The sequence below is a fragment of the Streptococcus parasanguinis genome, from assembly GCF_901875555.1.
Classification (GTDB): Bacteria; Bacillota; Bacilli; order Lactobacillales; family Streptococcaceae; genus Streptococcus; species Streptococcus parasanguinis_H.
Window position 1 is genome coordinate 1 of record NZ_CABFMD010000031.1, and the last position, 174,319, is coordinate 174,319.

A 174,319-nucleotide genomic window follows, 5' to 3' on the forward strand; every position below is an offset into this window, starting at 1 on the left:
GACCATCTAAAATGGGACGTAAGCCAAAGAAGAAACCTGAAGAGATGACAGAGCTAGAGCGACTTCAGGAAGAATTACTAAAAAAGTATCAGAGCTTGATAAGAGAATCGACAAAGTAAGTCTTATCAAGCTAGTGGAAGAGTATAAGAAAACGAGCCTATATCTATTATTTTAGAATGTTTCGGCGTCAAACGCTCCACCTTTTATCGCTGGAAACAGGAGTGTAAGAATTCTCAGAAAAGAGGCGAAATAGCAGATAAAATCGAACAACTCTGTATAGAAAATCACTTTATTTACGGCTATCGAACCATCACTCGCTTACTAAAGAAAGTTTATAACCTCGTCGTTAATCGCAAGAAGGTCTATCGTATCATGAAGGGAAAGGGCTGCCTTTGCCGTGCCCGTCCCAAGAAGGGACCTAAATTAGGGAAGCCTTACCATGTAACAGACAATAAGCTGGATCGTGATTTTCAGGCAGACAAGCCTATGGAGAAGCTTGTCATAGACATCACCTACCTCTACTTTGGAAACTGTAGACTTTATCTATCTTCGATCATAGATCTCTATAATCGTGAAATAGTAGCTTATACCATCTCCGAGTGCCAAGATACGGACTTTGTGCTCGACAGAGCTACCTCAAGGAGTACTTTTACACAGCGACCAAGGATCTGTCTACACCTCAAAAGCCTACTATCAAGCTTGTACGGAAAAAGGCATTACCCGCCCTATGTCCCGAAAAGGAACGCCAGCAGATAATGCCTGTATCGAATGGTTTCACTCTGTTCTCAAGTCTGAAACCTTCTCTCTCCATAAGTGAAGAAACATAACTGGAGATAGTATAACAGATATTGTCAAAAATTACATCATATTTTATAATGAAACTAGAATTCAACAAAAATTGACTGACCAGTCCCCTGTAGAGTACAGAGAATTGGTCGTAGAAGGGGTCCAGCAACCGAAGGGCGCTAGCCTTCAAATTTTCCTCCCAAAATGTGTCCAAAATATTGACAGAATTCCAACACGGAAGATTTGGCACAGAATGGATTATTTGGTTTTACGACTTTCTTTATCATCTTTAACCTTGCTTTGCTTGTCTTGGCAGGCTGGGTAGGGTATAAGTGGAAGATAAGATGAAAAAAATGGAGAAAACTCTAATGGTTCTTCTCCATTTTTTTATCTAATTGGTAATGTTGAAAATCGGAAGTGAAATGATACTTTCAAAGAATTCATTTTGAACACTAGCAAACGAAATAGAACCCTGATGCAAATCAACAATTTGTTTTGAAATTTTTAGCCCAATTCCAGTCGTTCTAATTTTAGAAATATCAATGTTTTTAAAAGATAATTCATTAAGTTCAGCAATTTTTTCTGGTGAAGCTCCCTGTCCATTATCTTTGATTTCGACAATTACATTTGTATCTTTTTTGAATAAGTGGATTCTTATTGTGCAACCCTTCTCGTTATGTAAAACAGAGTTGTAGATGATATTATGGATAACTCTTGTGATTAAAAACTGCTCAATCATGATAGATTGATTAACAAGTGAATAATCGTAATCAAATTCAAATTCAAAATCATTCCAGATTTCTTGATTTAAAATATGGATGAGAATGTCTTTGAAGAAGGGGATAATTTTTGTTTCAGTCTGATTTAATTGAAGATGACCGGATGAAAGGCGAGCTACTATATTTAAGTCATTTAAAATATTTTGGATGTAATAGGATTCTGTCAATATTGGGCGAATATGTTTTTTAGACTGTGTATCTAGTTCAGAATCATTTAACAAGGACGCGTTAGAAATGATGACAGAAAGAGGTGTTTTGATATCGTGTGCAATACCTGAAATCCATTGCTCTTTAAAGACTTCATTCTCTTTGAGTAGAGTATCAGTTTGATTAATTGCAGTTGTAAGATATTCTAGTTCTGATATAGAATTTATTGGATTTTTCAAACCATCTGGGAGATTCTGAATAGCAGTTACAAGAGGCGCAATTTTACGATTGATATGCGTCACACCATAGTAGTAAAGAAAAGCGAAATAGAGGCAGTTGAAAAGCAATACTCCAAATGCTACTAGCGGAATCAGGCGAATACTATCTATATCTAAGTAATTATAACTATAACGAGCAATTTTATCTTTTGGAAAACCAACAACAATGATGTAGTCACCTTTTATCTGACTAAAAACAGGATAATCTGAAAGATAATAGCGAGAAAATTGTAAAATGTCCCCATAGTCAAATTGCGAAGGAACTTCTGTAGGTTTATACTGTTCGTACACTTGTTTGCCAGTCTGCTTATCCAATACCATGAGCCATAACTTTTGTTCTTTTAGACTAGAAATATCATTTCTAGGTATGTGGACGTTATTTTTTGTGATGGTAATGTGTTCAGAAATTATTTTCACAGTCTCAGTAGCAGTTTGCTTTTCCTTAATGTAGAAAACAAAACTGGCAATTAGAAGAATATTGGTAATGAAGATAATGATGGAAAAAAAGATAAATTTCTTTAGTGAATACCTTAAAATTTTGGTTTGGTTCATAATCATGATAACAATTTATATCCCAGCCCTTTAGCTGTCTTTAAATATTGAGGTTTTGAAGGATTTTCTTCTATTTTTTCTCGAATTTTCCGAATATGTACAGTCAAAGTGTTTTCATAACCAAAGCTATCCACTCCCCAAATCGTATCACAGAGAGATTCGGTTGAAACGATGTAATTTTTATTATCGTAAAGTTTTTTCAAAATCTGAATTTCAATTGGCGTAATAGAAATTTCTGCTCCATTTTTTTGTACTGTTGCATTTCGAAAACTCACCAAAGTCTGTCCAATCTGTATTGCTTCCTGTTCTGATTTATAGCTTCTCCGGAGCAGAGCCATAATACGATAGATAAGATTTTTTGGAATGAAGGGTTTCATGACATAATCATCACCACCAGCATTGAAACCAGCTACCTCATCTTCAGGATTATTTTTGGCAGTCAGAAAGAGGATAGGTGTATCGCTTTTTTTTCGGATATGTTTTGCTAATGTGTAGCCATCACCATCGGGGAGCATAATGTCCAAAAGGAAAAGGTCGAACTGCTCTGTTTCAATCATGTCCAAACTAGATTCTATATCATAGGCTGATGTTAGATTGGAAAATCCGTAGGCAGTGAGAATATCTCTTATGGAAGAGTTTAAAATTTTATCGTCATCAATGATAAGGATATGCTTATTCAGGAGTTGTTGTTCGAAATTCATAATCTTACCTCACTTATCTATATTATACCATTTAAAAGAGTGAAAAAAGGTAAAACACTTTAATCTTAATGTAAAATTAAGGTTAGCTTAGTTTAAAATTAATCTAGCACGTCTATAATAAAGACATAACCTAGATAGAGATACTTCTCAAATAAATTTTAATCAGTGAGGTATTTCCAAATGGCTGAACAACAAATGAATCTCGTTGAGATTGAAGCAATGAATTCTCTTCAAGAATTGACTCTTGAAGAACTCGATAACGTTCTTGGTGCTGGTGGTGGAGTAATCCAAACCATTGTTTTAAGCAATCAATTTTATTCAGACAAAACAATGGTAATAGTGAGTCACCAATTAGATATTGTGAATTATGTTGATTCTACCATTTTTGTTGATAAGAGTTGTGGAGATGTTATCAAAGATACTCATGATAATTTGATTTATAGAAATCAAAATTATAGAAAATTATTTGGTTTAAAGGAGAAAGTTCATAATGATTAGTAATGTTTTACAGATAAAAAACTTACAAAAGGAATTTAAGAACACTCAGGTAGTTAACCTTAGTTCCTTATCAGTTCAACAAGGTGAGATTTATGGTTTTCTAGGTCCAAATGGAGCTGGGAAAACAACCACCATGAAGATGATTTTGTCTTTGATTTCTCGTACAGCTGGGGAGATTGAAGTGTTCGGTCAACCCATAGGTACGGACAAGCAGTATCTTAATCAGATTGGCTCTATGATTGAAGAACCGTCTTATTATCCTAATTTGACAGGTTATGAAAATCTCTTGGTCTTCCAAAAAATCCTTGGATTTGATAAGAAAAATATTCAGGAAACCTTGAAAATTGTGGGGTTAGATCAACCTAAAAACAAGAAAAAATTGGTTAAAGATTATTCCCTGGGTATGAAACAGCGTTTGGCTTTAGCCTTTGCCTTAGTCAAGAAACCACGTTTGTTGATACTGGATGAGCCAACAAACGGGCTAGACCCAGCAGGGATTCATGAAATTCGGGAACTGATTATCAAGTTGGCAAAAGAACAGGGCATTACTGTCTTCATCTCTACCCATATCCTTTCTGAAGTTGAGCATATCGCTGACCGTGTGGGGATTATCAATCATGGTCAACTGGTTTACGAGGGAGAAATTCGTAAAATTCAGTCCAATAAATGGCTGGAAGTGCGTGGGGATTTTAGAGATCGACGTGAAGTCATTAGCCAAGTGTTATTTGGTTATCCGTGCAAGATGTTAGAGATACAAGAGGATAAACTCAAGCTGACTAACCTTGCCGATCAGCAGATTTCTAGTTTGTTACGAGATTTAATAGTCGAGAAAGTTCCAATTTATGAAGTGAAGCAAGAACAAGAAACCTTGGAATCTATCTTCCTTAACTTAACCAAGGAGTGAGTCTTATGTTGAATAATTTGTCTATTGAATTGCTCAAGGCAAAACGAACCAAATCCTTCCTCATTAGCATACTAGTTATGGGAGTTGGATTTGCTTGGGCAATTGCAGCCGCTACACGCTACCTAAGTAATCCACACATGCACCAGATTAGCCTAATTTTCTATATGATAAAAGAAGTAAATGGCTTGATTCTTCCTATTGTGGTTGCTCTCTTTGTATCGCGGATTGTCAAGAACGAGAAGGAGGGCAACACTTTCAAACTGCTTTTGGCAAATGGTGAAAATGTACGGCATATCTTTCTGAGTAAGCTTGGCCTGACTATGTTCGTTTTGATCTTTCTCGCTTTTTTGGAGGGAGTAGTAGTCCAGTTGATTGCAATCTTATCTGGTCTAGAAATGCCTGTTAGCCTAATCCTCTGGCAAATCGTCATTTTCCTGCTAGCCTCTTTTGTCTTGACCTGTCTGTTTTTGACTTTGCAGTTTTTACTGAAAAAGCAGGCATTGATACTGTCATTAGGGATTTTCGGAGGATTTCTTGGAGTTGGATTTGGTCATGCTCCAGCTTTTCTACAGCTGATTTTCCCTTTTGGTGGTATAGGATATCTGTCTTTGGTGGATTACCAGCAAGTCGCAAGTCAAGTGAGTTATGTTTTGGTGACAAACCTAGGATTTAAACTCTTTACATATTTGCCAATAGCCCTAATCTATCTCTTCTTATCTCTCTATCTGGTTGAAAAGAAAGGAGGCAAGCTATGATGTCTTATCTATCAGTAGAATGGCGGAAAACCAAAAAATTTTCCATGCTGATGATTGGTATTTGGTTCTTAGCTTTTTGTAGCCTGATTGGTCTTGGGATTTACTTTGGTTCAGCTTATTCTATGGTTGCAGAAAGTGAAAAAGTACCTGTTTTATGGGGACAATTGACCTTCTATTATAGCCAGCTTTTCTTTCCGATTTTGGTCAGCCTTTATGTAGCCATGATGTTAGGAAAAGAGTTTGATAGAAAAAATATTGAATTTCTCAGAGCTAATAATGTCAGTCTTGGGAAATTATTGTTGGCAAAAGAAATAGTAATTATCTTGTTTATTGCTGTTTTACAGTTGTTCTTGTTTGGTATTTTTTATGTCAGTGCTCACCTAGCTCATTTAGAAATTTCTAATTTGTTCACCTACCTCAAGTGGGATTTATTGGGGATTTTTGGAACAATTAGTATGATGGCAGTACAGTTTTTTGTGACAGCTAAAACTCGTGTATTTAGTAAATCTGTGGGAATTGGTTCTATTGGTACTTTCGTAGGATTCATGATGATTTTTGTATCTGATAAATTATCTTTAATCTATCCCTACTCCCAAGCTATGGTGGCAATGCGGTCACGGAATTTGATAGACTTTAATTTAGTGGAAATATTGCTGTTTATCATTGTAAATATTCTTCTGTGGGGGATTTTTCATACATTGAGTAATAAAGAATTGCATAAGTAATGCGAAGACTCTTCGGAGTCTTTTTCTTGTGATAAAACTTACAAGTTCTTTTTGATATTCTTGACCTAGTTTTTATAGAAAGAAGGTCTAAGATGTTAAATAAAGAACAACTTTCTTTTGAACTAGATTAAAAAATATATAGCTTTATAATTGATCAAGAAAATAGCACCTTCCATTTATCAGGAGAAGGTGCCACTGATTCAACAGTAAAATATAAAGTTAAAGATGGTACCATTACAGTCGATATATCAGGAATAGAACATGAACATTACTAAAAAGGCAGTAAAGCATATAATAAAGTACTTCAACAATATAAGTAGAAACAGAGCTATGAAGTTTTAATTTCATACTTAATTAGGATATAAAAAACACCCTGAAAGATAGATGGAAAATCTAACTTTTAGGGTGTTGTTAATTTTAAGAGCATTGAATATGTTTTTATTTTGTAAGGGAAACACGGAAATCAGTGTATTTGCTATAATCAAAATCTTCATTAAGCCCTGTTACAAATAAAATTGGTGTGTAATGGCCCTCTCTTTTTCTATCAATAGCCTACATCTGAATAAGCAATGTAATATCGAACTTCTTGGTCACGATTTTTTTGAACAAAGCTGTACCACCACTCACCGTTTTCGTACATGTAATTGTCCCACTCAATGTTTGCTTGAGGTTGTACATAAGCAACACCGCTGCTTTTATCAGGTGAAGCATAGACAGGGGTATCTTTTAACAACTCCAAAGTACCAGAAGTGGCTTCCCAACCGCCATAACCTGTTTTCGGATCAGATTTAGAAGTTGTGGTTCCAGCTTGATTAGCACTGTTACCTTGACTTGGTTGCGTTGGTGTTTGAGCTTGCGCTTGTGTTGGTGCAGTAGTTGTTGCACTAGAAGCGGCACTAGCTTCAGCAGTTTTTGTCTCTTTCTTTCCAGAAGATGCTTTTGCTTTTTTCTGACTAGACTTCATCGTTGTTTGTGCTTCTTTGGCAGAAGATTTGCTCTCCTCTTTTTTTGAACCACAGGCTACGAGTAGGCTTGCAGACGCTAATACTAAAAGTGCTGAACTTGTCCATTTTTTCATCATCATGATACCTCACTTCATTTGATACACACTATTATATTACGAAATTACACATTGTCAAGCACTTTTTGAAATATTTTTGTAACATTTCGTAATTTATCTAAATATTTAAAAGATTGGCGTATAGAGTTTCCATGTAAATGATTTCTACATTCCTCTATTACATAATCATCAGAAATAGAAAATAAACGTAAATTAAATGTTGTTAGAGTTTTATTGGTACAAAATTACCAACAATAATTCCTACTATTCGCGGATCTTCATCATAAGAAAGAAAAATATCTTGATAGTTTGAATTGATAGAAACTAACCTTAAGCCATGCTCCTCTCGATAAACTCGTTTAATATAAGTCTGGCTATTGCAGACTACAGCATAAACTGCACCATCATAATCAAATCCTGTTTCACGAATGAGAGCAACAGAACCATTTTTATATTTGGGCTCCATCGAGTCTCCAGATACCCATGAAGCAAAGTCATGAGCTAGTTCTTCATCAAAATAAACAGTATCATAGTCCTGATCATTATAAACTGATGAACCGATACCAGCCGACATTTTTTCGTAAACGTGGTATTCGTATAGTTTCTCTGCTATTGAAATAACATTCTTACATTGTTCTTTCTGAACTAGTTTTTTGATATAGCTAAGTGCTTGATCTTTTCCTTCATCTGATAGTGCATTATATAGCCGAACGAATTCAAGAGAAAATTCGTCAGATAGCATCTCCGATGGATGCTGCTTTAGAGGGGCGCAATCGTCAAAACCCCTTGAGACCAGATTGGGAAGAGATCAAAGATGAGGTGATGCTCCTGCCCATTCGGATGAAATTTAGCCAAAATACCGAAATCGCTAAAGAATTGCTCGCGACAGGAGATGCCCTCCTCATCGAACATACGCAAAATGACGCCTACTGGGCTGATGGGGGAGATGGATCTGGAAAGAACAAGCTAGGCCTTCTCTTAATGCAAGTACGGGAAGAGTTGAAAAACCTCACCCTGTAACCTCTCCTCTTGCTATACCATTTAACAGCCTAGTTTTGGTATGAATGCCACAATGATCAATAATAAGGAACTCAAGTCAGTTGGCTTGAGTTTTTTTGTGTGGGCGAATGTGCTGGGAATACCACTAACTAGGCTTTTTTATAGCTGTGAAAGATGTTATAACATGAAAAAATTTAAAGGAGAAATGAATGGGAGATAAATACACAGTAAAAAGTGATCTTTCGGTGGCTGCTAAGCATGCTACTGCAATAGGATCTGCCAATAATTATTCAGCTATTACAGTTCAAAGAGATGAACAAACGACAGTTGCTGGTAATAATAGTGCAAAAAATGGTATTAGTCAATTTGAGAATCTTCAGACTCAGCTATCGAATCATATTGTGAATATGATTCAAAATATCCATAGCTTGGCCGACCAATTTTAAGATAAGGATGCCATGATTCGTCAAAATTTAAATATTTTGAATACCATTCAGTCTAAGCCATCATTCTCAAATGAAGCGAAATCAAAATACTTAGATGTATTAGAGGATTAGATATGAGTGCAGAAGATACATGGAATAAGCTCCATGAGAAAGAACGACAACTTTCAGATAAAGAGTGGGACTTATATCAGCGGATAGAAAAATTAGATTCGAAGAAAATGGAAGTAATGGATCAGCTGTTGAATGATTCACATTGGTTAAATGATCTAGATTTTCTTTTCGAAGGTAGTAGATATCAAAGTCAAATGATGGATGACCAGTTAGAATTCCAGCATCAAGTGAGAATAATGGAATACAGCCTGGATGAAGAATTAGAAAAACTTCGGAAAGAACATAAATCTATTGAAATAAAGTTAGATTCGATTCACCAAGAAAAAAGACGATTAGTGACGGAGGAAATCACATGAGTATAGATATGTATCTAGAATCCGCCAGAAGTCAGGCAAATAGTTTATCTAGTATATCCGCCCAGTGCGTGCAACAGAATATTGAATTGATTAAAGTTCTTGAAAATTTTGTAGCTGAAGAAGAGTTAAAAGGGCATGCTTACGACTCAGCAAAAGCGCATATTACAAGTACTGTAATTCCATTAATCCAAGGGATTGTCTTGTACCAAGAATCACTGGCGGAGGAGTGTCAAAAATTTGTCAGTCAATATACCTCTGATGTAGATAGTAAAAGTTGGCGTCAAGTGGATTTAGAAGAAAAAATTAGGGAAGCAGATCAAAAGATTTCCAGTCTACGACAGTTAATGGAAACAAAATCGGATAATAAGATTTCAGCATTTCTAAATCTTTCGGTATCCATAGCCGTATTAGAAGGAGCAAAACAAAAATTACAGAAAATATTAATTAGCCTGCTTACTTTTAATGCAGTATCTCCAACTATCTTTTTAAATTCAGAGCGGTATTTATTGGCCGTTCAAAATGGTTTTGCCCAAGCTGCACAATCATGGGATGCTGCTAGCGGAACCTACTTGCCTCCAAGTAGTGGAACTGATCTATCATGGAAGCAAACAATCTCTTTAGGATGGCAAAAACGACAAGACATTCTGAACAAAGTGAAGAATCCGAAAGTTGAAACGTTAGAGGAAAAACTTTCAAAAATGTCACGTGCAGAACTGGAGGAAGAGTATGGTACTGTAATTCAATCCTATAAAAGGTTTCTTACAATGGGACAAGGCGATAATGTGACTGCTACTATGGATTTTGAGGATGTGAAACTAATTTGGAAGCGGTATAATGAAGTGAGGGATGATCACTTAGGATTATTACCTTCAGAATTAGCCAAGGTGGACCCAAAATTTAAGAAACGTATCGATGCAATGGATCAAGAAGCGTTAGAAGAGGCCTACCCAGAACTTAAAACATTGATCTCCATGGCTCATGTGAATCCATATGCACAACTATTTAAATCTGAAACAGAACGTGCTAATTATGATTATCTACTAGACCGCTATTTCCTTTTAGATAGTCAAAAAATGCTTAGTTGGCGAGATCCCGCTTTTCAAACTAAATATGATTATTATATAATTGAAGAAGGAATTAATCCTTTTACAGGCAAACCAGCTACACAGGAAGAAATCAATCGGGCAAAAGATATCAAGAAGGTGAGAGCTTTTACTGATACCCTCCAACTAGCAAGTTCCCTGTATACCTCTTATGTTGGATACAATCAGTACTACAATAAACCCTATACAACGTTCTCGGATGTATTTAGTAAAGTAAAAGGGAAGGTTCCTGTCTTCAATAGGAAACCAGTAATTCCTGTTTTTTCAAATAGATATTCAAAAATAGATTTTACTCAAACTGACTTTGATGTTGAGTTAATAAGAGGTAGATTGAAAACTGATCCAGATACGGCTTTTTTCTGGTCAGGACGAACAGATGGCATTGGAGGAATGGATGTTGCGAAAAAAATAGCAAAAAATAAAGGAGGAGTTACATTAGAATCTACGATTGATGATACGAACATTGTAATGCCTGAATGGGATTTTAATACTCCTTCAAGTGTAACAGCTTGGGAGGAAGCTTCGAATGTTTACGCAGAGCAAGTATCTGGTGAAATAAGAGCTGTAGTTGGTAGCGAACTACGACCAGGAAATATTTGGGAAAACATCGAACTACCAAGATTGAAGGCCAATCCAAATGTTACTAAGGTTACAACAATAGATCCTAAAACAGGGGTAGAAAAAATTATATTCGAGAGGTAGAAATGAAAATTACAGGAACAAGATCAACAATTACTTTTGATTTAGAGAATGGTTTCCTCATAAAAGCACAAGGAGAATTGCTGATCAATAAAAAATTTGTTGTTTATAAAGATAGTATGACACAATGGGAGCCTCCTCATGAGAATCTTCCGATAACTCAAAGAGAAATAGAAAATATTATTAATACAGCTAAAAAAATGGAGAGCAATCAAACTATTCAATTAGACTTTGTATAATTATATTGTATTCTAAGAGAAATAAATCTCTATACAAGTGGTCAGGTTGTCTATCATGGGACCAAACTCCTAGGTGGAAGTGAAGAAGATGCTCAAACTGCAAACTTTATCGGGAACATCGTAGGAGGTTATGTGGCCTCCTCAGCAACCAGCAAGTTTAGTTTGAATCAACCTATTTTTTCAAATCGATATTCAAAAATAGATTTTACTCAAAACAGAAGACCATTATAAAACATTTTAAAAAAATAGAATAGAGGTTTGAAATCCTGAAAAATAGAATTCATTACATTACGAAACTTGAAATGCAAGATCGATTGCCTTTCAGTGGCTTTGTAGCAAATTTTGATGGGAAGCAGATCCAAAACAAAGAAGAACTATTTCGTTTTCTTGAAAAAAATGTCGGACTTCCTGATGCCAATAATTGGTCATCTATTACAGATTGGCTGACAGACTTATCATGGATAAAAGCTGAAGAATACAACTTTATTCTTGAAAATTATGATAGCTTCTTAAAAGATGACTTATCATCTAAAGACTTATTTTTAGAAATTTTGGAAGAAGATATTCTTCCTTGGTGGGAATGCGATGTTGAAAAGCATGTTGTTGGCAGTAAGGTCAAGAGTTTTCAAGTTTACATAGTAGAAAATTAAAAATAGGACAAAGTTTTAAGGAGCTACCTTAAGGTAACCACTTATGTTGGATATAATCAGTACTACAATAAACCCTATACAACGTTCTTGGATGTATATAGTAAGGTAAAAGGGAAGATTCCATTCTTCAATAGGAATCCAGTAATTCCTGAGGTTAACCTTAAGGTAGATATCAATGGTAAAACTATAACAGAAACCACAAAACCTTATGATCGCGAACATATTTTACGAAATATAGAAGAAAGCAGGCTTGCGAGGGAGAATTCAGGGTTTAAAGACTTTTCAACCACGAGGCTTCAGCCGGTAGTCAAGCCTCAGCCTGCACCTAAGAATTTAGATGTTGAGGGACCAGTAGTAAATAATATTCAATCTAAATATCCCGATTTGCAAACTTATGAATATAATTCATATACAAATCCTGGTCCACTAAATGATTTAAGAGGTCAGCCTAATGTTAATTTTTATGGGGGACGGTATGATGTTGAAGTTTTGAAGTCTCCTAAAATATTATATCGAGCTGGCGACCAAAGCAATCCGCTAGGGCAATGGTTTACAGAATCAGCCCCACATTCTGAGATAGAAGTTAGAATAAATACGGCAGTAAAACCAATTTGGACAGATCGTTCAGGAAACTACACTGGCAGCTCTCCTTTAAATACAGTTTACGAAATAAAAATACCAGCTGGCACAACAATATACAGAGGACCTGTTGCGAGTCAAGGAGGCATCTATCAAGGTGGTTTGGAATATGAACAAATTTTTATTGAAACTCCGTGGAAAATAGAAGGTGTAGAGGTTATTAGCTCAAAACCATTAAATTAGTGAGGAAAGAAATGAAACGAAAAGAATTATTAGATAATATCAAATTAATATTACCACTATTAAATCAATACAATGATGGGACAATTCATGTACAAATTTCATTTTTACAAGGATTAGAATGTGCATTGGAAAATGGTGACTCACTCCCTACAATAAGAGAAATTAAAGATATCCTTTATCCTCCAAGAGGAGGTCTATCAGACTTTTTTGTTTGGAAGAATGATTATTTGGAACGACTAAAAATTAATGAAGAAATTGAAGCCTACAATAATAGATTATGGGAGCTTTTAAATCAAATAGAAAACTTGGAATCATAGTAAATGCATCAAATTTTAAAATTAGAAGCATTTCATCAATCTCATACAAGAATTCCAAGCGGAAATGAAGCATCTGCTTTTGAAGATTTTTGGAAACCAGGAGGACAAACCTTCCCAGGAAATATGCCAGAAGCAATCATTGATGAAGTTCCGTGGGGAGAATTTACAATTAGAAAATTAGGAGGCGACTAGAACGAGTTTAACTAAAATAACATGGGAAGAATTTGATGCCTTTGATAAGATTGAATCACCGAAGGGATATGATTTTCGAAGACATGAAGGGAAATATTACACTTTTGGAGAGTTTGGAGTAGCTTCAGTTCGTCGTGTCTTTGAAATTAATCCTTCTGATTTTAATGAATATTTATTAGGCAAGAGGACGGCACGTGAAATTGATTTTAAAGCGGAGAACGATCGTTGGCCACCAACGGAAGAAGAAAAGAAAGCTAGTGAGAAACAATTTATATTAAAAGGCTTAACTCCTTTAATAGCTAGTCCTAAAAGTTGGGAATTATTTACTCAGGAGGAGCTTGAGACGTTAATTCCGCTTGCTGAACAAAAATGGATTGACTGGAGAGGCAAGCTTCCAGATGATTATGTATCGCCATTGAAATAGCTTGTAAGGAACTTGTTTATACACTGTTAGTTGTAGGCAAGTTCCTGTTTTCACTTTAAGTGGACTAAATGAATCGCAAAATATTGACAGAATTCCAAGACTTACACTGAAAGAACCTGACGATTTTTAGTTCACATGATGATTCAAATTCCAAAAAAATAAAAAAAAAGAATGATTAGGTTACAAGGATATAGCTAACAGTTTATTTAAGATCTATATGAGCGAGAGAAATTTATCGACAAATTATTTAAGATAATAAGGAGTATATAATGAATATTCTTAAAAAAATTGAAGATAAAACATATCAAAATGCAGACTTAATAAATAATATAGATTTAAATCCTATAGTTTCTTATCATATTATCAAAGAAATTGTTAACAGTAAGATTAATGATATTAACGTTATTAATAAATTAATAGAAATTTCTGTCAGACTGTCTGTCAATGATTCAGTATTAGGTCCAATTTGTTTGGGTCATATGTCTTTGGCTGCGTTAAGAAAATTAGGGATTGATTTAAGAAAAGTTGATAGTCGTTCAGCTATTTCTGATTACGATTGGGAATTAGTTGATAATTTTTATCACGAAAATGGATGGTGAGGAAATAGATCCTTATAAGAAACAGGAAAGTCAATTCAATTAATTCTATACGAACTAAAAAGAATACTTGATGAGGTTTACTTAGGAGATTTACCACTTTACCGTTTGGCTATCACTTCAAAAGTAGAAGAAAAAGGTAGTTTTTTACTAAGACTGAAAGAAATAGGAATAATAAAGTGATAATAAAATTAAAAAATAGGATTGAATACGAAGTTTCAAAAATTGCAAATTTAAAATTAGATGAATTTGGAATTTATTTTTCCGAACAACCTCCCTACTTTCCAGAGGGAATTTCTGTAATAGAGGATGGAAATGGAAGATATAATCTGGCTTTTACTGAACGAGGGGAAATAAGATCCGAGATTTCTAAATTAGATGATAATGAGGTAACTTATCAAATTTTAAAGATAATCATTAAAAATATTTCCTCACATACCATTGATAAAAAGGATGTAGACTTAATTGAAAAATTGATCAAAAATAATGAATTTGAAAAAGTTAGTCAATTGGTTGAGAAAGTACAAGAGAATAGATATAGATATGAAAAGGAATTATTTGAAAAGATCAGTCCATTATATACTACATGGTACGAAAGAGAGCATGAATAATTAGTATAATTCCGATTGCTGTTTCAGTTCAAAATTTAATAATTCCAAGCGGAAATAAAGATTTAATTTTTGATGGTGTTTGGAGACCTGGTGGAAGAACATATCCGGGAGATATGCCCGAAGATGTCATGAAAGATATTAGTACCAAGAGAGGAGAATATACATGGAACATAGTAAATTAGCTTGGGAAGACGTTAGTAAGTTTGAAGAAATAAAAGGTTATGGACAACATGTTTGGCGACATCATGAGAAATATTTTTTTGTTACAGATGAAGGAGGAATAGCTGAACAGAGGGTAGTCTATGAATTCCCATTAGAACTATTTCAATTATTAAAGTCTGGGGAAAAAACACTTAAAGAAATTCATTTCAAGCTAAAAAACGACTGTTGGCCACCGAACGTGACACAAGAAGAAGCTAATAGAAATTTCTTGAGGCAATTTCCAGAAGCTTTAAGAGGAAATCCTAAAGCACAAGGTTTATTCACAAAGTCTGAACTGGAAGAAATATTACCCGAAGGGGCTGAAATTCTAGCTAGCAAAGATTAAAATAACTCTTTATATCTATGTTGGAATTGAAACAAATAAGAGTTTACAAATTAAGTATTAGTAAGCTCTTGCTTTAATTCTCGCCTATAAGAATTCTTTAGTGAAAATCCAACAGAGCACTCACAATATCAATTATCCCTTCATGAAACGAAATATTCAGCCTGAATTACAAGGGGAACAAAAAGACGAATTAAAAAGCAGTGAGGACCATTTTTGAGAAGTCAAGAGGACAAACTTTTCCAGAAGTATCTCAGAAGGGATAGAATAATAGCCTCACAGGATGCTTGGAATAAAGCCAGTGGGGACATTGAACGTTATAATAGCCTTTTTCAAGAGGAACAAATTCGCTTATTTAATATAATTGATCCTAAATATGGAGAGAAGAAGGAAGAAGAATAAACTAAATTGAAGGAAAAAATAAAAATTATAGAAGCTATTAAAGAAGGAAACGTTGAAGATATACTTCGCGGAAGACAAAAGTATCGAATTGAACCTCCAACTTTTGTTCCAGACGTTTTCCCTACAGATATTAATCAGGTACTGTTTGAATATTTTTATAATCAAAGTGATATCAAAAACATTCAATTATTATTAGAGAACTCTTTAATTAAATTGACAAAGAGTTCAGCTACGGATTTGTATATTTCAATATTATTTTTCGATTCAATACTCTTTATGGAAGATAAGGGTATTGCCACTTTTAAAATTGATACTTCAAAATTAGTAGCTGAAATAGCATCTGGGATACAAAAATTTCGGGAAGAGTTAACGAAAAGTATAACTTTTGATAATGGATTAACCAAAAAAGACCCTATGAATTTAATTGTCCGCTTCAATCAGAGGTACAAAAACAAATATAATTTTTTAATTCTTGAGGATTAGAAATAGGCTAGAACAAATGTTAAAAAGACAATATAAATTATTCAAGAGTGTCGACGACAGAATAGCACTCACCGTCCTATATAACAGAGAAAATTATAAAATTTTAACAATCTTTATGATGACGGAAGTTACTGATTTTTATCCAGATGTTCTAGAAGCTTTGGAGAATGTCATTTCTGGAAATATGGAAGAGTATGCTTTTGATGGTAATTTGTTGGGGATCGAAGTGGAAAAGAAATAACAGAAGTTTACTTCCAATTTGAGGAAGAAATATTAGGAGCCCCTTGCTTTATTCCAACTGAAGAACTGTATAAATTGGTTTTAGAGTGGAAAAAAATGGAAGAAAGAATGAAAAGAGGGGAAGAAATTTTTCCAGTGACTTTAGAGGATTAATGTTGAAAAACGCCAACCTGTAACCTCTCCTCTAGCTATTCCACCTATTTCATGCTAGAATAAAGAAAAACACATTTGGAGGCATTATGAATCAGACAGTGACTTATTTGCAGGAATTGACAGCCATTCCTTCCCCGACCGGTTTTACACGGGAGATCGCAGACTACTTGGTCAAAACCATTGAAGGCTTTGGGTACGAAGTAACTCGGACGGCTAAGGGTGGCGTGAATGTGACCGTACCTGGTGTGATCACAGACAAGCAACGCTACGTCACAGCCCATGTGGATACCTTGGGGGCTATTGTCCGCGCTGTGAAAGCAGATGGTCGCCTCAAGCTAGACCGTATCGGTGGTTTCCCTTGGAATATGATTGAAGGGGAAAACTGTACGGTCCATGTAGCCAATACAGGAAAGACCCATACGGGGACAATTTTGGTCCATCAGACTTCTTGCCACGTCTATAAGGATGCGGGAACTGTCGAGCGGACCCAGGACAATATGGAAGTCCGTCTGGATGAAAAAGTAACCAATGAGAAAGAAACCCGTGCCCTTGGTATTGAAGTGGGTGATTTTGTCAGCTTTGATCCCCGGACCATTGTGACTGATACCGGCTTTATCAAATCTCGTCACTTAGATGACAAGGTGAGTGCGGCGATTCTCTTGAATCTTCTACGCATCTACAAGGAAGAACAGATTCAATTGCCAGTAACGACCACCTTTGCCTTTTCAGTCTTTGAAGAAGTGGGGCATGGTGCTAACTCTAGTATCCCGTCTGAAGTAGTAGAGTACTTGGCAGTGGATATGGGGGCTATGGGAGATGACCAAGCGACGGATGAATACACGGTATCCATCTGTGTCAAAGACGCTTCAGGACCGTATCACTACGAATTCCGTCAGCATTTAGTAGCCTTGGCAAAAGCCCAAGAAATCCCTTATAAGTTGGATATCTATCCTTTCTATGGCTCAGATGCCTCTGCAGCCATGAGTGCAGGAGCAGAAGTCAAACACGCTCTTCTCGGAGCAGGGATCGAATCTAGCCACTCATATGAGCGGACCCACTTGGATTCTGTAGTCGCAACAGAGCGCATGGTCGATGCCTACCTCAAGAGTGACTTAGTAGAGTAAAAAGAACAACTATATTATCTAGTGGTTTAGAATGTTAACAAATAATTTTAAAATTAAGTGATATAAGTGATTCGAAAAAGTAGAATTGATATCTTTCCAGATTAAGACAGGAGTATATGGAAACTTTCCGCTGTGAGATAGGTGCCTGAAACACATTTGTTTCAGGCACTCGGGAGTTTTGAAACCTTAGATTCAAAACTAAGTCATGGAACTTCCTGGATTGCTGAAATTATCCACTGGATAATTTCACCTAACGTCCGAACTCACTTAAGGAAAGTTTCTAAGATAACTCGATCTTCGATTTTAACTACTCCACGGAGTAGTTTTTTTAAAAAACTAAAATTTTCTGAAAATTCCTTTTCTTCTGAAAATCTTTGTGGTATAATCTTAAAATAAACTTAAAATTTCTTAAGGAGTTTTACATGAAAAAAAGAAATGTCATTGCACTTGCGGGAGTTGCTCTCCTTTCAGCAGGTATCCTAGCAGCTTGTTCTGGTGGTTCGAAATCATCTAGCTCAAGCAACGGCCAAAAATTCTCATATGTCTATGAGACAGAACCTGAAAACTTGAACTACATTACATCAGGTAAAGCAGCAACCCATGAAATCACAGGGAACTTGATTGATGGTTTGTTTGAAAATGATAAGTACGGAAATTTGGTTCCTTCTCTTGCAAAAGATTGGACAGTTTCTAAAGATGGTTTGACTTATACCTATAAACTTCGTGATGATGCTAAATGGTATGATTCAGAAGGAGAAGAGTATGCAGATGTAACCGCTAAAGATTTCGTAACAGGAATCAAATATGCGGCTGATAACAAATCAGAAATGCTCTACATTATCCAAGATTCTATCAAAGGTTTGAACGACTACGTCAGCGGAAAAAATAAAGATTTCTCTGCCGTAGGAATTAAAGCAGTTGATGATCATACCCTTCAAGTTACCTTGAATCAGGCAGAGCCTTTCTGGAATTCTAAATTGACTCTTGGAATTACTTTCCCAGTCAACGAGAAATTCGTGAAATCAAAAGGGGATAAATTTGCCCAAGCAAGTGATACTAGCTCTCTTCTTTACAATGGTCCTTACATCTTGAAGAGCTTCACTTCTAAATCATCTATCGAGATGAGCAAGAATGAACACTACTGGGATAAAGACAATGTTCACATCTCAGATGTTAAGCTAGAATACTATGATGGTCAAGACCAAAGTAAATTGGCCAACTCATTTGAGGACAACGCTCTTAGCCTTGCTAAATTGTTCCCAACAGGATCTGGATTCACAGACCAAGCTAAGAAGTTTGAAGATAACATCATCTACGCTCCACAAGATGCCAGCACCTTTGTGATCGGTGTCAATATCGACCGTCAGTCATACAAGTACACATCAAAAACAACTGATGAAGAAAAATCATCTACTAAGAAAGCTCTTTTGAACAAAGACTTCCGTCAAGCGATCAGCTTTGCCTTTGACCGTGAAGCCTATGCTGCTCAATTGAACGGGAAAGACGGAGCAAGCAAGATCATCCGTAACCTCTACATTCCACCTACATTCGTTCAAGCAGATGGCAAGACCTTTGGTGAGATGGTTAAATCTGACTTGGTGACTTATGGAGACGAGTGGAAAGATGCAAATCTTGACGATGGTCAAAATGGTCTTTACAACGCAAAACAAGCCAAAGAAGAGCTTGCCAAAGCAAAATCTGCACTTGAAGCAGATGGTGTGAAATTCCCAATCCACTTGGATATGCCAGTAGACCAAACGACACAATCTAAGGTTCAACGTGCTCAATCCTTCAAACAATCAGTTGAAAGTACGCTTGGAAAAGAAAACGTGGTTGTTGACATCCATATGGTATCCAAAGAAGACCTCTTGAACGTAACCCTCTTTGCTGCTAAAGCAGAAGACGAAGACTGGGATATCTCAGACAATGTTGGATGGAGCCCTGACTATCAAGACCCATCAACTTACCTTGATATCTTGAAAGCCTCTTCTGGTGAAAACACTCGTACCTTCTTTGGATTTGACCCAAGCGAAAACAACGAGGCAGCTAAGAAAGTTGGTCTTTACGACTTTGAGAAGATGGTAACAGAAGCAGGTGCTGAAACACAAGACCTTAACAAACGTTATGAGAAATATGCTGCAGCTCAAGCTTGGTTGACTGATAGTGCTTTGGTCATCCCAACAACCTCTAAGACTGGTCGTCCATTCTTGAGTCGTGTTGTACCATTCTCAGCACCATTTGCTTGGACTGGTGGTAAAGGAAAAGACAACGTTGTCTATAAAGGTATGGAACTTCAAGACAAGGCTGTAACAACCAAAGACTACAACAAAGCTCTTGAAAAATGGAAGAAAGATCAAGCAGAGTCTAACCAAAAAGCTCAAGAACAATTAAAAGATCATGTGAAATAAAATTTCATATAAGGAAAGAGAGAACTAGCTTCTCTCTTTTTTATGCATTTGAAAAGCCAAAATAGAGGGTTTTACCCATTTTTTTACCAATAACCGATCAGATTTATTAGAATACTGATTATTCATAAAAGAAAAAATTGCCTTTGTCATGCTATTTTTGAACGGATTCATACTATAAAAAATCTCTATCTACAAAATAGATAAATATCCGTAAAACGTTTTATTTTAAATAATTATGAAATTCCTCTTGACTTCTGCCTTTTCATGCAGTAGAATGTTACACAATACATTTTTAGAAGGTAGAGGTAATCGTATGGTGAAAGAAAAAGTCATACTTGCTTATTCGGGTGGTTTGGATACGTCAGTAGCCATTACCTGGTTGAAGAAAGACTATGATGTCATCGCTGTCTGTATGGACGTCGGTGAAGGGAAAGATCTGAGTTTTATTCATGATAAGGCTTTGAAGGTCGGTGCGATTGAATCGCATGTGATTGATGTCAAAGACGAGTTTGCTGAAGACTATGTCTTGGTTGCGCTACAAGGACACACCTTCTACGAACAAAAATATCCTCTCGTGTCCGCTTTGAGCCGACCATTGATTTCGAAGAAATTAGTCGAAATCGCTCATCAAACAGGAGCGACCACCATTGCTCATGGCTGTACTGGAAAAGGGAATGACCAAGTTCGTTTTGAACTCGCTATTGCCTCTCTAGACCCGTCTCTCAAGGTGGTTGCCCCTGTACGGGAGTGGAAGTGGTCGCGGGAAGAGGAAATCACTTACGCCAAAGAAAACAATGTTCCGATTCCAGCTGATCTGGATTCACCTTATTCGGTAGACCAGAACCTATGGGGACGGGCCAATGAATGTGGGGTTTTAGAAAACCCTTGGAATCAGGCACCAGAAGATGCTTATGATCTGACCGTTGCTCCAGAGTCGGCGCCAGATACTCCCCTTTATGTTGAGATTGACTTTGAAGCAGGAATTCCTGTTGCCTTAGATGGAAAGAAGATGAAACTAGCAGATTTGATTTTGGAATTGAATGACCTAGCAGGGGCTCATGGAGTCGGTCGGATTGACCACGTGGAAAATCGCTTGGTCGGCATCAAATCTCGGGAAATCTATGAGTGCCCTGGAGCAGTAACCCTCCTAGCAGCCCATAAGGAAATTGAAGATCTAACCTTGGTGAGAGAATTGGCCCATTTTAAACCCATTATTGAAAATGAGTTGTCCAACCTCATCTACAATGGTCTCTGGTTTAATCCAGCGACCGAAGCCCTGATTGCTTATCTGAAACAGACACAAAAAGTTGTTAATGGAACAGCCAAAGTGAAATTGTATAAAGGAACTGCCACAGTGGTAGCTCGGAAGTCTAATAACTCTCTTTACGATGAGAGCCTAGCAACCTATACAAGTGCAGATACCTTTGACCAGGACGCTGCTGTTGGCTTTATCAAACTCTGGGGCTTGCCATCGAAGGTGCATGCCGAAGTACAGGCGCATCTAGACAAGTAGAAAGGATCTACTATGACAAACCATAAATTATGGGGCGGACGCTTTGAAGCTGCTTTAGAAGATTGGGTAGAAGAATTTGGGGCTAGTATCGGTTTTGACTACCGGCTTGCTCCTTATGACCTAAAAGGTAGCTTGGCACATGTCAAGATGCTAGGTCAGACTGGGATTCTTACCCAAGAGGAAGCCAAGGATATTGAGGCAGGTTTGGAAACCTTACTGGCCCGATATCAAGCTGGAGAGCTGACCTTTGATGTGGGAAATGAAGATATTCATATGAATATGGAAGCTCTGTTGACCGAAGAGATTGGTCCAGTAGCAGGGAAACTGCATACAGCCCGTTCTCGAAACGATCAGGTGGCGACAGATATGCATCTCTATCTGAAGGATCAGTTGCGGCTGATTGATCAGAAGTTGTTGCATCTCCGTCAGGTTTTAGTGACACTGGCTGAAGAGAATGTTGAAACCATCATGCCTGGCTATACACACTTGCAACACGCGCAACCGATCAGTTTTGCCCATCACCTTTTGGCCTACTACCAAATGTTCACAAGGGATAGTCAACGTTTTGGCTTTAATATGGAGCATACGGATCTTTCCCCACTTGGAGCAGCAGCACTGGCTGGGACGACCTTCCCAATTGATCGCCAACTTTCAGCAGATTTGATGGGCTTTAAGGGAATTTATCACAATTCGCTGGATGCTGTCAGTGATCGTGACTTTATCCTTGAGTTTTTATCCAATAGCAGTATCTTGATTATGCATCTCTCTCGCTTTTGCGAAGAGTTAATCAATTGGTGCAGTTATGAGTACGGATTTATCAGCCTATCAGATGCCTTTAGTACCGGATCTTCGATCATGCCACAGAAGAAAAATCCAGATATGGCTGAATTGATCCGTGGCAAGAGCGGACGGATCTATGGTCATCTGATGGGACTCTTGACCATTATGAAATCCTTGCCACTTGCCTACAATAAGGACTTGCAAGAAGACAAGGAAGGGATGTTTGATACGGTCGACACCATCCAGAAGTCCCTTGATATCATGGCAGGAATGCTATCTACGATGACCGTCAATAAGGATCGGATGCTAACGTCGACTCAAAAGGATTTTTCAAATGCGACAGAATTAGCAGATTACCTCGCAAAAAAAGGAATTCCTTTCCGAAAAGCGCATGAGATTGTCGGTAAATTGATCCTTGAATGTACTAAAACTGGACTTTATTTGCAGGACATTCCTTTGACGCGTTATCAGGAAGTTTCTCCATTAATTGAAGAAGATATTTACCTAGTCTTACAATCAGAGACTGCCGTTCAGAAGCGGAATTCCCTTGGTGGAACAGGATTTGACCAGATTCACTTGGAGCTCGAGAGAGCTAAAAGTGACTTGTCAAAGCACTAAGAAGAAGGAAAGCATCGTAAAAATTTACGATGCTTTTATTTGGAGTATTTTTAGGATATTGCTGAGATGGAGATGTAAGAAAAATTGATATTAAAACGCTTACATAGTATAATGGGAGTGTTGATTACAAAAAGTTAGGAGACTGACATGAAAAAGAAAACAATGGTTTCCATTGTCGCATCGAGCTTACTGATCGCGCCAATGGTTTTGCACCAAGTAGCAGCAGCAGATGAGCAGACAGAAGAGTTAGCTTCATCGACAGAAGTGGTCCATGCTCCATCTACTGAAGCAACACCGACAGCACGTGACACAGGTACTAGCTCTAGTGAAGAAGGAGCAAGCTTGAGTGAGGCATCGCTGGATCGGGTGGCAGGTGCCAATCAAGTAGCTCCTACATCAGTGGAACTTTCAAGACAAAGTGGTCCAACTGTCCCAGTAGCAACTCCAGCAGTAACAAACAGGGAAGCTGCACCTCAATCCACCCCTACTTCAGAAGCACCGGCAACAAGTCAGGATTTGGCAAAGGTCACAGGTTCGACCCTTGCAGCGGATCAGACCTCTAAAGAGTTGACAGTGCAAGATGCTGTTAATGGCTTGCTTCAATGGGCAGCAACGGATCCAAACCAATTAGGCCAAAGCCAAGCAGATCGGGAACGCTTTGCCAGGAGTTTAGGTTTGATTGAAACATCAGAAGATCTGACTCGTAAGGTCAGTCAGCCAGAATTGGCCAAGATGTACGAAACAGCTAAGAAACTCTATGATGCTTATCGAGCTGAAAAGAAAAGTCCGCTCTTTCTAAATGGTCGGGCCCAGCCTATTTTCCCTTATACAACGGGTGAAAAAGCTGATGAAGACTACAAATATGAGGACAGCCAAATTGTCCGCTTCCCAGTCTATGTTGAAACGGACTACGACACCGATGCCGACGGCAAGCCAGACTTGGTCAAAGCCATTGTGCAATTGCCAAAAGCAGTCGCGCAAGGTGACTTTAAGGCAGCGACCATTCTCGAAGCGCGTCCCTATGTGGCTGGAACCTTGGATGAAAACTATGTGACCCTTGAAAAATTGGGCTTGCCGACAGATGGTTCCTACGATATGAAGAAGCTGCGGGAGCAACCGGCTAAACGCCAGGCAGTCGGCAGCTCTTCAACAGTTGAAGCAGCAAAGAAAGCCAAGGCTTCGGATTGGTATTACTACAGTCCATATGAATACATTTATGACTACGAAGATCTCAACTGGTACGACTATTTCTTGGTCAGAGGCTATGCCTTTATCTCTAGTGCTGGGCTTGGTACCAAAGGGTCGGAAGGGTTTAACACGACAGGTTCTGATCTGGAAATCAATGCCTTCAAGAATATCATCGAGTGGGTCAATGGCAAGCGCAAGGCCTATACCGATAAGACCAGCAATATCGAAATCAAGGCAGACTGGGCAAGTGGCAATGTCGCAATGACCGGTCTATCTTGGGCTGGAACCACGACCTTTGGTGTGGCTGCGACAGGCGTAGAAGGTCTAAAAACCATCGTTCCAGCTGCTGGGATTGCCTCTTGGTATGATTATTTCAATAGCCAAGGGACCCAATTTGGCAATGCACCTTATAGTGATCTTTCCTGGCTCTCCCTCTACGTTAGCTCGCGTATGTTGGACCAAGACGATTGGGCAGGGATTTGGCAAAACTATTCCAACTACATCAACCAATTGAACAAGGACCAGTACGCCCATGATCGCAACTACAGTGATGTCTGGAAGGAGCGGGATTATACCCTTTATCCGGAAAATCTCAAGACCAGCGCCCTGATCGTCCATGGCTTGAATGATGACAATGTCAAAACCAAACACTTTGAACTCATGTACGATGCGCTCAAGAAAGCGGGCCAAGATGTCAAGCTCTATCTCCACCAAGGAGACCACGTCTATCCAGCAGCTATGTCTCGTGGCTATGGGATCACAGCCAAGGGCCAAGATTTCTATGACCTACTCAATACCTGGCTGACCCATTACCTCTATGGTGTGGACAATCACGTCGAAAGTTTGCCAGCAGTTCTAGCTCAAAACAACTATGATCCAAGTACGTGGACCAGCTATGATAACTGGAAGAGCAGTCAACGTCTCTTCATACATGCAAGCTCGAAACGACTAGAAGAAACCATTTCTAGTGATTATGCCGGAGCTGGTGTAGAAGTTGCCAAGCGTGACGAAACCGTGAGCCAAGGATCTTCAAAAGCCAACATGACCTTCGTATCGGAAGTGACAGAAGATACCACTATCAAAGGACACATCCCCGTTCATTTCAAGGCGGCTCTGGCCAAAGGTCAAGGAAAGAATTTCCAAATTAATGCTCTTCTGGTAGACGTGGCAGATCAAGACTTTGACGTGGTAGGAAATGGAAGCGTCAAGCAAGATAAAACAGCAGATGCTTTCTGGATGGGAAGTAATTTAAGCAACCTATCTGTAGCAGAATACGAAACCATTAAGACAAAGTACAAGGTCATCGCAAAAGGCTGGATCAACCTGGCTAACCCTGAGTCTGGCTACGATTCAGCAAGCTCTCGCGCAAGCATCGAGCCTAAAGTAGGAGAATTCCACGATTATACGGTCTATCTGCAACCAAATCTCTATACAGTTAAGAAAGGTCACAAGTTAGCTCTAGTCTTTAACACCTATGACCCATCTGATTTAACGGTGGAGCACCCATATGAAGTGACCTTCAAGACAGATTCTATCCAGGCTGCGATTCCAATTGTCGAAAAGACCCGCGCCCAAAAGGCAAGCTATCTACCAAGTGCAAGCGATACAGACTATGCAAACCTGCCAGAAGTTGAAGGATATGCTCTAGTAGCACCAGAAGTGCACTATATGGAAGAATACACCCTTCCAAACCCAGAATACCTTGTCCAACCAAGTCGGACTGTTCCTGAAAAAGAAGAGCAGATGCAAACAGCATCATCTAGGCAAGAGAACCCTCACCTTGCTCTAGCTGTATCCTATGGGCCACGATTTGTTACCACGACTTCAGAACCAGTTGCAAAAGATTCTCAAGAAGTGATTCCTGCAGTAGAAGGAGGGCATGCGGACCATACGCTTCCACAAACAGGTAGCAAAGAACATGCTCTGGGTCTCTTAGGTCTGTTTACCCTGACAGCTTCTAGCCTCATCTTTTGGCGCAAGAAGAAAGTAGATGCCTAAGGAGTCCCCGTAGCAAATATTTCTAAAATGGCATCATTTAGTGTAAAATAAAAGTAGAAATGCAGAATCAGTAGTCACTACTGAAAAAGGAGGAAATATGGCACACGTAATCACAGATGCAACGTTTGAACAAGAAACAAGCCAAGGCCTTGTCCTGATTGACTTTTGGGCAACTTGGTGTGGTCCATGCCGCATGCAAGCTCCAATCTTGGATCAGTTGGCAGAAGAAGTACATGAAGATGATTTGAAAATCTGCAAGATGGATGTCGATGAAAATCCAAACACAGCCCGTCAATTCGGTATCATGTCGATCCCAACTCTTCTCTTTAAAAAAGATGGGCAAGTTGTCAAACAAGTGGCTGGAGTTCATACAAAAGCCCAATTGAAAGCAATCATTGCAGAATTGAGCTAAAAAGAAGACTCGTTTTCCAAACTGGAAAACGAGTTTTTTTGATGGTGTGATTTTCTTTAAAATAAAGGCAGCAAACATTGACAGCGCTTTCTTATAATGCTAAAATGAAGCTGTGTTTCCTATAAAATTTTTACAGAAAAAATTCTCCTAGGAATATGTTGATCCTAGGAGAAAATCACATTTATTGGTTATTGGCCCTCTGTATCTTGGGCTACCCAGACACTGACGGAGCGCTCTGCCACTGGGAATTCGGCGCTACCGTCTTCTTGGACTTGAACAGTTTCGCTACAATTTTCTAGGACATCATAGTAGGTGAGTCCTGCGTATGATGAGCCAATCTCCATGACTTTTGTAGCAGCTTGGTTATTGGAAATCAAGCAGGCGATTGGTGCTGATTCTTCTGTACCTGAACGTGTCCATCCGATGCAATTAGGATTATCGAAGTAGTCCGTTTGTTCCCCGTAGGCCAGATCTTTACGAACCCATAAGAGGCGATCGAGAACCTCTTGGAAACTTTCTTGCGCAAATTTACCCTCGATACCGTAGTAGTCTCCATAGAAGACACAAGGCAAACCAGCTTCTCGAAGTAAGATCAAGGCATAGGATGCAGGCTTAAACCATTCTTCAATGGTAGATTCCAAGGCTTGCCCTCGTTGGGTATCATGGTTGTCCACAAAGGTTACGGCCTCTTCAGGATGATTCAGGACTAGTGTTCCGTCAAAAATAGTTTGAAGGTCGAAATTTTCACCTTCCTGACTAGCTCTGAAGAGATTTTGGTGGAGGGCCACATCGATCAAGTCGTATAAGTAGTCAATGCTTTCCAAGTATTCATCGTTGGTCTCTTTATCCCCATTCCAAAACTCGCCAAAGACGTAGAAATCTTCTCCATATTTTTTGGTGATATTGTGGATGAAATTTTTCATAAAGAAGGAGTCAATGTGCTTGACTGCATCCAGACGGAAGCCTTCTACACCAGTCGTTTCGATAAACCATTCAGCCCATTGGTCGAGATTTTCTACAACTTCGGGATGTTTGAAATCGATATCGGCGTACATGAGGTAATCGTAGTTACCGTTTTCCTTGTCTACCAGATCTCCTTGAGCCCAACCTTTGTTGTCCCCTTGGATTTGGTAGATCCCATTCTTATTGCGAGAAGCATCGTAGTCAGTACCGGTGAAATGGTACCAATGCCAGTGGAAGTCATTATAGGCTCCATTTCGACCATCAAAGGTGAATTTAGTCCATCCTTGAATGGTGAAGGGTTCAGTGAGGATCTTGTTTCGATCCATCGGATCGACCTCAACAACCTCGAATTCCTCTAAGCCATCAGCTGCAGCTTTATGGTTGAGAACGACATCGGCCATTGGTTGAATCCCAGCATCTTTGAGGGCTTGGATGGCTTGAAGATAATCTTTTTTGAAACCATATTTGGTGCGAACCGTTCCTTTTTGGTCAAACTCGCCCAAATCAAAGAGGTCATAGACCCCGTACCCAACGTCATTGTTAGAAGTAGCTTTAAAGGCAGGTGGCATCCAGACTTTACGAATGCCCAAGTCTGCTAAGTGTTGCGCATCTTCAGCAAGACGTGTCCAGTGGTTCCCATCAGCGGGCAAATACCACTCAAAATATTGCATTAAGGTTTGATTTTCCATTGTTATTTCTTCTTTCATGTGAATGTCCTTATTTTACCAAAAATAGTTGGATGGGACAAACGTTTGCGCTGGAAGCAAGCCCTTTCTAGAAAAGAAATCGCATACATGAAAGAAGTGAAGTGAGAATATAAAAAGTAGGATTTTATCTACGTAGAAATATCAGCCCGATACATATATTTCTATCCATTCATTTAGTTAGATCATATCAAAGGAGGATTGGTTTGAAAGTGAAAACCACCAATAGAGAGAGCATTGAAAAGATTTTTACTGAGGCTTTGGCTATTCCAAGCTTCACCAACACGGAGACCGAGAAAGGAATCGAAGCCTATCTGGATCAACGGATTGCCCAAATCCTCTATTTTAAGGAACATCCGGACCACTTTGGGCGCTATCAGGTGCCACAGGATCACTTGCATCGGTCGGTCAATTGGGCCTTGGTCGATAAAGGCAAGAAAAAAACTCTTATCCTGTTTCACCACCATGATACAGTTGATCTTGAAGACTATGGACATTTGTCGGAAATCGCGCTCGATTCTGATAAAGTCGCAGTAGCCTTGAAAACACTGGATATGCGACCAGATATGCAGGCTGATATAGCATCTGGTCAATGGAAGTTTGGCAGGGGATCTTGCGATATGAAAGCAGCCCTAGCCCTGCAACTAGGGGTTCTGGAAGCCTATGCGGCGGATCCCTCAGGAGGTCAGGTCAATCTGCTCTATCTTTCTGTTGGAGACGAGGAATCCTATTCACGTGGGATGCGAGGAGCCCTAGGCTTACTCACAAATTTACAGGAAAAATTTGATCTGGACTATGTATTAGCAGTGGATTCAGAACCCTTTGAATCGGATCTAGAAAAAGAAAAAGTCCTTCACATTGGCACAGTCGGCAAACTCATGCCAGTCGTTGTGGCCCAAGGTGTCTTGTCCCATATGAAGGAGCCCCTTAAAGGGATCAATGCCTTGTCGCTCTTAGTAGCCATTGCAAGTCAGCTAGATCTTCATCCCGATCTGGCTGATCAGGCCTTGGGAGAAACGTCTCCCCTTCCTTCTTGGTCCTATCTTAGAGATTTGAAGGAGCAGTACGATGTATCGACCGTGCTTTATGCGGCTGGTTATTTTAGTGTTCTTCATTTGAAGAAAACACCCCAGGAGCTCCTACAGCGGATTGATGAGCTTAGTCAGGAGGCCTTGGATTCCTTTTACAAGAAGTATGAACACTTGCAGGATCAGGCTGGCCAAGACCATATGATTGCAAGGCCAAGAGTTATCACCTATCAAGAACTAGAGGAACGTTGCCAAGCTTTAGAGGGCTACCAAGCCTTTAGAGAAGCTTCTAACCAAAAAGCGGAGCAAGATTTTCGTGATGGAACCAGCTACCAGAGCCTTGCGATCCAGCAAATCCAGAGACTCCTAGAGTTTCTAGGAGATAAGGATCCCTTGGTGGTCATTGGTTTTGCGCCCCCCTATTATCCTTCCATGAATTGCCGCTTTTTGGACAATACGGAACTAAAGATCGAGTCCCTGATCGCAGATTACCGCCAGTATCTGGACAAAAGAGGCTATAGCTTGAAGGTCGAAGAATATTTTATGGGGATTAACGACACCAGCTATTGTGCCTTAGAAAAGGACGTAGCCTCTTATCAAGTCGTCCTAGATAGCCTCGCCACTCCGGCCCAAATTTATGATCTGGATCTGGATAAAATTGCTCGAATTCAGGTTCCAGCGATCAATCTCGGGCCCTGGGGCAAAGAATTGCATAAGCGAGGAGAGAGGGTCTACCAGGAAGATTTTTTGGCGACCATTCCAAACTATTTACTAGAATTGCTCTACCATTTCGATGATCTATAATGACAATAGAAAACAAACACGATCCCAATGAGGATCGCACAAGGAGTTAGTATGATTACATTTCACGGAGTAACAAAAGATTACGACGGGCATATTGCCCTCAACCACTTGGACCTGACCATCGAGGATGGACAAATTGTCGGACTGATTGGCCACAACGGAGCCGGAAAGTCCACAACCATCAAGAGCCTGGTCAGTGTCATCACCCCAACCACTGGGACGATTGAAGTGGACGGTCAGGACCTCTATAGCCATCGGCTTGCGATCAAAAAGAAGATCGGTTACGTGGCGGATTCGCCGGATCTTTTCTTGCGTCTCACAGCCAATGAATTCTGGGAGTTGGTTGCGACTTCTTATGATATGAGTCAAAAAGACTGTGATCAACGCTTGGAAGAGCTTCTTACGATCTTTGATTTTCAGAGCCACCGCTATGAAGTGATTGAATCCTTTTCACATGGGATGCGCCAGAAGGTCTTCGTCATTGCAGCCCTCTTGTCCGATCCAGATATCTGGGTCTTGGATGAACCGATGACCGGGTTGGACCCGCAGGCTTCTTACGATTTAAAACAAATGATGCGCCAACATGCGGATCGCGGAAAGACCGTTATTTTCTCTACCCACGTCTTAGAAGTGGCCGAACAACTCTGTGATAAAATTGCTATTCTGAAAAAGGGAAATCTCATTTTCTATGGGACGATCGAGGAATTAAAGAGCCAACACCCAGACCAAAGTCTGGAAAGTATCTATCTCAGTTTAGCGGGGCGGAAGGAAGAAGGTGGCGATCATGCGTCTTAAGATCATCCAACAGCTGGTCAATGTCAATATCATCTATGCCAGCCAGCCCGCTCAGATTGCCAGATTACGTGCCAAACAGGCCAAAAAACCGGACGTCAAACTGAATGTTGCCCGCAAATCGGTGCTCAACTATCTCACTTTAGGTTTTTTCTATTTCGTCTTGTTTGGCTTGCTCTTTAGTGTCTATGATTTTGTCAACCAACCAGCTTTCTTTGTCAATATGGTGGCCCTCTTTTCCTTGATGACCATTTCCCAAGGCTTTATGAGTTTTTACAATGTCTTTTATGAAAGCAAGGACCTGCAGTTTTACCGGCCTTATGCCTTTTCAGATGCGGAAGTCATTGCAGGAAAGAGTATCTCGGTCATCCTGACCCTCCTTATGGCGATCCTTCCCTTGATCAGCTATTTTTTGATCCTTCCTGTGCAAGCAGGTGGTTTCAATCCATTAGGGATCCTGCTGGGAATCTTTTGTGCTTTGATTCTCTTAGCCGTTCTCTTTTTAGCGACGATCTTACTAGCTCATTTGATTACCAAGACTCTCTTTTTCAAAAAACACACGACTCTGGTCTCCAACATCATGATCGGTATCGGTTCCCTCCTCAGTCTGGGCGCCTATCTTTATTTGAACTTAGTCCAAACCCATCGGGTGGAAGTGTCGGGTGGAGCGGATATTCCCATTCTTTTTCCACCTTTTGTTGCCTTTCATCAGTTTATCCTCCATCCTTTTGATGGGGGAGCGATCCTTGGTATTCTGGGCTGGATCTCGGTGCTGTTGGTCTTGATCGGTCTTGTTCGCAAAATTGTCATCCCACAATTCTATGATGCAGCCCTTGCAGTTGCGACCAACCAAACCGTCAAAGAGCGCGTGAGAGCGATCCATGTGGGTCAGAAAGACTCCTTTAGACGATTTGTCATTCAGTATCATCGCAGACTCTTGCTTGATGGTACCCTCATGGTGCAAGTCCTCTTGATGATGAGCATTCTGCCTTATATTTTCTTACTTAGTGGAGCAGTAGGAGCATCCAAAAATATCGGAGGAATGAGTCCTTACTTGACGCCCCAGTACCTCGTCCCACTGGCTCTGGTTGCCTTCTTGATCGGTGTTTTCAATAGTTTTGGAGGCTTGACCAGTATCGGTATTTCCCTAGAGCGTGAAAATTTTGAGTACTTGAGATCCCTCCCTATTGATTTCAAGCGCTATCTCTTCATGAAGTTTTGGCTGCTCTATCTGGTGCAATCCATCCTTCCTGTCATTCTTCTGGTTGGTGTTTGTTTCTATTTTGGCGTGCATTCCTTGGCCATCCTTGCCATGTTGCTGATTTGGGTCGTAACCACCATACCAATCTGCATTCGAGACTATGTCAAAGATTTTCAAAATTTTAGCACCAATTGGACCAATATCACAGAGTTGATGAGCCGTCATCGTGGGAATGCCGTCCTTCAATCTATTCTCTTGATTGTCTTTATCTTTGTGATGTTTCTCTTGATTATTGTCAGCTTCATTTGGACCTATCATTCCGTCAGCACCCCGCTGGCTGTGATCCTTTATAGTGTCCTGCTGCTAGTCGGAGTAGGAATCAGTTCTATCATCTACCGCAAAAAAATCCGTACTCTCTACCAAGAGATCGGAGAATAAAAAGAGAGAGTGGGACAGAAATCGGTCATTCGTTAGAATTCGATTTCGTCGTCCCACCTCCGCACAGTTGAGTAGGGCTGTAAAAACTGATGAAATCAGCCTAGTAGAGCCCACTCAACCACTGCGTCTTGCTCGACAATCCAAAAACAAGAAGAGGCTAGGACTTTTGTCCCAGCCTCTTTTTAGTGGTAATTTAAATTTCATACCCCATAAGGAGTCCGCCTTCTTCAGCGTAGAAGCTACAAAGTCCAGAAGTAGGGAGGACTTCGATCATTGCATGGGCAAATTTCTCACGAACCAATTCAGAGAACTGCTCGATAAATTTTTCATTGTTGCGGTGGGCGATGGTAATATGTCCGCCAGCATAACCCGCCTTGAGCAATTCCTCAACAGCAGCCTTGATCGCTTTCTTTTGTCCCCGTGCTTTTTGAAGCAATTCAAGGGTACCTGTCTTACTAGCTTCCCCAACCATACGGATATTGAGGAGTCCGACAACAGCCCCGATCAGTTTGCTGAGACGTCCATTTTTGACCAGATTATCCACCTTGGCCAAAACAAAGAGCAGCTTGGTTTTTTCTTGGTATTTGGTGATGACTTGGACCACTTGCTCAAAGTCAAGGTCTTCAGCAACCAACTGGTTGAGCTTGCGAACGATTAGGTCTACCTCGCCCCCAGCTGACAAGCTATTAATGACGTGAATATTGGTATTTGGATGCTCTTCCAGATAAATCTTCTTAGCTACCTCAGCACTATTGTAGCTACCAGAAAGGGTACCAGTAATGGTGACAACGACGATATTATCCGCCCCTTCAAAAGACCTCATGTAGTCATCTGGACTTGGACAGGCGGACTTAGAAGCGGTCACAGTCGCATACATCTCCTCCATCATCTGATCGATATTGAGTTGGGCATCATCTGTATAGATGGTCTCCCCCACTTGGATGGTCAAGGGAACACTGACAAACTCTGTATCCGGTGCCAGATTGTCCAAAGAGCGGTAGTCACAGCCTGAATCCGCAATAATTTTCCATTTCATCAGTTCATACCTCATAATTGTATAAAAATGTACATTGACAAGTAGTTTGTCTTCTTTTACAATTATATCATGAAGTGTATGGTGATGAAAGTAGATATTATCAGGTGAGACACTTAGAAAGTAAATGTTATGGCAGAAAGAAAAATATCCGAGAAATCCTTGGAAAATCTTAAACGATTTAACCAAGAAAACAATGCAATTACTCGTGAATCCATCGAAATTTCTCTCCTGCAACTATTGGAGAAAAAAGATCTGAAAAAGATCACTATTTCTGAGCTAGTGCGGCGTGCTGGCGTGTCTCGTGCGGCCTTTTACCGCAATTATGGCTCTAAAGAGGATATTTTAGAGTCTATCTTTCAGTCCAGTATTGCTAAGATTACCAAGTCATTGGATAGTTTCAATCTCAAGACAGATCTCTACCAAGTTTGGCTCTATCTATTTAAAGAGGTCAAGAAAGAAGCCAAGATTATCAGCCTGGCCATTGATTACAATTCCGAGCGCCTTTTGACCAAGGCAGTTTATGATTTTTTGGAAAAACGAAATGGTGAGACTTCAAATGGCGCTGGCAGCTATCTCAATTCTTTCTGGAGCTCCGCCATCGTCTCTGTGATCTCCAAATGGATCAAGGATGGCATGAAGATCCCCGCTGAGAAGATCGCGACCCTTGGCCTCCCCCTCTTCCCACAAAAGAAGAAGTAATCACCACCGAGAGGTGGTTTTTAGTAAACTGCCCCTCTCCATAACTAGCCTAAATGAATAGATAGAACTATACATAGATTATTCAAAGGACAAGAACGATGATCGAAGAACGAATTCTTGCTGCTAAGCAGTATGTTAAAAGCTTATTTGCTGATCGAGCGGATGGCCATGATGTGGCGCATACCCTCCGCGTTTATACCAATGCTATGAGAATCGCACAAGCAGAAGGTCCATGTGATCTGGAGATAGTAGGCTTGTCGGCTCTTCTTCACGATGCTGATGATGATAAATTGTTTCAAACTGAGAATAATGCGAATGCTCGCACGTTTCTAGAAGAGGTTGGTATTCCTAAAAACCAAATCGACCAGATTTGTCAGGTGATCAATGCTGTTTCTTTCAGCAAAAATCGCGGTAAACATCCAGAAACCTTAGAAGGCAAGATTGTCCAGGATGCAGACCGCCTGGATGCGATAGGAGCTGTAGGAATTGCGCGAACTTTTTCCTATGGTGGCCACAAAGGGAGGTCCCTCACTGATACCGTCCAACATTTCCATGACAAGTTGCTCCTCTTAAAAGATGAAATGAACACGGAGACTGCCAAACAAATGGCAGAAAGTCGCCATCAATTTTTAATCACCTTTCTAAAAGAACTAGAGAAGGAATTGGACTGAGTGAAATATTGAAATTAACTTTTATAAAAGAATTATTTGAAAGAAAGATATGCTAAATCAACTAATAAAGAAACCTATTTTAAGTTGTTCAATTATATTTGTTATCTGCTCAGTAGCAAGGCTAATTGAATATTTCTATATTAGGACGGATAAAACCTTCTTATCTGAGAATTTTCTACATAAACTTTTTGGAATTCTTCTACTGTGGGGAGTCCTTTCAATTTGTAAATTAAGATGGAAAGATATTGGTTTCAGTCCTGACGGAACCGTGAGTGGTATAGGGAAGGGGCTACTCTTTGGCTTAGTGTGTTCCGTCTTTGCATATACAGTTGAGTGCATTGTTCTCTTGTTTCTTCATGGCAATGTTCACTTATCGTTTTACGCCAGTGGTTTTTCCTTAACAAACGAAAAAGTATCTCAAGCAGGAATCTTACTTATTCTCTCAAGTGTGTTGTTTAACCTGATAAATGTCTGGATGGAAGAAGGAATATTTCGTGGCCTTTTCACAAAAATTCTTGAAGGGCTTTCTTACCGCAAGAGTCTATTCTTTATAGCCTTCCTATTTGGAATATGGCACTTGGTAATGCCCTTAAGAGATTATCTTCAAGGAGAGTCGTCACTCGTAAACCTCATCGCCATGGGCATAGGCTATGTTATCTTAGCGGGAATGATGAGTATCAAATGGTCCTTACTCTACAAAATGACAGGTTCCTTATGGTTTGGGTTAGGAGATCATTTTTTCAACAATCTTGCTTCGAATCTAGTTCATGTGGTTTCAAATTCTGAAGGGGATAGTTTGCAGATAGTAAGAATTCTTCTGTGGCAGTTGTTGTCATTTGCATTTGTTTTGATCATTTATAGAAGAAAGTCAAAGACGATAGCTAATCAATGATGTAGCTCTTTTAGGAAATTTTGAATCCTATTACAGTTTATAAACCGACGGTTTAAAAAGGAATTGTTTATAAGGAAGTAACAAGAACCCCTGTCTGAAATGATTTCAGACAGGGGTCTTTCTTTATTCTTGGATCATGGATAGAAGGTCTTCTGCTGTAGTGGTTGGAAGGATCCGAACTCGTTTGAGGGAATAGAGGCCATCAGCGGAGCTGGCGAGTCCATTTTTAGTGGTGAGGCCTAGTTTGTAGTCAGCTTTCTTGGCTTGGTCGATCGTGACCTGACTATAGCGACCAGATGGGTAGACGATAACGCTGGTATTTTGATCCAGCACCTTGTTCAGCAGGCGTTTAGAAGCGACGAGCTCATTCTTTTGAGTCTCAAGGCTGGAATTGGCTAGGTCTGGATGATTGACTGTATGACTTTCAAAGGTCAGGCCAGCATGTTTCATCTCTTTGATTTGATCAAAGGTCAGGACATTTTCTTTTTCCTTTTGGGTAAAGTCTGTGATGATATTGTTGGTGGCCGTCATCTTGTATTTCTTAAGAAGCGGATAGACGATGGTATAGAAATCCTCGACGCCATCATCAAAGGTCAGCCAGACATATTTCTTTCCTTTTGGCACTTCGTTCTTAGCGAGGATGCGATAGGCTTCCTCTGGTGTCAATGTGTAGTAACCCGCTTTTTTCAGGGCCTTTAGTTGGCTCTCAAAGGTTTCTGGATCGACAATCAGATTGGCATTGGCAGCTTCGGACTCAGCCATATTGTGCACAGAGTGGTACATGAGGATGGGCAATTTGACCGGCTTTTTCACTCGCGTCCACTCGATAGAGGAGCTATCCTCCTCCAGAGAACGCGTCACGGCAGTGCCACTGGTATTCCCGTCACTCGGCTGAGTAATCCGTTTGATCAGAAGAAAGCTACAAATAAAGATACAGACCAGGAGGAAGGCATTGATTCCAAGTAGGGTTTTGATTTTTTTAGGTACTCTTCGTTTACTCATAGTGTCACCGTTTTCATCATTTTCTTTATTGTACCACAAATTCTATGTTCTTTTCCAGAACTTGCTACAGGCAGATCCTGTCATGAAAATTCAGAATTTTTAAGACAATGGGCTGTCAAATGGCCAAGTTTTTGTTATAATGGAGCTATTATAGAAATTTCAAGGAGACCATAGGATGTCTGTAAAGATTGCCTTACTAGGATTTGGTACCGTTGCGAGTGGTGTACCATTTTTATTAAAAGAAAATAGCGAAAAAATCACCCAAGCTGCTCATGATGACATTGAGATTGCCAAGGTCTTGGTTCGTGATGATGCGGAGAAGGAAAAATTGCAAGCTGCAGGTCATGACTACAACTTTGTGACCAATGTCGATGAGATCATCGAAGACAAAGAGATTGCCATCGTAGTGGAATTGATGGGTCGGATCGAACCGGCTAAGACCTTTATCACCCGTGCCCTTGAAGCAGGCAAGCATGTCGTTTCTGCGAACAAAGACCTTCTTGCCGTTCATGGAAGTGAGTTGCTTGCGATTGCGAAGGAGCACCATGTAGCCCTTTATTATGAAGCTGCCGTAGCGGGTGGGATTCCAATTCTTCGCACCTTGGTGAATTCCCTAGCTTCTGACAAGGTGACCAAGGTTCTCGGTGTGGTCAATGGAACCTCTAACTTCATGATGACCAAAATGGTCGAAGAAGGCTGGACTTATGAAGATGCATTAGCAGAAGCACAACGTCTTGGTTACGCTGAAAGTGACCCCACCAATGACGTTGAAGGAATCGATGCTGCATACAAGATGGTGATTTTGAGCCAATTCGCCTTTGGGATGAACATCCAATTTGACCAAGTGGGTCATAAGGGAATCAGCCAGATCACTCCTCAGGATGTCTCAGTAGCTCAAAGCCTTGGCTATGTGATCAAGCTGGTTGGCTCCATTGTTGAAACAGAGTCAGGGATCGCAGCAGAAGTGACACCAACCTTCCTTCCAAAACAACACCCACTGGCAGGCGTAAACGGGGTGATGAACGCGGTCTATGTGGAATCGATCGGGATTGGTGAGTCTATGTACTATGGACCAGGTGCGGGTCAAAAACCAACTGCTACCAGCGTGGTAGCTGACCTCGTTCGCATTGTCCGTCGTCTAAAAGAAGGAACGATCGGAAAAGCCTTCAATGAATACAGCCGTCCTCTTCAATTGGCCAAACCAGAAGATGTGAAGAACAATTATTACTTCTCCATAAAGGCACCAGACGCGACCGGTCAAATCTTGCGTCTTGCAGAGATCTTTAATGCAGAAGGAGCTTCCTTCAAGCAAATTCTCCAAGAAGACTCAGATGGTCAATTTGCAAGTGTGGTCATCATTACCCACCAAGTTAACCAAACCCAATTCAAGAACTTGGTTGAAAAGTTGGATTCAGAGGCGAATTTCGAACTCTTGAATACCTTTAAAGTTTTGGGAGAATAAGCATGAAGATTATTGTTCCAGCAACCAGTGCCAATGTCGGGCCAGGTTTTGATTCTGTTGGGATTGCCGTGACTCGCTATTTGACCATTGAAGTCCTTGAACCAGCAGATGCTTGGGTCATTGAGCATGATCTAGGAGCAGGGATTCCGACAGACGAGAAAAATCTCTTGCTTCAAACTGCACTGTCGATTGCTCCAGCTATTCAACCACATCATATCAAGATGCTAAGTCAAGTGCCTTTGGCGCGTGGTCTTGGTTCTTCTAGTTCTGTCATTGTCGCAGGAATTGAATTGGCCAACCAATTAGCTGATCTCAAGCTGTCAGATGCTGAGAAATTACGCATCGCGACCGAGATCGAAGGGCACCCGGATAACGTAGCACCAGCTATTTTTGGGAATTTAGTCATTGCCAGCTACATCGGTGAGGATGTCCAATATGTCACGGCTGACTTCCCAAGTTGTGACCTGGTCGCTTTTGTACCGAGCTACCAATTGAAGACCAGTGATAGTCGCAATGTCTTACCGAAAGAATGGTCTTATAAGGAAGCTGTTGCTGCTAGTAGTGTTGCCAACGTGGCTATCGCAGCTCTTCTCAAGGGAGATTTGCTGACGGCTGGTCGCTCCATTGAGTTAGATCATTTCCACGAGCGCTACCGTCAATCCTTGGTCAAAGAGTTCCCTCAGGTCAAAGAAGTCGCGCATGCGCATGGGGCTTACGCCACCTATCTGTCAGGAGCAGGTCCAACGATCATGAACCTTTTGGCACCGGAGCATACCGCAGCCTTTGTCGCAGCTCTCGAATATCTCAGGCTAGATGGTCAGATTTTCCAACTTAAAATCGACACATTTGGCGTTCGTGTCGAGAAATAAGACTGAATGTAACACAATTGAAAAAAGGATGTATACTTTTGTATATGTCCTTTTTGCTTCTCCTATGGTAGAATGGGGACTGTATGGGGAAAAGCTCAAGCTTTCCCGAAAATCTAGGGGGAAACATGAAACCAGAATATTTATATAGCATTGCTACCGATCTTGGTCTGCAATTTGATGGTGAAGCTCGTGTCATGTACGGGGAGCGTGAAGGCTTCTTGTTAGTCATCGAAGGAGCTCAAACCAAGAATGTATTTACCATTTCACTTAGTGTGAAACAAGGTTCCGAAGGAGACTTAATCGAAGACGGTGAGATTCTTTGGAACGAATTAAAAGAACAATCAAAAGCCATTAATGCCATTTCTTTTGATGGTTACTTGACCTCGATCGTCGTCAAAGGTGGGATGACCAAAGGGAAGGCTGTCGAAACCTTATGGACAGCTATCCAAGATATTGTTGATTTCTTACTCAACCACCAATTCGTGCAAGTGAATGCGGCAACGGGCGAGCAAGAACCGATCGGCCTCTATCAAATCGGTGATGCGATCTTTTTAATCGATGATACAACCTTTAGAGCCTACCAAGCAGAAGTGCAAGACACGGTGGAGGCTTATGAAGCGCGGGAAGAAAACTTCCTCTTAGGGATTGTAGGGGCCGTGATCGGTGTGATCATCGGTGGAGCGGTTGCCCTCTTAGTAGCGCGTCTCGGTTATGTGTCTGTTTTGGCAGGTGCAGCCCTCGGTTTTTGTACCATCAAGGGTTATGAGATTCTTGGTAAAAAATTGACTAAAAAAGGTGTGGTAGTTTCAGCAATTTTGATGGTCTTGACGGTCTTTTTGGTCAACCAATTAGATTATACTTTGGCGCTGATGAGTGAACTGGATTTGCCATTTGGTATGACCTGGACGCTTCTCAATGAAGCGACATTCCAAGGGGACGTCCCAGATAACTTTTACTTGAATCTAGCACTCTTAGCTGTCTTCACCCTTGGTGGTGCTTGGATTTCGGTCAAATCAGCTCTGGATGGACAAAAGAATCGTACCATCGCACGTAAAATTGCATAGTGAATGATAAAAGGAAGGCCTGAATATTATAGGCCTTCTTTTGTTTTTTAGGGTCGTAAAATAGTCAAAAATTTGGTATAATAGTTTGTATTTTATATAGAGAGAGAACAGACAGAAAGATGATTGAAGAAATGAATCAAATTCTTGAAGGGATTGATATCCGTTTTCAAGAACCATTAAAACATTATACCTATACAAAGGTTGGGGGAAATGCTGAATTTCTGGCCTTTCCTCGCAACCAATACGAATTAAAACGCATTGTACGCTTTGCGAACCAGGAGAATATTCCATGGATGGTCCTGGGGAATTCTTCTAATATTATTGTCCGAGATGGGGGTATTCCTGGTTTTGTTATTATGTTTGATCGCTTGCGAGATATCAGTGTGGATGGTTATGTGGTCGAAGCAGAAGCAGGGGCTAAACTCATCGACACCACCCATGTGGCCTTGCACCATAGTTTGAAAGGCTTAGAGTTTGCTAGTGGCATTCCAGGCAGTGTTGGTGGTGCTGTCTTTATGAATGCGGGAGCCTACGGAGGAGAGATTGCTCATGTCCTTGTATCCTGTAAGATACTGACCAAGGATGGAGAGATTGAAACCTTGTCGAGCAAGGAATTGGCCTTTGGTTATCGTCATTCCAAAATTCAAGAGATAGGTGCTGTGGTCATCTCAGCCAAATTTGCCTTGTCACCTGGTAATCACGAGCAAATTAAGCAAGAGATGGATCGTTTGACCCACCTGCGTCAATTGAAACAACCCCTCGAGTATCCTTCTTGTGGATCGGTCTTTAAGCGTCCAGTAGGTCATTTTGCAGGGCAATTGATCAGTGAAGCAGGGCTTAAGGGCTGCCGTATTGGTGGTGTGGAAGTGTCTGAAAAACACGCTGGCTTTATGATCAATGTGGAGAATGGAACAGCGAAAGATTATGAAGACTTGATCGCCCATGTGATTGAAGCAGTGGAAGCGAACTCAGGTGTCCGTCTAGAGCCAGAAGTTCGCATTATCGGTCAAAAATAAAGAGCCTACATGATAGGTTAGTACTAAGGTATCCGATTTACCTCAGAATGGAAAGGGGGTGAGTGCCTATCGATACCGTAAATAGGTGGGGCAGTCTTGTAAGTCCCCGAGAGGTATTGGTGGTCTGACAGATTTTCTGTCAGCCACTGCTTTCTGTATGGGAAGCAGTTTGGTATTTGTAGTAAAGAAGGAATTTATGTGAATTGAAAAAACCGATTATTGAGTTTAAAAATGTTTCAAAGGTCTTTGAAGATAGTGGTACCGTTGTCCTAAAGAATATCAACTTTGAGTTGGAAGAAGGGAAGTTCTATACCCTTCTTGGAGCATCTGGATCAGGAAAGTCTACGATTCTGAATATCATCGCTGGTCTCTTAGATGCGACCAGTGGGGATGTCTATCTTGATGGGGAACGGATTAATGATGTCCCAACCAACAAACGGGATGTCCACACCGTCTTTCAGTCCTATGCCCTATTTCCACACATGACGGTCTTTGAAAATGTGGCGTTTCCCCTTCGTTTGAAGAAGGTGGACAAGGCGGAGATTGAACGTCGTGTCTCAGAAGTCTTGAAAATGGTGCAGTTGGAAGGATTTGAGAAACGTTCGATCCAAAAACTGTCTGGTGGTCAACGCCAGCGGGTAGCCATTGCCCGGGCTATCATCAATGAACCGCGCGTGGTCCTTTTGGACGAACCCTTGTCAGCCCTTGACTTGAAACTGCGGACAGACATGCAGTATGAACTGCGGGAATTGCAACAACGCTTGGGCATTACCTTTGTCTTTGTGACCCATGACCAAGAAGAAGCCCTTGCCATGAGTGACTGGATCTTCGTCATGAATGAAGGAGAGATTGTCCAATCGGGAACTCCTGTAGATATCTATGATGAGCCGATCAACCACTTTGTAGCCACCTTTATCGGGGAGTCCAACATTCTAGATGGACGCATGATCGAGGACTACTTGGTTGAGTTCAATGGCAAACGCTTTGAAGCCGTGGACGGTGGGATGCGTCCTAATGAACCAGTCGAAGTGGTTATTCGACCAGAAGACTTGCAAATCACTCTTCCTGAAGAGGGCAAACTTCAAGTTAAGGTCGATACCCAGCTCTTCCGTGGGGTGCATTACGAAATTATCGCTTATGATGATTTGGGCAATGAGTGGATGATTCACTCGACTCGTAAGGCCATCGTGGGAGAAGTCATCGGGTTAGACTTTGAACCAGAAGACATCCACGTCATGCGTCTCAATGAAACCGAAGAAGAATTCGATGCGCGGATCGAAGAGTACGTTGAAGTGGAAGAGCAAGAAGCTGGTTTGATTAATGCCATTGAGGAGGAGAGAGATGAAGAAAACAACCTCTAATCTATTTATCCTCCCCTATTTCTTGTGGATTTTTCTCTTTGTCTTGGCTCCTGTTGTCATGATCATCTTTCAATCGTTTTTCAACGTTGAAGGGCAGTTTTCACTTGAAAACTACAAAGAGTTCTTTACTTCGCAAAATCTGACCTATTTAAAGATGAGCTTTAACTCTATCCTTTATGCCGGAATCGTCACCTTGGTGACGCTCTTGATCTCCTACCCGACTGCTTACTTTTTGACGCTGCTCAAACACCGGCAGTTGTGGTTGATGTTGATCGTCTTGCCAACCTGGGTCAATCTCTTGCTTAAGGCCTATGCCTTTATCGGTATCTTTGGTCAAAATGGCTCCATCAATAGCTTTTTAAGCTTTATCGGAATCGGTCCCCAGCAGATCCTCTTTACCGATTTCTCCTTTATCTTTGTAGCTAGCTACATCGAGTTGCCTTTCATGATCTTGCCGATCTTTAATGTCTTGGATGACTTAGATCCAAACTTGATCAATGCCAGCTATGATTTGGGAGCCAATCGTTGGGATACCTTCCGTCGTGTGGTCTTCCCCTTGTCCATGAATGGAGTCCGTTCAGGTGTGCAGTCTGTCTTTATTCCTAGTCTGAGTCTCTTCATGTTGACACGGATGATCGGTGGAAACCGCGTCATTACCTTAGGGACTGCGATTGAACAGCACTTCCTGACAACACAAAACTGGGGAATGGGTTCTACCATTGGAGTTGTTCTGATCCTTGCCATGCTCTTAACCATGTGGGCAACGAGAGAAAGGAGAGAACGATGAAAAAAGTATCTCATTTCTATCTAGGTTTCGTCTTTCTGATTCTCTATCTTCCTATCTTCTATTTGATCTTTTATGCCTTCAATAAAGGGGGAGATATGAATGCTTTCACTGGCTTTACCATGGAGCATTTCAAAGAGTTATTCGCGGATACTCGCTTGATGCTGATTCTGACAGAGACCTTCTTTTTAGCTTTCTTATCCGCCCTGATTGCGACAGTGATTGGGACCTTTGGAGCGATTTATATTTATCAATCCAAGAAAAAATTAGAAGGACCGTTGCTTTCCATCAACAATATCCTCATGGTAGCGCCAGACGTTATGATTGGGGCCAGCTTCTTGATTCTCTTTACGACGGTGAAGTACCAGCTAGGTTTCCTTTCTGTTCTGGCTAGTCACGTGGCCTTCTCGATTCCCATTGTGGTCTTGATGGTCTTGCCGCGCCTTAAGGAAATGAACCGGGATATGGTCAATGCAGCCTATGACTTGGGAGCTACCCAAGTGCAAATGCTCAAAGAGATTATGTTGCCTTATCTGACACCAGCCATTATAGCCGGCTACTTTATGGCCTTTACCTATTCTCTTGACGACTTTGCCGTGACCTTCTTTGTAACCGGAAATGGTTTTAGCACCTTGTCTGTAGAGATCTACTCACGTGCGCGTCAGGGAATTTCCCTCAGTATCAATGCCTTGTCAGCCCTTGTCTTTCTCTTTAGCGTGCTCTTGGTCATCGGTTATTACTTTATCACCCGCGAAAAGGAGGAAGCAGCATGAAAAAACTTTATTCATTCCTAACAGGGATTGTCCTTGTCATCCTGGTCCTCTGGGGAATTAGCCACCAGATCGAAGCCAGCATGAATACCAAGAACAGTGACAAGCTGGTCATCTACAACTGGGGAGATTATATCGATCCAGAATTGCTAACGGAATTCACCAAAGAGACAGGGATTCAAGTGCAATATGATACCTTTGATTCCAACGAAGCCATGTATACTAAGATCAAGCAAGGGGGAACCACCTACGATATTGCGATTCCTAGTGAATACATGATTGCTAAGATGATGGATGAGCATTTGATTGAAAAGTTGGACCAATCCAAGATCAAAGGGATGGAAAATATTGATCCAAAACTGTTGAACCAATCGTTTGATCCGGGTAACCAATATTCCGTTCCTTATTTCTGGGGTACCTTGGGGATCGTCTACAATACCAAGATGGTCAAAGAAGCTCCGGAACATTGGTCTGATCTCTGGCGTGAAGAGTACAAAAATGACATCATGATGTACGATGGTGCGCGTGAGGTGATGGGAATTGGTCTCAATACCTTGGGCTATAGTCTCAATGAAAAGGATCCCAAGAAATTGCAAGAGGCAGTAGATAAACTCTACACCTTGACGCCAAATATCAAAGCTTTGGTGGCCGATGAGATGAAAGGCTATATGATCCAAAACAATGCAGCTATTGGGGTTACCTTCTCAGGAGAAGCCAGCCAAATGCTGGATGCCAATAAGGATCTTCGCTATGTCGTTCCAACTGAAGCCAGCAACCTTTGGTTTGATAACATTGTCATTCCTAAAACGGTGAAGAATAAAGAAGCAGCATATGCCTTTATTAACTTCATGCTTCGTCCTAAAAATGCTTTGAAAAATGCTCTCTATGTCGGTTATTCAACACCAAATAAAGAAGCCAAAGCCATGTTGCCTGAAGATGTCCGAAATGACCAAGCCTTCTATCCAAGCGATGAAACACTGGACCATTTGGAAGTCTATCAACAATTAGGCAAGAAACTGCTTGGAGTCTATAACGATCTTTACCTTCAGGTCAAGATGTATCGAAAATAACACAAAAGGAACCTTCGGGTTCCTTTTTGATTGAAGATAAACTCCTCTTAGAAACTTTTCTTAAGTGAGTGCGGACGTCAGCGAACTTCGAAGAAGTTCCATGACTTAGTTTTGGACCTAAGGTTCCAAAACTCCCGAGTGCTAGAAACAATGGTGTTTCTAGCACTTTTCTCACAGCGGAAAGTTTCATTATATATTTAGATGCTCTACAAAAATGCTACATTTGAATTTTTAGCATCACTTAGGTGTTATTTGTAAAAAAGGATTATCTATATTCTAGCAGAACACCGCAGGTTCTTTTATGATTTCTGCATAAAGTCTCTAACTAGTGAGTTAGATTGAGATTCAAATGAAAGATGCTATAATAGTAAAGAAAGTGACTGGCCCATTCAGTCATGAAATGATTGATAGGAGAAAAAGAAATGAAAAGAAGAGTGGAATTATTTTTGATTATTCTGTTACCGGTCCTAGGACTCGTTTTTCTTGGAGGAAAAATCATGACCCTGACCAAAAGACCCGAACAGAAGGTAACGGCCTCATCTTCAAAGAAAGTCGAACAAAAATCAGAAGAAGAAATAAAAAAAGAACAAGTAGCCTATCTCAAAGAACACGAACAGAAGGTTGTTGATTTAGTCAAAGCACAAAATCCGAAAGTCGAATCCGTTCAGATTGATTGGGATCAGACACAATGGAGCGATGGCGGACTGACAACTCCTGAATATTATATGAATGTTTATGGATGTATAAATAATATTGAAGAATCGAGTTGGAGAGTAGATATCCCAATTAGTGAGGACAATACATTAAATTTAGATGAGATGTATCTAGGATCCGACATTAGAATAGGGGGTAGATTATTTGAGTAATTGGCATTTGAGCAGTTTTGACAATCTATATGCTTCATTAGCTGAATCAAGTTATCGTGATAGGCCCATGAACCTTCCATATAAGCAATTGGATCAAATCCAGGAAGAGCGCTCAACGCTCAAATGGGAGTATGACAATGAGATAGATGCTTTCTATAAACATCAGAAAAACTGGAATCGAAAGCCAAAAAAACAGTAAGGTTGCCCTTACTGTTTTTTTAGTTGGTTCCGGATGATGCTGTATCTGCGCCACTGTCTGTTGCGGTGGAACCTTGGTCTTGTGCTGCAGATGAACTGGTTTCTGTAGCGGATGAGCTATTGGTTTCTTTCTGAGAACTTGTTTCTGTATTGCTTGAATCGGTTTGCGTATTGGTATTAGCATCTGTATTGGTAGCGCTTGAGTCAGATCCCTTATCGTGGACCACGACGACGCTGGTGCTGCTAGATGGTTTGTCTTCTGTTTTTTGATTGTCTTTATTGAGCAGGCTCATAATCGTAAAGGAAGTGACGATAATCCCTAAAAGACTAGCAATCGTAGCTACAACCGTTTGAAATACGGATAGGCCTTGTTTGACTTTTTCACCACGTGAGGGTCTTGAATCTGTAGTATCTTCTGGTTTTTGGTTTTTGTTACTTCTTGAATAGTGTGACATGTTCTTTCTCTTTCTATCAAAAATTATTTTCTAATACTTTCTTATTATAAGTCATTTTCTGAAAAATGTCTAAAAAGAACTGAATTTTATGGAGTGATTTTACCTCATCTCTCTTTATCAAATCCTTGTCCCGAGCGGTTAGAAATGATAAAATAGAAGTTACGTAAAAAGAAAGTGATGGATGCGTAGGACATGATTTATTTTGACAATTCAGCAACGACCAAACCTTATCCAGAGGCCCTTGCGACTTATACAGAAGTAGCGACACGGATCTGGGGCAACCCTTCTAGTTTGCATAATCTAGGTAGTCAAGCGACTCGTATTTTAGAGGCTTCTAGAAAACAGATTGCGGAACTGATTGGGAAAAAAGCTGAGGAAATTTATTTCACGTCTGGTGGGACAGAAGGGGACAACTGGGTCCTCAAGGGTGTTGCCTTTGAGAAAGCCCCTTATGGCAAGCATATCATTGTCTCTGACATCGAGCATCCCGCTATCAAGGAGTCCGCTGCTTGGATAAAGACGCAGGGATTCGAAGTGGATTATGCTCCAGTGGATGCGCGTGGCTTTGTAAAAGTAGATGAACTGGCTCGTCTCCTTCGTCCAGATACGACCTTGGTTTCTGTTATGGCCGTCAACAATGAGATTGGCTCCATCCAGCCCATCCATGAAATTGCGGCTCTCCTAGAAGATCGCCCAACGATTAGTTTCCATGTCGATGCGGTTCAAGCTTTAGCCAAGGTAGCAACAGAGGTCTATCTACCAGAGCGCGTGGACTTTGCGACCTTCTCTAGTCACAAATTCCATGGTCTTCGTGGAGTTGGCTTTGTCTACATCAAAGAAGGCAAAAAGATCACACCCCTCTTAACGGGTGGAGGTCAAGAAAAAGAAATGCGCTCGACAACTGAGAACGTAGCAGGTATCGCAGCAACCGCAAAAGCCCTACGCTTAGCTATGGAAAATCAAGAAGCATTTGCTAGCAAGACCCAACAGATGAAAGAAGTGATCCGCAAAGAATTGGTTAACTATCCGGATGTCACTATCTTTTCTGGTGAAGATCACTTTGCGCCTCACATCTTGACTTTCGGGATCAAGGGAGTTCGTGGTGAAGTAGTGGTCCATGCCTTTGAAGAGTTTGATATTTATATCTCGACGACCAGTGCCTGCTCGTCCAAGGCTGGAAAACCAGCTGGTACCTTGATTGCTATGGGAGTGGACAAGAGCATTGCCCAGACAGCTGTTCGCTTGAGTCTCGATTTTGAAAATGACATGAGCCAAGTCGAGCAATTCTTGACCAAGTTCAAACTGATATATGAAAAAACACGAAAAGTACGTTAATTTTAGAAGGAAATCAATATGACCTTAACCTATTCAGAAATTATGATTCGCTATGGTGAGCTTTCTACTAAGGGAAAGAACCGGATGCGTTTCATCAATAAACTTCGCAATAATATCCAAGATGTTTTATCTATTTATCCGGCTGTCAAAGTGACAGCGGACCGCGATCGGGCCCATGCTTATCTACATGGGACGGATTATGAGCCGGTTGCAGAATCCCTCAAGCAAGTTTTTGGAATCCAAAATTTTTCACCTGTTTACAAGGTTGAAAAATCAGTCCCAGCCTTAAAAGCGGCAGTGCAAGAGATTATGAAGGAGATTTACGAGGACGGCTTGACCTTTAAAATCTCAAGTAAGCGTAGCGATCACACTTTTGAACTCGATAGCCGCGAGCTCAATCAAACTCTAGGTGGCGCTGTCTTTGAAGCGATCCCAACGATCCAGGCTCAGATGAAAAAGCCGGATATCAATCTGCAAGTCGAAATCCGAGAAGAAGCAGCCTACATCTCTTATGAAACCATCAAGGGGGCAGGTGGCCTTCCAGTTGGAACGTCTGGTAAGGGCATGCTCATGCTGTCCGGCGGGATCGACTCTCCTGTGGCTGGCTACCTAGCCTTAAAGCGTGGCGTGGATATCGAAGCGGTCCACTTTGCAAGTCCCCCTTATACAAGTCCTGGTGCGCTGAAAAAAGCGCAAGACCTAACCCGGAAGTTGACCAAGTTTGGCGGTAATATCCAATTTATCGAGGTACCCTTCACAGAGATCCAAGAGGAGATCAAGGCAAAAGCGCCAGAAGCTTACCTCATGACCTTGACCCGCCGCTTTATGATGCGCATCACGGACCGTATTCGCGAGGAAAGACATGGTCTCGTCATTATCAATGGTGAGAGCTTGGGACAAGTGGCTAGTCAAACCTTAGAGAGTATGCAGGCTATTAATGCAGTGACCAATACGCCGATCATTCGTCCAGTAATAACCATGGATAAGCTGGAGATCATTGACATTGCCCAAGAAATTGATACTTTTGAGATCTCGATTCAACCATTTGAAGATTGTTGTACGATTTTTGCTCCTGACCGTCCAAAGACCAATCCAAAACTGAAGAATGCGGAGCAGTATGAGCAACGCATGGATGTGGAAGCTTTGGTTGAGCGAGCTGTAGCAGGCATCATTGTAACAGAGATTACTCCAAAAGTGGAGAAAGACGAGGTTGATAACCTGATTGAGGACCTCTTATAATAGAGGCTGGGATGCTCCGGCCTCTTTTTATCACTGAATAGAAGGAAAGAAAATGAAAAAAATTATCGTGCTAATGACAAGTGTGCTTTTGTTGACTGGCTGTGTGAAGGTGTCATTTACTGGCCCAAAAAAAGAAGAGAAGACTAGCCAGTCGACCAGCAGTAAAAAAGAACCCCTCACATTTGTCAGAGCCGACCAGTATAAAGATCAGGACAACGAAGTTTTGGAAGCGTCTGAGAAATTTATCAAGGAACATCCAACCCTTGGAGAACCTGGGAAATTATTTGTCTTTTTCCCAGGTTATACCTTTGGAGATGAGGAAAACCGTTTAGCCTTGTTCTTTATTGTGAATCGCACCACCTCAACGATCGATCGTGATGGATCCTTTGTTCTAAATCTAGAATATGATGGAGAGCCACTTTTCAAAGATGTCACAGTGAACTATGAAGTGAGCGAATCAGGGGTGTTGAAACCCAATACCGCTGCCGCAATTCCAATCAAAATTACCAAGGAACAAGAAGAAAAAATGAAGGCTATGAATGATTCTTCAAAAGCCAAAATGAGTTTCAAAGACTTTAAATTCAAGGAATAAAGTAAGGTAGAGAGTCGTACTTTCAAAAAAACGTTAGGATAGAAGGGATTTTTTCTATGAAAATCCGTTTTCAGAGGCAAAAAGACTTGTCATTGTTGGATAGAAGTGTTATACTTATAAAGTTGACTATGCACATGCCTGTGCAACCGCTCGATCATCGTCGCTCATCCTTATGAGCTGAAGTGGTTCGTCCCACGATGCTAGGCGAGTCTTCACAAAAATACGGGGAAACCCAAAAATACATAGGAGGTGCATAATGAGCACATACGCAATCATTAAAACTGGCGGAAAACAAGTTAAAGTTGAAGTTGGTCAAGCAGTCTACGTTGAAAAATTGAACGTTGAAGCTGGTCAAGAAGTTACATTTAACGAAGTTGTTCTTGTTGGTGGTGAAAACACTGTTGTCGGAACTCCACTTGTTTCAGGAGCTACTGTTGTTGGAACTGTTGAAAAACAAGGAAAACAAAAGAAAGTTGTTACTTACAAGTACAAACCTAAAAAAGGTAGCCACCGTAAACAAGGTCACCGTCAACCTTACACTAAAGTTGTCATCAACGCTATCAACGCTTAATTTTTAGGAGAACACATGATACAGGCAGTCTTTGAGAGAGCCGAGGATGGCGAGCTGAGGAGTGCAGTGATCACTGGGCACGCTGGAAGCGGTGAATACGGCTTTGATGTCGTGTGTGCATCGGTTTCGACTCTAGCCATTAACTTTGTCAACTCTGTTGAGAAATTTGCGGGCTATGAACCGGACCTAGAATTAAACGAAGAAGAAGGTGGCTTTCTTCGGGTAACCATCCCGAATGAAATCCCACCCCATCAAAGAGAAATGACCCAATTATTCTTTGAATCATTTTTCTTAGGGATGGCCAACTTATCGGAGAACTCATCAGAGTTCGTCCAAACAAGAGTTATCACAGAAAACTAACTGGAGGAAAACAATTATGTTGAAATTGAATCTTGCTAACTTGCAACTTTTCGCCCACAAAAAAGGTGGAGGTTCTACATCAAACGGACGTGATTCACAAGCGAAACGTCTTGGAGCTAAAGCAGCTGATGGACAAACTGTAACAGGTGGATCTATCCTTTACCGTCAACGCGGTACTCACATCTACCCAGGTGTGAACGTTGGACGTGGTGGAGACGATACTTTGTTCGCAAAAGTTGAAGGCGTAGTACGCTTCGAACGTAAAGGTCGCGATAAAAAACAAGTTTCTGTTTACCCAATCGCAAAATAATAGATTTTATTCTATAGAAAGATGAGTCTTACAGGCTCGTCTTTTTTATGTTCAAAAATTCACTTTTTACATGCAAAATAATCAAAATTATATTGACAATAAGTTATTATAGTGATATACTCATAGTATAAACATTTGGAAAGATAAGGAGGTAATGAAAGTGGCTTTAAATCAGCTTTTTAGTAAAGATCTGGTATTTTGCTTACATGCTGACAATCAAGAAGATCTTTTCAATCAAGTAGCAAGTCTCCTCGAAGAGAGAAAAATTGTTGCTTCAACTTATCGTTCTGCTTTGTTAGAGCGTGAAAAGTCATTCCCAACAGGGTTGGATATGGGATTTCTGGGTAAGGATTTACCAAATGTAGCCATTCCTCACACGGATATCGTTCATAATCTCACGGAGAATGTGGTTGTAGTTCGTTTGGATCAGCCAGTGACTTTTCATAATATGATCGCTCCGGATCAAGAAGTAGAAGTTTCGCTCTTATTCTTTATTATCAATAATTCGAGCTCGAGCCAGACCAATATCCTGGCCCAATTGATGGATTTCTTTACATCAAACGGCAATTTGGAAGCTTTATCGAAACTGGATAGTGAAGAAAAACTCTACGACTATATCACGGAATCGATTTCCTAAAACATTCGTAAATATTTATAATGGAGGACATCCAAATGATTAAAATTTTAGCTGCCTGTGGTGCAGGCGTCAACTCTAGCCACCAAATCAAGAACGCGGTTGAAGAAGAATTGTCAAACCGTGGTTATGATGTGCATTGCGATGCGGTCATGGTCAAAGATGTCAATGAAGATTTGATTTCTGGTTATGATATCTTTACTCCAATCGCTGCAACTGATTTAGGATTTGATCCTGGTATTCCAGTGATTGAAGCAGGTCCAATTTTGTTCCGTATTCCTGCAATGAGTGCACCAGTCTTTGATAGCATCGAAGCAGCCATTAAAGAACATGGATTACATTGATATTTTTTTAGATGTATTTGTAAACGCTATCCAATAATATTCTTGGATGCATCAATTGTGTATTTTACAAAATAACTATAAATCGGGAGGATTTATTATGAATGGCATTATAGATTTTGCCAATACGATTTTCAAACCCATTCTAGATATGGGTGCTCCAATCATCATGTTAATCGTATTGACTTTATTGGCTCTCTTATTTGGAGTGAAATTCTCCAAAGCGCTTGAAGGTGGTATCAAACTTGCCATCGCTCTTACTGGTATCGGTGCCATTATCGGTATGCTTAATACTGCTTTCTCAGCATCTCTTGCAAAATTCGTTGAGAATACTGGTATTCAATTAAATATCACTGACGTTGGTTGGGCACCACTTGCGACTATCACTTGGGGATCTGCTTGGACCCTTTACTTCTTATTGATCATGTTGATCGTTAACGTTGTCATGTTGGCTATTAAGAAAACTGACACACTTGACGTCGATATCTTCGATATCTGGCACTTGTCTATCACTGGTCTTTTGATCAAATGGTATGCGGACAAGAATGGAGTGAGCGCAGGAGTTTCACTCTTTGTTGCAACTCTTGCAGTTGTCCTCGTAGGAATTATGAAAATCATCAACTCAGATTTGATGAAACCAACATTTGATGATTTGTTGAATGCACCAAGTTCATCACCAATGACATCAACTCACATGAACTACATGATGAACCCAATCATCATGGTCTTGGATAAGATTTTTGATAAAGTTCTTCCTGGTCTTGATAAATACGACTTTGACGCCGCTAAATTGAACAAGAAGATCGGTTTCTGGGGTTCTAAATTCTTTATCGGTTTCCTTCTTGGTATCGTCATCGGTATCATGGGTACTCCACATCCAGTAGCTGGTGTTGCTGATGCTAAAACTTGGGAATTGGTTGTTAAAGGTTGGTTGAGCCTTGGTTTGACTGCCGGTGTCAGCTTGGAATTGTTCTCATTGATCGGATCTTGGTTCATCGCAGCGGTAGAACCATTGTCACAAGGTATTACAAACGTTGCTACAAAACGTCTTCAAGGACGTAAATTTAACATCGGTTTGGACTGGCCATTCATCGCTGGTCGTGCTGAAATCTGGGCTTGTGCCAACGTACTTGCACCAATCATGTTGATCGAAGCAGTGCTTCTTTCTAAAGTCGGAAATGGCATCTTACCACTTGCAGGGATCATCGCAATGGGTGTGACTCCAGCTCTCTTGGTTGTGACACGTGGTAAATTGATCCGTATGATCATCTTCGGAAGCCTTCTCTTGCCACTCTTCCTTCTTTCAGGAACATTGATTGCACCATTTGCAACTCAATTGGCTAAGAGTGTTGATGCCTTCCCTAAAGGGGTAGCTTCTACTCAATTGATCACTCACTCAACTCTTGAAGGACCAGTTGAAAAATTACTCGGTTGGACAATCGGTAACGCAACATCTGGTGATATCAAATTGATCCTTGGTGTAGTTGTCTTCTTGGCCTTCTATATCGGAATCTTCGCTTGGTACAGAAAACAAATGATCAAACGTAACGAAGAATATGCTGCAAAAGCAAAATAATTTCTAATGAAATCTAAGGTTTCATAACAAATCACCATAGCTGATCGGCTATGGTGATTTTTCGTCTTCGAGTTTTTTTGATGGAAGTGAGGCCTGTTTTTTTCATTTCTCAGGCTTCTTTCAGTGTGATTTTTATGATATAATTATTAGATACTGTAATGAGGAAATTTGAATGAATATACAACAATTACGTTATGTCGTGGCCATTGCCAATAGTGGGACCTTTCGTGAGGCCGCTGAAAAGATGTATGTGAGTCAGCCAAGTTTATCGATTGCTGTACGTGATCTGGAAAAAGAACTAGGCTTTAAGATTTTTCGTAGGACCAGCTCAGGGACTTTTTTGACCCGTCGGGGAATGGAATTTTATGAAAAGGCGCAAGAAGTCGTCAAGGGCTTTGATGTTTTTCAAAATCAATATGCTAGCCCTGAAGAAGAGAAAAAAGAATTCTCTATTTCCGGTCAGCACTATGACTTTTTGCCTCCTTTGATGACGGAGTTCTCGACGCGTTATCCGGAAAATAAAAACTTCCGCATCTTTGAGTCAACGACGGTCCAAATTTTGGATGAAGTGGCTCAAGGGCATAGTGAGTTGGGGATTATTTATCTCAACCGTCAAAATACCAAGGGGATTATGCAACGGGTTGATAAATTAGGACTTGAAGTGGTGGATCTGATTCCTTTTCAGACTCATATTTACCTTCGCAAGGGACACCCTCTGGCTAAGAAGAAAAAACTGGTCATGGAAGATCTAGCTCAGCTACCAACCGTTCGCTTTACCCAAGAAAAGGATGAGTACCTCTATTATTCAGAGAACTTTGTCGATACCAGCTCTAGCTCCCAAATGTTCAATGTGACAGACCGTGCCACTCTAAATGGGATCTTGGAGCGAACAGATGCTTATGCGACCGGATCAGGCTTTTTAGATAGCCAGTCAGTGAATGGTATTACCGTGATTCCTTTAGAAGACAACTTGGACAATAAAATGGTCTATGTCAAACGTGAAGAAGTGGATCTCTCCCCTGTAGCAGAGAAGTTTGTCGAAGTCATGGTCGAATATTTTGATCAAAAGAGGTAAGTGATGAAAAGAAAAATAGGAATTCCTCTAGCCATTGTCCTCTTGGTGTTTGTAGATCAATGGGTTAAATGGTATGTGGTGAAGCATATTCCACTGGGTGTCGTGAAATCCTTTGTCCCTCATGTGGTTAGTCTGACCTATCTTCAAAACACAGGTGCAGCCTTTTCGCTTCTTGAAAATCAGCAATGGTTCTTTACCCTTATCACTCTTGTCGTGATGGTGGGGGCCTTTTACTATCTCTATAAGCATCTCAAGGGGTCGCTTTGGATGGTGACAGGCTTGACCTTGGTCATTGCAGGTGGTTTGGGGAATTTTATCGATCGCCTGCGTCAAGGCTTTGTAGTCGATATGTTCCACCTGGATTTTATGAATTTTGCCATTTTTAATGTAGCAGATAGTTATTTGACAGTCGGAGTTTTCTTGCTCCTGATCCTGATGTTGAAAGAGGAAACGCATGGACATTAAAATTGAAGTAGCCGGTGCGCGACTGGATAAGGCTTTGGCGGAATTGACGCCCTTGTCACGAGCTGTGGCCAATGAGCAGATCAAAGAAGGAAAAGTTCTGGTCAATGGTACTGTGAAAAAAGCTAAGTATACGGTCAAAGAGGGTGACATCATCCAGTATGAAGTCCCAGAAGTGGAAGAGGTCAGCTATGAAGCAGAAGATCTGCCCTTAGATATTGTCTATGAGGACCAGGATGTCGTCGTCGTCAATAAACCACAGGGGATGGTCGTTCACCCAAGTGCGGGTCATACCAGTGGGACCTTGGTCAATGCCCTTTTATACCATGTCAAGGACCTCTCAGGGATCAATGGGGAATTGCGTCCCGGGATCGTCCACCGGATTGATAAAGACACGTCAGGCCTCTTGATGGTCGCAAAAAATGACCAAGCCCATATCGCTTTGGCTGAGGAGTTAAAAGACAAAAAATCTCTCCGGAAGTATTGGGCCATTGTCCATGGGAATCTTCCCAATGATCGGGGTGTGATCGAAGCACCAATTGGTCGTAGTGAAAAGGACCGAAAAAAGCAAGCGGTGACAGCTAAAGGCAAGCCTGCTGTGACCCGTTTTCAAGTCTTGGAGCGCTTTGGAAATTACACGCTGGTAGAGTTGCAACTGGAGACCGGTCGCACCCACCAAATTCGGGTGCACATGGCCTATATCGGCCATCCAGTGGCTGGAGATCCTGCTTATGGTCCTAAGAAGACACTCAAAGGACAAGGTCAGTTTCTTCATGCGCGGACACTCGGCTTTACCCACCCACGTACAGGAGAGACCTTGGAATTTACAGCAGAGGTGCCAGCGATCTTTGAGAAAATGCTGGAAAACCTTCGAAAAGGATAATGAAAAATGAGAGTGGGACAGAAATTGGTCATTCGTTAGAATTCGATTTCGTTGTCCCACCTCCGCACAATTGAGTAGGGCTGTAAAAGCTTATAAATCAGCGTAGTAGAGTCCACTCAACTACTGCGTCTTGCTCGACAATCCAAAAACAATTGAGAGGCTAGGACTTTTGACCCAGCCTCACTTTCATTAAATTCGAAATAAATAGTATTAGAAAGAATCATAGAGATGAAAGCAAAACGAATCGTCTTTAAAGTAGGGACCTCGTCTTTAACCAATCCCGATGGGAGTCTCTCCAGACAGAAGGTCAAGGTCATTACCCAGCAGTTGGCTCTCTTACATGAATCAGGTCATGAGTTGATCTTGGTTTCATCAGGGGCGGTTGCTGCTGGGTTTGGTGCCCTTGGTTTTAAGAAACGGCCGACTAAGGTGGCAGACAAGCAAGCCTCTGCGGCAGTTGGTCAAGGTTTATTGATGGAAGAATATACCTCTAATCTTCTTTTACGCAACATTGTTTCTGCACAAATTTTATTAACCCAGGATGACTTTGCAGATCAACGTCGCTATAAGAATGCCCACCAGGCCCTTTCTGTCTTACTCAACCGTGGGGCGATTCCGATTATCAATGAAAATGATACGGTCTCGATTGCTGAACTAAAAGTTGGTGACAATGATACCTTGAGTGCACAGGTTGCGGCCATGGTCCAAGCGGATCTTTTGGTGCTGTTGACGGATGTGGATGGTCTCTATACAGCCAATCCTTCTCAGGATCCAACAGCCAAGCGGTTGGAGCGGATCGAGCACATTTCTCGCGAGATGATCGAGATGGCTGGAGGTGCGGGTAGTAGCAATGGAACTGGCGGAATGCTGACCAAACTCAAGGCAGCGACCCTGGCAACAGAGTCAGGAGTTCCTGTCTATATTTGCTCGTCTCTCAAGCCTGATGCCTTGATCGAAGCAGCTCAAGAGCAAGCAGATGGCAGTTACTTCCTTGCAGAGGACAAGGGGTTAAAAACCCAGAAGCAATGGCTAGCCTTTTATGCAGAAAGTAAAGGGGCTGTTTGGGTGGATGCTGGAGCAGCTGAGGCCTTGTTGGATCATGGAAAGAGCTTATTAATTTCTGGTGTGACCAAGGTAGAAGGGGATTTCTCTTATCAAGACATCGTCAGCGTCTATCATCAAGAGTCAGGCCAATTGCTAGGGAAAGGGAAAGTTCGTCTCGGCCAGTCGGCTGTGCGCGATATGCTCCAATCTAAAAAAGCCAAGGGAATCCTCATCCACCGGGATGATTGGATCTCGGTTACTCCTGAGATTGACCTACTCTTTACAAAATTTTAGAGGAAAACGTATGAGTACAACACAAGAACAGTTAGCCTTAGCGAGATCGGCTAAGAAAAGCATCAATACAGCTACTACAGCCCTAAAAAATCAAGCTTTGGAAGCCATGGCGAACCAGCTTCTGAAAGCGACGAAAGCCATTTTAGCAGCCAATCAAATCGATATGGAAGCGGCACGCGGGAAGATCTCTGAAGTCATGCTCGATCGCCTATTTCTTGATCAAGAGCGGATTGAAGGGATGGCACAAGGGATCCGTGCTTTAATCGATCTGCCAGATCCGATTGGGGAAGTGCTGGATACTGAAGTTTTGGAAAATGGCCTTGAAATCCGGAAAGTTCGAGTCGCTATGGGTGTCATTGGGATCATTTATGAAAGCCGTCCAAATGTGACGTCGGATGCTGCAGCGCTTGCCATCAAGAGTGGAAATGCAGTGGTTCTTCGTACGGGGAAGGATGCCTTTCATTCTGCTCAAGCGATCGTGACCGCTCTTAAGGCTGGATTGGAAGAAGCCGGACTCAATCCAGACCTTCTCCAACTGATCCAAGATACGAGTCGGGCTTCCAGCTTTGCCATGATGAAGGCTAAGGGTTATCTGGACTTGCTCATTCCACGTGGTGGTGCTGGCTTGATCCAAGCGGTGGTTGAAAATGCCATTGTCCCTGTGATTGAGACAGGAACTGGAATTGTTCATGTCTATGTGGATAAGGAAGCTGATTTCCAGAAAGCACTCGCCATTATCGAAAATGCCAAGATCAGTCGCCCCTCTGTCTGCAATGCTATGGAGGTCTTGCTGGTCGATCAAGCGATTGCGTCTGACTTCTTGCCTTTGGTCAAAGAGCGTTTAGTGGATGAGCGGGAAAGATCGGTTGAGTTGCGTCTAGATGAGGACGCACAGGCTATCATTTCGGGGACAGCAGCGCAGGAGCAGGATTTTGATACCGAATTTTTAGATTATATATTAGCAGTCAAGGTTGTTGATGGAGTAGAGGAAGCGGTGGACCACATTGAAGCTCATAGCACCCATCATTCGGATGCCATAGTGACTGAAAATCCGGAGACAGCCACTTATTTTACAAAGCAAGTAGATTCAGCTGCCGTTTATGTCAATGCGTCTACACGCTTTACAGACGGTGGTCAATTTGGCCTAGGATGTGAAATGGGGATCTCGACGCAGAAACTCCATGCGCGTGGACCAATGGGACTGCGGGAGATGACTAGTTACAAGTATATCGTCAGTGGAAATGGTCAAGTGAGGTAAGTTATGAAAGTAGCATTTATCGGTCTTGGAAATATGGGAGCTAGTCTGGCCAAAGCGGTCGCAAAAGAAGTGGCTAGCACAGACCTGCTCTTGGTCAACCGTTCCCCACAAAAGGTGGAAGAGTTTATCAGCCAGTATGGGGGAACAGCGTCTGATCTTGAACAAGTATTTCAAGAGGCGGAGGTCATCTTTTTAGGGGTCAAACCCTACCAAATCTGCCCTTTACTTGAAGAGTACCAGGACATTTTGGGCCAACGTTCCAATCTCATCTTGGTTTCTATGGCAGCAGGTCTGGAACTAGAAAAAATGGCTGAAGTCATCCAGAGCGACCGGGTGGGGCTCATCCGCATCATGCCTAATACGCCTGTAGCCGTTGGTCAAGGTGTCATCAGTCTGGCTCGCTCCCAAGCAGTGACAGATCAGCAAGTAGCCCAAGTCAAAGAGCTCTTAGCAGGAGCAGGAGCCCTCTATGAAATCGAAGAAAGATTGATGGATCCTGCAACGGCTGTGGCGGGCTGTGGTCCAGCCTTTGTCTATCAGATGATCGAGGCCATGACGGATGCAGGAGTAGCCTTGGGGCTTCCACGTGAGCAATCCTTGCAGATGGCCGCCCAGACCTTCCAAGGAGCCAGCCAAATGGTCTTAGAGACAGGCGAGCACCCAGCTCGATTAAGGGATGCGGTTTGTAGTCCAGGTGGCTCTACCATCGCAGGAGTCAACCGCTTAGAACAAGTCGGCCTACGGGGCGACATTATTGCAGGTGTGGAAGCAGCCTACAAACGAACCCAAGAAATGGGACAAGAGGAAGGGAAGAAATAGAAAAAAGATTGGTTTTGGCCAATCTTTTTTACGTTAGAGCGACTCTATCTCTTCGAAGCCATTTTCCGTCAGACGATAGATTTTTTGGCAGACTTCTTTGAGGAAGGTCCGGTCGTGGGAGACTGTAACCAGTCCGCCTGGGTAGTCTGCGAATAGGCGACGAATTTCTGGTTGGGAAGTGGGGGAAAAATTACGACTAGGCTCGTCCAAGTGCAGAAACTGGGGACTTGTAAGCACTAATTGAAGGAGGAAGAGTTTTCCTTGCTGGCCACCAGAAAGTTCAGAGATAGGATGGTGCATTTCAGAATAAGTAAAGTTGAGGGAGGCTAAATGCAATTGAATAGTGTTGATTTCTTCGCGATCACCTGAATGCTGTAGAAATTGAACGGGTGTCTGAGTCAGAGGGAGGCGTTCAGTGTAATCTTGAGGCATATAGGAAGTGCGGATACTCCCATTATTCTGTAAAATCTCCCAGATCATTTTTAGGAAAGTGGATTTCCCTACACCGTTGGAACCGATAATCCCTATCTTATCCTTCCCTTGAAGAGTGAGGGAGAGGTTCTTGACTAGGACAAGATCCTCAATTGCGAGCTCTTCATGATCTAAGAGAAGGACGCGTTTTTGAGGAGACAAGGGAGTGAGGGGAGGGAAATGCAGATTGATGATTTCCTCATCATAGGGTTGGGAAGTCATGGATTGGAATGCTCGCTCGTAGCGCTTTTCTTGTGAGAGGAGGGACTTCATTTTCTTTGCCAGGAGACGTCCAGCAGTGCTATCTTTGGTATTTCGTAAGGAAGTTTCGACTTGCTGACGGACACGACGGTGCTTCTCCATGGTTTTCTGGTAGGCTCGTTGATCGTTGGCCGCTTGTTGAGATTGTTGCTTAAATTGTTGTTCTCTCTGGATACTATAGTCTTGATAGCCTAGGTGCTCCACGATCGTTTCAGCCTCCTTGCGGTGTTTGATCTGTCTGAGGTGTATGATCGTATCCGCCGTTTGAGTCAAAAAATCCTCATGATGGGAAATAAAGATAATGGTTTGGGGACTCGTTTGGATCATCTGCTGGAGCCAATCCAAGGTCTCTAAATCCAGATCATTTGAAGGTTCATCTAAAAATAGCAATTCATGAGAACAACAAAGTTCGTGAAGCAGTTGGACTTTTAGGGCTTCTCCTCCAGATAGACTTCCGATAGCTTGATCGCTTGCAAAGCGCTCGCTATTAAAATGCAATTGATCTGCCAGTCTGTAGAGGGTGGAATAGTCTAGCTCGTTCTCTCCAAAAAAATATTCTTCCAAGGTTTTTCCCTTCAAAGCTTCCGGTAAAGTTTGGGGAATATAGGCATAGGAGTGAAAGGAAGTGGTGATTTCTCCTTCTATAGTCAGATAATCTGGTAGAGATTTTGGGGACATGAGGACCTGAAGTAAGGAAGATTTTCCATTCCCTTCTTCGCCAATAATAGCAACTTTTTTTCCTTCATGAATGGTCAGGGAAAGATCTCGAACCAGATCTCGTAAATCTTTTGTATGTCGGATAGTGAGGTGGGATAGTTTTAGCATAAGATTCCTTTCTACTGGGACAAAAAACAGCTCTACCTATTTAGTAGAGCTGTATTCATGTGGAACCCAAGCAGAAAAAACCTTATTTAGCCAACAAATGGTTGGAGAATAGGCAAGAGGGTACACAAAAAGAGATCGAACAAGCAGTCCACTAAATAAAGTATTTTATTTAACGAAGCTTAGTTGTTCATATCTCCTTACCTCCGAATATGATTAACTTTATTCTATTCCTTTTATTCGTTATTGTCAAGGAATTCCTTACTTCTTATTCCCTTTTCTTTTCGGACTCGGGGGGATTTTATGGTATAATTAAAGGTATGCATACACAACCAACGTCCGCTTATGTCCACATTCCATTTTGTACCCAGATTTGTTTTTATTGTGATTTTTCGAAGGTCTTTATTAAGAACCAACCAGTCGATGCATATTTGGAGCATTTGATCCAAGAATTTCGTCGGGAAGAAATCACACACTTACGAACTCTCTATATTGGGGGTGGGACACCGACAGCTCTAACCGCGGATCAGCTAGCCTATGTGCTCAAGGAGCTGACCAAGTCGCTTGATCTGTCTCAGATGGAAGAGCTGACGATCGAGGCCAATCCTGGTGATTTGGATCCGGATAAGATTGCGGTTATGAAGGATTCGCCAGTTAATCGGGTTTCATTGGGCGTGCAGACTTTTGATAATCGCTTGCTCAAGAAGATTGGTCGAAGCCACCAAGAGCAGGACATTTATGACAATATCGACCGTCTGAAACTGGCTGGTTTTGACAATATTTCGATCGACCTCATCTACGCGCTTCCGACACAAACCATGGAGCAGGTCAAGGAAAATGTTGCTAAGGCTCTTGCCCTCGATATTCCCCACATGAGTCTTTATAGCTTGATTCTGGAGAATCACACAGTCTTTATGAATCGCATGAGACGGGGTAAACTTCCTCTACCTAAAGAGGAGTTGGAAGCAGAGATGTTTGAATACATTATTCAGGAGTTGGAGCGAGCGGGCTTTGAGCATTACGAAATTTCCAATTTCTCCAAGCCTGGTTTTGAAAGTCGGCACAATCTCATGTATTGGGATAATGCCGAGTATTATGGTCTGGGAGCTGGTGCATCCGGCTATGTTAACGGTGTTCGCTACAAGAATCATGGGCCTATCCGTCACTATATGCAGGCTGTCGAAGAGGGAAATGCGCGTGTCCAAGAAGAGCATCTGACTCAGACAGAAATGATGGAAGAAGAGATGTTTCTAGGACTACGTAAGAAAACAGGCGTTTCCAAGAAGCGCTTTGAAGAAAAGTTTGGTGTGGATTTTGACCAACAGTATGGACCAGTGGTTGAGGAATTGACCCAGCAGGGCCTTTTGGTCCCTGACAAGGACATTGTTCGCATGACCAAGAAAGGTCTCTTTTTAGGAGACACTGTAGCAGAGAAGTTTATTTTGGAGTAGAAGATGGCAAAAACATTTGAATATAGCATGAAAATTCCGTTTGATATGAGCGATGTCAATGGGTTTATTAAGATTCCCCAATTGATCTTGCTGTCTTTACAGGTATCGGGCATGCAATCGATTGAGCTGGGCATGAGTGATATGTACATTCTAGAGAATTACAATCTAGTCTGGATTATCACGGATTACAATATGAAGATCGGGCGTCTCCCTGTGTTTGATGAGAAGATCACCATCGAAACTTATGCCATGAGTCACAATCGCCTTTTCTGCTACCGGGCTTTTAACATCAAGGATGAAGCAGGAAATACTATCATTGAGATGGTCGCGACCTTTGTCTTGATGGATCGGGATACGCGCAAGGTCCATCCTGTTATGAGCGAAATCACGGATGCCTTTGACTCTGAATTTTCTAAAACCATGCTCCGTGGACCTCGTTTCAAAGAATTGGAAGGCGGAGTAGAGCAAGAATATCTGGTTCGTTTTTATGATTTGGATATGAACGGGCATGTCAACAATAGCAAGTACTTGGACTGGGTCTTTGAGGTCATGGGAGCAGACTTCTTAACTCACCATGTCCCTAAAAAAGTCCATCTGAAATATGTCAAAGAAGTACTGGCAGGAGGTGCCATCACCTCACAATATGAACAAGAGGGCTTAACGACACTGCACCAAATTACCTCAGACGGGCATATCAATGCTCAAGCAGAGATCGAGTGGGAAGAAGTGAAAGAAAAGGGTTGGACTTATGGAAACTAGAAGATTAAAAAATAAAAAACAGGAGCTTGAAAGCTACCAAAAACGGGTCATGGCCTATGCCAAGCGTCAAAAGAACCCTTTCTACATGTTGGGAGATTGGCTCTTGACTCTTTGTGCTTTGGGCATCATTCTGGTGGAAGAAATTTATAAATTTTTCCGCTACCGTTTGAATTTAGAGAGTTTTAGTCGCTTTTTAAGAGAAGATGTGCGCTGGTATCGCGTTTGGATCCATTTCACCTTGGCCTTTCTCTTGCCTGTTGTGATCTTTTCAGTCGGTATTACCAGTCAATCAGGCTCCTTCTGGTCTAATTTCTATCATCGTTTGTCTCAAGGTGTGCTCTTTAGCACAACCGTCAGTCTCGCTGCGACCTTAGTAACAGATTTTGTAGAAAATTTGCAACCGGAAACCAAGTCAGACGGCCGAAACCGGAGTAGCAAACGCACCGTTTATCAAATCAGTGTGGATCAGGCGACCGTCATTGGTCTCTTGGTGACTATTGTCATTCTTATGGTAGCATCCTTCTTGTTCACTCAATCGGGAAGTCAAGGGATCAATTTTACTGGTTTGATCCTACAGTTTGTCCTTTATGCTGGTGCTCTACTTCTGTATGGTTCTGGTGGACGAGTGGACGCTGAAAAATTGAAAGAAGAAGCAGAGACAGAAAGGAAAGAATAAATGCACTACAAAGGCTATTTGATTGATTTAGATGGCACCATTTACAAGGGAAAATCACGGATTCCTGCAGGAGAAGCTTTTGTTCATGAACTGCAGGCGCGTGAGATTCCTTATCTCTTTGTGACCAACAATACAACCCGCACACCAGAGACTGTTCGGGATATGCTGGCCACTCATTTCAATATTGAAACCCCAGTTTCAACCATCTATACAGCTACCCTTGCGACCATTGATTATATGAAGGATCAAAATCTGGGCAAGAAAGCTTATGTGATCGGAGAAACAGGCCTCAAAGACGCCATCGAAGAAGCAGGTTTCGTCTTAGATGAAGAAGCACCTGATTATGTCGTGATTGGACTTGATTGGCAAGTGGATTATGAGAAATTTGCGAAAGCAACCTTGGCCATTCAAAAAGGGGCTCACTTTATTGGGACCAATCCGGACCTCAACATTCCAACAGAGCGCGGCTTATTGCCGGGAGCAGGATCTCTGATTGCGCTTGTCGAAGCAGCGACACGGGTCGAGCCTGTCATCATTGGGAAACCAAAGGCCATCATTATGGATAAGGCCATTGAACACCTGGGGCTTGCAAGAGAAGAAGTGGTCATGGTCGGGGATAACTACCTAACGGATATCCGTGCGGGTATTGACAATGGCATTCCGACCCTTTTGGTGACGACAGGTTTTACCAAAGCAGAAGAAGTGCCGACCTTACCAATTGCACCGACACATGTTGTTTCCAGTTTAGCGGAGTGGGATTTTGATGCTTAGAAGTTTGAAATCCATGAACCTAGTTTTCTTTATCTTGTCAGCTACGATCCTTCTCACCATTGTTCTAGCTTGGGCTATCTATCCCATGGAGATTCATTGGTTGGGGATTCAAAGCCGAACTGGTTTTTCGGCTTCAGTCATCATGAAGAATTTCAATATCTTGATGAACTATTTGACTAATCCTTTTCAATGGGTGTTGAAGATGCCTCAATTCCCCTCTTCAAAAAATGGCTTGCACCATTTTGAAGCCGTCAAGTACCTATTTCACTTAGTGACGGTCGTTTTCTTGGTCACTCTACCTGGTTTTATCCAGTTTATGCGGACAGTCGTCAAAAAAGGCTACCTGGCCTTGTACCGAAGTCTCTTCTTTTGGATGATGGTTTTACCAGTAGTGCTTGCAGTGATGACTGTTATAATTGGCTTTGATCAATTCTTTACGCTTTTTCATCAGGTCTTATTTGCTGGGGACAATACTTGGCTCTTTGATCCGCGCGTGGATTCGATTATTCTTGCATTACCAGAAGACTACTTTATGCATGCCTTTTTGATCTTCTTTGTCTTATACGAAGGAGTCTGTGCGAGTTTTTATCTATTTTCTAGGAGGAAGAAATGAACCAATACAAAAGATTATTAGACCCTAAAAAAGATATAGGAAGGTATTCTGGGACACTTGCCATTTATCTCTTGGTAATGACCTTAGTAACCGTCCTATGGGAAGTCCTCTTAGGCCTAACCCTAGCAGGCTCTCTCAGAAAAGATCCAAGTCAAGTAACGGAGAAACTCAATGCCCTGAATGTTTGGGCTGGTATCCCCTACCTCATCTCTATTTCCATTGGACTCTTTCTTTTTAATGCCTATCGTAAGAAGGCCCTTTATAAATATGATCTCAAACATAAGGGACGTAAGATGACACTTTCAGTCTTCTTTATTCTTCTCGCCTTTCTTGGCTTTTCTCAGGTCTTTTCATCTGTGATGACACAAGTGATTGACCGCATGTTTGAGACCATTGGCCTTCATTCTCCAACACCAGATCTAGGAGATACGATTGAGCGATCTTGGACCATGCTCTTGTATGCTGGCTTTTTTGGTCCTATCACAGAGGAATTCTTCTTCCGTGGGGCAGGCTTGCGAGGCTTGGAACGGTATGGCAAAATCTTTGCCATTGTCATGACGGCTATTTTATTCGGCCTCTTCCATGCCAATTTTGACCAGCTCTTTTTCGCGGGTATCATTGGTCTAGGATTCGGCTACATTGCCTTTGAATACAATATCTGGTGGGCGATTTTCTATCACATTTTCAATAACTTTGTCATTTCTCAAGGCTTGCATTATGTAGCCTATCATGTGGATGAAGGATTAGCGAATTGGCTCCAAATCGGTGTTTTAGCCATTGGTTCCATTGTCATGATAGTGGTTCTTGCGACCAAATGGCCAGCTATCAAGGCTTACATTCAGGCCAATAAACCTCAGCCGGGAGTTTTCCAGCGTGCCCTCGCTTCCTTCTGGTTCTGGTTCTTCGTGCTATTCACTATCCTGATGTCTGTTGTTCCTTATGTGATTCCGCTCTTCCGACTAGCCTATCTCAAGGGCTAAGGTTCTAAATATGTATGAATAGTGCAGAGAGGCTAAGACCTCTCTTTTTTGCTATAATAGAGAGTATGAATAACTTGATTAAATCCAAGCTTGAGCTCTTGCCGACGAGTCCGGGCTGTTACATTCACAAAGATAAGAACGGTACCATCATCTATGTGGGGAAGGCCAAGAATCTTCGCAATCGGGTGCGGTCCTATTTCAGAGGGAGCCACGATACCAAGACGGAAGCGCTGGTATCTGAGATTGTGGATTTTGAGTTTATCGTCACTGAGTCCAATATTGAGGCCTTGCTTCTTGAGATCAACCTCATCAAGGAGAACAAGCCCAAGTACAATATCATGCTCAAGGACGACAAGTCCTATCCCTTCATCAAGATTACCAATGAGCGCTATCCGCGTCTGATCATCACGCGCCAGGTCAAAAAGGATGGTGGCCTCTATTTCGGTCCCTATCCGGATGTAGGGGCGGCCAATGAGATCAAGCGACTCTTGGATCGGATTTTTCCTTTCCGCAAGTGTACCAATCCGCCTTCCAAGGTCTGCTTTTACTACCATCTAGGACAGTGTATGGCTCATACAGTCTGCCATAAGGACGAAGCCTATTTCAAGGGCATGGCGCAGGAGGTTTCTGATTTCCTCAAGGGGCAGGATGACAAGATTATCGATGAGCTCAAGCTCAAGATGAATAACGCGGCGCAAAACATGGAATTCGAGCGGGCGGCCGAGTACCGGGATCTGATTCAGGCCATCGGGACCCTGCGGACCAAACAGCGGGTCATGGCCAAGGATTTGCAGAACCGGGATGTCTTTGGCTACTACGTGGACAAGGGCTGGATGTGTGTGCAGGTCTTCTTTGTCCGTCAGGGAAAGCTGATCGAGCGGGATGTCAATCTCTTCCCTTACTACAATGATCCGGACGAGGATTTCTTGACCTATGTGGGTCAATTTTACCAGGAGAAATCTCACCTGATCCCCAATGAAATCCTGATTCCTCAAGATATCGATGAGGAAGCGGTCAAGGCCTTAGTGGATACCAAGGTCCTCAAGCCCCAGCGAGGGGAGAAGAAGCAGTTGGTCAATCTGGCCATCAAGAATGCGCGGGTCAGTCTGGAGCAGAAGTTCAATCTCCTTGAAAAATCCATGGAAAAGACCCAAGGGGCTATTGAAAATCTTGGAAAACTTCTGCAAATTCCAACCCCTGTGCGCATTGAATCCTTTGATAACTCCAACATCATGGGGACCAGTCCGGTCTCAGCCATGGTGGTCTTTGTCAATGGAAAACCAAGTAAAAAGGACTACCGCAAGTACAAGATCAAGACCGTTGTCGGGCCAGATGACTATGCCAGCATGCGGGAGGTCATTCGCAGACGTTACAGCCGGGTCATGCGGGATGACCTGACGCCACCAGACCTGATCGTTATCGATGGAGGTCAGGGCCAAGTCAATATCGCTAAGCAAGTCATCCAAGAAGAGTTGGGACTGGACATTCCTATCGCAGGTCTGCAAAAGAATGACAAGCACCAGACTCATGAATTGCTCTTTGGTGATCCTCTCCAAGTCATTGAACTCTCTCGGACCTCGCAGGAATTTTTCCTCCTGCAACGGATCCAGGATGAAGTCCACCGTTTCGCTATCACCTTCCACCGCCAGCTACGGTCCAAGAATTCCTTCTCCTCCCAGTTGGATGGCATCGAAGGCTTGGGACCAAAACGCAAACAGTTACTGATGAAGCACTTCAAGTCACTGACCAAGATCAAAGAAGCTACTATGGATGAGATCGTCACAGTCGGCATCCCACGAGCAGTGGCGGAAGCAGTGCAAACTAAGCTCCATCAAGGACAGCAGGAAGAAGCAAGTCCCTTGATGGAAGTGGCGGAGGATTCTGAACCATACCAATCATAAGGAGTTTATAATGAACCATCGAATTGCTATTTTATCTGATATTCACGGAGATACAAGAGCTCTGGAGGCAGTGATTGCGGATGCGCGTGCTCTAGGCGCGACGGAATACTGGCTTTTAGGGGACATTTTGCTACCGGGACCTGGACGAGAGGACCTTTTTGACTTGCTGGATGCAATTCCTATCACAGCAGCTGTTCGTGGAAATTGGGACGATTGTGTCCTAGAGGCTTTGGATGGTGAGTACGGGCTCGAGGATCCGCAGGAGATCCAAATGCTTCGTCTCACTCAGTATGTCATGGAGGGACTGGATCCTAAGCGGATTGATTGGCTTCGTTCGCTTCCTCTAATGGAGAAGAAGGAGGTCAACGGCATTCGCTTTTCACTGACCCACAACTTGCCAGAAAAGAATTATGGTAGAGACTTGCATCCAGCTAATGCGACGGAGAACTTTGATCAATTGCTGGATGACCAGACAGATATGGCCATCTACGGGCATGTCCACAAGCAGTTGCTCCGCTATGGCAGTCAGGGTCAGCAAATCATCAACCCCGGCACCATTGGTATGCCTTATTTTGACTGGGAACCAATTCAAAACCACAGAGCTCAGTATGCTCTGATCGATGTCGAAGAAGATGGGGTGACCAACTTGCAATTTCGTAAGGTGGCTTACGACTATGAAGCAGAATTACAAGATGCCAAGGACAAGGGCCTTCCTTTTATTGAGATGTACGAAGAATTGAGACGCGAGGATAACTATCGGGGTCATAACAATGAGTTGCTGGCTTCCTTGATTGAGAAATACGGTTATGCCAAAGAAGTAGCTGCCTATTTCAATCTTTCCAATGAATCATAGGTGAGTCTCTTGTGTATTCAACCAATCAAAAAAGCGGATGTATAAATGTCCGCTTCTTTTTTCACAATCTTGGGCTGTAAAACCCTGCAAGCTCTTTCATTTTGTGTTAAAATAGAGGTAATAGAATTAGAAAAGGAAGTTGACTATGAAATTCCTAGAACTCAACAAAAAACGCCATGCGATCAAGCATTTCACTGACCAACCGGTCGATCCAAAGGATGTACGGACTGCCATTGAGATCGCAACCTTGGCCCCTAGCGTCCACAATAGCCAACCTTGGAAATTTGTGGTCGTTCGTCAAAAAAATGCAGAATTGGCAAAATTAGCCTATGGTGGAAACTACGATCAAGTCATGGAAGCACCTGTGACCATCGCCCTCTTTACAGATACTGATTTGCAAAAACGGGCTCGCAAGATTGCGCGTGTCGGTGGGGTGAAAAACTTCACAGATGAGCAGTTGCAATACTTTATGCAAAGTCTTCCTGCTGAGTTTGCGCGCTATGATGTCCAACAGACAAGCGATTACTTGGCTTTGAATGCCGGTCTTGTGGCGATGAACTTGGTGTTGGCTTTGACAGACCAAGGCATTGGAACCAATATTATCTTGGGATTTGATAAAGAAAAAATCAATGAAGTATTGGACATCGAAGAGCGTTTCCGTCCGGAAGTTTTGATTACAGTTGGCTATGCGGCTGAAAAAGTAGAGCCAAGCTATCGCTTACCAGTTGATGAAATTATCGAAAAACGCTAATCTAAAGAGAAATTTAGAAGCTCGAGGAGGAATTCATGACAACAGTTGACTTTAAAGCAGAAGTAGAAAAACGTCGCGATGAGATGATGGCTGACCTATACAGCCTCTTGGAAATCAATTCGGAACGCGATGACAGTAAGGCAGATGCAGAGCATCCTTTTGGACCTGGTCCTGTAAAAGCTCTTGAAAAATTCTTGGAAATTGCCAAGCGTGACGGCTATGAAACCAAGAATGTGGACAATTATGCCGGTCACTTTACATTTGGTGAAGGAGAAGAAGAGCTTGGGATTTTTGCCCATATGGACGTCGTGCCTGCAGGTAGTGGTTGGAAGACCGATCCATACAAACCAGAAATTATCGATGGCAAGCTCTACGCGCGTGGCTCATCTGATGACAAAGGGCCTACAATGGCTTGCTACTATGGTTTGAAGATCATTAAAGATCTAGGACTTCCTGTTTCTAAGCGCGTGCGCTTCGTTGTCGGTACGGATGAAGAATCAGGATGGGGCGACATGGATTACTATTTCAAACATGTCGGACTTCCTGAGCCAGATTTTGGCTTCTCTCCAGATGCAGAATTCCCAATTATCAATGGGGAAAAAGGAAACATCACGGAGTACCTTCATTTTGGAAATGACAACACTGGAAAGGCTAAACTTCACAGCTTTACAGGTGGCCTTCGTGAAAACATGGTGCCAGAATCAGCGACTGCAGTCGTTTCTGGAGAACTCCCTGATCTTGCTGGTTTCTTAGATGCTTTTGCCAAGGAACACCAGCTCAAGTTTGAAATCTCAACAGTAGATGAAGAAACTTATACCGTTACGATCGTTGGGAAATCTGCTCATGGATCCACTCCTGAAGATGGGATCAATGGTGCAACCTACTTAGCGCTTTTGTTGAACCAATTTAATTTTGGTGGCGCTGCTAAGGCTTACCTTCATGTGACAGCTTCGCTTCTTCACGAAGATTTTGCCGGTGAAAAATTAGGTATTGCCCATACAGATGCCAAAATGGGACCATTGAGCATGAATGCAGGTGTCTTCCATTTTGATGAAAGCCAAGCAGACAATACCATTGCCCTCAATATCCGTTATCCTCAAGGAACAGATCCTGAAACCATCAAAGCCATCCTTGAAAGGATCGAAGGAGTGGCTACGGTGAGCTTGTCAGCTCATGGCCACACGCCTCACTATGTTCCGATGGATGATGAATTGGTCTCTACCCTCTTGCGTGTTTATGAAAAACAAACAGGTCTCAAAGGTCACGAACAAGTCATCGGTGGTGGTACCTTTGGTCGTCTCTTGAAACGTGGAGTTGCCTTTGGTGCCATGTTCCCAGACTATGTCAATACCATGCACCAAGCGAATGAGTTCGCAGATGTTGAAGATCTCTATCGTGCAGCAGCTATTTACGCAGAAGCCATCTACGAATTAATCAAATAATCCACTACTCGGCCAGTTTTTCTGGCTGAGTTTTTCCATAGAAGGAGAACTTATGTCAAGGATTGAAACCATTAAAGAAGCCATTATGGCAGACCCTCAAAACAAAGGATATACAGAGAAAGGGATCGAGCCACTCTTTGCAGCACCAAGGACTGCTCGCATCAATATCATCGGTCAAGCACCAGGTTTGAAAACGCAAGAAGCGGGAATTTATTGGAAGGATAAGAGTGGTGACCGCCTGCGCGAATGGTTAGGAGTTGATGAAGATAACTTTTACAACTCTGGTCTGTTTGCGGTCATTCCCATGGACTTTTATTTCCCAGGGCATGGAAAATCAGGGGATCTTCCACCACGCAAAGGCTTTGCCGAAAAATGGCACCCACAGCTTCTAAAGGAGTGTCCAAATATTGAGTTGACCCTCTTGATTGGACAATATGCCCAAGCTTACTATCTGCATGAAAAAGTCAGTGGTAAGGTAACAGAGCGTGTTCATCATTTTAAGGACTATTTGCCAACCTATTTTCCACTAGTTCATCCTTCCCCTCGCAATCAAATCTGGATGGCAAAGAATCCTTGGTTTGAGGCAGAAGTAGTGCCAGAATTGCAAGCCTTAGTACAAGAGATCATTCAAAAATAAAGGAGATCGGAGATGGAGGCATACCAACAAGTTAAAGACAAATTAGACGAGTTAGGCATTTCATTTGATGTAGTGGAACACCCACCTGCATTCACGACTGAGCAGGCCGATTCTTACATTGAAGGCTTAGAAGGTGTGCGGACCAAGTCCATGTTTTTGACCAACAAGAAGAAAACCCAATTCTATCTGCTCATCATGGATGACCAAAAGTCTTTGGACATGGATGACTTTAAAGAGCAAGTAGGGGCCAATCGGATCCGTATGGCTTCAGCTGACTCTCTAGCAGAAAAAATGCAATTACCAGCCGGAACAGTATCTCCATTTGGTTTATTAAACAATGATGAAAAAGATATTCGAGTCTATTTCGATAAAGACATTGTGTCAGAAGAGATCATGGCTTTCCATCCCAATACCAATGAAAAAACCATCTTTATTAAAACCCAAGACTTGTTCCGGTTTTTAGAGTCAATTAGCTTTAACTATGAAATTCTAACCCTTCCATAACATACCATATAGGAGAAATCATGAAAGAAATTCTATTTTCAAGCTTTTACCAAGCTTATCAAAAAGGAGATCTACACGTTCTTGATGTACGCGAGCAGGAGGAGTATGATGCGCTTCATTTAGATGGGGTTCGTCTTCTTCCCTTATCTGAGTTAGCAGATCGCTACCAAGAACTAGAGTTGGATCAGCCCTATTATGTCATCTGCAAGTCTGGTCGACGCTCAGCACGCGCTTGCCAATTTTTGGAAGAGCAAGGCTATGATGTGACCAACGTCCAAGGTGGCATGGATGCATTTGAATCCTAAGAAACGGGAGTGGGAAAGAACTCCGTAAAATAAAAAAAGTTGAAAAGGTTCCCCAAACCTTTTCAATCTTCCCACCTCCGCATAGCTTCAACAGTCTGGGAGACTGTTGAAGGTTGTGGATAAAGGAAACTTTGTTTCCCTTATTATGTCATCTTTGGAGCTTAAAAGTTGAACAAAGATGCCAATCAATCACTGCGTCTTGCACTTATTCCCATCAAACTTCAAAGGCTGGACAGTTTTTGCGCAGCCTCTTTTTCTTTACTTATTTCTAAAAATGTATAGAATTTGTATGTTTTTCAAAAGATATTACAGGGATTTTCCAGTCTTTCATTGAAAATGGTTCAGAAATTTTGTATAATACCCTAGTATGAACAATAGTTAAGGAGATTAAATATGTCAAAACAAGATTGGCTGGATTATTTTGAAGCCGTAAATGGTCGTTCTGCTAGTGCAGAAGAAATTGCTCAAGCACTTGCTGCTGGAGAATTTCAAGAAGAAGTAGTGGTTCCAGAAGTACCACAAGCTCCAGAGTTTGTTGCAGCGCCACAGGCTCCAGAATTTGTCGCAGCACCAACTGCACCTGCGGAAGAACCAGTTGCAGCACCACAAGCCCCAGAATTTGTCGCAGCGCCAACTGCACCTGTGGAAGAACCAGTTGCAGTACCACAAGCGCCAGAGTTTGTCGCAGCTCCACAAGAACCAGTTGCAACGCCACAAGTTCCAGAGTTTGTCGCAGCTCCACAAGAACCAGTTGCAGCGCCACAAGCGCCAGAGTTTGTCGCAGCGCCAACTGCTCCTGCAGAAGAACCAGTAGCAGCTCCAGTTCAAGAACCGGCTCCTCAAGCTGCTTCAGCAAATGGACCTGCTTTCCAACAAGCTCCACAACAAACCTACCAACAACCTACTCAAGCAGCTTATCAACAAGCGCCTTACCAAGGTCAACCAGGACAAGCTTATCCTGCACAACCAAGTCAATTTGGTGTAGCTGTTGGTGGTTACTGGAATTGGTTCCTTTCAGCTTTGAAACGTCCAACAGCTGTAGAAAATCCAAAAGCTCTTAACGGAATTTTACAGTATGTCTTAACTGCCTTTATCTTGACCCTATCAACATTCTTTACAGCTAGTGGAATTACTGGTGGTTATGGTATGGATTTCCGTGCTTTTATGTTGACATTGATTTCACTATTCTTTAGTGTTTACGCCTTCCAAGTAGCCGGATTCTTTGTTCGCCGTGTGCTTCTTCAAGATAAGGAATACAGTTACGGTCGTTCATTTGAAGAATTTGGACGTTTGTCTGTTTACACTTTGCCACTTGCCCTTCTCGCTTTCTTAGTAGGTCTTGTAAAAGTTTATGAATTTTATGGCTTTGTAAACTTCCTTATTTTCTTCTTGTTCTTTGTCGGAACATGCTATGTGGTCCATCAAGGATTGAACAAGACAAGCTTTAAAGCAGATAAATTCTTACTTTTAGTTGCGTCATCTGTTATTTTGCTTCTCATTGCCATCTTTGTCATTTATGTGAATGCTCGTATTTTAGAACAAGTAGCCGTAGGATTTATTCCAAGTGCTCCAAATTTCTCTAACTTTGGATTCTAACAATATCACAAAACGGAAGGTGGGGGAACCCACTTTCCCTATTTTATAATGAGGGAGAAGAGATCCATGCAAAAGAAATGGGTTGAATTATTTGAAAAAGTGATCGGTCGCAAACCGTCACCAGAAGAGTTTATGGCTGGGAAAGCTTGTGGATTTGATTTAAAACAAATTCAGTCTATCGCAGGTAATGCCCCAGCAGAGGAAGTCGCTCCTGTTGAGGAACCGGTGCTTGAACCAGTTGAAGAAGTGAAGAATGTTGATCCACTTCTGGCAGCTCGTCAGGCTTGGTTGCAACATTTTGAAGAAACCTATGGCCGTAAGCCAAGTGCAGAAGAATTTACCGCTGCCAAAAGTCAAAACTTTGAGTTTTTTGTAGGACCTGTTCCTGAAGCAGAATTTGCGAACCCAGATTCAACAGAAGAAACACAGGAATATGTGCCTCAACAGCCGACTCAAGCGTATACGACTCCACTTGCTACTGAGCAAACGCAGGTCTTTGCTGGTCCAAATGTTACAGAAGCAGGTCCAGCTCAGAAAAAACAAAAGGCTCCTAAAACGAAGAGTGGGAAGAAACTTTCCAAGAAGAAAATTGGGATTATTTCTGCTATCGCAGTCCTTGTGATCGCTTTGGTGGCAGCCTTCTTTTACTTCCAGTCTACAACACGTGTCGAAGTGACTGCAGATAAATTCATCAAGGCAGTGGACACCAAGGATTATCGCGAAGCAGCAGACCTGCTTTCAACCGCTAACGATAAATGGACAAAGGATGAAGCCGAAAGCTTGATCACCAGCATGGAAGATCAAGGAGTCGATATTGGCACAGAGTTGAACAAGATCATCGATAATGGTGGAGAAGGCAGCTATACGGATAAATCTGGTAACAAGATCTTTGGTTTGGAAAAGGCGGACAAGAAATTTGGAATCTTCCAAGAATACCGTGTGGCCAGCTACCCACTGCAAGTCAAGGTCAAGACCAATTTGGACCAAGCCAAACTCAAAGTGGCTGCTAATAAAACCGTGACCTTGAAGAAAGATGCAGTGACAGACCTTGGTTCTTTCCATTACAATACAAAAGAAATGGAATTGACTGCTAAAACTGAAGTCGGAAATGTCACTTCTAAGATCCATCTCAATCCTAAAAAAGCAACCAAGAATAACTTAGAATTGCAGTTGAATTCTGAAAAACGCAATTTAGAAGTTGAGTTCCCAGATGAAGTTGAAAACCCAACGGATGTGAAGGTTGTGGTCAACGGTAAAGAAGTCGGAACCAGCACGACCTTTGAAGTAGACAGCATCCCTTATCAAGAAATTGAAGTGCACGCCGTCTTCAATATGAATGGGGAAACCTATACAACTGAAAAGGCTAAGGTGACCATTGAAGAGGGTGAGAACGATCCGATCGAACTAAAACTAGCCAAAGATACCCTAAAACGTATCAAGAGTGCACAAGATGCTAAGAAAGCGCAAGCAGCCAAAGAAGAACAAAATCGGACCTCGGCAGAAGAGTTCTTGAGAGAATACCGCGATGCTGTCTTTAGCTCAGTTTCAAACCGAGATAACACATACTCTAAATACTATGACACACAAAGTCAAGCCTACAAAGATATGGTTGAATTCACAACTGGTGATGGTGTTCGAAAGGCTAAAATTGACTACTATACTCCAGGAGCTTTGGACATTCAAAGTGTCACTGAAGAAAATGGTGTGGTGACCATCAAGACTTATGAAGACTTTACCGTGCATTATACAGATAGTCATCCAGATTCACAAAACCGCAAGTACAAGACTTACACCTTGAAAAAAGTAGGTGCAAGTTATGTGATTACGGATATTGTCGTAACAAAAGAATCATAGGAGATTCCCATGAAAGCAAGATTTTCCAAATTAACGTTGGTGACAGTTGCCTTGTTAACCCTGACAGCTTGCTCCCAATCTCAATCCACTAGTTCTAAATCTTCTGCAAAAGAAGAAAGCAAACAAACTCAAACCAAGTCTTCCAAAGAAATGTCTTCAGCAAAGAATCCATCAAAAGAGACTGGCAAAGAAGAGTCGTCAAAAGCTGGTAAGTCAGATGTGAAAGTGGACTCTGGTGTCAGCTACAATGGTTCTTACTATAGTGTTAAAGGGAAATATGGTGAGGTGATGATCGCCAACAAACATTATCCTTTGGCGCCGGACTTTAATCCAGGTGAAGATCCTGAAGCTGTTTCAGCTCTTCATGAATTGATTTCGGCTATGCAGGCAGAAGGTTATCCGATCAGTGACCAATATAGTGGTTTTCGAAGCTACGATACCCAAGTTGGCCTCTATCAAAACTATGTCAATCAAGATGGTCAGGAAGCTGCAGATCGTTATTCTGCAAGACCGGGTTATAGTGAACACCAAACTGGTTTGGCCTTTGATTTGATCGATACCAGTGGTAATTTGGTAACCGAACCTGGACCAAGTAAGTGGTTGCTCAAGAATGCTGCTAAATATGGCTTTGTGGTTCGTTACCAAGAAGGAAAAGAAAAAGTAACAGGCTACATGCCAGAAAGCTGGCATCTCCGCTATATTGGAAAAGAAGCACAAGATATCGCTGATTCAGGCTTGAGCTTGGAAGAATACTATGGCTTCACTGGCGGAGACTACGTTGATAAATAAAAAAGGTTTGGGATTAAAATCCCAAATCTTTTTTATTAAAGGAAAAGTCTTCTTAAAGACTTTCCTTAGGTGAGTACGGACGTCAGCGAACTTCGCAGAAGTTCCATGATTTAGTTTTGAACCTAAGGTTTCAAAACTCCCGAGTGAGGCTGGGACAAAAGTCCTAGCCTCTCAATTGTTTTTGGATTGTTTAGCAAGACGCAGTGGTTGAGTGGGCTCTACTACGCTGATTTCATCAGCTTTTACAGTCCTACTCAACTGTGCGGAGGTGGGACGACGAAATCGAATTCTAACGAATGACCGATTTCTGTCCCACTCTCTTTTATTGTATGTTTTTTAGAAATGCATCCAGCTCTTTTTGATTCTTGAGAGAGATAAATTTGTCTGGATAGGTAGAGCGGATATTTCGATACCTTTCTTTGGCATTCTTAGTTCGACCGTCCCAAAGGATCCAACGGATGAATTCCCAGTCAAAGCGTTCAGGACAGCCCGCTGCCATACTCTCACGGACGCGTCCCTTATAACGACGGTATCGTTTCCATGCTCTATAGAGGCAGTTCCAACGGGAGAAATTGAGAAAGATAATGTGGTCTGCTTGCTCCATTCTTTCCCCATAGCAACACCATGAATAATTGCCATCAATGACCCAGTCTTTATGTTGGCTAAGAAACTGTTTCATCTGTCCCTCCATCCAATCCCGGTCACTGTCTATCCACCCCGGTTGAAATTGAAGGGTATCCATATGAAGCTTGGGGATGAAGTAGTGGCGAGCTAAGTTTTCAGCCAAGGTAGATTTGCCTGCTCCAGAATAGCCGATAATAACGATTTTCATAAGCACCTCTCAAAAATTTAGGAACAAAAAAAGCTCCGGAGAGCTTGATTTTTATGCTGTTCTTGATTAACCAAGTTTCGCTGCAAGACGTGCTTTATCACGGCTAGCTTTGTTCTTGTGGATCAAACCTTTAGTTTCTGCTTTATCGATAGCTGAGCTAGCAGCGCGGTAAAGTTCTTCAGATGGGTTTGCTTCAAAAGCTTTGATTGCAGTACGCATAGCTGATTTTTGAGCTGAGTTTTTTTCGTTTTGTTTAACGTTCAATTCAGCGCGTTTGATAGCTGATTTAATGTTTGCCAAGTTATTCACCTCCATTGATAATCTAACTATCTCATTATATATGAAAAGTTAAGATTTGACAAGCCTAAAATAGCTTTTCCTTAAAAAAGTACCGTTAAAAGGCCATTTTCTCTAGCGTTTGAGATAAATTTCGTCGATTTCATGGTTGGTCGCCTTATGGAGAATCAGATCAGCCCGGTTACGAGTTGGTTGAATGTAATGTTGCAAATTGACTAAATTAATGGATTCCCAGACCTGATGGGCCATGCTTAAAACTTCCTCTAAGGGTTGTTCCGTAAATCGATAGTAGTAGTTCTTGGGATCATTCTGAGCTAATGCCAGGAGTTTTTGGAAGCGATCAATATACCAAGATTCGATATCATCGACTGCGGCATCCACATAGATTGAAAAATCAAAGAAATCGGTCATATAGAGACTGTCGTTTTGTGGATTTTGAAAGACATTGATCCCTTCTACAATGACAAAATCAGCCGGTAAAATCGTTTGCTTCTCATCTGGGACAATATCGTAAATTTCGTGGGAATAGACAGGGATTTCTACACTTCTGTTGTTTTTGATTTGGTTGAGAAAATCAAGAAGCAATTCCATGTCATAGCTTTCAGGAAATCCTTTTCGATTGAGGAGCTCTTGTTCTTTTAAGATAGCATTTGGATAGAGAAAGCCATCTGTTGTCACCAATTCCACGGTCGAGCCTTCGAAGGTCCGCGAAAGCAGGATCTGTAGAAGACGGCTAGTGGTGGATTTTCCAACAGCGACACTACCTGAAACCCCAATGATAAAGGGTTGGCGTTCACTCGTTTTTTGGAGAAAAATACCTTTTGAAAAGGCTAAATCTTCTTTAGAACGCTTGTAGATTCCAATCAAGTTTGTCAAAGGCAAGTAGACGTCACGTACATCTTGGAGGTTGATGCGGTCGTTAAAACTTTTAATAGAATTGAGCTCTGTTTGCGAGAGAGGTGGGGTGGTTTTGCGGTGTAAATTTTGCCAAGTTTCTCGATTAATTTTTTCAAAATGTAGAAATTCTTTATCCATTTGTCACTCCTATTGTAGTCATTAGTATACCAGTTTTTAGGGGTCATGTAAACGATTTAAAAAACGAATGAATTATGATAAAATAACCTTATGAGTAAAATGTATTTCGATATAAACCCAGATGCAGCCCATGATATTCATGATCTGGCTGTTGTTTTATTGGGAAAAAAGATGAATTTCTATACAGATGCGGGCGTCTTTAGTAAAAAAATGATTGATTATGGAAGTCAGGTACTCTTATCAACCCTGGATTTTCAAGAAGGAGAAAGTGTCCTCGATGTTGGCTGCGGCTATGGCCCAATCGGCCTCTCTCTAGCTAAAGCTCAGGGAGTTGCCGTGACCATGGTGGATGTCAATGAGCGGGCGCTGGACTTGGCTAAGAAAAATGCTAGCCGAAACGGTGTTGAGGCTCAAATCTTTTCTTCAGATGTCTATGAAACAGTAGAAGGGGACTTTGATCATGTGATCAGTAATCCGCCAATCCGAGCCGGTAAGAAAGTCGTTCACCAGGTGATCACCGGTAGTTTTGAACATTTAAAACCAGGTGGGGACTTGACTATTGTCATTCAGAAAAAACAAGGGGCTCCGAGCGCTAAGGCAAAGATGGAAGAGACGTTTGGCAATTGTGAGACTGTAAAAAAAGACAAAGGCTATTATATTTTAAGAAGTGAGAAAGAATTATGAGAGCAGTAGATATCATTCAGAAAAAAAGAGATGGTCTTGCCTTAACCAAGGAAGAAATTGAATGGCTGATTGAGGAATATGTGGCTGGAACGGTTCCAGATTACCAAATGTCTGCTTTTGCTATGGCCGTTTATTTTAAAGGGATGACGACGGAAGAAATTTCCCATATGACCATGAAGATGGTCCAAACAGGGCAACAGTTTGATCTGTCAGCTATTCCAGGAATCAAGGTAGACAAACATTCGACTGGTGGTGTGGGAGACAAGGTGACCTTGGTCTTGGTGCCTCTGGTTGCAAGTTTCGGAGTACCAGTTGCTAAAATGAGCGGTCGTGGCTTAGGCCACACAGGTGGAACCATCGATAAGTTGGAATCCATTAAAGGTTTCCAGATTGAGCGGACCCAAGAGGAATTTATCCGGCAGGTGCAGGAGATCGGTTTATCGGTTATTGGTCAATCTGACCAACTTGTAAAAGCGGACAAACTTTTATATGCTCTGCGTGACGTGACAGCAACAGTGGATACCATTCCATTGATTGCTAGCTCTGTTATGAGTAAGAAAATTGCTGCTGGTGCTGATGCCATTCTGTTGGACGTGACAGTTGGCGAGGGTGCCTTCATGAAGAATATTGAGGATGCTCGTCGTTTAGCACGCACCATGGTGGATCTTGGAAATGCAGTGGGTCGGAAAACGATCGCTGTCATTACAGATATGAGCCAACCTTTGGGAACCAGCATTGGTAATCGTTTAGAAATTTTAGAAGCCCTGGATATTCTGAAAGGACAGGGACGCGCTGATGTGACAGAGTTTATTTGTGAGTTGGCGCAAATCATGTTGAGATTGGCCAATGTAGATCAATCAATTGAAGCCATTCATGAACACTTGACCAATGGTCAAGCTTTAGCGAAGTTTGAAGAAATGGTCGTGGCTCAAGGTGGAGATTTAGAGGATTTGCACCGTCCTGTCAAAGTGGATCAGGTCCTTGAAGTAACAGCGGACCAAGATGGCGTCATTGCTGCTTTACCTGCTATGGAGTTTGGCTTGTTTGCTATGCGCCTAGGTGCTGGTCGTGCTGTCAAATCGGATCCCCTCGATTACGAAACAGGAATTGTGTTTGACAAGAAAGTGGGAGAGCACGTCAAAAAGGGGGAACGCATTGCCCGTATTTTCATGAATGAAAAAAATTCACAAGAAAGTGTTACAGAATTCAAAAAAAATGTTAAAATACTAGATAGGGCTGAAAGCGTTAAAGAAATTATTGAAATAATATCTTAAGTAGCTCAGGAGATTGTATGAAGTTAAATAAATATATCGATCACACTCTTTTAAAACCAGATGCGCAACAAGAACAGATCGAAAAGTTGATCGAAGAAGCTAAGGCTTATGATTTTGCGAGTGTCTGTGTGAACCCGACATGGGTGAATTTTGCGACCGAGGGCTTGCGCGATTCAGATGTTAAAGTTTGTACCGTCATTGGTTTTCCTTTGGGAGCAAATACACCATTTGTCAAAGCGTGTGAAACAAAAAATGCTATTCAAAACGGTGCCGATGAAATTGACATGGTCATTAATATTGGGGCTTTGAAGTCTAAGAATTTAGCACTAGTTGAGGAAGATATCCAAGCTGTAGTTGAAGCTAGCGGAGATAAGCTGGTCAAAGTCATCATTGAGACTTGTCTCTTAACCGATGATGAAAAGATCGTTGCTTGTCAAATTGCTAAGTTAGCTGGCGCAGACTTTGTGAAGACTTCAACTGGCTTCTCAACTGGAGGAGCAACGGTAGAAGATGTGGCCTTAATGCGTCAAACAGTTGGACCCGACATGGGTGTCAAAGCTTCTGGTGGTGCTCGCTCTTATGAAGATGCTCTTGCTTTTATCGAAGCAGGTGCGACTCGTATCGGGACCTCTTCTGGTGTAGCCATCATGGAAGGAAAGGTGGCTCATGGCGACTACTGAGTTGATTAACTTAGCAGTTGAAGTGAGTAAACAAGCCTATGTGCCCTATTCTCATTTCCCAGTTGGAGCTGTACTGCTAACAAAGAACGGGGAAATCTATACAGGTGTCAATATCGAAAATGCCAGTTTTGGTTTAACCAACTGTGGAGAACGGACAGCCATTTTTAAAGCTGTTTCTGAAGGAGCTCGCGAGTTCAAAGAGCTGATTATCTACGGGCAAACAGAAAGGCCCATCTCTCCATGTGGTGCATGTCGCCAGGTCATGGCTGAATTTTTTGAGCCAGACCTTCCTGTAACTTTGGTATCTAAAGATAAATCGACGGTCGTGATGACGGTCAAGGAATTACTTCCATATTCCTTTACAGACTTGACTTAGTTGGTCTGTGAGGCGGTCTTTTGACCCTTTCAATACTTTGCAACAATGTTGCACAATAATTTAGGAGGTTCAGTAATGAACAAGAAACAATGGCTAGGCCTTGGTCTAGTAACTGTCGCTGCTATCGGACTTGCAGCATGTGGAAATCGTGCGTCTAAAAAAGATAGCGCAAACTCAGAATCAAAAACTGATTTGAAAGCTGCTATCGTTACCGATACTGGTGGTGTGGATGACAAATCATTCAACCAATCTGCTTGGGAAGGTTTGCAAGCTTGGGGGAAAGAAAACGGTCTTTCTAAAGGGAACGGATTTGACTACTTCCAATCAACAGATGAATCTCAATATGCGACAAACCTTGATGAAGCTGTTTCTAACGATTACAAATTGATCTTTGGTGTTGGTTTTGCCTTGAGCGACTCTGTTAAAAAAGCTGCAAAAGACAACGAAGATGTGAACTATGTCATCATCGACGACCGTATTGAAGGACAAAAGAACGTAGCGTCTGCTGTCTATGCTGATAACGAATCTGGTTACCTTGCAGGTGTCGCAGCTGCGAAAACAACTAAAACAAAACATGTTGGTTTCGTAGGTGGTATGGAAAGTGAAGTTATCACACGTTTCCGCGCTGGATTTGAAGCTGGTGTTAAATCTGTTGACCCTTCTATCAAAGTTCAAGTAGACTACGCTGGTTCATTCGGTGATTCTGCTAAAGGTAAAACAATTGCTGCCGCTCAATATGCTGCAGGTGCAGACGTTATCTACCAAGTAGCTGGTGGTACTGGTGCTGGTGTCTTCTCTGAAGCAAAAGACTTGAACGAAAAGAAAAATGAAGACGAAAAAGTTTGGGTTCTTGGTGTTGACCGCGACCAAAAAGCTGAAGGTGAATACACTTCTAAAGATGGTAAAAAATCAAACTTCGTATTGGCTTCAAGCTTGAAGAAAGTCGGAGAATCTGTAAAAGACTTGGCTAAAAAAGCTGCTGACGGAAAATTCCCAGGCGGTAAAGTGATTACTTATAGCTTGAAAGATGGTGGAGTTGATTTGACAACTGACAACCTTTCTGCAGATGCTAAAAAAGCTGTCGAAGATGCCAAAGCTAAAATCCTTGATGGGTCTCTTAAAGTTCCTGAAAAATAATATTTGATTGGGCGGCCCTCCCTTTAAGGGCCGTTTCTTTTAAAGTGAGACATTTTTGTCTCAATAAAATCTGTTAGTTGTCTAACAGATTTTATTGAAATAAAAAATTTTTGAAAGGAAACATCCCACATGACACATGAATATGTCATCGAAATGCGTGAGATTACCAAAAAATTTGGTGACTTTGTAGCAAATGACAAGATTAATCTTCAGTTGCGCAAAGGTGAAATCCATGCACTTCTTGGAGAAAATGGTGCAGGGAAATCTACCCTGATGAATATGTTGGCTGGTTTGTTGGAACCAACTAGCGGAGACATCGTGGTAAATGGAAAAACTGTTAACCTAGACTCACCTTCAAAAGCAGCTTCTTTAGGAATTGGAATGGTGCACCAACACTTTATGTTGGTTGAAGCCTTCACTGTTGCTGAAAATATCATCCTTGGTTCTGAAACCACGAAACATGGTGTTTTGGACCTTAAAAAAGCCAGTCAAGATATCCTTGAATTGTCTAAAAAATATGGCTTGGCAGTAGATCCAAATGCTAAAGTTGAGGATATTTCCGTTGGTGCGCAGCAACGTGTGGAAATCTTAAAGACGCTTTATCGTGGAGCCGACATCCTAATCTTCGATGAACCAACTGCAGTGTTGACACCAGCTGAAATCGAAGAATTGATGACAATCATGAAGAACTTGGCGAATGAAGGAAAATCAATCATCTTGATTACGCACAAGTTGGATGAAATCCGTGCTGTTTCAGACCGCGTCACGGTTATCCGTCGCGGGAAATCTATTGAAACAGTCGAGATTGGTGGAGCAACCAACCAAGACTTGGCCGAAATGATGGTCGGTCGTTCTGTTTCCTTTAAGACTGAAAAAGGTCCTTCTGAACCAAAAGAAGTGGTCTTGTCGATCGAAAACTTGGTCGTGAATGAAAACCGGGGAGTCCCAGCTGTTAAGAATCTTTCCTTAGAACTTCGTGCCGGTGAAATCGTTGGGATCGCAGGGATTGATGGAAATGGTCAGTCTGAGTTGATCCAAGCCATCACAGGTCTACGGAAGGTAAAATCCGGTTCAATCAAGATTAAAGGCAAGGAAGTTGTAGGACTTCGCCCACGTCAAATCACAGAAATGAAGGTGGGACACGTCCCTGAAGACCGTCATCGTGATGGATTAGTCCTTGATATGATGATCTCTGAAAACATTGCTCTTCAAACTTACTATAAAGAACCTCTTAGCAAGAATGGTATTTTGAATTATCCAAATATTACCTCTTATGCCAAGAAGTTGATGGAGGAGTTTGACGTTCGTGCAGCTAGTGAAGTGGTGCCAGCTAAGGCTCTCTCTGGAGGGAATCAGCAAAAAGCCATTATCGCTCGGGAAATCGATCGTGATCCGGATCTCTTGATCGTCAGCCAGCCAACTCGTGGGTTGGACGTTGGGGCGATTGAATACATCCACAAACGGTTGATTCAAGAACGGGATAATGGAAAAGCTGTTCTTGTTGTCAGCTTTGAATTGGATGAAATTTTGAATGTTTCTGACCGTATTGCGGTTATTCATGATGGGAAGATCCAAGGGATCGTAACCCCTGAAACGACGAATAAGCAAGAACTTGGAATCCTCATGGCAGGTGGACAAGTAAAGGAGGGAGCATCAAATGAATAAGAATTTAAAACAAATTGCCGTTCCATTGGTGTCTGTCCTTTTAGGATTGGTCTTGGGTGCCATTATTATGTGGGCCTTCAGCTATGATGCCCTTTGGGGATATGAATTGCTGTTCAAGAAAGCCTTTGGTTCGATTAAGAGTTGGGGAAATATTTCCCGCGCCATGGGGCCACTGATTTTAGTTGCTCTTGGTTTTTCAGTAGCCAGCCGAGCCGGCTTCTTTAACGTCGGACTTCCTGGTCAGGCTTTTGCAGGATGGATCATGGCGACTTGGTTTGCACTTTCCTTCCCCAATATGCCTCGCTTACTGATGATTCCGATGACCGTTTTGATTGCGGCTATCGCAGGTGGATTCATTGGAGCGATTCCTGGTTTCCTTCGTGCCTATCTTGGAACCAGTGAGGTCATCATCACCATTATGATGAACTACATTGTTCTCTATGGAGGGAATGCCTTGATCCATAGCTTCCCAGCTTCCTTGATGAAAAACAAGGATTCAACCGTTGATGTGGGAGCCAACGCTGTCTACCAGACGGAGTGGTTGCGTAATTTGACAGACAAATCACAAATGAATATCGGGATCTTCTTTGCCATCATCGCAGTGGTGGTCATCTGGTTCTTGATGAAGAAAACAACACTCGGTTTTGAAATCCGTGCCGTTGGTCTCAATTCCAATGCGGCTGAATATGCTGGTATGTCAGCAAAACGGACTATCATCCTTTCTATGATTATTTCTGGTGCACTTGCTGGTATTGGTGGGGTTGTAGAAGGTCTTGGTATTTACTCAAATGTCTACGTTCAAACCAGCTCGATGAGTGTTGGATTTAACGGTATGGCCGTTGCCCTTCTTGCCATGAATTCTCCAATTGGTATACCATTTGCTGCCTTCTTGTTTGGAGCCCTTCAAATTGGAGGAGTTGGTATGAAGCCAGCTGCCATCCCTGAAGAAGTCGTTCAAATTGTGACAGCATCTATTATCTTCTTCGTATGTGCCCACTACATTATCGAAAAGATGATCTCGATGCGTTCAGCTAAAAAAGGAGGAGCAAACTAATGAGTATTGTAACGATTTTAAGTATTCTTGTTTCCTCTATGATTGTGTATGCGGCACCGCTGATCTTCACAAGTATCGGAGGAGCATACTCAGAACACGCTGGGGTTGTTAACGTTGGCCTTGAAGGAATCATGGTGATGGGAGCCTTCTCAGGTATTATCTTTAACTTGACTTTTGAGCCTGAGTTAGGAAGTTTGACACCATGGTTGTCCTTGATCGTTGCTGCAGGGCTTGGAGTACTCTTCTCCTTGATTCACGCGGTGGCAACGATTCATTTCCGTGCTGACCATATCGTCTCAGGTACGGTATTGAACTTGATGGCACCACCACTTGCGGTCTTCCTTGTTAAAGCGATGTATAACAAGGGACAAACTGATAATATCAAAGTTGCCTTCGGGAAAACATCCATTCCAGTCTTATCTAAAATTCCGGTGATTGGGGATATTTTCTTCAACAATGCCAGTATCATCGGATGGGTTGCGATTCTATTTTCATTCTTAGCTTGGTTTATCATGTTCAAGACGAAATTTGGGTTGCGTCTTCGTTCAGTTGGTGAACACCCACAAGCAGCGGATACATTGGGAATCAATGTATATAGAATGCGCTATTTAGGAGTGATGATCTCAGGTGCCCTAGCAGGTATTGGAGGAGCCATTTACGCGCAATCCGTTTCTGTTAACTTTGCAGTAACTACAATTGTAGGTCCTGGATTTATCGCCCTTGCGGCTATGATCTTCGGGAAATGGAACCCAATCGGGGCCATGCTTGCTAGTCTCTTCTTTGGAGCTTCACAAAGTTTGGCTGTTATCGGGAATCAATTGCCTTTACTTAAAGGTATCCCATCCATCTACTTGCAAATTGCGCCTTACGTCTTGACCATGGTTGTCTTGGCAGCCTTCTTCGGACAAGCAGTTGCGCCTAAAGCAGATGGTGTTAACTATATTAAATCGAAATAATGCACAGAGAGAGGTTGGGACAAAAGTCCTAGCCTCTAAATTATCTTTGGATTGTCTAAAAAGACGCAGTGGTTGAGTGGACTCTACTACGCTGATTTTATCAGCTTCACAGTCCTACTCAACTGTGCGGAGGTGGGACGACGAAATCGAATTCTAACGAATTACCGATTTCTGTCCCACGCTCTCTTTTGCTTTGTAAAGGTCCCTCATAGTCGCAATTTCTTTGGATTTAGGGTACAATAAGAATACAACTTTTCACGTATTGGAGGAGCAGATGTTTAAGTGGATGAGACGCCTGATTGGCATAGTGATTGTTTTATTTATTTTATTAGTGATCTTGTTGGTTCCTGGATCTATCCCTGAAGGGGAGCAGCTGAGAAATGTGCAGGCAGGGAGCTCTTTGATTGAACTGGCTAAAAATGCTGCTTCAAACGCCTCTGTGAGCGCTGAAGGACTCTCAACTGAGCTGAGTCTCAATTCTGTGCAATTGAGTCAAGTCGTAAAAACAAGTGCTGGATCTGCCCTTGACAATTCTGACTATCAAAAGATGGCACTAGGAATGGATGGCAATGACCTTCACGTCAAAGTTCCTGTATCATTAGGGCCAGTCGATAGCTATCTAGATTTAACCATGACCGGTCAAGTCGAAAACAATGTCATGAATTTAACTGTAACTGGTGCTAAATTAGGTAAAATGCCGATTCCAAAATCCTTGGTTCTCAACTATTTGAAGGATCAATCAAATCAAAATGGAGGTGGCTTCACAGTGAATGGTGATCAGATTACGCTTGAGATCGCTCAAGCGGGTTATACCATCTCAAAAGCAAGAGTGGAAAATGGCAATGCCAAGGTAACGGTTAGTATCTCCTTATTTTAAGTCTATGAAAATGGAGTTGTCATGCTTGTCTTTGAATTTTGTGCAGAGAATTTAACGTTTATTGATAAGGCGATTGCTACTGGGGCAGGTCGCATTGAACTGTGTGACAACCTGGCAGTAGGCGGGACCACACCGAGCTTAGGGGTGATTAAGGAAGCAATCAAACTGACGAGAGAGCAGTCCGTGGATCTTTGTGTCATGATCCGGCCCCGTGGTGGAGACTTTGTTTACACAGATCTTGAAGTCCAAGCTATGCTAGTGGATATTCGGGCTGCGAAAGAAATAGGGGTTACTTGTTTTGTGCTGGGTGCGCTGACGAGCGATCGAAAGTTGGATCAGAGAGTCATGCAGCTTTTACTAGCAGCCTGTGGAAATGCAGAGGTTGTCTTTCATATGGCATTTGATGAATTAGCTGTTACTGACCAGATAGAAGCGATTGACTGGCTTTCTACTCATGGTGTGGCCCGTATTTTAACACGAGCTGGAAGTCCAGGTGATAGACTAGAGCAACGATTTGCACACTATCATCTTTTATTAGCTGAGGCTAAGGGAAAGATTCAGATCCTGCCAGGTGGGGGTGTGACCCTTGACAATCGTCAGCTCTTTTTGGAGCAATTGGGCGTTTATCAACTGCATGGCACGCGCATCGTGTTTTAAAAAAGAAACGATCACTGCTTGAAGTAGTTTTGAGGATCTGTTATCAAGGTTGGAGACGTTGTTTCCAGCCTCTTCTAGTGCAAAAATAAATAAGGGAGAGAAAATGTTTTTAGAGCATTATTTTGACCGCTACACTTTTCAGCCAGAAAAGGGATTGGCTTATGGATTTGAGAAGAGAGAAGCAGGCTATGAGTACCAGTGCCCCGTCTTATCGGACACTTTTCTCTTAAAGTTCCGAGTCTGCGAGCAGAAGATTTCTTTTCATGTCTATGATCAGGATACAGGGGACGAATATATCCAGATCCATCTGGAACAGCTACAAGGAAATTTCGTTGGCCAAGTCAGGGAAGCCTGTCAAGAAAGACTTGCAAGGATCCGCCAAGCCTGTTTTGAGGTAGAAGAATTTCTCTATCCTCAAGCCAAGCGTCTCATGGCTTATATCTCTCTGCACTATCAGGGAACGATTGAATATTTGTGGGAGAGATCTCCGGAATCGGGTGCCATTCGCCACCGAGACACTCTTAAGTGGTATGGTGTCTTTATGACCATTGATTGGAAAAAACTGGATGCTAGCAAGTCAGGGAAAATAGAAGTTCTAAATGTTAAGTCTGACCAAGTAGCCCATTTCATCCAGCAGAAAGGGATTTATCCAGCTTTTCATATGAATAAAAACTATTGGGTGAGTATCCCCTTAGATGGAACAATTGCTGATGAGGTGTTGTTTGCTCTAGTGGATAGTAGCTGGCAGCTTACCAAAAAGGGGAAATAAGATGCATCTGTTAGGGAAATTATCTTGGTTTTTTAAATTAGAGAAGAAGCGTTACTTAATCGGGATAGGGTCCTTGATCTTGGTTAGTTTTTTAAATCTCATTCCTCCAAGAATCATGGGACTTGTGATTGATATGATCGATAAAAGAAGCCTGACACTGGGGCAGTTAGTTGTGGACATCGCTCTTTTGGTCCTCGCAGCTCTTTCCATGTATGGACTTCGTTTTGTCTGGAGACGCTATATTTTTGGGACGGCCAATAAGTTAGCTAGGATTTTGCGTTACCGTTTGTTCAAGCACTTTACGCTCATGTCACCGTCTTTTTATCAGCGTTATCGGACAGGAGATCTCATGGCTCATGCTACCAATGATATCAATGCGGTAACCATGTTTGCCGGTGGTGGGGTTATGTCTGCAGTGGATGCGTCTGTCACAGCCTTGGTGACCCTGGTCAGCATGTTTTTCATGATTGATTGGCGCTTAACCCTCTTGGCTATTTTGCCCCTACCAGTTATGGTGGTAGTGACTTCAGCCATTGGACGCAAAAACCACCAAGCCTTCAAAGAAGCTCAAGAAGGCTTCTCGGAGCTCAACAACTTTGTGCAGGAATCAGTATCAGGAGTCAAGGTAACCAAATCCTTTGGTTTTCAGTCAGATGAGATTCATGCTTTTGAAAAGACCAATCAGATGGTCTTTTCAAAGAATATGACTTCCGCCAGTTACAACGCCTTATTTGATCCGACCACTCTTCTTTTTGTGGGCTTCTCCTATGTATTGACCCTTTACTTCGGAGGGCTATTTGTCCAAGAAGGGAGCCTGACAGTGGGACAAATCGTAACCTTTATCACCTATCTTAATATGCTCGTATGGCCCCTTCAAGCCATGGGCTTCTTATTTAATATTAGTCAGAGGGCTAGCGTCTCCTATGACCGAATTGAGACACTTTTAGCAGAAACACCTGAAATCCAAGATCCAAACCATCCAGTCAGAGAAATCCAAAATGGAGATTTGGAATATGACATTAAAGAATTCGCCTATGAGAAAGAGCCTGTTCTTAAAAAGGTTGCTTTTCATTTAGAAAAAGGCCAAACTCTTGGAATTGTTGGGCCGACTGGATCTGGAAAGACCACCTTGTTGCGCCTCTTACTCAGAGAGCATGACCTGGAGCAGGGAGAGATCTTATTAAATGGTATCTCTATCAAAGATTATCGTTTAGAAGATCTTCGTAGCTTGATCGGCTATGTTCCCCAAGATCAGATTCTCTTTGCCATGACTATTCGTGAAAATGTGGCTTTTTCTGATCCACAGATTAAGGAAGAAGAGATGATAAAAGCTCTGAGAACCTGTGGGGTCTATGAGGATATCTTAGCCATGCCAGATCAGATGGAGACAGTGCTCGGTGAGAGAGGAGTCTCTCTTTCTGGAGGACAAAAGCAACGGATTGCTATGAGTCGTGCTTTGGTCATGAATCCTGAGATCCTGATTTTGGATGATTCCCTGTCTGCAGTAGACGCTAAGACGGAGCATCAGATTATCGAAAATATGAAACAGGAACGCAAGGGGAAAACAACCATCATCACAGCTCACCGCTTATCAGCGATCGTTCACGCGGATTTGATTCTGGTAATGGAAAACGGACAGATCAAGGAGAGAGGAAATCATGAGGAATTAATGGCTCAAAAAGGTTGGTACTATGAAACCTACCAAGCCCAACAATTATCAGAAGAAATGGAGGGAAAGCTGAATGAAAACATCTGAAGCTCGTGTGATGAAGCGTCTCTTGAATTACATGTGGCGTTACAAGTGGTTAACAGTCCTAGCCTTAGTCTTTACCTTCCTGACTAGTCTTTTATTGACAGCGATCCCTCTAGCGGCACGCTGGTATATTGACCACCTAGTGGATCCAACAGAAACCGGCTCGCCAGTTATGACAGCTTTTCAGTTTTTGATTCTCTACTATGGGTTATTCATTGGTCGCGTGCTGGCAACTTACCTGAGCCAATTAACCTTTGCGCGTGTATCCAATTCCATCGTAAGAGATATCCGTCTAGATATTTTCCAAAATCTGCAAAGGCTGGGCATGTCTTTTTATGACCAGACAGCAGCAGGTTCGATTGTCTCCCGTGTGACTAATGATACACAGGCCGTCGCAGATATGTTCTCCACTGTCTTTTCAAGTCTGGTTTCATCCTTTTTACTTTTTGTAGTGACCCTGGTGACCATGTTTAGCCTGGATTGGCATTTGACTATTTGGATTCTGCCTTTTCTTCCCATCATTTGGTTTTCCATTCGACTCTATCGCAAGTTATCCAACCGCCTGGTCAAAATGACGCGTCAGAAATTATCAGATATCAATGTGAAATTATCTGAATCCATCGAAGGCATGCGGATCGTGCAGGCCTTTCGCCAAGAAAAGCGTTTGACCGATGAGTTTGAACGAATTAATGGGGAACATTTGGACTATGCCAATCGTTCTGTCGATGTCAATTCCCTCTTTTTGAGACCAGCTATGACCCTTTTACAGGTCCTAGCCTATGCAGTCATTCTGACCTTTTTCGGTCTAAATTGGCAGTCTTCTGGCTTTACAGCAGGTCTTATTTATGCCTTTATCCAGTATGTCAACCAGCTTTTCCAACCCTTGATTGATGTCACTCAAAATTTTGCTACCTTACAGACTTCAACCATCTCTGCGAGTCGTGTCTTTGAGATGATGGATCGAACAGACTACGAACCCAAGCAAGCTGGCTATATAAACAAAATTGAGCGAGGAGATATTCGCTTTGAGCACGTTTCCTTTTCATATGATGGCAAACGGGATGTCCTAAAAGATATCTCTTTTGAGGTCAAAAATGGCGAAACCATTGCCTTTGTCGGTCATACTGGTTCTGGTAAATCTTCCATTATCAATCTCTTTATGCGATTTTATGAATTTGATCGCGGACGGATCTTGATTGATGGAAAGGATATCAAGGACTACAGCCAGGAAGCCTTGCGCCAGTCTATCGGTCTAGTGTTGCAGGAACCTTTTCTCTATCATGGAACCATTGCTTCTAATATCCGGATGTACCATGAAGAACTGACAGATGAGGAAATCCGACAAGCAGCTGCATTTGTGGATGTGGCTGACTTTATTGAGGGTTTACCTGGTGGCTATGATCATTCAGTAACAGAGCGGGGGTCTACCTTATCGACCGGTCAGCGTCAGCTTCTGGCTTTTGCCCGGACGATTGCTGCCAAACCGAAGATTTTGATTCTCGATGAGGCTACTGCCAATATTGACCAAGAAACCGAAGAGATGATTCAAAACTCTCTGAAGAAGATGCGACAAGGACGGACGACCATTGCTATCGCGCACCGCCTTTCCACCATCCAAGATGCCAACTGCATCTATGTGCTCGATAAAGGAAAAATCATCGAATCGGGAAACCATGAAGAGCTCATTGCTCTTGAAGGAACCTATAAGAAAATGTATGACCTGCAAGCTGGTATGATGCAGTAAAAAGGTTGTGATTACAAATTTAACCTTGTATTTTTGCTCTATTCGCAGTAAAATAAAGAAAAGAAGAAAAGGGAGTAAGGCATATGTCAAATGATTTTATCCTCATGGGAGTTGTGATTATCTTATTTGGACTCTATTTCACTCTGCAAGTCGAGCTCAATAAGGTAAGGAATCAACTAACCCATTTCCTCCTTCAACCGGGAAGTATTTCTAAGGAACAAAAAGAGAGGTATCTCAAGGCTCCAGAGATAGAAGCCATTCGCTTAATTCGCCTGGACTATCGGATTGGCCTTCAAAATGCCAAACTTGTCTATGAGCACTTAAAGAAATAAGAAGACCCTCGTATAGGCTATACGAGGGTTTCTCTTTCAAAAAAAGGCGTCAGCTTTGGTAAAAGTTTGGCAACATCTGCTGATTGGATTTTTGCTAGTTGATAGGGACAAGGAGTGATGTAGGCTGCTTCAAAGAAATCAAGCGGGAGTCCACTGTGTTTTAAGGCAGCAAGAGATTTGACCTGATGAAGATCTACTAGGACCCCATCGTGGGTCAGGGTCAGATAAGGTAGAAGAGCAGACTGCTCCATCAAAGTCTTCAGACTTATTTCTTCCTCTTTTTTTCTGGCGAGGAGTCGCTTTTTATTGGTCAGATACATACCATTATCGATATAGAGGCTCAAAGCCTTTTGCATAATAAGGTTGCTATCATAGTCCAGAATTGTCTTATAGGTCAAGACAGGTTTAAGAAGGGATTGGGGAAGGATCATGGAAGTAATGCGAAGAGCAGAAAAGAGATTGGTCGAAAAAGACTTGATATAGATAACTCGATTATTGCGATCTAGATAATGAAAAGAAGGAGCATTGCGGCCATCAAGATCTCCTAAATAGTCGTCCTCGACAAGGTAGACATCATATCGGTCAGCTAGTTGCAAGATCGCTTCTTTTTGCTTGGTTGAATAGCTATGACCGAGCGGATAGTGAAAACGGGGGATCGTGTAGAAAAATTTGATGTGGACACTCTTAAAAATCTCTTCGAGTTCCTCGAGGTCAATTCCCGTTAAATTTCGTTGAATGGTCCGGTAGGCAAGTTGCTGCGAATCTAAGAGTTGGTTCATCCGATGATAAGTCGGCTGCTCGATCAAGATCTGCGATTTTTTATTGGGAAAGTCAATCTGGCTGAGGATATTGAGTGCCTGCTGGGTACCAGCAGTTAAAACAATTTGATTTTCAGTCGTATAAATCCCTTCTTCCTTCAATAAGCCTTGAATCGATTGGCGTACTTCGAGTAAGCCTGCTTGGTCCGAAAAGTTATTGAAGAGGTAATTCTCACGACCAATCAAAGTTTCGTTGATACAGGTCCGGAAATCCTCGAAAGCTTGGTCGCGGTCTTTCTCTAATTTTAGTGGAAGATCCTCATGTCGATCAGGTGCCTGCTCCAAAACATAGTAGCCACTTTGAGGTTTAGCATAGAGGAAGTGCTGGTAGGTCAAATCCAGTAAGGCCCGTTGCACCGTATCCTTACTACAAGAAAATTGACTGGCTAACTGGCGTACAGAAGGAATTTTCTGTCCGGTTTCTAGTTCACCATCTTGAATAGCCTTTTTTAAAACATGAATAATTTCTTGGTATTTGCTCGTCTTCATTCTGACTGTCCCCATACAGTTTTTTTCTATTGTACAGAAAAAATCACAAAAAAACCACTCCGAAGAGTGGTAGCAGTATTACATAAAGTAAACGATGGCTAAATACTGAAGAGCAGAAGCTGCAAGGATGAAAAGGTGCCAAATCATGTGGAAGTATGGCTTTTTCTTGGCATAAAAGCCCGCTCCAACAGTGTAGCAAAGTCCTCCCATGAGCATGAGACCCCAGAAGACTGGATTGGTTTGGCTGACGATTTGGGGAATAATAAAGATGACCAACCAGCCCATGATCAAGTAAAGAGCGAGGCTGAACTTTTCATTGACTTTTTTGGCAAAGATTTTGTAGAGAATGCCAAAGATAGTGGTCCCCCATTGGATTAAGATAATGCTGTAGCCCATCCAGTTGTTCATCAAGGTGAGGACAACCGGTGTGTAACTACCTGCGATCGCAATGTAGATCATGGAATGATCGATAATACGAAGCACATACTTTTGAGGCGAATCGTAAGACATAGCATGGTAGACGGTCGAAGACAGAAACATCAAAAAGAGACTGATCACAAAGATAGAAGTTCCAAAAGCACTGAGAAGACCGTGTTGCTCAAAGCTATAAACAGCTGAGATTGGAAGTAAGATCAGCATGAGAAGGGCTCCAACAGCGTGGGTTACGCTATTGGCGATCTCTTCTCCAAAGGATAATTTTTTACTTAGTTTCATGGTATAATTCATCAGTTTCTTCCTCCGTTTTTACTGGTTGAATATAAGATAGGGTTTCAAGATAAAGTTGAACGGTCTGACAGGCAGAGCGAATAATGGGAGCGATCGGTTCTTTTTGCTCATTGAGATAAGCAACAAAGCTATTATAGAGAAGATCTGAGCTCGCCTGGTCCTGTAAGAAATTTAAGGTAGAAGCGATCTCCTGAATAGAAAAGACCGTTTTTAAGGTTGTAATAGCGATCAAGCGAGCTACCTGTTTACGCTGGTATTTCTTCTTATCTGGTTTTTCGACGTAACCATGTTTTACGTAATTGTTGATCATGGCAGCTGTCAAGCCCTTGTCTGAAGAAGAGAGGACAGGTGCACAGGTTTTATTAACATAAAGAAGGACCTGATCGAGATAGAGGTCTAGCTCAGGCAGTTGCTCCCAGGTTGGATAGGAAAAAGTGGACACTAAATCTTCACCTTTCTTTGATCTAGTTTTCATAACTAGATAATAACATTAATAAAAACTCCTGTCAAGAAATTTTGAAAAATATGGTACAATAGACCTATGAAACTATTAATTCCATCCGCTAAAGAACTGAACGAACAGACTCGTATGGTCGAGTCCCAACCCTTGTCACACAAGACAAAAACCATCCTCCAAGCTTTGAAACAATTCTCACTAGAAGAATTAGCGACCTTTTACGGGATCTCAGATGAAAGAGCCATAATAGAAAAAGAAAGAATTGAGGCTCTGTTAGCTGGGAGTGCTAAAACTTATCCTGCTTTGGAACTGTTTGATGGTCTCATGTACCGGAGCATCGAGCGTCAAAACTTATCTAAAAAAAAGCAGGATTATCTGCAGGAGCATTTGTTGATCACGACTGCTTTATACGGTGTGCTACCCGCCTATGAAGGGATTGCTCCCCATCGCTTGGACTTTATGATGAAGCTAAAACCAGCTGGAAAGTCTCTAAAGTCACTCTGGAAAGAAGACTATGATCAGGCAGTAGAAGGTGACGAGCAGATCCTATCTCTTTTGTCCTCTGAGTTTGAACAGGTCTTTTCAAAAACCATTCGTGAGCGAATGATCCGGATCAAATTCATGGAGAATCGTGGTGGGACACTGAAGATTCACTCAACGATTTCAAAGAAAGCACGTGGGGCCATGGTGACAGCTATGATGAAAGAAGAAATCACCCATCTAGAAGATCTGAAATCATTAGAAGTAGCAGGTTTCTCTTATCGTGAGGATTTATCGCAAGAGAAAGAATGGGTCTTTGTGAAAGAATAAATAAAAAAATTCCTGACAAGCATCAGGAATATTTTTTTGATCTGTTAGATAAAGAGAATGCACGATGAAAACCCCAAAATAGAGGATTTTGGAGTCAGAATCGTCTTGAGCAGTAGGTTTAGGCGATGTGTTTGAATTTCTTCAAGAGTTCTGTCAACTCAGCTTGCTCACCGCTATTAAAGACTTGCATCAAGCGTTGAATATTTTTGATATGATCTGGAAGAGCTTCTTCGATCTTTTTACGACCGGCATCTGTAATAGATACAAGATAAGCACGGCGGTCTTCTGGATCGGTTTCGCGTGTAATCCAACCATCGCGGACCATATTGCGAATAACCACAGTCATATTTCCAGAGGTCGCAAGAATGCTATCAATCAGATCTTGAATGCGGAGATCGCCCTTGCTGTACAAGGTCTCAAGGACAGAGAATTGAGTTGGTGTCAACTGGTGCTTTTTAAAGATATGAGCCTCAGAGGCACGGATCAATCGTTCTGCCTTGTGGAAGACGATCATAGTTTTTAAATCTACGTTTGCTTCTTTGAATAATCTCTTTAAATTTTCCATATCTATATTTTATCAATAAATAGTATTTCTATCGTTTAATTTTATTTTCAAATTAGTTACAAAATCGTGACATTTTTATTAAACTATGAACAAATAATAGTAATGGTGTTAATTTTAGTTTGTTTCTCAAACAATTTTATACTAAAACATTGTAACAGGTATGAAATATTGGTAACAATTCTTTCTTGAAAATCTATAGAATTCTAGGTGGCTTTAGTGTATAATGGGGGAGTGAAACAGAAAAATAATCTTTTTATCATATGGCAACATATAATAGGAATCTGTATCTTAGTGTTGACGGTCCTTTTTTCTTGGCTATTTCTTGCTGAAAAAACTTCCGATCGCTTGCAGGATCAAATGGCTCAAGCAAGAAAGACAGCCTTGTCTCACTCTTCGATCGCTACCATTGAAACAGAGAGTTTCTTTCATGGCAAAGAAGCGTATCTTTCTTTTATTGGCAAGGACCAAGAGGGCCAAGAACTAGCGGTCTTGGTGGCGGAAGCAGATGATCAGGTCTATACTTACCCTTTAAAAGAGGGGATCAGCCAGAAAAAAGCAAAGGCGATTGTGAAAGAGAAGAGCAAAGACGCGATTGATCGGGTAACTTTTGGACGCTTTAAAGGCAAACCGATCTGGGAAGTCAAAGCTGGGAGCTCTTATTATGTGGTGGATTTCAAGACTGGGAAAGTCACTGGTGTTTTTTAAGATTTGAGGAGGAAATATGAAATTATCAAATCGTGTATTGGAAATGGAAGAAAGCGTGACGTTGGCTGCAAATGCTCGTGCCAAAGCTTTAGCTGCAGAAGGTCGGGATATCTTGAGTTTGACGCTTGGTCAACCTGACTTTGCGACTCCAAAAAACATTCAAGAAGCAGCAGTCGCATCGATCGAGGATGGTCGGGCTAGCTTTTATACGGTAGCATCTGGGCTTCCAGAATTGAAGGATGCCATTAGCGACTATATGAAGCAATTCTATGGCTATGCAGTGAACCGCAATGAAGTAGTGGTGGGTACTGGGGCCAAGTTTATTCTTTATGCTTTCTTTACTTCTGTTATCAATCCAGGTGATGAGGTCATCATCCCAACTCCTTGCTGGGTTTCTTATGTAGACCAGGTCAAGATGGTAGAAGGAACACCTGTTACTTTCCAAACAACAGAAGAAAATCACTTCAAAGCCACTGTAGAGCAACTGGAAGCAGCGCGTACAGACAAGACAAAGGTTGTCTTACTGAATTCGCCTTCTAATCCTACAGGAATGATCTACAGCAAGGAAGAATTGGAGGCGATCGGTAACTGGGCTGTTGAACATGATATCTTGATTTTGGCAGATGATATCTATGGCCGTTTGGTCTATAATGGCAACACCTTTACGCCAATTTCTAGCTTATCAGAGGCGATTCGCAAGCAAACCATCGTGATTAACGGAGTTTCCAAAACCTATGCCATGACTGGTTGGCGGGTTGGTTTTGCAGTAGGGGATTCTGAAATTATCGGAGCCATGGCCAAGGTCATCAGCCAGACAACTTCCAACTTAACGACGGTCTCCCAATATGCTGCCATTGAAGCCTTGACAGGAGACCAATCTTCTATTGAGATCATGCGTAAAGCTTTTGAAGAGCGCTTGAATACCATATATCCTCTTTTGAATGAAGTGCCTGGTTTTGAAGCCATCAAACCGCAAGGAGCCTTCTATCTTTTCCCAAATGTCAAGAAAGCCATGGAGATGAAGGGATACACGGATGTGACGGAATTTACTACAGCGATTTTGGAAGAAGCAGAGGTCGCTCTGGTAACGGGAGCTGGCTTTGGTGCTCCTGAAAATGTTCGCTTGTCTTATGCGACCGATTTGGATACGCTCAAGGAAGCTGTACGTCGCCTTAAGGCCTTTATGGAAAAATAAGCAATAAGGATTCTCAGTTAGCATTCTGGGAATCTTTTCTGTTAAAAAAACAAGATTTTTGGCAGGTAGAATCTAGCGTATATAGGTGAATTGTGTTACAATAAAAGGTAATGATGTCTTTGGACAAGAACAACCAGAAAAGGAAGATGAATTATGACAAAACGGATTACCATCATCGAAGTAAAAGACTACGTCGGTCAAGAAGTGACCATCGGTGCTTGGGTAGCAAACAAATCAGGTAAAGGGAAAATTGCCTTCTTGCAATTGCGTGACGGGACTGCCTTTTTCCAAGGTGTAGCGTTCAAACCAAACTTTATCGAAAAATTTGGCGAAGAAACTGGACTTGAAAAATTTGATACCATCAAACACTTGAGCCAAGAAACGTCTGTTTACGTTACAGGGATTGTCAAAGAAGACGAGCGCTCGAAATTTGGCTATGAGCTCGATATTACAGACATCGAAGTCATCGGTGAATCGCAAGACTACCCAATCACTCCCAAAGAACACGGTACAGATTTCTTGATGGACAACCGCCACTTGTGGTTGCGTTCTCGTAAGCAGGTTGCTGTTATGCAAATTCGTAATGCCATCATCTACGCGACTTATGAGTTCTTTGACAAGAATGGCTTCATAAAATTTGATAGCCCAATTCTTTCTGGAAATGCAGCAGAAGATTCTACAGAACTTTTCGAAACAGATTACTTTGGAACACCAGCTTACTTGAGCCAATCTGGTCAGCTTTATCTTGAAGCTGGTGCTATGGCCCTTGGTCGCGTCTTCGACTTTGGTCCAGTATTCCGTGCTGAAAAATCTAAGACTCGCCGTCACTTGACTGAGTTCTGGATGATGGACGCTGAGTACTCTTACTTGACGCATGACGAGTCACTTGACTTGCAAGAAGCTTATGTGAAAGCTTTGCTTCAAGGTGTTTTGGACCGTGCTCCTCAAGCTTTGGAAGCTTTAGAACGGGATACAGAGCTCTTGAAACGCTACATTGCAGAGCCATTCAAACGGATCACATATGATGAAGCTATTGACCTCTTGCAAGAACATGAGGGTGATGAGGATGCTGATTACGAGCATCTTGAGCATGGAGATGACTTTGGTTCACCACACGAAACGTGGATTTCAAACCACTTTGGTATCCCAACTTTCGTAATCAACTATCCAGCAGCTATCAAGGCATTTTACATGAAACCAGTTCCTGGTAACCCAGAGCGCGTGCTTTGTGCAGACTTGCTTGCACCAGAAGGTTACGGAGAAATCATTGGTGGTTCGATGCGTGAGGAAGACTATGATGCCCTTGTCGCTAAGATGGAAGAGCTTGGCATGGATCGTACAGAGTATGAATTCTACCTTGACCTTCGTAAGTACGGTACAGTGCCACACGGCGGATTCGGGATCGGTATCGAGCGGATGGTCACTTTTGCGGCTGGTACAAAACATATCCGTGAAGCCATTCCATTCCCACGTATGTTGCACCGTATCAAACCTTAAAAGACGTAAAAACGCCGGTAGGCGTTTTTAACTTTTATATCACAAGATGATTAGGAAAGGGATTCTTATGCTGAAAAGAGATATCATTGATGGAAAAGAATATGATTGTATTCATGGTGCTTTGATTGCTGACTTGGATCATACCATCCAAACCATGTTGCAGATTTCTTATCCCGATAGTCAGATGGATGACTTTATCACCTACAAGAATTTAAGTCAGTATTGTATGGATTATTTGTCCCAAATTATTGACCGGGCGAATGAGAAAAATGAGGCGATCAAGCAACAGGTGACGGCAGTCTTGCCGATGACGGAGGCTCCCTTTAACGTTGAAGACCGCTTAACGGCTAGCTATACCTTTGGTCAGCGGGTGGCGGATTCGGTCGCACGATTTGGTGGGTCATGGACTTTTATCATCACCTTTATCTTGATGATGGGGATCTGGATGCTGATTAACGTGGTGCATCCTTTTGGCTGGAATTTTGACCCGTATCCTTTTATCTTGTTGAATCTAGCCCTGTCTACGATTGCAGCCATTCAAGCTCCTCTGATCATGATGAGCCAAAACCGGGCGGCAGATTATGATCGCCTGCAAGCGCGAAATGACTTTAACGTCAATATGGAGTCTGAACGGGAAATCCGCTTATTGCATACGAAGATTGACCATATGGTGCAACAAGACCAGACGGATTTACTGGAAATTCAAAAGCTGCAAACGGAATTATTGGTATCCCTGTCTAATCAAGTCATCCAATTGCGTCAGGAAATAAATCAAGAAAGAATAGAGGAGGTGGAGAAAATGTAGGCAACTCTAAGTAAGTCTTTTAGAAACACAAAAAATATCTATTGAAAGAGAGAAAACAATGTTTAAAAGAACTTACAAAGGCAATATTCCACTCCTAGCAGGACTGGAATTTACATCTTATTTTGGAATCACCAGTTTTTGGATTTTATTTTTCATTCAGAATGGTCTTTCCTTGCTTCAAATCGGTCTCTTAGAGAGTATCTTTCATGGGACCAGTCTCTTGTGTGAGATCCCTTCTGGTATGTTGGCTGATCGATTTAGCTACAAGACCAATCTCTATTTGGCTCGCTTATCCAGTATTGGATCCTCCATCTTGATTTTATTTGGTCAGGGGAATTTTTGGATTTATGCGCTTGCCATGATGGTCAATGCCTGGTCCTACAATTTTGACTCGGGAACCAGTACCGCTTTCTTATATGATTCAGCAGTAGAAGTGGGTCAAAAGGACCGGTATCTTCAAATTTCTAGCTTTTTGTCTGGTGTGGCTGAGGTCACCCGAACTTTAGGTACAGTTGTGGCAGGCCTCTTTGTTCATGGCGCCTTGGCTTGGACCTATTATATTGCCATTGGCCTTTCATTAGTTTCCATTTTCTTGATTTTTCTGATGAAAGAGCCTGAAACCAAGAATAATGAAAGAGACCGGCTTACCTTAAAACGGATAGTGGTGGTAGTCAAACAAGAATGGCAGGAAAAACCAGTACTTTTTTACTGGATGCTCACCTATCAGTTGGTAGGGACCATCATGTGTATGTTTTATTTTTACTACCAACAGAAAATTAGTGACCTAGCTAGTTGGCAAGTGTCGCTCGTTATGCTTGTTGGGAGTCTCTTAAATCTCCTAGCGGTTTATCTGGCTAGTCAAATCGGAAAAAAATGGAATAGTGATAGCGTCTTTCCGATTCTGGTTGCACTGACAGGTTTGGCCTTGTTTTTGGTCGCATTCAGGACTCCATTCGCATATCTAAGTGTCTATCTCTTAACCAATGCCCTTTATGCAGTGTACCAACCCATATACTACAATGAGTTACAAGGCTATTTACCGTCCAGTGTGCGTGCAACCATGCTGAGTATCAATTCGATGATGTTTAGTCTATCCATGATCGTTATCTTCCCACTGACGGGTTGGTTTATTGATAGTTATGGATTTGTAGCAGTCTTTATTGTGTTAGGACTTATAACCTTATTCTCTTTCCCTCTCTTACTGATTGGACTGAGAAAAATGGGCAAGACCTTAAACAAGAGCCTAAAGAGTGAATAAAATTCTGACGGTTCATTTGTCTAGCAAGGTTTAAATAGAACAAAACTAAACGAACTTTCTCTGCTATGCAGGGAGATTAAGATTGAAGAAAAAGTCATCTTAGAAACTTTCCTTAGGCGAGGACGGACGTCAGCAAACTTCGAAGAAGTTCCATGACTAATTATTGAGCCTAAGGTCTCAATAATTCCGAGTGCTAGAAACAATAGTGTTTCTAGCACTTTTCTCACAGCGGAAAGTTACAGTAGATGATTGAATAACTTTAACAAATAAAATTTTTTTATCTTTAAAGAAGTTAATAAATTTGTATAAAAGTGCAGTTTATTTGTGTTCTCATTCTCTCTGCTATGCAGGGAGAGTTTTTTTGTCTGTCAAAATTGTGGTAAAATAGGTACATCCTTTACAATTAGAATCGAGTCGTATGAAATCGTTATTGAAGTATTTTAAGGGCTATTTGGCAGAAACCTTTTTAGGGCCCGTGTTTAAACTTTTAGAAGCCATTTTTGAATTATGTGTTCCCTTAATCATTGCCCACTTGGTCGATCAGGTCATTCCTCAAAAGGAAACGAGCGGAGTGGTGATGACGGTCGGAGTTTTGTTTTTATTTGCCGGCTTTGGTGTTGTCGTAGCTATTACGGCCCAGTATTTTTCTTCTAAGGCAGCTGTCGGCTTTACACGCGAGATGACCAAGGATTTGTATGATAAGATCTTGTCCCTTCCAAAGGACAAGCGAGATAGGATCGGTACTTCTAGTTTGGTAACCCGTCTCACTTCGGATACTTATCAAATCCAGGTTGGGATCAATCTCTTCTTGCGTCTCTTTTTGAGGGCGCCGATTATTGTCTTTGGCTCTATTATCATGGCCTTTACGATCAGTCCGAAACTAACTCTTTGGTTCTTGGGGATGGTAGCCATTTTGACGCTGATTATTGTCATCATGTCTCGGATTGTCAATCCTCTCTTTGCAACCATTCGGAAAATCACAGACCGAATGGTTACGGTAACCCGTCAGCAATTTCAAGGGATGCGAGTGATTCGGGCCTTTGGACAACAGGCTCGTGAATTAGAAGATTTTAGAGAGGTCAATCAGGACTACAAAGTCTGGCAAATTCGAGCTGGTATCTGGTCTAGTTTGGTGAGTCCCTTGACCTACCTTGTGGTCAATACGACCTTAGTCTGTGTTATTTGGCAGGGACAATTGACCATCTCTGCTGGTCTTCTGACTCAAGGGATGTTGGTCGCTCTGGTCAATTATTTATTGCAAATTCTAACAGAATTGATCAAGCTGGCTATGCTGGTCACGTCTTTAAATGTCAGCTATATTTCAGCCAAGCGGGTACAAGAGGTCTTTGATTTGAAAGAAGAAGACCTCCTAGAAGCTTTGGCAGAGGAAACTGCAACAGAACAAGAAGCGATCAGTGCAGAGGAAGTTTCTTTCACCTATCCAACGGCTTCAAGCCCAGCCCTAGAGGGAATTTCCTTTGATCTTGACCAAGGTCAGATGCTGGGAATTATCGGTGGTACAGGATCTGGGAAGTCCACCCTTGTTCAGTTATTGAGTCATTTGTATGCCGTTAGTCAGGGTAAATTAGCCCTCTATCATCAAGCTCACTCTCCTAAAACTCTCAAGGAGTGGCGGGAGTGGGTAGCTGTTGTCCCACAGAAGGCAGAGCTCTTTAGAGGAACCATTCGTTCCAATCTCTTACTTGGGATGGATGAAAGTGTGACAGATCATGATTTGTGGTGGGCACTAGAAACGGCTCAGGCGGCTGATTTTGTTCGTGAAAAAGAAGGACAACTGGATGAGCCGGTTGAAGCCTTTGGTCGAAATTTTTCAGGTGGTCAACGCCAGCGTTTGACCATTGCGCGTGCTCTTTTGAAAAAGGCCCCTTTCTTGATTTTGGATGATTCGACTTCTGCCTTGGATTATTTGACGGAGGCTCGTCTCTTAAAATCGATTAAAGAAGAATTGAGTGACACAAGTTTGATCTTAGTATCTCAACGAACCAATAGTCTCAAGTCGGCTGATCAGATTTTGGTCTTGAATAAGGGCCATCAAGTAGGCCTGGGCAATCATGAGTTCCTCTTGGCTACGAATGAGATTTATCAAGAAATTCATAAATCACAACACGGGAGGGAGGAAGCATGAGTAAAAAAGGTTCTAGTTATTTAAAACGTCTGTTTAGAGATTTTGCTCACCATCCCGGGCTCCTGATTCTAGCCAGTATCGGAACCATTGCTCAAGTAGCCTTGACGGTTTGGTTACCGATCTTGATTGGACATGCGGTTGACTTGGTCATCAATCCTCAAGGGATGACAGTCTTATTGCCCGTTTTGGTCCAAATGGTACTGATTATTTTAGCGAATACCTTGATTCAATGGATCAATCCCCTTCTCTACAATCAATTGGTCTATCGGTTTAGCCTAACCCTAAGAGAAGAAGTCATGGAAAAAGTGCATCGATTGCCCTTATCTTATCTGGATAAACAAGGGAGTGGGGACTTCGTCAGTCGTCTCACGACCGATGTGGAGCAACTCAATAGCGGGCTTCTGATGGTCTTTAACCAGTTCTTTGTTGGGATCTTAACCATTCTTGTGACCATTGTAACAATGGCAGAGCTGGATTTCTTTATGATGGTAGCGGTTCTGGTCTTGACTCCTTTGTCTCTTTTGATTGCTCGTTTTATTGCCAAGCGTTCTTATACGCTTTTCCAAGAGCAGACCAAGGCGCGTGGCCTGCAAACTCAGTTGATCGAAGAGTCGTTGACGCAAGAAAGTTTGATCCAGTCCTTTAACGCTCAGGATCAATTCCGCGAGGCCTTTAAGGGGACGAATGAAACCTACGCCAAGTATTCCCAATCTGCTATCTTTTATTCTTCTACTGTCAATCCTGCGACTCGCTTTGTGAATGCCTTGATTTATGCAGTGGTGGCTGGATTTGGTGCGGTTCGAATCATTTCAGGTTCGCACTTCACAGTTGGTCAATTAGTGACCTTCCTCAATTATGTCAACCAATACACCAAGCCATTTAATGATATTTCCTCTGTCTTGTCAGAACTCCAAAGTGCCCTTGCCTGCGCAGAGCGCTTGTACAGCGTATTGGATCAAGATGAGATCAAAGAGACGGGACATCAGGTTCTAGAAACTCAGGATGTCAAAGGAGCGATTGGTTTTGAGCATGTCGCATTTGGCTATGATTTAGGACGGACCTTGATCAAAGATTTAACCATTCAGGTTCCAGCCGCTAGTAAAGTAGCGATTGTAGGGCCTACAGGAGCAGGAAAATCGACCTTGATCAATCTGCTCATGCGTTTCTACCCTGTTAATTCTGGAGAGATCACGATTGATGGGGTACCAATTACGGACTACACTCGTGCTTCCTACCGCCAACAGTTTGGCATGGTTCTACAAGAAACCTGGCTTAAGGTTGGGACGATTCATGAAAATATCGCTTTTTCTCGGCCAGATGCGACCAGAGAAGAAGTGATAGAAGCAGCCAAAGCAGCCAATGCGGATTTCTTTATCCGGCAGTTGCCACAAGGCTATGATACTTATCTTTCAGATGCAGGAGAATCCCTCTCACAAGGGCAACGCCAGCTCTTAACGATTGCGCGTGTGTTCCTTTCGGTTCCTAAGATTTTGATCTTGGATGAGGCGACATCGTCTATTGATACCCGGACTGAGGTCTTGATTCAAGATGCCTTTCATCAGCTCATGAAGGGACGGACCAGCTTTATTATTGCCCACCGCTTATCGACCATTCAAAATGCCGATATGATCCTTGTCATGGTGGATGGCGATATTGTTGAGCATGGCACTCATGAAAAGCTAATGCAAGCAAAAGGTGTTTACTACAAGATGCAGACAGCTCAGCAACAAATTCGTTAGAATGAAAAGCATTTTCAAACCTGAAAATGCTTTTTTAGTACAAAAAAAGCATCTAGCAAAATTGCTAGATGTAAGTGTTATCACCAGGAAGTGTCTATTTATGTTTGGAATTCATAACTTGTCCCTTAAGTATGGCAAGAAAACATTATTGCATCCAACATCTCTAAAGTTCCAAGAGGGGAAATTATATACAACTTATAGAAAATCCTCGTTGTTGAATAAGATTGGACTGAATTCAATCAAGGTTTCTAAAGGGGATATAGCTGTAAAATATTATATATATACCGTATTGTCAAACCAAGACGGTACCAAAAATTAAGGTTTCGGAGCTTATAAACTTAAGAAAGTTGTCTCAAGTATTTGGCCTTTTTTTATTGTCTTTTTGTAACAAAGTAACGTAGTCACTTTTAGTGTGGAATAGGTGAGATAAAAAAAGAGTGTTTCGTTTTTGGTCAATGAAGTAAAGCAAAACATATTGGTCTATAATTTTTCCTCGTGAGGGATACTTGCTGTTAATCTTTACTCCGATTTTCTCATCAGCGTCAAAGCCTGCTTCAGGAAAAATCTCTAAACTTTTTAAGCTGTCTAAGATTTTAGTCACAGTATTTTTGGCGGATTGAGGGGATAGAAGTACCGTAGCTATATAGTCGTGTATATTGTCGATAGCATTCTCGACCTCTTTTGAAGCAATCACTTTATAAGCCATAACGTACCCTCATATCGTCTAGGGAAGTTCCTTCGCCTGCCTCGTATTCTCTCAAGGCACGCTCAGATTGGGCTTGTAATTCTTCAATCAACTGTTCTCTATGTAGATCTTCGGCCGTCTTAATAGGCAAATCTTGCTCTAGGACTATTTGCTCCACAAATAAAGAAATAGCATCTGTCATTGTCATTCCCTTTTCCTTGATAATTTTTCGAGCTTGTTCCATAGTGGCTTCATTCAGTTTAAAATTGTATTGTTTCGATAAAGTTATAGCCATGATATATCTCCAATCTATACGTTATAGATTGATTATATACTAGATATAGACTTTAATCAAGAAAAAAGAGAGCGGGACAGAAATCGGTCATTCGTTAGAATTCGATTTCGTCGTCCCACCTCCGCACAGTTGAGTAGGGCAGTAAAAGCTGATGAAATCAGCGTAGTAGAGCCCACTCAACCACTGCGTCTTGCTCGATAATCCAAAAACAAGAAGAGGCTAGGACTTTTGTCCCAGCCTCCTCAGAAACCATGAGGGTATATTATCTTTTTAAACGTTTAGCACCTTATCCAAGAATTCTTTCAAACGTGGGTGTTGGGGGTTATCGAAGATTTGGTCTGGTTTGCCGTCTTCGAGGAATTCGCCGTCTGCAGTAAAGATGACGCGGTTGGCTACTTGGCGGGCAAATCCCATCTCGTGGGTGACGATGATCATGGTCATCCCTTGCTTGGCCAAGTCCTTCATAACGTTCAAGACATCTCCAACCATCTCAGGGTCAAGGGCAGAAGTCGGTTCGTCAAAGAGCATAATATCTGGATTCATGGCGAGTCCACGCGCAATGGCCACACGTTGTTTTTGACCACCGGAAAGGCTGTTTGGATTGGCATCGGCTTTATCTGCGAGACCAACTTTTTCCAATAATTCCATCCCGACTTTTTGAGCTTCTTCACGGGTCATCAGTTTGTGCTCTACTGGCGCAAACATAATGTTTTCTAGGACACTCATGTGAGGGAAGAGGTTGAAGTGTTGGAAAACCATCCCAATATTTTCACGGACCAAATCAACATTGGTTTTTGGATCGGTTAGATCATATCCATTTACGGTAATTTGACCTTTTGTCACTTCTTCGAGTAGATTGAGACTCCGAAGGAAGGTCGATTTACCAGAACCGGACGGTCCGATAATACAGACCACATCCCCTTCGTAGAATTTCGCTGAGATTCCTTTTAAGACCTCATTTTCACCATAGTATTTGTGGAGGTCATGGACATCAATTTTTAATTTAGTCATTAGTTAACCTTCTTTTCTAATTTTTTTGCAAATCGTGTTAGCAAGGTGATAATCACGAGGTAGAAAACGGCAAGGATCGCATACATCTTGAAACTTTGGTAGTTTCGAGCAATGATGATTTTACCAGTTTGGAAGAGTTCGACCAATCCAATGGCAGAAACGATCGTCGTATCTTTCAGGGCAATGACGAATTGGTTTACAAAGTTTGGAAGCATGAGTTTGGTTGCTTGTGGCAAGATGATCTTACGCATGGTCTTGCCATAAGAGATTCCAAGGCTTCGGCTGGCTTCCATCTGTCCAATTGGTACAGCTTGGATCCCCCCACGGACAATTTCTGCGATATAAGCAGCAGCATTGAGGGAGAGGGCGATGGTACCTGCAACAAAGTCGTTGATTGGCGATTGGTGACCTGTGACAGATTCAATCAAGTTTGGAATTCCCCAGAAGATGAAGGCAGCAAGGATCATGAGTGGGATCCCACGAATAACATCGACAAAGATTTCTGCTGTCCAGCGGAGCCATTTATAAGGGCTAACACTAAACATCCCAAAAATAACACCGATCACCATAGCAATCGCGAAAGAGAGAAGTGCAAGGGCAAGGGTTACACCCAAACCACTTAACAATTGTTTGTAGTTGTTTTGGAGCAAGCCCCAGATTGTTGTTTCATCTGCTGTTGTACTTGAAGTACTTGATTTGCTATCTGACTTAAGATATTTATCTAGAATCTTTTGGTATTGGCCATTTTTCTTCAAGTTTGCAAGACCGTTATTGAACATTTCGATCAATTCAGGATTTTCACCTTTTTTAACGGCAAATGCTAGTTGACCACTTGGAGTTCCTTCGATAGGTGTTTTGAATTTACGCCCTTGTTTAATAGCGTATTTGATAACCGGTTCGTCGTCCATAATCGCAGCGACAGAACCAGAATTCAAGCTGTCATACATAGAAGCCCCATCAGAGAAAGTTTTGATCTTGTAACCATATTTCTTTTGGTTTTCTTCAAGGAAGGTCTGCGATGCAGTTCCGTTTTTAACACCGACCGTCTTACCTTTTAAGTCATCGTAAGAATCAATCTTGCTATCCTTTTGGACTGCAAGAATAGAGTTAGCAGTATAATATGGTTCAGAAAAATCAAATGTTTCTTTCCGAGCATCGGTCACGGTCATCCCTGCGATTATTCCTTGCGCATGACCAGATTGGACATCACTGACCGCAGCGTCAAATCCAGGGTTATCAATTTCAATAGTAAATCCTTGGTCTTTGGCAATGGCCTTGATCAAATCCATATCGATCCCTGTATACTTATTTTTCCCATTCTGGAAAACGAATGGTGCAAAGGAAGAATCACTTGAGATACTGTATTTTGATTTTTTAGGGGTCGCTTTTTGACCAGCAGGAGTAGTGGTTTCTGGAACGGCACTGTTCCCAGATGATTGGCTTTCACCGGTCCATTTCTTGATGATCTTATCAAGTGTCCCATCAGCTTTCATTTGGGCGAGGGCCTTGTTAAATTGAGTGATCAATTTTTCATGTTTCCCACCTTTTTTAACACCAAAGGCAAAGCCACCGACTGCTTCTCCATCCATATTGATCGCTAGGTCCTGACCTTTTTGGATGGCATATTGAATGACCGGCTGATCGTCCATAACTGCATCCACTGCACCAGTTGATAAGCTATTGTACATGAGATCACCCGTATCAAAAGTTGTGATACTGTAGCCGTACTTGTCCTTGTTTTTATCAAGGAAGCGTTGGGCTGCAGTTCCGTTTTTGACACCGACTTTCTTTCCTTTTAATTGGCTGTACTTCGTGATTTTGTCGGCTTTCGTAGTCGCTATGACAACTTTTGTATCGTAGTAAGTATCAGACATGGTGAAGACTTTTTCACGTTCAGTTGTTTTGGTCATTCCGGCCATAATGGCATCCGCTTGACCAGCTTGAACAGCATTGACTGCAGCATCAAATCCAGGGAAGGATTTATCTAAATCCCAGCCATTGATTTCAGCGACCTTGTCCAAGATTTCTACGTCAATTCCTTTATAGGTTTGATCTGAATCCTTAAATTCAAATGGTGCATAAGCTGTGTCGAAAACGACCTTGATCGTCTCAGCATGAGCATGACCAGCGAATGCTACCAGAGGAAATAAGAAAAGCAAATAGGCTAGTAATTTTTTCTTCATTTCTGTCTCCTTTTTCTTCATTTCTCTTTGGGTGTTTGACCCATGAGTACATTGACCAAAGGATGGCCTGAAAAAACAAAACATTCATACCAAATAGAGTATGAATGATCTTATATTTTTCTATAAAAGCTATTATATCAGAAAAATATCAGTTTAGCAAGAAAAATCAACTTTTGATGTTAGGTTTTCTGACATGAAGTTTCGTACATTACTGATTTTTTGGAGTCATTGGAGTCATAAATGAAGGAAAGTCGAACTCATATTGATGGGTTCGGCTTTTTCTATATAATAATAGGAATAATTAGCTTGACTTGTGCACCATGATTAATATTTTCTAAATGCATCGTTCCATTATGAAGTTTCATGACGCGTTTGACGAAAGATAAACCAAGTCCATAGTGACTTTCTTGAGAGGGTGTTCTTGCTTGGTCATCTTTATAGAAAAGATTTCCAGCATTCTGTAATATATTTTTTGAAAAATTAGATTGGTTATTCCATATAGTTAGAACTAATTGACTATTTTCTTGTGAAATTGTTAGCTGGATTTGTGCATCATTTTCTTTTTGATGTTGTATAGCGTTGTTAATAATATTTGTGATTGCTCGGAAAAATAGATTGGAATGAATTGCAATTTGTGTTGATGGAGTTACTGTGTTAGTAAAAACAAAATGTGTATTTCTAGGGAGTAAAGGTGAGATATGTTCCTGTAATTGATAAGTTACTTGTTTAATTGATATGTTTTCAAGTTGAATATCATGGTCATAAAAAGTTTTGGAGTATTGGATAAAGTGGTTAAAATAATCGTTTAACTGAATACTTGCTTGTTCCAGATCTTTTAGACATTCCATTGCTTGAGGTGTTTGCTCGGTGGATTGTAAGAATTCAGCATTTCCTCTGATGACGGTTAGAGGGCTACGAAGATCATGTGCAGCACTAGATACTTGAAACGTGAGTTCTTTTTTTTGATCTTTTTCATTTTGAATTCTATTTTTTATTTCAGATTGCATTTTTTCGATCAGTTCATTTGTTTCAATAAATTCTTTAATCTGCAAATGGTGATGTTCATTTTTTGTGAAATATAGACCACTATGATAAACCATCTTCATTTCTTTTTGAATCTTGGTTAATAACTGTCTAATATTTATTACAATGATAACAATTAAAATGATGCAAAGATAAATCCAAGAACTGACACTAAAAAATAAAGCAAAGCGATTGGCATTTTTCTCATTGATTCCAGATACAGAAGATAGAAGAGCGGGGAGTATGTAGAAAAGTATAAGACATAGAAGAAATTGCCAAATAATTGTAAGGTAGGTACGCTTAATGAGTTGCTTGATCGTCAATTCTTTTTCCATTTGTATCCTCCTCCCCATACTGTTTTGATTGGATCAATTTGATGAATTTTAAATTTTTGTCTAATTTGATAGATGTATTCAGTGATTGACCGTAGTTGAGCGTCAGAGCTTACAGGATAGAGATAATTGTAAAGTTCTTCTGTGCTAAATATTCGGTTTTCATTTTTTGCTAAAAGATAAAGTAAATCAAACTCTCGCTTAGTTAATGAAATTCTCTTTGATTGATAATAAACTTCTTGACGATCTCGATAAAAAGTTATATCTGAATTCATTTCTTCTTTAGAGGAATCGTGAGATCTTTCTTCTCTACGAAGATGCATTTGAATTCTTGCAATCAATTCTTTTATGCTGAATGGTTTTGTGATGTAATCATCGGCTCCAGCTTGTATTCCTTTTAGTAAATCTTCTTCAAAATCTTTAGCGGTTAGAAATAAGATTGGAGTAGCAATTTGTGGACGAATGGAACGACAAATTTCTAAACCAGAAATAGGCATCATGACGTCAAGTAAAATTAGATCAAATCCTGTAAAGTCACAGATATTGATCTCCTCTATATTTTTACGAGTTTCCACGTGAAAGTTGTTTGCTTCTAATGCATTCCCTATTAATCGTAAGATTTTTTCATCATCGTCAATGGCTAAAATTTTATACTTCATAGTTCCTCCAATTATATGAGCATATTATAGCAAATATAGAATGTAATTTGTTGAAAATAAAAAAAATAATTATTCTGAGAATTTCCTGATTTTCTCCTGTTATACTTGCTCCAAGTGAAGGTGGAATTTCACTAAAAGTCAGAAGGGAAAAAGAATGAATGATAACAATTCAAAAGCTACATAAGGAATATAATAATAAAATTGTCCTTCAAAACGTGTCTTTCAAAGCTAAGAAAGGTGAGATTACTGGATTGATTGGACCGAATGGATCTGGAAAATCAACTTTAATTAGGATTTTACTTGGTTTGGAAAATAGTCAAATGGGGATGGCGTTGATCGATGGCAAAAAATACTCTCAATTGGGAGATAATCCATTTGGTATTGTTGGATCATTCCTCGACAGTTGCAAACCTTACCCAACAAGAACAGGATTCCAGCATCTTCGGTGGATTGGCTTGGCTTGTGGTGTTGATAGAAATAGGTGCAAGGAATGTTTAGAGTTGGTGGGGTTAAGTGAAGCTAAACATAAAAAAGTAAAAGACTATTCATTAGGAATGAAGCAACGTCTTGGTTTAGCGACAGCCTTATTAGCAAATCCTGACATCTTAATTTTAGATGAACCAATCAATGGACTAGATCCAGAAGGAATTCGCTGGGTACGTAATTTTTTACAATCTTTTGTCAATGAAGGTAAAACTGTCTTAATGACAAGTCATTATATGAGTGAGTTAGAATTAACGGTAGATCATCTGGTTGGTATTTCTAATGGCAAAATTGTTATTGATGGTCCTACAAAAGATATATTGAAACAGTTTGGCTCTTTTGAGGAAGCATATTTTAAAGCACTAGAAGGGAAAGAAGGTGAATAATTTGTTGAAGCGTTCCTTTTTTAGTGACCTTTATAAATATAGTAGTTTACCTACTTTTAGAGTTACTTTCTTTCTTATTTTGGGAGTCAGCATATTTTTTTCAATTCAAAATATCCAGGTGATAAATGCCTTAGTAGAAGGAAATGGACAAGCGGTTAACCTTGATCCATCTATGTTATCCTCGAATCCAGTCTATACAGTCAGGGATGCTCTCTTATCTTCACCCTACCAAGCAAGTGTTATTTTCTTGCCAATTCTTGTTTCACTTGTTTATTCAACCCATTATCAATTTGGTGATGATTATTATAGCCAGTTATTGATTCCTAACTGGAAAGTTCGTCTTACTGGGTTTATTGCAAGTTCGATTGTTCTATCGTTACTTTCTACTTTAATATTTTCTATAGTAAACGCTGTTATTTTATTCGTTTTTCTGGATTCAACTCTAAAGAATTTTTTAGAATTGACATTGTTTTTAGATGTCACGGTAAGAGTTATGATATTTGCAATCGTTCTTACTTTATTAACTTTACTTTTCGTAATCGTAACGAAAAAATCAATGACTGCATTAATTGCAGACGTTTTATTATTGGTCATCACCTTATCAGGTATTCTAAGAGGAATTTCCTCTAAAATAGAAAATCTATTGCCTTTGATTGGGGCAAAGTCATTTGCATTTGGTCGAATTGAAGGGACTCAAACGAGCCAATTGTACGGCTTTACACTTTTAGTAGTAGAAGGGATCTTGTTCTTTGTGTTCATAATGGTTGTAGAAATGATTCGAATGAGGAGGAAGAATGGCAAGAATATTATTTAGTCTTATCGTCAAAAAATATAGTTTAAAACCCGTAAAGTACCAGATAGCTATACAGTCACTTTTGATAGGTTTTGTGTGTCTCTTCGGTGTGTTACCAGTTTCAATCAATGATACTGTTGTACAATTATCTATAAAGCAAGCTCTTGTTTTTGCCTCAATGCTTTCTGTTAGTATTGGGTGTGTTAATGCATTTGTTGAGTTACAATCACACGAAACAAAACTAGTTTACTTGGTAAGTGGAAAAAGGATCCTAAGTTCAATTAGGATCCTGTTCGTAGAGTTATTTGATGTAGTACTACAATCAACCTTATATTTCATTGTACTGCTTATATGGTTTCAATTATATAGGAGCGAAAATGGTGTCAGTTTAGAAATCTTCAGTTTCTATTTGTTTGGCTCCATCCAATACTTTTTGATTTCTTACTTCTTAAGCTGTTTTTTCAAAAGTCCAATGGGGAGTTTAGCTATTTTATTGCTATTTCCTATTTTAGTACAACCATTCATAGAAAGAGTAGTGGAACCATTGACTAGTTACCTATTTTATAATATTGTTGCAGATACCATATTAGGGAGAGCTTCCTATCTGCAACTCTGTATTTACGTTATTGGATTTGTATTTTCACTTGGAGCAACTCTCTACTTCTTGGTAAGGAATCAAGAAGTTAAGTAGTAAATAAAAATGATAGTGATGAGCAAACTTTTCTAATTTTGGGAGAGTGGGACAGAAATCGGTCATTCGTTAGAATTCGATTTCGTCGTCCCACCTCCGCACAGTTGAGTAGGGCTGTAAAAGCTGATGAAATCAGCGTAGTAGAGCCCACTCAACCACTGCGTCTTGCTCGACAATCCAAAAACAATTAAGAGGCTATGACTTTTGTCCCAGCCTCTTGTTACGTATTTCATGGTTTTAGAATAAAAGACAAGACTTTCGAAGTAATTGCGAGAGTCTTGTTTAGTTTTTATGCTAATGCGTGTCCAATTTATTATATTGTAAATTAAACATGTACTGAATTGATGGATTATTTTGTTACATCTTGTATTTCTCTGTCGTTCCCCATCACAGAGAATTTTGGTGATTTATGCTAAAATAAGAAGAACTACTTGAAAGGGGAAAAAGATGATTGTTAAGTTTGACAGAGGCCTGCTTAAAGTTCAAATTGCATGGGGCATGTTTTTTTCTCTCGTTCCATTGTGCTTGATTATTTCTTCCCTTTTAAATGATTCTTTGTATGAGGATTATTTTGGTAAGCTCTTTGTCCTTTTCTTTCTTTTGTTTCCATTATACGCTGGTATTTATGCGGTAGATGGTATGATGAATCTTAGAAAAACAAAGAAATTGATAGAAGTAGATGAGCAGACCTTCACCTATTATGGGAAACTTTTTGGCCGAAAAACCTTTGAAATCCCCTTATCTGATATCGACCTTGTCATGAAAGATTGGTCAAGTCACATAGCCGATATCAAGCGTTTATCATCTTTTCTTTATTTTTTGAAGCGGATTGAATACTTTTTTGACTACCAATCCGAATTGGATGATAAAAAAAGATACCGGGTTCTGATGATTCTATTCAAAGATAGTGAGACGGCTATCACATACGATAAAAAGCTCGGTTTTCAGTTACCAAGGAAACGTAAGTATGTTGAGAAGACCCAAATCATACGAATTCCCGTGGATAGAGGAGAGGTTTTCTCAGACCAAGAAATGAATGACTATATAAACGAAAGGAACATTCATGATAGATAGAAAAGTAAATAACAAATTTAAACTCGTGTCAAAATACCAACCGTCTGGGGACCAACCGCAGGCCATTGAGCAGTTGGTGGATAATATCGAGGGGGGCGAGAAGGCCCAAATCTTGATGGGGGCAACTGGTACGGGGAAGACCTATACCATGAGCCAGGTCATTGCCCAGGTCAATAAGCCGACTCTGGTCATCGCGCACAATAAAACCCTAGCGGGCCAGCTCTATGGGGAGTTCAAGGAATTTTTCCCTGAAAATGCGGTCGAGTATTTCGTCTCTTACTACGATTACTACCAGCCAGAAGCCTATGTGCCATCGAGCGATACCTATATCGAAAAAGATAGCTCGGTCAATGATGAGATTGACAAGCTTCGTCACTCAGCAACCTCCGCTCTTTTAGAACGAAATGACGTCATTGTAGTTGCGTCTGTTTCATGTATCTATGGGTTGGGTTCACCTAAGGAATACGCGGATAGCGTAGTGAGTCTGCGTCCGGGTCTGGAGATTTCTCGTGATAAATTGCTGAACGACTTGGTAGATATCCAGTTTGAGCGCAATGACATCGACTTTCAACGGGGGAAATTCCGTGTCCGTGGGGATGTGGTGGAGATTTTCCCGGCTTCTCGTGATGAGCATGCCTTTCGAGTCGAGTTTTTCGGGGATGAGATTGAGCGGATTCGTGAGATTGAAGCTTTGACCGGCCAGGTTCTAGGAGATGTGGACCACTTAGCGATCTTCCCAGCAACTCACTTCGTGACCAATGACGACCATATGGAAGTGGCCATTGCCAAGATTCAGGCGGAACTAGAAGAGCAGTTGAAAGTCTTTGAAAAAGAAGGCAAGCTCTTAGAAGCCCAACGCCTGAAGCAACGGACTGAGTATGACATTGAAATGCTTCGTGAGATGGGCTACACTAATGGTGTCGAAAACTACTCTCGTCACATGGATGGCCGGAGTGAAGGAGAGCCACCGTACACCCTTCTTGACTTCTTCCCAGAAGATTTCCTCATCATGATCGATGAGAGCCACATGACCATGGGCCAAATCAAGGGCATGTACAATGGAGACCGCTCACGTAAGGAGATGTTGGTCAACTATGGCTTCCGTTTGCCGTCTGCCTTGGACAACCGGCCTCTGCGTCGTGAGGAGTTTGAAAGCCATGTCCACCAGATTGTCTATGTGTCAGCGACACCAGGTGACTATGAGATGGAACAGACGGATACCGTGATCGAGCAGATTATTCGTCCGACTGGTCTTCTGGATCCAGAAGTGGAAGTACGCCCTACCATGGGACAAATGGACGATCTCTTGGGTGAGATCAATGCGCGTGTAGAACGTGGAGAGCGGACCTTTGTCACCACCTTGACCAAGAAGATGGCAGAAGACTTGACCGACTACTTTAAAGAAATGGGTGTCAAGGTCAAATACATGCACTCGGACATTAAGACCTTGGAACGGACGGAGATTATCCGTGATTTGCGTCTGGGTGTCTTTGATGTCTTGGTCGGGATTAACCTCCTTCGCGAAGGGATTGACGTACCAGAAGTGAGTCTAGTGGCTATCCTCGATGCGGACAAGGAAGGATTCCTTCGTAACGAGCGTGGGCTTATCCAGACTATTGGACGGGCAGCCCGTAATAGTGAAGGCCATGTCATCATGTATGCGGACACCATGACCCAATCCATGCAAAAAGCCATCGATGAAACGGCCCGCCGTCGTCAGATTCAGATGGCTTATAATGAAGAGCATGGCATTGTGCCACAAACCATTAAGAAGGAAATCCGTGACCTGATCTCTGTTACCAAGGCTGTGGCCAAGGAAGAAGACAAGGAAGTGGATATCACCAGTCTCAACCGCCAAGAGCGTAAGGAACTGGTCAAGAAACTGCAAGGGCAAATGCAAGAAGCCGTCGAAGTGCTTGATTTCGAACTGGCAGCACAGATCCGCGATATGATGTTGGAAGTCAAGGCCTTGGATTGAGGGATAAATATGATCGATTTAAGAAAACTAATAGAAGAAGATTTGGTGCCTTTGTGGGAAATTGCTTATTCACAATCTAATCCAATTTGGAAGCAGTATGACGCTCCCTATTATGACGATTATCAGTATTTTCCTAATTTTCAAGAATTTAAACTACAAAAATTAGAATCCACTCTAAACAACTCAAATCGCCTTGGTATTTTTGTTGATGATAAACTAGTTGGGACTGTTTCGCGCTACTGGGTATGTAAAGAAACAAGATGGATGGAATTGGGAATTTGTATTTATGATAACAAATTTTGGAACTCTGGAATTGGAAAAGCTGCTATGCTACAGTGGATAGATCGGACATTTCAGGATTACTTGGAGTTGGAGCATCTTGGTTTGACAACTTGGTCAGGAAATTTTGGTATGATGAAATTGGCTGAAAAATTAAGAATGAAAAAAGAAGCTCATATTCCAAAAGTTCGTTATTATCAAGGTGTTTATTATGATAGTATTAAATACGGCATTTTGAGAGAAGAATGGGAGGAAGCAAATGGTAATCACTGTCAAACAGATGGAAACTCCTGAAGAGATAGAAGGAAAATCTCTCGTTCATTGGCAAACGTGGAGAGAGGCTTATGACGATCTTTTACCCGCGGATTTTCAGGAGACGATGACATTAGAAAAATGTCGATTCTTTAGTCAAAAATATCCAGAAAATACCTTGATTGCGATGGATGGAAAGAAGGTCGTTGGATTTATCAGCTATGGAAATTACCGTGATGAGACCATTCAAGCTGGTGAAATCATTGCCCTATATGTTTTAAAAGATTACTATGGAAAAGGTGTGAGTAAACAGTTAATGCATGCTGCATTTGCTGTTCTCGATCATTTCTCTGAGATTTATTTATGGGTATTGAAAGAGAATAAGCGAGCCATTGCTTTCTATCAAAAAATGGGCTTTACTTTTGATGGCCAAGAAAAAATACTTGAACTTGGAAAACCTATTAAGGAATTGCGGATGATATGTTCTTCAAATAAAAATTCCTAAAGGACGTATCTATCAATCTTTGAACCATTATCAATTCATCAAATAAAAAAATAAAAGAGATAGAATGAACCAAAGAGATGAAGGAGAAGACGAATGAAGATTTTAGTCATCAATGGGCATCCAGATCCAGAAAGTTACTGTCAGGCAATTTTTCAAACAATTGTAAGCAATTTGGACACAAGCCGGCATGAGATTAAAACTATTAGTCTCAATGAAGAAGACTTTGATCCGGTTCTTCGCTACGGTTATCGAAAGCGGATGGAGGAAGATTCCTTTATCCTTCGTTCTCAAGAATGGATCCAGTGGGCGGATCACCTGATCTTTGTCTATCCCATCTGGTGGAGTAGTATGCCGAGCCTTATGAAAGGCTGGATCGATCGGGTCTTTACACCGGGGATTGCCTACTCGGCCAATGATCAAGGAAGCTTCATCTGGAATTACCTTAGAGGCAAGCAATTCAAGAAGTTGCTTAAAGGAAAAACCGCCAGTATTTATGCGACCTCCATGGCGCCTACTTGGTGGTACAAGATTTTTTCAGGCCCTCTGAACGTTCCAGATAGTTATGGCATTTCTGTTTTGAAAAATGCTGTCTTGAATCATTGTGGAATTAAAACTAAGCGTGTGTGCATACTAGGTGAAGTCGGCCGGGATGTGAATACCGATAGCATGCGAGAGAAGCATCTCAAAAAGGTGTCAGCAGAAGTGAAGAAACTTTGATCCTGTTCTTGTCTTTAGTTGTGTTTTGAATCGGATTCAGTTAAACTATCAATATAATCTATAAAAAAATAGGAATCGTCCAATATGCTGCTTTTTATCTATATGATCTATGTCATTTCTTCAATTTCAAAAATGAAAAGAGAAGGTCAAAGAGTTTCTATTTTTACTTATTTGATTGTTTATGGCCTATTGATTCTATCTTTGTTTATGCTTTATTTTAGTTTATTGTCATTTTTATTTAGCCCTTTGCCATTTTTTGGCTTTCTAGCTGCTCTTGCTATTGGCGGTATGATGCTGTCTCTTAAAATAATTATTACCATTCTTTTACTTTTGTTATCGCTCAGCCTATTCTTAGATAGTAAAAATAGTAATCCGGAAACGCCTCTCATTGATCATTGGTTACGATTGGGGGTTCATATTCTACTGATCATTATTTAAGGCGAGAACTCCACTTTCAGTCCTGAATGTTTAGTTTTTTGTCCCTTGAGATTTGCAACCCACCAGAGGCGGAAGTGAAAAATCTTAAATGAAGGTATCCATTCAATGCACATTGACGTAGTTATGGATTAGATTTATAATCTAGTTAGTTACATCTTTTCTAAATTAGGAGGACTTCTCTATGCTAAAGCAGTTAAATGGTTTTAAAATGTTTTATTTATTCTTCTTAGCTTTTTTCGTTATTGAAGTAATACTAGTTTTTTTGGTCTATCATTTACTCCTCTACTTAGTTGTCTCTGGTTTGATTTCTTATTTCTAGTTCTTGTTTTCCATCTTTGGTCTATCTTTTATAAAAAGAGAGAGTTCAAGTTTTTTCATCTAATCTTACAATTTTTGAGTGTCATTCTAGCATTTTTCATTTGGCTCATTCTCCAAGTGTCTTTTACAGATTCAGCTTATACCATAATCCCTCCAATCCATCATAATGCGGAGATACGAGGGAATTATGTTGAAATTCCCCATGGAGCGATCCCTATACGGAGTCGTGATTACTATGAACTGGTCAATCCCTTCATCATGAAGCTAGAAGTGAAATAAAGAGAATATGGATGGTAAATCCATAGAAAGGAAATATATGTCACGCGAAACATCTACCATTTTAACAAATCTATGTCTGATCGAAGACTGTACAACGAATAAAGTAGTCCTCCAATACCGGTCACCTGAGCGCTACAAGAAATGGTCTGGTTATGCCTTTCCTGGAGGCCATATCGAAGAAGGAGAAAGTATTGCTGAATCCGTCATTCGTGAAGTCTACGAAGAGACAGGACTTACAATTACAAATCCAAAACTGGTCGCAGTTAAAGACTGGGAGCCAGACGAGGGAGGCCGCTATATTGTCTTTTGCTACAAAGCGACAGAATTTACAGGCCAGCTAAGATCGTCTGAAGAAGGAGAAGTTTCTTGGGTTGAGAAGGACCAATTAGAAAAGTTGGACTTATCCTACGACATGCTTCCTCTGCTGGAAGTGATGGAAGACTCAGACTTGTCTGAGTTTTATTATCGCAAACGGACAGACGATGATTGGGAAAAATTAAGATTTTAAGGATTTATTCAAATGATAAATTGTGGGTTATTAGAATTTTTAATAATGACAAAGATAAATATTGTAAATAGCTGTTTCAAAGTAAGAATAATATTGTCTATAAGATTCAATTGTAAAAATTATTTAAGAACCAAACAACTTTTATAAGAAATATCAATAAATAAATATATATTATTGACATTATCTAAAATAATGATAAAATACACCTGCGTAGATATGGATCAGGAGGTGGGAAAATGACATTATTAGCAAGTCGATTTCGAAGTAGAAGATTAGAATTGAAGTTGTCTCAATCAGAATTAGCTGAGGGAATCTGTAAACAGGGACAAATAAGTCGAATAGAAAAAGGAAAGTATAATCCTGGATCTGATATTCTTTATAAATTAGCTCAGAAACTTAACGTACCTATGGAATATTTTTTTGATGAGAATATTTTAGCGGATAGTTCTACGCTTGGAAATTTTATAGATTTATCAAAAAAATTATTAAATCAAAGAGATTATTTCTCTCTAAAGTATTTATATAATCTAGAAAAAGAAAAAAAACATAAACTTCCGTTGTATGATCAATCATACCTTTCATGGATAGAATCAATTATTCTTTTTCATTGTGATAATAAAAAAACGGAGGCTATAAAGAAGTTAGAAACATTATTAAATAAAATGTCAGAATCAGATAGAGATTATTTTATGTTTCTAAACAGTCTTCTTAATTTCTATTCTTATATAGATTTAGAAAATGAAAAAATAAGTGGGGAAATGTATCAAAAAATCATAATCCCACTCGAAAAATCTAATATATCAATAATGGAGAATTTTGAATTATTAGTTAAAGTGCGTTATAATTACTGTCGATATTTATGGATAGATAATCAAATCAAAGAAGCAATTTCTGAAATTGTGAAAACAATCGATATTTGTAAAAAATTTAATCACTTTTATTTATTACCGGACTTATTCTGTTTATTAGGTAACGTAAGTGAAGGGTTTGCAAAAAAAGACGAAGTGAAAAAATATTTTAAATTATCTGAGACGTTGTATAGTTTATCTGGAAATGAGAAAATGGCACTAACTATAGAAAACTATATAAAAAATAACTTAATTTAATAATGTGGTTGCAATACAATTGTTTATGTATTTATCTACGGCCTCGCCTAAAGGCGAGGTTTTTTTAGATATAATTATCATGTAAAGAAATAACTATAGTATATAACTTTAAAAAATAACAAAAAAATAATATTAATTATTGACAATGAATGCTTAAAGTGATACAATTCACTTGTAAAATGAAAGGGGTTACAAGTGATGAAGAAGCTTTTTAGAAATATTTCAATTATGTTTAGTTTATTGTTATTTACTTTTGGTACTGTATATGTTTCTAATAAAGTAGAAGGTATAGATCCAGGAGTGATACATTCCAAAGACTTCTATGATAGGAATTTCAACAATTGAATTTTCATCTATATTAATGAGTAATAAGAATATAGATAATTTTGTATGATTGGAGCTGGTTATTATGTACAATATAAAATTTTAATTATTGCTAAGATTATAAGAAATTGAGGGAAATGCTATGAATAAGATTTCTAAACTGTTAACGATTATCATATTATCTGCAACTTTGTCGATCGCTTCAATTTCATATGCAGATAGAGTTATAGTACATGATGGTACTTGGGATTATGGTTATGGATGGAATAATGCATATTCTCACTATAAGCATGACCATAAAAATCATGGTGCAAAGGTTGTGAATGCAAATAATGGAATTAAAAATTTTAGAAATGCTGGCCCTGGTGTTTGGGCTAAAGCATCTATAGGGACTCTTTGGGATCCAGCAACATTTTACTATAATCCTTCCGGTTTTTACTCAAATTAACGATTTTATTTGTTCTACAATATGTATTTGGTATTCATAAGTTAGAATATCATGAATTTCATAGATAAGTAAGAGGAGGAGCACCCCTCCTCTTTTAAAAATTTTGTCGAATACATTAGGGTTGAGCTTTTTAAAAGCGAGGTACAGGATGTATAGTAAGTTTAAAAAAATTTTATTAATTATTTCCTTTCTTTTGATTTGTTTAATTGGCTTGTTATTCATCAATACAAATGAAAACGAGATTTTTGCTGGTTTTAGAAATGTAATAGTTGTTGAAAAATCTCCTGTCGATTTTTCTGATAAAATTAATGAATTTGTAGCTAAAAACGATATTGTTCTAGCAAGAAGAATTGTTGCTCCTGTCGATGAGTCTAACAAACAAATACAAAATACATATGTTCCAATTGGAGCCAAAAATTTACCTAAAGAGCTAAAGCAGCAAACGGATAATGAATTAATAGAAAATAGTTCATACAATACAGTTTATGTTGTTGTGAGTGGTTCTATGAATGCGGAGCAAGTAGCTGAAGGATTATTGCAGCTTAATGCCACTGTTAGAGTTTTGCCAACTAATTATGAGACTTCTCTATTTCGATTACTATTGAATACTCCACAATCAGTATTGATCGTAATTGGGATTTTAATTACCTATATCTCTTTAATACTAGCTCAACAAGTTTCTGGCATGAAAGAGGTTGGAATATTAAGAGTTTCTGGCAAAGGAAAGCATGCGATTGCTATAGAACAAACAAAAAACGATAGTATTTTTATCTTATGTTTATTGATATGTTCTATACTTGGTATTGTTAGTACATTAATCATTTTAAGAAAATTTTCGATTCTAGCTCTGTTGATAATCTTAGTACCAGTGTTTGTTTGGGCCTTATTAATATTTATCGTTAATTTTTTTCTTTCACATTGTTTTTATTATATTCTTCAACACCAACCAATTATTTTATCAATTAAAGGAAAGGCTCCGCTAGGTTTCATCTTTGTTATGACGATCCTAATACAGCTATTTACTTTATTTTCTGTTATGTTCTGTGTTTATGGAATGATTTCAATAACTAAAGAAGTTGAATCGTTAGAGGTAGGAAAAAGTCATTGGCAAAGGAATGCTGAATATTATGAGATAACTTCTTTAGAAGATGGCGACAGTGTTTCACAAGATCAAAAAGAAAAATTTTTTAATGAGTTATCTGACAACACTACGATTATTTATAGAAACGACATGTTAGATAATATGTTGATTTCGAACAAAGATAATAAGAATTTCGAACCAACTTCAGATTATTCTTCAAATGTAATTTATGTTAATGCTAACTACGTTGCAGTAAATAAAATTAAGTTATCTGACTCAGCAAAATTATTTCTAAAAGATATGAAAACATATGATAAAATGATTTTAATTCCAAATCGTTATCAAAATATATTTGATCAATTAAAGAATAAATGGGAGTATTTTGAGAAAAGGGGATTTTCATCTAAGGAAACATTAGTCGAAGATACCCAACCAAATTCCAAAATTGCTAGTTTCATATACGAAGGTGGTGATTTGTTTACTTATCCAGTTTACTCTTTAATTGGGAGGCAATTTTCCAATGAAGCAATGGTCCATGATCCAATTATTGTTGTGGAAAAACCTAACTATGCTTTATTGCCAACCTCGTTCTTAATAGTTAACCATTCTGAAAAAGTAACTACGTTAATTCGAAAATATAAATTGACAGCTTCCTTCGGTTCACTTACTAGTGGATTATTATCTATTGAGAAAAGAATTGATATGATAGTAACAAGAAAATACTTTTTACTTGCTACGACTGTTTTAAGTATTACTACCTCATTTTTATTATTCATTTTGATGAATAGTATTTATTTTTATCAAGAAAGGAGGACACATTTTATAGAACGTTTGGCTGGGAAAAACCAATTATGTATTCATCGAGTTTATCTTGGATTACTTATTACGTGCTTTACTCTAATTGGTATTTGTACAATTGTTTTAAGATTTTCATTTTTACTAATATTAGTACCGTTTGTATACTTATTATTGTTGCTTATCGTATTTGCATTTCAATTAATTAAAGAGAAAAGAGTAAATATTTTATTTCTAAAAGGAGCTTAATATGATCGAATTAAGAAATATAAATAAAGGATTCGATAACCGTATTGTTCTAGAGAATTTAAATTATAATTTTTATGAAGGGAATTCTTATGCTCTGATAGGTGCGTCTGGTGCTGGAAAAACCACATTACTAAATATTATTGGTAAATTAGAAGAAGCTGATTCTGGAGAAATAATTGTAAATGATATTAATCTAAATAATATTAAAGAAAAGGATTATTTCAAAAATTATCTTAGTTATTTGTTTCAAAATTTTGGTCTTATCGAAAATAAGTCGATTCAAGAAAACTTAATGTTGGCTTTTATTGGAGAAAAAATAAGCAAGTTGGAAATGCAAAAGAAAATGAATGAAGCTTTAAAAAGAGTTCATCTTGATGTAAATCTAAATCGTAAAATATATACTCTTTCAGGAGGAGAAGCTCAACGTGTAGCTCTAGCTAAAACAATTTTAAAAGATTCACCAATTATATTAGCAGATGAACCAACTGCATCTGTAGATCAAAAAAATAGTGAAGAAATAATAGAATTAATATTGAGCTTAAAGAAAGAAAATAAAATTATAATTATAGCTACTCACTCTCCTGACATCTATAACCAAGTTGATCATATTTTAGAAATAAAAGGTGAACAAAAATGAAATTTAATTATACAAATATATTGCTACAGTTAATCATCTTTATAAATTCTTCTTTTATCATATTGACACAAATGAACAATGTTAGACAGCCTGTTAAAATATTGATTCAATTCATTTGTTTATTGAGTTTTTTATCTACTGTAATTAACTTCTATAATTATTTAAAAGTAGATAAAGATTAACATGATTGAAAATTAAGATTTTAAACAAAGAGCTAGAAATATCTAGTTCTTTTTTATCTTCAAAGATAAAATGTGCCTAAAGCATTGAGAATGTTCCATTCGTGCTTGAATCTGCTTTAAAAAAGTACTATAGTATAAGCATAAAATACAATTGTAATCTTTCATACTGTGAATAGAAAGAAGGCAAGATATGAAATTACAATTTAGAATCCTTATAGGAATTTGCTTCTTGATCGGTGCCTTAGTCTTTGCCTTTCAAAAGGAATGGTTATACGCTTTGCTGTTGCTTTTAGTTGGGGCTTCTTACCTTTATAAAGGAGTGCGTCGATGAAGAGTGAGTGTTTAAACATCAAGGGGCTAAATGTTTGGTATAAAAAAGACAAGCCCGTTATAAAAGACACGAATCTGCTTGTACCCAATCATTCTGTAGTAGGGTTGATTGGACGAAATGGAGCTGGGAAGACAACCTTGCTAAAAGCTTTAAGTAGTGTTTTTGATCATCGGCAGTATGCAGTTGAGACTGTTACCTTAGAAGATAAGGTGACCTCCTTTCATACGAATTTCTATAAGAGCCGTACCTATACAGTTTTTACTGAAAACAATAGTTTTTTAAACTGGGATTTTGTTCACTATTTTAATTTTGTCTGTCGTTTGTATCATCGAAAGAAAGATGAAACGTTATTGCAGGACCTGATCTCAGGTTTTCATTTTGAAGAATTTCTCAACACCGATATCGGTAGTTTGTCAACGGGAAATAAGAAGAAAGTCTTCTTGATCACAGCTTTTTATCTCAAACCTCCCCTCCTTATTTTGGACGAACCATTTGATGGCCTAGATTTTGATGCGACAGAATTTCTATATGGTTTACTATTGCAGTATAAAGAAGAAGGCGCTATTCTGATGAGTTCGCATATCGCAGAGAGTATCGTTCGAGTCTGTGATACAGCTTATACTATTGAAGATGGTCACCTAGACGCGATCGAATCGAATTTAGAAGATTGGTTTCATGTCGTCAATCGTCAGAGGGGGTAGAGCATGCTACTAGCAATTTTTAGAGATTTGGTATCCAAAAATCGGCTCATCTTGTTCTTGACTTCCTTAGCCTTTGCTCTTTATTACCATCTTGTTGGGGCCAAATTTTCTACGAGCTTTCAAATCTTATTGATCAGTACGGCTATTGTCACTGCTCTATCAACCTTTCAATTGCTCTATTCCTACTTTTCGATGGACAGGGTCCAGGCCTATTACCAGCTTCCGTTGTCTCTCAATCGTTTCAAAGGTTCTTTTCTGACGGTAACCTTTCTTCTCAATTTGTTAGAGTGCGTGCTGTTATTGATCCTCTTTTTGGGAGTCAAGTTAGACCTGCCACAATCCTTTAAGCTTGTCCTCCTATCTTTACTGGTGGTATTGAGTGTGTTTTATGTCTTTATCCAGTTCAATACAAGGCCCAGTTTTCTTGGAGGGGTGCTCATTTTTGTAACGACTGTTCTTACAGTCTCTTCTTTATGGGTCCAACAAGTGTCCTATATGATCTTACTGTCAGCCCTCCTTGCTGTCTTAATTTTTAAAAATGAGGACCTGGTCGCGATTTCAAAAAATGATCAGTTGCTCGTCGCAAAGAGAAGAAGTGGCAATTATTTTTGGCTTTCCTTATTTCAAGAGCGCTATTTTTCCATCAATTTTGTCTTTACTCTCATATTCCTACTTCTCATTCTGATACAGGATTATGATGCATCTTTAAAAATTATCATTCTTTTAACGATGGCTTCTGTCAATACGCCATTAACCACCCTCATTTCCGCGGATAAAGATTTGATTGATCATGTTAAGTCCCTTCCTAAGAGTCGCTTCTTTTACTTGATGTATTACCGTGTATTGCTGACTTATTTCTTAGCTGTGAATCTATTTGTTGCTCTATTATTAAAAATGGTGGTCATGCATGACTTGGGGATTCTATTTTTACTAGGAGTCATGATTCTAGCAGTAATGGAAGCTTTTTTGCACTTACTTATTGAAATCTATTTCCCTTTAAGAACATGGATTTTAAAGAGGGAATGTTGGAAGCACCCACGAAAATACATTGTTCCTAGTATCGTCTTCTTACTTAGTTGGAGTCTCCTTTTCTGTTTCTAAGGAATTGCTCCTTCGCTTGTATCTAGATCTTAATTGTAGTATGATAGAGGAGTTGAAAAGATGCTAGAAAAGGTGGCAAGTATATGAAAGATTTTCACTTTGATGCAATTGCTGCATTTGAAAATTACGAAATCGAAAAGATGAGAGATGGCCATGTAGTGGTGACAACCAAGGTCGTTGATTCCTCGCTCAATTATTATGGAAATGCGCATGGAGGCTATCTCTTTACCTTGTGTGACCAAGTCAGTGGCTTGGTCGTGGTTTCTCAGGGGGTCGATGGTGTGACCTTGCAATCCTCCATCAATTACTTGAAAGCAGGACGTCTGGGGGATGTCCTGACCATCCATGGTGAATGTGTCCACAGTGGGCGCACGACTCGCGTTGTGGATGTCGATATTACCAATCAAGACGGCGCCAATGTCTGCAAGGCAACCTTTACCTTGTTTGTTACGGGAGTGAGAGATGAATCCGCACAAGTACGCATTTAAAAACTATATTTTTGATTTTTATGGAACCTTGGTCGACATTGAAACCGATGAGGACAGTCCAGTCTTATGGGATACCATGGCCCAGATCTACCAATCCTATGGGGCTAATTATACAGGGGAAAGCCTGAAGGCCCGCTATAAGGTGTTGGTGCAACAAGCTGAAGAAGACTTAGCCAAGGAAAAACAAGTTGCCCATCCTGAGATTGATCTGACGGTCATTTTTGTGCAATTGTATTTAGAAAGTCATCCTAGTGGAAACAGTGTTGCCCACCTCAAAGAGTGGGGACGTTTGATTGCACGGACCTTCCGTGTCCTTTCTCGCAAACGATTGGAGCTTTATCCACACACGAAAGAGGTTTTAGAGGATATGAAAGCTGCAGGTTGCCGGATTTATCTCTTATCCAATGCCCAAGCAGAATTTACAAATCCTGAGATTGATTTAGTAGGCTTGAGAGAACTTTTCCATGCCATTTACTTGTCATCAGATGCAGGTATTCGCAAACCTCAGCCAGAGTTCCTCTTGGAAGTGCTGAAAGAACACCAGTTGAACCCTGAGAAAACGGTCATGGTGGGGAATGACTTTACGACTGATGTCGCCGTTGCCCAAAGTATCGGTATGGAGAGTATCTTGATCAATACCTTCCCATACTCTGATGCTGAACTGAGCGAGAAGAATCAAGCAGGCGTGCGCGTGATTCGGGATATTCAAGAATTGCAAGAAGATTGAAAGATATCATCCATGTAAGGAGGCCAAGTTGTCTCCTTTTTATACAGTCAAGCCAGATTTGTCAAATATTCTCATTCATGGTATACTATGGGAGTTAATTTTGCTAAGGAGATGGAAATGAATAACCTACCAAACTGTCCAAAATGTAACTCTGAATATGTCTATGAAGATGGGGCGCTCTTGGTCTGTCCAGAGTGTGCTTATGAGTGGAACCCGGCTGAGGTCGAAGAAGAAGAGGGTGTCGTAGCGATTGACGCTAACGGAAACAAATTGGCTGATGGCGATACGGTGACCTTGATCAAAGATTTGAAAGTCAAGGGTGCACCAAAGGATTTGAAACAAGGAACGCGCGTGAAAAACATCCGTATCGTAGAAGGCGACCACAACATCGATTGTAAGATCGATGGCTTTGGCGCAATGAAACTCAAATCAGAATTTGTGAAGAAGATCTAAAGATAAGAAGAAGGGCTAGCCCCTTTTCTTTCAGGAGAATACTATGAAATTCAAACTATTGTTTATCTATCGTTTTCTATTGTTTATCTTCAGTGTGCTCGGCGTTTATCTGCAACTGACCAAGCATGGTGGCTTTGGTATGATGCTTTATTACACCATTTTGTCAAACATGTTGGTCATGTTTTTCATGGGAGATATGGTCTGGCGCATGCTTCGTAGTCGTTCGACCCAGACCCAGGGCTACCTTCGCATGAAGGGGGCAGTGACCATGGCTATTATGATTACCTTTGTTATCTACCACTTTATGTTGGCGCCTCTTGCGACACCAGAGAAGTTTTATCGTTTGGAAAACTTCCTTTGTCATTACATTGTTCCTTTGATGTTCTTCTTTGATACCCTAGTGATTGATAAAGCCAAGCAATACCGCAAGTTCGATCCTTTCCTTTGGACCTTGATTCCCCTTGCTTATATGCTCTTTGCTCTTCTCAATGGTTTGGTCCTGAAGTGGCCGATTCCAGGTGCAAAAGATAGTCCTTTTGCTTATTTCTTTATCAATGTCAATAAATACGGCTGGGCTTTTGTTGGTAAATGGGTGGTGATCATCTTTATCGCCTACCTCTTGGCTGGCTATGTCCTCTATGGGATTAAGAAGATCAAGCGGAAATAGGCTGTTTTTCAGTAAAAACCGAACATTATTTAGACGAAAAGTCATATCTTTAAATTTTTTTAAAAAATGTTGAGTTTTTTCTTGCATGTCGTTTGAAACTGTGATATAGTTATCTCAATTAAATAAATCCTTTAATCCTGTCCCGTGAGTCAGGCAAGGAGACTGTGAAAAACAATGGCTAGGAGTATAGGGCGAGACTATATCCTCTTAGACCATTCATTTGCTGAACCTCCTTGAAAAAGGAGGTTTTTCTTTTACAACTAAGGAGGACTGAATGAAAACCAAAGAAGTCGTTGATGATTTGACGATGAAACGGGCCATTACCCGCATCACCTACGAAATCATTGAACGAAACAAAGATTTAAGCCAGATTGTGCTGGTGGGAATCAAGACGCGCGGTGTTTACATTGCTCGCCGGATCCAAGAACGCCTCTCTCAGCTGGAACAAATTGATGTCCCTGTTGCAGAACTCGATACCAAGCCTTTCCGAGATGATATGAAGGCAACAGAAGATACGACGGTTTTACCAGTTGATATCGCTCATAGAGAAGTCATCTTGATCGATGATGTCCTCTATACAGGTCGCACGATTCGCGCTGCCATTGATAATCTGGTCAGTCACGGTCGTCCTGCTCGAGTAAGTCTTGCGGTTCTAGTCGACCGTGGGCATCGGGAGTTGCCGATTCGTCCTGACTTTGTTGGGAAAAATATCCCGACTAGTAAGTCAGAGGAAATCATTGTCGAAATGGTGGAGCTAGACGGCCAAGACCGCGTCCTCATCAAAGAAGCTTAAACAAATTGTAAACTATTTGCATTCACATTTTAAAAGGAGAATCAACATGTCTGAAAATCAAATCGCTCTTAAAAACCTTGTCTCAATGGAAACTCTTACCAATGAAGAAGTAATGGCTTTGATCAAACGTGGGATTGAGTTCAAAAACGGAGCTAAAGCATCCTACGAAGACCAACACATCATCTCAAACCTTTTCTTTGAACCTTCAACTCGTACCCACAAAGCCTTTGAAGTGGCAGAGTTGAAATTGGGATGTGATCTCCTTGACTTTGATGTGAAGACAAGCTCTGTGAACAAAGGGGAAACACTTTACGATACCATCTTAACCATGTCAGCTCTTGGAGTGGATGTTTGTGTCATCCGTCACCCTGAAGTAGACTACTACAAAGAATTGGTTGAAAGTCCAACGATCACAGCCTCTATCGTCAATGGTGGGGACGGTTCAGGTCAACACCCAAGCCAAAGCTTGCTTGATTTGATGACCATCTACCAAGAATTCGGTCACTTTGATGGCTTGAAAGTTTGTATCGCTGGGGACTTGGATCACTCACGTGTGGCAAAATCAAATATGCAAATTTTGAAACGTTTGGGTGCGACCCTCTACTTTGCAGGTCCAGACGAATGGAGAAGTGCAGAATTTGAAGATTATGGAAAATTTGTGACGATCGATGAAGTTATTGAAGAAGTGGATGTGATGATGTTCTTGCGTGTGCAACACGAACGTCATGATTACGAATCACTCTTCTCTAAAGAAAACTACCACCGTCTTCATGGGTTGACACAAGAACGTTATGACCGTATGAAAGATACTGCGATCTTGATGCATCCAGCACCAGTGAACCGTGACGTTGAAATTGCGGACCACTTGGTAGAAGCTCCTAAATCTCGCATCGTAGAACAAATGACCAATGGTGTCTTTGTCCGTATGGCCATCATTGAAGCCGTCCTTAAAGGTCGCGGAGCAAAATAAGATAACTGACAATTCATTGAAAGGAAAGAAAGAGGACAGAGTAGACAACTACATGGAATCTGACTTTCCTTTTTTTGAGGAACTGTGATAAAATTGGAGTAGTGTAATAGAAGGGAGGGGTTCAATGAAACGATTATTGGTTCTAGAGGATGGGACTGTATTTGAAGGAGAAGCCTTTGGTGCAGACCTATATGTGACTGGTGAGTTGGTCTTTACCACAGCCATGACAGGTTATCAAGAATTGCTCACGGATCAGGCTTTTAGTGGCCAGATTCTCTCCTTTACCTTCCCGGTTATTGGCGCAGCAGGGATCAATCGGGATGATTCTGAATCCATTACACCCACTTGTTTAGCGGTAGTGGTTCAGCATCTAGTGGAGATGCCGAGCAATTGGCGGCAACAGATGACCTTGGATGAATTCTTGAAGCGAAAAAAAATCCCTGGGATTGTAGGGATTGATACGAGGCAGGTGGCAAAAATTGTCCGCAAGTATGGACGGATGAAGGCGACTGTCATTAACAAGGGAGATTCGATCGAGCATATCTTGGATCAGTTGCGTGCGACAGTCCTTCCAAAAGACCAAGTGCGTCAAGTCTCGACCAAAACGGCCTATGCTGTACCTGGATTTGGAAAGAGTATTGCCTTGATTGATCTAGGGGTCAAGCACTCTGTCTTACGCCAGCTGAGTCAAAGGGACTGTAATGTGACAGTCTATCCCTATGATATCTCTTATGATGAACTGATGGAACAGCAACCTGATGGGGTTATTTTATCCAGTGGGCCTGGCGATCCCCATCAGGTGAAAAGACTCTGCTACTTGATTAAAAAGCTCAATGGTCAGATTCCGATCTGGGGCATGGGCTTGGGAGCTCAGTTGTTAGCACAAGCTTACGGGGCTGAGCTAGCTCCCATGGAAGTTGGGCATTTCGGTTTAAATATTCCTGTGCGTGAAATTGCGACAGGAAAAATCGAGATAACCAGTCAAAATCACTTGTATAGTATAGCGAGGGACAGTCTGCCCCATGATTTATTGGTCACACATGAAAATGTCAATGACCATAGTATTGAAGCCTTTCGTCATCGTTACCAACCAATTTTAGGGGTACAGTTCCAAGTAGATGCTAGTCCAGGTCCAAGAGAAAATCTCTATTTTTACGATGAATTTTTAGAGTTGATTGATGCAAAAATTCACGAAAGTAGAAGGGAGAAGGAATGATGAAACAAAACCAGAAATTGCTTCTCCTGTGTGGAGATTCTTATCAGGATATTAGCCTTTTAGCTGCGGTAAATGAAGCACAAAAACTCAATGCCAAGGATGGGAATGCTCTTGTCCTTTATCTGGGCGAAGAAAATGCTATTACCCAAGAAGCTGCAGATATAGTTGTAGTCTGTAAGCTCAAGCTGGATGCTCTTAGGATGACTCTTCTTTCTTATACTGGATCTCGCTTGCTCCTAGCTTTTGCGGATAAACAGATTTTGAATCTCTTATTTCGTTTGGAAGAAACTGGTTTTTTCAAAGAAGTATCGATTACGATTGTCGGACCTAGCCTCCAACGCTACAGGAACTTTTATCAGCAGGCAGATCAACGACGTCTCTTTCAAGAGCTGGGCTATCAGGTACCGGCTTCAGCACTGATTGGTTCGGTTCGAGAAGCTATCGAGTTTTCTGAAGGCATTCAATTTCCTATTATGATCTGGCCAGTAGCGAGTAAGCAAGGGCAAGGGCGAAAGATCGCTCATAACCTGGATGATTTATGCGAAGCTGTAGAAATGGGACTTTCGGTCTCTCCAAGTCAGCAGTGTTTGCTGGAGTTTTCGACTTATGGCTTTAAGGAACTGGATTTTGTAGTCATGCGGGATCGTGAAGACAATCACTACTTGGCGGCCTCTATTGAAAGCATTGATCCTGTTGGGATCCATTCAAGTGACTCTTACCAATTTATGCCAGCGGTCACTCTGACTGACCGGGAGTTTCAAAATCTTCGTGAAGCAGCGATCCACATCAGTCGCTATTTGAAGCTAACAGGAGCCATCTCCATTAAGTTTGCCTTGGATCCGACAAGCTACGCTTTTTATATCTTAGAGGTTAATCCATTTGCTTCAGATAGTATCTCGATAGCCTCTATGGGCTTGGGCTATTCCTTGTTTGAGCAAGGCGTGCAGCTGCAATTGGGGCGCTCTCTCGAGCATTTGCCTCACCCCTTATTAAAGGATCTAAAGGCCGTTTACGAACCGAGTTTGGACTATATCTTCTTTAAGATCCCGATTTTTTCGGATGCTGCTAAAAATGCCCGTCTCAATACCCAAATTCACTCTTATGGGGCAGTTTATGGATTTGGAAAGAGAATAGACGAAGCCTACCAACAAGCCCTAGAAACCCTTAAAGATAAGAACTTGCTGACGATTTTTCCTGAGGAAATGAGCGATGATGAGTTAATCCAAAAAATAGCTCGTCATATGCCCCATCGGCTCTTCTATAGCTTAGAGGCACTGAAACGTGGTTTTGAGTTTGAAGAACTCTTGGATTTGAGTAAATTAGCACCTGTTTATTTGCAGGTCTTGGCCAATCTAGTGGAGTTAGAAAAAGGAGTAGAGGCTGATACAAGTCCAGCATTTCTTCCGGTTGAGCCATCAGCTGGCTTATATGAGGTCAAAGCGGGAGCAGCCTATTATCTGACCCATAACGGGACCAATGAATCATTCGGTTTGGATGCTGCTTGTGTCTTGGTGGATGATCTAGAAATCCGCGATGAGCGTTTTTACCAAAAGGTGCGAAAGCAGGTGAAAGAAAAAGGACAACAGGTGATCTTACTCACCAATCGTCCTTTTACAGAATCATTGGCAGATAAAGTCTATTATCTTCCTATCAATGAGACAAGTCTTAAACTGATTCAGACCATTGATCAGGTCAAAGATATTATTAAGCTTTCTACAATACAATAAAGGATCCGGACAATCTATCCGAATCCTTTTTGTTACTTATTTTTTGGTCACAATACCGATAATGGTATCAACAGCGCGTTCCATGGTTTGAAGACTGACGTATTCAAAGCGACCGTGCATATTTTCGCCACCGGCAAAGATATTTGGTGTTGGGATTCCCATAAAGGAAATCTTAGAGCCATCTGTCCCACCGCGGATTGGTTCAATGATTGGCGTGATTCCAAGATCTTCCATGACTTCCTGAGCAAGGGTAATCGGCGTCATATCTTTTTCAATCACTTGCTTCATGTTGTAGTATTGATCTTTGAGGGTAAGGAGAACGCGTTCGCTACCAAGTTTAGCATTCATCTGATCGGCAATAGCTTGCATGAGGTCTTTGCGTTTCTCAAAACTTTCTGTTTCAAAGTCACGAATGATGTAGCTGGCACTTGCTTCCTCAACAGTTCCTTCAATGTTCATCAAGTGGTAGAAGCCTTCATAGCCTTCGGTTAATTCAGGACGTGCTCCTTCAGGGAGTTTGTTATGGAAATCAATGGCCAGTTGAAGGGCGTTGATCATTTGACCTTTGGCTGTACCTGGGTGGACATTGCGTCCCTTGAAGGTGATTTCAGCTCCAGCTGCTGAGAAGGTTTCGTATTGCAGCTCACCAAGCGGACCACCGTCAACCGTATAAGCGAAGTCTACATCAAAATCTGCCGCATCAAATTTGTCTGCACCGACGCCGATTTCTTCATCTGGACCAAAGCCGACACGGATCTCCCCATGTTTGATTGCAGGATGAGCCGTCAGGTATTCGATAGCCGTCATGATTTCAGCGATACCAGATTTATCGTCCGACCCTAGAAGAGTAGTACCGTCCGTCGTGATCAAGGTTTGTCCCTTGTAGTTGTTCAAATGGGCAAAGTCAGCTGGATCCAGTGTGAAACCAGAGTCTCCTAGAGCAATCACACCCCCATCATAATTCTCAACAATTTGAGGATTGACGTTTTCTGCATTGAAGTCAGCGGTGTCCATGTGAGAGATAAAGCCAATCTTGCGGGTGAAGCTTGGATCATTAGCTGGAAGTGTTCCAATAGCATAACCGTTTGGCAAATAGTAGACGTTTTGAAGACCCACGCGTTTCATCTCAGGGATCAAGACCTTGGTTGCAAAATCAACTTGTGATTGGGTACTTGGAGTGGTTGTAGAGTTTTCGTCTGAACGTGTGTTGACCTTTACATAGGTAATAAAACGATCCAACAGATTTGCGTATTTCATAATCATTCTCCTTTTTCAGTTTCAATTAATTTGTGAATAGCATGGGCCACGCCATCCTCATCATTAGTCAAGGTGATGAAGTCAGCTATTTCCTTGACTGCAGCATTGCCATTTCCCATAGCGACGCTATAGCCAGCAAAACGAAGCATTTCAAGGTCATTATTAGCATCTCCAAGAGCCATAACCTGGTCTCGACTGTAGCCTAATGTTTGGCTTAATGCTTGAAGAGCAGATGCCTTGCTGGCACCTTTTGGTAGTACTTCAAATAAGATGTCCTGCGAGCGAACGGTGTTGAAGTCCGTCTCTAATCCAGCCTCGTGCTGAGCTTGGAAGGCATCAATAGCAGTAGGCTCACCCACGTACATAGCTTGAAAAATCGGAACAAGGTTGGGGAGATCCTCTTCTGAGACAGGTGTCGGTTTGCTATTTACGATGCTGGCATCCATCGTAACCAGTTCACTGGCTTCAGGTGCGACTACTAGGTAATGATCCATGTCAAATAAGGTCAGCTGGACGTCTGAATCTTTCGTCAAAACATGCAACCGGTGCATGTCCTCAAGGCTTAATTCTTCCTTGCCAATGATTTCCCAATTCTGAGTAGACAAGGTTGTACAGCCATTATTGATAATCATGTAATAGTCGCCCTCAGGTAGATCAATTGTTTCAAAAATAGGACGTACACCTGATAAGGGACGGCCTGTACAGATCACAATGTCATAACCGGCTTCATGGGCCTGGTGAAGGGCTTCAATATTGGCTCTTGAAAGGGACTTGTCTTCGTGAAGAAGAGTCCCATCTAAGTCAATCGCAATTAATTTAATCATTTGATCTCCTCCAGCTCGAGAGGAATAAAGCCGTCTATAACCTTTCCAATCACTCCAGGTTCCTCATCCAGTGGAATGATCTGATCACTATATTTTTTATTGAGGGAAACCAGTCGAATACCGTTGGCCTCACGAAAGACACGCTTAATCAAGGTCTGCCCATCAAAGTCAATGGCATAAATAGCCCCTGCCTGATCGTAGTAGGTTTGCTTGACTAACACAACAGCTTCTTTTTCATATTTGGGCTCTAGAGAATCCGTATGAATCCAAAAAGCCAAATCGTAAGGAATCTTTTGATCAAACCAAACGATATCAGCTTGCTTCTGATTTTGGTAAGCTGCAAAAGAATCATAGACAGAATATGAGTGGTATTGTTTTTCAATTTTCTGTCTTTCTTTCTGATGGGTCAAGAGACTTTTTCCGTAAGAAAGAAGATTTTCTTGATTTCCTTCATCGAGCTGTTTATACAATCGTTCAATTTCTGAATCAATGACCACAAAATCATTGCGTAATCGAGGGTCAATTTCAGCAACTGCTACCTGAAAAAAGGCAGCAATCTTCTCCAAATTTTCAGGAACGGGAAGAGAAGTTCCTTTTACATATCCAGTCAAGGTGCTAGCAGGAATTCCAGTAATACGAGATAATTCGATCTGTTTTTTTCCTTGTTCTTTCAGTAATTCTCTAATTTTTTCCGATATAATCCGTAATGCCTCTTTGTCTTGAGGACTTGCTTTTCCACGACCTCTGGCCAACGTACTCACCTCCTTGTATTTACCTTTTCTATTATAATGAATTAAATCGAAAAAGTAAATAGAAATCCCTGATAAATGTGAAAAAAGATTGATTTGATATAAATCGGATTTTTAATTGAAATTTTATTTAATTTCCCTTTACTTTTTGAGGAAAAAGTTCTAAGATAAAATCAAAGATTTCATGGAGGTTGTGGTATGATTCGTACTGTTCAAGTCAAAGATGCCCCTCAAATTAGAGATTTGTGTCACCAAGCATTGGGGTATGATTCGACCCTTGAGAAAGTAGCAACTCAGATCGATAAATTTAATCAGCCAGATTCGGGTCACTTTTGTTTTGTTTACGAAGAGGACCAAACAGGCCATATTCTTGGTTATGTCGAAGCAGAAGCTTATGAAAGCCTCTATAGTGATGCCGGTCTAAATATTTTAGGTTTAGCGGTTTTCCCTTCTGCTCAAGGACATGGGATCGGTCGCCAATTGATGGAGCGAGTTGAAGAACTTGCCAAAAGCAGGCATTATGCTTTTATCCGTTTAAATTCTGGATCTCATCGAAAAGAAGCCCATGTCTTTTACAAACGAATAGGCTATGAGGGAAATAAAACGCAGAAGCGATTTTTGAAAATAATGGATTAAGATAGGCAAAGGCCTATCTTTTTTGTTATAATGAAGAGTACGATTAAATTTACTAGGAAGATGATTATGCCAAATTTTGAAGAATTAAAAAAACGACAAGAGAAGATTCGGAACTTCTCGATTATCGCTCATATTGACCACGGAAAGTCAACTTTGGCCGATCGAATTTTAGAGAAAACCGAAACGGTATCTAGCCGCGAGATGCAAGCTCAGCTCTTGGATAGCATGGACTTGGAGCGGGAACGTGGGATTACCATTAAACTGAATGCTATCGAGTTGAACTACACCGCTAAAGATGGGGAAACCTATATCTTCCACTTGATCGACACACCGGGACACGTGGACTTTACCTATGAAGTTTCTCGCTCACTTGCTGCCTGTGAGGGGGCTATTCTCGTAGTGGATGCGGCTCAAGGGATTGAAGCTCAGACCCTAGCCAATGTCTACTTAGCGCTGGATAATGATTTGGAAATCCTTCCAGTCATCAATAAAATTGACTTGCCAGCTGCCGATCCGGAGCATGTCCGCAAAGAAATTGAGGATGTGATTGGGTTAGATGCTAGTGAAGCAGTTCTCGCCTCTGCCAAGGCAGGGATCGGGATTGAAGAGATTTTGGAGCAGATCGTAGAGAAAGTTCCAGCTCCGACTGGGGATGTTGAAGCGCCCCTTCAAGCCTTAATCTTTGACTCGGTTTATGATGCCTATCGTGGAGTGATCCTTCAAGTACGAGTGGTCAATGGTATGGTCAAACCAGGTGATGCCATTCAGCTCATGAGTAACGGCAAGACTTTTGATGTGACAGAGGTCGGAATTTTTACGCCAAAAGCGGTTAACCGTGATTTCCTTGCGACGGGTGATGTTGGCTACATTGCTGCCTCAATCAAGACAGTAGCAGATACCCGTGTTGGGGACACCGTCACCTTAGCGACCAATCCAGCAGCTGAGCCTCTTCATGGATACAAACAAATGAATCCAATGGTCTTTGCAGGTCTTTATCCAATCGAATCAAACAAATACAACGATCTTCGGGAAGCTTTGGAGAAGTTGCAATTGAATGACGCTAGTCTTCAATTTGAGCCTGAAACATCTCAAGCCCTTGGTTTTGGTTTCCGTTGTGGTTTCTTAGGTCTCCTTCATATGGATGTGATCCAAGAGCGCTTGGAGCGTGAGTTCAATATTGATCTCATCATGACAGCACCATCTGTTATCTACAAGGTTAATTTGACAGATGGAGAAGCACTGGATGTCTCAAACCCATCTGAGTTCCCAGATCCAACCAAGATCGCTTCGATCGAAGAACCTTATGTCAAGGCTCAAATCATGGTGCCACAAGAGTTCGTCGGAGCTGTCATGGAATTGGCCCAACGCAAACGTGGGGACTTTGTGACGATGGATTACATTGATGAAAATCGGGTCAATGTCATTTATCAAATCCCACTGGCGGAAATTGTCTTTGATTTCTTTGATAAGCTCAAGTCGTCTACGCGTGGCTATGCCAGCTTTGACTATGAATTGTCTGAATACCGTCCATCTAAATTGGTTAAGATGGATATCCTCCTCAATGGCGATACTGTCGACGCCCTCAGTTTTATCGTCCACAAGGATTTTGCCTATGAACGCGGTAAGTTGATTGTTGAGAAGCTCAAGAAGATTATCCCCCGTCAACAGTTTGAAGTGCCCATCCAAGCAGCTATCGGTCATAAGATCGTGGCCCGTACAGATATCAAGGCCCTTCGTAAGAACGTCTTGGCCAAGTGTTATGGAGGGGACGTCTCACGGAAACGCAAGCTTCTTGAAAAACAAAAAGCCGGTAAGAAACGGATGAAAGCCATCGGATCTGTAGAAGTACCACAGGAAGCCTTCCTCTCTGTATTATCAATGGATGAAGAATAATCGTTTTGATATTTTCTTGATTCATTCTACAAAATGAGGATGCATTTTTTTGAGGCACTTTAACTATTCTACTTTAAAAATGCTCGTCTACTTTATGAGATAGATCGCTCGATCTATCTTTTTTTACTGTCTTTATGGTATAATCTTTCTATTGTTTAGAAGAGGAAATAGAGGATGACACAGGAAATTGATATTGAAAAATACCATCAGTTAGCTCTCCAAAAGCAAAAGGAGCACCGCAAGGTATTGGCGAATCTCAAGAAGAAGCCACCTAAGAATTTAGATAAAATTGCTCAAGAAATCCATGACGAGGTTTTCCAAGAAATCGATTGTACAGCTTGTGCCAACTGCTGTAAGACCCTAGGTCCTGATTTTAAGGAAGCGGATATCACGCGCATCGCCAAATATTTCAAGATGAAACTTCCGGCATTTGAGGCAGAATTTCTTCAAGTGGATGAAGATGGGGATAAGGTTTTTAAGTCCATGCCTTGTCCTTTTCTTGGTGGAGATAATCTTTGCTCCATCTACGACGTGCGTCCCAAGGCTTGTCGAGAATTTCCCCACACCGATCGCAAGAAGATTTATCAGATCAACCATCTGACCATCAAAAATACCCTCACCTGCCCAGCAGCTTATTTATTTGTAGAAAAATTGAAGGATCGTTTGTAATGGCTTATAAATTTTTACTTTTTGATTTAGACCATACCTTGTTGGATTTTGAAACTGCTGAAGAAACAGCCTTGACGCAGATGTTAGAAGACATGAATTTTCCAGATATACAGGCCTTTAAAGATTACTACAAACCCATGAACCAAGGCCTCTGGAAGGACTTGGAGCAAAAGAAGTTGACCAAGCAAGAACTCGTGGATAGTCGGTTTGCGATTGGGTTTGCTCACTTTGGGATCACGGTTGATGGGGCTGAGATGGCTCTCCGCTACCAAGATTACATCAGTCTTCAAGGGCAGTCTTTCCCAGGGGTGGAGGACTTACTGGAACAACTTGAAGAAGCAGGTTACCAGCTCTATGCGGCAACGAATGGAGTGACCGCCATTCAAGAAGGACGCTTTGCTCATTCTACAATTGCTTCTTATTTCAAAGAAGTCTTTATCTCTGAGCAGTTGCAGACCCAAAAGCCGGATCCGGACTTCTTTGACAAAGTTGGTCAACTGATTCCAGGTTTTAGTAAGGAAGAGACTCTCATGATCGGTGATTCCTTGACAGCGGATATCGCAGGAGGCCATGCTTCTGGGATTGCTACCGTTTGGTATAATCCAGATCACAAGGAAAATACTAGCCAAGTAGTGCCAACTTATGAAGTTAGCACCTATCAAGAAATCGCTGATTTACTGCTTAAATAAAAATTTTTTAAGAGTGTCAAGTTTTTTTCTTGACAGGTTGATGAAATGTGTTATAATAGATCATGTGCTAAATAGCTTGTCTATTTCACCGAAAATTAAAATATAGAAAAGAGACTTATAAAAATGGCAGTTAAAATTCGTTTGACTCGTATGGGTTCTAAGAAAAAACCTTACTACCGTATCAACGTTGCAGATTCACGTTCACCACGTGACGGACGTTTCATCGAAACAGTTGGAACATACAATCCACTTGTTGCTGAAAACCAAGTAACTTTGAAAGAAGATCGCGTTCTTGCATGGTTGGCTGATGGAGCTCAACCTTCAGATACAGTTCGCAACATCCTTTCAAAAGCTGGTGTGATGAAGAAATTCCACGATTCTAAATTCTCAAAATAATTTTTTAAGTAGGTTGATGTATGGATACGATTGAAAATCTCATTATTGCAATTGTGAAACCCTTGATTTCACAACCGGATGCCTTAACCATCAAGATCGAAGATACTCCTGAATTTTTAGAGTACCACCTTGACCTTGATCCTAGCGATGTTGGTCGTGTAATCGGTCGAAAAGGTCGCACCATTTCTGCGATAAGAACGATTGTCTACTCTGTCCCAACTGAAGATAAAAAAGTAAGAATCGTTATTGACGAAAAATAAAAAGCGGGACTCTGTCCCGTTTTTTTGTAACAAGGAGAAGCTATGAAAGAAGTGACCATTCAGCAATTACAAGCCTATTTAAAAGAACATTACAAAGGCAGTCGTACGGAAGAAGGTCTGTTTATCAAGCTCGTCGAAGAGGTTGGGGAAGTTGCCGAGGTCTTAAATGGTCGTTCTGGACGAAAAGAAGGGGTTCAGGACTCAAATGAGGAATTGGCCAAAGAACTAGCTGATATCATTCACTATACAGTCGCCATCGCAGCTATCAATGACATCGACCTCACTAAAACCATCTTTGAAAAGGATAAAACAGCGGCTGTCAAATACCAGCACGAGCAGGATTTGGAGCAGTTTCTAGCAGAAAAGAGCATTTGAGAAAATCCCTTGAACGTGATAAAATAGAGTGAATAAACTACACTGGAGAAATCATGAATTACTTTAATGTTGGGAAAATTGTCAATACCCAAGGCTTACAAGGAGAAATGCGGGTATTGTCTGTGACAGACTTTGCGGAAGAGCGTTTTAAAAAAGGAGCTGAGTTGGCTCTCTTTGATGAGAAGGATCGTTTTGTCCAAACGGTGACCATTGCCAGTCACCGCAAGCACAAGAACTTCGACATCATCAAGTTTAAGGATATGTACCATATCAATGCCATCGAGAAATTCAAAGGCTTTAGCCTCAAGGTTGCGGAAGAAGACTTAACGGATTTGGAGGATGGCGAGTTTTATTACCATGAGATCATCGGTCTTGATGTTTATGAAAATGACCAGCTGATCGGTCAGATCAAGGAAATCCTGCAACCAGGTGCCAATGATGTCTGGGTGGTGAAGCGCAAAGGCAAACGTGATCTGCTATTGCCCTATATCCCACCAGTGGTTCTCAATATTGATATTCCAGGAAATCGAGTGGATGTAGACATTTTAGAAGGGTTAGACGATGAAGATTGATATTTTAACCCTCTTTCCAGAGATGTTTTCGCCTTTGGAGCATTCGATTGTCGGAAAGGCGCGTGAAAAGGGACTTCTCGAGATCAACTACCATAATTTCCGTGAAAATGCAGAGAAGGCGCGACACGTGGACGATGAGCCCTATGGTGGCGGGCAGGGGATGCTCTTACGCGCTCAGCCAATCTTCGATGCCTTTGATGCCATCGAAAAAAAGAATCCGCGCGTGATTTTGTTGGATCCTGCCGGTCGGACCTTTGACCAACCTTATGCAGAAGAATTGGCTCAGGAAGAAGAATTGATCTTTATCTGCGGTCACTATGAGGGCTACGACGAGCGGATCAAGACCTTGGTAACGGATGAGATTTCACTGGGGGATTATGTCTTGACAGGTGGGGAACTTGCTGCTATGACCATGATCGATGCGACGGTTCGTTTGATTCCAGAAGTGATTGGAAAAGAGTCCAGTCACCAGGATGACAGTTTCTCCTCTGGTCTTCTAGAATACCCTCAATACACACGGCCTTATGAATACAGAGGAATGACAGTTCCTGATGTTCTCATGAGTGGTCATCATGAAAATATCCGTCAGTGGCGCCTCTATCAGAGTTTGAAAAAGACCTTGGAGCGTCGCCCTGACCTGCTAGAAAACTATGAATTGACAGTAGAAGAAGAGAAGATGTTGGAACAAATTAAACAAGAAGACTAACAGCCTTAGCTGTTTTTCTTTTGCCCCAAAAATTTATGAAAAAAACTTTTTAAACCTACTAGTTATTGGTAACAAAATGTGGTATGCTAAGGGGTAGAGAAACTTTAAGAAAATGATTCAGTTTTGGGGGTGAGTTTAATGGTTAAGAAATTAGGAAAATCGGTTTTCACTACTGGGATTGCTGCAACAACAGTCCTATCTGGTATGTTTCATCAAAAGGCTAGTGCGGAAGAGGTGAAGCAAAATGAAAATGCAGAAACCAATAGTACGGAAGTCGTCGAAAAACCAATTACAGTTGATGAATTGAAGCAAATTACAGCTCAAAAAGGGCAAGTGGTGAAAGATGTCCACTACCAAGAGCAAAAAGTGATCGATGCTCAAACGGAAGTCAAGGCGGCTGGACAAGAACTGGAAGAAAAGAAAGCAGAAGTGACGGAGGCGGAAAACCTGATCGCAACGACTTCAAATGCACAAGTTCAGAAAGCAGAAAATGATGTCAAGGTGGCGCAAGCCTATGTGACCATCGAAGAAAATAAGGTTCGAGAAGCAGAAGCTGCACACGATCAAGTTGTAGAGACTGTCCGTCAACAGGAAAATCAGGTTACTGCTCAGGAATCTTTGGTCGATGTAGCACAAAATGAATTAAATCAAGCCAAAGCGCCAATTTCTAATGATGAGAATGTGCTAAACCAAGCCTTGTTGGAGCAAAGCCAAGTCGAGCAAAGTATCCGAGAATCTCAGAATTACCTCGCAACCTTGCAAGCTAGTCAGCAAACTGGCTCAGATACAGTAGTTCAAATTGAGAGTGACATTCAACTGGCTCAAACACGTTTGACAGATTTGAAAGCGGTCATCGCAACCAAGGAAGCAGAATTGGCAGCCTTAGAACAAGCCGCGGCCAATAGCCCGGTTCAGTTGAGCCAAGCGACCTACGAAGGCTACTTGCAACACTTAGCAGACAATGGCAATGAAGCTGCAGCAAGCGCATTAGCTCTCTATAAACGTGGGCGTGAAGAAGACGGCTTGACGGTTGGAGAGTCTGGATCCTTGCAAGCCAATCTTCGAGCCCTTGAAATCGCAGATGCCATTAATAGCTATCGTCGCAATGCAGGCTTGCCTGAATTGGAGCTGGATCTATATTCCCTTCCTGCCAGTCAAGTACAGTTGGAATACTTCAAAAAAGCCAACTGGCATATGTTTAAGTATTTGCCAAACGAAAATATTGCTTATGGCTTCTCACCTGCTGGTGCAGTAGACTTTTGGTACAATGAAAAAGCGGCTTACCAAGAGGTGGCGGCTCAATATGGTCTACCAACAGACGAAACTCAAATCGATGCCAACGACATCTATATGAAGATTGGGGCTGAGGCCTTTGCCAAGGTTGGTCATTACCTCCAAATGGTGGACAACAAAGCAACGGCTTTATCAGTGGCTTATGATCCAAGTAATGCCATGTCAGAAGCGGCTTTCTTACACAGTCCAGTTACCTCAGCAGTGTCAACCAATGCACTTGCTTACCAATTGCGTCAGGGAGCTGGTGCTACAACGACAAGATCAGATGTGAAAGCAAAATCTGATGAAGTCGCTAACCTCAAGCTGGACAAGGCCAATCAAGAGTCACAAATCATTATCTTGCAAGGCAAATTAGAAGATGCCCGTCATACTAATTCAAATGTGGAAGTAGAGATGGCCAATGTGCAAAAGACCATCCAAAACTACAAAATTCTTCTTGTCAGCAAGGACCATGCAGTTGAAAAAGCAAAAGCGACTCTTGATGTATCTCGAGGTCGGATTGAAGCAGCTATCCAACCAAAAGAAGCAGCGCTTCAAAAAGCCAAAGATTTGTTAGCAGCTGCGCGTGAGAAATTAGATCTTTTAAAAGCAGAAGAAGCAGAAAAAGCCCAAGTCGTTCAAGAAGCGCATGTGGGCTTGAAGGCAGCACAAGAACGCTTGATTGCTGCTGAAAAACGTCTTTCTGACTTTAAAAATGCTCCAGAATTATTGGTCAAAGCCCAATCAGTTTTATCAGCTGCGGTGGCTAATTTAGAAAATAAAAAAGAAAAATTAGAAGCCGAATTCACTACTCTTCAATCTTATCAAAGTGTCGTGGAACTGTTGAATTCTCAATATGAAGATCTAGCGTCACGAATGGATCCAGCTGTTTTGGAAGCAGCAGATATGCCAATGGATATCCGCTCAAGCAATCCAACAACTTTCTCGGATACGCCAACCGTTCTTCCAACAAGTACCAATAGTCCGCAAGTGCAAGCACCAAAAGCTACCCCAGCTCCAAAACAAGAAGCCAAAGTAGAAGAAATCAAACCGAAAAAAGAAAACAGCCAAGCTGTGGCTGGATCTGATTCCTCCAAATATGCAGCAGCAACAACAGGTGTTGCCGTTGGGCTACTTGCCGGATTGTTTGGTTTCAAGAAAAAGAAACAATCTACAAAAAACGATTAAGACGTACGAAGATAGAGTGGATGCTTAGACACTTTATTGCTTAAACTCTTCAAAGAAGATTTATGAGGGTGGGAAAAGAACTCGCTTAACAAAATGAGTTCTTTCCTGCTCTTTTTTTGTAGACTCTTAGAATTTTTGAAAGAAAGTGATAGAAAATGATAAAAAAGTGTTGACATTTTTTGGAGATGGAGTATAATAGTCTCTGTAATCGATTGCAAAAGGAGGAGAAATGCTTAAGTCTGAACGAAAACAATTCATCCTCGAGAAGGTATTGAAGGATAAGTTTATTTCCTTGGAAACTCTTGTACAAGAACTGGGAACGTCTGAATCAACCGTTCGACGTGACTTGGATGAATTAGAAGCGGAAAGCAAACTTCGCCGGGTTCACGGTGGTGCGGAAAGCCTGCATTTTCTTCAAGAGGAAGAAAGCAATAAAGAAAAATCTATCAAAAACATTCAAGTTAAGTCAAAGATTGCGGTAAAAGCAGCAGAGATGATCCAAGATCATGATGTGATCTTTATCGATGCTGGGACGACCAATGAATTACTGGTGCAAGAAATTGTTAATCCAACGGTAACGGTGGTGACCAACTCGATTCACCACGCAACCAAGCTGGTCGAGCGCAATGTTCCGACAGTGATCATCGGTGGCAAAGTTAAATCTTCCACTGATGCTAGTATCGGAGGGATCGCGCTCAATCAGATCGGTCAGTTGAACTTTGACAAGGCCTTTCTTGGAATGAATGGAATCGATGATGAATTTTACAGCACTCCAGACCTAGAAGAAGGATCTGTCAAGCGTGCGATTATCGAAAATGCAAAAAAAACCTATATCCTAGCGGATGATTCAAAAATTGGGGTGACATCCTTTGTCAAAGTGGCTCCGATCAAGCGAGCCATGATCATTACCAATCAATGTGAACCGCAACGATTAAAGGTTTTAAAAGAAAAAACGGAGGTTATAGAGGTTTGATTTATACAGTAACACTGAATCCTGCCATTGACTATATTGTCCGTCTCGATCATGTAGAGACAGGGGCTGTCAACCGGATGGCTTCGGAAGATAAATTTGCCGGTGGTAAGGGAATCAATGTCAGTCGTGTCTTGAAACGTCTCGCTATCGAGAACACAGCGACTGGATTTATCGGTGGTTTCACTGGACGTTTCATCGAAGATGTACTGACTAGCGAAGCCATTTCAACCAACTTTGTGACCGTGGACCAAGACACACGGATCAATGTCAAGATCAAAGCCGATGAGGAAACCGAGATCAATGGCAATGGTCCAGAAGTGACGGAAGCGCAGTTGCAAGAACTGATCAGCATTCTATCGAGCTTAACAGCAGATGATGTGGTGGTCTTTGCTGGCTCTGCCCCATCTTCACTTGGGAATGCTGTTTACAAACAATTGATCGCAGCAACTCGTGCGACAGGTGCGCAAGTCGTTTGTGACTTTGAAGGGCAAACCTTGATTGATTCTTTGGAGTTCAATCCCCAGTTGGTCAAACCAAATAACCATGAATTGGGAGCTATTTTTGGAGTGACCTTGACGGAATTGCCAGAAATTGAACGCTATGCCAAAGAAATTTTGGCCAAAGGGGCACAAAACGTCATCATTTCCATGGCTGGTGATGGAGCTCTTCTTGTCAGTCCAAGTGGTACCTACTTTGCTAAGCCAATCAAGGGTCAAGTCAAGAACTCAGTCGGAGCAGGTGACTCCATGGTGGCAGGCTTTACCGGCAAACTCGCAACGACGGGTGATGTCATCGAAGCCTTCAAGTGGGGAGTGGCTTGTGGAACAGCGACCACCTTCTCAGATGACTTGGCGACAGCCGACTTTATTAAAGAAACTTATGAAAAAGTAGAGGTAGAAAAACTATGAAAATTCAAGACGTTTTAAATAAAAACGTAATGTTGTTTGATCTTCAAGCAACAGATAAAGAGGGCGTGATCAATGAAATGGTCCAATCGCTCGTTGACAATGGTGTGGTGACAGATTTTGAGACTTTTAAAACTGGTATCATGAACCGTGAAGCACAAACTTCAACCGGTTTGGGTGAAGGGATCGCTATGCCTCACAGCAAAAACGAAGCAGTCAAAGAAGCAACGGTCTTGTTTGCAAAATCAAACAAGGGTGTGGATTACGCATCACTTGATGGTCAACCAACAGACTTGTTCTTCATGATCGCAGCTCCAGAAGGAGCCAATGACACTCACTTGGCAGCCCTTGCTGAATTGTCTAAATACCTGATGAAACCAGGATTTGCGGACAAACTTCGCCAAGCAAGCAACCCAGATGAAGTGATCGCAACTTTTGATGCAGAAGAGCAAGAAGCTGTCGTTGAAGAAGCGAAAAAAGCCGAAGCAGCCAAAGAAGCCGTATCTTCTGACAAACCTCTCATTGTTGCCGTTACGGCATGTACAACTGGTATCGCCCATACCTACATGGCAGAAGAAGCCCTCATCAAAAAAGGGGAAGAAATGGGTGTTACAGTTCGCGTTGAAACCAACGGTGCATCCGGTGTCGGCAACCGCTTGACCGCTGAAGAAATCGCCAAAGCTGAAGGAGTGATCATTGCTGCAGATAAGGCAGTTGAAACAGCTCGTTTTGACGGCAAAAAATTGATCTCTAAACCAGTCGCAGCCGGTATCCGTCAAACCGAAGAATTGATCCAAACGATCTTGGATGGCAAAGCAGATGTCTTCCACGCAGAAAATGCGGCAGAAGCTAGCGCAAGCCAAGAAAAATTGAGCTTGGGTGGAGCTTTCTACAAACACTTGATGAGTGGGGTTTCTCAAATGCTTCCATTCGTTATCGGTGGTGGGATCTTGATCGCCCTTGCTTTCTTGATTGACCAAATTCTTGGAGTACCTCAAAGTCAATTGTCTCAACTTGGTTCATACCATGAATTAGCAGCTCAATTTAAGACAATCGGTGGAGTGGCCTTTGGATTCATGCTTCCTGTACTTGCAGGTTACATCGGATTCTCCATTGCTGAAAAACCAGGTTTTGTAGCAGGTTTTGTTGCTGGATCCATTGCTAGCTCAGGTACAGCCTTTGGAAATATTGCTTTCGGTGCTGCAAACGGTAAATTACCAGCAGCTGTATCATCTGGTTTCCTTGGAGCTTTGGTAGGTGGTTTCCTTGCAGGTGGAGTCGTTCTCGTGCTTCGCAAAGCCCTTGCCGGTCTTCCACGCTCGCTCGATGGTATCCGCTCGATCCTTCTCTTGCCATTACTTGGTGTTGGTTTGACAGGATTCTTGATGTTCCTTATCAACATTCCAATGTCAGCGATCAATACATCTTTGAACAACTTCTTGACTAGCTTGTCAGGTAGCTCGGCAGTTCTTCTTGGTCTTCTTGTCGGTGGTATGATGGCTGTCGATATGGGTGGACCAGTTAACAAAGCAGCTTATGTATTCGGTACAAGTACGTTGACAGCTTCAGCCCTTACAAGTGGTGGTTCAACCGTTATGGCGGCCGTTATGGCAGCTGGTATGGTTCCTCCATTGGCAGTCTTTGTAGCAACAGTCTTGTTCAAAGATAAATTTACTGAAGAAGAACGCGATTCAGGTTTGACAAACATTATCATGGGTCTTTCCTTCATCACAGAAGGTGCCATTCCATTTGGTGCAGCTGACCCAGCTCGTGCCATTCCAAGCTTTATCGCAGGTTCAGCTTTGACAGGTGCCCTTGTTGGACTCGCAGGCTTGAAACTGATGGCTCCTCACGGAGGAATCTTCGTTATCGCCCTTACTTCTAACCCTCTTCTTTACCTCGTCTTCGTATTGATCGGTGCAGTCGTAAGTGGTATCTTATTCGGATTGCTTCGCAAACCTAAAAACTAAACCTATCTAAAAGGTTGGGGACTCCCAACCTTTTTTATTGCCCAAAAACACCAACTAGTGATGAAGTTGCTTATCTCTATAGATTTCGATATGATAGTAGAGAGCATTTTATCTTGGAGGGTCCATGCGAAAAAAGAAAAAATACCTTATTGTGGGAATAATAGTCATGATCCTATCAGGAGGGACAATCATCGGCTTACAACATCCAAATTTGTTTTCAACTCATAGTCATCTAACAAAGTATGTCAGCAGCAAAGGACAACAGTTAGAAAAGGTAAAGAAACATGGAAAAGAAATCGAAGATTTTGTAAAATCTCAAAGTCCTAAAGTTGAATCTGTTCAGATCGCCTGGAATGAAACACAATGGGAAGAAATAGGGAATGGCACACCTCAGAGTGGCGGTCAAGTCCTTCGAGTCTATGGAGGATTTAATCATTTCCAAAATTCAAGTTGGAGTGTTTTGGTCTATTTGAAAGACGGTAAAAATGGCGAGAAAGATTTAATCGAAGGAATTGGTAGCGGTAGTCCACTTCGTGTAGGAGGAGAACTTTTTGACGAGTAGCCTTCTAAAAATTTTTCGCAATTTATTAGAATCTTAGTTGGGAAGGAAAAAAATAAATGAAAAAGAAAATAATCATTACTGGTTCATTAGTTCTAGCCATTGTAGTTACAATTTTTAGTGTATCGACTTATCAACACCACCAGCAACAAGAAAAAGCTAAGCAAGAACGTGATAAATACGAGAACTATGATTACTATACAGGTCAGTGGGAAATCGACTCTTATAAATTCTTGGATGATGGACGAGGAGTTGTAGTACACTGGAAGTCTCTAACACCAGAAGAAGATAAGCTATTTGCCAAGTACAATCCAGAAATAAGCGAAAATTATTTAGGTGTGCATGGGGCATCTAATGAACGCTATATTATTCGTCAGAATATAAAAAAATTAAAGAATATACCAACAATGTCTTTTCCAAAAGATGATTCAGAAGGTTATTTCAAACTTTCAATCTATAAAATACAAGATCACACCTTACAAAAAGAAGATCTAGACCTTTATCGTTTTGTAAAAAAATATAATAAGGCTTATAAGCCAGTAGAAATTGAAGCGATTATAGAAAAAGATGGGAAAGATTATCTACCTATCAAATCTTATCTAACTACTGAAGAAAAAACTATTAGTAAATATCTTTGGTTAAATCTAGAGACAAAGAAAATAGAGTGTGAAGATACAAAAGTGCAGTATAACAGTCATAAAGACATTTTTGTGGATTTAGGTAAATTAAAAGATAGAATTTCCGAATCTACAGATAATCTTAGTACGACAACTGGGCTTGACCTTGCAAATCAAAATATGCTATCTTTTAAAATAAATGTATTAAAAAATAGTGTACTGGAAACAAAAGATCCAAAAGCCTATCAATTACTAAGTAAAAAGGACTCTCAGTTTTATATTCTGATAGATTCTAAAATTGAAAATAATAGAGTCTATGGCAATGTCCAACAGTTTATCGACTTGTACCAACTCTTTGTTCCCGCTAATACGAATCTTTATGAAGGAATTACGATTCCGGCAGCATTAAGTAAATATGGTCAGATGCGTCAAGTGAATACCAAGGATGAGTTTGACAGATATTACGATGTACAAAAGGATAATGAGCTAAATAAGCAACGTCAGGCTTTGGTCGAGCGGAACTAGGTATTCTTTGTTTATAAAGGTCGGTCACCCGGCCTTTTCTTTTTTCTATCCTCAAAACTGACATCATCCTGAAATGGTATCTTGATCTGAATTATGGTATAATAAGCATAACGCATATTTTTAGGAGAATAAAAATGGATATTCAACGTGAAAAAGAATTTGTCAGCCAATACCACTATGACGCTCGTAATTTTGAATGGGAAAAAGAAAATGGCATTCCAGAAACAAAGGTGGATGTAAACTTTCAATTGATCAATCGTGATCAAGAACAAAACACAACTTCTTTGATTGTGATTTTGAGCTACATGATTGTATTTGACGGTTTTGTGATTAGTGGAACCATCACTCAAATCAACCACTTATTTGGTCGTTATGTTAATGAACCAAGCGAATTCAGCAAAGATGAAGTGGAAGAATTGGCTCGCCCTTGCTTGAATATGCTCAACCGTTTGACCTATGAAGTCACAGAAATCGCCCTTGATTTACCAGGGATTAATTTGGAGTTTTAATCGATGAAATTAGCAGTGATCACGGATTCATCTGCCTATTTACCGCAGGATGTGATCCATCACGACGACTTATTTATTTTAGAGATCCCGATCTATATCGATGGGGAATCTTATGTAGAAGGGAAGAACTTGACGGAAGCGGAGTTCTACCAAAAGATGGCTGCCTCAAAGGAATTGCCTAAGACGAGCCAGCCTAGTGTAGCTGAGCTAGAAGAAATCTTAGCTGGATTGACAGCCAAAGGGTATACGCATGCCATTGGTCTCTTCTTGTCATCAGGAATTTCTGGCTTCTACCAAAATATCCAGTATTTGAAGGATGAATTTGAAGGCCTCACGGTTGAATTTCCGGATTCAAAAATCACTAGTGCTCCTTTAGGCATGATGGCTGAAAATTGCTTGAAATGGGCCGGTGAGGGTCGTTCGTTTGACGAGATTGTCGCACATGTGCAGACGCAAATCGATGGAACTGGCGCCTTTATCATGGTGGACGATTTGGACCACTTGGTCAAAGGGGGCCGTCTCTCAAATGGTGCTGCCATCATTGGCAATCTCTTGAGCATCAAGCCGATCCTTTACTTTAATGACCAAGGGGTCATCGAAGTTTTTGAAAAAGTCCGTACGGAAAAGAAAGCGATCAAGCGCTTGGTGGAAATCGTTGATGAAGGGATTACGGGAGGGCATTTCCAAGTCTTTATCATCCATGCCAATGTACCTGAAAAAGCCGAAGCGCTTCGCCAACTGTTGGTGGCTGATGGTGTGGAAGGCGAGATTCCGTTTGCGACTTTTGGTGGTGTTATCGGGACTCACCTTGGAGACCATAGTATAGCAGTTGGGTACATTCCCGTCATTTAAGGAGAAATCTATGTCGATTAAAGTCATTATTGCAGGTTTTAAAGGAAGAATGGGTCAAGCAGCCTATCAGATGGTGTCAGGAGATCCTGAGCTGGAGTTGGCAGCCTTGATTGATCCATTCGCAGAAGAGACAGATGTCGCAGGCGTTCCTGTCTTTAACCGCAAAGAAGATCTTGTGGGTCTAGAAGCGGATGTTTGGGTCGACTTTACCATGCCAAAGGTGGCTTATGAAAATACTCGCTTTGCAATTGAAAGTGGCTTTGCGCCTGTTGTGGGAACGACTGGCTTTACCCCTGAGCAGATTCAAGAATTGACAGAGCTTTCTCGCGAAAAGGGCTTGGGTGGCTTGATCGCGCCAAACTTTGCCATCGGAGCCGTGCTCTTGATGCAATTTGCAGCGCAAGCAGCCAAGTATTTCCCAAATGTGGAAATCATCGAATTGCACCACGATAAGAAAAAAGATGCACCGAGTGGAACAGCGATTAAGACAGCTGAGCTGATCTCAGAGAAGCGCGAGAAAATTCAGCAAGGCGCAGTAGATGAAGAAGAGTTAATGCCTGGAGCAAGAGGGGCTAATTTTGAAGGAATGCGCATCCATTCGGTTCGCTTGCCTGGCCTAGTGGCTCACCAAGAGGTGATTTTTGGTAGCCAAGGCGAAGGCTTGACTCTCCGTCATGATTCCTATGATCGTGTTTCCTTCATGACAGGAGTAAATCTAGGAATTAAAGAAGTTGTCAAGCGTCATGAGCTTGTTTATGGTTTGGAACACTTACTATGAGATTAGAAAAGATGCCTTCTGAGTTTCAGGAGGCTTTACCAATATTAGAGAAGATTAAAGCAGCTGGTTTTGAGGCCTATTTTGTTGGGGGATCTGTCCGAGATGCCCTTTTGGACCGTCCGATTCACGATGTCGATATTGCTTCCTCCTCTTATCCAGAAGAGACCAAGGCGATTTTTGATCGTACAGTAGATGTCGGTATCGAACATGGGACCGTCTTGGTCCTCGAAAATGGGCAAGAATATGAAATTACGACCTTCCGGACGGAGGATGTCTATGTAGATTATCGTCGTCCGAGTTCCGTGTCTTTTGTACGCTCACTGGAAGAAGACCTCAAGCGTCGTGATTTTACGGTTAATGCCTTTGCCTTAAATGAAAGAGGAGAGATTGTCGACCTCTTTCATGGGTTAGAAGACTTGGAAAACAAAGTTCTTCGGGCGGTTGGAATTCCTCATGAACGGTTTAATGAAGATTCGCTCCGGATCATGCGAGGCTTTCGTTTTCAGGCCAGTCTTGGCTTTGAATTAGAAGAGGCAACCTTTGACGCTATGAAGGAGTGTGCTCCCCTATTAGAGAAGATTTCAGTAGAGCGTACCTTCATCGAGTTTGATAAGCTCTTGCTTTCACCATACTGGAGACAAGGCTTGGAGGCTATGCTGGCAAGTGGAGCCTATCGCTATCTGCCAGAGATGAAGGATCGCAAAGAAGCGATCGAGCGTTTGTTTGACTTAGAGCTGGAATTTACTTTTTCAACTTCTGAGCAAGCCTGGGCAGCTCTGATCTTAGCGCTTGAGATTCAAGATATTCCAAAATTCTTTAAAAAATGGAAGACCTCTAGAGAGTTTGCCAAGACGGTGGAGCAGATCGTGGAGATTCTTAAACTCCGAGAAAAAGGGAGTCTAGACAAGCGTGCATGTTACAAGTTCGATAAGCATTTGTTGCTAGTAGCTGAAGAGCTCCGGGAAGCATATGCCTTGAGTGTGGATTATCTGGCCATCGAGCGTGTCTATGATAGCTTGACCATTCATGATAAGCACGAGGTTGTTGTCAATGGCGGTATGCTGATCAAAGAATACGGCTTTCAACCAGGTCCTGCTTTAGGTGAGATTTTGACAAAGATCGAATATGCTATTGTCGATGGGAAACTGGCCAATGAAAAAAAGGCCATCATCGCCTATATCCAACAAGCAAAAGAGGAGGGAAAATGAGCGATTTTATTGTCGATAAATTAACCAAATCTGTCGGAGATAAGACCGTCTTTCGTGAGATTTCCTTTATCATTCACGACTTGGATCGGATCGGATTGATCGGGGTCAATGGAACCGGAAAAACCACTCTGTTAGATGTCTTGTCCGGTCGCTCTGGCTTTGACGGGGATGTTAGTCCTTTTTCTGTAAAGAGTGATTATACGATTGGTTATCTAACTCAAGAGCCTGATTTTGATGATCAAAAGACGGTGTTGGATACAGTATTGTCCAGTGATTTGCGGGAGATGCAGCTGATTCGAGACTATGAGCTTTTGATGGCCAATTACCAAGAGGAAAACCAAGCTCGTCTTGAAAAAGTCATAGCGGAGATGGACTCGCTCAATGCCTGGGAAATTGAGAGTCAGGTCAAGACCGTCCTGTCAAAACTTGGAATTGAAGATCTGAATGCTCAAGTTGGGGATCTATCTGGTGGCTTGCGTCGTCGGGTACAGCTGGCTCAGGTCTTGCTGTCTCACCATGACCTGCTTTTACTAGATGAGCCAACCAACCACCTAGACATTGATACCATCGAATGGTTGACCAATTTCTTGAAAAACTCTAAGAAAACTGTGCTCTTCATTACCCACGATCGTTATTTCTTGGATAATATCTCGACGCGGATCTTTGAGTTGGATCGAGCTTGTTTGATTGAGTACCAAGGCAATTACCAGGATTATGTCCGCTTAAAGGCTGAGCAAGATGAGCGTGATGCGGCCCTTCTTCATAAGAAGCAGCAACTCTATAAGCAGGAGTTGACCTGGATGCGTCGTCAGCCCCAGGCGCGTGCGACCAAGCAACAGGCGCGGATCAATCGTTTCCATGATCTCAAGCAAGACTTGTCTGGTCAAAGTAGTCAGACGGATTTGGAGATGAACTTTGAGACCAGTCGGATCGGAAAGAAAGTGATCGAGTTTAAAGATGTGAGTTTTGCTTTTGAAAACAAGCCGATTTTACAGGACTTTAACCTCTTGGTACAAAACAAGGATCGCATCGGGATCGTCGGGGATAATGGCGTCGGGAAATCCACTCTTTTAAATCTCATCGCTGGGCAACTCCAGCCTCAGAGTGGGCAAGTCATTATTGGTGAAACTGTGCGCGTGGCTTATTTCTCTCAACAGATTGATGGCTTGGATGAGAGCAAGCGCGTGATTAATTTCTTGCAGGAAGTGGCTGAGGAAGTGAAGACAACTGTCGGAACCACCTCTATCGCGGATCTCTTGGAGCAATTTCTCTTCCCACGCTCGATGCACGGAACCTTGATTGAAAAACTCTCCGGTGGGGAGAAAAAACGTCTATTTCTCTTGAAACTCCTGATTGAAAAACCCAATGTGCTTCTCCTCGATGAGCCGACCAATGACTTGGATATCGCAACCCTGACGGTTTTGGAAAACTTCCTTCAAAACTTTGGTGGACCCGTCATTACCGTTAGCCACGACCGCTATTTCCTAGATAAGGTCGCTAGTAAAATCCTCGCTTTTGAAAATGGGGGCATTCGTGAGTTCTTTGGAAATTATACGGATTACCTGGATGAAAAAGCCTTTGAAACAGCGCAAGCAGCAACCAGTCAAAGGGTTGAAAAAGAGAAACCTGTTAAGCCAAAAGAAGAGAAGAAGCGCATGAGCTACATGGAAAAGCAGGAGTGGGCGAGCATTGAAGCAGATATCGAAGCGATTGAAAATCGGATCGCAGAGATTGAAATGGAAATGAATGAAAACGGTTCTGATTTTGGCAAATTGTCAGCCCTTCAAAAAGAACTGGATCAGGAAAATGAGCGACTGCTTGAGAAGTACGATCGTTATGAATATTTGAGTGAATTAGATGAATAAGGAGGCCTTATGTATCAATTGAACCGGATATCCCTTGGGATTTCAGCTACTATTTTTACCATTATCGGTATTGTCTTGTTTATCAATCCGATTGAGCACATCGGCTCATTTAGCTGGTTGATTTCCTGTGGATTCTTTTTAATCTCCCTTTCGCGTTTTTCACGCTATTACCGATTGCGACAGGCAGGTGTTGTTCAGCAACAACAGCTCTTTCATAGTATGGTTGCCTTGGTTTTTGCGGTCTACTTACTGCTCTATGGCTACAAGACCTTGCCGATTGTTTTTCCAGTCACTTTAGGAATCTGGCTGATCTACCGTTCGATCTTGAACTTCCGAAAAGCCAACTTTTACTCAAGGAAGATTGAAGAACTATCTAAGCGTTATATATTCTTTGCCTTGATTCAGCTCTTTATCGGTTTATTCTTAATCGTTAGTCCGCTATCAATTAGTGTCTTTCTATTAAATATCATTGGTTTGATTTTCCTGCTTCTAGGATTTCAATCCTTCAGCCTCTTGTTAAAAAGTTAAGAAAAATCATGTGCAAACATTTGCATTTGCCTAAAAGTCTGATATAATAGAAGTGTAAGTGTTTACAGGTTGAAAGGAGTAATAGATGTCAAAAAAAATTATTGGGATTGACCTTGGAGGAACTTCCATCAAATTCGCCATCCTCACTTTGGACGGTGAAGTGCAAGAAAAATGGTCCATTAAAACAAATATCTTGGATGAAGGTAGCCACATTGTAGACGATATGATTGAATCAATCGCACATCGTTTGAAGATGCTTGAACTGGATGCTTCTGAATTCCAAGGAATTGGAATGGGTTCACCTGGTGTGGTGGACCGTGAAAAAGGAACCGTTATCGGGGCCTACAACTTGAACTGGAAGACTCTTCAACCAGTCAAAGAAAAGATCGAAAGTGCCCTTCACATTCCATTCTTCATCGATAATGATGCCAACGTTGCTGCCTTGGGTGAACGTTGGAAAGGGGCTGGTGAAAACCAACCGGACGTTGTCTTTATGACGCTTGGTACCGGTGTTGGTGGCGGTATTGTCGCTGAAGGTCGCCTCTTGCACGGGATCAAAGGTGCGGCTGGAGAGCTTGGCCACATCACAGTTGATTTTGATGATCCAATACAATGTACCTGTGGTAAGAAAGGTTGTCTAGAAACCGTTGCTTCTGCTACAGGGATTGTCAATTTGACACGTCGCTATGCGGATCTCTACGAAGGAACTTCTCAATTGAAAGCCTTGATTGACAATGGTGAAGAAGTGACAGCCAAGATCGTCTTTGACCTTGCAAAAGAAGGAGACGCCCTTGCCTTGATCGTCTATAAAAACTTCGCTCGCTATTTAGGTCTTGCGATTGCCAACATTGGTTCAACCTTGAACCCATCGAAGATCGTTATCGGTGGTGGAGTATCTGCTGCTGGAGACTTCCTCTTGGATGGCGTGCGCAAGGTCTTCGAAGAAAACTCATTCCCACAAGTACGTGAATCTACTCAATTGGCGCTTGCAACTTTGGGAAATGATGCTGGTGTCATCGGTGCAGCATCACTTGTATTACAATAAGAAAAAATAGGAGTCCAGCCAAAAGCTCGGATCTCCTTTTTTTCTTGACCTATGATATAATGAAGGCAATAGTAGATTCAAGGAGTTTTTATGACAAAAGCAGATACTATATTTAAGGAAAACATTCGAAAAATCATGGAAGAAGGGGTCTGGTCGGAGCAAGCCCGTCCCAAGTACAAGGATGGCAGAACGGCAAATTCTAAATACATCACTGGTGCTTTTATGGAGTTTGATCTCGCCAAAGGCGAGTTTCCGATCACGACCCTGCGTCCCATCGCGATTAAATCAGCCATCAAAGAGATGCTTTGGATCTACCAGGATCAGTCGAATAGCTTAGACCTGTTAGAAGACAAGTATAATGTCCACTACTGGAATGACTGGGAAGTAGGAGATAGCCGGACGATTGGACAACGTTATGGAGCAGTGGTCAAGAAGCATGACATCATACACAAGATCCTTAAGCAATTAGAAGCCAACCCATGGAATCGTCGCAATATCATCTCGCTCTGGGATTATGAAGCCTTTGAAGAAACCGATGGTCTCTTGCCATGTGCCTTTCAAACCATGCTGGACGTGCGGCGCGTGGACGGGGAGATCTATCTGGATGCGACTCTGACCCAGCGTTCCAATGATATGCTGGTGGCCCACCATATCAATGCCATGCAGTATGTAGCCCTTCAGATGATGATCGCCAAACACTTCGGCTGGAAGGTCGGCAAGTTCTTTTATTTCATTAACAACCTTCATATTTATGATAACCAATTTGAGCAAGCAGAAGAATTGCTCCGACGAGAGCCTTCAAATTGCCAGCCACACCTGGTCTTGAACGTGCCAGATGGGACGAATTTCTTTGATATCAAACCGGAAGATTTTGAACTGGTAGATTATGATCCAGTGAAGCCACAGTTAAAGTTTGAACTCGCGATTTAGTGATAAATCAAGGTTTTTTGATGCCTGTATTTACGGGTAAAATCGTTTTAAATTTAAAATTATTTCAGCTAAAAATTTTTACTCATTTTTGAGTCAAAACATTTTGAATATCGTTCGGGTTTTGTTAAAATAGATAAGGTTTGGAAAAAAACTAAACAATTTTAAAAAGAATGTTAATTTATAGATAAATATGGAGGTACATTAAATGGGGAAAGACTTATTTAATGATCGTATTAGCAGATTCTCAATTCGTAAATTGAATGTGGGTGTTTGCTCAGTACTTTTGGGAACGCTTGTGATGGTGGGAACCGCTGCAAGTGCAGCCGCTGAAGAAAAGACAACTACGACAAGTGAAAGTGTAGCAGCTGTTGCGCCAGTATCAGAGGCACCTGAAGCATCTACAGCTACAGCAACGTCAGCAACATCAACTGCACCAGCTACATCGACTTATGATGCAAACGCAGCAATCACTGCACCAGCGTCTACAAGTGCTGCAGCGTCTACAAGTTCCGCTTCAAGCACGAGTACAGCAGCATCCGCTGCCTCAACGGCACCAGCAACATCAACTGCACCAAGCCTAGAAGTAGTTAAGCCAGAAGACAAGGCAACAGAAGCAACTGCAACAAGTGCAGATAAGAAGGAAGTACCAACTCTTTCAGCTGGACAAGGTGTACCAACAAACAATACACAAGCCACTGAAGAGACAGCACAAACTTCTGCTAAACGTCGTAGCCGTCGTTCTATCGGAGATCCAAACGATCCAAACCTCATCGCAGATGATGTCCAAGATGCTACTGCAACTCCGAAAGAAGCAAAACCAGGTTTCACAACAAATATCAATGCTAAAGACTTGGCCAGCCAAATCTCTTGGTTGGACTTTGGCGATACAGCCAACTGGACTGGGGCTACGACAACATCAGATGGCCAACTTGCTCTCCAAGTTGGCGCAACTTACACCAAAGAAATCATGCCGGGTTATGTTGTCACCATCAAAGTTAAATCTTTGAAGCCTTTCCAAGCGACAGAACTTTATAAAAAACGCCTTGAAGAGCGAGGAGCAACTGAAGCAGAAAAAGCGACCTATGATCCAAATGCTAGAAATGGTTATGTGAGTGGGACTACTGATAGAAAATCACTTGCAGAATTGAACGCTGGTCATGAAGCCAAGGTTATTGCTGAGCCTCAAAACAATTGGACTCAAATTAAATATGAAGGTATTGACACTGGGACAAAGAAAACTACTATTAGTTCAGAATTAAATGGTGGGAACATTGGGGTCCAATTTGAAGTTTCCGCTACCTTCCGTGGGAAAGTGGTCAAACCTGCCATTGTCATGGCGGATGGTGAGTCTGCTAGCATCGGTGAGTTGGTCCTTTTTACCACAAATGGTGAAGGATGGCAACATATAGGGGAATGGAAAAAATGGAACAAAAGATATAATGTAACCTATATTCCACAAAATACAGACAATTTATTTGGTTCGAACCCTTCCACTAATATAAATGGCATGAATTTCAATAGGGTCAACCTTGACCAACTTCGACGTTCAACTCAAGTGGGGCCAGATAAAAAAGCGGTTGCTTGGAAGTACTTTGGAAGTGCCGATTTAACAACTGGAGGTCTCGGAACAGGAGTCTTCGGACCAAACATTTCTGATGCTGATGTGGATGTTCCTCTTGTTATGACTAGGGGGGCTTCTGAGATTGGTCTTTACATTGCTTCAGGTGGGAAACAGTCCGCTATGCTTGGCTTCTTCCCACTTGACGAAGGAGATGCACCAGCTTCTTATGGGAAGGCGATCCATTCTATCGCAACGGTTGATGGAGTGACCGGTAAAGATGTCAGCCAACCATATCTCGGTCACTTGAGCCCAGATATGGATGAAAACAACACTCTTGATTGGTTTGGGGATGACAAGGCGACGACTGCAGACGAAGGAGTTGATCAATTGCTCCCAGCTGACCTCAAAGGGACAACCAATGAGATGATCAAGATGGATCGTACCAAACCAGGCAATTATACAATTTCTGTTGAAGCTCATACAGACGGGGCGCCTCAAGCCAATATTTATGGTTGGATTGACTTTAACCAAAACGGTACCTTTGATGAAGACGAACGCTCAGATTTGGCGACTATCACCAAAGATGGAACGGTTGAACTACATTTTACAAAGAGTAAGACTTACATTGATCCTAGTGTTAATGAACTAGGTGTTCGTGTCCGGATCGCTAAGGATGCCACTCAAATTGAAAGTCCTACAGGAATGGCATTCTCAGGGGAAGTCGAAGACTTCAGAACTCAGGTTACTCACCCACCTAAAGGAGAATTCAAAGAAACAACTGGCCCTCAATTTGAAAAACAAACTGCTACTGTAGCCTTTACGGCTCGTGGTCTCTATAAGTATAGTCTGACAGATAAGGCTCAGATTGACGAAACAGTAGCTCCGCAGATGGTGGACAACCGTACAGGTCAAGTCGTGACACCTGGTGCAGATGGTTACTATGCTGTGGCTGGTCAAGGGAAATACAAGATCACGCCAAACGGAACTTCAGTGGATGTGGAATTCATCCCAGAAGACCACTTCCTAGGAACTGCAGATGGTATTTCAATCCGTCGGACAGATACCAATGGTTATGACACTGGTTGGTCAACGAAATTCCCAGACAATGAAGCCAATGTCGATACAGCCATCAATACCATGGACGGTCTGTACATCCCAACGGTGACTCCAAAAGACATCGAAGGCGAAAATAAAACTTCAACAGATGTACAAGGAGCAACTCAAACCGGTACACCAACCTTTAACGTAGTAGGAACTAACTTAGATGGTAATAAGGTTGCTATCACTCCAAGTGCGCTATATCCTGCTAAATTGGTAGACCCAGCAACTGGTCAACCGACAAATGCGCTTTCTGTTACGGTAGCAGGAGAAGGAACTTACACTATCGATGATACGACTGGTCAAGTGACCTTCGTTCCAGAACCTGGATTTACAGGAACTGCAAATGGCGTAACGGTTTCACTTTCTGCGCCAGTTGGACGAGATAAAGATGGCACGATTCGTGATGAGTACGTTAAGACAGCGACAGCTAAGTACACACCAACTGTCACCCCGATTACAGTGACCCCTACAAACAAGGTTTCTGAAGACATTCAAAATGTTCCTCAAACTCAAACGCCAACTTTCGATTTGAGCAATGATAAGACAGCTCAAATCACCAGCAAGAAATTGGTGGATCCAGCGACTGGTCAACCAACTGATGCAACAACTGTAACCGTAGCAGGAGAAGGATCTTACACCATTGATCCTACTACAGGTGCTGTAACCTTCACACCTGAAAAAGACTTTGTCGGAACTGCAACTGGTGTTACAGTTCAAGCAACTGCAACCATCACCAACGAAAAAGGTAAGACTGCAACGATCACATCTGATGCAACTTACACACCAACCGTAGTGGCTGCTAAACCAACTGCACAACCTGCTACATCTAAGGACATCCAAGGTGCTACGCAAACTGGTACGCCAACCTTTGCAGGCACAACTGTTCAAGTCAACGGTCAAGATAAGGCTATTACCATCAAGGACAATAGCTACAAACTCTTGGATAAAGATGGAAACGAAGTAACTGGTACAACACCAGCCTATGCGGCGGATGGTACAACTGTTATTGGTAACTTCTCAATCGATCCAGCAACAGGTGTTGTCACCTTCACACCAACTGATAAATCCTATACCGGTGCAGTTACACCAGTGAAAGTTCAAGCTGAAAGCTCAAACGGAATCAAGGTTGATACAACTTACACACCAGAGATTGTCCCTGTAACTCCAACAGCAACGCCAGCTGAAACCACTGATATTCAAGGTGCCACTCAAACAGGTAAACCGGAATTCCAAGGTGGAACGGTAAACGTTGACGGCGTTGAGAAGACAGTAGCGATCAATGAAGCTGTCCCAGCAACCTTCGATGATGGTACAAAAACTAAGACAATTCCAAATGTAGGTACTTACACAGTAGCAGCAGATGGTACAGTCACCTTCGTTCCAGAAAAATCATTCATCGGAACTGCACCAGCAGTAACTGTTGTGCGTGAAGACATGAACGGAACCAAGGCTCAAGCGACTTACACACCAACTGTGACACCAGTGAAACCGACAGGTACTCCGGTAACTTCTACAGATATCCAAGGTGCCACTCAAACAGGTAAGCCAGTCTTTACTGAAGGCGATAGCCGTGTACCAATGGACGATACCGTTCCTGCAACCTTTGAAGACGGATCAACGACGAAGACAGTCGATGGCGTAGGTACTTATACAGTAGCTCCAGACGGAACGGTTACATTCAAGCCACTTCCTACTTATGTTGGAACACCTGAAGGCGTAACTGTTAAGCGTGTCGATAAGAACGGTACACCAGCCACAGCTAAGTATACACCAACTGTAACTCCAGTCGTACCAACTGCAGAACCTGCAACTTCAACGGACAAACAAGGCCAAACCCAAACAGGCACACCTGCCTTTACTGCAGGTAATCCTAATGTTCCAATGGATGACACGGTTCCAGCGACATTTGAAGATGGATCAACTACCAAGACCATTCCAGGTGAAGGAACATACACAGTAGCACCAGACGGAACTGTAACCTTTGTTCCAGAAAAATCATTCACAGGAGTGGGAACAGGCGTAACTGTTAAACGTGTGGATAAGAACGGTACTCCAGCAACTGCTAAGTACACACCAACTGTAACTCCAGTTATTCCAACCGCAACACCAGCTACATCAGAAGCACCTCAAGGTGTGGTTCAAACTGGAACTGTAACCTTCACAGAAGGTGATCCAGTTGCCCCAATCGATAAGGATACCATTACCCTTCTTGATGAAAATGGTCAACCAGCAGCTTCAGTAGTTGCGAAATCACCAGAAGGTAAAGAGATCGGTACTTACACAGTTGATCAAACAACAGGTGTTGTCACCTTCACACCAACGGATAAATCATACTCAGGTGAAGTCGTTCCAGTTAAGGTTCAAGCCAAAGATACAAATGGCACACCAGCTGAAACAACGTACACACCTAAGATTACTCCAGTAATTCCAACTGCGGAACCTGCAACATCTACTGATATTCAAGGTAAGACACAAACAGGTAAACCAACCTTCACCGAAGGAAACCCAAGTGTCCCAATGGATGATGACGTGCCAGCAACATTTGAAGATGGATCAACTACCAAGACGATTCCAGGTGAAGGAACTTACACAGTAGCTCCAGATGGCACAGTCACCTTCGTTCCTGAGAAATCATTCACAGGAACAGGAACAGGGGTAACTGTTAAACGTGTCGATAAGAACGGTACTCCAGCTACAGCTAAGTATACACCAACTGTAACTCCAGTCGTACCAACTGCAGAACCTGCAACGTCAACGGACAAACAAGGTCAAACTCAATCAGGTACTCCAACCTTCACACCTGGAAATCCAGATGTGCCAATGGATGACACGATTCCAGCAACCTTTGAAGATGGATCAATTACTAAGACTATTCCAGGTGAAGGAACATACACAGTAGCACCGGATGGCACAGTCACCTTCGTTCCAGAAAAATCATTCACGGGAGTAGGAACGGGTGTCACTGTTAAGCGTGTCGATAAGAACGGTACTCCAGCCACAGCTAAGTACACACCGACAGTAACTCCAGTAACACCAACAGCAACTCCAGCTGAATCAGAAGCACCTCAAGGTCTTGTTCAAACTGGAACTGTAACCTTCACAGAAGGTGATGAGGTAGCTCCAATTAACAAGGATTCTATTACTCTTCTTGATGAAAATGGTCAACCAGCAGCATCAGTAGAAGCGAAATCCCCATCAGGTGACGTAATCGGTACCTTCACCGTTGATAAGACTACAGGTGTTGTCACCTTCACACCAACGGATAAATCGTACTCAGGTGATGTTGTCCCAGTTAAGGTTCAAGCAGCTGATACAAATGGAACTACAGTAGAAACAACTTATACACCGAAGATTACTCCAGTTGTCCCAACTTCTGAAGATGCAACATCTACAGATGTCCAAGGTCAAACACAATCTGGTAAACCAACCTTCACCGAAGGAAATCCAAATGTTCCAATCGATGAAGATACACCAGCGACCTTCGAAGATGGCTCAACTACGAAGACCATTCCTGGTGAAGGAACTTATACTGTTTCTCCAGATGGAACTGTAACTTTCGTTCCTGAAAAATCATTCACTGGAACTGCTACAGGCGTAACAGTGAAACGTGTGGATAAGAACGGTACTGAAATCACAGCTAAGTACACACCAACTGTGACACCAGTAACCCCAACAGCTGAGCCAGCAAAATCTACAGATATCCAAGGTGCAACTCAAACAGGTAAGCCTAAATTTACTGAAGGCGATAGCCGTGTACCAATGAACGATGATGTACCTGCAACTTTCGATGATGGTTCAACTACGAAGACTGTAGACGGTGTTGGTACTTACACAGTAGCAGCAGATGGAACAGTTACATTCGTCCCAGAAAAATCATTCGTCGGAACTGCACCAGCTGTAACAGTGGTTCGTGAAGATAAGAACGGAACAAAAGCTTCTGCAACTTATACACCAACCGTAACACCAGTTACCCCAACTGCAGAAGATACAACATCTACTGGCAAACAAGGTCAAACGCAATCAGGTACACCAACCTTCACACCAGGTAATCCAAATGTTCCTATGGATGATGATACACCTGCAACATTTGAAGATGGCTCAACTACGAAGACCATTCCAGGTGAAGGAACATATACTGTTGCTCCAGACGGAACCGTAACATTTGTTCCAGAAAAATCATTCACTGGAGAAGGCACAGGCGTAACAGTTAAACGTGTCGATAAGAATGGTACTCCAGTTACTGCTAAGTACACACCAACTGTGACACCAGTAACTCCAACTGCAACACCAGCTGAATCTACTGGACCTCAAGGTGTTGTTCAAACTGGAACTGTAACCTTCACAGAAGGTGATCCTGTTGCCCCAATCGATAAGGATACCATTACCCTTCTTGACGAAAATGGTCAACCAGCAGCATCAGTAGATGCGAAATCACCAGCAGGTGATGTGATCGGTACCTTCACCGTTGATAAAGAAACAGGTGTTGTGACCTTCACACCAACGGATAAATCGTACTCAGGTGATGTGGTTCCAGTTAAGGTTCAAGCTAAAGATACAAACGGAACAGTTGCTGAAACAACTTACACACCGAAGATCACTCCAGTTGTACCAACTGCTGATCCTGCAACATCTACAGACATTCAAGGTCAAACACAAACAGGTAAACCAAGCTTCACGCCAGGTAACCCAAGTGTACCAATGGATGATGATGTACCAGCAACCTTTGAAGATGGTTCAACAACTAAAGTTATTCCAGGTGAAGGAACCTACACTGTTGCTCCAGATGGAACTGTAACCTTCGTCCCAGAAAAATCATTCACTGGAACAGGTACAGGCGTAACAGTGAAACGTGTGGATAAGAACGGTACTCCAGTTACTGCAACATACACACCAACAGTTACACCAGTTGCTCCAACAGCAGAACCAGTTACTTCAATTGGTAAGAAGGGTGCTACTCAAACAGGTAAACCAGTCTTCACAGAAGGTGATAGCCGTGTTCCAATGAATGATAAAGTTCCAGCAACCTTTGAAGATGGATCAACTACGAAGACCATTCCAGGTGTTGGTACTTACACAGTGGCAGCAGACGGAACAGTAACCTTCACTCCAGAACCTGAATTTACCGGTACTGCACCAGCAGTGACAGTAGTTCGTGAAGATGTGAACGGAACAAAAGCTTCCGCAACATACACACCAACTGTTCTTCCAATCACTAAGTTTGTTGATAAAGAAGGTAAGGAAATCCCAGGATATCCTACAGTTGATGGAGAAGAGCCAAAAGCTGAAATTCCAGGTTACCGCTTTGTGGAAACGAAGAAATTGCCTAATGGTGATACCGAACATGTCTATGAACAAGTTAAGACTTCATATGTAGACGAAAATGGGGATCCAATCCCAGGTAACCCAACAGAAGATGGGGAACAACCGAAGAAAGATATCCCAGGTTATGACTTTGTGAAGACTGTTGTAGATAAAGATGGAAACATTCAACATATCTACAAGAAAACTGTGACACCAACTCCAACGCCGGATCCAACTCCGACACCACAGCCACAGCCTAGTCCACAACCACAACCTACTCCACAACCAAAACCTGAAGAACCAATGATTCCTGTCGTTCCAGAAACGAAAGAAGAAGTGAAGTATATCGATCCACAAAATCCTACTGCACAACTTCCAAACACAGGAACAAAAGAATCTTCTACTGCTGGTCTTGCAATCTTTAGCGCTTTAGCAGGTCTGTCATTATTCGGATTTGCAAAACGCAAAAAAGAAGACTAAGCTAACTTGTGGCTAAGAAAAACCGCGAAAATCTCGCGGTTTTTTCTGTTTGTATTTGAAAAATATCCTCCAAACTAGATAGTTGAAATCAGTCTTTTATAAGAAATTTTGATAAAATAGAAGTATCAGTGTAAAGGATAAGAGAATGAAAAAGATAATTGGTATCTGGGCTCAAACTGAAAATGGCATTATTGGAAAGGACCAAGTCATGCCTTGGCATCTTCCAGCTGAGCTTCAGCATTTCAAAGAAACGACCATAGGACAAGCAATTCTTATGGGAAGAGTGACCTTTGATGGTATGAAAAAACGGGTTCTACCAGGTCGTACTAGCATTATCTTAACGCAAGATCAGGATTATGATCCTGAAAATGATGCTGTACTCGTCATGCATAGCAAAGAAGAAGTCTTGGAGTGGTACCAGAACCAAGAGAAGAATCTTTACATTATAGGGGGTAGTCAGATTTTAAGGCTCTTCTCTGACCAGTTAGAAGAGTTGATCCAGACCATGATTCATGCAACGATTGATGGAGATACATTGGCACCAAAATTTGAAGAGGGCCACTATGAAAGAGTTTGTCAAGTCCATCATCCGAAAGATGAGAAGAACCCATATGATTTTACGGTCAACTATTATAAGAGAAAGGATTTAGACTAATGGAGCGAAGTGTCTTTGGTTTTTTTACAGCTGTCCTATGTGTCATCTGTTTGATTTGCGCCTTACAAACCTTTCGTAAAAAACGGTTTGGCCTCGCTATTTTATTCTTACTAAATGCTTTTACCAATCTTGTAAATTCTATTCACGCCTTTTACATGACCTTATTTTAAACTAAATAGAAACAGAAAATGACAGAAAGAGGAAATACATGCCAACGAATCAAAATAATGATATGATGGTTTATTGTTCATTTTGCGGAAAGAGCCAAGATGAAGTCCAAAAAATCATTGCAGGGAACAATGCGTTTATCTGTAATGAATGTGTAGAGTTAGCTCAAGAAATCATCCGGGAGGAGCTTGCTGAAGAAGTACTTGCTGACCTTAGCGAAGTTCCAAAACCAATTGAATTGCTTAATATCTTGAACCACTATGTCATCGGTCAAGATCGGGCTAAACGTGCCCTTGCAGTAGCGGTATACAACCACTACAAACGCATTAACTTCCACGATACACGCGAAGATGAGACGGATGTTGAATTGCAAAAATCAAACATCCTCATGATTGGACCTACTGGTTCAGGAAAGACCTTCTTGGCCCAAACCTTGGCTCGTAGCCTCAATGTTCCATTTGCTATTGCAGATGCAACAGCTTTAACTGAAGCCGGTTATGTGGGTGAAGACGTTGAAAACATTCTCTTGAAACTTCTTCAGGCAGCTGATTTCAACATCGAGCGTGCAGAACGAGGCATTATCTACGTCGATGAAATTGATAAGATCGCTAAGAAAAGTGAAAATGTCTCGATCACACGTGACGTTTCTGGTGAAGGGGTACAACAAGCTCTCTTGAAGATTATCGAGGGAACCGTCGCTAGTGTACCACCTCAAGGGGGACGTAAACACCCTCAACAAGAGATGATCCAAGTGGATACCAAGAACATCCTCTTTATCGTAGGTGGGGCTTTTGATGGGATCGAAGAAATTGTTAAGCAACGTCTCGGTGAAAAAGTCATCGGTTTCGGTAAGAACAATAAAGCCATTGATGAATCAAGCTCTTACATGCAAGAAATCGTTGCAGAAGATATTCAAAAATTCGGGATTATCCCAGAATTGATCGGACGTCTTCCAGTCTTTGCCGCTCTTGAGCAATTGACAGTTGACGACCTTGTCCGTATCTTGAAAGAGCCACGCAATGCCTTGGTAAAACAATACCAAACCTTGCTCTCTTATGACAATGTTGAATTGGAATTCGATGACGAAGCTCTTCAAGAGATTGCCAATAAAGCCATCGAAAGAAAAACAGGAGCTCGTGGACTTCGCTCGATTATCGAAGAAACCATGATGGATGTCATGTTTGAAATTCCAAGTCAAGAAGATATCAAACTTGTTCGAATCACAAAAGAAGCTGTAGATGGAACTGAAAAACCAATTCTTGAAACAGCCTAGAAAGATAAAATATGGAAATTAACACACATAATGCGGATATCCTCTTAAGCGCTGCAAATAAGAGTCATTATCCTCAAGATGAGATTCCAGAAGTTGCACTTGCCGGTCGATCAAATGTCGGCAAGTCTTCTTTTATTAATACTCTCTTAAATCGAAAAAACCTGGCCAGAACATCTGGGAAACCAGGAAAAACCCAATTGCTAAATTTCTTCAATATCGATGATAAACTCCGTTTGGTAGACGTACCTGGTTATGGTTACGCACGTGTCTCTAAAAAGGAACGCGAGAAGTGGGGACGGATGATTGAAGAATATCTCACTAGTCGTGAGAACTTAAAAGCAGTCGTTAGCCTGGTCGATTTTCGTCATGAACCTTCTGCAGATGATATTCAGATGTATGAGTTCTTAAAATATTATGAGATCCCTGTGATTTTAGTTGCTACCAAGGCAGATAAGATTCCACGTGGAAAATGGAACAAACACGAATCGATCATCAAGAAAAAACTAGATTTTGATCCAGCCGACACGTTTATCGTCTTTTCTTCTATAACTCGGGAAGGACTAGAGAAGTCATGGAATGCTATTTTGGAAAATGCGTTTTACGAAATAAATTGAAATGACATGAAAATGTCATTTTTGTTTTGGATTTATCTCGCAATTGTAATACAAGTGTAATATAAGTACCTTTGTTTTCTTCTATTTATATGGTATAATCTCTATAAAGATAAAAGATGATAAAAAATTAATTGGAGATAAATTGTATTATGAAAAAGAAAATACGGAATAAAACGAAATTATTTGGTTTGTTCGTTTCTGTATTAGCAGCGGGGACATTTGTTGCTGCTATGAGCGAGCACGTTACATCAGTTGGTGCTAATGATGGAACTTACCAAGCATACTCAGACCCAACTGAAGCTTTCATCTCACAAATTGGGGAGTCAGCTCGTCAGCTTGGTCAAGAGAATGATCTTTATGCTTCCGTTATGATTGCACAAGCGATCTTGGAAAGTGGATCAGGACAGTCTGGTTTGGCTTCTTATCCGCATTACAACCTTTTTGGGATTAAAGGAAGTTATGCTGGGCAATCTGCAGTGATGCAAACTTGGGAAGATGATGGTGCTGGAAATGCCTATACGATTAATGATGCTTTCCGTTCTTACCCATCTTACTACGAATCATTGCAAGACTACGTAGCTGTATTGAAACAAGGACATTTTGCAGGTGCGTGGAAGAGCAACACCTCTAGTTACCAAGATGCAACAGCAGCTTTGACAGGTGTTTATGCGACAGACACAAGCTACTATGCAAAACTCAATAACATCATTGAAACCTATAATTTGACTCAGTATGATTCACCAAATGTTCAGGGTGGTATCACTGGTTCGGTATACAATCCATATCGCCAACAGTTCACTTCACAAGAAATCTTGAATTTGGATATCGCTTGGGCAAACCGTTTAAACTATTAAAAAAGAAAAGCAGGCAAATGCCTGTTTTTTTATTATTTCTTTGTGTATGATTTAAACCGTATATATTTTGAAATTTAAGAATTCTTCTTGAAAGCCTTTTCAAAAATTTCTATCTATGATATAATGATTTTGTTCACAAACATCATATAAGGAGAATATTATGCCTGAATCTAATTTTATTCAAAAAGTGGGAGCGGCATGTAATAAGAAAGAGGATCTTTATCAGAAATCTAAAACTCGCTATGCAGTTCGCTCTATTTTTGCTGGAGGATTTCTTACTTTAAGTACGGCGGTCGGAGCTGTTGCAGCTGACTTATTAAATACATTTGTGCCTGGATCGGGTCGTTTTCTTTTTCCATTCATCTTTGCCTGGGGGCTTGTTTACCTCTTATTCTTAAATGCGGAATTAACCACCTCAAATATGATGTATTTGACGGCGGGAACCTATCTAAAGAAAATTCATTGGAAGAAAGCTTTGGAGATTTTACTTTATTGTACCTTCTTTAATTTAATTGGTGCTTTAATCGTAGCTTTTCTGTTTAATCAAACCACAGCCTTTGCTCATATCGATCCAAAAGGATTCCTAGCCACTGTGGCAGAAAATAAACTCCAACGGAGCAATCAAGTGGTCTTCTTTGAAGGTGTCATTGCCAATATCTTTGTAAATATTGCTATTCTTTCTTATCTATATTTCAAAGATGAAACAGCGAAGGTGCTCTTAGCCCTATCTGCTATTTATATGTTTGTCTTTATGACCAATGAACACTTGGCGGCTAATTTTGCTTCTTTCTCATTATTAAGCTTTAATTCAGTATCTAGCCAATTGCCACATTTTGAATTTTTAAATATTTTACGTCACTATGGTGTTACCTTCTTTGCTAACTGGGTAGGAGGAGGAGTCCTAATGGGACTAGCCTATGCTTGGTTGAATAATATCAAGAGTCTTTACAACGACTAAAAAATATAAAAAAAGTTTGCAAAAGTACTTGCATTCTTTTTTTATATGTGATAAACTAATTTACGGTTTGAAAAAACTGCCTAAGACAGTAGGGGAGCTCGACTCATAAAAATCCTACCGAGGACAAAACGTATCAATTAAAAGAAGCGTATTGTACTTTCGTGTCTAGGTTTGGGCGCGTTTTTCTTTTGGAAAAATTCCCCAAGCAAAATAATTACGGAGGTGAACACACTAATGAGTAGTGAAGCAATTATTGCTAAAAAAGCGGAACTAGTTGACGTAGTAGCTGAAAAAATGAAAGCTGCTGCATCAATCGTCGTTGTAGATTCTCGCGGTTTGACAGTTGAGCAAGATACAGTTCTCCGTCGCAACCTTCGCGGAAGCGAAGTTGAGTTTAAAGTTATCAAAAACTCAATCTTGCGTCGTGCAGCTGAAAAAGCTGGTCTTGAAGATCTTGCATCTGTATTCGTTGGACCTTCTGCAGTAGCATTTTCTAACGAAGATGTTATCGCACCTGCGAAAATCTTGAACGATTTTGCAAAAGACGCTGAAGCACTTGAAATTAAAGGTGGTGCAATCGAAGGCGCTGTCGCATCTAAAGAAGAGATTCTTGCACTTGCAACTCTTCCAAACCGCGAAGGACTTCTTTCTATGCTCCTTTCTGTACTTCAAGCGCCAGTGCGCAACGTTGCTCTTGCAGTCAAAGCGGTTGCAGACAACAAAGAAGACGCAGCTTAATCTTAAGCTACGCAGCGTAGCCTAGCTACAAAAAAATAAAACATAAAATTAAAACTTATTTGGAGGAAATAACAATGGCATTGAACATTGAAAACATTATTGCTGAAATTAAAGAAGCTTCAATCCTTGAATTGAACGACCTTGTAAAAGCTATCGAAGAAGAATTTGGTGTAACTGCAGCTGCTCCTGTAGCTGTTGCTGCAGCTGGTGCTGCTGACGCAGGTGCTGCTAAAGATTCATTCGATATCGAATTGACATCTGCAGGCGACAAGAAAGTCGGCGTTATCAAAGTTGTACGTGAAATCACTGGTCTTGGTCTTAAAGAAGCTAAAGAACTTGTTGATGGTGCACCTGGCGTTATCAAAGAAGGTGTTGCTGCAGCTGAAGCTGAAGAACTTAAAGCTAAATTGGAAGAAGCTGGAGCTTCAGTTACTCTTAAATAAGAGGCATATACCAATTAGAATTCGGAATACTATAGTATCAGCCTTTTAGAATCGTGAACACATTTTAGAAACTGATAAATTAATTTAGTTTCCTACCAAAAACCCTACCAAAAATTAATTTGGCAGGGTTTTTCTTTTTGATAAATTGCAAGAATAAGTGCAACATTTACTTGAACTCATCCTCTAGGGCTTCACAAGCAGTTCTGTAAGCTAAACATT

175 protein-coding genes, 3 pseudogenes and 2 other annotated features are annotated in these 174,319 nt (G+C 41.4%); of the genes and pseudogenes, 153 read left to right on the top strand and 25 right to left on the bottom strand.

The genetic code is table 11. The annotated features are described in order from the left end of the window. Positions 1 to 249 precede the first annotated feature (249 nt). The 4 genes and pseudogenes from JX304_RS10890 to JX304_RS10775 form a co-directional block, all read left to right on the top strand. Positions 250 to 402: pseudogene (locus tag JX304_RS10890) on the top strand (transposase); the annotation flags it as partial. A 214-nt stretch (positions 403 to 616) separates the two neighbouring features. Then, entirely contained in the window at positions 617 to 817 is a 201-nt protein-coding gene (locus tag JX304_RS06170) for a DDE-type integrase/transposase/recombinase (protein ID WP_205011719.1), read from the top strand. 30 nt (positions 818 to 847) lie between these two features. Beyond that, a pseudogene (locus tag JX304_RS10965) lies at positions 848 to 919 on the top strand (IS3 family transposase); the annotation flags it as partial. Positions 920 to 1,029: 110 nt separating this feature from the next. After that, the gene (locus tag JX304_RS10775) at positions 1,030 to 1,134 is read left to right on the top strand and encodes a hypothetical protein (RefSeq protein ID WP_222935347.1); all 105 of its coding nucleotides are present in this window, start codon (positions 1,030 to 1,032) and stop codon (positions 1,132 to 1,134) included. Between the two features lie 43 nt (positions 1,135 to 1,177). Here JX304_RS10775 and JX304_RS06180 read toward each other — a convergent pair whose 3' ends face one another. Both JX304_RS06180 and JX304_RS06185 read right to left on the bottom strand, forming a co-directional pair. Then, a complete protein-coding gene (locus tag JX304_RS06180) occupies positions 1,178 to 2,548 on the bottom strand; it encodes a sensor histidine kinase (protein WP_205011720.1) in 1,371 nt (456 codons plus the stop codon). After that, on the bottom strand, positions 2,545 to 3,243 hold the full coding sequence (locus tag JX304_RS06185) for a response regulator transcription factor (RefSeq protein WP_205011721.1): 699 nt from the start codon (positions 3,241 to 3,243) through the stop codon (positions 2,545 to 2,547). The genes JX304_RS06180 and JX304_RS06185 overlap by 4 nt, the downstream gene beginning before the upstream one ends. A gap of 180 nt (positions 3,244 to 3,423) precedes the next feature. Here JX304_RS06185 and JX304_RS10780 point away from each other — a divergent pair, with 180 nt between their 5' ends. The 4 genes from JX304_RS10780 to JX304_RS06205 are packed head-to-tail and all read left to right on the top strand — an operon-like array spanning position 3,424 to position 6,125. Next, entirely contained in the window at positions 3,424 to 3,741 is a 318-nt protein-coding gene (locus tag JX304_RS10780) for a type A2 lanthipeptide (protein WP_239649414.1), read from the top strand. Further along, the gene (locus JX304_RS06195) at positions 3,734 to 4,645 is read left to right on the top strand and encodes an ABC transporter ATP-binding protein (RefSeq protein ID WP_205011722.1); all 912 of its coding nucleotides are present in this window, start codon (positions 3,734 to 3,736) and stop codon (positions 4,643 to 4,645) included. The genes JX304_RS10780 and JX304_RS06195 overlap by 8 nt, the downstream gene beginning before the upstream one ends. A 5-nt stretch (positions 4,646 to 4,650) precedes the next feature. Beyond that, complete coding sequence (locus JX304_RS06200; protein WP_205011723.1) at positions 4,651 to 5,400, top strand: ABC transporter permease; 750 nt, start codon at positions 4,651 to 4,653, stop codon at positions 5,398 to 5,400. Continuing rightward, complete coding sequence (locus tag JX304_RS06205) at positions 5,397 to 6,125, top strand: ABC transporter permease (RefSeq protein ID WP_205011724.1); 729 nt, start codon at positions 5,397 to 5,399, stop codon at positions 6,123 to 6,125. Before JX304_RS06200 ends, JX304_RS06205 begins: the two co-directional genes overlap by 4 nt. A gap of 544 nt (positions 6,126 to 6,669) precedes the next feature. On the opposite strand, the gene JX304_RS06210 is transcribed toward JX304_RS06205, so the two are convergent. Beyond that, positions 6,670 to 7,206: a hypothetical protein gene (locus tag JX304_RS06210; protein WP_205011725.1), complete on the bottom strand. Its 537-nt coding sequence runs from the start codon at positions 7,204 to 7,206 to the stop codon at positions 6,670 to 6,672. A gap of 202 nt (positions 7,207 to 7,408) precedes the next feature. Further along, positions 7,409 to 7,906: pseudogene (locus JX304_RS06215) on the bottom strand (S24 family peptidase); the annotation flags it as partial. A 26-nt stretch (positions 7,907 to 7,932) separates the two neighbouring features. On the opposite strand from JX304_RS06215, the gene JX304_RS06220 reads away from it, so the two are divergent. The 21 genes from JX304_RS06220 (at position 7,933) to trxA (ending at position 26,613) form a co-directional block, all read left to right on the top strand. Then, a complete protein-coding gene (locus JX304_RS06220) occupies positions 7,933 to 8,205 on the top strand; it encodes an NADAR family protein (protein ID WP_205011726.1) in 273 nt (90 codons plus the stop codon). 188 nt (positions 8,206 to 8,393) lie between these two features. After that, the gene (locus JX304_RS06225) at positions 8,394 to 8,630 is read left to right on the top strand and encodes a TIGR04197 family type VII secretion effector (protein WP_239649415.1); all 237 of its coding nucleotides are present in this window, start codon (positions 8,394 to 8,396) and stop codon (positions 8,628 to 8,630) included. 113 nt (positions 8,631 to 8,743) lie between these two features. After that, positions 8,744 to 9,097 carry a DUF3958 family protein gene (locus tag JX304_RS06230; protein WP_205011727.1) on the top strand — a complete coding sequence of 118 codons (354 nt, stop codon included), beginning with the start codon at positions 8,744 to 8,746 and terminating at the stop codon, positions 9,095 to 9,097. Next, on the top strand, positions 9,094 to 10,902 hold the full coding sequence (locus JX304_RS06235; RefSeq protein ID WP_205011728.1) for a hypothetical protein: 1,809 nt from the start codon (positions 9,094 to 9,096) through the stop codon (positions 10,900 to 10,902). The genes JX304_RS06230 and JX304_RS06235 overlap by 4 nt, the downstream gene beginning before the upstream one ends. 2 nt (positions 10,903 to 10,904) lie before the next feature. Beyond that, positions 10,905 to 11,138 carry an Imm74 family immunity protein gene (locus JX304_RS06240; protein WP_024056346.1) on the top strand — a complete coding sequence of 78 codons (234 nt, stop codon included), beginning with the start codon at positions 10,905 to 10,907 and terminating at the stop codon, positions 11,136 to 11,138. Positions 11,139 to 11,440: 302 nt separating this feature from the next. After that, entirely contained in the window at positions 11,441 to 11,788 is a 348-nt protein-coding gene (locus tag JX304_RS06245; protein ID WP_003007812.1) for a barstar family protein, read from the top strand. Between the two features lie 87 nt (positions 11,789 to 11,875). Further along, positions 11,876 to 12,610: a hypothetical protein gene (locus JX304_RS10785; protein ID WP_070594971.1), complete on the top strand. Its 735-nt coding sequence runs from the start codon at positions 11,876 to 11,878 to the stop codon at positions 12,608 to 12,610. Positions 12,611 to 12,621: 11 nt separating this feature from the next. Continuing rightward, entirely contained in the window at positions 12,622 to 12,927 is a 306-nt protein-coding gene (locus JX304_RS06255; RefSeq protein ID WP_003007809.1) for a hypothetical protein, read from the top strand. Positions 12,928 to 12,930: 3 nt separating this feature from the next. Next, on the top strand, positions 12,931 to 13,119 hold the full coding sequence (locus JX304_RS06260) for a hypothetical protein (protein WP_049472572.1): 189 nt from the start codon (positions 12,931 to 12,933) through the stop codon (positions 13,117 to 13,119). A 16-nt stretch (positions 13,120 to 13,135) separates the two neighbouring features. Then, positions 13,136 to 13,543, top strand: coding sequence for a hypothetical protein (locus tag JX304_RS10790; protein ID WP_239649421.1), 408 nt, complete (start codon positions 13,136 to 13,138; stop codon positions 13,541 to 13,543). A gap of 269 nt (positions 13,544 to 13,812) precedes the next feature. After that, positions 13,813 to 14,142 (top strand): hypothetical protein, encoded by a 330-nt coding sequence (locus JX304_RS06265; RefSeq protein ID WP_239649416.1) that lies wholly within the window; start codon positions 13,813 to 13,815, stop codon positions 14,140 to 14,142. Positions 14,143 to 14,318: 176 nt separating this feature from the next. Further along, complete coding sequence (locus JX304_RS06270; RefSeq protein ID WP_205011729.1) at positions 14,319 to 14,750, top strand: hypothetical protein; 432 nt, start codon at positions 14,319 to 14,321, stop codon at positions 14,748 to 14,750. Between the two features lie 163 nt (positions 14,751 to 14,913). Further along, positions 14,914 to 15,297, top strand: a complete 384-nt coding sequence (locus JX304_RS06275; protein ID WP_205011730.1) for a hypothetical protein — start codon at positions 14,914 to 14,916, stop codon at positions 15,295 to 15,297. A gap of 405 nt (positions 15,298 to 15,702) precedes the next feature. Then, complete coding sequence (locus JX304_RS06280) at positions 15,703 to 16,179, top strand: hypothetical protein (RefSeq protein ID WP_205011731.1); 477 nt, start codon at positions 15,703 to 15,705, stop codon at positions 16,177 to 16,179. Positions 16,180 to 16,195: 16 nt separating this feature from the next. Then, positions 16,196 to 16,420 (top strand): hypothetical protein, encoded by a 225-nt coding sequence (locus JX304_RS10935; RefSeq protein WP_345770909.1) that lies wholly within the window; start codon positions 16,196 to 16,198, stop codon positions 16,418 to 16,420. Positions 16,421 to 16,658: 238 nt separating this feature from the next. After that, entirely contained in the window at positions 16,659 to 17,696 is a 1,038-nt protein-coding gene (locus tag JX304_RS06290) for a M42 family metallopeptidase (protein ID WP_205011732.1), read from the top strand. A 422-nt stretch (positions 17,697 to 18,118) separates the two neighbouring features. Further along, positions 18,119 to 20,104 carry a peptide ABC transporter substrate-binding protein gene (locus tag JX304_RS06295; RefSeq protein WP_205011733.1) on the top strand — a complete coding sequence of 662 codons (1,986 nt, stop codon included), beginning with the start codon at positions 18,119 to 18,121 and terminating at the stop codon, positions 20,102 to 20,104. 313 nt (positions 20,105 to 20,417) lie between these two features. After that, positions 20,418 to 21,617 carry an argininosuccinate synthase gene (locus tag JX304_RS06300; RefSeq protein WP_205011734.1) on the top strand — a complete coding sequence of 400 codons (1,200 nt, stop codon included), beginning with the start codon at positions 20,418 to 20,420 and terminating at the stop codon, positions 21,615 to 21,617. Between the two features lie 12 nt (positions 21,618 to 21,629). Continuing rightward, positions 21,630 to 23,015: an argininosuccinate lyase gene (gene argH / locus JX304_RS06305; protein ID WP_205011735.1), complete on the top strand. Its 1,386-nt coding sequence runs from the start codon at positions 21,630 to 21,632 to the stop codon at positions 23,013 to 23,015. Positions 23,016 to 23,162: 147 nt separating this feature from the next. Continuing rightward, a complete protein-coding gene (locus tag JX304_RS06310; protein ID WP_205011736.1) occupies positions 23,163 to 26,201 on the top strand; it encodes a CocE/NonD family hydrolase in 3,039 nt (1,012 codons plus the stop codon). Positions 26,202 to 26,298: 97 nt separating this feature from the next. Further along, a complete protein-coding gene (trxA, locus tag JX304_RS06315) occupies positions 26,299 to 26,613 on the top strand; it encodes a thioredoxin (protein ID WP_205011737.1) in 315 nt (104 codons plus the stop codon). Positions 26,614 to 26,801: 188 nt separating this feature from the next. On the opposite strand, the gene JX304_RS06320 is transcribed toward trxA, so the two are convergent. Further along, positions 26,802 to 28,283 carry an alpha-amylase gene (locus JX304_RS06320; RefSeq protein ID WP_205011738.1) on the bottom strand — a complete coding sequence of 494 codons (1,482 nt, stop codon included), beginning with the start codon at positions 28,281 to 28,283 and terminating at the stop codon, positions 26,802 to 26,804. Positions 28,284 to 28,492: 209 nt separating this feature from the next. On the opposite strand from JX304_RS06320, the gene JX304_RS06325 reads away from it, so the two are divergent. Genes JX304_RS06325 through JX304_RS06335 form a run of 3 tightly spaced genes read left to right on the top strand, consistent with a single transcriptional unit; the run spans position 28,493 to position 32,543 of the window. Next, complete coding sequence (locus JX304_RS06325; protein ID WP_205011861.1) at positions 28,493 to 30,112, top strand: M20/M25/M40 family metallo-hydrolase; 1,620 nt, start codon at positions 28,493 to 28,495, stop codon at positions 30,110 to 30,112. A 51-nt stretch (positions 30,113 to 30,163) separates the two neighbouring features. Then, a complete protein-coding gene (locus tag JX304_RS06330; RefSeq protein WP_205011739.1) occupies positions 30,164 to 30,907 on the top strand; it encodes an ABC transporter ATP-binding protein in 744 nt (247 codons plus the stop codon). Then, positions 30,897 to 32,543, top strand: a complete 1,647-nt coding sequence (locus tag JX304_RS06335; protein ID WP_205011740.1) for a hypothetical protein — start codon at positions 30,897 to 30,899, stop codon at positions 32,541 to 32,543. Before JX304_RS06330 ends, JX304_RS06335 begins: the two co-directional genes overlap by 11 nt. Positions 32,544 to 32,736: 193 nt before the next feature. Here JX304_RS06335 and JX304_RS06340 read toward each other — a convergent pair whose 3' ends face one another. After that, the gene (locus JX304_RS06340; protein WP_205011741.1) at positions 32,737 to 33,579 is read right to left on the bottom strand and encodes a DegV family protein; all 843 of its coding nucleotides are present in this window, start codon (positions 33,577 to 33,579) and stop codon (positions 32,737 to 32,739) included. A gap of 129 nt (positions 33,580 to 33,708) precedes the next feature. Here JX304_RS06340 and JX304_RS06345 point away from each other — a divergent pair, with 129 nt between their 5' ends. From JX304_RS06345 to JX304_RS06355, 3 genes are all read left to right on the top strand, one after another. Next, entirely contained in the window at positions 33,709 to 34,278 is a 570-nt protein-coding gene (locus tag JX304_RS06345) for a TetR/AcrR family transcriptional regulator (protein ID WP_205011742.1), read from the top strand. Positions 34,279 to 34,376: 98 nt separating this feature from the next. Next, positions 34,377 to 34,949 carry an HD domain-containing protein gene (locus tag JX304_RS06350; protein WP_205011743.1) on the top strand — a complete coding sequence of 191 codons (573 nt, stop codon included), beginning with the start codon at positions 34,377 to 34,379 and terminating at the stop codon, positions 34,947 to 34,949. Positions 34,950 to 34,998: 49 nt separating this feature from the next. After that, on the top strand, positions 34,999 to 35,841 hold the full coding sequence (locus JX304_RS06355; RefSeq protein ID WP_205011744.1) for a CPBP family intramembrane glutamic endopeptidase: 843 nt from the start codon (positions 34,999 to 35,001) through the stop codon (positions 35,839 to 35,841). 123 nt (positions 35,842 to 35,964) lie between these two features. On the opposite strand, the gene JX304_RS06360 is transcribed toward JX304_RS06355, so the two are convergent. Next, a complete protein-coding gene (locus tag JX304_RS06360; protein WP_239649417.1) occupies positions 35,965 to 36,843 on the bottom strand; it encodes a polysaccharide deacetylase family protein in 879 nt (292 codons plus the stop codon). A gap of 175 nt (positions 36,844 to 37,018) precedes the next feature. On the opposite strand from JX304_RS06360, the gene JX304_RS06365 reads away from it, so the two are divergent. The 10 genes from JX304_RS06365 to JX304_RS06410 all read left to right on the top strand — a co-directional run bounded on the left by JX304_RS06365 (position 37,019) and on the right by JX304_RS06410 (position 46,304). Beyond that, positions 37,019 to 38,305 (top strand): homoserine dehydrogenase, encoded by a 1,287-nt coding sequence (locus JX304_RS06365; protein ID WP_205011746.1) that lies wholly within the window; start codon positions 37,019 to 37,021, stop codon positions 38,303 to 38,305. Positions 38,306 to 38,307: 2 nt separating this feature from the next. Continuing rightward, positions 38,308 to 39,174: a homoserine kinase gene (gene thrB / locus JX304_RS06370; RefSeq protein ID WP_205011747.1), complete on the top strand. Its 867-nt coding sequence runs from the start codon at positions 38,308 to 38,310 to the stop codon at positions 39,172 to 39,174. An 83-nt stretch (positions 39,175 to 39,257) separates the two neighbouring features. Next, entirely contained in the window at positions 39,258 to 40,238 is a 981-nt protein-coding gene (locus JX304_RS06375) for a hypothetical protein (RefSeq protein ID WP_205011748.1), read from the top strand. Positions 40,239 to 40,357: 119 nt separating this feature from the next. Beyond that, entirely contained in the window at positions 40,358 to 41,254 is an 897-nt protein-coding gene (gene murB, locus JX304_RS06380; protein WP_205011749.1) for a UDP-N-acetylmuramate dehydrogenase, read from the top strand. A gap of 203 nt (positions 41,255 to 41,457) precedes the next feature. Continuing rightward, positions 41,458 to 42,615 (top strand): ABC transporter ATP-binding protein, encoded by a 1,158-nt coding sequence (locus JX304_RS06385; protein WP_205011750.1) that lies wholly within the window; start codon positions 41,458 to 41,460, stop codon positions 42,613 to 42,615. Then, a complete protein-coding gene (locus JX304_RS06390) occupies positions 42,596 to 43,402 on the top strand; it encodes an ABC transporter permease (protein WP_205011751.1) in 807 nt (268 codons plus the stop codon). The genes JX304_RS06385 and JX304_RS06390 overlap by 20 nt, the downstream gene beginning before the upstream one ends. Beyond that, a complete protein-coding gene (locus JX304_RS06395; RefSeq protein ID WP_205011752.1) occupies positions 43,399 to 44,172 on the top strand; it encodes an ABC transporter permease in 774 nt (257 codons plus the stop codon). The genes JX304_RS06390 and JX304_RS06395 overlap by 4 nt, the downstream gene beginning before the upstream one ends. After that, a complete protein-coding gene (locus JX304_RS06400) occupies positions 44,169 to 45,239 on the top strand; it encodes an ABC transporter substrate-binding protein (RefSeq protein ID WP_205011753.1) in 1,071 nt (356 codons plus the stop codon). The genes JX304_RS06395 and JX304_RS06400 overlap by 4 nt, the downstream gene beginning before the upstream one ends. A gap of 422 nt (positions 45,240 to 45,661) precedes the next feature. Then, on the top strand, positions 45,662 to 46,105 hold the full coding sequence (locus JX304_RS06405) for a hypothetical protein (protein ID WP_205011754.1): 444 nt from the start codon (positions 45,662 to 45,664) through the stop codon (positions 46,103 to 46,105). Further along, positions 46,098 to 46,304, top strand: a complete 207-nt coding sequence (locus JX304_RS06410) for a hypothetical protein (RefSeq protein WP_205011864.1) — start codon at positions 46,098 to 46,100, stop codon at positions 46,302 to 46,304. Before JX304_RS06405 ends, JX304_RS06410 begins: the two co-directional genes overlap by 8 nt. A 19-nt stretch (positions 46,305 to 46,323) precedes the next feature. On the opposite strand, the gene JX304_RS06415 is transcribed toward JX304_RS06410, so the two are convergent. Continuing rightward, on the bottom strand, positions 46,324 to 46,758 hold the full coding sequence (locus JX304_RS06415; RefSeq protein WP_205011755.1) for a DUF6556 family protein: 435 nt from the start codon (positions 46,756 to 46,758) through the stop codon (positions 46,324 to 46,326). A gap of 192 nt (positions 46,759 to 46,950) precedes the next feature. On the opposite strand from JX304_RS06415, the gene JX304_RS06420 reads away from it, so the two are divergent. The 15 genes from JX304_RS06420 (at position 46,951) to proC (ending at position 59,551) form a co-directional block, all read left to right on the top strand. Further along, positions 46,951 to 48,093 (top strand): cysteine desulfurase family protein, encoded by a 1,143-nt coding sequence (locus JX304_RS06420; protein ID WP_205011756.1) that lies wholly within the window; start codon positions 46,951 to 46,953, stop codon positions 48,091 to 48,093. An 18-nt stretch (positions 48,094 to 48,111) separates the two neighbouring features. Further along, positions 48,112 to 49,332 carry a tRNA uracil 4-sulfurtransferase ThiI gene (gene thiI, locus JX304_RS06425; protein WP_205011757.1) on the top strand — a complete coding sequence of 407 codons (1,221 nt, stop codon included), beginning with the start codon at positions 48,112 to 48,114 and terminating at the stop codon, positions 49,330 to 49,332. Positions 49,333 to 49,384: 52 nt separating this feature from the next. Beyond that, positions 49,385 to 49,924 (top strand): membrane lipoprotein lipid attachment site-containing protein, encoded by a 540-nt coding sequence (locus JX304_RS06430; protein WP_205011758.1) that lies wholly within the window; start codon positions 49,385 to 49,387, stop codon positions 49,922 to 49,924. A 134-nt stretch (positions 49,925 to 50,058) separates the two neighbouring features. Beyond that, positions 50,059 to 50,146, top strand: a sequence feature (ribosomal protein L21 leader region). Between the two features lie 34 nt (positions 50,147 to 50,180). Then, positions 50,181 to 50,495 (top strand): 50S ribosomal protein L21, encoded by a 315-nt coding sequence (gene rplU, locus JX304_RS06435; RefSeq protein WP_003007734.1) that lies wholly within the window; start codon positions 50,181 to 50,183, stop codon positions 50,493 to 50,495. Positions 50,496 to 50,510: 15 nt separating this feature from the next. Continuing rightward, positions 50,511 to 50,855, top strand: a complete 345-nt coding sequence (locus JX304_RS06440) for a ribosomal-processing cysteine protease Prp (RefSeq protein WP_205011759.1) — start codon at positions 50,511 to 50,513, stop codon at positions 50,853 to 50,855. Between the two features lie 16 nt (positions 50,856 to 50,871). After that, a complete protein-coding gene (gene rpmA, locus JX304_RS06445; RefSeq protein ID WP_003002805.1) occupies positions 50,872 to 51,165 on the top strand; it encodes a 50S ribosomal protein L27 in 294 nt (97 codons plus the stop codon). Positions 51,166 to 51,319: 154 nt separating this feature from the next. Further along, on the top strand, positions 51,320 to 51,802 hold the full coding sequence (locus JX304_RS06450) for a PTS sugar transporter subunit IIA (RefSeq protein ID WP_222935350.1): 483 nt from the start codon (positions 51,320 to 51,322) through the stop codon (positions 51,800 to 51,802). Between the two features lie 35 nt (positions 51,803 to 51,837). Beyond that, positions 51,838 to 52,143: a PTS sugar transporter subunit IIB gene (locus JX304_RS06455; RefSeq protein ID WP_187540639.1), complete on the top strand. Its 306-nt coding sequence runs from the start codon at positions 51,838 to 51,840 to the stop codon at positions 52,141 to 52,143. A gap of 97 nt (positions 52,144 to 52,240) precedes the next feature. Then, the gene (locus JX304_RS06460; RefSeq protein ID WP_187540640.1) at positions 52,241 to 53,716 is read left to right on the top strand and encodes a PTS transporter subunit IIC; all 1,476 of its coding nucleotides are present in this window, start codon (positions 52,241 to 52,243) and stop codon (positions 53,714 to 53,716) included. A 172-nt stretch (positions 53,717 to 53,888) separates the two neighbouring features. Further along, positions 53,889 to 54,791 carry a LysR family transcriptional regulator gene (locus tag JX304_RS06465; RefSeq protein WP_187540641.1) on the top strand — a complete coding sequence of 301 codons (903 nt, stop codon included), beginning with the start codon at positions 53,889 to 53,891 and terminating at the stop codon, positions 54,789 to 54,791. A 3-nt stretch (positions 54,792 to 54,794) separates the two neighbouring features. Further along, complete coding sequence (gene lspA, locus JX304_RS06470) at positions 54,795 to 55,256, top strand: signal peptidase II (RefSeq protein ID WP_187540642.1); 462 nt, start codon at positions 54,795 to 54,797, stop codon at positions 55,254 to 55,256. Continuing rightward, on the top strand, positions 55,246 to 56,136 hold the full coding sequence (locus tag JX304_RS06475; RefSeq protein WP_205011760.1) for an RluA family pseudouridine synthase: 891 nt from the start codon (positions 55,246 to 55,248) through the stop codon (positions 56,134 to 56,136). Before lspA ends, JX304_RS06475 begins: the two co-directional genes overlap by 11 nt. Positions 56,137 to 56,364: 228 nt before the next feature. Beyond that, complete coding sequence (gene proB, locus JX304_RS06480; protein WP_205011761.1) at positions 56,365 to 57,474, top strand: glutamate 5-kinase; 1,110 nt, start codon at positions 56,365 to 56,367, stop codon at positions 57,472 to 57,474. 10 nt (positions 57,475 to 57,484) lie between these two features. Further along, complete coding sequence (locus JX304_RS06485; protein ID WP_205011762.1) at positions 57,485 to 58,732, top strand: glutamate-5-semialdehyde dehydrogenase; 1,248 nt, start codon at positions 57,485 to 57,487, stop codon at positions 58,730 to 58,732. A gap of 3 nt (positions 58,733 to 58,735) precedes the next feature. Further along, on the top strand, positions 58,736 to 59,551 hold the full coding sequence (proC, locus tag JX304_RS06490) for a pyrroline-5-carboxylate reductase (protein ID WP_205011763.1): 816 nt from the start codon (positions 58,736 to 58,738) through the stop codon (positions 59,549 to 59,551). Between the two features lie 33 nt (positions 59,552 to 59,584). Here the strand turns inward: proC and JX304_RS06495 are convergent, their stop codons facing one another. Then, on the bottom strand, positions 59,585 to 61,108 hold the full coding sequence (locus JX304_RS06495; RefSeq protein ID WP_205011764.1) for an ATP-binding cassette domain-containing protein: 1,524 nt from the start codon (positions 61,106 to 61,108) through the stop codon (positions 59,585 to 59,587). 317 nt (positions 61,109 to 61,425) lie between these two features. On the opposite strand from JX304_RS06495, the gene hemW reads away from it, so the two are divergent. The 16 genes from hemW (at position 61,426) to ldcB (ending at position 76,987) form a co-directional block, all read left to right on the top strand. Continuing rightward, on the top strand, positions 61,426 to 62,556 hold the full coding sequence (gene hemW / locus JX304_RS06500) for a radical SAM family heme chaperone HemW (RefSeq protein ID WP_205011765.1): 1,131 nt from the start codon (positions 61,426 to 61,428) through the stop codon (positions 62,554 to 62,556). Between the two features lie 3 nt (positions 62,557 to 62,559). Beyond that, positions 62,560 to 63,315 (top strand): acyl-ACP thioesterase domain-containing protein, encoded by a 756-nt coding sequence (locus tag JX304_RS06505; protein WP_205011766.1) that lies wholly within the window; start codon positions 62,560 to 62,562, stop codon positions 63,313 to 63,315. After that, on the top strand, positions 63,305 to 63,991 hold the full coding sequence (locus JX304_RS06510) for a hypothetical protein (RefSeq protein WP_205011767.1): 687 nt from the start codon (positions 63,305 to 63,307) through the stop codon (positions 63,989 to 63,991). Before JX304_RS06505 ends, JX304_RS06510 begins: the two co-directional genes overlap by 11 nt. Then, positions 63,992 to 64,762, top strand: a complete 771-nt coding sequence (locus JX304_RS06515; protein ID WP_205011768.1) for a TIGR01457 family HAD-type hydrolase — start codon at positions 63,992 to 63,994, stop codon at positions 64,760 to 64,762. After that, the gene (locus tag JX304_RS06520) at positions 64,755 to 65,375 is read left to right on the top strand and encodes a TIGR01906 family membrane protein (RefSeq protein ID WP_205011769.1); all 621 of its coding nucleotides are present in this window, start codon (positions 64,755 to 64,757) and stop codon (positions 65,373 to 65,375) included. Before JX304_RS06515 ends, JX304_RS06520 begins: the two co-directional genes overlap by 8 nt. Then, positions 65,372 to 66,355 carry a CPBP family intramembrane glutamic endopeptidase gene (locus tag JX304_RS06525; RefSeq protein WP_205011770.1) on the top strand — a complete coding sequence of 328 codons (984 nt, stop codon included), beginning with the start codon at positions 65,372 to 65,374 and terminating at the stop codon, positions 66,353 to 66,355. The genes JX304_RS06520 and JX304_RS06525 overlap by 4 nt, the downstream gene beginning before the upstream one ends. 65 nt (positions 66,356 to 66,420) lie before the next feature. After that, entirely contained in the window at positions 66,421 to 68,256 is a 1,836-nt protein-coding gene (uvrC, locus tag JX304_RS06530) for an excinuclease ABC subunit UvrC (protein WP_205011771.1), read from the top strand. A 10-nt stretch (positions 68,257 to 68,266) separates the two neighbouring features. After that, positions 68,267 to 69,109 (top strand): metallophosphoesterase family protein, encoded by an 843-nt coding sequence (locus JX304_RS06535; protein ID WP_205011772.1) that lies wholly within the window; start codon positions 68,267 to 68,269, stop codon positions 69,107 to 69,109. Between the two features lie 145 nt (positions 69,110 to 69,254). Then, positions 69,255 to 69,860 carry a nitroreductase family protein gene (locus JX304_RS06540; protein WP_205011773.1) on the top strand — a complete coding sequence of 202 codons (606 nt, stop codon included), beginning with the start codon at positions 69,255 to 69,257 and terminating at the stop codon, positions 69,858 to 69,860. A gap of 35 nt (positions 69,861 to 69,895) precedes the next feature. Beyond that, positions 69,896 to 71,302, top strand: a complete 1,407-nt coding sequence (gene pepV / locus JX304_RS06545; protein ID WP_205011774.1) for a dipeptidase PepV — start codon at positions 69,896 to 69,898, stop codon at positions 71,300 to 71,302. A 52-nt stretch (positions 71,303 to 71,354) separates the two neighbouring features. Next, entirely contained in the window at positions 71,355 to 71,939 is a 585-nt protein-coding gene (locus JX304_RS06550; protein WP_205011775.1) for a uracil-DNA glycosylase family protein, read from the top strand. Between the two features lie 12 nt (positions 71,940 to 71,951). Beyond that, the gene (locus tag JX304_RS06555; protein WP_205011776.1) at positions 71,952 to 72,443 is read left to right on the top strand and encodes a prolyl-tRNA synthetase associated domain-containing protein; all 492 of its coding nucleotides are present in this window, start codon (positions 71,952 to 71,954) and stop codon (positions 72,441 to 72,443) included. Positions 72,444 to 72,463: 20 nt separating this feature from the next. Then, complete coding sequence (locus JX304_RS06560; protein ID WP_205011777.1) at positions 72,464 to 72,748, top strand: rhodanese-like domain-containing protein; 285 nt, start codon at positions 72,464 to 72,466, stop codon at positions 72,746 to 72,748. Between the two features lie 393 nt (positions 72,749 to 73,141). Continuing rightward, positions 73,142 to 74,344, top strand: coding sequence for a DUF6574 domain-containing protein (locus tag JX304_RS06565; protein WP_205011778.1), 1,203 nt, complete (start codon positions 73,142 to 73,144; stop codon positions 74,342 to 74,344). A gap of 66 nt (positions 74,345 to 74,410) precedes the next feature. Continuing rightward, positions 74,411 to 76,198: a TcaA second domain-containing protein gene (locus JX304_RS06570; protein WP_205011779.1), complete on the top strand. Its 1,788-nt coding sequence runs from the start codon at positions 74,411 to 74,413 to the stop codon at positions 76,196 to 76,198. 9 nt (positions 76,199 to 76,207) lie between these two features. After that, positions 76,208 to 76,987 carry an LD-carboxypeptidase LdcB/DacB gene (gene ldcB, locus JX304_RS06575; RefSeq protein ID WP_205011780.1) on the top strand — a complete coding sequence of 260 codons (780 nt, stop codon included), beginning with the start codon at positions 76,208 to 76,210 and terminating at the stop codon, positions 76,985 to 76,987. A 322-nt stretch (positions 76,988 to 77,309) separates the two neighbouring features. On the opposite strand, the gene JX304_RS06580 is transcribed toward ldcB, so the two are convergent. The 3 genes from JX304_RS06580 to coaA form a co-directional block, all read right to left on the bottom strand. Next, the gene (locus JX304_RS06580; RefSeq protein WP_205011781.1) at positions 77,310 to 77,819 is read right to left on the bottom strand and encodes a DNA topology modulation protein; all 510 of its coding nucleotides are present in this window, start codon (positions 77,817 to 77,819) and stop codon (positions 77,310 to 77,312) included. 66 nt (positions 77,820 to 77,885) lie between these two features. After that, positions 77,886 to 78,134 (bottom strand): 30S ribosomal protein S20, encoded by a 249-nt coding sequence (gene rpsT, locus JX304_RS06585; RefSeq protein WP_003007640.1) that lies wholly within the window; start codon positions 78,132 to 78,134, stop codon positions 77,886 to 77,888. A 96-nt stretch (positions 78,135 to 78,230) separates the two neighbouring features. Next, complete coding sequence (gene coaA, locus JX304_RS06590; RefSeq protein WP_205011782.1) at positions 78,231 to 79,151, bottom strand: type I pantothenate kinase; 921 nt, start codon at positions 79,149 to 79,151, stop codon at positions 78,231 to 78,233. A gap of 90 nt (positions 79,152 to 79,241) precedes the next feature. Between coaA and JX304_RS06595 the strand changes: the two genes are divergently transcribed. The 14 genes from JX304_RS06595 to JX304_RS06660 all read left to right on the top strand — a co-directional run bounded on the left by JX304_RS06595 (position 79,242) and on the right by JX304_RS06660 (position 93,109). Beyond that, the gene (locus JX304_RS06595; protein ID WP_205011783.1) at positions 79,242 to 79,835 is read left to right on the top strand and encodes a class I SAM-dependent methyltransferase; all 594 of its coding nucleotides are present in this window, start codon (positions 79,242 to 79,244) and stop codon (positions 79,833 to 79,835) included. Continuing rightward, positions 79,832 to 81,109 carry a pyrimidine-nucleoside phosphorylase gene (locus JX304_RS06600; protein WP_205011784.1) on the top strand — a complete coding sequence of 426 codons (1,278 nt, stop codon included), beginning with the start codon at positions 79,832 to 79,834 and terminating at the stop codon, positions 81,107 to 81,109. The genes JX304_RS06595 and JX304_RS06600 overlap by 4 nt, the downstream gene beginning before the upstream one ends. A gap of 17 nt (positions 81,110 to 81,126) precedes the next feature. Beyond that, positions 81,127 to 81,789: a deoxyribose-phosphate aldolase gene (deoC, locus tag JX304_RS06605; protein ID WP_205011785.1), complete on the top strand. Its 663-nt coding sequence runs from the start codon at positions 81,127 to 81,129 to the stop codon at positions 81,787 to 81,789. Further along, complete coding sequence (locus tag JX304_RS06610; protein WP_205011786.1) at positions 81,776 to 82,165, top strand: cytidine deaminase; 390 nt, start codon at positions 81,776 to 81,778, stop codon at positions 82,163 to 82,165. The genes deoC and JX304_RS06610 overlap by 14 nt, the downstream gene beginning before the upstream one ends. Positions 82,166 to 82,240: 75 nt before the next feature. Further along, complete coding sequence (locus JX304_RS06615; protein ID WP_205011787.1) at positions 82,241 to 83,302, top strand: BMP family lipoprotein; 1,062 nt, start codon at positions 82,241 to 82,243, stop codon at positions 83,300 to 83,302. A 129-nt stretch (positions 83,303 to 83,431) separates the two neighbouring features. Continuing rightward, the gene (locus tag JX304_RS06620; protein ID WP_205011788.1) at positions 83,432 to 84,967 is read left to right on the top strand and encodes an ABC transporter ATP-binding protein; all 1,536 of its coding nucleotides are present in this window, start codon (positions 83,432 to 83,434) and stop codon (positions 84,965 to 84,967) included. Then, entirely contained in the window at positions 84,960 to 86,021 is a 1,062-nt protein-coding gene (locus JX304_RS06625; RefSeq protein WP_205011789.1) for an ABC transporter permease, read from the top strand. The genes JX304_RS06620 and JX304_RS06625 overlap by 8 nt, the downstream gene beginning before the upstream one ends. Continuing rightward, positions 86,021 to 86,977 carry an ABC transporter permease gene (locus JX304_RS06630; protein WP_205011790.1) on the top strand — a complete coding sequence of 319 codons (957 nt, stop codon included), beginning with the start codon at positions 86,021 to 86,023 and terminating at the stop codon, positions 86,975 to 86,977. Before JX304_RS06625 ends, JX304_RS06630 begins: the two co-directional genes overlap by 1 nt. Before the next feature lie 274 nt (positions 86,978 to 87,251). Beyond that, positions 87,252 to 87,854 carry a hypothetical protein gene (locus tag JX304_RS06635; protein ID WP_205011791.1) on the top strand — a complete coding sequence of 201 codons (603 nt, stop codon included), beginning with the start codon at positions 87,252 to 87,254 and terminating at the stop codon, positions 87,852 to 87,854. A 21-nt stretch (positions 87,855 to 87,875) separates the two neighbouring features. Continuing rightward, positions 87,876 to 88,511, top strand: coding sequence for a copper homeostasis protein CutC (locus JX304_RS06640; RefSeq protein ID WP_205011792.1), 636 nt, complete (start codon positions 87,876 to 87,878; stop codon positions 88,509 to 88,511). 103 nt (positions 88,512 to 88,614) lie between these two features. Next, entirely contained in the window at positions 88,615 to 89,280 is a 666-nt protein-coding gene (locus tag JX304_RS06645; RefSeq protein ID WP_205011793.1) for an MmcQ/YjbR family DNA-binding protein, read from the top strand. 1 nt (position 89,281) lies between these two features. Then, complete coding sequence (locus JX304_RS06650; RefSeq protein ID WP_205011794.1) at positions 89,282 to 91,036, top strand: ABC transporter ATP-binding protein; 1,755 nt, start codon at positions 89,282 to 89,284, stop codon at positions 91,034 to 91,036. After that, positions 91,023 to 92,777, top strand: coding sequence for an ABC transporter ATP-binding protein (locus tag JX304_RS06655; RefSeq protein ID WP_205011795.1), 1,755 nt, complete (start codon positions 91,023 to 91,025; stop codon positions 92,775 to 92,777). The genes JX304_RS06650 and JX304_RS06655 overlap by 14 nt, the downstream gene beginning before the upstream one ends. An 83-nt stretch (positions 92,778 to 92,860) precedes the next feature. Then, positions 92,861 to 93,109, top strand: coding sequence for a hypothetical protein (locus JX304_RS06660; protein WP_205011796.1), 249 nt, complete (start codon positions 92,861 to 92,863; stop codon positions 93,107 to 93,109). A gap of 17 nt (positions 93,110 to 93,126) precedes the next feature. Here the strand turns inward: JX304_RS06660 and JX304_RS06665 are convergent, their stop codons facing one another. From JX304_RS06665 to JX304_RS06675, 3 genes are all read right to left on the bottom strand, one after another. Further along, positions 93,127 to 94,431: a PLP-dependent aminotransferase family protein gene (locus tag JX304_RS06665; RefSeq protein ID WP_205011797.1), complete on the bottom strand. Its 1,305-nt coding sequence runs from the start codon at positions 94,429 to 94,431 to the stop codon at positions 93,127 to 93,129. 63 nt (positions 94,432 to 94,494) lie between these two features. Further along, the gene (trhA, locus tag JX304_RS06670) at positions 94,495 to 95,142 is read right to left on the bottom strand and encodes a PAQR family membrane homeostasis protein TrhA (protein WP_205011798.1); all 648 of its coding nucleotides are present in this window, start codon (positions 95,140 to 95,142) and stop codon (positions 94,495 to 94,497) included. Next, a complete protein-coding gene (locus JX304_RS06675; RefSeq protein ID WP_205011799.1) occupies positions 95,117 to 95,617 on the bottom strand; it encodes a DUF1836 domain-containing protein in 501 nt (166 codons plus the stop codon). The genes trhA and JX304_RS06675 overlap by 26 nt, the downstream gene beginning before the upstream one ends. Before the next feature lie 66 nt (positions 95,618 to 95,683). Here JX304_RS06675 and yaaA point away from each other — a divergent pair, with 66 nt between their 5' ends. Next, entirely contained in the window at positions 95,684 to 96,409 is a 726-nt protein-coding gene (gene yaaA, locus JX304_RS06680; RefSeq protein WP_205011800.1) for a peroxide stress protein YaaA, read from the top strand. A 118-nt stretch (positions 96,410 to 96,527) separates the two neighbouring features. On the opposite strand, the gene JX304_RS06685 is transcribed toward yaaA, so the two are convergent. Next, positions 96,528 to 96,974: a MarR family winged helix-turn-helix transcriptional regulator gene (locus JX304_RS06685; RefSeq protein WP_003001765.1), complete on the bottom strand. Its 447-nt coding sequence runs from the start codon at positions 96,972 to 96,974 to the stop codon at positions 96,528 to 96,530. A 357-nt stretch (positions 96,975 to 97,331) separates the two neighbouring features. Between JX304_RS06685 and JX304_RS06690 the strand changes: the two genes are divergently transcribed. From JX304_RS06690 to JX304_RS06720, 7 genes are all read left to right on the top strand, one after another. After that, the gene (locus tag JX304_RS06690) at positions 97,332 to 97,679 is read left to right on the top strand and encodes a DUF5590 domain-containing protein (protein WP_239649419.1); all 348 of its coding nucleotides are present in this window, start codon (positions 97,332 to 97,334) and stop codon (positions 97,677 to 97,679) included. A 16-nt stretch (positions 97,680 to 97,695) separates the two neighbouring features. Further along, entirely contained in the window at positions 97,696 to 98,874 is a 1,179-nt protein-coding gene (locus JX304_RS06695) for a pyridoxal phosphate-dependent aminotransferase (RefSeq protein WP_205011802.1), read from the top strand. 153 nt (positions 98,875 to 99,027) lie between these two features. Beyond that, the gene (gene asnS / locus JX304_RS06700; protein WP_430544375.1) at positions 99,028 to 100,371 is read left to right on the top strand and encodes an asparagine--tRNA ligase; all 1,344 of its coding nucleotides are present in this window, start codon (positions 99,028 to 99,030) and stop codon (positions 100,369 to 100,371) included. Positions 100,372 to 100,438: 67 nt separating this feature from the next. After that, entirely contained in the window at positions 100,439 to 101,176 is a 738-nt protein-coding gene (locus JX304_RS06705; protein ID WP_205011803.1) for a DUF1003 domain-containing protein, read from the top strand. Between the two features lie 58 nt (positions 101,177 to 101,234). After that, positions 101,235 to 102,434, top strand: a complete 1,200-nt coding sequence (locus JX304_RS06710) for an MFS transporter (RefSeq protein ID WP_205011804.1) — start codon at positions 101,235 to 101,237, stop codon at positions 102,432 to 102,434. A 418-nt stretch (positions 102,435 to 102,852) separates the two neighbouring features. After that, positions 102,853 to 104,580 (top strand): ABC transporter ATP-binding protein, encoded by a 1,728-nt coding sequence (locus JX304_RS06715; protein ID WP_205011805.1) that lies wholly within the window; start codon positions 102,853 to 102,855, stop codon positions 104,578 to 104,580. Continuing rightward, positions 104,577 to 106,319, top strand: a complete 1,743-nt coding sequence (locus tag JX304_RS06720; protein WP_205011806.1) for an ABC transporter ATP-binding protein — start codon at positions 104,577 to 104,579, stop codon at positions 106,317 to 106,319. Before JX304_RS06715 ends, JX304_RS06720 begins: the two co-directional genes overlap by 4 nt. A gap of 352 nt (positions 106,320 to 106,671) precedes the next feature. Here JX304_RS06720 and JX304_RS06725 read toward each other — a convergent pair whose 3' ends face one another. From JX304_RS06725 to JX304_RS06750, 6 genes are all read right to left on the bottom strand, one after another. After that, positions 106,672 to 107,025 (bottom strand): type II toxin-antitoxin system RelE/ParE family toxin, encoded by a 354-nt coding sequence (locus JX304_RS06725; RefSeq protein WP_205011807.1) that lies wholly within the window; start codon positions 107,023 to 107,025, stop codon positions 106,672 to 106,674. Beyond that, positions 107,015 to 107,299: a type II toxin-antitoxin system RelB/DinJ family antitoxin gene (locus tag JX304_RS06730; RefSeq protein ID WP_033629679.1), complete on the bottom strand. Its 285-nt coding sequence runs from the start codon at positions 107,297 to 107,299 to the stop codon at positions 107,015 to 107,017. The genes JX304_RS06725 and JX304_RS06730 overlap by 11 nt, the downstream gene beginning before the upstream one ends. Before the next feature lie 270 nt (positions 107,300 to 107,569). Next, the gene (locus tag JX304_RS06735) at positions 107,570 to 108,310 is read right to left on the bottom strand and encodes an amino acid ABC transporter ATP-binding protein (protein WP_200773367.1); all 741 of its coding nucleotides are present in this window, start codon (positions 108,308 to 108,310) and stop codon (positions 107,570 to 107,572) included. Continuing rightward, positions 108,310 to 110,493: an amino acid ABC transporter substrate-binding protein/permease gene (locus tag JX304_RS06740; protein ID WP_205011808.1), complete on the bottom strand. Its 2,184-nt coding sequence runs from the start codon at positions 110,491 to 110,493 to the stop codon at positions 108,310 to 108,312. The genes JX304_RS06735 and JX304_RS06740 overlap by 1 nt, the downstream gene beginning before the upstream one ends. 281 nt (positions 110,494 to 110,774) lie before the next feature. After that, positions 110,775 to 111,851 (bottom strand): sensor histidine kinase, encoded by a 1,077-nt coding sequence (locus JX304_RS06745; RefSeq protein ID WP_205011809.1) that lies wholly within the window; start codon positions 111,849 to 111,851, stop codon positions 110,775 to 110,777. Then, complete coding sequence (locus tag JX304_RS06750; RefSeq protein WP_205011810.1) at positions 111,836 to 112,507, bottom strand: response regulator transcription factor; 672 nt, start codon at positions 112,505 to 112,507, stop codon at positions 111,836 to 111,838. The genes JX304_RS06745 and JX304_RS06750 overlap by 16 nt, the downstream gene beginning before the upstream one ends. Positions 112,508 to 112,665: 158 nt before the next feature. Between JX304_RS06750 and JX304_RS06755 the strand changes: the two genes are divergently transcribed. The 24 genes from JX304_RS06755 to JX304_RS06870 all read left to right on the top strand — a co-directional run bounded on the left by JX304_RS06755 (position 112,666) and on the right by JX304_RS06870 (position 135,204). Next, positions 112,666 to 113,376: an ABC transporter ATP-binding protein gene (locus JX304_RS06755; protein WP_205011811.1), complete on the top strand. Its 711-nt coding sequence runs from the start codon at positions 112,666 to 112,668 to the stop codon at positions 113,374 to 113,376. A 1-nt stretch (position 113,377) separates the two neighbouring features. Then, positions 113,378 to 114,190: a hypothetical protein gene (locus JX304_RS06760; RefSeq protein ID WP_205011863.1), complete on the top strand. Its 813-nt coding sequence runs from the start codon at positions 113,378 to 113,380 to the stop codon at positions 114,188 to 114,190. Next, the gene (locus JX304_RS06765; RefSeq protein WP_205011812.1) at positions 114,171 to 114,860 is read left to right on the top strand and encodes a hypothetical protein; all 690 of its coding nucleotides are present in this window, start codon (positions 114,171 to 114,173) and stop codon (positions 114,858 to 114,860) included. Before JX304_RS06760 ends, JX304_RS06765 begins: the two co-directional genes overlap by 20 nt. 447 nt (positions 114,861 to 115,307) lie before the next feature. Beyond that, positions 115,308 to 115,934 carry a hypothetical protein gene (locus JX304_RS06770; protein ID WP_205011813.1) on the top strand — a complete coding sequence of 209 codons (627 nt, stop codon included), beginning with the start codon at positions 115,308 to 115,310 and terminating at the stop codon, positions 115,932 to 115,934. Next, positions 115,924 to 117,912, top strand: coding sequence for an excinuclease ABC subunit UvrB (uvrB, locus tag JX304_RS06775; RefSeq protein ID WP_205011814.1), 1,989 nt, complete (start codon positions 115,924 to 115,926; stop codon positions 117,910 to 117,912). The genes JX304_RS06770 and uvrB overlap by 11 nt, the downstream gene beginning before the upstream one ends. A 9-nt stretch (positions 117,913 to 117,921) precedes the next feature. Beyond that, on the top strand, positions 117,922 to 118,485 hold the full coding sequence (locus tag JX304_RS06780) for a GNAT family N-acetyltransferase (RefSeq protein WP_205011815.1): 564 nt from the start codon (positions 117,922 to 117,924) through the stop codon (positions 118,483 to 118,485). After that, a complete protein-coding gene (locus tag JX304_RS06785; RefSeq protein ID WP_205011816.1) occupies positions 118,451 to 118,948 on the top strand; it encodes a GNAT family N-acetyltransferase in 498 nt (165 codons plus the stop codon). The genes JX304_RS06780 and JX304_RS06785 overlap by 35 nt, the downstream gene beginning before the upstream one ends. A gap of 93 nt (positions 118,949 to 119,041) precedes the next feature. Continuing rightward, positions 119,042 to 119,665: an NAD(P)H-dependent oxidoreductase gene (locus JX304_RS06790; protein ID WP_205011817.1), complete on the top strand. Its 624-nt coding sequence runs from the start codon at positions 119,042 to 119,044 to the stop codon at positions 119,663 to 119,665. Between the two features lie 84 nt (positions 119,666 to 119,749). Beyond that, positions 119,750 to 120,103, top strand: coding sequence for a diacylglyceryl transferase (locus tag JX304_RS06795; protein ID WP_205011818.1), 354 nt, complete (start codon positions 119,750 to 119,752; stop codon positions 120,101 to 120,103). A gap of 634 nt (positions 120,104 to 120,737) precedes the next feature. After that, complete coding sequence (locus tag JX304_RS06800) at positions 120,738 to 121,208, top strand: 8-oxo-dGTP diphosphatase (protein WP_205011819.1); 471 nt, start codon at positions 120,738 to 120,740, stop codon at positions 121,206 to 121,208. 236 nt (positions 121,209 to 121,444) lie between these two features. Continuing rightward, positions 121,445 to 122,314, top strand: a complete 870-nt coding sequence (locus tag JX304_RS06805) for a helix-turn-helix domain-containing protein (protein WP_205011820.1) — start codon at positions 121,445 to 121,447, stop codon at positions 122,312 to 122,314. Positions 122,315 to 122,780: 466 nt separating this feature from the next. Then, on the top strand, positions 122,781 to 123,086 hold the full coding sequence (locus JX304_RS06810; RefSeq protein ID WP_082937485.1) for a lactococcin 972 family bacteriocin: 306 nt from the start codon (positions 122,781 to 122,783) through the stop codon (positions 123,084 to 123,086). Between the two features lie 148 nt (positions 123,087 to 123,234). Next, positions 123,235 to 125,211, top strand: coding sequence for a DUF1430 domain-containing protein (locus JX304_RS06815; RefSeq protein WP_205011821.1), 1,977 nt, complete (start codon positions 123,235 to 123,237; stop codon positions 125,209 to 125,211). 1 nt (position 125,212) lies between these two features. Next, positions 125,213 to 125,848, top strand: a complete 636-nt coding sequence (locus JX304_RS06820; protein WP_205011822.1) for a putative bacteriocin export ABC transporter — start codon at positions 125,213 to 125,215, stop codon at positions 125,846 to 125,848. 509 nt (positions 125,849 to 126,357) lie between these two features. Then, a complete protein-coding gene (locus JX304_RS06825; protein ID WP_205011823.1) occupies positions 126,358 to 127,062 on the top strand; it encodes an ABC transporter ATP-binding protein in 705 nt (234 codons plus the stop codon). 3 nt (positions 127,063 to 127,065) lie between these two features. Beyond that, on the top strand, positions 127,066 to 128,163 hold the full coding sequence (locus JX304_RS06830; protein ID WP_205011824.1) for a hypothetical protein: 1,098 nt from the start codon (positions 127,066 to 127,068) through the stop codon (positions 128,161 to 128,163). Positions 128,164 to 128,246: 83 nt separating this feature from the next. After that, entirely contained in the window at positions 128,247 to 128,651 is a 405-nt protein-coding gene (locus JX304_RS06835; protein WP_205011825.1) for a PaaI family thioesterase, read from the top strand. After that, positions 128,626 to 129,378, top strand: a complete 753-nt coding sequence (locus JX304_RS06840; protein WP_205011826.1) for an HAD family hydrolase — start codon at positions 128,626 to 128,628, stop codon at positions 129,376 to 129,378. Before JX304_RS06835 ends, JX304_RS06840 begins: the two co-directional genes overlap by 26 nt. Positions 129,379 to 129,495: 117 nt before the next feature. Further along, on the top strand, positions 129,496 to 129,831 hold the full coding sequence (locus JX304_RS06845; RefSeq protein ID WP_003016288.1) for a zinc ribbon domain-containing protein YjdM: 336 nt from the start codon (positions 129,496 to 129,498) through the stop codon (positions 129,829 to 129,831). Between the two features lie 43 nt (positions 129,832 to 129,874). Further along, the gene (locus tag JX304_RS06850; RefSeq protein ID WP_205011827.1) at positions 129,875 to 130,498 is read left to right on the top strand and encodes a Pr6Pr family membrane protein; all 624 of its coding nucleotides are present in this window, start codon (positions 129,875 to 129,877) and stop codon (positions 130,496 to 130,498) included. A 274-nt stretch (positions 130,499 to 130,772) separates the two neighbouring features. Continuing rightward, a complete protein-coding gene (gene pyrR, locus JX304_RS06855; RefSeq protein WP_003001719.1) occupies positions 130,773 to 131,291 on the top strand; it encodes a bifunctional pyr operon transcriptional regulator/uracil phosphoribosyltransferase PyrR in 519 nt (172 codons plus the stop codon). Positions 131,292 to 131,337: 46 nt separating this feature from the next. Next, on the top strand, positions 131,338 to 132,261 hold the full coding sequence (locus tag JX304_RS06860) for an aspartate carbamoyltransferase catalytic subunit (protein WP_205011828.1): 924 nt from the start codon (positions 131,338 to 131,340) through the stop codon (positions 132,259 to 132,261). 124 nt (positions 132,262 to 132,385) lie between these two features. Then, positions 132,386 to 133,477, top strand: coding sequence for a carbamoyl phosphate synthase small subunit (locus tag JX304_RS06865; RefSeq protein ID WP_205011829.1), 1,092 nt, complete (start codon positions 132,386 to 132,388; stop codon positions 133,475 to 133,477). Then, positions 133,474 to 135,204, top strand: coding sequence for a carbamoyl-phosphate synthase large subunit (locus JX304_RS06870; protein ID WP_205011830.1), 1,731 nt, complete (start codon positions 133,474 to 133,476; stop codon positions 135,202 to 135,204). The genes JX304_RS06865 and JX304_RS06870 overlap by 4 nt, the downstream gene beginning before the upstream one ends. Before the next feature lie 36 nt (positions 135,205 to 135,240). Here JX304_RS06870 and pepT read toward each other — a convergent pair whose 3' ends face one another. From pepT to JX304_RS06885, 3 genes are read right to left on the bottom strand one after another with little or no spacing between them, the layout of a single operon-like run. Continuing rightward, positions 135,241 to 136,461, bottom strand: a complete 1,221-nt coding sequence (gene pepT / locus JX304_RS06875) for a peptidase T (protein ID WP_205011831.1) — start codon at positions 136,459 to 136,461, stop codon at positions 135,241 to 135,243. 2 nt (positions 136,462 to 136,463) lie between these two features. Beyond that, entirely contained in the window at positions 136,464 to 137,285 is an 822-nt protein-coding gene (locus JX304_RS06880) for a Cof-type HAD-IIB family hydrolase (RefSeq protein WP_205011832.1), read from the bottom strand. Next, the gene (locus JX304_RS06885) at positions 137,282 to 138,037 is read right to left on the bottom strand and encodes a LexA family transcriptional regulator (RefSeq protein WP_205011833.1); all 756 of its coding nucleotides are present in this window, start codon (positions 138,035 to 138,037) and stop codon (positions 137,282 to 137,284) included. Before JX304_RS06885 ends, JX304_RS06880 begins: the two co-directional genes overlap by 4 nt. Positions 138,038 to 138,232: 195 nt before the next feature. Between JX304_RS06885 and JX304_RS06890 the strand changes: the two genes are divergently transcribed. The 31 genes from JX304_RS06890 (at position 138,233) to rplL (ending at position 174,100) form a co-directional block, all read left to right on the top strand. Continuing rightward, positions 138,233 to 138,670 carry a GNAT family N-acetyltransferase gene (locus tag JX304_RS06890; protein WP_205011834.1) on the top strand — a complete coding sequence of 146 codons (438 nt, stop codon included), beginning with the start codon at positions 138,233 to 138,235 and terminating at the stop codon, positions 138,668 to 138,670. A gap of 66 nt (positions 138,671 to 138,736) precedes the next feature. Further along, the gene (gene lepA / locus JX304_RS06895) at positions 138,737 to 140,563 is read left to right on the top strand and encodes a translation elongation factor 4 (protein WP_205011835.1); all 1,827 of its coding nucleotides are present in this window, start codon (positions 138,737 to 138,739) and stop codon (positions 140,561 to 140,563) included. Between the two features lie 174 nt (positions 140,564 to 140,737). Then, positions 140,738 to 141,232, top strand: coding sequence for a YkgJ family cysteine cluster protein (locus JX304_RS06900; protein ID WP_003001664.1), 495 nt, complete (start codon positions 140,738 to 140,740; stop codon positions 141,230 to 141,232). Continuing rightward, entirely contained in the window at positions 141,232 to 141,921 is a 690-nt protein-coding gene (locus tag JX304_RS06905; protein WP_205011836.1) for a YjjG family noncanonical pyrimidine nucleotidase, read from the top strand. Before JX304_RS06900 ends, JX304_RS06905 begins: the two co-directional genes overlap by 1 nt. A gap of 123 nt (positions 141,922 to 142,044) precedes the next feature. Continuing rightward, on the top strand, positions 142,045 to 142,317 hold the full coding sequence (gene rpsP / locus JX304_RS06910; protein WP_205011837.1) for a 30S ribosomal protein S16: 273 nt from the start codon (positions 142,045 to 142,047) through the stop codon (positions 142,315 to 142,317). A gap of 20 nt (positions 142,318 to 142,337) precedes the next feature. Continuing rightward, positions 142,338 to 142,577, top strand: coding sequence for an RNA-binding protein KphA (gene kphA, locus JX304_RS06915; RefSeq protein WP_003001620.1), 240 nt, complete (start codon positions 142,338 to 142,340; stop codon positions 142,575 to 142,577). Between the two features lie 42 nt (positions 142,578 to 142,619). Further along, a complete protein-coding gene (locus tag JX304_RS06920; protein WP_205011838.1) occupies positions 142,620 to 142,952 on the top strand; it encodes a MazG nucleotide pyrophosphohydrolase domain-containing protein in 333 nt (110 codons plus the stop codon). 53 nt (positions 142,953 to 143,005) lie between these two features. Next, positions 143,006 to 143,524, top strand: coding sequence for a ribosome maturation factor RimM (rimM, locus tag JX304_RS06925; RefSeq protein WP_014713408.1), 519 nt, complete (start codon positions 143,006 to 143,008; stop codon positions 143,522 to 143,524). Beyond that, complete coding sequence (gene trmD, locus JX304_RS06930; RefSeq protein ID WP_205011839.1) at positions 143,514 to 144,230, top strand: tRNA (guanosine(37)-N1)-methyltransferase TrmD; 717 nt, start codon at positions 143,514 to 143,516, stop codon at positions 144,228 to 144,230. The genes rimM and trmD overlap by 11 nt, the downstream gene beginning before the upstream one ends. A 138-nt stretch (positions 144,231 to 144,368) precedes the next feature. Beyond that, complete coding sequence (locus JX304_RS06935) at positions 144,369 to 146,690, top strand: CAP domain-containing protein (protein WP_205011840.1); 2,322 nt, start codon at positions 144,369 to 144,371, stop codon at positions 146,688 to 146,690. Positions 146,691 to 146,919: 229 nt separating this feature from the next. Next, positions 146,920 to 147,663, top strand: a complete 744-nt coding sequence (locus JX304_RS06940; protein ID WP_205011841.1) for a DeoR/GlpR family DNA-binding transcription regulator — start codon at positions 146,920 to 146,922, stop codon at positions 147,661 to 147,663. Continuing rightward, a complete protein-coding gene (pfkB, locus tag JX304_RS06945) occupies positions 147,660 to 148,571 on the top strand; it encodes a 1-phosphofructokinase (protein WP_205011842.1) in 912 nt (303 codons plus the stop codon). The genes JX304_RS06940 and pfkB overlap by 4 nt, the downstream gene beginning before the upstream one ends. After that, the gene (locus JX304_RS06950) at positions 148,568 to 150,538 is read left to right on the top strand and encodes a PTS fructose transporter subunit IIABC (RefSeq protein WP_205011843.1); all 1,971 of its coding nucleotides are present in this window, start codon (positions 148,568 to 148,570) and stop codon (positions 150,536 to 150,538) included. Before pfkB ends, JX304_RS06950 begins: the two co-directional genes overlap by 4 nt. 124 nt (positions 150,539 to 150,662) lie before the next feature. Further along, positions 150,663 to 151,100, top strand: a complete 438-nt coding sequence (locus tag JX304_RS06955) for a hypothetical protein (RefSeq protein ID WP_205011844.1) — start codon at positions 150,663 to 150,665, stop codon at positions 151,098 to 151,100. A 56-nt stretch (positions 151,101 to 151,156) separates the two neighbouring features. Beyond that, positions 151,157 to 152,239, top strand: a complete 1,083-nt coding sequence (locus JX304_RS06960; protein WP_205011845.1) for a hypothetical protein — start codon at positions 151,157 to 151,159, stop codon at positions 152,237 to 152,239. A 134-nt stretch (positions 152,240 to 152,373) separates the two neighbouring features. Next, positions 152,374 to 152,748: a DUF1149 family protein gene (locus tag JX304_RS06965; RefSeq protein WP_003001888.1), complete on the top strand. Its 375-nt coding sequence runs from the start codon at positions 152,374 to 152,376 to the stop codon at positions 152,746 to 152,748. A 3-nt stretch (positions 152,749 to 152,751) separates the two neighbouring features. Continuing rightward, a complete protein-coding gene (locus tag JX304_RS06970) occupies positions 152,752 to 153,600 on the top strand; it encodes a DegV family protein (protein ID WP_187539915.1) in 849 nt (282 codons plus the stop codon). Between the two features lie 10 nt (positions 153,601 to 153,610). Continuing rightward, a complete protein-coding gene (gene dapB / locus JX304_RS06975; RefSeq protein ID WP_205011846.1) occupies positions 153,611 to 154,378 on the top strand; it encodes a 4-hydroxy-tetrahydrodipicolinate reductase in 768 nt (255 codons plus the stop codon). Continuing rightward, positions 154,375 to 155,586 carry a CCA tRNA nucleotidyltransferase gene (locus JX304_RS06980; protein ID WP_205011847.1) on the top strand — a complete coding sequence of 404 codons (1,212 nt, stop codon included), beginning with the start codon at positions 154,375 to 154,377 and terminating at the stop codon, positions 155,584 to 155,586. Before dapB ends, JX304_RS06980 begins: the two co-directional genes overlap by 4 nt. Further along, positions 155,583 to 157,451: an ABC-F family ATP-binding cassette domain-containing protein gene (locus JX304_RS06985; protein ID WP_205011848.1), complete on the top strand. Its 1,869-nt coding sequence runs from the start codon at positions 155,583 to 155,585 to the stop codon at positions 157,449 to 157,451. The genes JX304_RS06980 and JX304_RS06985 overlap by 4 nt, the downstream gene beginning before the upstream one ends. A 9-nt stretch (positions 157,452 to 157,460) precedes the next feature. Further along, positions 157,461 to 157,979: a hypothetical protein gene (locus JX304_RS06990; protein ID WP_205011849.1), complete on the top strand. Its 519-nt coding sequence runs from the start codon at positions 157,461 to 157,463 to the stop codon at positions 157,977 to 157,979. 85 nt (positions 157,980 to 158,064) lie between these two features. After that, positions 158,065 to 159,024, top strand: a complete 960-nt coding sequence (locus JX304_RS06995; RefSeq protein ID WP_205011850.1) for an ROK family glucokinase — start codon at positions 158,065 to 158,067, stop codon at positions 159,022 to 159,024. A 90-nt stretch (positions 159,025 to 159,114) separates the two neighbouring features. After that, positions 159,115 to 159,954, top strand: a complete 840-nt coding sequence (locus tag JX304_RS07000) for a thymidylate synthase (RefSeq protein WP_200773329.1) — start codon at positions 159,115 to 159,117, stop codon at positions 159,952 to 159,954. Positions 159,955 to 160,159: 205 nt separating this feature from the next. Then, complete coding sequence (locus JX304_RS07005; protein ID WP_205011851.1) at positions 160,160 to 168,397, top strand: GEVED domain-containing protein; 8,238 nt, start codon at positions 160,160 to 160,162, stop codon at positions 168,395 to 168,397. 145 nt (positions 168,398 to 168,542) lie between these two features. Then, the gene (locus JX304_RS07010) at positions 168,543 to 169,052 is read left to right on the top strand and encodes a dihydrofolate reductase (RefSeq protein WP_205011852.1); all 510 of its coding nucleotides are present in this window, start codon (positions 168,543 to 168,545) and stop codon (positions 169,050 to 169,052) included. A gap of 208 nt (positions 169,053 to 169,260) precedes the next feature. Then, complete coding sequence (gene clpX / locus JX304_RS07015; protein ID WP_205011853.1) at positions 169,261 to 170,493, top strand: ATP-dependent Clp protease ATP-binding subunit ClpX; 1,233 nt, start codon at positions 169,261 to 169,263, stop codon at positions 170,491 to 170,493. An 11-nt stretch (positions 170,494 to 170,504) separates the two neighbouring features. Further along, the gene (gene yihA, locus JX304_RS07020; protein WP_205011854.1) at positions 170,505 to 171,107 is read left to right on the top strand and encodes a ribosome biogenesis GTP-binding protein YihA/YsxC; all 603 of its coding nucleotides are present in this window, start codon (positions 170,505 to 170,507) and stop codon (positions 171,105 to 171,107) included. Positions 171,108 to 171,256: 149 nt separating this feature from the next. Next, the gene (locus JX304_RS07025) at positions 171,257 to 171,961 is read left to right on the top strand and encodes a glucosaminidase domain-containing protein (protein WP_205011855.1); all 705 of its coding nucleotides are present in this window, start codon (positions 171,257 to 171,259) and stop codon (positions 171,959 to 171,961) included. A gap of 160 nt (positions 171,962 to 172,121) precedes the next feature. Then, a complete protein-coding gene (locus JX304_RS07030) occupies positions 172,122 to 172,919 on the top strand; it encodes a formate/nitrite transporter family protein (protein ID WP_205011856.1) in 798 nt (265 codons plus the stop codon). 61 nt (positions 172,920 to 172,980) lie between these two features. Continuing rightward, positions 172,981 to 173,115 (top strand) — a sequence feature (ribosomal protein L10 leader region). A gap of 38 nt (positions 173,116 to 173,153) precedes the next feature. Next, the gene (gene rplJ / locus JX304_RS07035) at positions 173,154 to 173,657 is read left to right on the top strand and encodes a 50S ribosomal protein L10 (RefSeq protein ID WP_205011857.1); all 504 of its coding nucleotides are present in this window, start codon (positions 173,154 to 173,156) and stop codon (positions 173,655 to 173,657) included. A 74-nt stretch (positions 173,658 to 173,731) separates the two neighbouring features. Beyond that, positions 173,732 to 174,100, top strand: coding sequence for a 50S ribosomal protein L7/L12 (rplL, locus tag JX304_RS07040; RefSeq protein WP_045759484.1), 369 nt, complete (start codon positions 173,732 to 173,734; stop codon positions 174,098 to 174,100). Positions 174,101 to 174,319 lie beyond the last annotated feature (219 nt).

Coding starts and splice junctions, on each gene's coding strand:
- JX304_RS06180 (WP_205011720.1), bottom strand. CDS start 2,548: ATGATTATGAACCAAACCAAAATTTTAAGGTATTCACTAAAGAAATTT.
- JX304_RS06185 (WP_205011721.1), bottom strand. CDS start 3,243: ATGAATTTCGAACAACAACTCCTGAATAAGCATATCCTTATCATTGAT.
- JX304_RS10780 (WP_239649414.1), top strand. CDS start 3,424: ATGGCTGAACAACAAATGAATCTCGTTGAGATTGAAGCAATGAATTCT.
- JX304_RS06195 (WP_205011722.1), top strand. CDS start 3,734: ATGATTAGTAATGTTTTACAGATAAAAAACTTACAAAAGGAATTTAAG.
- JX304_RS06200 (WP_205011723.1), top strand. CDS start 4,651: ATGTTGAATAATTTGTCTATTGAATTGCTCAAGGCAAAACGAACCAAA.
- JX304_RS06205 (WP_205011724.1), top strand. CDS start 5,397: ATGATGTCTTATCTATCAGTAGAATGGCGGAAAACCAAAAAATTTTCC.
- JX304_RS06210 (WP_205011725.1), bottom strand. CDS start 7,206: ATGATGAAAAAATGGACAAGTTCAGCACTTTTAGTATTAGCGTCTGCA.
- JX304_RS06220 (WP_205011726.1), top strand. CDS start 7,933: ATGGATGCTGCTTTAGAGGGGCGCAATCGTCAAAACCCCTTGAGACCA.
- JX304_RS06225 (WP_239649415.1), top strand. CDS start 8,394: ATGGGAGATAAATACACAGTAAAAAGTGATCTTTCGGTGGCTGCTAAG.
- JX304_RS06230 (WP_205011727.1), top strand. CDS start 8,744: ATGAGTGCAGAAGATACATGGAATAAGCTCCATGAGAAAGAACGACAA.
- JX304_RS06235 (WP_205011728.1), top strand. CDS start 9,094: ATGAGTATAGATATGTATCTAGAATCCGCCAGAAGTCAGGCAAATAGT.
- JX304_RS06240 (WP_024056346.1), top strand. CDS start 10,905: ATGAAAATTACAGGAACAAGATCAACAATTACTTTTGATTTAGAGAAT.
- JX304_RS06245 (WP_003007812.1), top strand. CDS start 11,441: ATGCAAGATCGATTGCCTTTCAGTGGCTTTGTAGCAAATTTTGATGGG.
- JX304_RS06255 (WP_003007809.1), top strand. CDS start 12,622: ATGAAACGAAAAGAATTATTAGATAATATCAAATTAATATTACCACTA.
- JX304_RS06260 (WP_049472572.1), top strand. CDS start 12,931: ATGCATCAAATTTTAAAATTAGAAGCATTTCATCAATCTCATACAAGA.
- JX304_RS06265 (WP_239649416.1), top strand. CDS start 13,813: ATGAATATTCTTAAAAAAATTGAAGATAAAACATATCAAAATGCAGAC.
- JX304_RS06275 (WP_205011730.1), top strand. CDS start 14,914: ATGGAACATAGTAAATTAGCTTGGGAAGACGTTAGTAAGTTTGAAGAA.
- JX304_RS10935 (WP_345770909.1), top strand. CDS start 16,196: ATGTTAAAAAGACAATATAAATTATTCAAGAGTGTCGACGACAGAATA.
- JX304_RS06290 (WP_205011732.1), top strand. CDS start 16,659: ATGAATCAGACAGTGACTTATTTGCAGGAATTGACAGCCATTCCTTCC.
- JX304_RS06295 (WP_205011733.1), top strand. CDS start 18,119: ATGAAAAAAAGAAATGTCATTGCACTTGCGGGAGTTGCTCTCCTTTCA.
- JX304_RS06300 (WP_205011734.1), top strand. CDS start 20,418: ATGGTGAAAGAAAAAGTCATACTTGCTTATTCGGGTGGTTTGGATACG.
- argH (WP_205011735.1), top strand. CDS start 21,630: ATGACAAACCATAAATTATGGGGCGGACGCTTTGAAGCTGCTTTAGAA.
- JX304_RS06310 (WP_205011736.1), top strand. CDS start 23,163: ATGAAAAAGAAAACAATGGTTTCCATTGTCGCATCGAGCTTACTGATC.
- trxA (WP_205011737.1), top strand. CDS start 26,299: ATGGCACACGTAATCACAGATGCAACGTTTGAACAAGAAACAAGCCAA.
- JX304_RS06320 (WP_205011738.1), bottom strand. CDS start 28,283: ATGAAAGAAGAAATAACAATGGAAAATCAAACCTTAATGCAATATTTT.
- JX304_RS06330 (WP_205011739.1), top strand. CDS start 30,164: ATGATTACATTTCACGGAGTAACAAAAGATTACGACGGGCATATTGCC.
- JX304_RS06335 (WP_205011740.1), top strand. CDS start 30,897: ATGCGTCTTAAGATCATCCAACAGCTGGTCAATGTCAATATCATCTAT.
- JX304_RS06340 (WP_205011741.1), bottom strand. CDS start 33,579: ATGAAATGGAAAATTATTGCGGATTCAGGCTGTGACTACCGCTCTTTG.
- JX304_RS06345 (WP_205011742.1), top strand. CDS start 33,709: ATGGCAGAAAGAAAAATATCCGAGAAATCCTTGGAAAATCTTAAACGA.
- JX304_RS06350 (WP_205011743.1), top strand. CDS start 34,377: ATGATCGAAGAACGAATTCTTGCTGCTAAGCAGTATGTTAAAAGCTTA.
- JX304_RS06355 (WP_205011744.1), top strand. CDS start 34,999: ATGCTAAATCAACTAATAAAGAAACCTATTTTAAGTTGTTCAATTATA.
- JX304_RS06360 (WP_239649417.1), bottom strand. CDS start 36,843: ATGAGTAAACGAAGAGTACCTAAAAAAATCAAAACCCTACTTGGAATC.
- JX304_RS06365 (WP_205011746.1), top strand. CDS start 37,019: ATGTCTGTAAAGATTGCCTTACTAGGATTTGGTACCGTTGCGAGTGGT.
- thrB (WP_205011747.1), top strand. CDS start 38,308: ATGAAGATTATTGTTCCAGCAACCAGTGCCAATGTCGGGCCAGGTTTT.
- JX304_RS06375 (WP_205011748.1), top strand. CDS start 39,258: ATGGGGAAAAGCTCAAGCTTTCCCGAAAATCTAGGGGGAAACATGAAA.
- murB (WP_205011749.1), top strand. CDS start 40,358: ATGATTGAAGAAATGAATCAAATTCTTGAAGGGATTGATATCCGTTTT.
- JX304_RS06390 (WP_205011751.1), top strand. CDS start 42,596: ATGAAGAAAACAACCTCTAATCTATTTATCCTCCCCTATTTCTTGTGG.
- JX304_RS06395 (WP_205011752.1), top strand. CDS start 43,399: ATGAAAAAAGTATCTCATTTCTATCTAGGTTTCGTCTTTCTGATTCTC.
- JX304_RS06400 (WP_205011753.1), top strand. CDS start 44,169: ATGAAAAAACTTTATTCATTCCTAACAGGGATTGTCCTTGTCATCCTG.
- JX304_RS06405 (WP_205011754.1), top strand. CDS start 45,662: ATGAAAAGAAGAGTGGAATTATTTTTGATTATTCTGTTACCGGTCCTA.
- JX304_RS06415 (WP_205011755.1), bottom strand. CDS start 46,758: ATGTCACACTATTCAAGAAGTAACAAAAACCAAAAACCAGAAGATACT.
- JX304_RS06420 (WP_205011756.1), top strand. CDS start 46,951: ATGATTTATTTTGACAATTCAGCAACGACCAAACCTTATCCAGAGGCC.
- thiI (WP_205011757.1), top strand. CDS start 48,112: ATGACCTTAACCTATTCAGAAATTATGATTCGCTATGGTGAGCTTTCT.
- JX304_RS06430 (WP_205011758.1), top strand. CDS start 49,385: ATGAAAAAAATTATCGTGCTAATGACAAGTGTGCTTTTGTTGACTGGC.
- rplU (WP_003007734.1), top strand. CDS start 50,181: ATGAGCACATACGCAATCATTAAAACTGGCGGAAAACAAGTTAAAGTT.
- JX304_RS06440 (WP_205011759.1), top strand. CDS start 50,511: ATGATACAGGCAGTCTTTGAGAGAGCCGAGGATGGCGAGCTGAGGAGT.
- rpmA (WP_003002805.1), top strand. CDS start 50,872: ATGTTGAAATTGAATCTTGCTAACTTGCAACTTTTCGCCCACAAAAAA.
- JX304_RS06450 (WP_222935350.1), top strand. CDS start 51,320: ATGAAAGTGGCTTTAAATCAGCTTTTTAGTAAAGATCTGGTATTTTGC.
- JX304_RS06455 (WP_187540639.1), top strand. CDS start 51,838: ATGATTAAAATTTTAGCTGCCTGTGGTGCAGGCGTCAACTCTAGCCAC.
- JX304_RS06460 (WP_187540640.1), top strand. CDS start 52,241: ATGAATGGCATTATAGATTTTGCCAATACGATTTTCAAACCCATTCTA.
- JX304_RS06465 (WP_187540641.1), top strand. CDS start 53,889: ATGAATATACAACAATTACGTTATGTCGTGGCCATTGCCAATAGTGGG.
- lspA (WP_187540642.1), top strand. CDS start 54,795: ATGAAAAGAAAAATAGGAATTCCTCTAGCCATTGTCCTCTTGGTGTTT.
- JX304_RS06475 (WP_205011760.1), top strand. CDS start 55,246: ATGGACATTAAAATTGAAGTAGCCGGTGCGCGACTGGATAAGGCTTTG.
- proB (WP_205011761.1), top strand. CDS start 56,365: ATGAAAGCAAAACGAATCGTCTTTAAAGTAGGGACCTCGTCTTTAACC.
- JX304_RS06485 (WP_205011762.1), top strand. CDS start 57,485: ATGAGTACAACACAAGAACAGTTAGCCTTAGCGAGATCGGCTAAGAAA.
- proC (WP_205011763.1), top strand. CDS start 58,736: ATGAAAGTAGCATTTATCGGTCTTGGAAATATGGGAGCTAGTCTGGCC.
- JX304_RS06495 (WP_205011764.1), bottom strand. CDS start 61,108: ATGCTAAAACTATCCCACCTCACTATCCGACATACAAAAGATTTACGA.
- hemW (WP_205011765.1), top strand. CDS start 61,426: ATGCATACACAACCAACGTCCGCTTATGTCCACATTCCATTTTGTACC.
- JX304_RS06505 (WP_205011766.1), top strand. CDS start 62,560: ATGGCAAAAACATTTGAATATAGCATGAAAATTCCGTTTGATATGAGC.
- JX304_RS06510 (WP_205011767.1), top strand. CDS start 63,305: ATGGAAACTAGAAGATTAAAAAATAAAAAACAGGAGCTTGAAAGCTAC.
- JX304_RS06515 (WP_205011768.1), top strand. CDS start 63,992: ATGCACTACAAAGGCTATTTGATTGATTTAGATGGCACCATTTACAAG.
- JX304_RS06520 (WP_205011769.1), top strand. CDS start 64,755: ATGCTTAGAAGTTTGAAATCCATGAACCTAGTTTTCTTTATCTTGTCA.
- JX304_RS06525 (WP_205011770.1), top strand. CDS start 65,372: ATGAACCAATACAAAAGATTATTAGACCCTAAAAAAGATATAGGAAGG.
- uvrC (WP_205011771.1), top strand. CDS start 66,421: ATGAATAACTTGATTAAATCCAAGCTTGAGCTCTTGCCGACGAGTCCG.
- JX304_RS06535 (WP_205011772.1), top strand. CDS start 68,267: ATGAACCATCGAATTGCTATTTTATCTGATATTCACGGAGATACAAGA.
- JX304_RS06540 (WP_205011773.1), top strand. CDS start 69,255: ATGAAATTCCTAGAACTCAACAAAAAACGCCATGCGATCAAGCATTTC.
- pepV (WP_205011774.1), top strand. CDS start 69,896: ATGACAACAGTTGACTTTAAAGCAGAAGTAGAAAAACGTCGCGATGAG.
- JX304_RS06550 (WP_205011775.1), top strand. CDS start 71,355: ATGTCAAGGATTGAAACCATTAAAGAAGCCATTATGGCAGACCCTCAA.
- JX304_RS06555 (WP_205011776.1), top strand. CDS start 71,952: ATGGAGGCATACCAACAAGTTAAAGACAAATTAGACGAGTTAGGCATT.
- JX304_RS06560 (WP_205011777.1), top strand. CDS start 72,464: ATGAAAGAAATTCTATTTTCAAGCTTTTACCAAGCTTATCAAAAAGGA.
- JX304_RS06565 (WP_205011778.1), top strand. CDS start 73,142: ATGTCAAAACAAGATTGGCTGGATTATTTTGAAGCCGTAAATGGTCGT.
- JX304_RS06570 (WP_205011779.1), top strand. CDS start 74,411: ATGCAAAAGAAATGGGTTGAATTATTTGAAAAAGTGATCGGTCGCAAA.
- ldcB (WP_205011780.1), top strand. CDS start 76,208: ATGAAAGCAAGATTTTCCAAATTAACGTTGGTGACAGTTGCCTTGTTA.
- JX304_RS06580 (WP_205011781.1), bottom strand. CDS start 77,819: ATGAAAATCGTTATTATCGGCTATTCTGGAGCAGGCAAATCTACCTTG.
- rpsT (WP_003007640.1), bottom strand. CDS start 78,134: ATGGAGGTGAATAACTTGGCAAACATTAAATCAGCTATCAAACGCGCT.
- coaA (WP_205011782.1), bottom strand. CDS start 79,151: ATGGATAAAGAATTTCTACATTTTGAAAAAATTAATCGAGAAACTTGG.
- JX304_RS06595 (WP_205011783.1), top strand. CDS start 79,242: ATGAGTAAAATGTATTTCGATATAAACCCAGATGCAGCCCATGATATT.
- JX304_RS06600 (WP_205011784.1), top strand. CDS start 79,832: ATGAGAGCAGTAGATATCATTCAGAAAAAAAGAGATGGTCTTGCCTTA.
- deoC (WP_205011785.1), top strand. CDS start 81,127: ATGAAGTTAAATAAATATATCGATCACACTCTTTTAAAACCAGATGCG.
- JX304_RS06610 (WP_205011786.1), top strand. CDS start 81,776: ATGGCGACTACTGAGTTGATTAACTTAGCAGTTGAAGTGAGTAAACAA.
- JX304_RS06615 (WP_205011787.1), top strand. CDS start 82,241: ATGAACAAGAAACAATGGCTAGGCCTTGGTCTAGTAACTGTCGCTGCT.
- JX304_RS06620 (WP_205011788.1), top strand. CDS start 83,432: ATGACACATGAATATGTCATCGAAATGCGTGAGATTACCAAAAAATTT.
- JX304_RS06625 (WP_205011789.1), top strand. CDS start 84,960: ATGAATAAGAATTTAAAACAAATTGCCGTTCCATTGGTGTCTGTCCTT.
- JX304_RS06630 (WP_205011790.1), top strand. CDS start 86,021: ATGAGTATTGTAACGATTTTAAGTATTCTTGTTTCCTCTATGATTGTG.
- JX304_RS06635 (WP_205011791.1), top strand. CDS start 87,252: ATGTTTAAGTGGATGAGACGCCTGATTGGCATAGTGATTGTTTTATTT.
- JX304_RS06640 (WP_205011792.1), top strand. CDS start 87,876: ATGCTTGTCTTTGAATTTTGTGCAGAGAATTTAACGTTTATTGATAAG.
- JX304_RS06645 (WP_205011793.1), top strand. CDS start 88,615: ATGTTTTTAGAGCATTATTTTGACCGCTACACTTTTCAGCCAGAAAAG.
- JX304_RS06650 (WP_205011794.1), top strand. CDS start 89,282: ATGCATCTGTTAGGGAAATTATCTTGGTTTTTTAAATTAGAGAAGAAG.
- JX304_RS06655 (WP_205011795.1), top strand. CDS start 91,023: ATGAAAACATCTGAAGCTCGTGTGATGAAGCGTCTCTTGAATTACATG.
- JX304_RS06660 (WP_205011796.1), top strand. CDS start 92,861: ATGTCAAATGATTTTATCCTCATGGGAGTTGTGATTATCTTATTTGGA.
- JX304_RS06665 (WP_205011797.1), bottom strand. CDS start 94,431: ATGGGGACAGTCAGAATGAAGACGAGCAAATACCAAGAAATTATTCAT.
- trhA (WP_205011798.1), bottom strand. CDS start 95,142: ATGAATTATACCATGAAACTAAGTAAAAAATTATCCTTTGGAGAAGAG.
- JX304_RS06675 (WP_205011799.1), bottom strand. CDS start 95,617: ATGAAAACTAGATCAAAGAAAGGTGAAGATTTAGTGTCCACTTTTTCC.
- yaaA (WP_205011800.1), top strand. CDS start 95,684: ATGAAACTATTAATTCCATCCGCTAAAGAACTGAACGAACAGACTCGT.
- JX304_RS06685 (WP_003001765.1), bottom strand. CDS start 96,974: ATGGAAAATTTAAAGAGATTATTCAAAGAAGCAAACGTAGATTTAAAA.
- JX304_RS06690 (WP_239649419.1), top strand. CDS start 97,332: ATGGCTCAAGCAAGAAAGACAGCCTTGTCTCACTCTTCGATCGCTACC.
- JX304_RS06695 (WP_205011802.1), top strand. CDS start 97,696: ATGAAATTATCAAATCGTGTATTGGAAATGGAAGAAAGCGTGACGTTG.
- asnS (WP_430544375.1), top strand. CDS start 99,028: ATGACAAAACGGATTACCATCATCGAAGTAAAAGACTACGTCGGTCAA.
- JX304_RS06705 (WP_205011803.1), top strand. CDS start 100,439: ATGCTGAAAAGAGATATCATTGATGGAAAAGAATATGATTGTATTCAT.
- JX304_RS06710 (WP_205011804.1), top strand. CDS start 101,235: ATGTTTAAAAGAACTTACAAAGGCAATATTCCACTCCTAGCAGGACTG.
- JX304_RS06715 (WP_205011805.1), top strand. CDS start 102,853: ATGAAATCGTTATTGAAGTATTTTAAGGGCTATTTGGCAGAAACCTTT.
- JX304_RS06720 (WP_205011806.1), top strand. CDS start 104,577: ATGAGTAAAAAAGGTTCTAGTTATTTAAAACGTCTGTTTAGAGATTTT.
- JX304_RS06725 (WP_205011807.1), bottom strand. CDS start 107,025: ATGGCTTATAAAGTGATTGCTTCAAAAGAGGTCGAGAATGCTATCGAC.
- JX304_RS06730 (WP_033629679.1), bottom strand. CDS start 107,299: ATGGCTATAACTTTATCGAAACAATACAATTTTAAACTGAATGAAGCC.
- JX304_RS06735 (WP_200773367.1), bottom strand. CDS start 108,310: ATGACTAAATTAAAAATTGATGTCCATGACCTCCACAAATACTATGGT.
- JX304_RS06740 (WP_205011808.1), bottom strand. CDS start 110,493: ATGAAGAAAAAATTACTAGCCTATTTGCTTTTCTTATTTCCTCTGGTA.
- JX304_RS06745 (WP_205011809.1), bottom strand. CDS start 111,851: ATGGAAAAAGAATTGACGATCAAGCAACTCATTAAGCGTACCTACCTT.
- JX304_RS06750 (WP_205011810.1), bottom strand. CDS start 112,507: ATGAAGTATAAAATTTTAGCCATTGACGATGATGAAAAAATCTTACGA.
- JX304_RS06755 (WP_205011811.1), top strand. CDS start 112,666: ATGATAACAATTCAAAAGCTACATAAGGAATATAATAATAAAATTGTC.
- JX304_RS06765 (WP_205011812.1), top strand. CDS start 114,171: ATGGCAAGAATATTATTTAGTCTTATCGTCAAAAAATATAGTTTAAAA.
- JX304_RS06770 (WP_205011813.1), top strand. CDS start 115,308: ATGATTGTTAAGTTTGACAGAGGCCTGCTTAAAGTTCAAATTGCATGG.
- uvrB (WP_205011814.1), top strand. CDS start 115,924: ATGATAGATAGAAAAGTAAATAACAAATTTAAACTCGTGTCAAAATAC.
- JX304_RS06780 (WP_205011815.1), top strand. CDS start 117,922: ATGATCGATTTAAGAAAACTAATAGAAGAAGATTTGGTGCCTTTGTGG.
- JX304_RS06785 (WP_205011816.1), top strand. CDS start 118,451: ATGGTAATCACTGTCAAACAGATGGAAACTCCTGAAGAGATAGAAGGA.
- JX304_RS06790 (WP_205011817.1), top strand. CDS start 119,042: ATGAAGATTTTAGTCATCAATGGGCATCCAGATCCAGAAAGTTACTGT.
- JX304_RS06795 (WP_205011818.1), top strand. CDS start 119,750: ATGCTGCTTTTTATCTATATGATCTATGTCATTTCTTCAATTTCAAAA.
- JX304_RS06800 (WP_205011819.1), top strand. CDS start 120,738: ATGTCACGCGAAACATCTACCATTTTAACAAATCTATGTCTGATCGAA.
- JX304_RS06805 (WP_205011820.1), top strand. CDS start 121,445: ATGACATTATTAGCAAGTCGATTTCGAAGTAGAAGATTAGAATTGAAG.
- JX304_RS06810 (WP_082937485.1), top strand. CDS start 122,781: ATGAATAAGATTTCTAAACTGTTAACGATTATCATATTATCTGCAACT.
- JX304_RS06815 (WP_205011821.1), top strand. CDS start 123,235: ATGTATAGTAAGTTTAAAAAAATTTTATTAATTATTTCCTTTCTTTTG.
- JX304_RS06820 (WP_205011822.1), top strand. CDS start 125,213: ATGATCGAATTAAGAAATATAAATAAAGGATTCGATAACCGTATTGTT.
- JX304_RS06825 (WP_205011823.1), top strand. CDS start 126,358: ATGAAGAGTGAGTGTTTAAACATCAAGGGGCTAAATGTTTGGTATAAA.
- JX304_RS06830 (WP_205011824.1), top strand. CDS start 127,066: ATGCTACTAGCAATTTTTAGAGATTTGGTATCCAAAAATCGGCTCATC.
- JX304_RS06835 (WP_205011825.1), top strand. CDS start 128,247: ATGAAAGATTTTCACTTTGATGCAATTGCTGCATTTGAAAATTACGAA.
- JX304_RS06840 (WP_205011826.1), top strand. CDS start 128,626: ATGAATCCGCACAAGTACGCATTTAAAAACTATATTTTTGATTTTTAT.
- JX304_RS06845 (WP_003016288.1), top strand. CDS start 129,496: ATGAATAACCTACCAAACTGTCCAAAATGTAACTCTGAATATGTCTAT.
- JX304_RS06850 (WP_205011827.1), top strand. CDS start 129,875: ATGAAATTCAAACTATTGTTTATCTATCGTTTTCTATTGTTTATCTTC.
- pyrR (WP_003001719.1), top strand. CDS start 130,773: ATGAAAACCAAAGAAGTCGTTGATGATTTGACGATGAAACGGGCCATT.
- JX304_RS06860 (WP_205011828.1), top strand. CDS start 131,338: ATGTCTGAAAATCAAATCGCTCTTAAAAACCTTGTCTCAATGGAAACT.
- JX304_RS06865 (WP_205011829.1), top strand. CDS start 132,386: ATGAAACGATTATTGGTTCTAGAGGATGGGACTGTATTTGAAGGAGAA.
- JX304_RS06870 (WP_205011830.1), top strand. CDS start 133,474: ATGATGAAACAAAACCAGAAATTGCTTCTCCTGTGTGGAGATTCTTAT.
- pepT (WP_205011831.1), bottom strand. CDS start 136,461: ATGAAATACGCAAATCTGTTGGATCGTTTTATTACCTATGTAAAGGTC.
- JX304_RS06880 (WP_205011832.1), bottom strand. CDS start 137,285: ATGATTAAATTAATTGCGATTGACTTAGATGGGACTCTTCTTCACGAA.
- JX304_RS06890 (WP_205011834.1), top strand. CDS start 138,233: ATGATTCGTACTGTTCAAGTCAAAGATGCCCCTCAAATTAGAGATTTG.
- lepA (WP_205011835.1), top strand. CDS start 138,737: ATGCCAAATTTTGAAGAATTAAAAAAACGACAAGAGAAGATTCGGAAC.
- JX304_RS06900 (WP_003001664.1), top strand. CDS start 140,738: ATGACACAGGAAATTGATATTGAAAAATACCATCAGTTAGCTCTCCAA.
- JX304_RS06905 (WP_205011836.1), top strand. CDS start 141,232: ATGGCTTATAAATTTTTACTTTTTGATTTAGACCATACCTTGTTGGAT.
- rpsP (WP_205011837.1), top strand. CDS start 142,045: ATGGCAGTTAAAATTCGTTTGACTCGTATGGGTTCTAAGAAAAAACCT.
- kphA (WP_003001620.1), top strand. CDS start 142,338: ATGGATACGATTGAAAATCTCATTATTGCAATTGTGAAACCCTTGATT.
- JX304_RS06920 (WP_205011838.1), top strand. CDS start 142,620: ATGAAAGAAGTGACCATTCAGCAATTACAAGCCTATTTAAAAGAACAT.
- rimM (WP_014713408.1), top strand. CDS start 143,006: ATGAATTACTTTAATGTTGGGAAAATTGTCAATACCCAAGGCTTACAA.
- trmD (WP_205011839.1), top strand. CDS start 143,514: ATGAAGATTGATATTTTAACCCTCTTTCCAGAGATGTTTTCGCCTTTG.
- JX304_RS06935 (WP_205011840.1), top strand. CDS start 144,369: ATGGTTAAGAAATTAGGAAAATCGGTTTTCACTACTGGGATTGCTGCA.
- JX304_RS06940 (WP_205011841.1), top strand. CDS start 146,920: ATGCTTAAGTCTGAACGAAAACAATTCATCCTCGAGAAGGTATTGAAG.
- JX304_RS06950 (WP_205011843.1), top strand. CDS start 148,568: ATGAAAATTCAAGACGTTTTAAATAAAAACGTAATGTTGTTTGATCTT.
- JX304_RS06955 (WP_205011844.1), top strand. CDS start 150,663: ATGCGAAAAAAGAAAAAATACCTTATTGTGGGAATAATAGTCATGATC.
- JX304_RS06960 (WP_205011845.1), top strand. CDS start 151,157: ATGAAAAAGAAAATAATCATTACTGGTTCATTAGTTCTAGCCATTGTA.
- JX304_RS06965 (WP_003001888.1), top strand. CDS start 152,374: ATGGATATTCAACGTGAAAAAGAATTTGTCAGCCAATACCACTATGAC.
- JX304_RS06970 (WP_187539915.1), top strand. CDS start 152,752: ATGAAATTAGCAGTGATCACGGATTCATCTGCCTATTTACCGCAGGAT.
- dapB (WP_205011846.1), top strand. CDS start 153,611: ATGTCGATTAAAGTCATTATTGCAGGTTTTAAAGGAAGAATGGGTCAA.
- JX304_RS06980 (WP_205011847.1), top strand. CDS start 154,375: ATGAGATTAGAAAAGATGCCTTCTGAGTTTCAGGAGGCTTTACCAATA.
- JX304_RS06985 (WP_205011848.1), top strand. CDS start 155,583: ATGAGCGATTTTATTGTCGATAAATTAACCAAATCTGTCGGAGATAAG.
- JX304_RS06990 (WP_205011849.1), top strand. CDS start 157,461: ATGTATCAATTGAACCGGATATCCCTTGGGATTTCAGCTACTATTTTT.
- JX304_RS06995 (WP_205011850.1), top strand. CDS start 158,065: ATGTCAAAAAAAATTATTGGGATTGACCTTGGAGGAACTTCCATCAAA.
- JX304_RS07000 (WP_200773329.1), top strand. CDS start 159,115: ATGACAAAAGCAGATACTATATTTAAGGAAAACATTCGAAAAATCATG.
- JX304_RS07005 (WP_205011851.1), top strand. CDS start 160,160: ATGGGGAAAGACTTATTTAATGATCGTATTAGCAGATTCTCAATTCGT.
- JX304_RS07010 (WP_205011852.1), top strand. CDS start 168,543: ATGAAAAAGATAATTGGTATCTGGGCTCAAACTGAAAATGGCATTATT.
- clpX (WP_205011853.1), top strand. CDS start 169,261: ATGCCAACGAATCAAAATAATGATATGATGGTTTATTGTTCATTTTGC.
- yihA (WP_205011854.1), top strand. CDS start 170,505: ATGGAAATTAACACACATAATGCGGATATCCTCTTAAGCGCTGCAAAT.
- JX304_RS07025 (WP_205011855.1), top strand. CDS start 171,257: ATGAAAAAGAAAATACGGAATAAAACGAAATTATTTGGTTTGTTCGTT.
- JX304_RS07030 (WP_205011856.1), top strand. CDS start 172,122: ATGCCTGAATCTAATTTTATTCAAAAAGTGGGAGCGGCATGTAATAAG.
- rplJ (WP_205011857.1), top strand. CDS start 173,154: ATGAGTAGTGAAGCAATTATTGCTAAAAAAGCGGAACTAGTTGACGTA.
- rplL (WP_045759484.1), top strand. CDS start 173,732: ATGGCATTGAACATTGAAAACATTATTGCTGAAATTAAAGAAGCTTCA.